Consider the following 230686-nt stretch of genomic DNA (forward strand, 5'->3'; position numbering starts at 1 on the left):
ATGACGACGGGACAACCCGAACCGGGCGCTGGGGTCGCGGAGCGGCGGGACGGTCTTGCCCTGTTGACCAGGTTGCTCTACGCTCCGGCCTTCGTGAGCACTGGCGCGGAAAGTGAGCCGCTGAGAGATAGGTTGCGGTGGGGGGCCATCACCGCGGTGGGCGTCATAGTCGGATATGTCGTGGTGCTGCTGGCCGATGCCCGGCACTTCTACACCGACGACACCGAGGCGCAGTACGCGCCCATGTGGATCGCGCTCGGAAACCGCTTGCGGGACGGCAACTTTCCGTGGCTCATCCCGCACGAGTGGATGGCGGGCAACTACACCATCGAGGAGGCGGGCCTCTACAACCCGCCGCAGTTGCTGATCCACCTGCTCGCGCCGTCCTTCGACAATCTCGCGGTGTACGCGACGATCGTGAAGCTGGTCTTCTCCATCATCGCGGGTCTGGGCGTGTACCGGATCTGCCTGGCCTACGGCGCGCGCACGCCGTGGGCGGCGGTGGCGGGCGTCGCCTTTCCGCTCAGCGGCTGGTACCTGTTCTTCGACGAGGCCAGCTGGGTGACCTGCCATACCGCCACCGCGTGGATGGTGCACGCGTGGGCGTCGTCGGTGCGGTACGCGCGCGGGAGGAGCGGGCCGATCCCGACCTTCGTCTTCCTGTATCTGGCGTTGACGGTGCAGTACGCGTTCCCCGCGGTGGAATCCGCGTTGATCATCGCGGCGGTGATCGTCGGCGAGATCATCCATCAGCAGCGCTGGGCTCCCGCGCTGCGGGTGGCGGCGGTGGCCGCACTCGCGGCGCTGGCCTCACTGCCCGCGAATCTGCCGGGCATCCTCTCCTCGCAGGTGACCTGGCGTGGTAACGCCCGCATCCACAACGACCCGTTCCTGACGGTGCCGTGGTCGGAGTCGCTCAATGCCAGCCTGCCCACCACGACGCCCGCGTTCACGGCGTGGTGGGGGCATGTGCAGCCGCTGCCGATGGTCTATATCGCCTGGTTCCTGATTCCGGCGCTGGCCTTCATCGACTGGCGCAAGGCCGTGCATTCGGCGCGCGACTTCAGCGGTATCGGACTGTTCGCGATCGCGGCGCTCATGTGGACGGCGGGTCCGGGCGCGATCGGCCCGCTGCGCTGGCCCGCGCGGGTGCTGCCGATGCTGGCCATCGCGCTGCTGGTGCTGGTGTGCGTGCTGTTGAGCAGGCACGGGGTGTTCACGGCGTCGCGGAACCGGATCATCGGGGCGGCGGCGCTGATCGGGTTGCTGTTCGTGCGATCCGCTTCGGCCGCACCGGATCTGACGCTGCGGCACGTGTACGCGGTGGCCGCGGTGGCGGTCGTGGGCGCGGCGGTGGTGTGGGCGGCGCGCACGCGCGGGATCGCGCTGGCCTGTGTGCTCACCATCGCGGCCATGTTCCCGATCGCGTTCACGCAGGTGAAAACCGCTCCGATGACGCCGATGTCGTACAACTTCCCGGAGCGCCGTTCCACCATGCGCGAGGCGTTCCCCGATTTCGACGGCGTCACACTGCAATTGGCGGATCGCGCCATCATCGCGCCGGAGGACAAGAGCGTCGAGGGCGCGTACGGCTCGCTCGCCATCGGCAACTACGCCAAGGCGCTCGAACTGGATTACGTGAACGCGTACACGCCGATCGGCTTCCACACCTTCGCCGGGCTGCTGTGCATGTCGTGGGACGGCAGCACCTGTGCCGACGCCTACCGCCGCGTCTTCGCCCAGGAACCGTCGACGGGTCGCACGGTGGTGGATCTGATGAAGGTGGATCGGGTGGTGCTGCATCGCGCCCAGTACCCGGATGTGCGCGCGCAGCCCGCCCCGGAGGGCTGGCAGTGGGTGGACTACCCCGGCCATGAACGGTTCATCTGGGTGCTGGAGCGCACCGGCGGCCTGCTCTCCACCGTGAACGGCGATATCGCGGATACGCGCGGCGTGACCGCCAAATCGGTGTCGCGCGACGACACGTCCTCGATCATCCGGGTGAGTTCGTCCAGCGGCGGTCGCGTGGTGTTCAACCGGTTGAACTGGCCCGGCTACGAGATCACCCTCAACGGCGCGGCGCTCCCGCACACCGAGGTCGCGCAGTCCTTCCTGGCGGTGGACATCCCCGCGGGCACGAAGGACGCCGAACTGGTGGTGAGCTGGACCCCGCCGGGCTTCACCGGTGAGGTGTCGGCAGCCCTGGTGGGTGTCGCCGGAACCGCCCTGCTGCAGCTGGCCTATCAACGTCAGCGCCGCCGTTCCGGCGACGAGACGCCCCCGAGCGAGGGCAAACCCGTGACCGAGCAACTGGAGACCGCGAGCGTCTGAACAGCGAGGGCTGGCCTCGCGAGCGAATCACCCATACGGTGGAGAACGCATCCGATCGCTCGGCCTGGGAGGCGTTCTGCGCAGCATCGTTCGTGTACTGATTGCCCTGATGGCGTTGATCTGCGGTGTCACGCTGCTGCCGACGGCGAGCGCTGCCCCGGCGGCCGCGACCATCGACGACTACTCCTCGCGCAAGATCGACGAACTGCTGGCGGTGAAGGCCACCGCGGGTGCAGGCAAGGGTGAACTGCTCGACGCGATCTCGCGGCAGTTCCTCGGCACCCCGTATGTCGCGAATATGTTGGTCGGCTCCGCGACGCAGCCCGAACAGCTGGTCGTGGACCTGCGCGGGGTGGACTGCTTCACGCTGCTCGACTACGTGGAGGCGTTGAGCCGTTCGGCGAATCGCGAGCAGTTCCTCACCAATCTGGTCGAGACGCGGTACGCGGGCGGGCAGGTGGATTTCCTGCGCCGCAAGCACTTCTTCACCGATTGGGCGCAGGTCGCGCGGACGGCCGCCAGCGATATCACCGGGTCGCTGAGCGGTGCGGCGACCACGGTGGCCAAGCGCCTGAATGCGAAAGGCGATGGCGGAACCTATCTTCCGGGCCTGCCCGTCGTGGATCGGGCGATCACCTACATCCCGTCCGGTGCGGTCGACCAGGGAGTGATCGGGCAGCTGCGCACAGGTGACTACATCGGCGCGTACGCCGACGCGCCCGGCCTGGATGTCACGCATGTCGGCATTTTCGTCATGACCGCGAACGGTCCCGTGTTCCGCAACGCCTCGTCACTGGCCGCGAACAATCAGGTCGTCGATTCGGGCTTCGCGCAGTACGTGGCCACGGTGCCGGGCATCGTCGTGATGCGCCCGCAGTAGCGCCGCGCCGCCCGGATGGGCACCCGCCCACTCCCTGGGTGGACACGCGCCCACGCAGTCCGGGCGCTCGCCCCTATGGATCGGGCACGTGCCCACCCAACTCCCGCACCTGCCCGCGGAACCGGGCACTCGCCCGGCGTCAATGGGCGCTTGCCCACCCCTCCCGAGCCGCGGTGGCCGAGTGGCGCAGGGCGGTGCGCGCGGCACGGATCGCGGGGTGGTCGGCGGTGCCGCGGCGGTAGGCGATGCGGGTGCGGCGGCGGGTATCCAATGGTGTCAGCGCGACCGTGGCGGGAGGTGTGCGCGCCCCGAGTTCGGGGACGAGCGCGACACCCGCACCGGCGGCGACCAATTCGAGGACGGCCCCGAAATCGTCGGCGTGATGCCGGATGCGCGGGGTGAATCCGGCGGCCTGGCAGGCGCGCACGGTCATGGTGTGACAGAGCGTGCCGGGAGTGCCCGCGATCCAGGGATTCTCGTGCCGGGCGGACAGGGCCAAGGGTGTGGGGCGGGGGCCGGGTTCCGCGAACGCGGCCGGTTCGGCCAGATAGACGATCTCCTCGAGGAACGGCTCGGCGTCCAGGGCCGCGTCATCGTCGACGGGCACGTAGTCGTAGTCCTGAACCAGTGCGATATCCAGGGTTTCGGCGCGCAGCGCGCCGGGGGCGAGCACCGGATCCAGTTCGGTCACCATGAGTTCCAGGCCGGGATGCGCGGTGCTCAGATCGACCAGGGCCGGGGCCAGGATGGTGCGGATGGCGGTCGGGAAGGTGCCGATGCGCAGGGTTCCGGTGAGCTCGGCCCGTCCCCGGGCGAGGTCGGCGGTGGCCTGTTCCAGGATGGCGAGGATCGATTCCGTGTGCCCGACGAGCGTGTGCGCGGCGGGTGTGAGCGTCACGCGGCGGCCGCCGCGTTCCAGCAGCGGCACACCGGCTTCGCGTTCCAGGGCGGTCAGCTGCTGGGACACCGCGGACGGCGTGTAGTTGAGCGCCTCGGCGACCGCGGCGATGGTCTGCCGATGTGCCAGTTCGCGCAGCAGGCGCAGCTTCCGGATATCGAGCATCAGTTCAGCTTATGCTCGCTGCCAGAAATGCGAACTGGTGCTTATGCTTTCCGGCCGCGAAGCTCGTAGCCATGACACTCTCCGGACTCTTCGTCCCCCTGGTCACGCCCTTCACCGCACAGGACACCCTCGCCGAGGACGCCCTGCGGGAACTCGCCCACGATGTGCTGACCGCCGGCGCGACCGGTCTGGTCGCCCTGGGCACCACCGCCGAGGCGGCCATGCTCACCGAGTCGGAGCGCACCCGGATCATCGAGATCTGTGTGCGGGTGTGCCGGGAGCACAACGCGCCGTTGATCGTCGGGGCGGGCACCACCGCCACCGCCGCGTCGATCGACGCGGTGACCCGGCTGCGGGACGGCATCGCCGCCGCGCTCACGGTGGTGCCGTACTACATTCGCCCCACCGAGGCGGGCGTGCTCGAGCATTTCCGCCGGCTCGCCGCCGCGAGCCCGGTGCCGCTGGTGGTCTACAACATTCCGTACCGCACCGCGCGCCCGCTCGGTGCGGAAACCCTGCTGGCCCTGGCGGATACGCCGAACATCATCGGCGTCAAGCACGCGGTGGGCGCGATCGACGACACCACCGTCGAGCTGATGCACCGTGTCCCAGCCGATTTCGCGGTGCTCGCGGGCGACGACATCTTCGCGGCCCCGCTGCTCGCCCTGGGTGCGCCCGGAGCCGTTCTCGCCTCGGCGGTGGTGGCCCCCGCCGCCTTCGCGGCGCTCATCTCGACCTGGCGGGACGGCCCGATCACCAAGGCGCGCAGCCTGAGTCATCGCCTCGCCCCGGTGTCCGCCGCCCTGTTCGCGGAGCCGAATCCGACCGTCCTCAAAGCCGTTCTGGCGGCGCAGGGGCGCATCCCCTCCCCCGCCGTCCGGCTGCCGCTGCTGCCCGCGTCGGAACCCTCGACGGCCGCTGCCCTGGCCGCGCTCGACCGGCTCACCGCCGAATAACCACGGGCTGCGGGCCGCCGGACTCGTTAGGGTGCTGGGGCATGGAGACTCCCAGTCAACTTCTGCGGGATCGTCTGAGCCGGGCCTTCGCCCTCGTGGCCGGCGCCACCGTCGATCCGATCGTGCAACGCTCCCAGCACGCCGACTTCCAAGCGAACGGCACGCTGGCGCTGGCACGACGATCGGGAGCCAATCCACGGGAGATCGCGGCGCGCATTCTCGACGAGGCCGACCTGGGTGAGCTGGTGGCGCAGGCCACGGTGTCCGGGCCCGGGTTCATCAATCTGACGCTGGCCGACACGGTGATCGGCGCTATGGCGGGCGCGGCGCTGGCCGATGATCGGCTCGGCGTCCCGCGCGCCGCGCACCCCGCCACGGTGGTGGTCGACTACTCCGCCCCGAACGTGGCCAAGGAAATGCACGTGGGGCATCTGCGGTCCACGGTCATCGGGGATGCCGCGGTCCGGGTGCAGGAGTTCGCCGGACACCGGGTGATCAAGCGGAATCACCTGGGCGACTGGGGAACTCCCTTCGGCATGCTGATCGAGCACCTGCTCGATCTCGGCGAGGACGAAGCGGCGCACGAGCTGTCGGTTGGCGATCTGAACGGCTTCTACACCGCCGCCCGCCGCAAGTTCGACGCCGACGACGTGTTCAAGGAGCGCGCCCGGCAGCGGGTGGTGCTGCTGCAGGGCGGGGACGCGGCCACGCTGCGGCTGTGGCATCTGCTGGTCGGTGAGTCCAAGCGGTACTTCATGTCGGTGTACGAACTGCTCGGCGTGCGGTTGACCGAGGCCGATTTCGTCGGCGAATCCGCCTACAACGACGAGCTGGAATCGGTGCTCGAGGAGCTCGGCGAGCTCGGGCTGCTCCAGGTCAGCGATGGCGCGAAATGCGTCTTCCCCGAGGGGTTCACGGGCCGTGACGGGCAACCGCTGCCACTGATCGTGCGGAAGTCCGATGGCGGGTTCGGTTATGCGGCAACCGATCTGGCGGCCATCCGGAACCGCGTCCGCGATCTCGCCGCGACCCGGCTGCTGTACGTGGTCGGTGTGCCGCAGCGGCAGCATTTCGAGATGGTGTTCGCCACCGCGCGGGCGGCGGGCTGGCTCACCGCCGGGATGCGCGCCGAGCATATCGGCTTCGGGTCGGTGCTGGGCTCGGACGGCAAGGTGCTGCGCAGCCGGGCGGGTGGGGTGTTCAAACTCGCGGATCTGCTCGGCGAGGCCGTCGACCGCGCCGAAACCGTTGTCTCGGAGAAGAATCCGGAGCTCGCGGCGGTGATCCGCGCCGAGATCGCCGGGCAGGTGGGCATCGGCGCGGTGAAGTACGCCGACCTGTCCACCGACCGGGTGCGCGACTACGTCTTCGATTTCGATCGCATGCTGGCGCTGGACGGCAATACCGCGCCGTATCTGCAGTATGCGCACGCCCGTATCCAAAGCGTATTCCGGCGCGGGGACGCGGAGCCGGTCCGCGACGGCGCGCCGGTGCTGATCACCGTGCCCGCCGAACGCGCGCTGGCCCTGGAGCTGCTGGCCTTCCCGGATGTCTTCGCCGAGGTGGCCGAGACGCTGGAGTTCCATCGGCTGGCGCACTATCTGTTCGGTGTCGCAACGGCTTTCACCGGCTTCTACGAGAAGTGCCCGATCTTGAAGGCCGATACCGAAGCCCTGCGCGCGAGCCGTCTGGCACTCACCGATCTCGCCGGGCGGGTGCTGGCTACCGGTTCGGACCTGCTCGGCATCGCCGCGCCGGAGCGGATGTAGTACGGCCGGAGCTGGTGTGGCACGAATGGAGCGGCATACGAAATACGCCGCTCCCCTTCGGTTTTCGATCAGGATGCGCGCGCCGCGGGCACCGCCGCTTCCTCGAGCTGCCGCAGCAGTTCGTCGGTGGTGGCGACCGCGCCGCAGCGCCGTGCGGTGTAGTTCAGCGCCATGAGGTGTTCCTCGCGGCTGAAGTCGGCGGTGGCGTCCAGGGCCAGGAACGGACGGACGTCGCTCATGAAGGCCTCCGCGGCGCTGAGCATGCAGCCCATGTGCGCGTACACACCGGTGACCACGAGATGATCACGGTTGTAGTAGCCGAGCAGTTCGCGCAGGTCGGTACGCTGGAAGGCGGAGTAGCGCCATTTGGTGACCTGGATATCGCGCTCGTCCGGGCGCAGTTCGGCGATCACCTCGGTGTCGGGGCCGTGTTGCATGCCGGTGCCCCAGAAGTCGGCGAGGATGCCGCGCCGGGAGGGATGCTGATTACCGGGCTGCATGGTGTAGATCACCGGAATCCCCAACTCGTGGCAGCGATTTCGCAGTCGGGCGATATTGGCGACGAGGGTGCGTGCGGGCTCCTGCTCGGCGTCGTAGGCCGTGAGGAAGTACTGCTGCATATCGTGGATGAGCAGTGCGGTGCGGGACGGTTCGACGGTCCAGGGCACCTGGTTGCCGACCACCTCGTCGAGGGTCGGCATGTCGTAGGGCGCGATGGGCGGAATGGGCATGGCAGATCTCCGGTTCGTCGTATGCGTGGTGACGTCGGCCGCGGGCCGGAAGACGGTGTCGGGTGCGCCGATCAGGCGACCGTGACCGGGAGGGAAATACCGAGCGGGCGCAGGATGCGCTGGAATTTGGCGGTGGTCTCGGCCAGTTCGGCCGCGGGGTCGGATTCGGCGACGATGCCGCCGCCCGCGTGCGCGAGCAGGCTGTGGCCGTCGGCGGCGAGTTCGGCGCAGCGGATGCTGACCATCCATTCGCCGTTGCCCTCGGCATCGCACCAGCCGACCGCGCCCGCGTAGAAGCCGCGCTCACCCTCGAGGTCGGCGATGAGCTGGGCGGCGGTGGCGGTGGGGGTGCCGCAGATGGCGGGGGTGGGGTGCAGGGCGGCGGCCAGCTCCAGCGCGGAGGGACCGTCGGCGCGCACGGTGGCGGTGATCGGGGTGCCGAGGTGCCACATCTCCGGGGTGCTGGTGAGTTCCGGTGTGGGCGTGGTGACTTCGGTGCAGCGGTCGCGCAGTACCTCGGTCACCTGGTCGACCACGTAGCGGTGCTCGTGCTGGTCCTTGGCGGAGCCGAGCAGGGTTTCGGCGATCTTCCGGTCGGCCTGGTCGTCGCCGAGGTCGCGGCGGGCCGAACCCGCGAGCGGGTGGCTGAGCACCTCGTCGCCGTCGCGGCGGACCAGGATCTCCGGACTGGAGCCGATGAGGTGGCGACCGGCGAAACGTCCACCGGCGGTGGAGAGGTCGACGAGGAAGCCGTTGCCCATCGGGTCGGTGGACACCAGCCGGTCCAGAATCTCCACCGGCCGTGCGGCGTGCGCCGAGCGCGCGCGAATGGATCGCGCCAGCACCACCTTCCGGACCGGATGCTCCGGATCACGCAGCAGTGCAACGGCTTCACCGACCCGGCGCACATGCTCCTCGGGTTCCGGGAGCGCCGCGTCGAACTCGAACTCCGGCTGGGCCGGCGTGGCGGGCAGGTACCCGGTGTCCCTCACCGACACCGACTCCGGCGACCAGAGCGCGACGGGTGCGCCCGGGACGAACGGCAGCGCGCCGACCACGTGGGTCACCTCGCCGCGTCGCAGTGTGGTCGCCGCCTCCTGGGCGGATTCGAATACGCGCCCGACCCCGCGCGCGATCACGGTCCGATAGGGCCGGGCCAGAATAAAGGCGGGGTCCGAGCTTTCAGCAGACATGGCAGAAATGGGGATCATCCTCTCGAATCACATATCCAGGGTCGCGCCGCCATCCACCCGCAGGTCATGCATGGTGATGTGGCGAGCGTCGTCGGAAACCAGAAAGCGGATCGCCGCGGCGATATCGGCGGGTTCGGCAATGCGCCGCAACGGAATTCCGAGGCGGTAGGCCCCGGGATCACCGTCGAGCAGCGCCGCGTGCGCGGCGGGGTCGAGCGGCCGAGGGCGAACGGCCTCGTCGAGCGCGCTGGAGCCCGCGACGCCGCCCGTGTCGGCGGCGGGTTGCAGGCCGCGCAGCATGGCGGTGTTGGTCGAGCCCGGTGAGACCAGGTTGACGCGGACGCCGAAGGGGGCGACCTGGAGGGCGAGCGCGCGGGTGAAGGCGGTGGCCGCGGCCTTGGAGGCGCAGTAGGCGGCCATGCCCACCCGCGGGGTGGCGGCGGCGTTGGAGGACACGACCACGATCGCGCCGCGACCGGCGGCGGTCATATCGCGGGCGGCGCGCTGGGTGACGTGCATGGTGCCGGTGGCGTTCACCGCGAAGCTGCGGTCCCAGGACTCGGGGGTGATGTCCAGGGCGGTTCCGGCATCCATGACCCCTGCGGCGTGCACCAACACGTCGGCGGGGCCGTGTGCGGCGGTGAGCCGGTCGAAGGCCGCCTCGACCGATTTGCGGTCCGCCACATCGACTTCGGCGGCGATCACGGCGACCGCCTGCGGCAGTGCCGCTTCGGCGATCCCTGCCGCCGCTTGCGGCTGCTCCGGTTCCACGATCCCCACAACCGCCTGGCGCTGCTCCGGTTCGGCGATCCCGGATGCGGCGGCGTACCGCACGGCACCGGTTGTCGCGGCGTACTCCGTTGCGCGCCGGGCGATTTCGGCGGCGACCTCGTGCACGCGGGGGTCGCGGTCCCAGAGCGCCAGGGTGCGGGCTCCGGCGGCGAGTTCGGCGGCGACGGCGGCGCCGATGCCCGCTGCCGCGCCGGTGACCACCACCACGCGCCCATCCGATTCGATCATGCGCATAAGGTTAGCCTAACCTGATAAGAATGTGGGGCGCTCCGTCTTCCCCGTGATTCGCGAGCGCCGTCCGATCCCCTGAAATGAGGTGTCCCACAATGCCATCCACCGTGCTCCCCGGCTTCACCCCGTGGCCCGAGGCCGCGGCGCAGCGCTACCGCGAGCTCGGATGCTGGACCGGTGAGACGTTCGGCGATGTGCTCACCGCACGCGCCGCCGCGACCCCCGAGGCCATCGCCGTCGTCGACGACAACCATCGCTGGACCTACGCCGAACTCGATCGTCGTTCCCGCTCGCTGGCCACCGGCCTGGCCCGGCTGGGCATCGCCCGCCGCGACCGGGTGCTGGTTCAGCTGCCCAATCGCGCCGAATTCGTGGAGACCGTGTTCGCGCTGTTCCGCCTCGGCGCGCTGCCGGTGTTCTGCCTGCCCGCGCACCGCCAGGCCGAACTGGTGCCGATCGCCACCGCGAGTGCGGCCACGGCCATCGTCACCAGCGGCGTGCATCAGCGGTTCGACTACGCGGCGCTGGCGGATTCGATTCGCGTGCAGGTGGATTCGCTGCATCACATCCTCGTGGTCACCGATGACGCCGACGCGGCGCTGCCGCAGGGTGCGCGCGATATCGCCGAATTCCGGGACGAGCCGGGCGAACTGCCCGCACTCGACGCGAGTGACGTTGCGTTCCTTCAGCTCTCGGGCGGCAGCACCGGTGTTCCCAAACTCATTCCCCGCACGCACGACGACTACCTGTTCAGCGTGCGGCGCAGCGCCGAGGTCTGCGAACTCGGCCCGGACACCGTGTACCTGGCGACCCTGCCCATCGCACACAACTTTCCGATGAGCTCGCCGGGCATTCTGGGTGCGCTGTGGGCGGGCGGCACCGTCGCCATGACCCCGGACCCGACCCCCGCCACCGCCTTCGCGGCCATCGAGAAGTTCGGGGTGACCATCACCGGACTGGTGCCGCCGCTGGCACGACTGTGGGTGGAACGCGCAGAGAAGGGCGGCACCCCTGATCTTTCCAGCCTGCGCGTGGTGCAGGTGGGCGGCGCGCGCTGCCAGGAGGAGCTGGCGCGGCGCGTCGGCCCGGCGCTCGGCGTGACCCTCCAGCAGGTGTTCGGCATGGCCGAGGGCCTGGTCTGCTATACCCGCCTGGACGATCCGATCGACGTGGTGATCGCCACTCAGGGCCGCCCCATGTCCGAGTACGACGAGGTCAAGGCCGTGGACGACGACGGCAATGAGGTTCCGCCGGGCACCGACGGCAACCTGATCACGCAGGGCCCCTATACGATTCGCGGCTACTACGACAACGCCGAGGCCGATGCCCGCAGCTTCACCGCCGACGGCTGGTACCGCACCGGCGATATCGTGCGCATCCGCCCGGACGGGAATCTGGTGGTACAGGGCCGCGCCGGGGACTGGGTGAACCGCGGCGGCGAGAAGGTCTCCGCCGAGGAGCTCGAGGCGCATCTGCTCGAACATCCCGGCATCCGCGACGCCATCATCATCGGCACCCCGGATCCGGTACTGGGGCAGCGCATCTCGGCCTTCGTGCAGCCCGTCGACCCCGAGAACAAGCCGACCCTGACCACCGTCCGAGCCTTCGTGCGCGGTCGCGGTGTGGCGGCCTGGAAGATGCCGGATGCCGTGGTCGTCGTGGACGACTTCCCGGAAACCGGCGTGGGCAAGACCAGCCGCAAGGAATTGCGGCAGCTGCTCGCGGAGCGCGCGGCGGTGAGCTGACGCCCGGGGCCTCGACCCTGTCCATGCTCCCGCCCCGTCATTCCGGCGCGGGTGGGGCATGCCGGGATGACGGGGTGAGTCATCCCGGCAGACCGAGGGGGTCATTCCGCGAGGGCTTCGATCCAGGCGCTCAGCACGGGATCGGCTGCCAGCGTGGGGAAGTCGATGTGCTCGTAGCCCGCCGAGCGCCACTTCTCCACCAGCGACATGATGCGCACGGAATCCATTCCGGCGTCGAGGAGGTTGGTGTCGTCGGTCAGTTCGGCCGGACTCACGCCGAGCGCGGTTGCCACATCGTTGATCACGCGCTCACGGTCGGCGGGCGCGGTGGTCTGCTCGGTCATGGTTGTCACTCGTCTCGGTCGTAGTCGGCGATGCCGCGTTTCCAGTACCCGGCGATCAGTCGGTCCTTCGGGCCCACCTGCAGATCGGTGCTCACCCATTTGCGCAGCGGCTTCAGCACGCCCGCCTCACCGGCCAGCCAGACGTAGAGTCGTTGTCCGGCAGGCACATCCAGGCCACGCAGGGTCTTCTCGAAGGTGTCGCCGGTGCCGGGCGCGGCGTCGCCGCGATGCACCCAGTGCACCTCGAATCCGGCGGGTGCGCCGAGCGGGATCTCCTCCTCCGGACCGCGCACCTCGATGACCGCCCAGCCCGCGGATTCGCGCGGCAGCCATTCCAGCCAGCGTGCGATGGCGGGCAGCGCGGTGATGTCACCGGCGAGCAGGTACCGGTCGTAGGTCCGGGGCACCACTTCGCCCCCGGGCGGACCGGCGATGTGAATCCTGGTGCCCGGCTGCACGTTCACCGCCCAGTCCGAGGCGAGACCGCCGGGGTGGACGACGAAGTCGATATCGAGTTCCCGGTCCTCGGCGCTGAACCGGCGGACGGTGTACTCCCGCGAAACCGGCCGCGGCGCACCCCATTCCAGCGAGAGCCCGTCCTTGCGGGGCAGCCGCAGTTCACCGTTCTCGTCCGGGAAGATGAGGCGCACATGCTCATCGGGCACATAGCTGTGGAACCCGGCCAGATCCGCGCCGCCGAAGGTGATGCGCAGCAGTCCCGCGCCCACCTGTTCGGTGCGGATCACCTCCACATCACACAATCCGATCGGATATCCGACCTTGGCTCCGTGTGCACCCGACAACACCTCCGCGATGTTGTCGGCATAGGCGGCACGATCCATCAGAGCTTCTCCTTTCCCAACAGGGGCGCGGCGGCCAGGGCCGTCAACGCGCCGAGTACCAGTACCGACAGCCCGTAGACCACGAGAGCGGTTCCGGGCGTGAAGAATTGGCCGACCACACCGGCCACCATGGAACCGACCGCGGTCCCGGCGACCGACTGCACCATGAGCAGTCCGGAGATCCGGCCGCGCATGTCCTCGGGTGCGGCGTGCTGCAGAATCGTGTAGCGCAGCACCACGTTCAGCGCCCGCGCCAGACCGAATCCGGCCAGGCCGAGGAAGGCCACCGCGGCGTGCGGCGCGAGTCCGGCCGCGATGACGCCGATCGGCATGAGCACCATCGAGATCAGCAGGGCGAGGCCGGGACGGTTGCTGCGGCCGATCCAGCCGCTGGTGAGCGACCCGATCACCGCGCCCGCGCCGGGTGCGGCGTACAGCAGTCCGAGCGTCGTTTCGCCCGCGCCGAGTTCGCCTTCGGCGAGGGCGGGCAGCAGGACCAGTGGACCGCTCACCATCATGGCGATGCCGCCGGTCAGCAGGGCCATGCGAATCACCTTGTGCCGGGCCGCGAATGCGATGCCGGTGGCCAATTCGCGCAGCGGATGCGCGATCTCGCGGGCGGGCGGCGGCTGCGGTCCGATGGAGCGGATCAGCCCCACGGTGGCGGCGGTCGCGGCGGCGCACAGGAAGAACGGCAGTGCCACACCGGTTTTCGCGATCAGGAGTCCGGCGATGGCCGGAGTGACCATGGTGCCCAGGTCGGTGGTGAGCGAGGTCAGCGCACCGGCGGCGGCCACCTTGTCCCGGCCCACGAGCATGGGGATGAGCGCCATCAGCGCCGAACCGCTGACCCCGCCCGCCAGTCCGTCGACCACGCCCGCGGCGTAGATGACGGCCAGCGACGGCTGCTCCAGCAGGGCGTTGGCACCGAGCGCGAGGAATCCGAAACCGGCCGCGCTGCGCGACCATTGGATGACATCGCGCCGGTCGTACCGGTCCGCGATCACCCCGCCCGCCAGGGATCCGGCGAACAGGGCGATCGCGGTGACCGTGGTGACGCCGGCGACGTGCAGGGACGAGCCGGTGGCCTGATAGACCTGGACGGGCAGGGCCACCATGAGCAGTCCGATACCCAGCACCGAGATCAGCCGGGCCGCAAAGGCATTGCGGAACGCCCGGCTGTCACGCAGGGGTGAGGTATCGATCAGCAGGCCGCCGACGGCTGTCACTTGAAGCGCTCCGCCAGCAGGTCGAGGGTGGCCATGGCGCTGCGGTAGTCCGGACGCAGGCTGGTGGCCGGCAGTTCATAGACCTGACCCTTGGTGAAGGCGGGCAGCTTGGCCAGCAGCGGGTCCTCCTTGAGCTGCGCGATGCTGCGGCCGCCGTCGACGGTGATGACGAAGACCAGCGGCGCGTCGACGACGGTGTTCAGCAGTTCGGGGCTGAAGGTCACCCAGTCACCGGCCGCGGGGCGTGTCGGGTTGCCCGCCTTCGCCTCGACCTTGTCGTCCATGGTGAATCCGGCGTCGGACAGCAGCGAGGCCAGTGGGGTGTTGGGGGCGATCAGGGTGGGCTGACCGTCCTTGCGGGACTGCATGACCGCGGCGAGACCCGCCGGTGCTTCGAGGCCGGCCTTCACCTTCGCGACCTTGTCCTTGTAGGCGGTGACCAGCGCGTCGACCTTCTCGGAGCGGTTGACGATATCGGCCACCGACTTCAGCAGGTCCTGCCAGTTGATGGCGTTGGACGCCACCAGCGCGGTCGGCGCGATGGCGGTCAGCTTGTCGTAGTTGTTGATCGACTGCTGTCCCGGGTAGCCGGGGCCGCCGCCGATGATCAGATCCGGCTGCTGGGCGGCGATGAACTCGAGGTTCATGTCGTCACCGGAGGGCACCACCTCGGTGCCCTGCTCCTTGGCTTCGGCGGCCCAGGCGGCGGGGAACTCACCCGGCTTCAGCGAGACGCCGAGCAGGCGCGGATCCGCGGCCTTCACCTTCGCGCCCAGGTCGAACAGGTATCCGGCGAGCGCGCCGTTGACGACCACGATGCGCTGCGGGTCGGCGGGCACGGTGACCGGGCCCTTCGCGGTTTCCACCGTGCGCGTACCGGAATCGGCCGCCTGGTCGGAGTTGGAGCTGCCGCAGCCCGCGGCCGTCGCGGCGACCGCGACGATCAGGAGTGCGACGGCGGCACGCATGCGTGCCGTCATTCGGTTGACTGACATGGAGGGTGTTCTTTCTTTCTTCTAGGGGGGAGGTTCAGGTGCGGATCGCGGGATCCACATCGAGGAGCGCGGCGACCTCGAGCCAGCCGGTCGGCATCGCGATGTCGTTGTGCGTGTAGGGAAGTCGGCGCACCACCAGTTGGGCGCCGGCGGCCTGCCAGCCGGTCAGCTGGGCGTGCACGCGCTCGGGTTCGAGGCCGTTGTCGGCGCAGTAGAGCGCCATCGGGCCGCTGTAGTGCGGGGATTCGGATTCGGTGACCATGCGCAGCAGCTCGGTGGCGGCATTGCGCACGACGACCGCCAATTCCGGTGCGTACTCGGCGATTTCGGGGAGCAGCGCGTCCATGCGGGAGGGGTCGGCGAGGGTCGCGGCGGCCCGGTCGGTGAGGTTCGACAGCGGATGCGAGTCGAGCAGGCCCACATAGCCGATCCGCTCGCCCTCGGCCTCCAGGATGGCCGCCATGGCGTGCGCGAGATTGCCGCCCAGCGAATAGCCGAGGAAATGGTAGGGGCCCTGCGGCTGGATGCGGCGCACGGCGGCCAGGTAGTACCGCGCCAGATCGTCGAGGGTGCGGGTGTCGACCTCCAGGTTGGTCAGCTGCGGCATCTGCAGGCCGATGATCGGCCGCTCCGCGCGCAACAGCCGGGCCAGCGGCGCGTATTTCCATGCGGTGCCGCCGATCTGGTGAATGCAGAACAGCGGCGGCACCGAGCCCTCGGCGCGCAGTTCCAGCACCGGATCCAGGCGGCGGCCCAGACTGGCGAGGCCGTCGACGGGGCGGGCGGATTCGGGATCGAGCGCGCCGATCCGCGCCGCGAGCGCACGCGGCGTGGGTGCGGCGAACACATCGTCGAGCACGACCGGCAACTGGGCCCGGCTGAGCCGGCCGACCAGCCGCACCGCGAGCAGCGAGTGCCCGCCTTCGGCGAAGAAGTCGTCGTCCGAACCGATTTCGTCGACCGACAGCACCGCCGCCATGGCTGAGCGGATGAGCGCGAGCGCTTCGTCGTCCGGCGCGCTGTCGGCCACGACTCCCGCGGAGCGGTCTGCGGCGGTGCGCGGGGCAACTGCGGGCGATGCGATCTCCGGTGCGGGCAGTTCCCGGCGGGCGATCTTCTCGGTCGCGGTGCGCGGAATCTGGTCCAGCACCACGAACGCGGCCGGAATCATATACGCGGGCAAGGCATTACGCAGCTGATCACGGACCGCGCCGGTATCGAGCGCCACCCCGGATCTGGCGATGAGGTAGGCGACCAGGCGCTGATCACCGGGCGTGTCCTCGCGCATCAGCACCACCGCCTGCGCCACCCCGGCGCACGACAGCAGGGCCGATTCGGTGTCGCCGAGTTCGATGCGCTGACCGCGCAGTTTCACCTGGCTGTCGGTGCGGCCGACATACTCGAGCTCGCCCAGCGCGTTCCGTTTCACCAGATCGCCTGTGCGGTACATCCTTTCGCCGCTCCCGTACGGGTCGGCCACGAATGCTCCGGCGGTGAGATCGGGGCGCGCGAGGTAGCCGCGCGCCAACCGGACGCCAGTCATGTAGAGCTCGCCGATGGTCCCCTCGGCGACCGGCCGCAGCTGATCGTCGAGAATGCGGACCTGATCGGCGGGCGCGCCGACCGGGACCGACACGGTGTCGGCGTCGACGGTCCGATGCATGGCGAAGCCGATCGCGGCCTCGGTGGGACCGTAGAAGTTGTAGACGGCCGTCCTGGTCAGCTCCCGCATGCGCCGCGCTGTCGCGGGCGGCAGCACCTCGCCGCCGGTGAGCACCACGCGCAGATCCGCGCACCCGGACAGATCGGCCTCCTCGGCGAGCACGGTGAGCATGGAGGTGGTCATCCACATCGCGGTCACCCGCTCGGTGCTCATGAGCCGTGCCTGATAGTAGGGATCACGATGTCCGCCCGGCCGGGTCAGCACGATCCGCGCGCCGACATGCAGCGGCAGGAACATCTCCATGAGCGAGGCGTCGAAGATCGGCGGGGTGCGGTACAGCATGGTGTCCCCCGGCCCGAAGCCGACCTCGCGCTGCAACCACTCGAAGGTGGAGATGATCGCGGCATGCGAGAGGCTCACCCCCTTGGGCACGCCCGTGGAGCCGGAGGTGAACAGCAGGCAGGCGGTATGGGCCGGACGCAGCGGCGCGACCCGATCCGCGTCGGTGACCACGTCCCCCGCGAACCCGCTGACGTCGACCTCCTCGAGGTCGCGCAGAACCATTGCGGGAGCGGCGGTCCCGAGGATCTGCTCGACACGCTGAACAGGCTGTTCCGGATCCACCGGCAGGTACACGCCGCCCGCCCGGCAGATCGCGTGCGCCGCCACGACCGAGTCGACGGTGCGCGGCATCGCCACGGCCACCACGGTCTCGGGACCGACACCCTGCGAGATGAGATGGCGGGCAAGGCGATTCACCCGGGCATCGAACTCGCCGAAGTCGACGGTGACGCCCTCGGCCGTAACGGCCGGCGTCGCCGGATCAACAGCGACACCCCACTCCGCCAGCGTGCTGCCGGTCGGCTGCGGCCGGGCAGCCACGGCCCGCACCCCCGCACCGAGGGGCTCGAGAAGCGCCGCCGGGCGAATGTCCGCCTCGGTGGCGAGCGCGGTCAGGATCATGGTGATCCGGTCGGAGATTCGCGCGAGGGTGGTGTCCGCGACGGCGGCGCGGTCGTACCAGATCACCAGTTCCAGGTGGTCGCCCGGCGGGGCGATCAGGGTGACGGGGTAGTGCGTGCTGCCGTGATTGTGGAACTCGCCCCGGCGGAGCTCGTGCGACTCCGGCTGTCCCGCACCGGAGTTCGGGAAGTTCTCGAAGGCGACGAGGGTGTCGAAGAGCGTTCCGACGCCGGCGATGCGCTCGATCTCCGCCAGCCCGGCGTAGTCGAATTCCTGCATGGCGAACTGGTTTTCCTGCAGTTCGGCCAGCTGATCGAGCAGCGCGCGCTGCGGATCGAAGGCGCAGCGCACCGGCACGGTGTTGGCGAACAGGCCGACAATGCCTGCCACACCGGGCAATTCGGCGGGACGACCGGAAACGGTAGCGCCGAAGACGACGTCGGTGCGGCCGGTGAGCGCGGCGAGCACCAGCGCCCAGGTGCCCTGTACCAGGGTATTCAGCGTCAGGCCGCGGCGGCGGCCGAGCTCGGTCAGCACCGGCGTGAGGGATTCCGCCAGCGGCACCTGCCACCGGCGCACCTCACGCTCGGAGACTGTGCCGGCGCCCACCAGCGTCGGCGTGGTGAATCCGGCCAGCCGCCGCGACCAGGCCGCGCGGACCGCCGCCCGGTCGCGGGTGGCGATCCAGGCCAGATAGTCGCTGTAGCGGGCGGGCGAGGGCAGTTCGTCACCGTGGTAGACCGACAGCACCTCGCGCAGCACGATCGGCGTGGACCAGCCGTCGATCACCAGGTGATGAGTGTTGAGCACCAGGCGATGCGACGCGTCCGGCATCCGGATCAGGGTGGCGCGCAGCATCGGCGAACGATCCACCGCGAACCGGTGCCGGGTCGCCTCGGCTTCGATCCGGTCGGCCGCCGCCACCGCGACCCGCTCCGGCAGCGCGGACAGATCGACTGTGCGCCAGGGCATTCCGACGGTGCGCGGGACAGCCTGCACCGGCTGTTCCAGACCCTCGTAGTGGAAGGCCGCGGCCATGGTGGGGTGGCGGCCCACCACGGTGTCGAAGGCCGCCGACAGGCGGGCCGGGTCCAGCGGACCGTGCAGGTCGACCCGCGCGCTCAGCGTGTAGGCATCGGCCGCGCCGTCCCGAATCGCGTGGAACAGCAACCCTTCCTGTAGCGGCGACAGCGGCAGCAGTTCGGCCAGCGGACCGTGCGCGGACTCCAGCGCGTCGATATCGGCCTGCGTGACGGCGAGGCCGGGGCTGTCCGAGGGCGTCAGCCCACCGGGGTACAGCAGCGCGTGCGCGGCGAACGCCTCCAGCGCGTGCGCGAAGTGCCGCTGCAGATCAGCGACCTGCTCCGCACCCAGGATCCGGCTCGCCGCGGTCCACTCCACGGCGAGCCTCGGCGCACCCGGCTCCCCGGCGGCGGGCTCGTGCACGAAGACATTGAGCGAAAGTACTTCGGTGAGCGCCTTTTCCGGCGACTCGATCACCGCGAAGGCGTCCTGCTCGGGCAGGCTCCAGCCGATCGCCGAGCCGCCGCCGAAGCGGCCCAGGTAGTTGAGCAGCACCTCGGGCGCACGCCGCCGGGCCAGCGCGGGCGCGGTCTCCGGGTCCAGGTGCCGCAGCACCCCGTATCCGACGCCGTTGCCGGGCACGGCCCGCTTGGCCTCCTTGACCGCGCGCAGCAGCACCCCGGCCGCCGCGCCACCGGCCAGCGCCTCGGCGAGTCCGGCCGCGTCGTCGACCCCGCTCGCAGGCGTCCACACCGGGAACTCGCTGGTGAACCAGCCCACCGTCCCGGCGAAATCCGTATCCGCACGCAGCGGTTCGCGACCGTGCCCCTCCACGGCGACCGGTCGCCCCGCTTCGAGGGCCTCGCCGCGCGCACTCCGCCAGGCATTGAGCGCCAGCATCAGCGCGGCCAGCAACACGTCGTCGGTCTTGGCCCGATACGCGGCGGGCAGCGTGGTCAGCAGCGCCTCGGAGATGGCCGGATCCGCGAAAGTCCTTGTCCGATGCGCACTGTCGACAAGGTCCACACCGTGGTCGAGCGCTCGCTCCCCCAGCGTCGCGACGCCGCCGCCACCGAGAGCCCGCTCCCAGTGCGGCAGCTCGGAACGATGGTCTCCCGCGGTGCCGGACTCGGCGAGCAGCGTCGCATGCCGACGCCACGAACTGCCCTTCGCGGGCAGCCGCGCCGCCCGCCCCTCGCGCGCCGCCATACACGCCTCGTACAGTTCGGGCACCAGAACGCGCCACGAAACCCCGTCCACCACCATGTGATTGGCCACCAGCACCAGCCGATCGGCCACCCCCGCCGCAGTCCGCACCAGCGCGGCGCGAATCTCGACCCCCGCACCGGGATCCAGCTCCCCGGCCAGCGCATCCGCCACCGAGTCCAGGTCGAGCAATGTTGTCTCGGATACGAGATCGACTGCGCGTACCGTGCCGACACCGGCGATGACCAGGCGGGGGCCGGTGGCGGACTCCTCGAGTACCAGGCGCAGCGCGTCGTGGCGGTCGAGAAGTGTCTGCAGGCCGGTGGTCAGGTGGTCGAGGGTGAGGTCCTCGTGCAGGGTCAGCGCCGTCCACTGGGCGTATCCGGTGATGGCCGTGCGGTTTCGGTTGGCTTCGAGCAGGGCCGCCACCAGGGGCGGGATCGGGACTTCGCCGGTCGCCTCGTCGGGGGTCGCGGTGCGCGTCTCGGCTGCCACCGGGCGGGCCGCGGCGGCGATGGTGGCCAGATCGCGTTGGGCGAGCAGGTTTTTCGGTTGCAGTTCCAGGCCCAGGGCGCGCAGGCGGCTGCTCACGCCGATGGCGGTGATGGAATCGCCGCCCAGGCCGAAGAAGTCGTCGGTGGCGTTGACCTGTGGGACGCCGAGAACCTCGGCGACCACGCCGCAGAGGGCGCGTTCGGAGTCGGTGCGGGGCGGGCGGCCGGTGGAGGTGAACCGGGGCGCGGGCAGCGCCGCGCGGTCGAGTTTGCCGTTCACCGTGGTGGGCAGGGCCGCGAGGATCACCAGGGCCGAGGGCACCAGGTGGTCGGGGACGCGGGTGGCGAGGAGCTGGCGCAGCTGGTCGGCCTCGAGGGTGCGGCCGGTTTCGGGAACCAGGTACCCGACCAGGCGCGTGCTGTCACCGGATGTGCGAATGGTGGCGGCCGCGGCCGCGACCCCGGGGAGCGCGCCGAGCGCGGCCTCGACCTCGCCGAGTTCCACGCGGTAGCCGCGCACCTTGATCTGTTGGTCGGCGCGGCCCAGATAGTCGTAGCCGCGGCCGGGCAGCCAGCGGGCGCGGTCGCCGGTGCGGTACATGCGCTCGCCCGCCGTGAACGGGTCGGCGACGAACCGGTCGGCCGTGATCGCGACGCGGCCCAGGTAACCGCGCGCCAATTGCGGTCCGGCCAAATACAATTCGCCGATCTCGCCGTCCGGGACGGGTTGCAGCGCGCCGTCGAGCAGGTAGGCGCGGGTGCCGGCGAGCGGTCCGCCCACATGCGGGTGCGCACCGGTCACCGGTGCGCTCAGCGCGTCCACGGTGGCCTCGGTCGGCCCGTACATATTGCGGGCGGCCACCTTCGAGGCGACGATGGCCGACCACAGCGCGGGCGGGGTCGCCTCGCCGCCGAGCAGCAGCAGTCCGGGCCGGTGCGCCGCCCCGAGCAAGCCGTTGTCGATCAGCGCGCTCGCCATGGACGGCGTGGTGTCCACGACATCGATGCGATCGGCCGCGAACGCGGCCACCTGCGCGGCGGCGTCCTTCTGAATCTCGGTGTCGTACAGGTGGATCCGGTGCCCGCACCACAGCCACAGCAGCTGATCCAGCGCGGCGTCGAAGGCGAACGAGTAGGTGTGCGCGACGTGCAGCTGCCGTCCGCCCGCCCGTCCGGCGGCCTCGGCGTACACGGTCGACCGGTGATGGTGCAGCAGCTGCGCCAGCGCGCCGCTGGAAATCTGCACGCCCTTGGGCTTTCCGGTGGAGCCCGACGTGTACACGAGGTAGGCGAGATGCGCGGCCGAACGCGGCGCGCCCAGCTCGGCCTCGGTCAGCGGACCGTCACCGAACCCGGCGACCGCGGCCTGAACACCGCTGTCGCTCAATCGGATCAGCGCACCGGGAGCGGGGGCGTCGCGCCACTCCGCGACAACGGTGTCCGCGACCGTGTCGTCGGTGAGGATCAGGGCCGGGCGCGCGTCGTCGACGATGTCGGCGAGACGCTGGGCGGGGTGGCCGATGTCGAGCATCAGGAAGGCCGCGCCCGCGTGCCGCACGGCGAGCAGCGCGATCACCAGCTGCACGCCGCGCGGGAGGGCGATGCCCACGATGTCCTCGGGACCGATGCCGCGTCCACGCAGGTAGCGCGCCAGCCGATGCACCCGTGCGCCGAGCTCGCCGGCGGTGAGCCGGTCGTCGCCGCCGACGAGCACGGTGTCGCCGGGGCGCGCGGAGATCATCCGGTCGAAGACCTCGACCACGTCCTCGGGCTGTCCCGGCAGTTCCGGCGCGGCGCGTTCGACGGCGATCCGTTCGCCGATCTCGCCCGGGTACAGGCTGATCGCGCCGATGGGCCGGTCGGCCGCGTCGACGAGTTCGGTGATCAGCGTGACGAGGGCCGCCATGCGACGGCGCACCGTGGCGGCGTCGAGGGACCGGGCATCGACCTCGAAGCCGAGCTGGATGCGGTCCTGCGCCAGCGGGGTGACGGTGAGGCCCAAGTCCTCCGGCGGCCCACCGGCCACATTGCGCAGAATGCCTGTCGCACCGTCGAAGTCGAGGGCGAAGTCGAATGCCTTGAGGTTGATGCCGATACCGTGCAGCAGGGCTCCGGTCTGGGTGCCGCCGAATTCGCGGGCCAGGTCCTCACCGCGGAAGCGCTGGTGGGCGCGCACTTCGCGCAGCGCGTCGGCCACCCGCTTGCCGAGCTCGCCGAGCCGGTCCTGACTCGACACCGGGACGCGCAGCGGCAGCACGTTGACGGCCATGGACGGCGTGGTGAGCGCGGTCTTGCCGACCCGCGCCATCACCGGCAGCGCGATGACCACGTCGGTCTCGCCGAGCAGCCGGTGCACGAATCCCACGTATCCGGCGACGAGGACATCGGCCCAGGTGATCCCGGCCGTCGTGGCCGCCGCCTTGATCCGCGCCACCATCTCGGCGTCGAGCACGGCCCGCGCCTCGTGGGTCTGTTCCACCACGCCCTCGGGTGCGCGGCCGCGGCCGTCCAGCGGCGGCAGCGGGGTGAGCCGGTCGCGCCAGTAGTCGCGGTCGTGCTGATGTGCCTGCCCGGCACGGTATTCCAGGTCCTCGGCGACGAGGGTCTCGATCGAGCCCCAGCGCAGGCGCGGCACCGCGGTGCCGCGACGCAGTGCGGTGTAGTGGGCGGCGACCCGGCGCGACACCATGGCCGCGCTGTATCCGTCGATGATCAGGTGGTGGTAGAGCTGGATGCACCACACGTGGTCGTCGGCCAGCCGCAGCAGCGTGTAGGTGTAGAGCTGCCGGTCGACCATGGCCCGGCAGTAGGTGGCCGAGCGCGTGCGTTCGGCGGCGACCAGCCGGTGCGCGGCGGCGACCGGATCGGCTTCCCCGCGCAGGTCCACCAGGGGCCGCAGTTCGGGTTCATGCTCGGTGACGCGCTGGCGGGGGCCGTCGGCGGTGTCGGCGAATCGCAGCCGCATGGTGTCGGTTTCGGCGATGGTGCGGCGAATCGCGGTGTCCAGCAACGCCACATCGATCGCTTCGGGTCCGGAGACCTCGAGCACCTCGCCGACCATGTAGCTGAGCGAGTCGGGATCGAGACGCTGGGCGTTCCAGATGCCCAGTTGTGCTCCGGTGAGCGGCAATTCGGGAACTTCGGCGCTGATGTCGTCCCGTTCCACCGATCCCACCGCAACTCCTTCACCATGAACGTTTCCGACCCCTCCCTCGGTCCACCCGGGCTCGATGAGAGTCCAGCAAGGGAGGGGCGGAGAGTAGGTTAGCCTAACTTTAATTCCATTGGGAAATTGTGTCCCGTATCACCCCGGAGGCCGTTCCGGACGCCGGGTCAGTGCAACCCCGCGGCATTCTCTGCGAGCGGAATCACAAGGGGCGCACCGGTTTCCGGATCATCTATGATCCGGCAGCCGAGCGCGAACACCTCACGCACCAGTTCCGCCGTCACGATCTCGCGCGGCGCGCCCGCGGCGACCACCCGGCCGTCCCGCATCGCGATGAGGTGGTCGGCGTACCGGAAGGCGTGATTCAGGTCGTGCAGGACGGCGACCACGGTCCGCCCGGAATCCCGGTTCAGCGTGCGGCACAGATCCAGCAGCTGGATCTGATGCGCGATATCCAGATAGGTGGTCGGCTCGTCGAGCAGCACGATCGGCGTCTCCTGCGCCAGCACCATGGCGATCCAGACGCGCTGCCGCTGCCCGCCCGACAGCTCGTCCACCGACCGGGCGGACAGATCGGTGACACCGGTCGCGGCCATGGCCGCCGTGACCGCGTCCTCATCGGCCTGCGACCATTGCCGCAGCAGCGTCTGATGCGGATATCGGCCGCGCGCAACGAGATCCGCGACCCGGATGCCGTCCGGGGCGGTGGAGGTCTGCGGCAGCAACCCGACCCGGCGCGCCACCTCCTTGGCGGGATAGCTGCCGATCGCCTTGCCGTCGAGCAGCACCGACCCGGCCTCGGGAGCCAGCAGCCGGGCCAGCGCCCGCAGCAGCGTGGATTTGCCGCACGCGTTCGGGCCGATGATCACCGTGAACGTCCCGTCCGGAATCTGCACGGAGAGTTCGTCACTGATGGTCCGCCCGCGATAACCGAGCCGAACCCGGTCGGCGCGCAGCCGGACCAGGTCTGCTCGAGCACCGGGCGGATCCGCTGCTTCCGCACTTCGAACAGCGTGCGCCACAGTGGGATTCGCCTGTTCCGGAACGTCGTCCAACCCGGCGGCGTCCGAATCGGCTCGGACGCTGAGATTCTCGTTCATCGTCGCTTCCTCTAGTTCCGTCGCGCCTCGGCGAACAGCAGATACGCCAGGTACACCCCGCCCACCGAGACGGTGACCACGCCGACCGGCAGGGCGGTGGGCGCGAACACCCGCTGCGAGATCCAGTCGCAGGTCACCAGCAGCAGCGCGCCCATGGCGGCGGCCGGAGCCAGCGCGGTGGAGGGCGTGCGGGCCAGGCGGCGACCCAATTGCGGTGCGGCCAAGGCCAGGAACGCGATGGGGCCGGCCACCGCGGTGGCGATGGAGCTGAACGCCACGCTCAGCACGATCAGCAGCATGCGGTCCCGCCCGACCCGGACGCCGAACGCCTGCGCGAGGTCGTCACCCAGTTCCAGCACTCGCAGCCGGGCCGCGGCGACGGGTACGGCCACCGCCAGCACCGCCAGCAGAATCAGCGCGGGCGCGACCTGCGCCCAGGTGACTCCGCTCAGCGATCCCGCGCCCCAGGCCGCCGCCGACATGGCCGCGGCCAGATCCGCGCGCAGGATGAGCCAGGTATTGACCGAGGCCAGCATGGCGCTGACGCCGATACCCACGATGATCAGGCGAAATCCGGTCACGTTGTGCCGGAAGGCGAGCAACTGGATGGCCAGTGCCGCCGCCAGTCCGCCGATGAACGCGCCCGCCGTGGTCTGGAATCCGCCGCCGCCCAGCACCAGCATGACGATGAGCGCACCGGTGTAGGCGCCGGTGTTGAATCCGACCAGATCCGGGCTGCCGAGCGGGTTGCGGGTCACCGATTGCAGGATCGCGCCGCTCACGCCGAGCGCCGCGCCCAAGGCCAGCGCGAGCACCACGCGCGGAAACCGCCAGTCCCACACCACGAGTCGATCGAACCGCTGATCGCCGATGAACAGCGCGCGCAGCACCCGGTCCGGCGGAATCGGATAGTCGCCGGTGCCGAGCGAGACGACGGCCATGGCCAGCGCCGCCAGCACGAGAATCGCGCACACCACCACGGTCCGGATGCCCACGCGCGCGGTGAGGCGGCGGGTGCGCAGCACGACCACCGAGCGGCCGAAATCGATGGCGGTCATTCGGCGCTCACCCGCGTCCGCCGGGCCAGCCAGATCAGGACCGGCGCGCCGAGGAAGGCGGTGACCAGCCCGGCGGCGAGTTCGTCGGGCCGGATGATGACGCGCCCCAGCACATCCGCGCCCAGCACCAGCATCGGTGCGAACAGCATCGAGTACGCGATGATCCAGCGCTGATCGGGGCCGACGATCCAGCGGGCGATATGCGGCACCGCCAGCCCGACGAAGGTGATGGGTCCGACCGCGGCGGTCGCGGTGCCGCACAGCAGGGTCAGGGCCGCGACGGTGAGCAGGCGGGTGCGCCCGACGTGGACGCCCAGCGCGTGGGCGAGATCCTCCCCGAGGGCGACGGCGTTGAGGGAGCGGGCCGCGATCACCGCGGCGATCAGCCCCACCGCGATGAAGGGGGTCGCCCCGGAGATGACGTCGTAGCCGCGCCCGGTCAGGGCGCCGGCGTCCCAGCTGCGCATATGGTCGAAAGCCTTGGGGTTCAACAGGATCAAACCCCTGGTCAGGCCGGACAGCACCGCGGTGATGGCGACACCGGCCAGGGTGAGCCGGATCGGGTCCGTACCCTGCCTGCCCGCGGTGCCCAGCCGGTACACGACCACCGAAGCCACCGCCGCGCCGGCGAAGCCGAACCACACGTAGGAGGTGATCTCGGCGGCGCCCAGGAAGGCGACGGGGATCGAAATGGCAAAAGCCGCACCGGCATTGATACCCAGCAAACCCGGGTCGGCGAGCGGGTTGCGGGTGAGGCCCTGCATCAGGCACCCGGCCACCCCGAGCGCGAGCCCGGCGAGCAGTCCCAGCAGCGTGCGCGGGACGCGATAGTCGGTGATGACGACCGCGTCCACGGAATCGCTGGTGCCCCGCAGGGCCTCCCACACCACGGTGAGCGGGATGGCCTTGGTGCCGACCATAAGGCTCAGCACACAGACAGCAACCAGAGCGGCAGCAGCCAGCAGCCATCCCGGCCAGTGCTGTGGCCGGGCGCGCGATCTTTCCATCAGGTACTTTCTCCACGAGTGTCGTGCGGTGCCAGCGGTTCCCGCGAGCGGGGCCACCGACCCTGCCACAGATCCTTCGCGAAACGAAGGTCTTGCAACTTAGGTTTGCCTACCCTAGCGTGTCTTCTCGTCCGGTTCACAGCTACCGCCCAGCCAGGCGTCAGCCTCCACCCCCACCCCCGGAACCCGGACAAGCCGTATCCACAGCCCCCGCACGGTATTTCGCATACCCGGTGCCGGGGTCGACGGCGCACGTTCAGATGAGGGAACAGAGAAAGGTTCACCGTCCGTGAAGTTCACCAAGGTCGCGCTGCTGGCCGCCGCCATCTCCGCGTCGCTCGGCGTCACCGCCGGAGCGGTCAATGCGGCCCCCGCGGAATCCGACCAGGGCGCTATCAACTACGCCACCACCGTCTCCGAGACCAACACCATCATCAAGACCGACGCCGGCTCCATGGTCGTCGAGGACGGTGTCTTCAAGGTCAAGGCGGCCAACGGCGCCACCGTCGCGGGCACCGAACTGAAGTTCCGCGTAGACGATTTCGAGTTCCCGATCGCGGCCGAGATCGCCGATCGCACCGCCACCCTGACCCCGCAGTTCGACCTGGCGCACGCCGTCTACAAGCCGGTCGCCCTGCCGTACGAGAACCAGGCCCCCTGGAAGACCGAGTACGACCGTGAGGTCGCGGCCTGGAGCCGTCTGGGCAGCACCATCAGCCTCGGCGCCAGCATCGCCACCATCGTCGGCGGCATCGGCGGCGCGGCACTCGGCTGCATCGGCGGCGCCCTCGTCGGCGCGGCCCTGACCGCCCCGCTGGCCCTCATGTTCGGCTCCGGCCCCATCGCCGGCTGCATCGCCGGTGCGGGCGCCGTCGGCTTCCTCGGCACCCTCGCGGGCCAGATCTTCATCACCGCCCCGGTCGCCATCCTGGCCGCCGTGCAGTACTTCACCACCATCAATCAGCCGATGCCCAACGCCGCCAAGTAATTTCACGGCGGCTTCGAGACCCCGTCCGGCATTGCCGGGCGGGGTCGTCCTGCTGTCCGGCGACACTCCGCGCCCACGCGCGCCCACCGCGAGACGGGCGCACCCGCTGGCATCCTGAGAACATGAACCCGGAACCGACGCGCGCCCAGACGTTTTCGCTCCTCGCCCGGGCCGGAGCAGCGGATACCCCGGATGCCGCCCGCGCCGAGGCATTCGAGACACTGGCGGCACTGGAGGACTACCGCTCCACCGCCCCGTTGACCGCCATGGTGCTCGACACCCGGCTGCCCGAGGCGGTGCGCACGAGCGCCTCCGAGACGGTCAGTGGATTCGACGACACCACGACCGGCGACATCCGCCGAACTTGGTGGGCGAGTGGCGATCCGATCGTCATGCGACACGCACTTCGCCTGATGACCCGGGCCGAGGCCGACATAGTGACATTCGTCGCTCAGGACGACGCCCACCCGCTCCAAGCGGATGCCCTGTCCGGCATGGTGTTCGGTTTCGACGAGCCGGACTTCGCGCCGATACTCGTTCGCGCCCTGCGTCATCCGGACCCCGGAATCGCGCGCGCGGCCGCCGATGCCCTGCTCTGGGACGAGCCGGTCGCGGCCGAATCCGCACTGTTGGAAGCTGCGGTGAACCGCGAAACCGACGTGGCCGCAGCGGCAATCGAGACACTGCGGTACTACCGCAGCCGCCGCGCCCTGCGCGTCCTGGCCGATCTGCGGTCCAGCGACAACGCCCGGATTTCGGCGCTCGCCGCGAACAGCTTCGACGATATTCGCGAGGACTTCGAGGCGGCCCTGCAGACGAACCCACCCGACATGGCCGTGCCACTGCGAGAGTGGATGCGCCCGGTCGCGGATCTGATCGAGTCGACACCCCATCGGCCGCCTGCCGGACATCCCGCACCGCATCCGGAGCCGGTCGCACCGACCACGCTCACGTCCACGCGACCGCTGACGGAGCTACTCGACGACCCCGACGCCGGTGGACCGCGGCTGCTCGGGCTGCTGCGCGAGAACCCTTGGTCCGCTGACGAACCCACCGACCGAACCCGCTGGAGCGCACGCCTCGCCGAACACCCGGACCCCACGATCCGCGCGGAAGCGTGTTCGATCCTGGCCGGCTGGGCCGAATCCGCCGTGCTGCTGAACCTGATGACCGATCCCAGTGCCACAGTCCGGAAGTCGGCGGTCTGGTCACTCGGTCAGGTACCCGGCGACCCCGCCATCGCCGACCACGCCTGGGCCTACCTGTCCACCGCCGCAGGCACCACGGCCTCCGAAGCGGTGCGCACCTACGCCACCCACGCACCGGCCGGTCGAGCAGTGGATCACCTCCAGGAGCTGGCCTGGTCCGACCCTCGCGAATGCGTTCGGTACCAGGCCATCCGCTCCCTCGCCACGCTCGGGGCAGACGATGCGCTCCGCACCCTCGCGCCCATGCTGCAGGAGCCACCCAGAATCCACTGGGGCGTGCACATCGCCCTGTTGGACAATCTCCACGAACTCGGAATTCACACACCCGCTCCGGATCATCTGAGCCAGGCCGACAATCTCGACCTGATGACGGCGCTCCTCCGCTTCACGAACTGACGCGAAGGACCGCTCCGCACCTGGTCGCAGCCGTCTCGGACGTCATGGGCTGAGGCGGTGGAGGTCTCGGGGAAACAGGGTGGACCAGCGGATGTTGTCGACCTCGACGAGGCGGGATACCCAGCGCTCCAAGCCGATTGCGAAGCCGCCGTGCGGGGGCATGCCGCCGGACATGGCTTCGAGGTAGGCGGTGTAGCGGGCGGGGTCTTCGCCTCGGGTGGTCAGGGCGTGCAGGTAGTCGGCGTGGTTGTGCAGGCGTTGACCGCCGGTGACCAGTTCCAGGCCGCGGAAGAGGAGGTCGAAGGAGTTGGTCCAGCGGGGGTCGGTGGGCTGAGGGTGGGTGTAGAAGGGGCGTTTGGCGGCGGGGTAGCCCTCGACCGCGAGGAAGTCGGAGCCGAACTCCCGCAGCGCCCATTTGCCCAGGGCACGTTCGTGTTCCGGGGCCAGGTCGGGTTCCTCTGGTGGGGCTCCCACCACTTCGAGGGCCTCGGTGAAATGCAGGACGGGGATCTGTTCGGGAACCGATGGCAGTTGTGCGCCAATCGATTCCACCGCCGTGCCCGCCGTGGCCCGGACTCGTTCGAGCATGGCGGCGAGGGTGTCACGCAGCACCGAAAGGACGTCGCGGTGGTCGGCGATGAAGCCGAATTCCACGTCCAGGGAGACATATTCGGCGAGATGGCGGGCGGTGTCGTGGGGTTCGGCGCGGAAGACCGGGCCGACCTCGTAGACCCGCTCGAAGACCCCGGTGAGCATCTGCTTGTAGAGCTGCGGCGACTGGGCGAGATAGGCGGGCGCGCCGAAGTAGTCCAGGGTGAAGACGTTCGCGCCGGATTCGGCGGACTGTTCGACGATCTTCGGAGTGGTCACCTCGGTGAATCCGGCGCTGTCCAGATGCTGCCGGAATCCGGCCATCGAGGCGGCGGCGATCTGCCAGACCGCGCGCCGGGCGGGATGCCGCCACGTGAGCGCGGCGTGGTCCAGGACCGTCGGGAGGGTCGCTTTCAGCGCGGGCCGCCACAATTCGACCGGGGGCACGGCGGCGGGCGGGCCGAGCGGTGTGATCACGGGGTCGATGATCTCGATACCGCCGGGCGCTTTCCCGTTCGCGATCACACCTCCGGCGACGCGCACCACCGTCTCCTCCGGTAGCCACGAGATCTGCTCTCGCACAGCGCTTTCCGTAGCCACGACCTGCGCGACCCCGGACCTGTCGCGCACGATCACGAATGTCACCCCGGACAGCTGCCGCCGCCGGTGTATCCAGCCCTCGACGGTCGCCGAGGAATTCCCCGCCGCGTGCGCGGCCGGCAGTTCCGAACAGAGAGTACGTGTCATCCGATTCACCTCCTGGTTGTTGCCCCGGGAGGTGTGGGCGATCGGGTAGTCGCGGTGCCACCACACCTTCACAGCCGAACCGGCTGCCTCTACTGGTCGATTGATATTCGGTGACCGGCCGATCGGCTCGGAGTTCGTCACGCTCGTCGACGCCGTGAATGCGATGGTAGCCGACCCGGTGACCACAATCACCGCGTTAACGCCGGCGGCGTGGTGGAAGATTTCACTGCGAATCTTTCGCCCGGGGGGTCCGGGCGTCGCGCACTGAGATTGCGAATCTGTTGGGAGGCAGCGTGCGATCGATACTGAGAAATGTCGGGGTGGCCGTGCTCATCGGAGCATCACCCCTGCTGGTGACGGCCTGCAGTGGGACGACGACGACCGATCGGCCGTCCACCTCGGTCGTGGCCACGCAGGTGAACGGGCAGCAGCAGCCGGGCGGAAAGGACGGTCAGTCCACCGTCCGCACCATTGGAAAGACCGGTTGGTACAGCGGTTTCGAGATCACTGTCGACAAGGCCACGGTGGTGCCCGACGAATACGGCGGCGGCAAGATCCGCATCGACATCACCTATCGCAACACCACCACCGACAGCGCGCAGATGGGCATCGGCACCTACCTGCAGGTCGGCAATGAGGTCGACGGCGGCGCGAGTTTCGACAATCCGATGGTCCCCGGCAAGGGCGCCGCCGTCGGCAGCGTCACCACCTCGGTGCAGAAGCTCGCCGATGCCGAGCACCTGCTCGACACCATGACCGTGGTCTACGGCGAAGCGTCGGACAATCAGACCAAGATTCCGCTGCAGGCCGGCGCGAAGGTCGAATCCGTCCAGCCCAAGACGCTCACGGTCGGGGGCAAGCTGGTGCAGAATCAGACCACCATCGAAGTCACCGGTGGCACACTGGCACCGAGCTACACCTCCGATGAACGCGGCAAGATGGATCTCGCCTTCCATATCAAGATCATTGGCGGATCCGGCATCCCCGATGGCGGCACCAATATCTACTACGACTGGTTCACCCTGAAGACCCCCGACGGACAGGTGGTCACCGCCGATATCCGCGGTCCGGTCAACGAACTGCTCAACCGCAGCGAAACCATCGACAATGCGAAGAATTACGTGGTTTTCGTGATCTCCGAGCCCGTCTCCGGCAACTACACATTGAGCTACGACGCCACGAAGGGAGAAAGCGCGGCCTCCACCCTGCCGATCACCGTGAACTGACAACCGGATATCCCGTCGTGTGTTTTGCTCTGACAACAGTCAAGGCTTGGATACGATCGGCGGGATACGAGGGAGGTGCGGTGCCGGAGGCCGGTCGCGTCCCGGTCGGGGTAGATCCGTCCAAGCCGAACGCGGCACGGGTCTTCAACTACCTGCTGGGCGGGAAGGACAACTACGAGGTCGATCAAATGGTCGCCCATCGTATGCTCGCGGTCGATCCCGCCACCCGCACCCTGGCCTGGTTCAGTCGGCAGTTTCTGCTGCACGGCGTGAGAATGGCTGCCGAGCAAGGGATTCGGCAGTTCATCGATATCGGCGCGGGCATTCCCATCACCCCCGATGTCCACGAGGTGGCGCGGGAGATCGAACCGGCGGCCCGGGTGGTGTCCATCGACTACGACCCGGTCGTGCACGCGCACGCCAATGCCCTGCTGGCGGGCACGCCCGGCGTCACCTCCATGCTCGCCGACGTCCGCGCACCCGTGGAGATGATCGTCCGACTACGCTCGGACCACGCCATCGACTTCTCGCAACCGGTCGCCGTCCTGATCGTCGGCGTCCTGCACTTCGTCATGGACGACGAGGATCCGTACGGGATCATCGCCCGCTTCCGCGACGTCATGGCCCCCGGCAGTCTGCTGGTCTATACACAGGCGGGGAGCACCACCGCACCGGAGTTCATGGCGCGCACCGGAATGGACACCGACAACAGCCCGGCCCAGGTCGCCTATCGGACCCAGGAACAGGCGGCGCGGTTCCTGGACGGATTCGAGGTGGTGGGGCCGGGTGTGACGCCCATCCAGCAGTGGCTCGGCGACGACCTGCCCGAGACCAAACTGGTGCTCTTCGGCGGCATCGGCCGCAAACCCGAGGATCCCTGATCACACTGTGGCGGAAAGACTTTCGGCCCGCCGCGCCATGGCGTCCGCGATCGCCCGCGGCCGGCGGCCCAGACCGCACGCACTAGCGACACCCGCGGCCGGACGGCCCAGCGCCCGCTCCACCATCCGCAATACCTGGACCTGCTGCGCCGGACTCGGCGTCTCGTGGACGAGACCGGCGTAGAATCTGATGTCCGGGTGCAACCGCGCGAGCGGCGCGTAGAACTCGAACCGCTGTGACGGCGGCACCTGCCCGGCCGCCAGCGGACCGTGCACGAACTCCAAGGTCCGCCCCGACGGCCACTGCCGGACAATGGAATTGGCCAGATCGACGAAGGGCCGCAGATCGCGCAGCCGGGCGCGGGACCGATTGTGCATACTGCCCAGGCACAGGTGCACACCGATCCGCGTACCCTCCGGCGCGCCCGCCGCCAGCTCCGCGATCCCGGCCGCGAGCCGCAGCGCGGTATCGGCACGCCGGTGCAGCGGTTGGGTTTTCGCCATGAGCACCATTTCGGCGGTGGCCTCCAACTGCAGGACCACCTCGTCTCCGGCCAGCTCGCGCACGGCCGCGATCTCGCGAACGGTGGCGTCGCGGAACGCTTTCCGATGTCTGCGCAGTCCGCCCGCACCCATGGCGATGAACGCCAGGGTGAAGTCGGTGGGCATGCCGATCTGCAGGGAAAGGCCGGGCAGGGCGTAGTCCGCGCGCAATCGCCGGAAGACGGGCAGGGCTTCCTCGGCCTCGCCGCGATAGCCGAGGTTCAGCATGTCGCCGGTCAGCCGCACGCCCGGGGGTGCGCGATGGATGGACCGCTCCCGGCTCGAACGTAGCGTGCCGGGCTTCTTCACCTCCAGGGCGCCCTGGTCCACCAGGTCGGCGATGATGGGCTGGATGTAGAACTCGTAGCGCCGGGTCTCGCCGGTGGGCAGCGTGCGCAGGCGCGGGCCCGCGCCGTCGAGCATGGCCCGCATCGCCTCGTCCGTGCTCGCTGCCGGGAAACTCCCGACAAAATGCACAGCTCGTGTGCTCATGGGGTGCATCGTAGATCAATTTCGGTGAATACCCATCCGGGTGATTCGTCCTTACGAATTGCATTGTGCGGTATCGTGTCTCGCCAGAGTAGGCCGGACACCCACTGAATTCGCCCATCGTTCGAGGGAGCACGGAGCGTGCGAACCACAGTCCGCGCATTCGCCGTCGCGGCAGCCGCACTATTGCTGTGCCTGGTACCCGGGGTTTCCCAGGCCGCGCCGAGCGACTCGCCGGGCGCCTGCCGCGATATCGACTTCCCGGTGGCGCAGGGCAGCCTGGCCACCACCCTCTGCCTGCCCGACCGGCCCACCGACACGGTGCTGGTGCTCATGGCGGGCTCCAATTACAACCACACCTACTGGGATTTCCCCTACGCGCCGGAAACCTACAACTTCCGCCGCGCCATGAACGCCGCCGGTTACGCGACCCTGGTCGCCGACCGGCTCGGCAACGGGGGCAGCACCCGGCCGCCGAGCCTGACGCTCACCGCCACGGCCACCGCGACCGCGCTGCACGAGATGGTGCAGGCACTGCGCGCCGGATACTTCGGCGCGCAGCCGTTCGCGAAGGTGGTGACGGGCGGGCATTCACTCACCTCGGGCACCACGGTCATCGAGGCCACCACCTATCACGATGTGGACGCCGTGCTGCTCACCGGCTACTCGCACACGCTGAGCGTGCCCGATGTGCTGGGCGTGATCAGCACCTACCACCAGGCGGTCGAGGATCCGCTGTTCCGCGGGCGCGGGTTCGACTCCGGCTACCTGGTCACCCGGCCGGGTACGCGAGAGGCCGATTTCCACGGGCCCGGAAATGTGGATCCGCAGGTGCTGGCGATGGACGAGGCCACCAAGGAGACCTTCTCGCTCACCGAATATCCGGACGGTCTCACCTCCACCCTGCCGGGCATGTCCAGCGACATCACCGTGCCGGTCCTGGTGGTGAACGGCGGGATGGACCGATTGTCCTGCGGCAGTGCGTTTTCCATCTGCGCGGACAGCGCCGCGCTGCAGGCCGCCGAGGCCCCCCACTTCACCCTGGCGGCGCGGTTGCGCACCTATGTGCTTCCCGGCAGCGGACATTCGCTGAACCTGGCCCGGAACACCAGGGACTATCAGGCCGCGGTCATCGACTGGCTGGGCACGATCTAGACCGGCACCGGCTCGCCGTCGGTGTGCTCGGGGGCGGCGAAGCCCGGCAGCCAGCGTTCCATGATCTCCAGAATCGGTGTGTCCGAGTCGAGTTGGGCACAGATGCCGATGATGCCGCCCGCCACCCGGGCCAGCATGGGCAGTTCCACCGCGTCCTCGGGGGCGGTGGCCGCCATGGCGTTCTGGAAGGAGAAGTTGCGGACGTCGAGCAGGGCCAACACGGTCTCCTGCACGGCTTTACGGCTCACCCGGAAGTCGGGGTCGTTGAACTTCTCCATATGCGGCTGGATCACGCCGCGCAGGTGCTCGACGTCGTAGTCGGCGCCGTCCTTGACGAAACCGTTGCGGCGCATGACATCCACCGCGCCCTCGAAGTCCTGGGCCAGGGCCAGGCGGAACACCTCGCCGAGGTAGGGCGGGATGCCATGGGGCATGGGCAGGCAGGCGCCGAAGTCGATGACGCCGAGCCGGCCGTCGGGCAGCAGCTGGAAGTTGCCGGGGTGCGGGTCGCAGTGCAGGTAGCCGACGCGCTGCGGGGAGGAGAGCAGGAATTCGGCCAGCAGGGTACCGGCGGCGTCACGCTGCTCCTGGGTGCCGGAGGCGATGATCCGGGACAGCGGGGTGCCCTCCATCCACTCGCTGACCATGATCTTGGGCGCACTGGCGACCACCTTGGGCGCGAAGAACTTCGGATCGTCCGGGCCCAGGGCGCGGGCGAATTTGCGCTGGTAGTCGGCTTCGATACGGTAGTCGAGTTCGTCGTCGGTGCGGGCGATGAACTCGTCGACCAGGGCCTTCACATCGGTGCCCGGGAGCACCAGATTGAATGCGGCGGAGAACATCTGGAGCATCTTCAGATCCGCGCGCAGCGACTCCTCGGCCTCGGGATACTGCACCTTCACCGCGACGGCCCGCCCGTCGCCCCATACCGCCCGGTGCACCTGACCGATGCTCGCGGCCGCGATCGGGTCGTCGTCGAAGCTCTCGAACCGGGCGCGCCAGCGGGTGCCCAACTGCATGGCCAGCATTCGATAGGTGTCCTTCACCGGCATCGGCGGGGCCTCGGCCTGCAATTTGACCAGCGCGTCCTTGTACTGGCCGATGAACTGCGGCGGCACCGCCACCTCCATCACGCTCAGGGCCTGGCCGATCTTCATGGCCGCGCCCTTGAGCTCCCCCAGCACCTGGAAGACCTGATCGGCGGCCTCCTGCATCAGTTTCTCGTCGATCTCCCCCCGCTCCAACCCGGTGATCACCCGGGTGCTGAGCGCGGTGGCCCGACTCAGCATGATCGACATCGGCAATCGGACAAGCTTCACTGTCCGTGCGATCCCCTTGCGCCTAGCCCCGGCCATCGCCCACCTCGCAGCTCCCCGCGACCCCACCGGCCGCCGATCGATATTGTCTGAGACAATTTTCTCGACCGTAGACCAGAGCCCCGCACCGAATCAATAGCACCCGGCCATTTCCGAAAACGCCTGCGCCGCAACCACCCCACGACACGACGAATTCGCTGCGGCGACGCTACGCCGCCACAGCGAACCGTTTCCCGGAGCCGACGCTCAGCTGTCGCGCAGCCGCCGCCCGGCGCGCTCGGTCGCCTGCCCGGCACGTTCGGTCGCGCGCCCCAGCCGCTCCTGCGCGACCTCGATCAGATGCTCACCCTTCTCCTTTGCGGCAGAGGCGAATTCACTGCCCCGATCCTGCGCCGCCTCGGCAAGATGGTCGCGCTTGTCGCGCGCGTTCGCGGCCAGATCGCCGCCGCGATCCTGGGCGGCGGCGGCCAGCCGGTCGCGTCGATCGCGGGCGGCCTCGGCCCACTCACTGCCGCGATGCTGCGCGGACTCCGCGAGCTCATCGCGCTTCTCGCGCGCGTTGGTAGCCAGCTCATAGCCACGATGCTGCGCGGATTCGGCCAGGCGATCGCCGCGTTCCCGCGCGGCTTCGGCCAGTTCGTCGCGGCGTTTGCGGGCCGCCCTGGCGAAGCGGGCCCGACGGCCCCGCGCGGTGGCGGCGTAGGCGCCGCGACGATCCTGGGCGGCGGAGGCCAACTCGGCGCGGCGATCCTGGGCGGCCTCGGCCAGACGGTCGCCGCGCTCGCGGGCGGCATCGGCCAACGCGGCCCGGCGATCCTGGGCCGCCTCGGCGAAGCGCTCGCTCTTCGCACGCGCCGCCGAGGCCAGTTCACCGCCGCGGTCCTGGGCTACCTCGGCCAGGTGACCGCCTTTTTCGCGGGCTACGGCGGCCAGGTCGCTGCCGCGGTCCTGGGCGACCTCGGCGAGGTGCTCGCCCTTGTCGCGGGCGGTCGCGGCGAGTTCGCTGCCGCGGTCGCGCACCACGTCGGCCACCTGGCTGCCGCGGTCGCGGACGAGTTCGGCGAGGTGGGCGCCGGCCTCGGAGACGGCGGCGGCCGAGGGGAGGGCCGCGGCGGCGCTCTCGGCGGCGCGGCGGGCGCGCTTGGTGAGCGGAGGCGGGTCGGCGGAATCGGTGGTGGCGATGAGGAGGCCGCCGAGGAGGCTGATGTCCTTGAGGAAGGCGGTGCGCTTGTGGGCCCGGCGTTCCGGGTCGGATTCGGCCCAGAAGTTCTGTTCGGTGACGGTGGCGGGCAAGACGGTGACCGTCAGCAGCAGGGTGGCGAGGCGAGGGGTGCGGCCCGAGGCCAGCAGGACGCCGCCGAGCACCTGGGTGGCGGCGTTGGCGCGCACCACGGTGCCGGGGTCGCTGGGGATCCTGTTCGCCGCCTGGGCGGGCAGCGCGGTCCGGCCGCGCTGCATGAGTGCGTCAGCCGCCTTCACCCGCGGCTCCGGGTGGGTGAGCGTATCGATACCGTCCACGATGAATGCCGTCGCCAGCAATGGCCGGGCGATACGCCGGACGAGCCTGATCATGGGAAATCCTCCGATGCCGGAAACGTTGGTGCTTCGGCCATTCCCGGCACACCGGCCGTCAAACGGTCCCCCCGCCGCGACATCGGGAAATTCGCGCGGCCACCACGCTGCCCCCGCTGCCCCGAAAATCTAGCTTGAGCAATCCATAGTCAGCTGGGTATCTTCTGACTATGGTTCAATACAGTCAGCGTGCCGAGACCGCCGCTGCCACCACCGCGGACCGCTCGAACCTCGTCCTGCTCATCCTCTGTTCCGCCGCCTTCACGGCGATGCTCGACGTCTTCGTCGTCAATATCGCGTTCACCGCCATCGGCGCGGCGTACACCGGATCCTCGCTCGCCGACCTCAGCTGGATCCTGAACGCCTACACCATCGTCTACGCGGCCCTGCTCATCCCGGCCGGCCGGCTGGCCGACCGCTACGGTCGCAAAGCCGGATTCCTCGGCGGGCTGGCGGTTTTCACCCTCGCCAGCGCCGTGTGCGCGGCCAGCCCCACGCTGGGCGTGCTGATCGCCGCCCGGGTGCTGCAGGCGGCGGGCGCGGCCGCGCTCACCCCGGCGAGCCTCGGGCTGCTGCTCACCGCCATGCCCGCGGCCGAGCGCGCCTACGCCGTGAAGGTCTGGGCCACTTCCACTTCCGTCGCGGCCGCGCTCGGCCCGGTGCTCGGCGGCGCGCTGGTGCAGCTCTCCTGGCAGTGGGTGTTCCTGGTCAACGTGCCCATCGGCGTGGCGGCGCTGCTCGCCGCGATCCGCTTCGTACCCGATTCCCGCGACGAATCGGTGACCGCGATTCCGGATGTGCTGGGCGCGCTGGTGCTGGCGGTCGCGCTGGGCGCGACGGCGCTCGCGCTGGTACAGGGGCCGGAGTGGGGATGGTCCGGCCCCGGGCTGCCCACCGCCGTCGCGGTGGCGGCGCTCGGAACGGCCGCCATCGTGATCCGCGTGTTCCGGCATCCGGTCCCCATCGTGGCCCCGGCGCTGCTGCGGGTGCGCACCTTCTCCAGCGCGAATTGCACCGCCCTGCTGTTCTGCACCGCGTTCGGGGCGGTACTGCCCAGCGTCGTGCTGTGGCTGGAGGGCCGCGCCGGATTCAGCGCGCTGCGCACCGGATGGGCCATCGCGCCGGGGCCGCTCATGGTGCCGATCTTCGCGGCGGTGAGCCAGCAACTGTTGCGGCGCTGGTCATCCGGAATGGTGGTGGCGTTCGGCAATCTGCTGGTCGGCGTCGGCGCGGCCATGCTCGCGCTGAGCGCCGACACCGAGGTCGACTATGCGACGCAGGTGCTTCCGGGGTGGATCGTCGTGGGCATCGGCGTCGGATTCGCCCTGCCCACCCTGCTGGCCACCGCGACCGTCGGCCTGCCCGCCGCCTGGGTCGCGACCGGCAGCGCCGTGGTGAACACCAGCCGCCAGCTCGGCTATGTGCTCGGAGTGTCGCTGCTGGTCGCGGTGCTCGGATCCACCGCGGTACCCGCCGAGCGGGCCGAGACCGTCTTCACCCGGGCGTGGTGGGTGATCGCGGCGGTGGCCGCCGTCGCCGCGCTCACTTCCTTCGGCATCACCGAGAAACGAAACAGCGAGTAAGCGAGGCGATGACAGTGCACACACCGATCGAGGAAACCGATCCCTTCGTCCTCGGCGCGCTCGACGCCGCGGCGCTGATCCACGACGCACCGTGGACGCGGTTCGGCGTCATCGGCGACAGTCTGGCCCTGGGCACCAGTGACCCGAGCCCCGGCTACGGACCGGAGGGCTGGCCCGAACGCGTGGCGGGCGTCCTGCGGCGCGTACGGCCCGACCTCGTCTACCTCAATATCGCGAAGTACGGTGCCACCACCACCGAAGTCCTCGACGACCAGGCCGAGCGGATCCGCGCCTTCGCGCCGGAGCTGCTGCACCTGAACAGCGGCGCGAACGACATCATGCGCCGCACACCGGATTTCGGCGAGATCGAGGCGAACCTGCGCCGCCTGTACGAGTTCGCGGCGCGAACGGGCGCGCAGCTCAGCACCATTCAACTCGGGCGGGCCTTCGTGATCCCGGCCTTCCCCGATTTCACCGAGCGGGTGCGACGGGTCAACGAGATCAATGCCCGGCTCGCCACGGAGTACGACGCCCTCATCGCCGACACCTGGGATCACCCGTTCAACGATCGCCCGAACCTGCTCAGTGCGGATCGAATCCACTTCTCCACCTCGGGGCAGGCGGTGATCGCCACCGAGATGTTCAAGGCGATGGCGCACCGTCTGGCACGGGCCCGAGGGTGAACGACGGGCTGCGGCCGTGCGCGTCCAGGCGGCCGTCACCCCAGCTGGCGCTGCCGTAGGCGTCGATCTCGATGGCGTACTCGCCCGCGGCCAGCGCCGCGGGTAGTCGCAGCGATGTCCAGGGGTGGCCGTCGACGATATCGAGGTACGTGCGGTGCGGCTGCTCGCTCAGCGCGACCAGGAACACCCGCGCGTACTCGAACCTGCGGCGGGCGGCCGACTCCGTGGCGGGCGACCACCGGATACCGAGCGCACGGTCCACGGGATCGGTGAACTCGACGGTGACACGCAGCGGCACCTGCCCGTCGAGCTCGGTGTGGAACCTCATGAATCCAGGCTGGCACGGAGTTCCCGGTGGGGCAATGCGAATCCCGGGGGCAGGCCGCCCTACGCCTGCGCGGGAACCCGCAGCGCGCCCGAGCGGACCAGTTCCACGGCCGCCGCGATATCGGGTGCGAGGTGCCGGTCCGGCCCGGGAGCCGGAACCCGTTCGCGCAGCAGATCCCGGGCCGCCGCGGTGACCGGACCGGGTTCCAGCGGCGCGCGCAGATCCAGCGCCCTTGCCGCGGTGAGCAATTCGATGGCCAGCACGGTGGTGAGCCCGTCCACCGCCCGCCGCAGCTTGCGTGCCGCCGACCAGCCCATGGAGACGTGATCCTCCTGCATGGCACTGGACGGAATCGAATCCACCGACGCCGGTACGGCCAGCCGCTTCAACTCCGACACGATCCCGGCCTGGGTGTACTGGGCGATCATGTAGCCCGAGTCCACGCCCGGATCGTCGGCGAGGAAGGCCGGAAGCCCGTGCGAGCGATGCACATCCAGCATGCGGTCGGTGCGCCGCTCCGCGATGCTCGCCACATCGGCGACGGCGATGGCCAGGAAGTCCAGCACGTAGGCCACGGGCGCGCCGTGGAAGTTGCCGTTGGATTCCACCCGGCCGTCCGCCAGCACCACGGGATTGTCGATGGCGGAACACAATTCACGCTCGGCCACGGTTTCGGCGTGGGCCAGCGTGTCCCGCGCCGCACCGTGCACCTGCGGCGCGCACCGCAGCGAGTAGGCGTCCTGCACGCGCGGGCAGTCCGCGCCGCGATGGCTGGCCACGATCGCCGACCCGGCCAGCGCGGTCCGCATGCGCGCGGCCGAAATCCCCTGTCCCGGATGGGGTCGCAGCTGCTGCAGATCAGCGGCGAACACCCGATCGGTCCCGAGCAGCGCCTCCACGCTCATGGCGGCCGTCAGGTCCGCGATATCGAGCAGCCGGTGCAGATCGTCGATGGCCAGCACCAGCATGCCGAGCATGCCGTCGGTGCCGTTGGTGAGCGCCAGCCCCTCCTTCTCGGCGAGCGTCAGCGGGGTGAGTCCCGCCTCTGCCATCGCCTCGCGCATGGGCCGCACGCCGTCCCCGGCGAGCACCTCCCCCTCCCCCATGAGCGCCAGCGCCACCGCGGCGAGCGGCGCGAGGTCGCCGGAGCAGCCGAGCGAACCGTATTCCGGCACAACGGGAATCAGCCCGCTGTCGAGCAATCCCGCGAGGGCCTGCGCGGTGTCCGGCCGGACGCCGGTGTGCCCCGACATGAGGGTCCGCAACCGCAGCACCATCATGGCCCGCACCACTTCGGCTTCGACCGCCTGCCCCGCCCCGGCCGCGTGCGAGCGAATCAGCGAGCGCTGCAGATCGGTCCGCCGCTCCGGGGGGATATGGCGCAGCGCCAGCGCCCCGAACCCGGTGGACACGCCGTACACCGGTTGCCGGCCCCGGGCCAGTTCGTCGATGGTCAAGCGCACCTTGGCCAATCGGGCCAGATCATCCTGCGCGACCCCGACCCCGGCCCCGCCGCGGGCCACCGCCACGATCTCCGCGCGCGTCAGCGCTCCGGCTCCCACCACCACCCGCTGCATACCGCCAGTCATGTGCCCGACAGTAGCCAATATCGCCGCACCGACCGCGTGAAACGCCCGGACCTGCACCCCCGCTCGTTTACGCCGAACCCCCTCGGGTAGGCGAGCGATGGTGCCGGAAATCGCGGCACACCGGATACGGAAAGCGAGGTTGTCATGGGTACCGTCACCGCGTCGACAGAGGTCAACGTGCCGATCGGCACGGCCTACAACCAGTGGACGCAGTTCGAGTCGTTCCCGCACTTCATGGAGGGCGTGGAGCGCGTCGACCAGCTGGACGACACGCACACGCACTGGAAGGTCCATTTCGGGCCGGTGGAACGGGAATTCGACGCCACCATCACCGAGCAGCATCCCGACGAGCGCGTCGCGTGGCGTTCCGACAGCGGCCCGGAGCACGCGGGCGTGGTCACCTTCCACCGCATCGACGACTCCACCACCCGGGTGATCACCCAGATGGATATCGACCCGGAGGGTTTCGTCGAGAACGTCGGCGACAAACTCGGCCTGCTCGATCGCCGGGTCAAGGGCGATCTGAAGCGGTTCAAGGAGTTCATCGAGAGTCAGGGCTACGAGTCCGGCGGCTGGCGCGGTGACGTCCCCCGCCCGGGTTCGGATCCGTTCCAGGGCAGCTGACCCGCGCCGGCCGTATCGGCCTCAGACGCTGGAGGCCCGCTCCGCCAGCAGGGCCTCCAGGTGCAGGTCGAGCGCGGTCAGCTTCTTGGAGATGGAGGCGATGGTGGTGGCTGTGCGGTTGAGGTTGTCCACCGCGTCCTCCAGTTGCTCCAGCCGCTGCGAGATCGACTTCAGCCGATGGGTGATGGTCTCCACATCGGTGGCCGTGGGAAGGTTGAGCAGGCTCAGAATGGCCTGCTGAGTGGCCAGTGCGGTGTCGCGGGCGTCATTGGCCCGGTCGATGGCGCCCTTGGCGATGGGGTTCTCGAGGATATCGTTCAGGAAGCTGGTCAGCATCGGGAGTCCTTGGGGGGCTGAGGGTTTCAGGCGCGGAGGGGTTTCAGGCGCGGGCGAGGGTATGGGCGGCGGCCCAGTCGGATTCGGCTTCGATACGGCCCAGTTCGGTGCCGGGGGCCTGGTCGTACTGCCACTCCCGGGCGATGGCGTGCCAGTTGCCCGAGGCGCTCAGCTGCCCCAGCACCGCCATCACCATCACCAGGGTGCGCAGGGTGACCAACTGCTCCTGCGGAACCGATTGCTTGCGAAGCAGACCGAAGCTGTCCCCGGTGGGGACGATGGTGTTGGCGAGGGCGTCGTTCACCATCTCGGGGGTGATCCGGACGACCGCGTCGGTGGTCATCCAGCCGAAGACGGATTCGACGATGGGCAGCGCCTCGTCGGCGTCGACCGCGTCGGGGTCGGGCAGGAATCCGGCGGATGCCAATCCGGAATGGACTGCCGCGGCGTCGTTTTCGGCCATGGCGCGCTGAATGACCAGCAGGTCTTCGATCGAGCTGTCGTCGATGTACTTGTACAGGCCGAAGTCCAGGAAGGCCACGCGGCCGTCGTCGCCGACGAGGAAGTTGCCCGGATGCGGGTCGCCGGAGAACTGGCCGTAGCGCATCATGCCCGCGCCGAAGAACCGGAAGATGATCTCCGCCACCCGATTCCGGGTCTGCTCGTCCATGAGCTTCACGGCCTCGAACCCCCGGCCGTCGAAGAATTCGGTGACCAGCACCCGCTGCCCGGACAGCGCGGTCACCACATCGGGCACCACGATGAAGGGGTGCCCGCGGAACAGGCGGGCGGCGGCGCGCTGGTTCTGGGCTTCCAGCTCGTAGTCGAGTTCCTCCTCCACGCGGTCACGGATCTCGGCGGCCAATGCGGCCGTATCCAGCGCCGGCGCAATCAATTTCAGGGCGTGGCTGAAGAGCGCCATATTCTTGATGTCGGCGCGCACGGCCTTGTCGATGCCCGGGTACTGCACCTTCACACACACCTCGCGCCCGTCGTGCAGCCGCGCCCGGTACACCTGCCCGATGGAGGCCGACGCGATCGGTGTGTCGTCGAAGACCGCGAAGTGATCGCCGAGCTTGCCCCCCAGCTCGCTCTCGATCAGCTTGCGCATCTTGTCGAATCCCACGGTGGGGGCCGAATCCCGAAGCTTGGCAAGGGCTTTCTGGAAATCCTCGCGCACTTCGTCGGGGAAGATGCCGCCGTCGACGATGGACAGCGCCTGCCCGATCTTGAGCGCCGCGCCGCGCATAGTGCCCAGGCCGTTGACGAGCGCCTTCATCGCCTCGGCCTGCTTGCGGTCCATGACCGCCTTCTTCTTCTCCTCGCTGCGGCCGACCGTGGCGACCTTCACCCCCGCCTGACGCAGCACCGCCCCTGCCGCCACGCGCCCCAGCGCGGCGGTCCGGACCGCGCGCGAGGTGGGCACCTTCTTGTCCATGGCGTCTCGTGCCATCGTCATCTCCCCTGCTGAACTGCGGTTTCCACCGAGAGAATTAAGTGAATGAGACCTCATTCGCCTGGAAAGTTAGCACGTCTGAGACAGCTTTGGGAATTAGGTGAATGAGATCTCATTCAATTCCGCAGGACGGGGTACCATGGCCCCCGCAGACCGTCCCTCAGCCCGAGAAAGCGCCATGACCCCCACCCCGACCGGACCCGCGCAGCCCAGGCGCGGCAGGCCGCCGAGCGCGGACCGCACCGCGCAACGCCGCCGCGAACTGGTCGCGACCGCCTACGCCGTGTTCATCGAAAAGGGTTACACCGCGGCCGGTGTCAACGACATCACCGACCGGCTCGGCGTCGCCACCGGCACCTTCTACCGGTACTTCGACAGCAAACGCGAAATCCTCGACCACGTCATCGAATTCGGCATCGAGAAGATGTTCACGGCCATACAGGAAGCCTGGGGCGCGGGCCCGGACGAGAGCTTCGACGGCTTCATCGCACACCTGCACACGGTGGGCGAGGCCATGATGCGCACGCTCGACGAGGAGCCCGGCATGGTCCGCATGCTGCTGTTCGAGGCCACCGCCGTCGACGAGGAACTCACCTCCCGCCTGCTCGGCGTCCACGAAGCACTCGGCGCGGCCATCGCCTCCATGCTGGATCACGGTGTGGCCCAAGGCTATCTGCGCCAGGGCCTGGACACCCGGCTCATCGGCCGGTCGCTCTACATGATGCTGTCGCCGAGCCTGGTCGACATGCTGACCGAGCCGCTCGGGCCGCAGGGCCGCGCCCACCACATCGACGTCGTACTGGACCTGGTGCTCAACGGGCTGCGTGCCCCGTAGGCCCGCGCGGCCTGCCGTGGTGGCACTGCCGGTCCGCTGCGGCTACCGATTCCGGAGTGCCGCGAGCGCGGCGGCGGCGACCTCGGCCGGGGGTGGGCCGATATCGATGGTGCGCACGTCGGGTTCGGGGGTCGGATCTTCGAGGGCGGCGAGCTGGGAGTCGAGCAGTTCCGGCGGCATGAAGTGGCCGGTCCGGGCAGCCAGCCGGCGGTGCAGCTCGTCTCGCGTTCCGGCCAGGTAGACAAAGGTCAGAGTAGCCTCTGAATGCCCGATCACGCTGCGGCGCAGGACATCTCGATAGGAGCGCTGGAGCGCCGAGCAGGTGACGACGACCGATTCGCCGGCATCGATGCGCTCGGTGATCAAACCTGCCACGGCATCCAGCCACGGCCACCGGTCCGCGTCCGTAAGCGGCTGTCCGGCAGACATTTTCGCGATATTCGCCGGCGGATGCAGCTCATCGCCCTCCACCAGCGGCCAGCCCAGGCCGGCGGCCAGCAGCCCGGCCACGGTCGACTTCCCCGAGCCGGATACTCCCATCACGATGACGGCGCACGGTCCCACGAATCACTCCAGCAGTCGTTGTTCTTTGGCATGGGCGACGGCGGCGGCACGGGTGTCGACGCCGAGCTTCTCGTAGATGCGACCCAGGTGGGTTTTGACGGTGGCCTCGCTGACGTGCAGGGCGCGCGCGATTTCGCGATTGCCCAGGCCGAGTGCGAGCTGGGTGAGAATGTCCAGCTCGCGGGCGGTGAGGGCGGGCCGTGGATTGCGCAGCCGGGTCATCATCCGATCGGCGACGGGGGCCGAGAGCGCGGTGCGGCCCTGCGCGGCGGCGTGGATGGCGCTGAAAAGCTCTTCGGGCCGTTCGGCTTTGAGCAGATAGCCGGTGGCCCCGGCGGCGATGGCGCGGGTGATGTCGGCGTCGGTGTCGTAGGTGGTGAGCACCAGCACGCGCGGCACCGGAGCGGGCTGGGCGGTGATCCGCCGGATGGCCTCGATGCCGTCCATCTCACCGCCCAGTTGCAGATCCATGAGCACCACGTCGGGAGCGAGACGGGCGGCCAGGGCGATGGCCTCGGGTCCGCTGCCCGCCTCGCCGACCACCTCGATGCCGCCGGCGCTGGCGAGCAGGGCGCGCAGACCCGCCCGCACCACCGCGTGATCGTCGCAGAGCACCAGGCGCACAACAGGATTCATGACAGCTCCAGGGGGACCGAGGCGGTGATCACGGTACCGTCGCCGGGGACCGATTCGATGGTGAGCCCGCCGCCGAGCTGGCGCATGCGGGCGCGCATGGCGGGCAGACCGTGGCCGCGGCGCGGGGCCGACACGGGGGCGTCGGGGTCGAAACCCGTTCCGTCGTCGGCGATATCGAGGACGACGTGATCGCCGAGATGGGTCAGCGACAGGGTCACCCGGGCGGCGTGCGCGTGCTCGCGCGCATTCGCCAGCGCGCCCTGCGCGATCCGCAGCAGGGCCGCCGCGACGGGTTCCGGCAGCGGCGCCGGTATGCCGTCGAGGTGGAAACGCACACTGAGGTTTTCGTCGTTCTCGCGACGCGCCAGCGCGGTCAGCGCGGCCTCCAGCGATCCGCCCGCGGCGAGATCGGACGGGGTGAGATCGTGCACGAACCGGCGCGCCTCGGCCAGATTGTGTTCGGCCACCTCGGCGGCGGTGCGGACATGCGCCCGTGCCTGCCCGGAATCGCTGTCCCACACCCGATCCGCGGCCTGCAACAGCATGCGCTGACTGGAGAGCCCCTGTGCCAGGGTGTCGTGGATCTCGCGCGCGAGCCGTTCGCGTTCGGCGAGTACGCCTGCGCGCCTTTCGGTCTCGGCCAGCTCGGCCCGGGTGGTTCGCAGGGTGTCGATGAGCGCCGCCTGCCGCGCGGCCTGCCGCTGCATGCCCACAAACAGCGCGGTGCTCAAGGCCGCCACCGCGATCGGGGCCAGCAGCAGGTTCGGATCGGCCCAGCCCGCCAGCCGGACCTGGGTCACCACCACGAGTCCGGTGAGCGCCGCCACCAGGCCCAGTGCGATCCGCAACGGCAGGATGCGCAGTCCGGTGTAGAGCAGCGGCACCGCGCACCAGGCGAAACTGGGGGCCAGCAGCACCAGCGCGGTCCAGGCGGCCACCAGCAGCACGAACCACAGCACCCGCCGGGACTCCCGCAGTTCGCTGACCACGTAGAGCACCATGACCACCGAGACCAGGGCCAGCACCCAGGGCAGCTGCGGCGCACCGGAGTGCCGCAACAGGTAGCGCAGCAGCGAGGCCGCCAGCAACACGGAGAAGGCGCAGTGCACGATGGTGGCGAGCAGGCGGGAATCATCGCCTCCCGCACCGGTTTTCCGCACTCCGCTCACCTCCTGGACAGCGCTGACATGGGCATACGGTTTCATTCTGCCGTGCGCGGCCCAGGGTACGGGTCATCCGATCGGTTGATACGGACCTCCCCCGATGCGCTCGCCGAGCACACCCGATTCGTCGATGGCAAATCCCCGGCACGGCCGCAGGCTGGAGTCATGAGCAACGAGACACAGCAGCAGCAGGTCACCGCGATCGGGAAGCCCGCCCGCACCCGCCTGGTCATCGCCGGTGCGGCCGTCGCGGTGGTGGCAGCCGGAGCCGTCGGCATCGCCTCGGTGAACGCGCAGCGCCCCGACCCGGCCGCACAGGCCCCGATCGCGGCCGATGTCAGCGACGCCGACCTGCAGCAGAGCACCCACCTCACCCTCGCCGCCGCGACCCGCGCCGCACAGTCCGCCCTGGACGCGGCGGTCAAGGCGAACCAGCGCGTCACCGTGGCCGTGGTCGATCGCAACGGCAATACGATCGTGGTGCTGCGCGGCGACGGCGCGGGTCCGCAGTCCTACGAGTCCGCCCAGGAGAAGGCGTTCACCGCGGTCTCCTGGAACGCCCCCACCTCCCAGCTCACCGAACGCCTGAAGTCCGCGCCCCAGCTCGCCGACATCCCGGGCACCCTGTTCCTCGGCGGCGGCGCGCCGGTCCAGGCGAAGGGCGGCGCTCCGATCGCGGGCATCGGCGTCGCCGGCGCACCCAGCGGCGATCAGGACGAGGAGTTCGCCCGCGCGGGCGTGGCCGCCCTCGGCTGAGCGATCCCGCCGTCGGGCATACATCGGCCCCGGTGAATGTTGTTCGGAATGCGGTTCACAGGCCGTTCGACTGGGACGGCCCGCGTAATCCGCGCAACCGGCTTATGCTCGGTTTGACTGGCTCGTTTGCTTATCGGGGTCGCTGTGGTGCATACCGATCCGTTCTCCACGCGCCGTGACCCGACCGCTGGGTTCGCGGCGGAACTCGAAGCGGCCGGATTCACCGGTCCGACCGAGGTCGGGCGCGGCGGATTCGGTGTGGTGTACCGCTGCACACAGGCGGCCCTGGACCGCACCGTGGCCATCAAGGTGCTCACCGCCGATCTGGAATCCGAGAGCCTGGAGCGGTTCGTCCGCGAGCAACTGGCCATGGGCAAACTCTCCGGGCACCCGAACATCATGAACGTCTTCGAGGTGGGCTCCACCGCGACCGGACGGCCCTACATCGTGATGCCGTTCCACGCGCACGGCTCGCTGGACGCGCGCATCCAGCAGCACGGCCCGGTGGGCTGGCAGGAGGTGCTGCACATCGGGGTGCGGATCGCCGGCGCGCTGGAGACCGCGCACCGGCGCGGCCTGCTGCACCGGGATGTGAAGCCGGGCAACATCCTGCTCACCGAGTACGGCGAGCCGCAGCTGGCCGATTTCGGAATCGCCCGGCTGGCAGGCGGTTTCGAGACCACGGCCGGGGCCATCACCGGCTCGCCCGCCTACACCGCGCCGGAGGTGCTGCAGGGCCAGACCCCGGATGTCACCGCCGACGTGTACAGCCTGGCGTCCACCCTGTTCTGCGCGGGCACCGGGCACGCGGTGTTCGAACGCCGCAGCGGTGAGCAGCTGATCGCGCAGTTCGTGCGCATCACCAAGCACCCCATCCCGGATCTGAGCGCCTCCGGCCTGCCCGCGGATCTGACGGATCTGATCGAATCCTCCATGTCGCGCAACCGCGACGAACGACCGGCCAGCGCAGCCGAATTCGGTACGGCGCTGCGCGATATCCAACTCCGGCACGGTCTTCCACCGGATGAGATGCCGATCCCGCTGCCGCCCGCCGAGACCGTCGAGCCCCGCTCCCCCGCGACACCGACGGGCTCCGATCGCCGCCGCCGCACCACCGGCCTCACCCCGCCCGTGCCCGCGACCCGCCTGCGCCCGCCCGCGCTGCCGCAGGCCCTGGTGGACCGGCCCCGCCTGCTCGACGCGCTGCGCCGCGGCAGCGACCGGAAGTTCGCGGTCGTGCACGGCCCCACCGGTTTCGGCAAGACCACCCTGGCCGCGCAGTGGTGTGCGGCGGTCTGCGCCGAGGGCGGTTCGGTGGCCTGGCTGACCGTCGACAGCGACGACGACAATGTGGTGTGGTTCCTGGCGCACCTGGTGGAGGCCATTCACGCGGTGCGCCCCACACTGGCCCGCGAACTCGGCGATCTGCTCGAGGAACACGCCGACGAGGCGGGCCGCTTCGTGCTGACCTCGCTGATCAACGATATCGACCGGCGCGGTGAGCAATTGACCGTGGTGATCGACGACTGGCATCGGGTCTCCGATCCCGCGACGATCGCCGCGCTGCGCTTCCTGGTCGAGGGCTGCAGTCCGGTGCTGCGCATCCTGGTGACCTCGCGCAGACAGACCGGCCTGCCCATGAGCACCATGCGCGCCCGCCACGAACTGCTCGAAATCGACACCGCCGCATTGCGTTTCGACGCCGACGAAGCATATGCGCTGCTGGTCGGCCTGGGCGGTCTCGACCTGGACCGCGCCGATGTGGAGGATCTGGTCGAATCCACCGGCGGCTGGGTGGCGGCGCTGCAACTGGCGGCGCTGAACCTGCGCGACACCCCCGATCCCGGATTCCTGATCAGCACCCTCACCGGCCGCCACCACGCCATCGGCGAATTCCTGGCCGAGAACGTGCTGGAAACCCTGGAACCCGAGGTGCTCGACTTCATGGTCGCCACCTCCATCACCGAACGCACCTGCGGGGACCTGGCTTCCGCGCTCACCGGGGTGGCGGACGGCAAGGCCCTGCTCGAGCACATCGAGCAGCAGGATCTGTTCCTGCGCCGAATCGACGGCGGGCAGTGGTTCGAATACCACCACCTGTTCCAGGATTTCCTGCGCCAGCGCCTGGAACTCGCTCCGCCCGAACGACTCGAGCGGCTGCATCGCGCGGCCTCGGCCTGGTTCGCCGAGCACCGGCAGGTCAGTGAGGCGGTCGATCACGCGGTCATGGCCGGTGACGAGGTGCGCGCGGTGGAAATCGTGGAGCGCGACGGCATGTCGCTGCTGGAGTACGGGCAGATGGCCAGCCTCATCGGCCTGGTGAACAAACTCCCGCCCACGGTGATCGAAACCCATCCGCGCCTGCAATTGGATCTGGCCTGGGCCAATATCCTGCTGCACCGCGCCGGACCGGCGGAACGCGCACTGCGCCTGGCGGAATCGACGCTGGACGCGGGCAGCCTGGACGCCGAGACGACCGCCCTGCTGCGCGCCGAGGCGGGCGTGGTGCACGCCGTGGTGACCGTGCGCGCCGATGTACTGGTCGGCGTGGAGGGCATGCTCGCACCGTGTTTCGCTCGCGCGGAGGAGCTTTCACCGTATGTGGTGGCCATCGGCGCGAATGTGGCCAGTCTGGCGGCGGGGTACCGCTACGACTTCGACGAGGCGGTGCGCATCCAGGAGTGGACGGCCCCGTACATGCGCCGCAACAAGGGCTTCTACAACAATGTGCACGGCCTGTGCTTCCTCGGCATCGGCGCCAGCCTGCAACTCGATATCGCCCAGGCGGAGAAGTACTTCCGGCACGCGCTGAAGGTGGCCAAGCAGTCCGGCGGCAGTCACTCCTACGGTGCCCGGCTGGCCGGGTCGCTGCTGGGTGAGCTGCTCTACGAGCGCGGCGAGGTCGCCGAGGCGGAACGGCTGCTCGACGAGGGCTACAAACTGGGCCCCGAGGCGGGCGTGGTGGATTTCAAACTGGCCCGCTATGTGGTGGGCGCCCGCGTGAAGGCGCTGCTCGGTGATCGCGCCGCGGCCATCCGGCGGTTGAACGAGGGTGCGCGCGTGGCGCATTCGATGTCGCTGCCCCGCCTGCGCGCCGAGGTGGAGAACGAGCGGCTGCGGCTGGGCCTGCCGCCGCATCCGGAATTCGGGCCGCTGCCGACCGTCTCCTATGACCGGCGTCGCAGGCCGGTGGACCCGATCGACGAATTCACGGTGCTCTACGAGGAATTCACCGCGATCCGGCTGCTGCTCGCCGAATCCGATACGGAGCAACGCGAACTGGCGTGCCGTTGGGCGCGGGAGTGGGTGGAGTACCTCGAATCCGTGCACCGGCCACGGGAACTGCTCAAGGCGCGGCGGCTGCTGGTGGGCTGCCTGGCCGCGACCGGCCGCGCGGACGAGGCCAAGGCCCTGCTGGCGACGGTGACCGCCCAGTGCGCGGAACACGATTCGGTCCGCTACATCCTCGACGGCGGGCCGCATGTGGTGGCCACGCTGGCGGCGCTGTACGCGGACCGGCTGGCCGGCCGCTGGCAGCGGGACTGGCCCGAGGTGCCGACGGCCTTCCTGCGCAGCCTGGTGGAAGCCGATGCCGCTCAGACGATCTGAGGCGGGGCGGCTTCCCCCGGGCTTCGCCGATTACATGGAGGCGTAGCTGACCAGCAGATCCTCGGTCTCGCGCGACACCTTCCAGGAGCCGTCGACGTACTTGAAGGTCACCGGGATCGGGTAGCTGTAGTCGCCGAGGCGGCTGTCCAGGGTGGCGTTGGCGACATCCCCGTCGACGCTCACGCCGCCGGTGATGCTCCAGCTGTAGCCGGGGATGGCGGCGATGCGGGTCTTGACGGCGCCGATGCGGCTCGCGTCGCCCGACTCGAGGGCCGCGCCCGAACCATTGAGGGCGGCCTGCATCGTGCCCTGCAATTCACCGGCCGACGGCGCGGCGGGCGCGGCGACGGCGGCGGGGGCGGCGATGACCGCGGCGGCCGAAACCGGAAGCAGCAGAGCGGCGGCCGACATCGAGGCGGCGACGAACTTACGAACCATGAGGCAGTCTCCCAACGAATAGGTAAGCCTAAGCATACTGAACGGTTTCGATCCGCGGACCCGGACCCCCGGGACAGGTCCTTCGACGATCGAGAACCCATGGACAGCAAACGGTTCGCAAGCGCATGATTGAGGGACATCCGGTGCCGTTCGTCGGGGGAACGTCAAAGGAAACCCGAACGGATGGAAAAGATCATGTTCATCAGGAAATTGGTGGCGACAGCCGTATTCGCCATCGCGGCCACCGGAATCACCATGGCGACGGCGCACGGCGAGGCGGGACTCACCGTGAGCGGCGTGGACGGCTCGGTCGGCTACAGCACCACTCTCGCCGCAGACCATTCGAATGCCGTGGTCGCTCTGGCCTCCGGCAGATTCGTACTCACCCCGGACGTGGTCCAGGTGGTCGCGGCGGACGGCGCGGTCATCGGGGCCATCCCGTTGACGCTGCGCACCGAGACCGGCGCGGCCTTCCAGGTCACGCCGACCCTGGCCAGTGACACCGAACTCGTGCTGACCCCGGTGGGCGGCCCGGCTCCGGCCGCCACCAGCGCCCAGGGCCTGCCCTTCGTCCATGTCACCGGCGGCGGTGACGCGATCCTGGCGGGCGCGGCCATCGGCTGCCTGGTCGGGATCGTGATCGGCATCTGGTTCTTCCTGGTCGGCGCCATCGTCGGGTGCGCGATCGGGGCGGCGATCGGAGGTTTCATCGGCGCGGTTTCGTGAGCGATCCAATCCCGCACGGCCGCAGCGGATTCTGCGGGACCGGAAATCCGGTCCTGCGGAATCTTGCGTGAAAGTGTTGCTGGGGTAACGCAATCGGTATGTTGTGGGCTACTGTCGGGCGTGTTTGCGCGCGTGTGCCCGACCTTGACGTAGCCGACAGGATTGACGAAATCGCATATGGCCGTGATGTTTCTCTGGATACTCCTACCTGTACTGATACTCGCTGTGGGGGTGGCGGGGTACCTGGCGGTGCGGTTACGCGCGGAGAGTAGACGCGCCGGTGACCTGACCGCCCGACTACGGGCCTCGGAGCATTTGCTCGAACAGTTTGCCCACCAGGCGCTTCCGTCCATCACGGAGTCGCTGCGCCGGCCGGGCGTCCCGGTCAGCGGGATGGATATCGCTCCCGTACTGCGAGATTCGACACTGGTGCCGCTGCTGTGGCGGACCATCGAGAACCACACCGAAGATTTGCGGCTGCTCTGGGCCGAGGCCGCCGAGCAGGGCCGTCACGAGATCGAAGCCCAAGCGCGGCAGGCGATCAGCAAGGCCGAACAGGAGGCCGAGGAGCAGGTCCGCGCCGCCCGCGACGAAGTGCAGGGCGCGTCCCGGGATGTGACCGCGGCGGCGGTGCGCTCCTTCGGAACCTCCGTGGTCAGCCTGGGCGCGGACGTCGGCAAGGTGGTCAGCTCCGCGCTGCGCGAGCACCGCGACGACGCGGTCTACGAGACCCTCATCCGCATCGATCACAGTGTGCAGCAGATGATCCGCCAGGCCCAGTCGTATGTGATCGTGAGCGGCGGGCTGCCCGGCCGCCGCTGGCCACAGCAGTCGGTGACCGATGTGGTGGGCGGCGCGGTCGGCCGCGTGCGCGACTACCTGCGGGTGCGTTCGGGCCAGGCCGACCGCGTGGTGACCAGCCGCGTGGTGGAGCCGCTGGTGCACACCGTCGCCACCCTGGTGGACAACGCGCTGCGCTACTCGCCGCCGACCTCGTTCGTGGACATCAGCTTTCAGGAGGGCCACCACGGCGTGACCGTCCTCATCGACGACGCCGGCGTGCGCATGAACGCCGAGCAGCTCGAGGAGGCCCGCCAGGTGCTCGCCGGGGAGCGGTCGGTCGACATCCTCGAACTCGGCCCCGCCCCGAAGATCGGTTTCCCCAGTATCGCGGCCCTGGTGCGCCGCTACGGATTCAATGTCTACGTCGACGGCCCCAACGCCTACGGCGGTGTCCGGGCCATGGTGTTCATTCCGGAATCCCTGCTGGTGGCGCCGCATGACGTCGTGGAACAACCCGTGATGGCACCGGTGCCGGGCGCCGTGCCGGTGCAGGAGCGTGCCGTGAGTGAGAACACCGTCGCCGCCGCCCTCACCGCCAGCGGCCTGGCCAAGCGCCGGCGGCGCACCGTCACCCAGCCGGGCGCGCACACCCCCGCCCTGCACCCGGCCCCCGCGCCCGCACCCTCGACGCCCCCGCACGGCATTCCCGCGGTCGCTTCCGGCGACGGAAGTCCTTCACCCGCACCGCAACCCACCCTCCAGCTCGCGCGACCCGATATCGCGGTGGCCTGGCACAGCGGTTCGGTCAGCGGCCGCATCGCCGCGGCCGGTACCGAACACACCGAAGGGATGAACTCGTGAACTCTCCGTCCGCCACCGGCCAGCAGAACGCGGTCCTATCCAACCCGTCCGAGGGCCCCAACCAGCTGGCCTGGCTGCTCGCCGATCTCGACATCCCCGGCGTGCGGTTCACGGTGCTGCTGTCCGAGGACGGACTGCGGATGGCGCACTCCGGCAACATCACCCGCGACAACGCCGAGCGATTCGCCGCTGCCGCCTCGGGTCTGCGCTCACTGGGCAAGGCGCTGGGCGAGTTCTGTGGCGGACCCGGCGACAACGTCCGCCAGAACGTCACCGAGTACGAGGGCGGCATGATCTTCATCACCGCCGCCGGAACCGGTGCGGTACTGGGTGTTTCGACCACCACCGAGGTCGACGTCGCACTGGTCGCGCATCGGCTCAACGAACTCGCCGCCCGGGTCGGGCACGAGCTCGGCGCCGTGCCGCGCCGCGACGCCCGGCAATGACCGGGCCGCGGCGGGATCCCGACCTGGTCCGCGCGTATGTGCGCACGGGTGGGCGCACGCGTGCCACCCGGCATCTGGACCTGGTCACCGTGATCGTCGCCGCCGACACGGCCATGCAGGGCGGTTCCCCCGATGCCCGGCGCATCTTCGCGCTGTGCCGGAATGCCCTGTCGCTGGCCGAGATCGCGGCTCACCTCGACCTACCGCCGTCGGTGGTGAAGATCCTCGTCGCCGACCTGCTGGACAGCGGTCACCTGATAACCCGGACGCCCGAGCACACGCTGCCGGACGTCAGCCTGCTGGAAGAGGTACTGAATGGGCTCCGAGCCCTCGCGGTCTGACTCGCCGCCGGCGGAGGTCGAGTACCTGCCGCCGACCATCACCAAATCGGTAAAGCTGTTGGTGGCGGGCAATTTCGGGGTCGGCAAGACCACCTTCGTCGGCAGCGTGTCGGAGATCAAGCCGCTGCGCACCGAGGAGACCATCACCCACGCCAGCGTCGGCGTGGACGATATGGCCGGGCTGCGGGACAAGACGACCACCACGGTCGCCATGGATTTCGGCCGCATCACGCTGAATCCGCAACTGGCCCTGTACCTTTTCGGCACCCCCGGCCAGCAGCGCTTCGTCCCGCTCTGGGAGGAGCTGGCACTGGGCGCGCTGGGCGCGCTGGTGCTGGTCGACACCCGCCGCATCGAACAGTCCGACGAGGTGCTGGCGGTGCTCGAGGAACGCGGGGTGCCGTACGCGGTGGCGGTCAACGAATTCGAGGGCGCGCACCGCTATCCGCTGTCGGAGGTGCGCGATGCGCTCGACCTCGCCGCGGACACCCCGCTGACCGCCCTGGACGCGCGTGATCGGCGCACGTGCGTGCAGTCGCTCATCATGCTCGTCGAATTCCTGTTTCATTCCCGTCAGGAGTCACGCCTTTGACCACGTCCACCGGCTCGTTCCCCCTTGCCGTCGAAGCCCGGATCCCGCTCTACACCGCGGAATTCGCGAACGACCCGCACGGCAACTACCGCGAGATGCGCCGCGCGCACGGCTCCATGGTGCCGGTCGAGCTGGCGCCGGGCGTGCCCGCCACCCTGGTGATCGGCTACCACGACGCGGTGCGAATCCTCAACGATCCCGAGCACTTTCCGGCCGACCCGCGCATCTGGCAGGACACCATCCCGGACGATTCGCCGGTGAAGCCGATGCTGCAGTGGTATCCGAACGTGCTGCGCAATGCGGGATCCACGCACTGGCGCTACCGGCAGGCCAATGTGGCCGCCGTGGACGGCGTGGACCTGCACGGGCTGCACGCCACCGTGGAGCGCGAGGCCATTCCGCTCATCAACGCCTTCTGCGAGAACGGTAAGGCGGAGCTGATCAGCCAGTACGCCATGCCGCTCGTCTTCGCCGGGCTCAACGACATGCTGGGCTGCCCACCGGATATCGGCGCGCGCGTGGCCGCGGGCATGGCCGCGCTGTTCGACTCGGTGGACGAGAACGCGGCGCTGGGCATGCAGATGCTCAGCGAGGCGCTGCTGGAATTGATCGCGCTCAAGCGCAGCACCCCGGGCGACGACATGGTGACCCGGCTGCTGCAGCACGACGCCGCGCTCGACGACACCGAGATGCTCTACAACATCATCAGCATCTACGGCGCGGGGCTGGAACCACAGCAGAACCTGATCATCAACACGCTGCGGCTGATCCTCACCGACGATCGCTTCGCCGGTGACGTGCTCGGCGGAAGCCTGTCCACGCGTGACGCTTTGGACGAGGTGCTGTTCAACGATCCGCCGATGGCCAACTTCGCCATCTCCTATCCGCGCCAGCCCATGCTGATCGGCGACACCTGGCTGCCCGCGCATCAGCCGGTGGTGATCAGCCTGGCCGGCTGCAACAACGATCCGGCCATCGGCGGCGGCGAGCGCATCGGCAACCGCTCCCATCTGGCCTGGAGTCTCGGACCGCACGCCTGCCCGGCCAAATCGGTGGCCTCGCTGGTGGCGCAGGAGGCGATCGATCAATTGCTGGATGCGCTGCCCGAGTTGCGGCTCGCCGTTCCTGTGGATGAATTGTCTTGGCGGCCAGGACCTTTCCACCGGGCGCTGGCGGCGCTGCCGGTCGTCTTCCCGGCGGGCCCGCCCTTGAATGTTCTGTGAGTGAGGAGTTACCAGCATGACCATCGAACCCCTGGCACTGGATCTGACCGGTGTCGACATTCAAGGAGAGAACGCCCGGATCCGTGCGCGAGGACCGGTGACCCTGGTCGAGCTGATGGGCGTGCCCGCCTGGTCGGTGACCGATGCCGAGCTGCTCAAGCGGCTGCTGGCCGATCCGCGGGTGTCCAAGGACGCGGCGCAGCACTGGTCGGCGTTCATCAACGGTGCGGTGACCGCGGAGTGGCCGCTGTTCCCGTGGGTGGCGGCGCAGAACATGTTCACCGCCTACGGCGCTGATCACCGGCGGCTGCGCAAGCTGGTGTCCCCGGCCTTCACGCACCGCCGGACCATGGCGTTGCAGCCGCGCATCGAGGAGCTGGTCACCGAGCTGCTGGACAAGCTCGCGACCACCGCGCCGGGCGAGATCGCGGATCTGCGTGAGGGTTTCGCGTATCCGGTGCCGATTCAGGTGATCACCGAGCTGCTGGGCGTGCCGGAGGCGATGGAGCCGGGGCTGCGCGTCTGTGTGGCGCGGTTCTTCGACACCGAGATCAGCCCGGAGGCCGCGCTGGCCAACTACATCGAAATGGGCGAGCTCATCGGAGAACTCGTGGCCTTCCGCCGCGACAACCCGGGTGACGACATGACCAGCGTCCTGATCAACACCCGGGACGAGGACGGCGAGCGGCTCACCGAGAAGGAGATGATCGACACGCTGATGCTGGTCATCAACGCCGGGCACGAGACCACGGTCAACCTGCTGGATCAGGCGATTTTCCTGCTGCTCACCCATCCCGAGCAGCTGGCCGCCGTGCGAGCGGGCGAGGTGAGCTGGGAGGCGGTCATCGAGGAGACGCTGCGGGTGGAATCGCCGGTGGCGCATCTGCCGCTGCGCTACGCGGTGGAGGACATCGAGATCGACGACATCCGGATCGCCAAGGGCGAGGCCATTCTCGCCTCCTACGCCGCCGCGGGCCGCGATCCGAAGGTGCACGGTGAGACAGCCGAGGTCTTCGACGTCACCCGCACGAACAAGGACCATGTGGCCTTCGGCCACGGCGTGCACCACTGCATCGGCGCGCCGCTGGCCCGGCTCGAGGCGAGCATCGCCCTGCCCGCGCTGTTCGCGCGGTTCCCCGATCTGCGTCTGGCCGCCGGCCCGGCCGATATCGCGCCGGTCATCGGTTTCATCTCCAACGGGCACCGGGATCTCCCGGTGCGGCTCACCGCGGAGTAGTACTACCTTCCAGCGCCGTGGTCCGCTCCTCAGCCCGGACGACCACGGCGTCCCCCCGGCGGGCATTGCGCCGCGCGGTGAACAGGAACAGCGCGACCAGCAGCACGCTCAGCCACACGTAGGTGTCGCCCTCGAGGTGCTGCCACGGGGTCCACGACCATTCGCGGTCGTCGTCACCGGGCAGCCAGTTCTGCGGACCGTAGACGAAGACGGCCGCGGTGAACGCGGTGACCGCGTACCAGCCCGCCGCCCGCCGCCACGGCAGCCGCGTGGCGTAGCCGAGCATGGCCAGCAGCGCGGGCGCGATCCACACCCAGTGGTGCGACCAGGAGATCGGCGACACCAGCAGGGTGAAGACGGCGTTCATGGACAGCGCCAGTGCGGGCATCTCGGCCGCCTGCCGCATGGCCGCGACCACGAGCACCAGCAGCGCCGCGCTCAGCGCCAGCCAGATAATGGTGAACAGCGGCTTCTCGATCTGGAATCGAGCCAGCACCGCCTGAATCGACTGATTGGTGTGGAAGGCCGACCCGCTGAGCCCCGACACATTGCCGAGTCCGCCGAACCAGTACTCCATCGACGACTTCGGCATCACCACGAAGGCGAGCACTGTCGCCGCCGCACCGGTGACGGCCGCGGTGACCGCGGCCTTGTAATCCTTGCGGACCAGGAAGTAGAGCACGAACGCGGCGGGCGTCAGCTTGATGGCGGCGGCGACGCCGATCAGCATGCCGCGCTTCCACTTCGGCTTCTCGGTCAGGCAGTCCGCCGCCACCAGCACCATCAGCAGCAGATTCACCTGCCCGAAGTCCAGCGTCGCCCGAGCCGGTTCCAGCAGCAGCGCCAGCGGCGTCGCGGTGGCCGTCACCCACAGCGCGAGCAGTGTGCGGTCCTCCCCCGGCCACACCCGCCGCGCCACCAGATACAGCGTGGCCCCCAGCGCCAGCACCGAGGTCACGAAGAACGACAGCGCCGCCGCATCCCACGGCAGCAGCGCGAACGGCCCGAGCACCAGCGCCGCGAACGGCGGATAGATGAACGGCAGCCCGATCCCGATGGTGGTCTTCGGCAACTGTCCGTACAGATCCCCGCCATCACGCAGCGTCTCGATCCCCAGGCGATACACCTGTAGATCGATGAACCCGCGCGAGATCTCCTGGAACGGCCAGATCGGCAACGTCAGACAGAGATAGGCGAAGCCCGTACACAACGCCGGCACCAGCCACATCACCCGCCCGAAACGGCGGTCCAGCGACTTCGGCTCAGCAACAGGGGTGGAACAACTCATCCGCGACGACTTTACCGTGGTCGCCGCCCCGGCACCCAACTCACGTCGGAGGTCGGCGCGCGACCGGCGGGAATCTCCGGCGCGACCGATATACCTCGAGCTACTATGCCTAGAAGTTCTAGGCTTCAACGGGAGGCGGCCGATGCATATACCGAAGGACCTGGTCGCGGCTTCGGCCACGCCGCTCGTGCTCGGGATTCTGGCCCGGGAGGACAGCTACGGGTACGCGATTCTGAAGCGGGTCGGGGAGCTGTCGGGCGGGGAGATCGAGTGGAGTGAAGGGCTGCTGTATCCGCTGCTGCATCGGCTGGAGCGGGTGGGGCATATCGAATCGTTCTGGGATACGCCGGACGGGGGGCGGCGGCGGAAGTATTACCGGATCACCGAACAGGGGCGACGGGAATTGGTCGAGCATCGGAAGCAGTGGGTCGCGGTGGTGGAGGCGCTGGATGGGGTGTGGCAGGCGCCCCGGTTCGCGGGAGGGATGGGGGCGTGAGCGCGGACGGCGATGTCGAGGTGCAGATCGCGCAGTGGCGGGCCTATATGGGCAAGCGGCGGGCGCTGTCGGAATCGGATACCGATGAGCTGGAAGACCATCTGCGGAGCACCATTTCGGAGCTGACCGGGGTGGGGCTGACGCCGGACGAGGGGTTTCTGGTCGCGGTGAAGCGGCTGGGCGGGGTGGACGAGCTGTCGCGGGAGTTCGCGCGCGAGCATTCGGGGCGGTTGTGGAAACAGCTTGTGCTGAGCGGGGATTCGGAACCGGCCGGGGCCACGACGGGGCGGCGGATCGGCGGAGCGCGGCCGGATCTGGTGGTGATGATCGTCTGCGCGGTGGTCGCGGCCATCGGGATCAAGGTGCCCGCCTTGTTCGGAGTCGACCTCGACGAGCATGCCGAGATCTACGGGCGCAATCTGGCGCTGTTCGCGTTCGCGCCGCTCGCCCTGTATTTCGGTGTCCAGCGGCGGCTTTCGGGGCGGGCGAGCGCGGTGATCGCGGCACTGTTCGTGCTGGGCGCGGTGGGAGCCAACGTCTATCCGCTCGACACCGACTCACAGTCGCTGGTGCTCACCGCGATTCATCTGCCGATCGCGCTGTGGCTGGTGACCGGGGTGGCCTATGTGGCGGGCGACTGGCGGTCGGATCAGCGGCGCATGGACTTCATCCGATTCACCGGGGAGTGGTTCGTCTACTTCGTGCTCATGTACCTCGGTGGCGGCGTGCTGACCGGCGTCACGGTCGGCACCTTCGCCGCGATCGGCATCGACGCGGAGGAGTTCGTCACGCAGTGGCTGCTGCCCTGCGGCGGTATGGCGGCCGTGGTGGTGGCGGCGTGGCTGGTCGAGGCCAAGCAGAGCGTGGTCGAGAACATGGCCCCGGTGCTGACCAAGGTCTTCACTCCCCTGTTCACCGCCGTGCTGTTGGCGCTGCTCATCGGAATCGGGGTGAGCAGCAGTGGAATCGACGTGGACCGGGATGCCCTGATCCTGTTCGACGTGCTGCTGGTGCTGGTGCTGGGCCTGCTGCTCTATTCCATCTCGGCCCGCGATCCCGGCAGCGCCCCGGGGGTTTTCGACAAACTGCAACTGGCCCTGGTGCTCAGCGCGCTGATCGTCGACGTGCTGGTGCTGGCAGCCATCACCGGCCGCATCACCGAGTGGGGCTCCACCCCGAACAAGATCGCGGCTCTCGGCGAGAACCTGATCCTGCTCACCAACCTGGCCTGGTCGGCATGGTTGCTGCTCGAATTCATCAGGCACCGTTCCCCTTTCACGCGCCTGGAACGCTGGCAGACCCGCTATGTGGCGGTCTACGCGATCTGGGCGTGGATCGTGGTGCTGGCCTTCCCACCGCTGTTCGACTTCATGTGAGGTAATCCCGCAGACCGTCGGCCAGTTCGTCGGGGTCGTCGTCCAGCGCGGCCGAAAGCGCCTGCTGCAATGCGAAAGTCGCGCGGATCACATGAGCGCGGGCGAGCATGCCGGAAGAACCGTTGCGGCGGTCGGTGATTCGTTCACCCAGGGCCGCGCCGTATCCGGCCATGAGTGCGGCGAGGTCCTCGGCGGGGTCGCCCAGTGCGACCTCGTCCCAGTCGACGATTCCGGAGAGCAGCGGGCCGTCGGCGGAGGAGACCCAGAGCAGATTCTCGCCGCCGAGATCGCCGTGTACGAGCGCGGCGTCCACGGCGGACAGGGCGACGACGGCGTCCAGCTCAGCCGCGGCCCGCGCCCGCCCCCGTGGCGACATGCGCGGAAACAGCCGCGCCCGAACATCTTCGGCGAAATCATGCCAGCGCCGCGGCGGCGTGACCGGGAATCGGCCCGCGGCGCGGACGGCCGCCGCCCCGAGGGCGCTCAGCACCCGGGCCAGCTGATCCGCCACGCTGTCGAGAACGCCCGGGTCCGCCAGCACACCGGGGTCGAGCGGCTCGCCGGGAATCCGGCTGGTGACCAGGCAGAGGAAATCCGGCTTCGCCACCAGTGCCACGGGCACCGGAACTCCCACGCCGAGTGCGAGTTCCGACAGTATGTGCAATATCCCCGCCCGCTGCCGCAGCGCCGCCGCGGCAGTGCGCGTTCGCGGAATGCGGTAGGCCCGGGTCGATGTCAGCAGCACATGGTGGAACTGACCGGAGTGCACCGCGATCTCGGCGGGGTCGTCGCCGAAGCCGCGGACGACCGCGAGGTAGGGCTCGAGCGTCAGAGCAGTCACCAACCTTTCCGAAGAACTGGCAAACCCCTTGTAGCACAGGAGAAGTGCCCTGCTCGCCGCTGCCCCGCTAACCGTCAGCCCGCAGCGGCGGACCATCGCGCGATGGTGCGGCCCGTATCGCTTCGCGGGGGTTCGTCGTAGAGCCACTCCCGGGCGAGGAGATGCCAGTTTCCGGTAGCCTCCAGTTGCCCCAGCGCGGCGTAGGTGAACAGGTCCGCGCGCCGGGAGAAGACATGTTCGGGCGGTAGCAGTTGATGCCGCATGCCCCGGAATTCGGCGGCACGCGGATCGACGGCCAGCACCACCGCGCCGGTGGCCAGTTCCGGGGTGATGGTGATCTCCGCGTCGAGCAGATGCCAACCCGCGGCCGCCCAGACGTAGTTCAGGCATTCCTCGGGGGTCACGCCCGCGTCCGGATCGATGATGCCGCGCGCGACCCACTGGTCGTAGAGGTCCCCGGCCCGATGCCCGGCCGCCGCCCGCATGGCGTACCGCTCGAATTCGACGTGCGCCGGATCCATCCGGTGGTACAGGCCGAAGTCGACGAAGGCGACCCGCCCGTCGGCGGCGAGCAGGATATTGCCGGGGTGCGGGTCGCCGCAGAACTCGTGGTCGGCGAACAGGGAGCTGATGTAGAAGCGGTAGATCAGTTCGCCGATATGGTCGCGGTCGGCGTCCGGCAACGCGCGGATTTGCGAAAAGGATTGTCCGGCAACGAATTCAGTGACCAGCACGTGGTGGGTGCAGTACTCCTCGATACTGTCGGGCACGGTGATGAAGGGGTGCCCGCGATACCGCCCGGCGACCCGGTGCTGGGTGTGCGCTTCGCGCACGTAGTCGAGTTCGCCGCCGATATTGCGCGCAACCTCGTCCAGCACGGCGGCGTCGGCGGCGCTGGGCAGCACGGATCTCCACAGCCTGCTGAAGAATTCGAGGTTGCGCATATCGGCGTGCACCGCCTCGTCCACGCCCGGATACTTCACCTTCACCGCGACCTCGCGCCCGTCGTGCAGGCGCGCCCGGTACATCTGCCCGATGGAGGCGGCGGCGATCGGCGTCTCGTCGAAGTCGGCGAACACCCGTGCCAGCGGCCCGAGATCGCCCTCGAGGACCGCGCGCATCTCCGCGAACGACACCTGCGGCGCGCGGTCCCGCAGTTCGGCGAGCTTGTCCCGGAACAGTTCCCGATGGGATTCGGGCACCAGGTCGACGTCGAGCACCGACAGCATCTGACCCAGTTTCATGGCCGCGCCCTTCATGCCGCCGAGCACGGTGACCACCTGCTGCGCCGCCTGCAGCGCGGATTTCTCGGCGAGAATCCGCCGCGCCTGTTCGGGCTGTCCGATCATCGACAGCCGGGTGCCGACGCCGCGAACGGCCTGCCCGGTGGCCAATCGCCCGAGCCGGCTCGCCCGGGACAATCGCCCGCGCGGCACACGTCCGGCCGCCGCCATAGGCACCTCCTCGAGCCCGCGTGAATCCTGTGCCGGAAAAAGTTACCGTAACTCCGAGTAACCCAGAGCACATTCGGTCATAAGATGAGCAACGCTCAGCTTTGCCGAACACCAGGAGACCCGGATGCCACCGAAGGCCGTCCGTCACCGCCGCCGCCCGACCCAGCAGCGGTCGAAGGAGACCAGGGAGCACATCCTCGACACCGCCGCGCAGTTGTTCGGCGAACGCGGGATCGCCGACACCTCGACCAACCGCATCGCGGCCGAGGCCGGGGTGAGCATCGGCACGGTCTACCGCTACTTCTCCGACCGCAGCGTCATCGTCGACGAACTGCTCGGCCGCCTGCTCGAGAACATCGAGCGTCGTTTCACCGAATGGGTGTCCACGCTGTCCCAGCGCGAGATGACGGATCTGCTGGCCGAGATGACGCAGGTGATCACCGAACTCCTGGAGGTCTTCACCGCCGAGCTGGTGACCAATGCCAAGCTGGTGCGGGCGCTGGTGGCGGGCGTGCAGTTCTACAGCAGCGGGCTGCCGGAGTTCGAACCGCGCCTGCGCCTGCTGGTGAAGGTGCTGCTGATTCAGTTGCTGGGGGCGGGCAACGACCACAAATACGATGTGATGACGTTCGTATTCATCAACACCGGTTTCGCGGCCGTGCTGCGCGCGACCGCGCTCGAGGTGGGCAGCCAGGAGCGTCAGGAGGCCATCGCCATGACCGCGCGCATGATGGCGGCCTGGATCGAGGCCGAAGCCCGGGAGGCGCAATTGGCCTCCAGCACAACGGGTTCCACACCCTGAGCCACCGGTCGGACAACGACGGAACGCGAGCCCACCGGGGGTTTCAGGGGGTGACCCCCGGTGGGCTCGCTCGCGGGCTGTACGGGTTAGAGGGAGCCGCCCCCGCCCATCAGCCACGGGTTGAAGGAGCACTCCAGTTGCGGGTGCCCCACCGGATCCAGCGCCCGCAGCGCGATCGACAGTGCGCGCGGCGAATACATCATCGTCAGGTGATCGGACAGGTCGGGCTCGCAGCCGTCCTGCAGCAGGATGTTGTTCACCCGTGCGCCCGGCCCCGCCCTCAGGAAGGTGAGGTCGTAGGGGTTGGTGACCTCGTCGTAGCGGGTGCCGACGATGGTGTAGTCGATACCCGCGACCGTATCCCCGTCGGCATTCAGCCGATTCACGAAATCGGAGCCGATGGTCTGCTGAATTCCGGCGTGGCCCACGAAGATCTCGACGAAGCCGAGGACGTCGATCCCGAAGTTGTTGATCGCCCGGCCGAGTGCGCCGATACCGTCGAGTGAGGTGCCGTGATGCGTTGCGCCGAAGGTGATCAGGTTGTGCACCTTGGCCGCGCCGCCCTCGAACTTGGTGTACCAGTTGGACATCGAGCCGCCCTGCGAATGCGCCACGATATCGACCTGCCCGGCCCCGGTGGCCGCCAGCACGCGATCCACGAAGGCGGACAGCTGTTTCGCCGAATCCTGGATGTAGCCGGTGCCCATGGTGCCGGGCAGGAACGAGCCCAGCCCGCCACCCTCGAGCAGATTGGATCGCCCGTAGTTGAAGGTGAAGGTGCAGAAGCCCGCGTCCTTGATGGGCTGGCCCATGTACGCGAATCCGTTGTAGGCGTTCATCCAGGTGCCGTGGATGAGCAGGACCGGGCGCGGATGCTCGGCGGTGGGCTTGCAGTTCCAGTCGTTGGCGCCCGGCGGGGTGGCGTCGGGGTTGAGCAGGCCGTAGCCGAAGGCGGCCAGCCAGGAGGTCATGGGCGGGCCGTAGGCCGCGGTCTCGGAGGAGTAGCCGCCCGAGGAGCCGGTGCTGGAGCCGGAGCCGCCGAAGCAGTTGCCGGAACCGTTGCCGGAACCCGCTCCGCTGCCCGAGGTGCAGGCGCTGCCCGAATCGGCAATGGGGCCAGGCTGATTCAGGCCCGCGGCGATGTAGTCGGCCAGCTGCTGCTCGGTCGTGGCCGGCGCGGGTTCGGGCGAGGCGTCGGCGCCCGTGCCGGCGAAACCGAGGGCCAGCATCGCCACCCCGGTCAGGATCGCCGCCCGTACTGTGCTGCGGCGGGAACTTCGTCTCATTGCATGCCTTTCCGTAGCCCGATGTGGGTTCGAGTTCCGCTGCCGGGGAGTGAATTCCGGCAGCGAAACCGGGCTCACGGTAGGACGGCGTGAAAGGCGCTCAGTAGGTGTGCCGGTGAATTCTGGCGCAGCTCACCATTTACCGAGTGGCATTCGGTGAACGATGACAGCAGCCGCGCATTCGCCTATTCGCGAGTTCGGTTCGGACTGTCACAAATTCGCGGTGGGCGGTGCGGTGAGATTTCCAGAAAACGGGGGGAATTCCCCGTGTGCGCGGGTCGCCGAAGAATCATTGACCATCCGGTGATCATGCCGGATCCCTCTCGCGTGGCAGTTCTGGAGTTCCCGTGCGCGACTTCGCATTCACCCGTCCGTCCCGGTGGTTCCGCACAGCGGCCGCCGCCACCGCGCTGTCCGCCGCACTGCTCACGACCAGCACGTCGTCGGCGGTCGCGGAGCTGCCCGTTCCCCACGGCCCGGACACCGCCATCGTCATTCTCGGCTACGGTCTGCTGCCCGACGGCGGTATGCGCCCGGAGCTGATCGAGCGCCTGAGCGCGGGCTATGTCTCGGCGCTGGTGTCGCCCGCCTCCCCGATCATCGTGACCGGCGGCAATCCGCAGGCCGATGTCACCGAGGCGCGGGCCATGGCGGATTGGCTCACCGCGCGTGGCATTCCGCCCGAGCGCGTGCATCTCGAACCGGACGCCCGCTCCACGGTGGAGAACGCCGAACTGTCGGCCGCGGTGATGGCCGAGCTGGGCAGCCACGACGCCGTCCTGATCACTTCGTCCGACCACATGCCCAGGGCGGTGGCCACCTTCGCCGCCGCCGGCGTGCGGGTGACCGACACCTGCACCCCCGACGACCTGCCGTACACGGCGCTGTTCACCCCGATGCCGTAGTGGCACACCGAAATCCGGAGGCAAGGACCATGAGTAACACAGTTCTGAGCGCGGGCGCCGAGCAGGCCCGCGCGCTGGTGGGGCGCAGTTACCGATGTGCGCGGCCGTTCGTGGTGGAGCGCAGCCGAATTCGCGAGTTCGCCCGCGTCGTGCAGGCCTACCATCCCGCGCACTGGGAGGAATCCGCCGCCGCGCGACTGGGTTTCGAGACGATCATGGCTCCGCCGACCTTCGCGGCCCTGGTGTGGCAGCAGGTTCGGCGCGAGATCCTGGACACGGTGCTGACCGGGTACCGGCTCGATCGCATCGTGCACGTGGACCAGACCCTCGACGTGGGCCGCCCGCTGCTCGCGGGCGATGTGCTGACCTGCGACGTCCACTTCGAATCCTTCCGGCACTTCCACGCTTTCGACGTGCTGACCATCACCGGGGTGCTGCGGGACCGGCACGGCACCCCGATCCAGTCGGCCTCCACCGCCCTGCTGGCGCACACCGGGGAGCCGGGGGCCACCTCCGCCCGGGATTCCGGGCTCGGCGCGGTCCACGCTCCGGACGCCGATCCACCGCTCGCCGATACGCTGCACAGCGCGGCGCTGCTACGAGATCGCCTGCCGCGCACCCGCGTCGACTTCGACCGGCTCGCGGCCGATACCGAACTGCCCACCCTGGGCGTTTCGATCCAGGCCCGGGATCTGGCGAATTACGCACGGGTCGTGGGTGATCCGCCCGCCGCCGGTCCCGATCGCGGGGCCGCGGGCGGCAGGCCCGCACTCATCGCACCGGGCATGCTGGTGCTGGGTCTGGCCGCGGGCTACGTCACCTCCTGGACCAGCGATCCCGCCGCGGTCACCAAGTACCGCGCCGAATTCGCCAACCAGGTCCACTATCTGGCGGTGCCGCGCGCCGACACCGCCGATATCGAATTCAAGGGCCGGGTGATCGCGTGCGATCGCCGCCGCCGCACCGCGACCGTCACCATCGACGCACGGTCCCAGGGCCGCAAGCTCTTCGGCTACGCAAGCGCCGAAGTCCGCTTCGCGCCCTCACTCCCACGCTGAGTCAGTCCGTCCGGCCGTCGAGCTCCCGCACGATCAAGGCGGCTCGCGCGCGCGAAATCCCCTCGGGGCAGCCGAGATCCAGGCCGGAGAGCCGATGGATGCGGCGCAGGCGGTGGGTGATGCTGTTGGGGTGGACATCGAGGCGGCGGGCGGTTTCCATCCGGTCCAGCCCGGCGTCGAGAAAGGTTTGCAGGGTCAGCAGCAGCCGGGGGTCGGCGCGGATGGGGGCAAGCAGGTCGGCGAGGTGTTCGCGGGCGGGGCCCGGCCGGGAGAGCTGATATTCGACGGCGAGGTCGGCGAGGCGGTACATGCCGGGCGGGCGGCCCAGGGCGTGTACCAGTTCGAGCAGTTCGTGGGCGCGGGCCGCCAGATCGGGGATGCGATCGGTGGACCCGGACAGCACCACCGCGGTCAGCGGGACACCGGCCGCCAGCGAGAGGATGCGCAGCCCGTCCGCGCTCACGCTGAACGCGCCGGGCAGTTCGGCCCCGCCGTTGTCGTCACAGGGCACCAGGATCGTGCCCCCGGCCGTGGTGAGCAGTGACAGCGCCCGCGAGCCCAGGACCGAGGCGGATTCGGCCTGTACCCGGCGCAGCCGCCGCAGCGGCGCACCCGGATGCGAATCGTCCGGCTCCGGCGCCGGGATGCTCAGCGCCACCACCTGATACTTCGAGGCCACGGTGATGCCGGTGCGCCGGGCCAGCGCGGACCGGCCGTGCCCGCTCAGCAGGGCGGCGATGAGGGTCTGTGCGGCCGTTTGATGCTGGCGCGCCACCAGCCGGTACTCCTCGACGAAGGCCGAGGTGGTGGCCATGGTCACCGTCTGCAGCACGCGCAGCAGGAGTTCGGCCCGGCCGGCGGGGACCGTGCCCTGGGTGGGCGGTTCGGCGGCGGCCAGTGCCAGGCCGTCGCGGACGGCCTCGTGATACTCGAGCAGTACCCGGTCCAGCCCGAGGCCCTCGCGCGCCCAGGCGGCCGCCGCGGCCGCGACCTCGACCATCCACCGGCCCTGTGCCACACTGTCGTCCGGGAAAAGGGATACCAGCCGGGCGGCGAATTCCGCGGGGTCGGCGGAAATTCCGGGATCGGTGACGGTGCTTCCGTTTGCGGCGGTACTCGTCGAATGGCGAATGGTCAAGGCGCCCTCCTTATTTCGGCATCAGGCTAGGAGTCGGAGGGCAGTGCTCCCGGAAACGCCGTTCATATTCGGAGAATTCACATATTCGACTGCGCGTAACTGTGGTCGCTGAACGTGCGCGCGATGAGCGCGGATCGCAGTTGCCACAGTCCGGATGTGGCGGTGGGGTCGAATCCGGTGAGCTGGCAGATGCGTTTCAATCGGTAGTCCACGGTGTTGGTGTGGATGTGCATGATGCGCGCGGTGCGCTGCCGGTTCAGATTGTTCCCGATATGAATCTGCAGCGTCTGCAACAGCTCCGGATGGTCGTCCAGCGGATCCAGCAGCGCGCCCAGGGTTTCGCGACCCGGGCCGGGCCGGGTGAGCTGGTATTCGAGGGCCAGGTCGGCGAATCGGTACAGTCCCGGAACGCATTCCAGGCGCTGCACCATATCGAGCAGTTCGTGCGCGCGATCCGCCGCGGAGGGCACCTCGGCCGGGGTGGCGACGACCAGGGCGGCGTGCACGGGGACGTGCGCCGCCGCCGACAGCTGGGCCACCAGTTCGTCGAGCTGCGCGTCGGTCCGGTCCGCGGCGGGGACGAGGATGGTTCCGCCGTCCACGCTCAGCAGGGCCAGCGCGCTGTCCCCGCAGCGGGTGGCGAGTTCGGCCTGCAGCCTGCGCAGTTTGCGCCGGGCCACCACCTTGCCGTCCAGCATGGGATGGCGCTCGTCCGGATGCTGTGGAACAGACAGCGCCAGAACACAATACGAGTCGGCGAGTTCGATACCGCATTCCCGGGCCATGGTCGAGGTGGGATGTCCGCCGAGCAGGGCCGAGGTGAGCGTGTGCACCGCGGTGTGGTGCTCGCTCACCACCGCCTTGTGCTCGCGCACATAGGCGCGCGCGACGGTCGCGTTGATGGTGTCGAGCATGTCGACCACCAGTTTGGCGGCGTCCACCAGACTGTCGAAGTCCTGCGGCGTCGCATTCGAAACGATAAGTCCCAGACCGATTTTGAACCCCTCGTGCACCGCGTGCAGGACGACGTCGATCGGCACGCCCTCGCGCGCCCACCCGGCCGCGGCGTCGGCCAGCCGGCCGGTCTTGGCCGGGATGTCCTCGCCGTCGAGCATGCTCACGGCCAGTTCCAGGCAGATGCGGGTGATGGCGGTGACATCGCCGGAGATGATGTCACCGGGCAGGGTGGCGCACGGGACGACATTGTCGATGAAATGCCCCACCAGCTGCCGCGACAGCGCTCGGACATCCTGCAGCGGCATGGACATCGGCCTGCCGGACACGGTCAGTCCCGTGCGGAGTGCTCCCTCGGTTGTCATCGTCGACTCCTTCCGATCCAGACATCATCGGTGGAGTTCGAACTCTAAGATGATCGAGTACTCACCTTCTACTCTCTTTCGCGGCCGAACCCGCAAGATTGCGAATCAGCTTCTTCACCTGCGGGAAGACCTTGGGCGAGCGGCATTCACGCACGCGGAGACGAGATCATGGGAGAGAGTCGCTCACCTTTTCCACCGCCGGGTTCCACAAGGCCGCCGCGCGGCCACCAGCACCGGTCGCCGAGCAGCGCCATGGCGGCGGGCACCAGCAGGACGCGCAGCACGGTGGCGTCGATGAGCAGCGCCGCGACCATGCCGTAGGCGATGTACTGCATCATGAGCAGATCGGAGAAGGCGAACGCGCCGACCACCACGAGCAGCACCGCGGCCGCCGCGGTGATGATGCGCCCGGTGCTCGCCGTCCCCCGCCGCACCGCGTCGACCGTGCACGCGCCCGCCGCCCGCGCCTCCGCGATGCGGGAGAGCAGGAATACCTCGTAGTCGGTGGAGAGGCCGTAGATCACGGCGGTGACCACGATCAGGATGAGCGCCATGATCGGTTGCGGGGTGAAACCCAGCAGGTACGCGCCGTGGCCGTCGATGAAGATCCAGGTGAGGATGCCCAGGGTCGCTCCGAGGCCGAGCAGGTTGAGCAGAGCCGCCTTGATCGGCAGCACCAGCGAGCCGAAAGCCCCGTAGAGCAGCACCGTGGTGGCGGTCAGCACCAGCAGCAGCATCCACGGCAGCCGAATACGTAAGGCGTGCAGGGTATCCCGTTCGACGGCGGGTGAACCGCCGACCAGCAGGACGGTGCCCGGCGGGGTGGCCAGCGCGCGCAGGTGGTCGATGGTCGCGCCGCTGTTCCGGGGATCCAGCAGCGGAGCGGCGGTGGTGAAGACGTCCGGGTGCGTGCTGCTGCGCTGCGGAACGGTGAACGAAACGGCAAGGCCCGGGGCGTGATTCGCCTGCTGCCACACCGTTCCGGCGGAGCGCGGGTCCGCGGTGCGGATGACGAGCTGGATCGGATCGATGCGCCGCAGCGGGAACAGTTCGTCGAATTCCTCCTGCGCGAGCCTGGTCGGATGCTCGGGCGGCAGGAACCGCTCGCTGATGCCGCCGAAGCTGATGCCGGTGACCGGCACGATCAGCAGCAGCAGTCCGGCGCAGGTCGAGATCAGTACGGCCCGTGGATGTTTCACCACCCAGCCGATCATCCGATCCCATCCGGCGGCGCGCACCGAGCCACGGAACCATCGCACGCCGAGCAGGTCCACTCGGCGGCCGAGCAGGGCCAGCAGCGCGGGCAGCACGGTGATCGAGGTCAGGGCCGCCAGCGCCACCGTCACCATCGCGCCGAGCGCGAAGGAGCGCAGGAAGTTCTGCGGGAAGACGAGCAGGCCCGCACTCGCGGCGATGACGATCCCCGCGGAGACGACCACCGTGCGCCCGGCCGTTACCACCGACCGCCGCACGGCCACGCCCACCTCGCCGTGCTCGGACAGTTCCTCCCGGAAGCGGCTCACGACGAAGAGTCCGTAGTCGACCGCTAGGCCCAGTCCGATCATCGAAACCACCGGCGAGACAAAGGAGTTCACCTCGGTGACGATCGTGACGGCGCGCATGACGCCCCATGCGGCGAGGACGGTCAGCCCGCCCACGAGCAATGGCAGCGCCGCGGCGACCACGCCGCCGAAGACCACGAACAGCAGCACCGCCACCACCGGGATGGCGAGCAGTTCCATTCGCCGCTGATCCTCGGCCATGGTGTCGTTCAGCGCGCCGCCGACGGCCTGCCCGCCCGCGACCCGCATATCGACGCCCGGCAGCCGGAACTGCCCGGCGACCGCGCGGTAGTTCCGCATGAGCGTCGTATCGTCGTCGCCCGCTATCGCCACCGAGGCGAAGGCATACCTCCCGTCGGCCGTTCCGAAGACAGACCGTTGTGCCACACCGGTTTCCGTGGCCCAGTAGGCGCCGTTGATCTTCGTGATCCGGTCCGGGTACCGGCGCGGGAGCTCGTTCAGGTAGCCGGTGACCACGCGCGCGAACTCCGGTTCGTCGACCGTCGCGCCCTCGGGCGCGGTGAACAGCAGCAGCACATCGCCGGTGTGATCGCGTCCGAAGGCCGCCTGGTGCAGCCGCGCCGCCCGCACCGCATCCGATCCGGGATCGTCCCAGCCGCCAGAACTCAGCCGGTCCGGCAGGCCCAGCCCGTATCCGCCCAGGGCCAGCAGGGCGGCGACCAGCACCCCCAGCACCAGGCGACGCCGCCGGACCACGAATTCTCCCCAGTATGCGAAACCGTTGACCAACGATCGACTCCCAGCGCGCGTAGATCGGCCGATGCTACGGACAGTCGGACCGGATGAATTGCCGGGCAGGCCAATTCGTGGTCTTTCACAGCTGCCGGATCGCAATGTTGTGCGGTCGCGCAGGATTCGTTTTGTGATCTGCGGAATAGGTTGCCGCGCAACTACTATCGGCGCACCGAGCCATGTGACCCCATTCGGAAGGACCCGCATGTCGGATATCGCCGTCGTCGGGATCGGCTGCCGTTATGCCGGCGGAATCGATTCACCCGAGAGTTTCTGGGAATTCGTCGTCGAGAAACGTGACGCCGTCGTGGATATTCCGGCCGACCGGTGGGATTATCGGCGCTGGTACGACCCGGACCGGCGCACGCCCGGCCGCAGCTACACCCGGCGCGGGGCGTTCCTGACCAGCGATCCCTGGGAATTCGATCCCGACTTCTTCGGCATCTCCCGCCGGGAGGCCACCGGTCTGGATCCACAGCAGCGGCTGCTGCTCGAGGTGACCTGGGAGGCGCTGGACGACGCGGGCGTCGCCGGGCGCGCGGCGGGTGCGGCGGTCGGTGTGTATGTCGGGGGCTTCGTGGTGGATCAGTCGGTAGTCGGCGTCGTCGGCCCCGCACTCCCCCACGTCGATATGCACACCGCCGCGAGCGCCTCCTACACCATGCTCTCCAATCGAATCGCGCACGCGCTCAACCTGACCGGACCCGCGCTCACCGTCGACACGGCCTGTTCTTCGTCGCTGGTGGCGGTGGATCTGGCCTGTCAGTCGCTGCTGCGCGGCGACTGCGGGGTGGCGCTGGCGGGCGGAGTGAACATCATGCTGCAGCCGGAGACCTTCGTCATGATGTGCAAGGGCGGCTTCCTGGCCGCGGACGGGCGCTGCAAATCCTTCGACGCCGCGGGCGACGGCTACGGGCGCGGCGAGGGCGGCGGCATGATCGTGCTCAAGCGGCTCGAAGACGCGGAGCGTGACGGTGACCGCGTGTACGCGGTGATCAAGGCGAGCGGCACCAATCAGGACGGACGGACCACCGCGATCACGGTGCCCAATGCCGTCTCGCAGGAGTCGCTGGCCCGGACCGTATGCGCCCGTGCGGGATTGGATCCGCGCGCGATCACCTACGTGGAGGCGCACGGCACCGGGACGCCGGTCGGCGACCCCATCGAACTGCGGGCGCTCGGTCGCGTGTACGGCGCGGTGCCGGGGCGCGACGGCACGCTCGGCGTCGGTTCCCTCAAGGCCACGCTCGGCCACACCGAGGCCGCGTCGGGCGTCGCGAGCGTCATCAAATCCGCGCTGGCCATCCGCCACCGCACGATCCCGCCGCAGGGCTGGTTCGACACGCCACATCCCGATATCCCCTTCACCGAACTCAACCTGCGCATACAGCTCGACGCCGAACCGGTCGGGCCGGAGGTCGAGCGAATGACCATCGCCGTCAATGGATTCGGCTACGGCGGCACCAACGCGCACGTGATCCTCCAGGAGTACACGGCGCTGCCGCGGCGTGAGGCCACGCCGCAGCAGCACTCCGAGCTCCGGCAATCGGAGGCGTCCCAGACCTCCACCGGCTCCGGTCACGCGGCCCGCACCGAGCCTCGGCACTTCGGCGTACTGCCGATCTCGGGACGGAGCCCGGCCGCGGTACGGGAGATGGCGGGGCGCTTCGCAGACCTGCTGGCGGCGGGGGCCGTTCCGGGCCGCCAGGCGGAGGCGGCGTGGACGCGTATGGCGCATCACCCGTTCCGCACCGGGGTGCTCGTCGGGGACGACCTGGTGCGGGAACTGCGTCGCTATGCCGCGGGTGACGGGCGCGACGTCGTGCGCACGGTGGCGCGCCGGGTCGCCGAGCCGGTGTTCGTGTTCTCCGGCATGGGCCCGCAGTGGTGGGGCATGGCGCGTGAACTGCTCTGTGCCGACGGCGCTTTCGCGATCACCGCGCGCCGGGTGGACGCGGCCTTCCAGGAGGTGTCCGGGTGGTCGATCATCGACGAGCTGCTGCGCCCGGAGGAGGAGTCCCGAGTCGGCGCCACCGAGGTCGCCCAGCCCGCCAACTTCCTGGTGCAGGTGGCGCTGGTGAGCGCGCTCGCCGAACTGGGGATCGCGCCGGCCGCCATTGTCGGGCACAGCGTCGGCGAGGTGTCGGCGGCCTATGTGGCGGGCGTACTTTCGCTCGAGGATGCCGTGACGGCGGCCTACCATCGGGCCCGGTTGCAGGCCACCACGGCCGGTTCCGGTGGCATGCTGGTCGTCGGGCTCGGCCTCGAGCGGGCGCGGGCGCTGATCGCCGACGACCCGCGGGTGGATATCGCGGCGAGCAACAGCCCGAGTTCGGTGACGCTCTCCGGGGAGGTGGACCGTCTCGACGAGATCGCCGAAAATCTGACCGATGACGGTGTTTTCGCGCGCAGGCTGCGGGTCGAGGTGCCGTATCACAGCCGTCTGATGGATCCGATCCTCGACGAATTGCGCACCGCCCTGGCCGATCTCACTCCGCAGCGCCCGATCGTGCCGCTGTACTCCACCGTCACCGGCGCGGTGGTGACCGAGGGCGACTGGGATGCCGAGTACTGGTGCGCCAATGTCCGTCGGCCGGTGCGGTTCTCGGCGGCGATCAGCGCCCTGATCGCCGCGGACAGCCAGGTGTTCCTGGAGGTCGGTCCGCATCCGGTGCTGTCGGGCAATATTCGGGAAATGCTGTTGGGCGCGGGCGATACCGGCGTCACCGTGGCGACCCTGGACCGCAAGCAGCCCGATTCGGAGAGCCTGCGCCGCACTCTCATCGGGCTCTACGGTGCGGGCGTGCTCGATCCGGAGGTGCTGTTCCCCGCCGACCGCCCGGCCACCCCTCATCTGCCGCTCCCCCGCTATCCGTGGCAGCGCACCCGATTGCATTCCGCCCTACCGCTTTTCGAACAGCTGCGCTTGGGCACGCCCGGCGGGCATGCCATGCTGGGCGATCCGGATCTGGAGGGCAGGCCCGGCTGGCTGCTGCAGATCGGTTCGGAGAATCTGCCGTGGGTGCCCGATCATGTGGTGGCGGGTGCGCGAATCCTCCCCGGCGCGGCGTATTTGGACGCGGCACTGAGTGCGGCCGCCGCCCGGCTCGGCGGCACCCGGGTGGCGCTGGAGGGTGTGCGCTTCGTCGCGCCGCTCATCATGGCGGCCTCGGATGTGCCGCTGCTGGAGACCGGTGTCGAGGATTCCAGCGGCCGCTTCCTGATCCGCTCCCGGGGCGCGACCGGTTCGGTGTGGACCGTCAACGCCACCGGCCGCCTGCAGACCGGCAGCTATGAGGACACAAAATGTGCTGTGCCCGAACTGGATTCCAACATCGAGTTCGATCCTGAGCTCTTCTACGCCGCACTGGCGGCCCGCGGCCTGCAGTACGGTCCCGCCTTCCGCCGGGTCATCGGCGTGCGCGCGAGCGCCGACACCGTGGTGGCCGAGGTGGACGGTTCCATCGCCGCCGATTCGGGACATCTCGCCCATCCCGCCGTGGTCGACGCGGCCATGCAGACCGTCGCCCTGCTGTTCGCCGACGCCGCGCTCGGCGAGGGCGCGCTGGTGCCGGTCGGTGTGGACGGGGTCCGCCTGTTCGGCCCGCTGCCCGAGCGCGTCACGGTGGTGGCCCGGCGCGCGGCTGCCCGCTTGTGCGCCGACGTGGATCTGCTCGACGACGACCATAACCTGTGCCTGCGACTGGTCGGGGTCCGGCTCGGCGCGCTGAATCCCGGTGCGGGCCCGCTGCATCGGATGGTCGACTTCTTCTACGCCGACACCATGGAGCAGCGCGAGCCGCTCGACCCGGGCTCGCTGCCGCCCGCCGGCCAGACCGCCACCCTCGTGGTCGCCCTGGGCCCCGCCCGCTACGCCGAGCGCCTCGCGGCGGTCCTGGTCGGCTCCCGCCACCTGCGCGCCGACCTCCTCGAAACCACCCTCGAGGAGGAAATCAGCACCCAACTGCGGGCTGCCCTGTCCGGACCCGAGGTCAGCAGGGTCCACGTCGTCGTGGTCGCACCCGGCCGTATGGACAGCCCGGCGGCCGAAGCACAGGCGCATGCCGAACACCGGCCGGGCGACCGGAACCGAGACGCGGCCGAGGTTCGGACGGCGGTCGAGATCGACGATCCAGCCGCGGGCTCCCTCGACGATCTGGCGGCGCTGTGGCTGTTGAAGCGCGTTGCTGTCGCGGTGGCGGACTTCGCGGCCTCGGTCGAGGACGCCGAAGCGCTTGGTCCCGAGGAGGGGCCGTGCCACGCCACACTCGTCACCGAACACGCCTTCACCCTGCCGGGGAGCGCCCACATCCCGGACTCCGCGCACGCCGCCCTGGCCGGGGCACGGCGGGTCCTGCTCAATGAACAGTTGCGGCTGCGCTGGCGGCTCGTCGACACCGAACCGGATATGGCCCTCATCGACCTGATCACCGAACTCGCGGTGCCGGGCGCGTTCTCGCTCGACAACACCGACGAGGTGCTGCTGCGCGGCGGGGTGCGCTGGGCCCCGGTGGTGACCCGGCCGCTGCAGGAGCGCGTGGACGCACTGGAAACCGCTGCGCCGCTGGATGATCCGGAGGCCAACTTCGCGTTGGAGTCGCCGCGGTCGCGGCTGCTGTCGGCCCTCGCGTGGCGGCGCGGTGAGCGGCCGGATCCCGGCCCCGGCGAGGTCGAGGTCCGGATGCGGGTGATCGGCATCAACTACAAGGACCCACTGAAGGTGATGGGGATCCTCGGCGAAAAAGAGCTGGCGGCAACATTTTTCGGTACCGCGCCCGGTATGGAGGGCGTCGGGACCGTGGAGCGGCTCGGTCCCGGTGTCACCGGCGTCGCGCTCGGCGAGGTGGTGGCCGTGGCCGCCAAGGATATGATGCGCCGATTCCGGATCGTGAACGAACATCTGGTCATCCGCCTGCCCGCCGGTGCGCCACCGGAACTGTGCACCAGCACAACGGCATTCGGCACCGCCGAATACGCGCTGCACGATCTGTCGCGGTTGCGCGCGGGCGAGACGGTGCTGATCCACGGTGCGGCGGGCGGCGTCGGCTCGGCTGCCATCCAGGTCGCGAAAACCCTGGGGGCGCGCATCATCGGCACCGCGAGCACCGCGGAGCGGCGCGCGCACATTCTGGCACTGGGTGCGGACCACGCGCTGAACTCCCGTTCGCTCGACTTCGCCGACGAGGTGCTGGCGCTCACCGACGGTTCGGGCGCGGAGGTGGTGCTCAGCACCGCCCCCGGCGAGATCCTGCGCCAGAACTTCAAGGCGGTAGCCGAATTCGGTCGCATCATCGAGGTCGGCAAGGCCGATATCTACACCGGCGGCCTGCTGGAACTGGCCAACTTCGACAAGAACCTCACCTACCACTCCATCGACCTGGACCGCATGTGCGCGGTCCGCCCGCTGCAGCTGGCCGAACTGCTGCGCCGGGTGTACGACAAGATCCAGTCCGGCGTCTACACCGCGCTGCCCTATGAGGAGTTCGAAACCCACGAGGTGGCAAAGGCTTTCGACGAGGTCATTCGCTCCACCCGCACCGCCCGGGTGGCGCTGCGCATGGACGAGGCCGCCCCGCCGGTGCGCCCGCTGCTGCCCGAGGTCGATATCGACTCCGCCGCGACCTATCTCGTCACCGGCGGGTTCGGCGGCTTCGGGCTGGCCACCGGCCGCTGGCTGGTGAGCAAGGGCGCGCGGCGGCTGGTGCTGGTGGGTCGCAGCGGTGCGGCCACCACCGCGGCCCGCCAGCAGATCGCCGCGTGGCGCACCCTCGGCGTGACGGTGATCGAGGAGACCGCCGACGTCACCGATGCCGCCGCGGTGGCGGATGTGGTGACGCGGGCACACGGGGCCGGGGCGCTCGTCCAGCGCGGTGGCGACGCCGCCGGTCCGGAAGATGCCGCGCGGCACCCGCTGCGCGGCATCTTCCATGCCGCGGGCGCGGTATCCGACAACCGGATCTCCGCCATGGATCACGATCAGCTGGCCCGGGTGTACCGGCCCAAGGTGCACGGTGCGCGCGCCCTGCACCGGGCGGTCACCGCGGCGGGCATCGAGCTCGACATGTTCGTGCTGTACTCCTCCGGCGGCTCCATGTTCGGCATCTTCGGCCAATACAACTACTGCGCCGCCAATGTCGCCGTGGAGGCGCTGGCCGAGCGGTGGACCCGCGAGGGCATACCCACCACCTGCATCGGCTGGGGTCATATGTCCGGGGCGACCGGCGGGATGGCCGCCGAGGAGAAGACGTCGAAATATTTGGATCTGGTCGGCTTCGCACCCATCGACATGGCCGACGGCACCGCGTATCTGGAGCAGTCCCTGCGGCTGGGCGTGACCCGGGCGGCCATCATCCCGACCGACTGGGGCAAGCTCACCGCCGCCTTCCCGCAGATGGCGCGCACCGGACGGCTGACCGGCCTGGTCGCCTCCTCGGTGCGCGACAATTCCGCACTGGCGCAACTGAAGTCGGAGCTCGCCGCCCTCGAGGAGGGCAAGCGCGGCCAGGCTGTGGCGCGCATGATGGCCGATCAATTGGCGGTGGTCATGGGGGTCTCGCCGGAGTCCATCGACCTGACCGTGCCGGTGCCCGAACTCGGCCTGGATTCGCTCATGGCCGTGGAATTCGGTGCGCGCGTGGGCAAACAGCTCGGCATCGAACTGATGTCGCTGCAGATGGGTCGCTCCTTCAGCCTGCAGCAGGCCGGGCCGAAGGTGGCCGAGCTGATCCTGGCGGCGAACGAGCCGATCGGCGCGCGACCGTGACGGAGATCGCGGCCCGCGCCCCCGTGGAGCGGGCCGGCGGCGAACTGGGCGCGTGGCTCGCCTTCGGCGGCTGCCTGATCGCGGTGTTCATGCAGATGATCGACGTGACCATCGTGAACACCGCACTGCCGAGCCTGACCGCGGATCTGGGCGCGTCGGCGCAGGCGCAGCTGCTGGTGATCTCGGGTTACTCGCTGGCCTTCGCCTGCACGCTGCTCACCGCCGCCCGGCTGGGTGAGCGGGCCGGGCGGCGGGCGCTGTTCCTCGGCTCGGTCGTGGCCTTCACCGCCGCCTCGGTGTGGTGCGGGATCGCAAGCAGCGCAACAGAACTCGTCCTCGCGCGGGTGGTGCAGGGCATCGCGGGCGCGGGGATGGCGGCGCAGACCATCGCGATCCTCACCGCCACCTTCCCGCGCCGCAGGCACAGTCTGGTGTTCGCGCTCTACGGCGCGACGGCGGGATTCGCGGGCATGCTCGGCCCGATTCTCGGCGGCACACTGCTCACGCTGAATCCCTTCGGCCTGGGCTGGCATTCGGTGTTCCTGATCAATCTGCCCCTGGGCCTGTTCGCCTTCGCGCTCGCACTGCGCTACCTGCGCCTGGGACGGCCGCGGCAGCGGACGCGGCTGGATCTGGGCGGCGCGGCGCTCTCGACCGTCGCTCTGTTCGCACTGCTGTTCGCCCTCACCGATATTCACCAGCACGGCTGGCATCCGGGCGCGATCGCACTGCTCGTCGCCGCGTTCGTCTGGGGTGCGGTGTTCCTCGCCCAGCAGCGCGGCGAAACCCGCCACGGCGGCCGTCCGCTGCTGCGCTTCGATCTGTTCGCCGACCGCGGCTTCGCCATCGGCGCACTCCTGGTGACCGTATTCTTCGGCCTGTTCACGGCTTTCGTCTTCGCCGTCTCGATCACCCTGCAGGAGGAACTCGGCTTCTCCGCGTGGCGCACCGGCCTGCTGATGACGCCGTTCGCCCTCGGCGCGGGCGTCGGCGCACTCGCCTCCCCATTCCTGGTGCGGCGCTGGGGAGTTCGCATGCTCGCCGCCGGAATCACCTGGTACGGCATCTGTATCGCCATCGGCGCGGTCTATCTGCGCATGACCGCGGGCGATATCAACCTCCCCCTGGCCGTCGGCCCGATCTTCCTGTGCGGGCTCGGCGTCGGACTCTTCGGCGTCCAGTTGCAGCCGCTCATGCTGGCCAACCTGAATCAGCGGCAACTCGATGCCGCGTCGGGCCTGCTGCCCACCATCGAACAGATCGGCAACGGTCTCGGCCTGGCACTGCTCAGCGCCGCGTTCTTCCGCAGCCACACCCTGCCCGACAGCATCACCATGTTCGGGGCCATCGCCGTGATCGCCATCGCCATGGGCGCGTTGACGCTCGCCATGCCGGGCGCGGCACCCGAGGCGCGGCAGGAATCGGCGGAACCGCAGCCGTCCGCACCGCAGCGCGAATCCACGGTGACGCCGATCGAGCCGCAGCACGCGACGCAGTCCACCCGCGCAGTACAGCCATGACCGTCAAGGCACACGGTCCGAGCCCGGTCGGCATGTCAGGCAGTCCGCGGGCCTTCGCCTGGCGGGAGGTGGCGGCGGTGGCGGGGCTGGCCGGGGCGCTGTTCCTGCTGCGGCTCGAGCGCTACGAGATCGGCGGGGACGAACTGTATTTCGTGGCCGCCGGGCATCGCCGGGCGTTCGGGTACGCCGATCAGGGTCCGCTGGTTCCGCTGCTGGCCGCACTCTCGGACACCATCGCTCCGGGTTCCCTTGTGGCGCTGCGCCTTCCAGCGGTGGCGGCCACCGTCGCGGCGGTGGTGCTGAGCGCTCTCATCGCCCGCGAGTTCGGTGGCGGGCGGGGTGCGCAGGTGCTCGCAGCACTGGCCTACGCGGCCACTCCGGCGGCGGTCATGCAGGCCGCCATGCTGAGCACCTACGCGCTGGATGCGACGCTCACCGCCCTGCTGGTCTGGCTGCTGATCCGCTGGGTGCGAACCCGGCGCGACCACCTGCTGCTGCTCGCCGGACTGGTGGCCGCACTCGATTTCCAGGTGAAATGGCTGAGCCCGGTGGTGTGGGCGGGGCTGGCGGCGGCGGTGGCGCTGGTCGGGCCGCGCGACATGCTGCGGCGGCCGGCCTGGTGGCTCGGGTGCGCGCTGTTCACGCTCGCGGCCGTGCCGACCCTGTGGTGGCAGCACGCGAACGGGTGGCCGCAGCTGGCCATGGGCGCGGTGGTGCGCGCCGAGCAGCTCTCCACCAGCGGCGGCGTGGCGGCCATGCCCTGGCAGGTGCTCCTGGTGACCGGGCCGATGGGTTTGCTTCTGCTGGTGGGCATGTGGGCAGGGCTGCGTTGGGAACGGTTGCGGCCCTACCGTTTTCTGGTGCCGGTGGTGCTGCTCGGCTTGATCGGCATCCTGGCGGCGGGACTGCGGCCCTACTTCGTGGTGGGCGCGCTGCCCGGCCTGTTCGGGGCGGGCGCGGCCTATCTGGCCTGGCGCGGAGCGGGTTCCGGGATTCGGGCCGTCGGGCTGGCCGCCACCGGCGTGGCCGTCACCCTGACCGTGCTGGCCGTCGTCGCACTTCCGCTCCCGGAGTCCCGCTTGCGCCCGACCGACACCTATGCGCAGATCGATTGGCGCAGCAGACTTTTCGGACCATCCGGGTGGGACGACCTGGTTGCCGTCACCGCCGAAGCCCACGAGCGCCTGTCGGCGCAGGAGAGCGCCGATCTGGTGATCGTGACGCAAAGCTATTGGCAGGCAGCGGGACTCGAATACTTCGGCCGCCACCTGCGACTGCCCGCCGTCTACAGCCCGAATCGGGGCTACGGCTATTTCGGTCCGCCGCCGGACACCGCCGCCTCCGTGCTCTACATCGGCGTGGAGGACCCGAGCACCGGACTGGGCGTGGAGTTCGGCGACACCGACGAGCTGGCCCGCATCGACCGGCCGCTCGGCTTTCCCGGCGTGAATCGCCATGTGACCGTGTGGCTCTGCCGCGACCCACAGCTCCGCTGGTCGACCGTCTGGCCGGGTCTGCGGACGCTGCGCCTGGTTGACGGCACCGCCAATTGACAACGCCGGGTACGGCATCGCACGAACAGGGGTATCGCCATGGTGAGTTTCGGATTGATCGACGAGTGGGAACCGGAGCCCGGCCGCATGGTCAGCTGGGTGGCCACACCGCGCTCCCTCGCGCGGGCCGCCGCGGCTCCCGCGCATCCCGCGCCGCCGTCCCATCAGCAGGAGGAGTACCTGCGGGCCGCCGGCCGCAATGCCGCGGCGGACTTCCGCTTCTCCGGCCTGTGCCTGGTGACCGCCCAGGTGCCCGACGTCCTCGACCGCGCCGCCATGACCCGCGCCGTGAACGCATTCCTGCTGCGGCACGACACTTTTCGCACCTGGTTCGCCATCGACCCGGGCGGCGCGGTGGTGCGGCATCTGGTTCCGGAGCAGGATGTCGAGTTCGCGGCCGTGGACCACGGCGAGCTGGACAATGCCGAGGCCATCCGCCAGCACGTGCAGAAGACCACGCCCGGCCCCTTCCAATGGGACTGCTTCAGCTTCGGCGCGATCGAACACGAGGGGTCCACCACGCTGTACCTGGCGGTCGATCATCTGCACACCGACGGTGTGGCCCAGTACATTTCCTGCTTCGACCTGGCCACGCTGTACGCCCGCGAGATCGGCGAGGACATCGAGACGCCGGTGCGGCCCGCCAGCTTCCTGGACTACTGCATCCGCGAGCGCGAACAATCCGCCCAGCTCACCCCGGCCAGCCCCGGCGTGCGCAGGTGGCTGGAGCTGGTGCGCGGCAACGATGGCGAATTACCCTGCTTCCCTTTGGATCTCGGCAAGCGACTGGACGGCTACAATCGCAGCGCACACCGCACGATACCGCTCTTCGACGAGGCCGGAGCACAGCGTTTCGAACGCGCCTGCCAGACAGGCGGGGCCGAATTCACCGGCGGCATCTTCGCGGTCGCGGCGTTGACCGAACGCGAACTCACCGGCGGCGACTACTACTTCGGCATGACGCCGATCAGCACCCGGGCCACGGTCGCCGAACTGGCCTCGGTGGGCTGGTACGTCACCCTCGTCCCGGTGGCCTTCCCGCTCAGCGCCACAGCGACTTTCGCGCGCACGGTGACCCGCGCCCAGCGGGCCTACGAGAACGGCCTGCGACTGACCTCCGTCTCCTTCCACCGCGTCCTCGAACTGGCCGCCGCCGATACCGGAATCACCGTGCCGCCGGGCTGGGTGACGCCGATGATCTCCTATGTCGACGCCCGCGACTTCGCCGGTCACGAGCTCTTCGACACGGCCCGCGGCGGCGTCTACGCGAATCGGGCCGCCAGCGAGGAGGTGCTCATGTGGATCAACCGGCTGCCCTCGGGCACCTCGCTGAGCATGATCTACCCGGACACCCCGGTGGCGCACGAATCCGTGAATCGCTATGTCGCCGTGATGAAGTCGCTCTTCGAACAGGCCGCCGCCGATCACTGACCGAGCGCGCCCGCGAACACGGCCCAGGAGTTGTGCAGATCCTGCTGCCAGTACGGCCACGAGTGTGTGCCGCTCGCCCGCAGATCGATCACCGCCGGAATATCCAACTCCCGGAAGCGATCCCCCAACTGACGGGTGCACGCACTCGTCACGGCATCCAGAATCCCGCCGATGACAAGCTGATCCACCAGCTTGACCGCATTCCCGTCGATCCCCGGCCCGCCCAGCGTGTCGAACGTCCCCGCCTGCCCGGTACCCGAGCTCACATAGATCGCGGTACCGCGCAGCCGGGCCGCATGCAGATATGGATCGTTCTCCGCCCACGCGGGATCCGTCGGCGGCCCCCACATATTGAGCGGATTCCCACGCCGCGAAGCCACGACGGCATCCACCATGACCTGCCCGAGACCATCGCCGGTCCGCACACATCCGCTGTAGGACCCCAGCGCCCGATACAGCCCCGGCGCGGCCAGCGCCAGCCGGAACACCGCCGAACTCGCCATGGACAACCCCGCCAGCGCATTCGCCCCCGACCCCTGGAACGCCTCGTCGACGACCGGCGGCAACTCCCGCGTCAAGAAAGTGGTCCACCGCTGCCGCCCCAGCACCGGATCGTCCACCCGCCAATCAGCGAAGAAGCTCCCCGCCCCGCCGATCGGAATCACCACGGTCACCTGCTTATCGGCGAAGAACCGATCCACATCGGTCTTGGTCAGCCAGTTGCTCCCGTCCCGCCAGTCACCGGTATCGGTCCCCCCGTCCACGCCATTGAGCAGATACAGCACCGGCGCGGGCCGGGTAGCGTCCACCGCCGGAAGCACTGCCACCGGTATCGGCCGATCCATCGCCGCCGAGTACACGCTCAGCTCGACCATCCGCCCGGTTCCCCGCGCGGCGGGCGGTTCCGCCACCGCCACCCGCCCACCGCGATCAGCAGTGCAGCCACCAGCAGGACAACCGTACGAACCATGTGCGCGAACGTATGCCCGGTCCGGCTGCTCGCGCGGCGGCCCGCCGAACCGCTGGAGAACTCGCCAGCCAGGGGGCATCCGGACTGGTACCGGCCACAACCCCCGGCTGGACGGTCCGGCCCTCGGCATCAGGCCGCGGCCGCCGCCTTCAGCATCCGCATGGCCGCCTCGGGGTCCTCGACATCGACGACGAGCCGCGTGAATTCGCCGCCCGCCAGCTCGATCCGCACGGCTCGCCCCTGAAACAGGGTGTCCCAGAACTCCTTGCGGCCCTTCCCCCGAAATGTCCCGGCAGCGATCACGCCCGGAAAGAACGCTCCCGGGGCCCGCAACCACGGCGGCCGCAAATCCACCTCGGCAACCGACACCGAAACGACATTCGCCAGATCGAACGTCACATGCTCCCGCAGAGCCAGCACCCGGTGGGCCCCGGTCACATGAACCGTCACAGTCGTCCCCACAACTTCGAGCTCGACCATCTCACACCTCTCCAGCCGACATCACTGCCGTCATCCACGGTGCCCTCCGAACCTGGCCGAACCCTGAGCTCGTCCTACGAGTTTTCTCAGACTTCCGGCCTGTGATCGGTGGCACAGTGGGGGCATGAATCGGGGCGGGCATCGAAAAATACTGGTGGCGGCCATAACCGTCGGCTTGCTGGTGGTCGCGGCCCTTGTGGCTGTGTGCTGTTCGACCGACGATGATCCGCCCGGTCCGGCGACCCTGGCCTATTTCGTGAAAACCGATGAACTCTCCATCGCGAGCGCCATGGAGGTCAGCCGGCCGGAGCAACTGGACGCCTTCTTCGCCTCCCTGCACGGAGGGCTGTCCGACGGCGATGAGCACTTGATCCGATCCGTTGTCGAGAATCGGCCCAGCAACCACCGCGCGTTCGCGTTCAATGTGCCGGGTTGCCAGAACACCGGGGCCTACCTGTCGATCTCCGACGAACGGATGCACCCGGTTTTGACCGGCGGCGAGAACGTCGCCTGCGCCCGCGCCGTGTGGTACCTCGCGGTCTTCACGCTGCCCGCCGAGGCCGTACCGCCGACCGCGAAAATCGGCTGAACCCGATCCGGACGGCGGACGCGAACCTGTCGGTGGCATCACATACCTTTGGGCGCATCGTGATCGACCGGGAGGGAGAACGATGGCCTCGAATCCGAGTGCCTCGCCGGATGCACCGGCTTGGGAAAGTGCTTCTGTGGTAAGGGTTTTGCCCGCTGTCGCGCCGCGCAAACTGAACAAGGTTCCGTTCGTGGAGCTGGCCGACGGGCGGTTGCAGGGGGTGGTGTCGAGCGGGTCGGACATCTCGCGCGTGTACGTGGCGTCGGTGGCGGCGGGCACGCACGGGCTCAGCTGCTCCACGAACAACAATCGGCCGTGCGGCGGGTTGAATCAGGGGTACGCGTGCAAGCACCTGGACGCCTTGATCGAGGAGGCGGTGCTGCAGTACGGGCAGGATCGGGTGGCCCGGTTCCTGCGGGTGGAGGTTCCCGAGGGTGAGCGAGTTTCCCGCTACCTCAACGGAACTCGCGATCCGGCGCCGGCCGCGGCGGTGTTCGCCCGGTTCCTGCGGCACCTGGCCTACCTGGAGTTGCCGGGTGGCGTCGCGCCGGTTCCGGAGCTGCACTGGTTTCCGGCGGGGGTGGGTCGCTGATGCGGGAGGTAGCGCTGAGCGCACTGGCGCAGTCCCCCGACGGGGTGACGGCGGCGCTCGAGGCGGTGGGCGGTTTCGACAACGCCCTGGTGAACGGGTTCGCGCGGGTTTCCGAACCGCAGGGCGCGGCGCTGGCGGCGCTCGCCGGGGCGGTCGCGGGTTCCCCTCTGGCCGAAGCGGTTTCGGCGGCGGTGGCCAAGGTGAGCACCGGAGCCATCGGCGCCGAGGATTTGTCGGCGCTGGCCGCGGCCCGCGCGGCGCTGCTCGGCGCGGTGCACGACGCCCTGCTCGCACAGGCCGATACAGCGCTGGGGCGCAACAGATTCGAGTGGACCGAACCGGCGCAGACCACCGCGCCGAGCGCACTGGCGGTGGGCTCGCGAGCCTGGCTGGGCGAGCTCGCCATCGCGGGCTGGCGCGGCGTGGATCATGACCTGGTCTCGGCCGCGGATCAGACCGTGGAGGCGTTGCTGGCAGAGCCCACGCTGCGGCGGCTGGCCGTCCTGCTCGACGGATTCACCGCCGAACTCGGCGGATCCGCGCCGATCGCCACCATGGACCGGATCCCCGCGCGCCGCTGGGCCGATCTGTGGGCGCGGGCCCTGCTGCTGTCCTGGCGCGGTCCGGAATCCGCTGTCACGGAATCTGTTTCGGGCAGGCTGCTGCCGCTCGCGGTGGATGTGCACGAGCACGGTACAGCCGTGCAGGCCCAGTTGCACGGGGTGCTGGAGGTCGCGGGCGCGCCGTCCCGCCGGGTGCGCGTCTCGGTGGCGGCGGCGAAGGTGGACACCATTGTGGGGCCGGCGATCTGGCAACTGCTGGCCGCGCATCGGCAACTGCTCACCGCACTCGCCGAACACCGCGCGCTCGAACTCACCGATATGCCGCTGACCGGCACGGGCGATCTACTGTGGGACGACCATCGCGCGAAGGCCGGGGAGCCCGCCGATCCGTTCGTCACCGCCACGGTGCAGTTGCCGCAGGCGCACGGCCCGGCGGTCGCACCGCTGGACCGCGACCCGGTGCACATCGCCGAGCCTGTCCTGCTCGACGGGTACAAAATCCGCGACGGCGCACTGGCATCGGGCGATCGTCGGATACGCCTGGAGCTGGACGCACTGGCCTCGGCCGGTCCCCTCACCGCTCCGATCGTCAATGCCTCCAGCGCCATGATCGGCCTGCTGCGCTGGGACGCGGACAGTTGGTCGGTGCGCCCGCTGGCCGTGCAGCGCAAGGTCAAGACCGCGCTCACCGCCTTCCACAACGGCGACTGGGCGCTCGGCCCCACCGATCCGAAAGTGGCCAAGGCCCAGGCGAAGTCGGGCGACGCGGTGGCTGTGCTGCGCGAACGGGCAGGACGGTTGCTGCGCAAATGACCAATCACGAGACACGGCGCCAGATCCTGTACTGGCGTCTACTGGCCGGTGTCTTCACCGGTGATCAGCAGCCGACCCTGGAACAGGCGAGCGCGGGCATCGTCGACGATCTGGGACTGCCGCTGGCGGTACTGGATCCGGGCATCTCCATCGACAATGTGGTGCAACGGTATCCGGCGATGGAGGCCGAGTTCGCGAGGCTCGACTTCTCCGAAGCCGGGGCGACCGAAACCGGGGCCGAGGAGCCCGGTGACACCGCGGCCGAGGACGCCCCGGCCGCGCCCGACGAGCTCGAAGCCGTCGCATCCCAGCCCATCGGCGCGGCCGATGTCCGCACCGCCGCACTGGTTTCCAAACTCCTGCTCAACGTATTCGCCACCGGCTCCGGTCAGGTCAGCGCCACGCAGCTGGCCGGCTGGCAGTCCGATGCCAACTGGCTGCGCCGCTGCCTGGGCGAAGAACAGGCGGGTGCGGTGCAGGGCGTGCTCACGGGCCTGGAGGGTGAGCTGGTCTCGCGCATGCGCCTGCGCGAGGTGCTGGCCGACCCGCATCTGGCCGCCCAGCTCACCCCGAGCATGTCGCTCATCGAACAGCTGTTGCGTGACAAGCACAATCTGTCGGGCGTGGCCCTGGCCAATGCCAAACGCCTCATCCGCCGCTATATCGACGAGGTGGCCGAGGTGCTGCGCACCCAGGTGCAGCAGACCAGCGTCGGCACCGTCGACCGCTCGGTCCCGCCCAAACGCATTCTGCGCAACCTGGATGTGGACCGCACCATCTGGAAGAACCTGCCCAACTGGAATCCCAACGACGAGCGCCTCTACGTGGACCGGCTCTACTACCGCCAGACCGCCAAGCGCACCGTCCCCGCCAAGATGATCGTGGTGGTGGACCAGTCGGGTTCCATGGTCGACTCCATGGTGAACTGCACCATCCTGGCGTCGATCTTCGCGGGTCTGCCCAAGGTGGATGTGCACCTCATCGCCTACGACACCCGCGCCCTGGATCTCACCCCGTGGGTGCACGATCCGTTCGAGGTGCTGCTGCGCACCAATCTGGGCGGCGGCAACGACGGCCCGATCGCCATGGCAATGGCGCAGCCCAAGATCACCGATCCCAAGAGCACCGTGCTGGTGTGGATTTCGGACTTCTACGAGTTCGACCGTTCGCAGCCGCTGTTCGAGGCCATGGAGGCCGTGCACCGCTCCGGGGTGAAGCTCATCCCGGTCGGCTCGGTGAACAGCTCCGGCCATCAGAGCGTCAACCCGTGGTTCCGCGAACGGTTCAAAAACCTCGGCACCCCGGTGATTTCCGGACGCATCCAGAAGCTCGTACACGAGCTCAAGAACTTCCTCGACTAGGAGACAGACCCTCATGAACGACGTTTTGCGCGCCCCCGCCGAGGTCAAGTACGCCGCGGAGCTCGATTGGCTGGAGTCCATCGACGACGGCCCCAAGCCGTTCGCCTGGCGGCTGAGCCCGAAGATGGTGCGGCTGTTCATTCTCGGCTCCGAACGCGCCGACGGGCTGGACCGCGAGGTGGAGCAGAAGTGGTTCGGCGACCGCAGTTTCGTCGAGCGCAGCATCGTCACTCTGGCCTCGGACCGCGGTCTGCTGCTCATCGGCGATCCCGGTACCGGCAAGAGCTGGCTGGCCGAACTGCTGTCCGCCGCGATCAGCCGCAATTCGACGCTGGTGGTGCAGGGCACGGCGGGCACCACCGAGGACCACATCAAGTACTCGTGGAACATCTCCATGGTCATCGCCAAGGGCCAGTCCCGAGAGTCGATGATCCCGTCGCCGATCATGACCGCCATGGAGCAGGGCGTCATCGGCCGTTTCGAGGAGCTCACCCGTTCCACCAGCGATGTGCAGGACGCGCTGATCTCCATCCTGTCCGAGAAGTACGTCTCCATCCCCGAACTCGACGATGACAATGTGGTGTTCGCGCAGCCGGGCTTCTCCATCATCGCCACCGCCAACAGCCGCGACCGCGGCGTGAACGACCTGTCCTCGGCGCTCAAGCGACGCTTCAACTTCGTGCGAATCCCGGTGGTGTCCAACAAGAAGAGCGAGGCGGAGATCGTGCGCTTCCGCACCGCGGAACTGCTGCGCCGCCACTCCATCGAACTGGAGCTGCCGCCCACGCTGCTGGACATCCTGCTGGAGAGCTTCGCCGATCTGCGCGCCGCCGCGGCCGCCGCCACCAGCGACGACGACAAGCTGGAGTCGGCGCTGTCGACCGCCGAGCAGATCGGCGTCCTCGAGGACGCCATCCTGCACAGTCAGTTCTTCGGCGAGAAGGAACTGCGCGCGGAAACCCTGGCCGGTTCGCTGGTGGGATCCCTGGCCCGGCGCACGCCCGAGGATCTGGCCATTCTCAACAAGTACCTGCACGGCGTGGTCGAGCCGCGCACCAAGGGTAAGAAGGGGCAGATCCCGTGGGGCGAGTTCCTGGAGGGCGGCCGGGCCGCGATCGCGAGGCTCTCGTGACCGTCTCCGGTACCCCGGCCGCCCCCGGCACAGCGGCACCGAATACCTTTGCCGCACTGCGGGATCAGCTGGCGAACGCGGCGGTCGCGTTCGCCGGCGCGCCCGGCGCGGCGGGTGACATCCTGGCGGGCATCGTCGACGACGTCGACCGGGCGCTGTCGGAGCGGCTGGAGATCTTCCCGGTCTGCCACCACTCCCCCGCCTCCGGGCTGGCCATGGTGCGGCGGCTGCGCGACAAACAGCCCAGCGTCATCTATCTCGAACTCTGCGAGGATATGCGCCCGCTGCTGGACGAGCTGCGCAACTGCCGGTTGCCGGTGGCGCTGCAGGCCTTCGCCACCGACACCGACGGATTCCCCGCCGCATGGGCCCCGCTGTCGGTGGTCGCGCCGATCACCGAATCCTCCGCCGAGTACCAGGCCATCGCCTATGCGCTCGACACCCCGGACGTGGAACTGGTCCTGGTGGACCGCTCCACCGATCACGTCTTCCAGTGGTCCCCGGAATCCGAGCAGCCGCAGCAGCCGCAAGCGCCGTCCGACAGTGAGCCGCCCGAGGACGACGGCCTGCACGGCGCGGCCGTCGGCATCGAGATCGGTGATCTGCGACCGCGTTTCGCCGAACTGGAAGAACACCTGCTGCACCACGGCAAGGTCCGGCACTGGTCGGAATGGTGGGACCAGTACGTCGAGCAGCCGCTGGCGAACGCCGACTACGACACCTACCGCCAGGTCATGGTGATGATCGGCAGCCTGTTCCGGCGACTGCGCCGGGGCAGCACCGTCGAGGACGAGAATCGTGAGCGCTACATGTGGACCCGTATGCGGGAACATCTGTCCGCCAACGACATCGACCCGGCGCGAGCGCTCTACGTGTGCGGGGCGGCGCACGCCGCGAGCCCGGTCGAGCAGTTCGGCATCGACTCGGACGCACCGTTCGAGATCTCCCCGCGCTCGGCCACCGCCTGGCACTACGGGCTCATCCCGTCCAGCCACTCCGCGATCGAGGCGCAGTTCGGGCTGGCGGGCGGCGCGGTGTCGATCGCGGCGGCCACCTGGTCGAAGGGGTTGCGGCGCAGCGCATTGCAGTCGTTCCAGCTGGAGGGTCAGCAGGGTGCGAAGAAGCGCGCCAGGAAGCCGCTGCTCCCGACGGCCCCGGAAACCGCCGTGGCGGATCAGCTTTCGGGATTCCTCTCGCGGCCACCGGTCCTGGACCCACTGGACGAGGCCGAACTCCTGGAGTGGTCGGTGGATATCGTCCGCCTGGCCCGGCGCAACGGCTACCTGGCCAGCACCGCCGACGCCATCGCCATCTTCGAGACCTCGATCCTGTTGGCGGGCTTGCGCAACCGCGCCCGGCCCACCCCGTACGACTTCCAGGACGCGGCCGTCACCTGTATCGAGAAGGACCGCGTACCGGGGCGACGCGATGTGCGCCGGCTGTGCGAGATCCTGCTCGGCGGCGACCGCATCGGCCAGGTCGGCTACGCGGCCCTGCCGCCGCTGGCCCGCGACGTCCTCGACCGGCTGGAGCCGCTCGGCCTCGATCTGTCCAAACGGACCCTGCAGCGCGCACTGCTGGATCTGAAGTCGAATCCGGAGTTGCGGCCCTGCTCGGATCTGCTGTGGCTGCTGCGCAGACTGCTGCCGCAGGATGCGTTGCGCCCCATCATGGGTTCGCGGGGACTGGGCGAGACCTCCATCCAGGAGAGCTGGGATATCGGGCTCGGCAAATACCAGCGCTCGCTGGTGGAGCTCGGCTACGAGGGCGTCTCGGTGGAGCAGGTGCTCGAGCAGCGCCTGCGCCGCGCGGTCTCCGCACCCGACGCGACCGCGGCCGTGGCCCTGGCCGCGGTCGAGGACGCCCTCGTGTACCTGCGCTCGGTGCGCCTGGCCGACGAGCTGGGCGCTCGCGCGGTCGAACTCCTCGCCGCCGAGCGCACGGTGGACGACGCGCCCGTGGTGCTGCGGCGTATCCGCCTGCTGCTCAACTATTTCCGCTCCACCGAGGACGGCCTGCCCGCCTGGTGCGAACGGTTCGTGACGGCCGGCTACGCGCACTACTGCACCCTGCTGCCCACCGCCTTCACCGCCGAGGAGACCGGTCCGCCGCAGGTGGCGGCCATGCTCGGCTTCCTGTTCGGGATGGAGAACCTGGCGCTGTCGCTGGGCTGCGATCACACCCAGCTGGAACTGGCTGTGCTGCAGTCACATCCGGAGGCTCCGGCCAAGGTGGCGCTGCTGTGGGCGGCGCGCTTCCAGCTCGGCCTGCTGACCATGGCCGAGCTGCGCGAGCGCTGTGACGCCATGCTGGCCAATCCGCTGGTCCTGCCCACGGTTCCGCAGTACGTGAGCGGTTTCGTGCAGGCCATCGACCCGGCCCCGGCCCTGAAACCCTTTGTGGTGGAACTGCTGTCGAAGGCTTTCGGCACCCTGCCGGACGCGGTGCTGCTGCCGTGGCTGCCGAAGCTCATCACCACCCTGAAGGATCAGGCGGGCGATCTCATTCCGGGCCTGGTCCGGGAGGCCGGTCGCACGTTCCCCGGCGCGCTGCCCGCCGTGGACGCCTTCGTTCCGCCCTGGTCGGTCGAATTCGCCACGCCCGCAGCGCCGGTGGCCGCCGTCGCGAGCGGACCGGTCAGCGATCTGCTCGCCGCGCATCCGGCGGCCTGCGACGCCCTGGCCGGTCTGCTCGGCCTCGCGGGCGGCTGGCAGGAGGCCGGACCGACCGGGAACCGCGAGGTCTCCGAGCTGCTGGACCGCTTCCCGGCTACCGCCGCCGCGCTGGCGACGCGACTCGGGATCGTGGCCGCGGGCGGCTGACCCGGATTCGACGGTGATTCAGGCCCCGGCGATTCGCCGGGGCCTGAACGCGATTCGCGTGGTCCGTCGACTCAGCGGGTGGGCCGGGTGGTGGCCCGGGGATCCTGCCAGTGCCCCAGATCGAAGTACAGCGTGGTCATGGAGTCCCACAGTGCCGGCCACGACTGCTTGGGCCCCTGCAGCTTCCACACCGCGACCATCCGATCGATGCCGGGGATGCCGATGGGATCGTCGAGTCCGCCCAGCCGCTCCACCCTGTCGAACCGAGTGCGCAGCTCCGGCTCGGCGGTGTTCAGCCCGACGTAGATCACCGTGGTCGTGGTGTCCGGCGGCGGTCCGAAGAAGCCGAATCCACGGCTCGGACTGTAGGTCTCGGGCAGGTCGTAGCGGCCGCCGAACTGCTCGACCGCCCCGGCCTGCCAGTACCCCTGGGCCATGATGACCGCGTGCTCCTTCTCCCCCGGAGTCAGCGTGTCGTAGCCGGCGGCGACGCCGGCGACCATGCGGTCCCAGTTGGTGGTGCCGAACAGCGCCGATCGGACGCCGAGGTCGATCGCGGTATGGGTCTGGGTGCGCCAGTGCTGCGGCAGCGGCAGGCCGGTGAGCGAACCGGCGAAGGTGATCACCGTGAGTCCGATGATCGGGACCAGCGCCAGATTCATCCATCGCTTCCGCTCGAACTGCATCAGGCAGACGGCGCCGAGGGCGAACATGGCGGGGAAGAAGCCCGTGGGGTAGTAGGGCCTGCCGTGCGTCGCGATGACGAAGGCGGTCATGACCACCAGCGCGACCGCGACGAAACGGTAGGGGCGCAACGACTCCAGCTTGTACACGCCCCAGAACCCGAGGGCCAGCAGCAGCGCGCCCAGGAAGCCCGCCAGCGCCAGCCACTGCGGGATGAATCCGATCGGACCGTAACCGGTGGCGTCCTGTTCCGCGCCGATGATCGAGCCCATGGCCAGCTGCGGCCAGTTGTGCTGTGACTGCCAGTAGAGGATGGGGATGAAGGCCGAGGCGAGAATGCCGGTCGCGATCCACAGGGCCCGGCGGCGCAGGATCTCGCGCGGACCGCACAGCACGACGCCCACCCCGAGGCAGGCCCAGACCAGCGGGATCATCCACTTCACCTGCATGTCCAGTGCCGCAACGAGTCCCGCCACGATGAGCAGCCGGTCCTCGCGGGTGCGCACCCAGCGGATGAACAGCCAGGTGATGACGGCGGTGAAGGTGGCGTCGAAGGAGAAGGTGCTCAGCGCGACCTGGGTGGCGATCAGGCTGGAGGTGCCGTAGGTGAAGGCGGCGAGCAACTGCGCGCGGTGGCTGCCCCGCAATTCGTAGGCGATCAGCGCGGCGACGACGACCGCGCCCACGCACATCACCACGGCCGGAAAGCGCAGGGCCGTCAGCGATCCCGGCGCGATCAGATCGGCGAGGTGGGCGAAGAACGGCACGACCACACCCTGGTCGGCGTAGGTGTAGTCGAGCCGGCGTCCGGCCGAGAGGAAATAGAGTTCGTCGCCGAAGAAGTCGTAGCGGCTGGCCGTGGCGGTCAGCACGACCCCGACGAGGGTGGCGATCAGTGCGACGCCCCGCAGTGCGAACGTAGGACTGGTATCTCGAATGACTTCCGGTTCGACGCGAACCGGAACGACGGCTGTCATGTACTGCCCCTGAAACTTTCCGACAGACGCGTTCGACGTCCCTGCGGTGACGTGACCTCTGCTCGCTGGTTAACAATTCCCACCCCGGCAGCGAACAATGAGCGCGGGCGCTCGCGATCCTGCTCGGAATTATGAAGTTTTCGGCAACGCTAGTTTGAAACACTGGCGTCCGCAAACGCACAGCCGAACGCGCGGACGGCATTGCCGCCAATCGACGGATATCCCCCCGCGTTACTGTGATCTGGGCAATAATCCTGCCGCTTTAACAGATCACAGCCCCATTAACACACACGGATCAAGATCGTACCCAAAATACGAAAAAGACCGCAGATCTGTTGATCTGCGGTCCTTCTCGTGGTGGAGCTAAGGGGACTCGAACCCCTGACCCCCACACTGCCAGTGTGGTGCGCTACCAGCTGCGCCATAGCCCCGGATGGGTGTGCTCCCGGTTTCCCGAGTGCCTGCAAGAAGTTACACCATTGGTACCCCGATAGGCCAAATCGGGGGTATTCGGAGATGTGCTGCAGGATGGCTGGATGGCTGCGAACGAGACGGGTGGAACGCGTGAGGTGGCGATTCGACGAGCGGTGACGGCGCTGGGAGTGTTCATCGCCTTCGGTGCGGTGGCCTGGCAGGTCGTCACGGCCGGCTGGCTGACCGGCGGGGATCAGGGCACGCTGAACTGGTTCGTCGGCCACCGGGCGGCGGGCTGGACGATTCTCGCGGAGGAGATCACCTTCTTCGGCAATCCGGAACGGGCGGTGTTGATCGCGGCGGCGATGGCGGCGTTCGTCGGGTGGCGGTACCGGAGCTGGCGCGGCGCGATCCTGGTGGCGATGACGGTCGCCACGGCCACGGCGGTGGGGCACATCATCAAGCGCGCGGTGGGGCGCGAACGGCCGCCGGTGGACACCCGGGTGGTGGATGCCACCGGAATGTCGTTCCCCTCGGGGCACGCCACGGCCACCGCGGCCTTCGTCGGCGTGGCCGTGCTGGTGTACCTGCGGACGCATAAAGGGTTGGTACGCAGCGTGATTGCTGTGACATGCGGCACGCTGGCGGTGGCGGTCATGGCCACCACCCGGCTCTACCTCGGTGTGCATTGGCTCACGGATGTGCTGGGCGGGGCGCTGCTCGGGCTCGGAGTCGTGCTGGTCGCGGCCGTTGTGCAGGTGTTTTGGTGGCCTCAGGAAAATCGAGATGAGTTGGGGGCCAGGAAAATCAGGGGGCGCGTACCCGGAAACCACGCGTAGACTCGGCGGCGAATCGTCGGGGGTGACGGTCGGGTCCGGCTCGAAGGGATCGCACACGGTTGAAGCTGATCAATGGTCGCTATGAGCTGCAAGAGCTGATTGCCGTTGGGGGGATGGCCGAGGTCTATGCCGGGCTCGACCACCAACTGGGGCGATCGGTCGCTGTGAAGATGCTGGATTCGGGAAGTCTCGCGGCCGCGGGCGGCGATCTCGGTATGCAGCGGGCCCGATTCGAACGCGAAGCGCGCATCGCGGCCAAGATGACCTCGGCTCACATTGTGACGGTGCATGATTCGGGCGTCTGCCAGGACAGCCGCGGCGTCCGGCCGTTCCTGGTGATGGAACTGGTGGACGGCCCGAACCTGCGGCAGCGGCTGCGCGAGCCCTGCGCCCTGCCGGTACTGCTGAACTATCTCGACGGCGCGCTGTCCGGCCTGGTGTACGCGCATTCGGAACACCATGTGGTGCACCGGGACATCAAACCCGAGAACATCATGATCTGCCCGGACGGCTCCGCCAAACTCACCGACTTCGGCATCGCCATCGAACTGCGCGAGAACTTCCAACGCCTCACCCGGGCCCACCATCAGGTCGCCACGCCCGCCTACGCCGCGCCGGAGACCATGCACGGCAGCCAGGCGACGCAGCTCAGTGACGTCTTCTCCTTCGCCCGGGTGTGCTGGGAAACCTTGAGCCACATCCACGGCGGCGCACCACTGCCCGAACCCGTCCAGGTCGTGCTGGCGCGCGCCCTGGAACCCGATCCCGCCGCACGGCAGCGCTCGGCGCGCGAGTTCCAGACCCAGTTCCGCCACGCCGTCGCGCACGCGGCCTGGCCGCTGCACGCCGTCGCGCACAGTGGCGCGAGCGCCGGCGGCGGTATGCGCCACACCAGCGTGCTGACCCCGGGCGATATGCAGGAGTCCCAGCAGATCCCGACGCCGCCGCGGCTGCCCACCGACACCACGGCCGGCTTCCTGCTGGCGCCGATGATCGACCAGCGGCAGCGCGTGCTGGAACGGCTCTCCAAGAACGATCCGCGCTACGTGGCGGGTGTCATCGGAGCGGCGGCGGTGGCGGGCGCGCTGCTGGGCTGGCTCGCGTTCCTGCTGATCGGCTGGGTCGGCGTCACGATCGTGAACCAATTCTGAGGTGGGACAGTGAGATATCGACCGGTGGGGACGGCGTGGCAGAAGTACGTGTTCGCGGGATCGCGCGCCTCGCATTGGCTGCGCGTCGCATTCATCGTGGGACTGACCTCCTTCGGCGGCACCCTGCTGCTACTGCTCTACGCGCTGGTCACCGGATAGGGACCGGATGCGCACCGTCTGCCTGAACTGCCTGTCGGAATTCCGCTACGACCGGGCAACCGATTCCTGGTTTCGGATCATCCGGAAAGCCAATGGGGATCACGCGAAACAACTGGGCGTTCTGTTCGACAAGTTCAACCTCAAATGCCCCAATGGTTGCGAGATCGACGAGGAGATGCTGAATCACCCCACCAAGGTGATCGGCTTCGTCGGCGAATCCGCCTCCTCCAAAACGCATTTGATCGTGTCGATGATCCACTCGATGATGAACGATCCGGTGCTGGCGCAGGAGTGGTCGATCATCCTCACCCGAAAGTCGGTGCGGCTGTGGGCCTCGCTGGAGGACCAACTGGTGAACCGCAAGGCCATCCGCGCCACCGAGGGGCGCAAGTTCGCCGGCAACCAGCTGCAGAAGATCGACACTCCCCCGGCCCCCGGCGGCGCACAGCGCCAGCAGCAACAGCAGCAGCCGCGCCATCACGCGTGGAGTCATCTGCAGCAGCGCACGCCCATCGTGGTGAAGGTGTCCTCGCTGTACACCAGGCGCACGGTGAATCTCGCGTTCGTCGACGTCGCGGGCGAGGACATCACCGACGGTGCGGTGGCGGCACAGGTGAGCCCGCATCTGGCGGTGGCCGACTTCCTCTGGTTCGTGGTGCCGTCGACGCTGAACAAGCAGTACCTGTCGATCATGCGCGAGCACGCGGGCCCGGCCAACGAGGACAGTCTCAGCAATGACGTCGAGCACTCGCAGACCGTCGGGCGCACCAATGTGATGATCGATCAGATCTCCAATATGTGGCGCACCGCCAACAGCTACCCGGCGCACCAGCCCATCGAGCCGCCGCGCCTGCACGTGTCGACCATCCTGGCGAAATCGGATCTGCTGTCGCTCATCGACATGCCCGAGGTCAGCATTGTCGCGCCGCCGTCGGACTGGGCGCAGTCGCCGCTGTGCACCAATGGCTCGGGCAATCTGTACAACTGGAATCAGATGGACTACCGCAGCCAGGCCACGCGGAGCCTGGTGCGCAAACTGTTCCCGGCCGTGGACACCACGCTGTCCATCCACTTCCCCTACAACCGGTACTTCCCGGTCTCGGCGGTCGGATGCGGAAAGCGCAGTGACAACTCCTATCCGGTGTTCAAACCGTACGCCGCCTCGGATCCGATGCTGTACATGCTGAGTCTCATGGACGAACTACGGACGGACCGATGACCGGATTTCCGCAGCTGCTGTGCGGTTGGGCGATGGTGAATCTGGAGTCCTCCGGTGCGGGCGTGGGCGTGGTCGCACGCTCGGCCGACTGGCCCGCGCATCTGGGATCCACTGTGCGCGAGATGGGTTCGCTGGTCACCCTGCCCGGCGAGGAGCCACCGGATTCACCCGAGCTGTTCGCGCTGGAGTTCCAGCTGGTGGGCGGGCTCGCGCTGGCGGGGCTCAAGACGCCGTCCAACGCCCGGCCGGGAACCTGCGTCACGCATCTGGTGGCGGGGGAAGCCGGTGTGCTGGACGGGGTTTCGACGCTGACCCTGTACGACTCGGGCGGGTTCGTCAGCACGCTGAACGGATCCATCTCGCCGACCGACCAGTGGGAGGCGGCCGCGGTCGCCAGCGAGGAGAGCTCCTGCCGCGCTGCGGCTTCCACGATGCTCGACGAGCCCTGGCTGCCGGTGCTGATCGCCGCGGTGCTGGCCCGGCTGGCCGGGCAGGGTCCGACGGTGGCGCTGCATGTCGGCACGGCGGCCGAGGCCGTGTCCATGCTGCGCGCACTGTACGGCATGCTGCCCCGGAAACCGTTGCGCGAGTTGACCTTCTCCACCTTCGCCGAGCACACCGCAGCCCAGCCCGCGATCGTCGCGGTGGTGGCGGGCAACGGTATCGGTGTGTCGGCGGAGCGGGTGCGGATCGGGCGCGACAGCAGCGCCGACGGACGCACCGACACCTTCTCCAGTATGGGCCGCGAGATCGTTCGGCATCGGCGGGCAGGCGTCTGCCCGCCGGAATCCCTTGCGACCGTGCACGATATCTATCAGTGGTGCTATCAGCGCCATCTGCGCACCCTCGAACCCGCGGCGCTGGACGAGGAACAGCTGGCCACGGTCCTCACCGATCCGGAGCTGACGGCGGACTGGTTCACCGACCCCGGCGTGGCCCGCCGCGCCATCCGGCTGGCGCTGGACAACCCCGCGGTGGCGAAGGCGCTCGCCGGGCTCGATCATCGCCGGAATATGCGCTCCGCCTTCGAGAAAGCGCTCGTCGGCCATGTGCGGACCGGCGGCCGCGAACGCACCCGCGCGGCGCAGCTGGCCGGTGAGCTGGGTATCGACATCAGTGAACAGGTGGAGGCCTCGGCGTGGCAGCGGCTCGACGGCAGCACGCTGACCGCCGACGACGCGCAGACGGTATGGCCGCGCCTGCAACACACCTGGACCTCGGGCGGCAGATCACAGCGCGACCAGGTCCTGCGGCGGATCGAGAAGCACCGGGCGCTACGGGAATTCGCGCTCGCGTCGAAGGATCGCGCGCTGGCGTACGAGGCGGTGCGCGCCGAGGTCTGTGATCCGGCCGTGCACGCCGGGAGCAGTCAGCTGCTGCTGCACGCGCTGTACACGCAGCTGGAGATCGTCGCCCAGCTCACCGTGAACGTCTCGGCCACCAGCCGGGACCGCTATATCCTCGAGCAGATCCTGAGCTGCGCGCCCGACGACCGGCTGCCCGATCTGATCGCCGCCTGCGCGCGCTACCCCGGGGCCGACGCCATCGAGATCATGCGTGCGATCACGCTGGTGCGCGCGGAGCCCGCCGAGATCGTGGCGGCGCTGCGGCCCGGCTGGACCGCGTTGCGCACCTTCCTGGATCTGCCCGAGACGATCACGCCGCTGGTGATCCTGGACGCCACCGCCGAGGAACGCCTGGTGGGCAAGGACGGCCGGCGCGGCCTCCCGTCACCGCTGGATCTGATCCGCCGCCGCCCGCAGGCCGAATGGCACGAGTCGGAGATCGTGCACATGTTCAGCGCCGCCGATCACGACCGCATGATCGAGGACTGCTACGAGATCCTGCGCGCCGCAATCGATTCCGATATCGGCCTGGTCGCGGACTGCATGGCCGAACGCTCCCGCACCGCGACCGGCGCCTCGGTGCTGGCCCGCGCCATGGCCAGCGCCGGCCGCGAACGGCTGCCCGCGCTCATCGCCGCCGTGGCCCGGCACCCCGATGTGGACGCCTATACCCTGCTGCACGCCGCGGGCACCCTGCGCCTGGATCCCGAGGAACAGGTCGCGATCCTGGAACGCGGCTGGCGCTCCCTGCGCCTGCGCCTGGACCTGCCCCACCGCATCGCGACCCTGCTGGTGCTGGAAGCCCCCGGCCTGGGCACCCTCCCCCGTCACATCGGCCAGGAGGCCCGAGAACCCCAGCGCCGCAACCTTTTCCGTCGCTGAGCACGCTCACGCCTGGACGCGGCCGGTGCGGCGGCCGCGCCTGCGCGCCCCGTGCAGCAGCAGCGGCGTGATCGGCCCGTCGTATCCGGCGGCGATCAACTCCACCGTGGCGGTGAACTTCGCGACGAAGCGTTCGGCGGTGGCCCGGTCGAACAGCGCTGTCGGATAGACGAACAGGCCGTCGATGCCGACCGGCGCGCCGGTGTGGTCGTAGCGCTCGGTGAGGCCGATCTCCAGGTCGTGTTTGGCCCGCACCACCCCGGTCGGCACCTGTGTCACCGAAAAGTCGCTGCTGCCAAAGGCTTCCGGATCCGCAGCAGCGGCGCGCTGCAGGATCAGGGTCGCCTGGAACAGCGGGTGCCGCGCATCCTGCGGCAGGCAGCGCTGCAGCCGCGGATTGGAGGTGTCCGGATTCGCGAAGGCCGCCAGCGTCACCCGGCGCACCTGCTCGAGCAGTTCGTCCATATCGGCGGCGCGATCGAGCCGCACGCGCAGCAGCACATCGTCGGCCAGATTGCCCACCAGATCGGCGAGCAGCGGATCGACGCGCCCCGAAACAGCCGTTGCCACAGTCACATCCGGGCACGCGGCGAAGGCGGCCACACTCAGCGCGAAGGCCGCCTGCAACACCATGAGCAGGCTCGCGCCCGATCGACGGGCGCGGGTCAGCAGATCGGCGTGCAGGTGCGCGGCCACGGCCAGCGGCACGGCGTCGCCGTCGGCGTTCGCACGCACCGGCCGGGGCCGATCGAAGGGCAGGTGCAGCGGCGCGGGACGGCCGACGAGATTGTTGGCCCAGAACCGGAGCTGTGTGCTGGCCCGGCTGTACGGGTCCCCGAAGTCGCCCAGGTACTCGTGCTTCCACAGCGTGTAGTCGATGTAGTCCACCGGCAACGGCGACCACACCGGCGCCTGCCCGGCGACCCGTGCCGTGTACGCGGTCAGGAAATCCCGCATGAAACGGACCGAACGAACTGCCGTCCATGGCGATGTGGTGAACGACCAGCGCCAGCACCACATCCTGCCGTCCCAGCCGGAACAGCCGCGCCTGGATGGGCAGTTCGGTGGCCAGATCGAAACCCCAGGCGCAGAAGTCGGCGAGGCGCTGGGCCAACTCCCCGGTGCGGGTGTCCACCACGGGCAGTTCCACCCGTGCGACATCGGCGTCCACCACCACCTGGATCGGCCCGTGCGCGGTGGCCGGATAGCAGGTGCGCAGTGGAACATGCCGTCGCACAACATCATCGATCGCCGCGGCCATCGCGGAAGTGTTCACGGCCGCGTCACGAATGCGATACGCGCTAGCTACATTCCAGTCAGCCGCGAATCCGTCCCGCGCCGCGTGCCACATTCGCTCCTGCGCGGGCGCCAGCGGTATTCGGGCCGATCGCGGCATTCGCCGCAGCGGGCGCGGATCCGAGACGATCCGTAGAAACTCTTCCTGGTCAGAGACCTGACGACGAACCCCCCGGCCGGCCCGAGCAGAAACGGGAACCGCCATGGCTGCTGTCCTTTCAGCTGCCGAGCGAATCCCGAACCGCCGCCCAAAGATCCGGCAGCACTGCGGGGCGACAGCGCGCAAGACGGTAGCAAAGAAACGGCTATTAGGGTGGGCCAGGATCGAGAGCAGAATCACGAACGGCCCCCACTCGCATCCCGGGCGAGTGGGGGCCGTCGAGCGTTCGGGTCAGCGCAGCGTGACCGTGGTGGGCAGGCTGGCGAAACCGCGATTGTTGGAGGAGTGGATGCGGCGCAGGCCGTCCGGATCGATCTCGAAGTCCGCCACCGCGGCCGCGACCTCCTGCAGCGCGACGCGCAGTTCCAGCAGCGCCAGATTCGAGCCGAGGCAGTGGTGGCGACCGCTGCCGAAGACCAGGGAGGCGCCGGTGTCGCGATCCATATCGAAGGTGTCCGGATTCTCGAACACCTCCGGATCCCGGTTGGCCGAACCGGTGAGCAGCAGGATGCGGGCGTCGGCGGGAATCGTCACGCCGTGCAGTTCGACCGCCTCGGTGGTGCTGCGCAACTGGGTCTGGGTGGCCGGATCCCAGCGCATGGCCTCGGCGATCCAGTCGTCCACCCGGCCGTCCAGGGCGAGCCGGCGCTGATCCGGATGCAGCGCCGCCGCGTGCCAGGCATTGCCGAAGGTCAGCATATTGGTTTCGATGCCCGCGCCGACCAGCAGAATCAGCACGCCCACGATCTCCTCGGGGGTGAGCCGGTCCGCGCCCTCGGACGCGCCGAGCAGCCCGGAGAGCAGATCGTCCTGCGGGCGCTGCGCGCGCTCGATGGTCAGTTCGGTGTAGTAGCCGACCAGCGCCCCGATGGCGGCCATGGCCTCGGGCCGCAGATCGGTGGACTCCTCCTCGGTGTACATGATCTCCATGCCGAGCTTGCGCAGCATCTCCCGATCGGACTCGGGCACGCCGACCAGTTCCGAGATCACGTCGGTCGGGAACGGCCCCGCGAAATCGGTCATGAGATCGAAGCTGCCACGCTCCAGCAACGGCGTCAGCAGCCCGCGGGCGATCTCCCGCAGGCGCGGCTCGAGCGCCTGCACGCGCCGGGCCGTGAACGCCTTGGTGACCAGCCCGCGCAGCCGCGTGTGCTTGGGCGGATCCATGGCCACGAAGGAGAAGAACCGCTCGGCCTGCGGACCCCAGAAGGCCGGCTCCATGCGAATGCCGTTCACGCTGGAGAAACGCTCGGAATCGCGCAGGGCGGCCAGCACGTCGGCATGCCGGGACAGCGCCCAGAAGTCGTCGGCGTCGTTGCGGTAGACCGGGGCGTCGGCACGCAATCCGGCATAGTAGGGATACGGATCGGCGTGCACGTCGAAGTCGTACGGGCTGTAGCGCAACTGCATGAGAAGGGCCTTCCGGGTCGTAGCGGCCCCCGCCGCTACCGGTTCGCAACTCGGGCTGACATGATGCAACACTAGTCGAGAAGGATTGGGGGCGTTGTGAACTCGGAACCGACACCGGATTCGGCCGCAGCCCGGGTGGATACCACCAAACCGCATCCGGCCCGTCGTTACGACTATTGGCTCGGCGGTAAGGACAATTTCGAGGCCGACCGCGAGTCCGCGGACGCCGTCGCCGAGGCGTTTCCCACCGTCCGGCTGGCCGCGGTGGAGAACCGCAACTTCCTGCGCCGGGCCATCCGCTTCCTGACCGCCGAGGCCGGGATCCGGCAGTTCCTGGATATCGGCACCGGCCTGCCGACCGCCGGGAATGTGCACGAGATCGCGCAGGGCATCGCACCCGAATCCCGCATCGTCTACGTGGACAACGATCCGATCGTGCTGGTGCACGCCCGCGACCTGCTCAACAGCTCCCCGCAGGGCGCGACCACCTACCTGGACGCCGACCTGCGCGATCCGCAGCGCATCCTCACCCATCCGGATCTGCTGGCCACCCTGGATCTGTCGCGGCCGGTGGCGCTGATGCTGGTGGCCGTCCTGCACTTCATCACCGACGACCAGCGACCCTACGAGCTGGTGCGGCAGCTGTCGGACGCGCTGCCCTCCGGCAGCTACCTGGCCATGACCCACGCCACCAGCGACTACATCGACCCCGAGGATGTCGCGCGCACCGAGGAGTCCAATCGGCGCAGCGGCATTCCGTTCCGGCTGCGGTCCAGCGCCGAATTCGCCCGCTTCTTCGAGGGGTTCGAGCTGGTGGCCCCCGGCATCGCGCCGGTCACCGCGTGGCGGCCGGAGGAGTGGCGGCCGCATCCGCGCGCCGAGGCCGTCTCCATGCTCGGCGCGCTGGCCCGCATTCCTTGAGCGCGCGGGTGACTCAGAGCGATCCGACGTCCTTGAGCACCCGCCGGGCCTGCGCGAACAGCATGCCCACATTCACCTGCTTGCGGCAGACGACCACGATCACCACATCGTCCCGGCTCTCGGTGCGGATGAACAGGTGCGACAGATTGTCGCTGTTCACCAGAATTTCCTGGAAGTAGTGCCGGTCGATGCGAATTCCGCGGCGCTCCTTCCAGATGTCCTCGATCATCACGACATTGCGGCCCTGGAAAAGATCGAGGGTGGCCGCGGCGAGCAGATCGAGCACCTCCTGCGGATGATTGTCGACGGTTTCGACCGCCAGCAGCATTCCGGTCGTCATATCGATCGCACCCGCGGCTATGCATTCCGGCACCTCGGAACGCAGCACTTTCACCAGGGTTCCGATTCGTTCGGACAGGCTCCCCGTGGCTTTCTGGTTCGAAGTATTCATGACGTCCTTTCTGGTTTCCGCACAGTGAGTGGCCGTTGCAATCCGCGCACCGCCTGGGGCGGACGCGGCGGGAGTGTGTCGTTGATGCCACTGGCCCCGCGGCGACGGCGCGGCAGCATCGAACGAGCACTCCCGCCGCGCACGGGCTGCACATCCGGTTCGCGCTCGGCGGGACCGATGATCAGCAACCCGCTGTCGAGCATCCGCACGACATCGACGGTGACCGCGTACAGGGCGCGGCACAGCAGCATGGCGATGTCACGGCAGCTGCGACGGCCGTTGACCCACAGCAGAATCGGCTGCCACTGCCCGGTGTCCGGACTGCTCAGCAGCAGTCGCCCGGAGTCGGTGAGCAGCAGGTGATTGCGATGCGGGGACACCCGGCCGTGCGCGAGCGCGCGCAGCCGGCGATCGGTTTCCAGCAGCAGCCAGCCCGGGTCCACGCCGGGCACGGGCGGGACCGGACTGTCCACTACCGGCGGGCCGGAAGGGCTGTCCTGCCAGCGGCAGGCGCCGATCCAGCCCGACGTGATGGCGAACGCGCCGTCGAGGGCGGCCATCATGGCCACCAGGCGCAGATCCGCCAGGCCCGAGGAGGTGCGGCCGGGGCGCGCCAGCAGTTCCCGGACACCGGGGGCTCCGGGTGATTCGACGGTGACGACGAGACCGTTCGCGATATGGATGTCACCACCGGGTTCGCCGGTTACCCGCAGTATGCCGGTGCGGGCGTCGGCGGCGGCCTGCGCCAATTCCTGGACCAATTCGCGGGCCGATTCCCGGCCGAGTACCGGCAATCGCCCCGGATCCGCGATGGGCCCCGTTGTCATGCTCGAACTCCCGTGGAAATCAGCAAGCCGTGAAATTGCTGAATATCCTGACAGCCCTGAGGTTTTGGAGCAACGGATTCCGGCGAAATAGGGGTATATGAGGGTTTACAGCGGTTTGCTGAAATAGCCTGTACAGCAAATGAATACCGTACGGTCAAACCAATTCACGGCGAATTCGGCTGATGCGCACTATCCTTCAGCGGTCCCGATGGACCGCGCATTCGGCCAGCTCCAGCAGGTCGTGCGCATGGCGGTAGCCCGCCACCGCGGACTTCGCGGCACGCAGGTGCCGCAGGGATTCGGCCTGCGCCCAGCGCTTTCCACCGGCGCGGGCGATGAGATCCGCGGCGCGGGCGGCCGACGGCGCGTCGAGAGGCGTGTCGGCGGCGTACAACTCGGCCAGCTCCCGGCTCGCGGGCGAGGACGACTCGAGCGCCATCACCACCGGCAGGCTGCGTTTGCGGCGCAGCAGATCGTTGCCGACTGGCTTGCCCGTCCGCGCCGGATCACCCCAGATACCCATGACATCGTCCACCAGCTGGAAGGCGATACCCAGTTCACGACCGAAGCGGTCCAGGGTGTCGATCATCTCCGGCGCCGCCTGCGCGCACAGCGCGCCCAGCGCGCACGCACAGCCCAGCAGCGCACTTCCCTTGTGCCGCAGGGTTTCCAGGCACTGATCCACGGAGACGTAGGGCTGCGTCTCGTAGGCGCAGTCGTGCTGCTGACCCAGGCACAGCTCGATGACGGCCTCCTCGAGCCGCGCGATGCCCAGCAGCGCGGCGGCCGGAGCGTCCGCGAGAGTCCACACCGCCAGCCCGTGCAGCGCGTCCCCCACCAGGACGGCGTTGTCGACGCCCCACACCCGCCAGACCGTCGGACGGCCGCGCCGTATCGGATCGCCGTCCATGACATCGTCGTGCACGAGGGTGAAGTTGTGCACCAATTCGATTGCGGCAGCGGCATGTACGGCATCGACCGCGCGGCATCCGGCGGCCCGCGCGGCGGCCAGCACCAGGGCGGGACGCAGGCCCTTTCCGGACTCGGAGACCGTGACCCGGCCGTCCGCGTCCCACCAGCCGAAGTGATATCCGGCCATGCGCCGCAGCTCGCCCGGCAGGTTGTCGACGGCGGCCCGCAGCAGGGGTCCGGTCGACTGCTGGGCGCGCGCCAGGATCCGGGCCGCCTCGGTGTACCCGAGCCCGTCCCGGCCACCGGATGACGCTCCCTCCCAAGGCATTTCCCTGCCGAACGCCGCATCGGCCGCTGTCGACGAACTCATGCCTACCTCCAGGACTCGCGGACTCGCTATCGCTGGGCCGGCGCGCCGGTGCGCGCCGACCGGAAGCCCGCCGGATGGGCGAGCGTGCTGACGAAGGGTCCGTTCGGGCCGGCGGGCACCGGCTTCGGACGGGATCGGCGCAGAGTGCGTTCGGTGTAGCGGGCGGTGCCCACATGCCAGGCCAGATTGCCGGTCAGGTAGTTCCGCAGGGCGTCGACATGGGCGAGGACGGCATCCCGGGCCTCATCGTCCAGGCCGTAGTCGGTGACGAAGGCCGGAATCTCCTCGCCCACCAGGTGTTCGAACTGACACAGGCGCTCGTTCACCAGGTCCACGACGATATCGCGGGCGGCCTCCCGCGCACAGCCCAGGAAGGATTGCGTGATGTAGACCAGGTTGTGGCGCTCGCCGTCGAACTCGATCTCCTTCTGATACGAGTACAGATCGTTGACCAGGGCGGCGTGGTCGGCGGCCGAATTCTCCAGCTGCCGAATGACACTCGCGTCCGCGAGCTCCGGGCCGAGCGCCCGCGCGGAGCCCAGGGCGGTGAGCAGTTCACTCCCCGCGGCCATTCGCCGGTTGTCCAGATAGTCGACGGGATCCGGTATGCGCCCGCGGGTTTCGTTCTCCAGCACCTGCGCCCAGGACCCGAACATGCGCAGCAGCGTGTCCCGGATACGGTCGCGCGCCGGGCCGTCGGCGAGGTCCGGCACCGCCCGCCAGAGGTCGGACAGCCCGAGTTCCACCGGGGTCGCGGGCGGCGGCGCCGCGTCGGTGAGGTGAATCGCCAAGCGTCGCAGCTGTTCCCGGCCCGCCACCGGCTGGGTGCGGTACACCTTGGAGAGCAGGTCGTTGGCATAGGCGCCCCACGCGCACCAGCGCGCCCGCAGCACGAGTTCGGCCGCCGAGCCGTCGGGGAACATGAGCGCGGCCAGCGCACCGAAATCGACGTCGTCGGCGTAGTCCCCGCTCCAGCCGACCACCGGATCCAGCATGCCCATGGCCGCCAGCCAGCGCGGCACATCCGCCCGCGCGAGCGCCAGCTGTGGATGCACCGCGGGGGTGTAGGGCATGCGCAGGCCGTCGACCGGCAGCGGTCCCGGCGTACGGGGCGGCGGCACATGCTGATTGCGCTGGATGCGGAAGCCGGGGAGCAGCCGGGCCACCCCGCTGCCCAGGCCGGTCGGCCCGGAGCTCATGCCGCCGTTCATGTATCGGCTAGAGCGCAGATGCCATTCGTGGCCGCCGGCCTGCCAGTCCTGCAGGCCGAGGGTGTAGCGGGCGACCGCCAGCTGCTCGTCCGGCGTGGCGGCCCGCTCCGAGAACAGCAGGGGCACATCGACTTCGGCGGTGTCCTCGAACTGCTTCAACCGCGCGGTGATGATGTCGTTCACCAGGTCGGCGGCCGCCTGGGTGGGCAGGCCCAGGAAACGTTCCAGCACCAGCACCATATTCGCGTTCTCGCCCTCGACCCGGACCTCGCGCTCGTAGGAGAACAGGTCGTTGCGCAGATGCACCGCGTCGGAGAAGGTCTCGCACAGCACGCCGAGCGGGCGCTCGTCCGCGAAACGGTCGGGAATCTCTGCGCCGCAGGCGTATTCGACCAGATTGGCCGACCAGGGCGCGCCGCCCACCCGGCGGCGCATCTCGATGTACTCGATCGGGTTGGCCACCCGCTCGCGGGCGATATTGTCCAGCTCCCAGATGGATTCGACCATGAGGTTGTGGGTGCTCAGGCGCATGCGCCGCCGCCAGCCCGCCGACATGGAACCGACCGTGCGCTCCCAGCAGTCCAGCAGCCCGGCCTCCGAGGGGTTCTCGGGTTCCGGTGTGGCGCAACCTGGTTCGGCCATGAACAGTTCCAGTCGCTCCAGATACCGGAGCGCCTCGGCTCGATTGCCGGTGTGCTTGAACTTGGCGAGGAAGTCGTCGTCGAAGAAGAGCACCCAGACGTACCACTCGGTCACCAGGGCCAGGGCCTCGGCGTCGCAGTCGGGGTGGGCGAAGGCGCACAGTAGCGCGATCTCCATCCGCTCCAACCGGTCGGCGTCCCAGACCAATTCACCGGTCGGGCCCGCCTCCGACAGAATTCCCGTGCGCTGCGCCCACGCCGCGGAATGTTCGCGGGCGTATTGCAGGTGGGGGTTGAGCCTGGCCGGGTGGGGGAGGTAGAACTCGGGCAATGTGAAGGGCTTCACGCATGGCCCCCTCGCTGGTCTGCGATATTGCTAAACGAACCTGCGTCAAAACATCCAGTGCAACAAGGTGATCCGGGTCACATTCATGGTAAATGGCGGTTAGCTGATCGCCAACACCCTTGATCGAACTCCGGTGCCGCCACGCATCCGAGATAGCCTGACATCCGGCCCCCGAGCGGCCGTGCGACTCGTGAAACCAGGAGGCTTCCACCATGACCGACCCCGCCGTCGACCGTGACGACACGCTGCGCCGGCTCGCCGCCCACGGCCCGGTCCGGGTGATGGTGGCGGGTGGCGGCACGGGCGGGCACACCTATCCGGCGGTGTCGGCGGTGCGTGCGCTGCGCGATCTGGCGGCCGCGGCGGGCACCACCGCCGACGTGCTGTGGGTCGGCGTGCCGGACAGTCTGGAGTCGCGGGTGGCGGCCGAGAACGATATCGACTTCGCGCCCATCAAGGCGGGCAAGCTGCGCCGCGACCGCAACCCGCTGAAGATGCTCAATGCCGAGAACGCCAGAGACGCGCTGCGGGTGCCGCTGAGCGTGGTCACCGCGAACGGACTGGTCCGCCGGTTCCGGCCGGACGCGGTGCTGTGCACCGGCGGCTACGTATGCGCGCCCCTGGGCATGGCCGCCGCGCTGCGCCGCACGCCGCTGGTCATCCACGAGCAGACCACCGGGATCGGCAAGGCCAATCTGCTGCTGGCCCGCATGGCCGACCGCATCGCGCTCAGCTCGGCGGCGTCGGTGGAGCTGCTGCCCGCCAAGGTGCGCGGCCGCGCGGTCGTCACCGGCAACCCCATCCGGCCTGTGCTGACCACCGGCGACCCCGAGGCGGCCGTACCCGCGCTGGACTGGCCGGGCTATGCGCCCGGCCTGCCGACCGTGTACGTCACCGGCGGCGCGCAGGGCGCGGTGCAGATCAACGATCTGGTGCACGAACTGCTGCCGGAGCTGCTCACCAAGGCCAATGTGATCCACCAGTGCGGCGCACGCTCCTACGATCAGGTGCGGGAGCGCGCCGCCGCCCTGCCCGAGGAACTGCGCGGCCGCTACCTGGTGCGCGATTTCATCCGCACCGAGCTGCCCGATGTGCTGGCCCTCACCGATGTGGTGGTATCCCGTTCCGGCGCAGGCACTCTCGCCGAGCTCACCACCCTCGGCAAGCCGTCGGTGCTCATCCCCTACCCGCATTCGGTGGGCGGCGAGCAGACCCGAAACGCCCGCATCCTCGCCGACAACGGCGGCGCCCGCGCCGTCATCGGCGACGACGCCACCGTCGAAAACCTGCGCGCCGCACTGTTCGAACTGCTCGACGATCCGGAATCCCGTGCGGCGGTGTCGAAAGCGGCTCGCGCCCAGGGCCATCCCGAGGCCGCCGACGATCTCGCGCTCACCGTGGCGGACCTTGCCCTGCGCTGATCGCTCCCCGGTTCCGGCCCGTCATAGCCGGGCCGGAACCCAGTGACATATCCGGCACCCGCGGGCCGCCGGGCGCGGGTAATGTCGAGGTTGTCAGCAAGTTCTCGGCAATCCCGAGAGTCAGGAGATGCCATGCAAATCCAGGTCTTCGCCGACAAGCACATCGGCGGTGGTGCGGCACTCATCGAGGAAGCAACGGACGCCATCGCGGGCGTTCTCGACCGCTTCGCGGACCATCTCACCAGGGTCGAAGCCCACATCACCGACGTCAACGCCCACAAGGGCGGCGCCGACGACAAACAGTGCAGCCTCGAGGTCCGCCCCAAGGGCCAGCCCCCGGTGGCCACCACCCACCGCGCCGGCTCCGTGGAGGACGCCTACCTCGGCGCCGCCGAAAGCATGGCCCACCTGCTCGACAGCCGCTTCGGCCGCCTGCACCACGCCAAGGGCGGCGAATCCATCCGCTACCTGGCAGCCGACTGACCACCGAACGAACGCGTTCTTGCGGGGCGGGCGATTAGTTTGTGGACTGGGCGTCGTCTTCCGTGATCGGTGGGGCAACCACCTGCGGTTCGCGCAGCCGCCGTCCTGATCGTTCAGGGCAGCAGACCCAGTCGGCGGGCGCGCACCACGGCCTCGTGCCTGGTGTGCGCCCCGAGTTTGGTCATCGCGCTGCGCAGATAGCTCTTCACGGTTTCCGCGCGCAGCGAAAGGCGCTGCGCCGCTTCCGCATTGGTACAACCCAGTGCCACCTGGGCGAGCACGTCGAGCTCGCGCGGGGACAGGTTCACCCCGTCCTCGGGATCGACGACACCGGACACCACCCGCGCCAGCCGCTCGGTGATATCGCGTAATCGATTGCGCGCCTGCGTATCCGACACCGACTGAGTGAGCCCGCGCAACTCCGCGTGCAGATCCCGCAGCTGTTCGGTGACAACGGCTTTCGCCCCGGAGGCGGCCTCGCGGGCCGCACTCAGCCGCACCCGTCGATCCACCTCGTCACGAATCGTGAACTCCACGCCCAGCCGCTGCCCGGCCGCCACCATGGCCTCGGCGATGCGGTCGCCGATCGGGCCGGAGTCGCGATTGGCCACGTACAGCACGGCCCGCGCCTCACCGCGCACCACCACCGGCACCGCGACCACCGCGCGCAGCCCCTCACCCAGTACCGGCGCGTCGTAGTGATGGGTGATCGTCGACGCCGACCGGTAGTCGGCCACCGAGCGCGGCCTGCCCGTCGCCACCGCCGCCCCGCCCAGCCCCGAACTCGGGGCCACCGCCAGCCCGCGCATGCCGTTGGTGCGGGTGCCCACGAACTCGCTGAGCACCAGCGTCCCCGCGTTCACCTCCCCGCCGAAGACCACCGGCAGCTTGGACAGGGACGCGATGCGCCGCAGCTCGGCCCGCAGCGCGTCGGCGTCTCGCGGGCGCATCAGGGCATCGGGGGCCGGGACCATCGGGTACCCCTTTCCGGGGGTAGCAGGGGCGCGAGTGTGACGTGGATCCTATCTAAGTGAGCACAAGCACGGGCCGGCCTCGGCCGGCGAGCTATACCTTCGGGGTCTGGGACGCGCCGCTGCTGGGCGACACCATCGGCGCGAATCTGGATCGCACCGCCGCCGCCTTCGGAGATCGCGACGCCCTGATCGACTACACCACCGGCATCCGCTGGACCTACCGCGAGTTCGTCGCGGAGGTGAACGCGCTGGCGCTGGGTCTGCTGGCGGCCGGGGTCGGCAGGGGCGACCGGGTCGGCATCTGGGCGCCGAACTGCCCGCAGTGGACGCTGATGCAGTACGCGACGGCCAAGATCGGCGCGATCCTGGTGAACATCAACCCCGCCTACCGGTCGCACGAGCTGCGATACGTGTTGCGGCAGGCCGGAGTTCACACGCTGATCGCCGCGCCGTCGTTCAAGACCTCCGACTACGCCGCCATGATCGACGAGGTCCGCCCCGAATGCGCCGACCTCGTGCAGGTGGTGCTGCTCGACAGCGCCGAATGGCGGATGCTGTTCGACACCGGGCGGGCCGCCGACGCCGGGCAACTGGAACTGGCACAGTCCGGACTTTCCGCCGACGATCCGATCAATATCCAATACACCTCGGGGACAACGGGTTTTCCCAAGGGCGCGACGCTCAGCCACCACAACATTCTCAACAACGGGTACTTCGTGGGTGAGCTGTGCGGGTATACCGAGACCGATCGCATTTGCATTCCGGTGCCCTTCTATCACTGCTTCGGAATGGTCATGGGGAATCTCGCGGCCACCAGTCACGGGGCGGCCATGGTGATTCCGGCGCCCTCGTTCGACCCTCGGTCGACATTGGAAGCCGTTGCGGCGGAACGCTGTACCGCCCTGTACGGTGTGCCGACAATGTTCATCGCCGAACTCGCCGATCCGGAATTCGACGGCTACGACCTGTCCTCGTTGCGCACGGGGATCATGGCCGGATCGCTGTGCCCGGTGGAGGTGATGAAACAGGTCATCGAGCGCATGGGCATGCGCGAGGTGAGCATCTGCTACGGCATGACCGAAACCTCGCCCGTCTCGACGCAGACCCGCGCCGACGACAGCCTGGCGCAGCGTACGGCCACGGTGGGCCGCGCGGGCCCGCATATCGAGATCAAGATCGTCGACCCGGTGACCGGCGTGACGGTGCCGCGCGGCGCGGCCGGTGAGCTGTGCACGCGCGGCTACTCGGTCATGCTCGGCTACTGGGGTGAGCCCGAGAAGACCGCGGAGACCATCGATTCCGCGCGCTGGATGCACACCGGCGATCTCGCCACCATGGACGAGGACGGCTATGTCGCCATCACCGGCCGCATCAAGGACATGGTGATCCGCGGCGGCGAGAACATCTACCCGCGCGAGATCGAGGAATTCCTCTACACCCACCCGGACATTCTCGACGCCCAGGTGATCGGCGTACCCGACGCGAAATACGGTGAGGAACTCATGGCCTGGGTGCGCATGCGCGAGGGCGCGGCCCCGCTCACCGCCGAAACCCTGCGCGAGTTCTGCACCGGCAAGCTCGCTCATTTCAAAATTCCACGCTATGTCCGTGTCGTAGACGAGTTTCCGATGACCGTGACGGGCAAAATTCGAAAGGTCGAAATGCGCGAGGTCTCCGCGCGCCTGCTCGGCCTGACCGGTGAGGAGGACGCATGACCGCCAATACCGACGCCTACCACGTCGCACGGGACGGTCTGCTGGCCGCCGGAACCGACTACGACACCGCGTCGCGCGAGTTCACCTGGCCGCGGCTGACCGGCGAATTCAACTGGGCCACCGACTGGTTCGACGTGATCGCGCGCGGCAACGAGCAGCTCGCCCTCTGGATCGTCGAGGAGGACGGACGCGAACAGCGGGTCACCTTCGACGAGATGGCCACCCGCTCGGACCGGGTCGCGACCTGGCTGGCCGAACTCGGCGTGAGCAAGGGCGACCGGGTGATGCTCATGCTCGGCAATCAGGTGGAGCTGTGGGAGGCCATGCTGGCGGTCGCCAAACTCGGCGCGGTCATCATGCCCACCACCGGCGCGCTCGGCACTGCCGATCTCATCGACCGGATCGACCGGGGCGGAGCGCGTTTCGTCATCGCCAATGCCGGGGACGCGGACAAGTTCGCCGCGGTTCCGGGCGCCTACACACGAATCGTGGTGGGCGAGCAAGTATCTGGTTGGTACGACTACTCCGATTCGGCGACCGTCGCATCGGCGGGGCCGTTCGCGCCGGGCACCGAGGTGACCGATCCGCTGCTGGTGTACTTCACCTCCGGCACCACCAGCAAGCCGAAAATGGTGCAGCACTCGCAGATCAGCTATCCGGTCGGGCATCTGTCGACCATGTACTGGATCGGCGTGCGCCCCGGTGACGTGCACCTGGCCATCAGCGCGCCCGGCTGGGCCAAGCACGCCTGGAGCTGCTTCTTCACGCCGTGGCTGGCCGAGGCGACCATCTTCGTCTACAATTACGCGCGGTTCGACGCGAGCGCGCTCATGGCGCAGCTGCACCGCGCCGGGGTGAACACCTTCTGCGCACCACCGACCGTGTGGCGCATGCTGATTCAGGCCGACCTCGGTGAAAGGCCGTCCGGGCTGCGGGAAATCCTCGGCGCGGGCGAGCCGCTCAATCCGGATGTGATCGCGCAGGTGGAGAAGGCGTGGGGGCTGACCATCCGGGACGGCTTCGGGCAGACGGAAACCACACTGCAGGTGGGCAATACGCCCGGTCAGCCGATCAAACCCGGGTCCATGGGTCGTCCGGCGCCCGGCGTGCCGGTGGTCCTGGTCGATCCGCTCTCCGGGGAGCTCGGCGACGAGGGCGAGATCTGCCTGGATCTCGCCGCGGCGCCGGTGAATCTGATGACCGGCTACCTCGGCGATCCCGAACGCGATGCCGCGGTCATGGCGGGCGGCTACTACCACACCGGTGATGTCGCCGCCCGCGACGCCGACGGCTACATCACCTATATCGGCCGCACCGACGACGTCTTCAAGTCCTCCGACTACAAGGTGTCGCCGTTCGAGCTGGAGAGCGTGCTCATCGAACATCCGGCGGTGGTCGAGGCGGCCGTTGTGCCGCAACCGGATCCGACCCGACTATCCGTGCCCAAGGCGTACGTCGCGCTCGCGGCGGGCTGGCAGGCCGATGCCGAAACCGCCCGCAGCATCCTCGAATACGCCCGCGACCACCTGGCCCCCTACCTGCGCGTGCGCCGGCTCGAGTTCACCGAGCTACCCAAGACCATCTCCGGCAAGATCCGCCGGGTGGACCTGCGCCGGCGCGAAGAGGAGGCCCACGCCTCCGGCGCGCCCATCACCACCGAGTACCGCTACGAGGAGATCCTGACCGACCCGAGGACCTAGGCACCACCGCTATCCCCCGCTCCTACAACCAGATTGGACCCTGTATGGCCCACACCGTGGAAACCGCCACCGCGTACGTCATCACCGAACTCGAGGCGAAGGGCACCGCCACCCGCTTCGACTTCGACGTGTCCGGAATCGTCGCCGCGACCCACAACCTCACGGAGACATGGGATTTCCACAGCGTGGACCGCAGAAGGTTCTGGAGCATCGCGGCCACATTCCTGCGGGCCTGAGCCCGGCCGCGGCCGGGCGGACACCTGACCCGCCCGGCCCGGGAGCCCTACGCGCGCCGATCCACCGCGGCCCACGCCGCCAGCGCCACCACGCCCGACACCACGGCCACCGACGGCCACGCGCCGATCTTCTTCGCCAGCGGATGCGACGCCCCCATCGCCCCGATCGAGAGCCCGGTCAACGCGGCCGCGCCGCCCGCCCCGGCGGTCCGGTACCACTGCGGCACCGAGGCCAGCGTCCCCGCCGCGAACACCGCGCCACCCAGCTGCCGCTTCTTCGTCGCCTGCGCGAGCGCGAACCCGCCGGTGAGACCACCGGCCGCCAGCAGTGATGTGGGAACCAAGGGAATCCGAGCCATCTGCACTACCTCCAACGCGTGTACGAATCGAACACTTCGACGCTAACCCTCCGCGCTCAGAAGACCGCGACGGGGGCCACCGGCGTACCCGTGGCGCCGACGAAGGGTTCGGGCATGGCGGAGAGCAGGAATTCGTAGCGGGACTCCTCGGCGCAGGCGATCGCGAGGGGTTCCAGGTTCCAGTTCTGGCCCTGCAGCATGCCCATTTCCACCAGGTGCAGGGCGTGCACGGCCAGCCACATGCCTTCGATCTCGGGCGGGAAGATCTCGAAGGTGAGGGTGTCGGTGGCGACGGCCGCCACGTTGCGGGCGTGGAACCACTCCGGGCAGCGGACGGACAGACCGGGGGTGGGCATGCCGTAGCCGTCCCGGTTGCCCGCGAGGAACAGCTGCATCTGACCGGTGCGGACGAGGACGATATCGCCCGCGCGGACCTCGATTCCGGCGAGTTCCTCGGCGGCCTCCAGGTCGGCGGGGACGACGGCGTGGTCGGCGGGGAGGCGGTCGACGCCGTGCGCCTTCGCCACATCCAGCAGAACGCCGCGCGAGATCAGGTACGGGATCTTCTCTATGCCGCTGACCGCCGCGCCGCGATGCGGGGTGATGGTGTCGGCGGGACGGCCGTTGTAGACGAATCCCGCGCGGGAGATGTGTGTCAGTGCGTCCCAATGGGTTCCGGCCTGCAGGCCCATGGTGACCACGTCATCGCTGGTGGCCACGGTGCCGGGACCGAACATCTCCCAGTTGACGGCGATCATGGAGTGCAGCGGGTTGACCCGGCCGGGGATGAGGCCGGTCTGAATTCCCTGCTGGCTCAACGGGACCGCCAGCGCGACGCGGCGGCCGGTGCGCACGGTCGCGGCGGCGGCGCGCACGACCTCGTCGGTGACGAGGTTGAGGGTGCCGATCTCGTCGTCGGAACCCCAACGGCCCCAATTGTTCACGCGCTTCGCGATATCCAGGAACTCAGGTGCTGCCATAGGCGGCACGCTATCGCGCGGCGCTGAGCGGGCGGGCCAGGTCTTCCAGTGAGCGGCCCTCGGCCTTGACACCGTAGACGACTTCGACTAGACCGGCGGCCAGCATGGCGAGCGCTCCGATGGTGAAGGCCAGGGCGATTCGGCCCGGATCGCCGTCCTCGGACAGCTTCGCGAAGACCAGCGGCCCCGCGACGCCGCCCGCGACGGTGCCGATGGCGTAGAAGAACGCGATGGCCATGGCGCGGGTTTCCATCGGGAAGATCTCGCTCACCGTGAGATAGGCGGCGCTCGCGCCACACGAGGCCACGAAGAGCACGGCCGTCCAGCAGGCGGTGAGGGTGACCGCGCTGAGGTGGCCCTGGCCGAAAAGCCATGCGGTGCCGAACAACAGGAGCGCCGAGCCGATGTAGCAGCCCGCGATCATGGGCTTGCGGCCGACCGTGTCGAACAGCCTGCCCAAAAACAGTGGGCCCATGAAGTTGCCGACGCAGATGACGGCGAAGTAGTAGCCGACCTTGTCGTTGGGGACGTCGAACGACTTCGTCAGGATCAGCGCGTAGTTGAATGTGACGGCGTTGTAGAGGAACGCCTGGCCGATGAACAGCGCGAAGCCGAGGGTGGCGCGGCGCGGGTAGTACTTGATCAGCACCGCCGCGATCTCCCCGAAGCCTGTCGAGCGGCGCTGTGTGATCTCGATGCGCTGATCGGAGACGTCCGCCAATTCCGTTCCGGTATCGGCTCGTACCCGGTCCTCGATCTCGGCGACGGTCCGCTCGGCCTTCTCCTCCCGGCCGTGGATGAACATCCAGCGCGGACTCTCCGGCACGTGCCGGCGCACCAGCAGGATCACCAGACCGAAGACCGCGCCGAGCGCGAAGGTCAGCCGCCAGCCGATATCGGCCGGGAACAGGCTGGTGTTCAACGCCACGATGGACAGCAGCGCGCCGAAGGCCGCGCCGAGCCAGAAGCTGCCGTTGATGATGATGTCGATCCGGCCGCGGTACTTGCGCGGAATCAGTTCGTCGATGGCGGAATTGATGGCGGCGTACTCGCCGCCGATACCGAATCCGGTGAGGAAGCGGAAGATCACGAACCACCACACCGAGAACGACAGCGCCGTCAGCGCCGTCGCGACCAGGTACACCGCGAGGGTGATCAGGAACAGCTTCTTGCGACCGAATCTGTCTGTGAGCCAGCCGAAGAACAGTGCGCCCGTCCCCGCGCCCGCCACATACATGGCCGCCGCCAGGCCGGACACCTGCGCGGCCGTGATGTCGATACCGCTGCCCGGCTCGGACAGCCGGGCCGCCACACTGCCGACCACGGTGACCTCGAGCCCGTCCAGAATCCACACCGAGCCGAGGCCGACAACGATCATCCAATGCCAGCTCGACCACGGCAGCCGATCCATTCGCGCCGGAATATCGGTAGATATGGTCCGCACCGGATCACCCCTTCGGTCTCTCCCGACCGACTACCCGCCGCGCCCGCGCCCAATCGTGTCTAATCGCGACGTGTGTCCCCGACCGCGGCGTGCGCGTCCACCGTGGCGAAGGCCGCCCACACCAGTGGCGAATTCTCGATGCCGCCGTGCTCGCGCCAGGCGGTCAGGCGGGTGCGCTGCCAGTCATTGAGCGCGGCCACCGGGTCCGGTCGCTCGTGTGCGGCGTTGATCGCGCACACGGCGTCCTGGAGCGGCCTGGCGTCCTGGGGCGCACCACCCAGCCGGTGAAATGCCAGATCGGTGGGCAGCGGCCAGCGGCCGGAGGTCACCAGCTCGGCTCCGCCGGTGAGCATGGCCGCCACCAGGCCCAGCGGTTCACCGAACCGGAGGTCACCGCCGCTCTCGCAGGCGATGAGCGCGACCCGGCTGGGGATGGGCCACAGCTGCGGGCCACTGCGCGGGGTCTCGCTCAGGGTGTAGGTGCCGAGCAGCAGATCCCGCGCGGAGAACGGGCGGTGATCACGCTGGAGGTCGGCGAAGCCGAGGGTGTCCGCGGTGCACGCCAAATGCATTGTGGCCGACTCACTTCGGCCGGAGGTCGGCACGGCGGCGGTGACATGGCCGACATACAGCAGCCGGGATGCCCCGGCGTGCAACGCATCCGACAGCCACAGCCGGTCCAGATCGGTGCGCCGGAAGGCCGCCACGGGATCTTCCACCTTGGGCAGCAGCCGATCTCGCTCGGCGAGTCCGGCGACCAGCTGGGACATGGGCGCGGTCGCGTCCATCCTGCCCAGCACCGAACCGAGGACGGAGTCGGCGCGGAATCCGGGCACGCGCGGGTCGAGGACCGCCACCACGGGCAGGTGGCGGTCGTTTTCCCACGAGCGGCCGACGCGGGCCGGTGCGTGCACGATCCCCGAGGGTGCGAGCAGGCAGACGTCGGCGAAATCCACCAGCCGCAGGCCCGGATCGGGCGCGATCAACTCCCACGGAATCTGCCCGACCCGCGGTGACGGCTGGACGCACACCCGGGGCCGGATGCCCCGCGAATACCACTCGTGCAACTGCACAGCCAGGTTGTACGGCAGGAAGGCGGCCGAAAGTTCTTGCGCCAAAGCCTGTTCCGCGTCGAATGACGCGAGCTCCCCCGTGCTGAGCGCGGCCTCGAGCCCGCCCGGAGCGCCGGGCGCGGGCAGCGCCGCCGCGAATCGCCGTACGGCCGCCTCGGCCTGCTCCTCCGGAACCACACCGATCCCACCCGCCGCACCGCCGTGGGCGTCCGGCACGCCGCGCCAACGCCACGCGATGTAGAGGTCCCCGGCGTCGGCCATGCGCACCACCACCGTCGGCTGATCCTGATCCTGATCCGCAGCCGCCCGCGCCGAAACCTCGCTCATGCCCGCACCACCCGCGAGAGCAGCGCTGATCCGGCACCAGCACGCGGCGCGGCGGATCCGGCACCAGCACGCGGCGCGGCGGATCCGGCACGCGGCGCACCTCGCCCAGCCCCGCCAGAACGCACAGTACGAGAACGCAGGGTAGTGGCGGCGATGGGATCAGCGCGACGATTCGAGCGGCACGCGCAGGCCCTCATGCGTGGACCACCCGGTCGTCACGCAGGCGGCGGCGGTAGCGCTGCTCGGCGGCGGCGATCCAGCCCGCCAGGGCGATATGGCCGTCGGGGGGAACCGCGACGTGCGGGGGCGGGGTCACCGGCAGGCCCGCGCCCGCCGCTACGGCGGCGAGGGCAGTGCCCAACTGCAGGGCGTCGTGACCGGGTCCGGGGTCAGCGGCCGGCGGCTGGAACGGTTCGAAGGTGCCCATGGGGGTGTGCGGCGGGGCGGTCGCTATCCGATCTATGTCGAGTGTTGTTCCGGTGCAGCGCATTTCGATCAGATCACCGAGGAGGGCGGCATCGCCCGCCAGGTAGGCGTAGCGGAAGGCGAGGCGCAGGGCGGGGTCGGCGATGCGGCGGTCCCAGTTCTCGCGCTGAGCTCCGTCGGGGAGTTCGTAGCGGGCGGCATCGAGGGCGAGGGCGGCGGGGATGGCCAGACCCGCCGCGTGCGCGAGCATTCCGGGGACCGTCTCGACGAAGGGTTCCAGCAGGCCCGCATGCCAGAAATCCAGTTGGGCGCAGTGCATGGTCAGGCCGTGGTCGGCGTATACCGTTCGGGCGGAGGTCAATTCGGCCGCGCCCTCGTCCAGGCGACCGGTGGCGAAGGCGAGGGTGGCCAGTCGGGTTCGGACATCGGCGGCGTCGATGACGGCTCCGGATTCCTCGAACCCGCGCAGCGCGTGGCGGTAGTGGGTTTCGGCGCGGGCGAGATGCTCGCGGTGCTCGTCGATGAAACCGCGCATCTTCCAGGTGATTCCGGCGTAGTAGTGCGCGCCGGAGGTGGTGAAGAAGTCGTGGGCGTCCAGCAGGAGGGGTTCCGCGTCGTCGAAGCGGCCCAGGCGGACGTACATGATCGCCAGGTTCTGCCGGGTCTCCGCGATACCGGCGGCGTCACCGGCGGCTTCGAAGGCGGCCAGAGCCTGCGCCGCGAAGTCCTCGGCCAGTTCCCAGCGGCCGGTCTCGAAATGCGCGGCCGCCAGATTGCTCAGCGGGTGGCCCGCCCGGTCCGGATCGAATTGCCATGCGGCATGCAGGGATTCGTTGGCCAGCTCGATGGCGCGCGCCCACTGCTGCCGATGCAGCGCCACCGCCGTCGCCGACACCAGACAGGAGAAGCGCAGTTCCCCCGGAGCGTCGTCGCCCGCGAGCAGTTCCCGCGCCCGATCCAACTCCTGCTGCGCCGCATCCAGTTCGCCCAGATGCTGCAGCGCCTGCGACAGCCCGATCAGCGTGCTCGGATGCAGCCGCGGCGCATCGGAGGGCATCTGCGCCAACGCTTCCCGATACCGTCGCACGGCGTCGGCATGCTCCCCGAGCTGATCCCGCACCGACGCGATATTGACCAGCGCGCACACCCGGTACGCCCCGGTCTCCACCTCGACCGCGTGCTCGAAGATCCGCAGCGCCTCCGTCAGCTCGCCCCGCGCCATGGCCTCGCCACCGCGCCGCAGTATCTCGGAATCGCCGGTGGTCGTGGGCACATCCATGTCAGAAGTCCGAATCCTCTGCGGCAGCGGCGATTTCGGCCAGCAGCGGCGCGTCCGGCGCGGCGGGATCCACATCGAGCGCCGCCAGCAGCAGGCGAGCGGCCGCGAACTCCCGCACGCGAGCACGGAGATCAACGGCCGCGCTGTCGGCACCGCGGCCACCTTCCTGGCGCGAACTGTCACCGGCCCCGGCCGAGTCCACCCGCCGCGCCGGCGAGCCGCCCGTTTCGCCTGTGCTCCCGCGCGAGTCGCCGTGCGCACCGGGCGACTCGCGCGGGAACGCGGGCGAGCCGTCCTGCTCACGCGCACTGCTCGGATCCGCACGCGAGGCCGGGTCCGGTTCGACGCGCGGGCCGAATCCGGGCACGTAGATGTCCACGCGTGTGGGCGACCCCGTGGTGATCATGGTCCCGGTCCACGCGTCACCGGCCTGGGACAGAGCGGTATTCGCCTCTCCTCCGGCGAATTCCACGTGCGCCCAGGGCCTCAGGTGCGGCAGGACCGCCGCTCGCATCCCGGGTGCGGCCACCGCGCTGATCGCGACCGTCGTCGTGCCGTTGTCGCGGAGCACCTGCCAGGACACCGCGCGCTCGGATGCGTCCACGAGGCCGGGTGGGCAGCGCCGCCAATCCCATCCGCCGGCGCCGCGGGCGAGAATCAAGCCGCCCGCGGGGAGTTCGTCACCGGCGGCGAGGGCGTAATCCGAAGCGCGCAGCAAGGATTCGACCGGCTCGGAGATCGGAGCCACCAGCGCGTCGGCACCGTCGACGAGCGATTCGCATTCCTCGGTCAGGGCCGCGATATCGCGGTCCAGCAGGGCTTGGTCGAGCGCTGCGATGCCGTCCAGGGTGGACGCGGGCCACCAGCGCGACGCCCAGTGCGCGTACGCGAGTCGCCGGGCGCTGACGGCCAGCGCGGGCAACGCGGGGGCGGCCTCGGCCATCCCCTCCTGATCGTCGGCCAGGGCGAGCGCGAGCGGTTCGCCGTAGACGGCCCACAGCCATTCCTGGGCGAGGTCGGCGTCGTGGATGACGGCGGCCGGAATCAGTTGTCCGGCAAGCACATTCCAGGTCAGATAGCCGCCGAAAACCTCCAGCACCATAATGTCCGCGTCGGACCTGGCATCCAGGACGGTCGGCGCTTCCGGCGGGGCGATGCTGTAGACACCGTCGCCGTAGAGTCGGACGAGCACTGCCGTGGTTGTCATCCCGCCCTCGATTCCAGAGTCTCGGGTGCTGCCGATTCCGCCGCGAGCGCCCGTTTCACCAGCGTTCGATGGTCCAGGATCACCGAGCGGGCGACGCCGTCCAGCAGATCCCACAGTTCGTCCGGCGCGTATACGGGCAGTTCGCGTACGTCACGCCCGTGCAGGCGCGCCCACAGACGGCGCAGGTAGGGACGCCAGGGCACCTGGAGTTCGGCGGCGATGGCGGCCAGCGGGCCGGTCGCGTCCGCGCGCACCATCAGTCGGCGCGCCTGCAGCACATAGGCTTCCCGCTGCCAGCGGCTGTTGATCACCCGGGCCGCGGCGCTTCCTGCGGCGGGTTCCGCCGCGGTACCGCTCGATCCCAGCGGCCCGCGCGGCAGCAGAGTGTCGAACGGCTGCAGCAGGACCGCGAGGACCGCACCGGCGGCGGCGGTCAGGCGCAACGACTCGTCGAGCAGCGCCCAGGGGGCACAGGACCGGGCGATCTCGGCGTCGACGAGATCGGGTATGTCCGGCAGTTCGGTGCGGTCGGTGGAGGCCTGCAGGACGGTGAAGACGCGCTCGTGGATGGTGCGGTCGAGGGGCAGTCCGAGGGCCGCCGTGGACGCCGTCTCGCCGATGCGCGGCGGCTGCGGCCGCTCGTGCAGGGTGAGTCCGAGATACTGTGCGCGCCCGGGGTTCTCGTCGATCCACAGCCGGATGCCGGTATGCGTGCCGAGGAACGCGGCGATGGGTTCGCCGATATCGGCGTCGCTGAGGTCCGGGTCGAGCCGCGCCGCCGCGCACGCGTCGAGGAGTTCGGCGAGCGCGGCGGTGTGGTCGGCCGCGGCGGTGAGCGGACGCCGCCCCCACGCGATGTGCACGAGCTCGGTCAGCTCGTCCGCGCGCAGGGGGTCGGACAGGTACTCCTTGAGCGCCTGGGTGGTGCGGCCCGCGGTCATATCGTGGATATCGCGCAGGGCGGCTTCGGCCGCTACGCGGTCGCGGACCGGGTCGGGCATACCGGACATGGTGGCCAGTTCGAAGCAGCGCTGGAAGTACAGGTCCTGGGCATTGCCCTCGGTGATGCGCAGCGCCCGCCGGGTCTGCTTGAGCAGGGTGAACCAAGCCGAGGTGGCGCGCAGTACGTCGGCGGCGGCGTGCAGGCGGGTGGCCAGCAGGATCGCGCCGTCGGCCGAGAGCATGGCCCCCGCGCATTCCGGATGCTGCACCGGGCGGATGACCAGCGGATCCAGGACGAGTTTCACGGTGCGGCGCAGCGGACCCCCGTGCGGGCCGCTGAGGGCCTCCACACCGTCCAGACGGCGCCACGTCTCATCCAGCACCATGGCCCGCGGTCGTCGCATTCGCCCAGGTTAGCGGAGTTTCCGGGTCGTTCGCGATGCGAAAGTTGGTATCGGTAGGGCGACCTGTCGTTTCTACCTTTCTCTCATCGGCTCCACCGGATACCGGGAGCCACCGAGAAGAAGGAAACATCATGAACGCCAAGTCCCTCCGCCTGACCGCCGTCCTCGCCGCCACCGCCGCCTCCGCCCTGGTCCTGACCGCCTGCGGCGACGATTCGAGCAGCACCTCCGCCACCACCGCATCGTCCACCGCCGCCTCCTCCGCCGCACCCGGCAGCCCGGCCCCGGCCGGCGGCAAGTCCAGCGCCGCGGTCGACGGCAAGGCCCTCGACGCCAAGTTCGAGACCACCTGCGTCAAGAACGGCAACGATCTGGCGCTGGCGCTGACCGACACCGCGAACGCCACCTACGGTCAGCTCAGCGTGAGCGCCACCGTCAACGGCGACACGGTCACGGCGGTCGGCATCGCGGGTTCCAAGGGCGGCGACAACGGCATGCCCTACGCGGTCGGCTACGGCAACGGCGCGCCCGGCGGCTCGGCCAAGGTCACCAAGGACGGCAACACCTACACCGTCACCGGTGAGGGCGTCGGCGCTCCGGACATGTCGAATCCGCTTGCCGGAGTCAAGAACTCGAAGTTCGAGATCACCTTCGCCTGCTCCAGCATCGTCGGCGGCTGATCTCTCCCCACCCGCCCCGCTCATGCCGGACGGCATGAGCGGGCCTGAATCCTCGCGCCCGCAACCCCGCAACCCCGCACCAGCACAACCGAATTCGAGGACATCATGAAGAACCAGCTCCGCATCGCCGCCATCGCCTTCCTGGCCTTCGCCCTGTTCGTCTACCTCTGGGTCAGCCTCACCTCCGACTCCTTCCTGCCGTGGGTGGGCGGGCACATGGCGCTGCCGATCATCGCGATCACGCTGGTTCCCATCGTGTTCGCCTTCACCGGCGACGGCATCCTGTCCGCCCTCACCGGCAACAACAGCGCGGAGTTCCGCAATGGCCTGATGGGCCTCGGCACCGTCGAGAACATCGGTCACACCGGCGTCACCCTCAACGATCAGCCGCAGGTGCGCATCGACTTCCGGGTGGAGGGCGTGGACGGCAAGGTGTTCCGCTCGCAGGCCAAGATGATCGTGCCGATCACCCAACTGGCCCTGCTGCGCCCCGGCGTGGTGCTGCCGGTCCGCTACCTGCCCGAGCGCACCGACCGCGTCGAGGTGGATCTGTCCGGCGACACCGCCGCCGCCCAGGAGGCCATGAACGCGGCCATGATCCGCAAGGGTTTCACCACCCCCGCCAAGCTCGATATCGCCCGGCGTGACATCGCCACCCAGGGCATCGTGCGAGGGCTGTCGGTGCCGGGCGAGATCCGCGAGGGCCACTCCAAGCTGGAGCTGACCCTGGTCGTCACCCGCCCCGACGGCAGCACCTTCGAGACCCGCACCGAGAAGTTCCTGCCGCCCGCCCAGGTTTCCCAGGTGCAGGTCGGCCGGGTGGTCGGGGTGCACTACCTGCCCGGCAACGAGCAGGAGGTGGTGCTCGCACTGCCCGTGAACGCTTCCAGCACATGACTTCTCATCCCCCGAACGGGCCAGGACCGGAAAATCACCGGACCTGGCCCGTTTCGTTGCGTCATGATGGTCCGTGCTCCTGATGCGTTCCCATCGCCCGCTGGCCGCGCTGTTCACCGCGCGGGTCGTGTCGTACGCGGGCGATTCCCTGAGCCTGGTCGCCCTGATGCTGCATGTCGCGAACACCACCGGCCAGGGGCTCGCGGTCGCCCTCCTGCTGCTGGTCGGAGATTTCGCGCCATCCCTGTTCAGTCCGATCGCGGGGGCGATCAGCGACCGGTTCGACCGCCGGAAGGTCATGATCGGCTGTGAGCTGGCGCAAGGCGCGCTGGTGTTGCTGATCGCGCTCTCCCTGCCCCCGCTGCCGCTGCTGCTCGCCCTGGTCGCGGCGCGCGCCATCGCCGCGAACATCTTCCTGCCCGCGTCCCGCTCGGCGATACCGGCCCTGGTCGAGGGCAAGGATCTCGAAAAGGCGAACTCCGCCATAGGTTTCGGCTCCAACGCCGCCGAGGCGTTCGGCCCGCTGCTGGCGGCGGCGCTGCTGCCCTTCCTCGGGATTCGCGGTGTGCTGCTGGTGGACGCGGCATCGTTCCTGGTGTCCGCGCTGGTACTGCTGGCGGTTCCCGCCATGCCCCCGCGGGCCCACGGCGAGGAGCCCGAATCCCTGCTGTCCCAAGCGAAGGTCGGCCTCGGCTACATCTGGCGCACCCCGGTCGTCCGCATCATCGCCCTGGGCTTCTGCGCGGTCGTCGCCTGCAACGGCGTCGATGATGTCGCCCTGGTCCTGCTGGCCAAAGAGACGCTGCACTCCGGGGACGCGGCCGTCGGTCTGCTGCTGGGCGCGGTGGGCATCGGCCTGCTCCTCGGATACGCCCTGCTGACCCGCTACGGCACCGCCCTGTCCATGACGGCGCTGCTGCTCGGCGGCTTCTTCGTCAGCAGCGCGGGCAACCTGCTCACCGGCCTGGCCTGGTCGGTGGCCGCCGCCTTCACCGTGCAGGCCGTGCGCGGGCTCGGCATCGCGGGCATGGACGTCGCCTCCAGCACGCTCCTGCAACGCGTGGTGCCCGACGGCCTGCTGGGCCGGGTCTTCGGAAACCTGTACGGGGCCATAGGCGTTGCCGCCGCCCTGTCGTATGTGGGCGGCGGCCTGCTGCTCGACGCCACCGACGCCCCGACCACCCTGATCGTGGCGGGCTGCGGCGGCATCCTCGCGACCGCCGCCGTGGCTCTCACCCTGCCGCGCGCCCTGCGCCGCCATGCCGATGCGAGCGGCACCCGCTCGTCGTGAATGAATCCGCTGACACGGCAGGCATATTCGGGTAACTCCCGCTTCACAGGCGGCGGTAGGGCCGCCGCCCGTGCGGCACCTCCGGGGCCGGGCGGGAGGACAGTCGCGGGATGGGCAGGGTCACCGGTTGTTCGGCGAGGGTGAAGTCGCGGCCGTGGTGGGTCAGTTCCAGCGAGTCACCCTCCAGCAGAGCGTATTCGGCAGACTCGGCGGTGATCTCGACGCGAATGCGGCGGCCGCGCCAGGCCATTCGGAAGGACAGCCGGTCGAGTTGGTCGGGTAGGCGGGGGGCGAAGATCAGGGTGTCGCCGCAGTCGCGCATCCCGCCGAAACCGCCGACACAGCACAGCCAGGTGCCTGCGAGCGAGGCGATGTGCAGGCCGTGCGCGACATTGTGGTGGAGGTCGTGCAGATCGGTGAACGCCGCCTCCACGAAGTAGTCGAAAGCCAGTGAGAGATGGCCCACTTCGGCGGCCAGCACCGCCTGCGTACAGGCCGACAGCGAGGAGTCGCGCACGGTCAGCGCGTCGTAGTAGTCGAAGTTGCGGGCCTTCTGGTCGGCGGTGAACGCGGTCGGGCACAGGTACATGGCCAGGGTGAGGTCGGCCTGTTTGATCACCTGTTTGCGGTACAGCTCGAAGTACGGATAGTTCAGCAGCAGTGGATAACTCGTGGGCGCGGTGGCCGCGAAGTCCCAGCGGGCGTAGCGGGTGAAACCCTCGGACTGCTCGTGCACACCGAGTTTGTCGTTGTAGGGCACGGCCATTCGGTCCGCGCCGTCGCGCCAGCGCGCGATCTCGTCGGGTTCGACGCCCAGCTTGCCGGCCATATCCGGGCGGCGGGCGCACGCCGCCGCGGCCTCGCGCAGATTCCGCTGCGCCATCAGGTTGGTGAAGACGTTGTTGTCGGCCAGCGCCGAGTACTCGTCCGGGCCGGTGACGCCGTCGATGCGGAAGACGCCGGAGGAATTGTGGTGGCCCAGGCCCGCCCACAGCCTGGCCGTTTCCACCAGCAGCTCCACGCCGCAATCGGTTTCGAATTCCTCGTCCTGTGTCGCGGCGAGGTAGCGCGCGGTGGCGTCGGCGATGTCGGCGTTCACGTGCACGGCGGCGGTACCGGTCGGCCAGTAGCCGGAGCCCTCCTCGCCATTGATGGAACGCCACGGGAACATGGCCCCGGACTGCCCGAGTTCCCGGGCCCGGCGGCGCGCGAGGTCGAGGGTGGAATGCCGCCAGCGCAGCGCCTGCCCGGCCGCGAGCGGCACCGTGCAGGTGAGCACCGGGAGCACGAAGGTCTCGGTGTCCCAAAAGGCGTGGCCGTCGTAGCCGGGACCGGTGAGCCCCTTCGCGGGTATCGCCCGCGATTCCCCGCGCGCACCCGCCTGCAGCACGTGGAAGAGCGCGAAGCGCACCGCCTGCTGCAGTTCCGGGTCGCCGTCGATCTCGACATCGGCTGTCGCCCAGAACTGGTCGAGGTAGTCGCGCTGGCGGCGCAGCAGGGCATCCCAGCCGGTTTCCATCCCGGCGGCCAGGGCGGCCTCCACCTGGGCGCGCAGGGCCGGGGTGGAGCGGCGGCTGGACCAGCCGTAGCCGAGGAACTTGGTCAGGCGCAGCCGCTGCCCGCCCGGCACATCCGCCGCGATGGTCACCCGCGCCAGATCGTCCTCGACCCGCACCGAGCAGCGCGGGGTCGCCGACACCTCGAGTTCGTGGTCCATGCCCGCGGCCATGCGCAGCTCGGAACGCCTGGTGTGATGGGCGAGGACGGCCGAGAGGTCGTGGGCGGCAGCGAAATCGGCCACCAGCGGTTGTTCGAGCGCGGCGGCCAGGCGGGGATCGCCGCCCGGGATCGGGACGGGTTCATTGGCCAGCAGATCCGACTGAACGACCAGGTCGAGATCGCCGTCGAGCGGTTCGACCTCGTAGCGGATGGCCGCCACCGCCCGATCGGTGAAGGACACCAGCCGTTCCGAGCGGATGCGCACCACCCGGCCGGTCGGCGAGGACCACACGGTGTTGCGGCGCAGCGTGCCGGAGCGGAAGTCCAGGGTCCGTTCGTGTTCCAGGCATTTGCCGTAGCGCATATCCATCGGCTCGTCCTCGACGAACAGGCGGATGATCTTGCCGTCGGTGACGTTCACAATGGTCTGGCCCACCTCCGGATAGCCGTAACCGGCTTCGGCATAGGGCAATCGGCGCTTCTCGTAGAAGCCGTTGAGGTAGGTGCCGGGCAGGCCGACGGGCTCACCCTCCTCGAAGGTGCCGCGCAGGCCGAGGTGGCCGTTGGAGAGCGCGAAGATCGATTCGGTGCGGTGCATCGCCTCCAGATCCAGTCCGCACCAGCGCAATTCCCAGGGAGAGGTCTCGAATCCGGGGCTGCAGTCGATCATCGTCCCTCCGTCAGCTCGGCGAGATCGGTGATCACCACATCCGCGCCCGCCCTGGTCAATTCACCGGCGTGCGTGCCGTCGCGCACCCGGTCCACGCCGATCACGTAGCCGAACTCCCCGGCCCGGCCGGCTTCGACACCGGCCACCGCGTCCTCGAATACCGCTGCCCGCACCGGGTTCACGCCCAGCAGGTCCGCACCGGCCACGAAGGAGTCCGGTGCGGGCTTGCCGCGCAGTCCGCGACTCGCGATGTCACGCCCATCGATTCGCGCGTCGACGAATCGCGTCAGCTCCCCCGCCTCCAGCACCGCCTCGGCATTGGCCGACGAAGTCACCACCGCCACCGGCAATCCCGCCGCGCGGACCGCTTCCAGATAGGTCACCGAACCGGGGTAGACGGTGACGCCGTCGCGCTCGAGCACCGACAGCAGCAGGTGGTTCTTGCGATCGCCGATCCCGTGCACGGTGTCGGCGCGCGGGCTGTCGTCCGCATCGCCCTCCGGCAGCGTGATGTCCCGGGATCGCAGGAATTCGCGGACGCCGTCGGCGCGCGGACGACCGTCCACGTACCGCAGATAGTCGGTGTCGCTGAACTCGCGCACGCCGGGACCGCAACGCCGCCGGAGGAATTCGTCGAACACCTCTTTCCAGGCCCGGCGGTGCACGGCGGCGGTGTCGGTGAGCACGCCGTCCAGATCGAACAGCACAGCCGCGATGGATTCCGGTAGTCCCAGCCCGGTGGCGGGCAAGTCGTTCGCACGAGCCACGGACGAGCGATACCCGGTGCCGTACCGGGAAAACGCCCGCCCGGCGGGTCGCAGAGGGTGTCGCGGATCGGAGTGCGGCACATCACAGGACAGATTCCTACAGAGATACCCCTAGGGGGTATAAATTCAACCGAGTAACCGAGCCGGGAAGGAGACCCGAGATGTGCGAATGCCGCTGTCCCAGCACGCGTGATCCACCCACCCCTGATCGAGGAAGTGAATTCCGATGCGCTCCATGGCCCCGACCACCGGCCTGTTCGCCAACCGTGACTACCTGCGACTGTTCACCGCTCAGGTCTCCGGCCTGTTCGGCACCGGATTGACCACCGTCGCGCTGGGACTGCTCGCCTACGAGCTCGCCGGGGCCGCCGCGGCGGCCGTACTCGGCACCGCGCTGACCATCAAGATGGTCGTCTACGTCACCGTCGCCCCGATCGTGGGCGCGTACGCCCACCGCCTCCCCCGCCGCACCTTCCTGACCGCCCTGCATCTGATGCGCGCGGGTGTCGTGCTCGCCCTGCCGTTCATCGCTGAGATCTGGCAGATCTACCTGCTCATCGCGGTCCTCCAAACCGCTTCCGCCGCATACACACCGACCTATCAGGCGGTGATCCCCGACATCCTGCCGCGCGAGCGCGACTACACCCGCGCCCTGTCGGCCGCACAGCTCGCCGCCACCATGGAGACGCTGCTGAGCCCGATGCTGGCCGCCGCCGCGCTGCTGGTCGTGAGCTTCCACTGGCTGTTCGCCGGCACCGCCGCCGGATTCGTGATCGCCGCTCTGCTGGTCGTCGCCACGCGCATTCCCGATGCCACCGCCGCCGCGCCGGGGTCCTTCCGCGAACGAATCACGGTGGGAGTGCGCCTGTTCGCGGCGACACCGCGCCTGCGCGGGCTGCTCGGCCTGAACCTGGTGGTCGCCGCGGCGGGCTCGGTGGTCATGGTCAATACCGTGAACTACGTGCGCGATACGCTCGGCGGCGCGCAGTCGGGGGTGGCGATGCTGCTGGCCGCCAACGGATTCGGCACCATGCTCGTCGCCCTCGCACTGCCCCGGATCCTGGACCGCACGCAGGCCCGCCCGGTCATGCTCACCGGCGCTGCCACCCTGGTGACCGGACTCGCGGCCGCCATCGCGCTGTCCACCGCCGGCAGCGGCGAAGGGCGCTGGGCCGCGGCCCTTGCGGTGTGGGCGCTCATCGGCGCGGGCACGGCCGCCGTCCTGACCCCCACCGGCCAGGTGCTGCGCGGCTCGGCATCACCCGCCGACCGCCCGGCGCTGTTCGCGGCACAGTTCTCGCTCTCGCACCTGGCCTGGCTGATCACCTACCCGATCACCGGATGGCTCACCACCACAGGCGGTTTCACCATCACCTGGATCGTGCTCGCGGCGTTCGCCGTCGCCGGAATCGTGGTGGCGCAGCGCATGTGGCCCCGCGGTGACGCCGACGCGCTAGACACCCAGCGCGTCGAGGATCAGGGGACGCGAGGTGCGCAGCGCCTCCTGCCAGTACGGCCAGGTGTGGGTACCCGGGCCGATATCGACCCGCGCACCGATACCCAAGGCCGCCAAACGATTACGGAAGATCTGGGCGGCGGTCTGGGTCATCGTCTCCAGGACCATGGCATTGAGCGTGTTGCCCACGCCGTACGGCAGGTCCGCGCCGGTCGGGACGCCGTTGCCGCTCCACACGTACATGGGCAGCCCGCGCAGCAGTTCGGCCTGGACGGTGGCGTCGTTGCGGCTCCACGCGGGATCACCGGCCGGACCCCACATATCGTCGAGGTTGAAGTTGCCCTCGTCCCGCAGGGCCAGGCGCATCGCTTCGTTCCACAGCGGGAAGGTCGGGTTCACGTAGCCGGAAAACGAACCCGCGAAACGGAATTGGTCGCGATGATGGGCGGCCAGGGTGAGCGCGGCATTGCCGCCCATGGACGCGCCGACGACCGCATTGTTGGTGCGGGAGACGCCGTACCCGGCGAGGAAGGCCGGCAGTTCCTCGGTGAGGAAGGTCTCCCACCGGTAGGTGACGGCCTGGCGATTGGTGCTGCTCGGCCGGTACCAGTCGGTGTAGAAGCTGGAGTGCCCGCCGACCGGGAACACGAGAGTGACGTTGTCCCCGGCGAATTGGCGCAGGGCGTCGGTGTCCGAGGTCCACTGGCTGTGATCGGCCGGGGCGCGTAACCCGTCCAGGACGTAGAGGGCCGCACTGCCACCGCGTGCGGCCCACTGCACCTGCACCTTGATCGGGCCCATACTCGAGGGCACCCAGAGTTCGTCGTATCCGCCCGAGGGGGCGGCCGCGGCCTGCACCACCCCGAACGACGACATCACGACCGCCGCCGCCACCGCCGCGAAAGACCGCTTCCACCAGCCGCGAATCGACCGCCGACCCCCGGACCGCACATCCCCTGCCATCGCGCACCTCCCATGTCGCTCGGGAAGTAAGTTACCGCAGCCGACGGGTAATGCGCTGTCGCTCAGTCGTTTTTGCTATTGCTCGCCGAAGCGCTCGGCGGTGTACTCGGCGCTGAACTGTTCGGTGAACTCGCCGGTGGGCGGGATCTCGGTGATCACGTCGATCAGGACGCCGCTGGGGTCGGCGACGATGAAGTGGCGCTGACCGAATTCCTCTGAGCGGATCTCCAATTCGGCCTTCAGACCGCCCTGGACGACCATCTCCTCCCACAGCGCGTCGACATCCTCGACCTCGAAGTTGAGGATCAGGCCCTGGGTGGGCTTGCGGAAGTCCGCGGGGATGGTCTCGTGGGTGTAGTCGAGCAGGGCGACCTCGACGGAACGGTCATCGGCGGTGCGGCGCAGGCTGATGTACCAGTCCGCCTCGAAGGTGATGTCGAAGCCGAACCACCTGGTGTAGAAGTCGCGGGATCGGGCGAGCTCGGTGGTGCCGATGACGGGGTAGAAGCTGCTGAGTTTCACGGCGTGGCCTTTCGCGCTGCGGTTGACGTACCATCGGTATGTCAACGACGGTAGTTCACATACCACTGGTACGTCAATAGGGAGGTTTCGCCCATGGCGGGCATGTTGCGCATCCAGCAGCGCGAGCAGACCAGGCGCACCCTGCTGCGCGAGAGCAGGCGGCTGTTCGCCGCGAAAGGCTATGCGGCGGTGGGGCTCGCCGAGATCACAGCGGCGGCCGGTGTCACCAAGGGAGCGCTGTACCACAATTTTTCGAGCAAGATCGAACTCTTCCGGGCGGTCCTGGAAGAAGTACAGAACGAAGTCGGCGAGCACGTCGCCGCCGCGGCCGACGCCGCGGCCGAGCCGTGGGACCAATTGGTCACCGGCTGTGAAACTTTCATCACCGCCTGCACCGCACCGGAGATCCAGCGCATCCTGCTGATCGACGGCCCGTCAGTCCTGGGCTGGCACGACTGGCGGGCATTGGACGAAGCCGCCTCCGCCCGGCACCTGCACGAGGCGCTCACCGAACTCGTTGCGGCCGAGGTGATTCCGCCGCAACCCATCGAACCGCTCACCCACCTGCTGTCCGGCGCGATGAACGAGGCCGCACTGTGGCTGGCCACCGCCACCGCGCCGGACGCGCTCGAGCAGACGCTCGCGTCGCTGCGCCGGCTACTCGGCGCGATTCAGACCCCGCCGGGTCAGTAGCGGCTCGATCTCCGGCCCCCGGCCGCGGAAGGCGGCGAAGGCGTCCAGCGGATCGAGTGAGCCGCCGCGCGAGAGCAATTCGCGGCGGAACAGCTCACCCTTCTCGCGGATGGGCGCGACGCCGTCCTCGAACCACTGCACGGTGTCCGCGTCCAGGACCTCACTCCAGATGTAGGAGTAGTACCCGGCCGCGTAGCCACCCGAGAAGATGTGCGCGAAATAGCCGGTGCGGTAGCGCGGCGGGATGGCGTTCACGGCGACACCGGCCGTGCGCAGCGCCTCCTCCTCGAAGGACTCCACATCGGTGTCCGCCTGCGCGTCGGCCGTGGAACGGCGATGCCAGGCCCAGTCCAGCAGCGCCGCGGCCAGATACTCGACGGTGCGGAAGCCCTCGCCGAAGCGCTCCGCCGCCGCCATGCGCTCGACCAGTTCGGCGGGCATCGGTTCGCCGGTGTCGATGTGGCGGGCGTAGTTGGCCAGGATCTCCGGCCGCGACATCCACATCTCGTTCACCTGGGACGGGAACTCGACGAAATCGCGCGGCACCGCCGTGCCGGAGAAGAACGGGTAGGTGACGTTCGAGAACAGGCCGTGCAGCGCGTGCCCGAACTCGTGGAACAGGGTGCGGACGTTGTCCCAGGTCAGCAGGGCGGGCTCACCCGCGGGGGGCTTCACGATATTGAGGTTGTTGACCACCACCGGGCGCTGCCCGAACAGCGCGGACTGGCTGACCAGGCTGTTCATCCACGCGCCGCCGCGTTTGGACGGGCGCTTGAAGAAGTCGCCGAGGAACAGGCCCAGGCCGCTGCCGTCGGCGTCGAAGACCTCGAAGACGCGCACCTCGGGGTGGTAGCCGCGCAGCTCCGGTCGCTCGGCGAAGGTGATGCCGTAGACCTGGGTGGCCGCGTGGAAGACGCCGTCCCACAGCACCCGCTCCAGTTCGAAGTACGGGCGCAACGCCTCGGCGTCCACCGAGAACTGTTCGGCGCGAATCTTTTCCGACCAGAACTGCCAATCCCAGGAGCGCAGTTCGGCATCCGGTTCGGCGGCGTGCATGACGGCGGTCAGCTCACCCGCCTCGCGCTCGGCATTGGCGACCGCGGGCGGCACCAGGCGCGACAGCATCTCCTCCACGGCCGCCGTGGTTTTCGCGGTCTGATCGGCGACGGTGTAGGCGGCGTGATCCGAATACCCCAGCAGGGCGGCGCGTTCGGCGCGCAGCGCGACCATGCGGGCGGCCAGCGCGCCGTTGTCCCCGTTCGCGCCGAAGCCCCGGCTCAGCGACGCGTCCATCATGCGTTCGCGCACGGCGCGGTCGGCCAGCTCGGACAGGATCGGCTGGTTGGAGACGTTCTGCAGGCTCAGCGCCCACTTGCCGGGCTGCCCGAGGGTCTCGGCGTTCTCGGCGGCGGCGGACACCTCCGCCGGGGTCAATCCGGCCAGCTCCTGCTCGGTGTCCAGGATCAGGGTGGCGGCATTGGTGGCGGCCAGGTTGTTCTGCCCGAATTCGGTTGCGGCCGTGGCGAGTTCGGCATTGAGCTCGCGCAGGCGGGCCTGCTGCGCGGCATTCAGGCGCGCGCCCGCGCGGACGAAGCGCAGGTGGTAGCGCTCGAGCAGCCAGGACTCCTCGGGGTTCAGCCCCAGTTCGGCGCGTCGCTGGTACAGCGTGTCGATGCGGTCGAAGAGGGCCGGATCCAGGTGGATGGCGTCGTCGTGGGCGGCCAGGCGCGGGGAGATCTCGGCCTCGATGGCGTCGATGCGCTCGTTCGAATCCGAGGACACGACATTGAAGAAGACCTTCGCCACCCGCTTCAGCACCGTGCCCGAACGCTCCAGTGCGGCAATGGTATTCGCGAAGGTGGGCGCTTCCTCGGCGGTGGCGATCACGGCGACCTCGGCGAGCTGCTCGGTCATACCGCGCTCGAACGCGGGCAGATAGTGCTCGACGGTGATCTCCGCGAACCGCGGAAGCTCGTAGGGCAGCGTGCTGCGCTCGAAGAACGGATTGCTCGTCATACCCGTCACCCTATTCCGCGCGCGAGATCGGCTCCCGGTGGCACGATCGACGCATGAGCGCCGACTACTTCGATCTCGGCACCTTCGCGAGGGGCGTCACCGCCTCGTCGCCGGATGCGCAGCTGTGGTTCGACCGGGGTCTGATCTGGACCTACGCCTTCCATCACGAAGAGGCCGTCCGGTGTTTCCAGCAGGCGCTATCGGCCGATCCGGAGTGCGCCATGGCCTACTGGGGCCTGGCGTTCGCACTGGGTCCCAACTACAACAAGCCCTGGGAGTTCTTCGACGCCGACGAGCTGGCCACCACCGTGCTCGGCACCCACGACGCGGTGCGGCGGGGCCTCACGCTCGCCGATACCGCGACGCCGGTCGAACGGGCCCTGCTCGAGGCGCTGGCGGCCCGGTATCCGCGCAGTGCGCCCGAGGGCGACCATTCCGGCTGGAATCGGGACTACGCCGAGGCCATGCGCACGGCGTATCAGCGATTCCCGGACGATCTCGACGTGGCCGCGCTGTTCGCGGACGCGCTCATGAACCTGACGCCGTGGGCGCTGTGGGATCAGCGCACCGGGCGGCCCGCCGAGGGCGCGTTCACCCTCGAGGCCAAGGCGGTGCTGGATCGGGCGCTGCGCACGGCGGAGGGGCTGGCGCATCCGGGGATACTGCACCTCCACATCCACCTCATGGAGATGTCGCCGACGCCGGAATCGGCTCTGGCGGTGGCGGATCGGCTGCGCGGGCTGGTGCCGGACGCCGGGCATCTCGAGCACATGCCGTCGCACCTGGACGTGCTGTGCGGTGACTACCGGAAGGTGGTCGCGGCCAACTCCGCCGCCATCGCCGCGGACGCGAAGTTCGTGCGACAGGGCGGGGAGATCAACTTCTACACGCTGTACCGGGCGCACAACTATCACTTCAAGATCTACGGGGCGATGTTCCTCGGGCAGTCCGCCACCGCACTGGAAACCATTGCGCAACTGGAGAATTCGATTCCCGAGGAGTTGCTGCGAGTGGAGTCGCCGCCGATGGCGGACTGGCTGGAGAGCTTCGTGTCCCTGCGGGTGCACGCGCTCATCCGGTTCGGGCGATGGGCCGAGATCATCGCGCTGGAGCTGCCGAAAGACCCTGAGCTGTACTGCGTGACGACGGCCATGCTGCACTACGCCAAGGGGGTCGCCTACTCCGCGACCGCGCGGGTGGCGCAGGCCGAGGCGCAGCGCGAACTGTTCCGGGCCGCCGTCGACCGGGTCCCCGACTCACGGACGCTGTTCAACAATGCCTGCCGCGATATCCTCGCCATCGCCGCCGCCATGCTCGACGGCGAGCTGCTGTACCGAAAAGGCCAGTACGACAGTGCCTTCCAGGCGCTGCGGCGGTCGGTCGAACTCGACGACAACCTGCCCTACGACGAGCCCTGGGGCTGGATGCAGCCGACCCGGCACGCGCTCGGGGCGCTGCTGCTGGAACAGGGGCGCGTCACCGAGGCGGAGGCCGTCTACCGCGCCGACCTCGGGCTCGATCACACCCTGCCGCGCGCCTGCCAGCATCCGGGCAATGTGTGGAGCCTGCACGGCTATCACGAATGCCTGGTGCGACTCGGCAAGACCGATGCCGCCGAGATCATCGCGCAGCAGCTGAAGCTGGCGACCGCGCTGGCGGATGTGCCCATCGCGGCCTCGTGCCTGTGCCGGGGAGTTGCCGAGCCGGACGGGGAGTCCTGCTGCCACTGAGTCGGCAAACCGGGCGCGCGGTACGCGAAACCCTCGCAGATTGACAGCCTTTCGTCTCTTCCCATGGCAGGAAGACCGTGCGAGAGTGATGCGCACCGCGGCACAGTTTCGGACGAGGAAGTCGAGCCATGGTCACTCTGATATGGGTCGGGCTACCCTACGCCGCGGCTTTCTCCTGTCTCGCCGGTCACCTCTGGCGCTACCGCCACGACCGCTTCCTCGGCCACCTCTACGGCCCGCGCCTCGACCGCACACAGCGCTTCGGCGTCCGGGCCTTCCGCATCGGCATCCCGGTCCTGTTCGCCACCCGCGTCGCCGAAGTCCTTGCCTCCGGACCGGATTCGGGTCCCGAGGGCGCGACCCGGGTGGTGCTCACCGCACTGCTGCTGCTCGCGGTGCCCCTCGCCCTGGTCGGCGTGGGCCTCATCATGATCCCCCCGCTCATCGACGCCGACCCGCACGCCCGGGTCACCCCCGTCGACCGCCTCACCCTCCCGGTCCTCATCGCCACCATGGTCTCCGGCGTCCTGGTCAAGTTCGACCCCGGCCCCGACGACGGCCGCTACACCACCGCCGAAACCCTTTTCACCTGGGTCCGCTCCCTGGTCACGCTGCATCCCGACCCCGCCGCCATGGCGCACGCCCCCGCCATCTACCAGGCCCGCGGCCTGATCATCCTGCTGCTCATAGCCATCTGGCCCTACACCCGCCTGGCCGGCATCTTCGCCATTCCGGCCCTGCGCCTGCTCCAGCGTGCCGCCGGGTTCCGCCAGCGCTCCTGGGTCAACCCCGCCACCTGACCGGCGCCCCGCCCGCGATCAGCGCGGCACGGTCACCGGATCGGTGCAGCTGGCGACGGCGTCGACCAGGGAGCACGGCTGCGGGTCGCGGGTGGGGCGGTAGTCGGCGGGGACGCCGCCCGCCCGGGTGATCTCGGTGTACGCGGGTACGGCGTCGGTGGGCTTGCGGGTGAGGGTGGGGTCGGTCAGGACATCTACCGTGTAGAGGCCGAAACGGGGTGTGTAGGAACCCCATTCGTAGTTGTCGGTGAGGCTCCAGTAGTTGTAGCCGATGACGTTCATGCCGTCGGCCTTGGCACGCTGGATCCAGTAGATGTTGTCGCGGAGATTGTCGGCCCGGGTGTAGCCGTCGGCGCGGGGTGCGCCGTTCTCGGTGGGCATGCCGTTCTCCACGATGTAGAGGGGCTTGCCGGGGAACTTTCGCGAATAGTGTTGCAGGGCATAGTAGATGCCCTCCGGCTGCAGGGGCCTGGTCCACATGTCCTTCAGCGCGGCCTGGGAGCCGAGGGTATCGGGGCTCAGGCCGTAGTAGTAGTCGATGCCCATGTAGTCGAGCTTGGCGGCGATGCTGTCGACGAAGTAACCGTTCACCGCCTCCTCGCCGGCGGGGACATAGGCGACATTGCTGGTGACCATCGCGCCGGGCTGCCGGGCATGGATGTAGTCGTAGATGCCGTTGTGCGCCTGGGCCATTCGGTCCTGGATGGCGCGCATCGCGGTGACGGGGCGGCCGCCCAGGCCGATCTCCATCGCGACATTGGCGATGGGCTCGTTGAAGGTCACCCACAGCGGATCGGCGGCGGCGAAGCGGTCGACCACGACGCGGGCGTTGGCCAGCCAGTCCGCGACCACGCCGGGGTTGTCCCAGCCGCCGCGATCGGCCACCCAGCCGGGATGCACCCAGTGGTCGATGGTCAGCATGGGCCGCATCCCGGCGGCCCGGATCGTCGCGACGACATCGTCGTAGAACCGCAGGCCGTCCTCGTCCCATACGCCCGGCTGCGGCTGCACCCGCGCCCACTCGATGCCGATGCGGTAGACCCGCACGCCCAGCTGTTTCGCCAACTGGATATCGGACCGGTACCGGCTGAAGAAGTCGATCGAGTCCCGGTACGGATCCTCGACCTTGCCGCCCGCCGCGTACCGCGACCAATTGCTGTCGGGCGCATGACCTTCGGACTGGAAGCCGGACGCCGCCACACCCCACAGGAAGTCCTCCCCCAGCGGCGCGAGCCGCGCGGGCGGCTCCGGACTCGCGAGGGCCGGGGCCGCCACCGGAGTGAGGGCGGCGGACACGGCCAGAACGACCACGGCGAACGTGCGACGGCGGAAGACCATGCCGAAAACCGTACATTGCTCGGTTTTCGCGCGCAAGAAGCCCGCTCAACAGCGCATACACTCGATCGGTGGCAAAGCGCGGACCTTACGGCAAAGGCATCGAACGGCGGGAGCAGATTCTCGAGGCCGCCCTGCGGACCATTGCCGAGCGCGGATTCCTCTCGACCTCGGTCGCCGAACTCGCCGAAGCGGTGGGACTGAGTCAGAGCGGTCTACTGCACTACTTCGGCTCCAAGGAAGAACTCTTCGTCGCCGTGCTGCGCAAGCGCGACGAAGTCGACGCCGCCGCGATGGCGGCCGAATACTCGCGCCCCGAAAGCCTCCTCGAGATCGTCCGCCGCAATATCGAAGTCCCGGGGCTGGTCGAACTCTTCACCCATATGCAGGCCGCGGCCGCCGACCCCCGCCACCCCGCCCACGAATACATGCACGAGCACTACCGCACCAGCGGCGCGGCATTCGCCGAACTGCTGCGCGACATGCAGCGGTCCGGCGATCTGCCCGCCCATGTCGACCCCGGGCAGATGGCCACGGTCTTCCTCGCCCTCACCGACGGCCTGCAATCGCGCTGGCTCATCGACCCCACCATCGATATGGCCGCGCACCTGCGACTCGCCTGGGACCGCTTCACCGCCGAACCCTGACCGGCCTATTCGACGACCGGACGGCACGGACCGCGCGCCGGATCCGGGTCCAAGGTCAGCACCCGATCGGCCAGCCGGTCGAGCACCACCTCCTGATGACTGATCACTATGAGCGCCAGCCCCTTTCGCCGCAGCTCGTCGAGCAGGTCGAGCACCGTGTCCCGGCTGCGCGGATCGAGCGAGGAGGTGATCTCGTCACAGATCAGCACCCGGGGTCCGGCGGCGAGCGCCCGCGCGATGGCGGCCCGCTGCTGCTGACCGCCCGACAACTGCTCCGGCCGCCGTCTCGACAGGCCGGCGTCCAATCCGACTCCCGCGAGCAGGTTCCCGGTCCGCTCCGCGGTCGCGGCGCGATCCAGCCCGTGCAACAACCGCATCGGGCGGCCGATCTGGGTAGCGATGCGATAGGACGGATTGAGTGAGGTCGCCGGGTTCTGGAACACCAACTGCACGGCCCGGCGCTGATCCAGCGGTCTGCGGTCCACGCGCGGATGCAGCGGCGTGCCGTCGAGTTCCACCGATCCCTGATCGGGCAGGTGCAGACCCGCCAAAGCCCTTGCCACCGTGGTCTTTCCGATACCGGAACGACCGGTGACAGCCAGGCACTCACCCGGGCGCAGCGTGAAGGAGAGATCCGCGACCACCGGCTCGGCCCGACCGTGCCCGACGGTGAGACCGCGCACCCGCAGCACCGGCGGCGCTGTGCCGGTATCGAATGGAATACGCTGCGGCACAGCGACTTCGACCCTCTCTCGGCGACCGGAGACCATCCGGCCGCGATCCAGCTCCAGCACCTGATCGACGATCGGCGCGACGGTCTCCAGATCATGGGTGATCACCAGCAGCGCGGTCGCGGTGTCACGTCGAATCGCGCGCAGCGTATCCATCAGCCGATCGCGGGTCCGCGCGTCCAGCCCGGTGGTCGGCTCATCGAGCACCACCAGGGCCGGCTCACCGAGCAGGGCCATCGCCAGCAGCACCCGCTGCTGCTGGCCGCCGGACAGTTCGTGCGGATAGCGCCGCTGGAAATCGCGGCCGCCGGGCAGATCGACCCGGCGCAGCGCGGCGGCGACCACGTCGCTGTCGGCGGAACCGCCTCGCAGGCGTGCGATTTCGCGAATGGCGACACCGATCCGCAGCGCGGGATTGAGTCCGGTCGCGGGATCCTGCGGAACGTAGCCGACCGTGCGACGGCCCTCGACCGCACCGATCTCGACGCTGCCCTCCGCACTCCATCCGGGCGGCAGGGCGTCGAGCAGCGCCAGCGCGAACGTGGTCTTGCCCGCACCGGACGGACCCGCCAGGGCGACGGCCGCGCCCGGCGGCAACCGCATCGAAACATCCTCGAGCACAACGGTTCCGCGTGCGTCGCGCACCGTGAGCGATTCGACGGTCACGCCCGGCGCTCCGCCCGCCCGGCGCGGACTCGACACGGCGGCCGGGCGCTCGGACCGCAGAGCCCGGTCGGTGACCATATTGACCGAGACGACGAGCACCATGATCAGCAGCGCCGGAGCCAGCACCGACCAGGGCTGCACCCCGAAGCCGGGCCGATTCTCGGTGATCATCAGCGCCCAGTCCGGCGAAGGCGGCCGCAGGCCGAGGCCGAGGAAACCGCTCACCGCCACCATCGAAATGGCCGCCGACATCCGCACCCCGGCATCCGCGAGCACGACCGATCGGAGGTTGGGCAGCACCTCCACCAGCGCCAGCCGCCACAGCGGCTCACCCCGGGCCCGAGCCGATTCCACATAACCCGTCGACGCCAGCTCGAGCACGCACGTGCGCACAATACGGATGATCCACGGCACCGACGCCAGCGCGACGGTCACCACGATCGCGGCGGGCCCCGCGCCCAGGGCGGTGGCGATCACCGCGAGCAGCAGGAACCAGGGCACCACGACAATGGCGTCCACCGGTCGCATGATCCAGCCGTCCAGCCCCCGGCGCAGCCCCGCGATCAGCCCCAGGCCGAGCCCCAGCCCGTACGCGACCACCAGCGCCAGCCCCGCGAGCGACAGCAGCGGCACACCGCCGTGCAGGATCCGCGACAGCACATCCCGCCCAACCACATCGGTGCCGAGCAGATGCCGCGCCGACGGCGCTCGGAACGGCGGTGCGACCGGCGCGGTCGGCGAATACGGCGCGAGCAGCGGGCCCAGCGCCACGAGCAGCAGCACGGCCACTACCGCGACCAGCCAGACCGATCGAATCCTGTTGCGGCCCCTCATATCCGGCCCTTCGTGAAAAGAAGCCGAGTAGCCGGGCTCACCAGCATGGCGAGCAGATCCGCGACGAGATAGACCCCGATCCCCACGGCCGCCATCAGCACCGCGGCCGACTGGACGAACGGAAAATCACGAGCCTCGATGGCGCGCAACAACTCCTGCGACAGACCCGGATAGCTGAACAGCGTCTCCACGACGGCCACCCCGCCGATCAGCCCGACCACCGAACCCGCCAGCGGATGGATCGATGCCGACACCGCGTTCGGGGCGATATGGCGCACCAGGAGCCGCACACCGCCGACCCCGTTGAGCCGGGCCGTCCGGATGTAGGCGCTGGAGATGACCTCCGCGGTCTGCGCCCGCACCATCCGCACCGGATGCGGGGCCAGCCCGATCACCAGGCAGGCCACCGGCAGCACCAGGATCTCCGGCCGGCTCCACGGACCGGCCCCGGTCGGCAGCAGCGAAACCGCGGGCAGCAACCGCAACGACAGCGCGACCGTCGCCACCAGCAGCACGCCGAAGACGAACGACGGCACCGATTCCGCGGCCAGCGCGACCGTACTGATCACTCGATCGGTGCGGGAGCCCGCGCGGGCGCCGGCCACCAGACCCAGCACCAGCGCCACCGGAATCAACAGCGCCGCCGTGATCGCGGCCAGGGTGACGCTGTTGCCCGCCCGGCCCAGCAGCACCTCGCCCACCGGGCGGCCCGAGAGCAGCGAATCCCCGAAATCGCCGTGCAGGAACCCGAACATCCACTCCGCGAACCGAATCGGCGCGGGACGGTCCAGTCCCAATTCGGCGCGCAGCGCCGCCAACTGCTCCGGGGTCGGGTCGCCGCCGCCGGTCCGCGACAGCATCACCGTGGCCGCATCCGAATCCAGCGACTCGAACAGCACGAAAACCATCAGCGCGACGGCGACGAGAACCGCGATCCCGCCACCGATCCGCCGCACGATATAGCCGATCACGGTGCTACCGCGCGGCCAGCCAGGTGGTCGCGTAATTGGCCCAGTCGTCGGTACCGGGCACCCCGTTGCGGACGCCGCCCACATAGGTCTTCGCCGCGTCGGGACGCTTGGCGAAGCTGTGCAGGATGTAACCGCCCTCATCCCAGAGTTCGCGCTGCAGTTCGTGATACAGCGTGCGGCGGCGCTGCGGATCCATGGCGGCGCGGGCCTGCGCGAACTTGGCGTCCCATTCCGGCCGCCGCCATCCGGTGCCGTTGCTCGGTGAGGCACTGGTCATGGTCTGGCCGTAGAAGTAGTCGAGACTGTAGTTCCACCAGCCGATATGGCTGAGCGCCGCCTTACCGCTGATCTGTGAGAAATAGGTGTCGGCGGGCACCGACTCCAGCTCGATGGTGATGCCGGCGGCCTTCGCGTGCTCGGCGAACAGCGTCGCGGACTCGAGCATGCCCGGCATGCCGTCGGCGGTGGGCAGCGTCACCCTCAGGTTCTCCCGGCCCGCCGCGCGCAACAGCTCCCGGGCGCGCTGCGGATCGTAGGCGCGCTGCGGCAGCGTGTCGTTGTAGAACGGCGCACCCTTGCCGTACGCGTCATTGCCCAGCTCGGCATAGCCGTAGTACACCGAGTCGACCATGGCCTGGCGATCCACCGCCAAACGCATGGCCTGCCGTACCCGCACGTCGTCGAAAGGCGCTGTGTCGACCCGCATCTGGAACGCCCCCATCAGCCCGGCCGGCGGCACCACCACCCGGACCTCCGCGTCATCGGACAGCGTGCGCGCCTGCAGATACGAGATCTCGTGCACCACATCGGCTTCGCCGGACAGGAAGGCGTTCACCCGGGCTTCGGTCTCGGCGATCTGGATGATCTCGACCTCGTCCAGCAGCGGCCGGCCGTCCCAGTACCGGTCGTTGCGCCGCAACAGGGTTCGGTCGCCGGGCGACCAGTGCGCCAGCGCGAACGGGCCGGTGCCCACCGGAAGCACCGAGCCGTCGATCGTGCCCGTACCGTCCTTGACGATGTAGCAGTACCAGCCCGCGAGCACCGAACCGAAGTCCGCCAGCGGTGTTTTCATCCGCACCACCACGGCCAGATCGCCGTCCGCCCGGGTGCGTGACATATCGACCGCGGACAGGTCGCCGGAGGATTTCTTGGCCGGGTCGAGCATCCGCTCGAAACTCCACAGCACATCCCTGGACGTCAGCGGCGTACCGTCGGCGAACACCACGCCCGGACGCAGGGTGATCCGCCACTCGCTGCCATCGGCGTTGGGCTGCAACGATTCCGCGAGCCGGTAGCGCAGCGTCAGATCGTTGTTGTAGGCGACCAGCTTGTCCCACACATTCTTCGACACCGCGCCGCCCGCGGAACTGCCGGCCTGGTGCGGATCGAGCACGTCCGCGCTCGCGGACCGCCCGGCGATCACCGAGCGCAACCGTCCCCCGGGTTGCGGCGGGCCATCCGCGCCTGCCGGACCGCTGTCGGTCCCGCAGCCCGTGAGCAACCCGGTGCCGCCCAGGGCGGCAAGGCCCAGCGCCCCGGCGCCGCCGAGCAGTAGTTTCCGGCGCCCGATGCCGGGCCGTGCCGATGTGGAGTTGTCCATAGCCATCCTCGTGGGTGTGATCCCTGTACCGCGGGCGCAGGTATCCTGGCTCCCGGATCAACGCTCCCCACCGGCCTTCCAACCTGGGCAGGTCGTGGCCATGAATCGGCGGATCGCTCCTCGGTGACAGTTGCGGGACAGCCCCGGATTCACACCGGTGTTCCCTACGCCGGTTAGAGACCCTACCGCTGCCGCGCGTCGATCCTGGCAATCATGCGGTGGCCGAGGTTGTGGAACGGCTTCTCGATCGTGCGGTAGGTGAGGGCCGCGATCAGGATCGCCGCGGCCACCCACGTGCACAGGGTCAGCCACGGGGCGGGAATTCCCGCGACGGAGGTGGTCCAGCGCGGGCCGTCGAGGATGAGGGCGTGAATCAGATAGAGGGAGTAGCTGATTCGCCCCAGGAACAGCAGCGGCCGGGGGAAGGAGCGGCCGCGCAGCAGCAGCGCGAGGGCGAACAGCACGAAGGCCGCGATGATGGTCGTGGGCTGCTTGAGCCAGTGGACCGAGACGCCGGTGATCGGATCCACCGAAGGCGGTGCGAGCAGGCTGATACCGAAGATCACGCCCACGGCGAAAGCGAACACCGCCCAGCCCCGCTTCGCCGAGATCTCCCCCGAAGTCATGCGATAGAGCACCGTGCCGACGAACATCGTGGCGAAATAGCCGACGGTCAGGACCGACGGGCCAGGCTGATTGAGCACCAGGGGGACGGCGAGGAAAGCCAGCAGAATCGCCGCGAGCGCGGCGCGCCGGTCCCCCGCCAGCCGGGCGAAGAGCACCGCGACCAGAATCGTCGCGACGACGACGATCGAACGCGTCACGACATCGGCCTGGGAACCGGTGAGCAGCGCGGGCGGCAGTGCCGCGCCGGGAGCGATCAGCAGGATCGCCAGCACCGCCAGGGGCACCGAGGCGCGATTGCGGCGGGCGATCAGCAGCAGCGACAGGAACAGGTAGAAGACCAGCTCGTAGGACAGCGACCAGGACGCCCCGATTATCTGAATATCCCAGCCGCCGAGAAAGAACTGCACCATGGTGAGGTTCGCGAGGAAGTTGAGAACGGGCTGGTCCATATAGCCCGCCGGCACCTCGTACCGATTGAACGAGTGCAGAATCATCGCCGCGATCAGGCAGGCCCAGAACAATGGGAACAGCCGGAAGAACCGGCCCACCCAGAACGCGCCCAGCGATCGCCCGCGTTCCAGCGAAGCGGGAATGATGAACCCGCTGACAAGGAAGAAAACGAAGACCCCGAACTCCCCGAGCCCGAAATGCGCCTGCGAGAACCGGAAATACGCGGGAAAGAGCCGTTCGGCCGAATGCTGGAGCACAACCGCCAGCGCCGCCAGGCCACGCAGCGCATCCAGAAATTCGTAGCGGCCACCCCGGCCGCGAACGACCCGCTCGACCGGCGCAGCCGAAACCGACACAGCGCCATCGACAGTCACGACCAGACACCGCCGATGTGCTCGAAACCATTCAACGCACAAAAGCTCAGGCGGTGCACAGCTGAGATTTGTAACAGATCGCCCTAACCGCGGCAACACGGGAACTCGGCCGGCGGCCGATGGTCAGGGCGGTGGGTACCCGACCTCGGTTGTCAGTGGTTCAGTCGCCCTGGAGCAAGAGCCGGAACGACGGATGAGCGAGCGTCAGGGGCCGCACGGCGCGAAAATCCTTCTCATCCAACGTCAAGATGTCATTGGTGACGTAGCGCTCGGCGAGTACGACCGTGACCGCGTCGGCCAGGTCGAGGCGCAGGCCGCGATACTGCTCGATGATCTTCTGGGCGACTCGGAGGTCATCACGGTCCACCTGCGGCACGAGCACCGCACCTTCCTCCGCAGAGGTGAGCAGGTCGTCGAGGACGAGATCGGCTGTGCGGCGGTCCTTTCCGAACCGCGCCACGAGCAGATGATCGACCTCGTCCAGCACCAGTGGCGAGACAACCGCAACAGACGTGGAGAGAAATTCGCGCGCCCGCTCGTGCAGTTCCGCGGCACGGTCGTAGGCGGCGATGATGGCCGAGGTGTCGGCGATGAAGAAGCTCACCCGCCGTATGCCTCGCCGAGCAAGTCCTCACTGTTGGCGGCAAACCCAGGATCGCCGGAATCGAACGACGGCCAGGGCCGGGTGCGGTGGACCCGGTGCGCTCGCAACAACACCAGTTCGATCCCCTCACGGATCAAATCGGCTTCCGATCGTCCTGCCGCTTCGGCCGCCTTCTTGAGACGGGCAGCCTGCTCTGGATCCAGGTACACGCTCGTTTTGGCCTTCATGAACGTAGGGTACTACGTAGGGCATCTCCCGGGTTCGTGCCTTGCCGGAAAACAAAAGAGCCACAGGTCGATGACCTGCGGCTCCGTCGTGGAGTGGACCTGACGGACCAGCATACAAACCGGGCGGTACTGGTCGACGGGCCGGACATCATGATCCGGGTGGTAGGTGCCAGGTCGCGATAGCGGCTGGCCGAACCCGCCTACTTGGCGGCTTTGGCGGCAGAGGGGCGCGGCGGGAGTTTGCGACCGAGAATCTTCTCGGCTTCGCGACGGCGCTCAGCGATCTGCTCCGGCGTGAGCTTCACCCGGGTGACGCGGCTGGATCCCTGCGTCAACGCACTCATCACTCGCCTCCTCGCACGATTGCTTTGATGCGCCACATATTACGCGTGTCGTCCCACACGACAACAACGACGAACAGGATCCGCGCGTCGATCACCAGGACTTCCTTCTCTGCTGGTTCCTCAGCGAGGTCGCCGAGGCGAAGAGCCGGTACGCCCGCCTGCACAACCAGATCCAAGATCGCCGGGTCGACGCGTGTGTATGAATGCGGCGGAATGGCCGATCCCGAGGTCGACAGAAAGCCGTGGTGAATGATGTCTTCGTCGATCAGCGCATACGCCGAATCCGCATCGACGATGCCGTACTCCGAAGCCTCGACTTCCCTGGTGACGCGAACCGCGCGTTCGAGCGGATATTTCGCCAGTCCCGATCTGATCAGGCGAATGCGGCGCTCAATTGCCGGTGTCATCGCGATCTCGCCCCACAGCGCCTTGTTGATGGCGTCGTGCGAGTTGTAGGTATACGAGTGAATGACATCGGCTTCGCTGTCGGTGAGCCGGTCGGCCCGCTGCCCCGCCAGGGCCGTCTCCGCCAGCGGGATCTCGTCGAAGCCGTACTCGTCGCCCTCATCCGTCACATCCTGGAATCCTGGCCACACGCCGACTGCACACGTGGAGATCCAACAAACTCCGCCCGACACGACGCGAGCTCGCACAACGTGATCGCGAGCGATCGGATCCCAGCACACGCGGTATCCACGGACTGGCCGAAAGCCCTTTCAACGCAACGAAACCGGGCCCAGCGTTTCCGCTGAGCCCAGTTTCATGAGTGGAGCTGACGGACCAGCATACGAACCGGGCGGTGCTGGTCGACGGGCCGGAGATCGCGATCAGGGCCGTCTGGAGTCGAGGCGAACCTCGAACTGAACTATCACATTGATGTGATAGTCAGGCTAGGTGTTGTATGCGATCGAGATCGAGCCAGAGGTACGCGAGTTCCTCGCCGGATTGTCGCCTACCGACCTTGCCCGCGCCGACTTCGCCGCCGGCCTGCTTGCCACCCACGGCCCCGAACTATCCGAACCCTATTGCCGATATCTCGGGGACGGTGTACGCGAACTCCGGTTCACACTCAGCCGTAACCGGGCCACGCGCATCACATACTGGTTCCCGGTGGCCGAAAAGCAGTGCTGCTGACCGTGTTCCACAAAACCCGCCAGCGCGAGACAGCCCAGATAGACCGCGCGAAACGGCCCGCAAAGTCTGCGAAACCAACCACACCGACCCGGCCCACCTCACGTTCGCCCCGATGGGAGACACCGAATCATGAACGCGCAGAAAGACTTCGACACCACCCTGGCTGCCAAGCGTGCCACCCCCGAATACCAGGCAGCCATGAAGGCATACGCACTGGCACACGAACTGGGCCGCCAGGTACGCGCAGCCCGGGAAGCGCGAGGCTGGACACAGACCGAGCTAGCCCGGCGAACCGGCATGAAACCACACGCGATCAGCCGCCTCGAAGCCGGTGACGTAGTACCGACACTGACGACCCTCGAACGAGTTGCCGCCGCCCTCGATGCCGAACTGTCGGTATCCCTGGCCGCGTGACTACGACAACGTGACATCAGGCGCGGAAGGTCAGGTCCCGACACGATCGTCTCGACAGCACGGCTAAGCACGAGGCAGGTGGTGAGTTTGAACGGGACCACCACAAGCGGTTCGCACACTGTCGCAAATGCGGCGAAGCCGCCGGTCGATGACCGGCGGCTTCGCCGTGAAGTGGACCTGACGGACCAGCATACGAACCGAGCGGTGCTGGTAGACGGGCCGGACGTGATCATCCGGGCCGTAGGTACCCGCCCGGTCGCGGGCGGTGATGCCCGATGACCGGCCACGACGACAGCACGACTGCGGGTGCGGCGGCGTTTAGTCACGCGGATGGATCGGCGGATGCTTGGCGTCCTATAGCCGCCACCCCAAACGCCGAACACGGCTACCGCGTCCGCGCCGCTCGGCATCCTGATCCGGCCTGTGGGCCGAAATCCAGACTCAATATCAATACTCATACACACTCCCACCCCCGGCGGCGGGGTGGGCACGCCGTTCACCGTGGCGGGCACCCAGACGCGAGTCCGTGGTTCCGTCTGCTCGACCGCGACCGACGCCTGCTCTCGGTCCTGGCCGAACACAAGGTGCTCACCACCGACCAGATCGCCGCCCTGGAATTCACCTCGACCCGCCGCGCACAAGACCGGCTGCGGAAACTGCGTGAGATGGGCATGCTCTTCGCCTTCCGCGAATCGCTCTACGGCGGCGGCACCAGCCAAACCCGCCACGCCCTCGGCTATCTCGGCGCACGCCTGATCGCTGCCCAACGCGCCGAGAAACCACCCGCCCCGGGCGCGCACGCACTGGTGCTCGAACGACTGGCGTGCTCACCCACCCTCGCCCACCGCCTCGGGGTCAACGACTTCTTCTGCGCCCCGGCCGCCCACCGTAACCCCGCCCGCCACCACCACGACACCGCCTATACGGATCCGGTGGCCGGGTTGACCCAATGGTGGTCGGAGCGCCAGTGCGCCGACTGCTTCCGTCTGGACCTGTATTCCGGGGAAACCGTCGGGTTGCGCCCCGATGGGTACGGCTGCTGGGAGCAGCGCGACCGCGCGGTGCGGTTCTTCCTCGAATACGACACAGGCACAGAATCATTGACCACCCTCACCGGCAAACTCGCCGCCTACCAACGCTTCCCCACCGACGAACTCGGCATCCTGCTGTTCTCAGTACACTCCTCCCGCCGCGAGACAGCGTTACGGGCAGTGCTGCACCGGGCGGTATCCGGTCATCACCCCGACATCGCGATCGCCACCACGGCCCGCGATCACTCGCATCCCGACGGCCCCGCAGGCCCGGTCTGGGCGCTATGGACTCCCCACAGCGATACCCTCATCCAACGACTCTGCCTGGCCGACTTGCCCGAACGCGGTCCACGCCTCACCCACCACACCGAAACCGGCCAGCCCTACAACTAAGCCGCCTTCGAAGCCAACGGCCGGCATGTTCGCGCCGTTCTCGACTCGAACCGAGCGAGGGCTGGCGTGACACACCTGAACGCGATTTCGGATCCCTCGGAGCAGATCGTCATCGAGACCGATTGCTGAACATAGGTGACCGTAGAATCGACTCGGGTCCGGCGGCCCGATGGTGAGAGTGCCATGCAGCAGGATCTAAGCAGTGTCAGCGGCCGTTTCTGCACGCGGACGCGGAGAGTAGATTCCCATCCACGTTACACACCTAAGCAAGTCAGTTGTTCTTCTGTCTCCCAGGACATTTCAGGACACCGACGAGACTCCGACAGGCGGGGAGCGCAGCTCATCGGAGACAATGATGGCGTGACCGAATGGCCGTTTCTTCATGATGTTCTTCAGTCCACCGCCCCCAGGAAGGTGACGGTCTCCGTTCGGACGGTTCGCGCGGCTATCGAGTTCGAGCTGATGCGGCACACGCGAGAAGCTCTTGAGGTGGTGTTGGCCGACGAGCTCAAGCTGCCATGGGTACGTGTGGATCCGCCTTCGAAGATAGGTTCCAAGCGCGACCTCATCCGCTATTACACCGACGATTGGCCGCTGTCCGAGCTGATTGACTTGGCCCGCCGGATAGTTGACGACTACGGAACCGTCGGCAACGAGGTGCCGGAGCTTCTCGCCGAGTATGCCAGGAGGGGTGGTGTCGACACCCCGGCTAAGAACCTAATTTTCGCTGCGAATGGTCCCAAACCTGAGATCGTGCTTCGCGATGCAGTCAACAACGATATAGAGATCGTTAAAAACGCCGAATATTGCCTAGTTTATGACGAACCCATCCCCGCGACTGGTCTCACGTTCCAGCATCTCATCGACTGGTGGCGAAAACACAAAGGTGCGAGTGGTGACGATCGCGATGTGGGCGTGTCTCTGTACAGGCGTCTGATGGACAGCCTCAACGAAAACGAGGCTGAGCAGTTGATCTTTGATGTCTATGGGGGGCGCTACAAGGAGCACGGATTCAAAATTCCGGCGCTAATTCCGCAGGTCTACCTTCATTACGACCCGTACACTCTTCGATCCCGAGGCATCCTGAATGGCCCTTTAGCTCGCCAGCGAATGGACTTTCTGATGCTGTTCAGCAACCGGCATAGAGTGGTCCTCGAACTCGACGGCCAGCACCATTACGCCGACGGCAAAGGAATAGCCGACCCTACTCGCTACGCTGCGATGATGACCGAGGACAGGCGTCTTCGACTCGCCGGATATGAAATCTACCGTTTCGGAGGAGCCGACTTCGTGAACAAGCAATCGGCGCGAACATTGATAGCTTCCTTTTTCGACGAACTGCAACATCGCATGAGTTGAACGGCGAGAGTTGGCCGTCCACTGCCCCCCTGCTGCAGTCTGCGACTAGAGTTCAATCCTGGTAGGTGATAGCAGCTCGGATAGAAGCAGAGACTTGAACCCAAAGAAACGTGTTGGCCGGCGACCTCGTTCGTACTTGGTGGACACTCACCCTGATATCGCGGCTCAGTACCACCCGCGATACAACACGCTCGATCTTGAGACACTGGGCACCGGATCTAGCTCGAAGGTTTGGTGGTTCCACAGGGCCAATGACGGGCAGATTCACGAATGGCCAGCCACCCCAGCGCATCGAACCTCTGGCCGTGGCTGCGCGGTATGCGCAGGCAAGCGAGTGCAGCCCGGTGTCAACGACTTAGCGACCAATTATCCTGAGATAGCTAAAGATTGGCATCCCAGCCGGAACGAACTAACACCAAATGAGGTGTCGCCGGGCTCGGACAAGAGAGTGTGGTGGCGCTGCAGTCGAGGCCACGAATACGAGAATTCGATCTCGAAGCGTACGGTAAGCGGCAGAGGTTGCGCCGTGTGCGCAGGGCAAACAGTTCTGAAGGGGCACAATGATCTCGCGACGCTGAATCCTGTCCTCGCTGCCGAATGGCATCCCGATTTCAATGGCGATCTCACTGCTTCTGACGTGACTGCCGGCACGGGGCGCCGCATCTGGTGGCTCGGTGAGTGCGGACATCCGTACACCGCTACCGTCGACCAGCGCCGCCGCGGGAATGGGTGCGCTGTCTGCGCTGGTCATCAAGTGCTACCAGGAGTGAATAACCTTGCCACCACTCATCCAGCTATCGCCGCAGAGTGGCACCCGCACCTCAACATTCCGCTCGCTCTCGACCAGATGACCGCCGGATCCGAGTTGAAGGTGTCCTGGCTGGGTTTCTGTGGCCACACGTTCCAAGCCACAATCCACAGTCGTGCACTCGGAGGGATCGGCTGCGGTGTGTGCCACGGAACTCAAGTAGTAGGTGGCATAAATGATTTGGCAACTTACGCGCCAGCTGTAGCAGCCCAGTGGCATCCAAGCCTGAACAAGACAGAAGCCTCTGGTGTGTACTACGCGACACAGGCGCATGCATGGTGGAAATGCAGCTCTGGGCACGAATGGCGTGCAGTGGTCCGAACACGATCGGTCCATCCGAGAACCGGATGTCCCAAATGCTCGGCCTCTGGACCGGAAAAGGAACTACTCGCTGCTCTGGAGAACATATTTGACGAGGTCGAACACGATGCGCGCCTACCCGTTCGATGGGGAGCATTCAGTCGCTCACGAGTCGATATCCGCGTTCACGCCAATGGTATAAATGCTCTGATCGAGTACGACGGTGCATACTGGCATCGCAACAAAATTGACAAAGATACCGAGAAAACCTTGGCCTTACTCCGAGCCGGATATCACATTGTAAGGGTGAGAGAGGGCGACCTGCCCGACCTAGTGCTAGATAGTCCGCGTCTGCTGCAGATTCGCAGACAAGCATCGAACACACTTGCTGAGATCGCGGCCTCGATCGCCGTATGGATAGAAAGTCAAACCCAAATACCACCGTCGTTCTGAGAAATTCTTCAATCTGAGCCGTAGGTCCTTTCCTGCGCTGCAGTCATCAGACTCACGTCGAGATCGGACGCTGCGCGGGACAGCGACCAGGACATCGAGATCCCAGGCGACCTGGGCTTCTGCGACCGGCCGAGGTCTGATGTCGCATGTAGCGCCCCCTCTCCCGGAGACGATCCACTAGTTGTCGGACCCATACGTCAGGATTGGACCATGATGACGCCACTGTGGTTGTTCTCAAACGGCAGGCTCCGAGACAAACTCGAAATGCTGGGGCGGAGCGCGAGCTCAGAACTTCTCGGATGGGATGCAGACGAATTGCTGGCACTCCCTGAAGCCGACGTCATCGATCACTTGATCGATGTCGCAACCATCGTCTGTCCTGCGCTCGACCGCAATAGTGCGTACATGCTAGATCCACATGAGGTCGATCACCAGTTCTATGACTTCGGTCAGCCCTTCACGCGCCGCGTCACCCGGTTCGACCTGGTGGTCCCCTTCGACGGGAACCGGGAGGTGTTCACTCTGCAAGCGTCGACGTTTTCGACCAGTCAACCTGAGGCTGAGGTCCGAGACGGCCAGTTGCGGATCTATGCATTTCCGAACGGCCAGGATGCTGCGGCCATCAAGGCGAACTTCGATGGTCAACTCGACAGGATCGAGCAACAACTCACGTGGAGTCGATCCGACATCGAGGCACATCAGCGTCAAATTGAGACTGACGTTCCACGACTCGTCCGCGATCGGCGAGCGAAGCTTTTAGCCGATCGGGACCTGCACGCGAACATCGGCTTTCCGATCAAGCCCCGCGACGACGCTAGCACCTTTCGGATCCCCTTCCAGCGCCGCACCGTCACGCCCCGCAAACCAACCCTGTCAGCGGCAGCGCGCTTCACTCCCGAACCAGCACTGGGGCAAGCTGACTACGAGAACGCACTGGCCGTCCTTCAAAACATGCGGAACGCCTTGGAGCGAAGTCCCTCGACAACCCATCACCTGGGCGAGGAACAAATTCGGGACCTGCTTCTCGTTAGCCTGAATGCCCAGTTCGAAGGCAAGGCCGCTGGCGAGGTGTTCAACGGCAGCGGTAAGACTGACATCCTCATCCGTGTCGAGGACCGCAATATCTTCATTGGGGAATGCAAGATTTGGAAGGGACCGAAGACCGTCACCGACGCGCTTGACCAACTGCTCAGTTACCTCGTCTGGCGCGACACCAAAGCCGCCCTCCTTCTTTTCATTCGTGACTCAGACGTCTCAACGATCACTGCGAAGGCAGTGGCACAGGTCGAGTTGCATTCGAACTACAAGCGGCGAGGAAGCACGGCCGCCGAGGACCGGTACGACTTTGTGTTCCATGCCAACGGAGACACGACCCGAGAGATTCACCTCGCGCTGCTTCCGTTCCTCATCGCGGGAAAGTCAAGGCCAGCTACCCAGATGTAGTCTGCGTGGTCCACGATCTCGGTGTCGGTGTCGGTGTCGGTCCCGGTCGAGGCCACCTCACGCGGGATGCCACCGATAGAATTCGCCGAGAAGTTGGTTGCGCCTGTCGATTTAGCCGCTGCGCGACAGATCGCTGTGTGCTTTACGGATCCCATTACTTAGGCTCGGATGCCCACCCGTTGACTCAAATCGCGTACATCGGAGCGCATGCCAGTCGGCGGTTTCTTCAGCAGGTCACGCAGCATATCGCGGGCGAACCCGTTGTATCGGATCGTCTCTGGTGCGGTCTGTTCCGACTTCACCAGCATCGTCAGTGCTGCGGTGTCCTCGTCGCGTTGCATATACGCGCGGGCGACCTCGATGAGGTGGCGACCCCGACGGGGCACGGACACGATGTTGTCGGCGTCGATGGCGCGGGCCGCCCGCAGCGCCTCTCCGGGCTGGCGCAGTTCCACGCCGAGAGTTGTCGCGTGCGCGGCCATCACCGGTTGGGAGAAGCTGGTCTGGATGTGCCGATAGGTCGGGCCGAGCTGTTGGGCGATGCGGTCGGCCTGTTCGAGGCCGCGCCAGGCGTCGCCGGAGCGGCCACGCCGGCCATGGACATAGGCAATCTCGAACTCCAGCGCTCCGGCGATGCCGTGCCAATCATCGGGGGTATCGGCACGGTCGAGGTACGGCGCAATCTGGTCGATCGCGTTGCGGGCCAGCGCGATCGATTCCTCCCACCGCCCGGAATCACGCAAGGCTTGCACCATCGCCCAGGCACCGCACGCGATCACGTACGGGTCGTCGGCCTCGTAGCCCTCGTTCACCGCACGGTCGGCCACCATCCACACCAGCTCGGGCGCGGGCTGATAGGCGACATAGAAATCGGCCAGCTGATAGACCCCTGCCAGAGTCCGGCGCGCGGCGCGGCGATCGTCGGCAGTACGCGCGGCAGTCTGGGCGTCGCGGATCAGGCCCGGCAGCAACGCACCCAGTTGCGAACGATGATCAGGACTGGAATGACGGATCCGCCACGCCTTGCGCAGCCTCTCATCGAGATGCTCGACACTCACCAGCCGATCGCTGGGAGTGAGGCGATAGTCGGTTAGCGCAGCCTGTACATCAGAGAGGGCGGCGTGACGCTCACCCGCGAACACCGTCACCGGGACCGCGTGATCGTCTCCGGTGAGCGTGGCGAGGTCGTCCAAGTCCAGGACGCGGGCGATGCGCAGCAGCAACTCAAGACTCGGCGTGCGTTGAATTCTGCCGTTCTCCAAGGCTTTCAACCATTCGCCAGACCGGCCGATCTGCGCGGCCAGTACGGGTCGCGCCATTCCCGCGCGTTCTCGGTACAGCCGAACGCGCTGACCGATCTGCGAGGGAGCTTCGGAACCGCTCACGGGGACCACCTCCTGGTCGTGGTGTCACGACAATCGCCAGCGTAACGGCATTGGGGGTACGTTCGTACCCGTTCACGGCGTCAGCCGGGCATACGTTCCACATTGCCCCGACGTCGGTTCGATCACCAGTCCCCGGCGTCGGGTGCACTCCAACACCGTTCCAGGGACATGGAGAACACCCGACATGGAAATCATCGTTGTCGCCACCATCATCGCGCTAGTGCTGGTTTTCCTCGCTGCTCACGCGCTGCCGGACGTCGAACGCACGCAGCGGCCGAAGCCGTTGACCGTGGCCGACATTCAAGCGCGCCTGGCAGCCGAACCACCACGCCCATATGTACCGATCAGCAGGGGGTGGTGAGCGATGGCGTTCACCGAACCCGAGGCGAAAGTCCTTGGCGCACTGTCGAACCTCGACCCGCCACACGCGCTGACCGTGCGGCAACTCTGCCGCGCGACCCTACTGCCGGAGACCTCGGTCCATCGGGCGCTGCTGCGACTGTCGCGCACCGGGCTCGCGATGAGCACCCTGCAAGGTCCAGCACAGTGGCGCTGCACCGACCGTGGACGTCTTGCGATCACCCGACCGGTGTACCGCGACTACGCAGGGATCCGACCATGAGCAACTACGTGATCGGATTCCTACGACCGGCCGTGTCCGGCGACAGATGGGGTGAAGACGAGGCGCGGATCCACGCGCTTGCCGCGGAGCGCGGGTGGTCGGTGATCCTCGTGTACTACGGCGACCCGGACCGACCCGGGGGCGCGGTGATCAACCGCCTGATGAACCTCGCCTACAGCGAGCACGCCAACGGCGTGATCGCACCGAGCGCAGACCATTTCGAACCCGACGACATCGCAGCACTCGTCAAGATCACCGACGTGATCTGCACAGACACCGAAACCAAATACACCACCGCCAGTAACGACGGCCAGGACCAGACCGGGCTAGTCAACTGGCGATAGGCGTCACCCACCGCCGTGACCGCATCCAAAGCGCCCCAGGGACAAGACAATCGCCCCTGGGACGCTCTCCTGCGGCGACCGATCGTTACTGAACCGTTTCGCACTGAAAAGTCGAAATCGGGCCCCTTCTCGGCAGTTAACAGGCGCGACACCCTATATGCCAGAACCCAGCGGATCCCGTGATTGATGCCGAACTTTGACCACGGAACACGGAATTGCATCAATTCCGGTCTCATACGCGGATAAACGCGGGTTCTCCTGCCAGTACAGGGTGACGCCACTCCAAACGCCGAACATCCCACAGGAGCCCCGATGGAACGTCCCGAACCCGGAAAACACGCCCCGACCGGTACAGAACCCGCCAAGCCACCTGCTCGTGACCGCGCCCACCAACGCTGGCACATCGACCGAATCGACACCGAACCCCTCACCGCCACCCAACACGACCATGCCGTCACCCTCCTCGCCGACCTCCTCACCGCATGGATCCACCGTCACCACACCGACAACGGCGAACGGAATGCCGCATGAAACGCCCCGACCGAAATAGCCGCCACACCAATACATTCGAAAACCGATCGAGGGACAATAGGACCGGCGACATACCGAACCGAATCCCACACCCGAATTCCGTGCCGTCACAGGTTGTTTCAGATATCCACCTTTGCGAGAAACGTGTATCGATGGGAAGGACCAGCAGCATGGCAGGCAGCAAGAAATCCTCAACCTCGCGTATCGCCACCGACACGGCCGAATGGCGACAGGACGTGCGGGTAGGGACTTACACCCGCCGCTCCACCACCGAAGACAACCAGCCCTACTCCATCGACGCCCAAGACGCCCGGCTGGCCTCCTACATCGATTCCCAACCCGGCTGGCGACACACGACGTCGTTCACCGACGACGCTTCCGGCGCGAGCACCGAACGCCCCGGCCTGCAACGCGCGCTGCACGCCGCGCGTGCCGGGCTCATCGATGTGCTTGTGGTCTACCGTGTCGACCGCTTCTCTCGCAGCCTGCGTGACCTGGTCACCCTGCTCGACGAGCTGGACCGGGCCAGAGTCGTGTTCCGCTCGGCCACAGAACCATTCGATACCTCCACTCCCATGGGTCGCATGCTGGTGCAGATGTTGGGCATGTTCGCCCAGTTCGAACGCGACACCATCATCGACCGCGTCATCGCCGGAATGGAACGCAAAGCCGCCAAAGGACTTTGGAAGGGCGGCAAACGGCCCTACGGATACCGGGTCGACAAAACCACCCAAACCCTCATCGTGGACGACGCCGAAGCCATGGTCGTGCGCACGATCTTCGACCTCTACGCCTGCCGCCGCCTCGGTGCGCGGGCCGTCGCCGCTGAGCTGAACACACGCGGGCATCGAGCCAGCACCGGCCGCGAATGGTCCGGCCACCACGTCCTGCGAATCCTCAACAACCGGATCTACCTCGGCGAGTTGACCTTCCGCGACACCACCGTCACCGGCACCCACCCCGCCCTCATCGACATCGACATCTTCGACCGTGCTCAATCAGTCCTCGAAGCCCGCGGGGAGTCCCACGCCCACCGCGCCGCCAACTCATCGGACTACCTCCTCACCGGCCGCCTGCGCTGCCCGCGCTGCGGGCGCTCCATGATCGGCACCCGCGCCACCGGACGCTCCCGCACCTACCGCTACTACACCTGCTTCAACCGCGCCCGCTACAACAGCGACAAATGTGACTTCACCCGACTCGACGCCGACTCCGTCGACGGCGCCGTACTCGAAGCCCTGGGCAAGTTCTACCGCACCCGCCACGACCTGATCAGCCAAGCCATCCACGCGCAACAGCGACACCACCGAAACGCCAGCAGCGACACCCGCCCTGAACTGGCCAGCGTCACCGCCGAACTTGCCAAGGCACAGCAGGCGATCGACCGCTATCTGAACGCCTTCGAAACCGGCACCCTCGATCCCGAGCTCATCGCCGGACGACTCGGCGAATTACGCGCCAAGGCAACCCAGCTCACCACCCGCCGCGACCAACTGACCGCGACCCTGGCGAATGAACCCACGGCCCCGGAACCCGCCACGCTGGATGGCATCGCCGACCACATCGCGGAAATCATTGCCACCGGCACCCGAACCCAAGCCAAGGCACTCATCGAGACCCTCGTCGCCCAGGTCGCCATCACCGGCCCCAATCGCCTCGTCCCCACGTTCCGCATCCCCCAACCCGGAAACGACATTGGGGCTGGTACCGCTTCTGCGGTACCAGCCCCAATGGAGTCGGTTCGTGTAATGACACGATTGGTGGAGCTAAGGGGACTCGAACCCCTGACCCCCACACTGCCAGTGTGGTGCGCTACCAGCTGCGCCATAGCCCCGTGTTCAGTTTTCGCTCGCGGGGCGTGCCCCGCTTGCCTGAACGAAGTTACACGACACGCGCGGGAGTAACCAAATCGCCTGGATAGAGGGTGGCGGGGGCGATCATATGGGCGTAGGGTCGAACACATGTTCGACAGCCGAGAGGTGGAGGCGATGGGCGACGAGGAGCTGATCGACGCGCTGCGACGGGCACACGGGGCGGCGGCGTTCGCGCAATCGGCGGAGGTTACCGCCATCCGGGAGGTGTATCGCAGACATCGGGCCGAGAATGCCGCGCCGGGGGCGGGCGGGGTGCGGGCCGGGGAGTTCGCGGCCGCCGAAGTGGCGGTGGCGGTACGGGTTTCGGAAGGAGTGGCCACGGCGATGATCGATCTGGGGCTGGCGCTGGATTCGCTGCCGCTGACGCGGAAGGCGTTCGCGTCCGGGCGGATCGATCTGTCCCGGGTGCAGGTGATCACCGACAGTATGCGCGGACTGACAGCGGAGGTGCGAGAAGCGTTGGAGCCCAAGCTCATCGAAGCCGCGGTGCGGTCGGATCCGGCACGGCTGCGGCAGACCGCGCGGCGCTGGGTGGCGCGCCTGGATCCCAACGGCGAACAGCGCCGCCGCGAGGAGCGCGAGGACGACCGCGACATCCGCATCCGCGCCATGCAGGACGGTATGGCGGTTTTCGACGGTCTGCTCCCCGCCGCCGGCGCTCAGACCCTGGCCATGCGCCTGCGCGAGATGAGCCTGCAGGTGTGCGAGGGCGACCCGCGCAGCATGCCCCAGCGCCGGGCCGACGCCCTGGTCGCCCTCGCCGACGGCTCCGCCCGCCTGCGCTGCGGCTGCGGCCGGGGGAGGTACTGCCCCAAATCCGCGACCCCCACCACCCCGCGCCGCCCGCTCATCCATATCGGCGTCCCCGCCGAAACCCTCCTCGGCCTGCGCGACGACCCCGCCTACCTCTCCGGCTACGGCCCCATCGACGCCGCCCTCGCCCGCACCCTCGCCGAACACGCCCGCTTCCAGGTGATTCCGGAGTACTTCGTCCCCGCCGAGACCGAGCCGGAACCCGAGCACACCGAAACCGACTCCAGCGCAGCAGTTTCAACGGCCGGCGACACCGATCCAGCCGCGGCGAAAGACCGGGAGCCGAAGGCCCGGCCACATGGGCGCGGGGCCGAGCGGCTCACCGGTGGCCTGCGAGGGGCCGAGCGGCACATCGGTGGCCGCGACGCGGCGGACGCGCCCGCCCGAAGCCGAGGCACGGCGGACGCGCCCGCCCGAAGCCGAGGCACGGCGGACGCGCCCGCCCGAAGCCGGGGCACGGCGGAGACGCCCGCTCGCGGCCGAGACGTCTCGGAGTTGCCGCCCCGGGGCCGGGGTATCGCGCCCGCACCGTGGGAACGTGCCGCTGCCACGAAACATATTGCCGTGCGCCCGTTTTCGTCCGCGCCGCCGCGCGAGGTCCGCGCCGTGGACGGCATGTGCCGCTTCCCGGACTGCGGTATGCCCGCCGCCGAAACCGTTCTCGCCCAGTTCGGTCCGCTCCCACCCGGCCTCGCCTCAGGTCCCGGCGCGGCGTCCCGGGCCATCCTCTGCACCCATCACCATCGACTGAAGATGCTGGCGGACAAGGGAAAACAGCCCTGGCGCGTCTATCTGGCCGACTCCGACACCCTGCGCTGGGTGGACCCCAGCGGCGAATCCCACGAGACGGTCCGCGAGGGCGCTCGATACCTGTTCCCGCACACCGATATCGACGCACCCACGCCGCCGCCGCTGCGCGCGGTTCCGGAACCGGTGGAGGAGCCCGCCCGGCCGCTCCCCTTCACCGCCGACCTGGCCTACCCGATGGACGACCACATCCTCATCCACCCGCAGCTCTCCCGCTGCACCCCGGAGAACGACATCCCCGAACCGCCGGCGGCCCGCGCCGCGAACGGCTGACGCAACCGCACCGAGCCACGGAGCCGTATCCCGCAGAGCGGTTCCGTCCCCGGGGTGCGGCCCACCCGAGCACCCCCTGCAGGGCCGCACCCCACCCGCTTCCGGGAACTACCCGGCCGCGTTCACGACCCAGTCGTCGTTCTGCCAGTCGACCTTCTTGTCGTCGAGGAAGACCGACGGCGTCGCGGCCTTCCCGCCGAGCTCGGCCTCGAGCGCCTTCAGGGCCGCCTCGGCATGGTTGCGGGCGGTGTCCACCCGCTGACCGGTGCTGATGCAGCGCACCACCTCATCCGAGGCCCCGGCGTCCTTGGCGATGGTGGCCAGGGTCTGGTTGTCGTGGTCCGCGCCGCGTTCCTCGGGCTGCCGGGTGGTGAAGAGCGCCTCGTGGAATCGGGAGTACAGCGGCCCGTCACCGGCCTGGGCCACGCACTCGTTGGCGGCGATGGCGCGCGTCGAGTAGTCCTTGCTGCGCGAGGCCGAGTCGAGGAAATTGACCAGCCGGTAGCGGACCGCGAACTTCCCCTCGTCGATCTGCTGGGCGATCTCCTGGCCGAAGATCTTCTCCAGGTGACCGCAGGCCGGGCACAGCGGATCCTCGAAGATCTCAACGGTTTTCGCCACCCCGGGCTTGCCGAGGACGATCGCGCCGTCGGAGTCCAGGGCCACGCTGACCGCCGCGTCGCGCACCGCGCCGTAGCCGTCGTTGCGGGGCGAGTCGCTCCCGCGGTTCCACTGGTAGACCGCGAAGACGATCGCCGCGACCACGACGAGCGCCAGGGCTCCGAGCGCGTAGGTGGTCTTGCTGGAAACCGGCTGCGGGGTGTGCTTCGAAGACGATTGGCTCACGGCCACCACTCTGCCCCAACCCACCCCGCCCCGGTACCGGTGGGGTGGGACTGGCGGCCTAGGCGGGCATCGAGACAGCGGCTTCCTTGCGCCGCAGGGTTTCCGGCGTGACCACCCAGAGCGCGGAGGCCGAGGCCAGGATGACACCGGTGACCAGGAGAGCCAGCCCGTAGGAGACATTGTCGGCCAGCAGCCCGATGGCATAGGGGCCGAGGAAGGTGCCCAGGTCACCCGCCATCTGATAGCCCGCGAGCACGGGCCCGCCCCGGGTGCTGGGGCCGACCACATCCGCCACGGACGCCTGCAGCGCCGGGGAGAACACACCCGAGCCGATACCCGCGACGCAGGAGGCGACCATGAACCAGATCAGGTTGGGCGCGAGCCCCAACCCGGCGGTGCCGATCGCACAGATCAGGGTGCCCGCGATCAGGAAAGGCTTGCGGCCCAGTTGATCCGACCACCGTCCGGACAGGAACAGCACCGCGGCATTGCCGATGGCGAACACGGTCAGCGCCACACCGGCCATGCCCGCGCCCTCGTCGAGCACTTCGACCACGATGAGCGGCACCAGCGCCATGCGGACGCCGAAAACGGCTGCGCCGTTGCCGAAGTTGGCCCACAGCGCCGCCCGGTACTCGGGCCGCGCGAAGCCGTCCCGGAAGGTCATGACCTTCATGCCGTGCACCGTCTCCGGCTGCACCAGCGGCGAATCCTTCAGCGCCACATACACGATCAGGCTCGCGACGAGCAGCGCCACGCAGTAGATGAGGAACGGCGCCCGCAGTCCCAGGAAGGTCAGCGCGCCGCCCACCAGCGGCCCCGCGATGGAGCCGATCAGAAAGCTGGTGGAGTAGATGCCGGAGATCCGCCCGCGTTCGGCGGGCGGCGACATGCGGATCACCAGCGCCAGCGAGGACACCGTGAACATGGTCGACCCGATGCCGCCCAGCGACCGCAGCACCAGCAGTTGCCAGTACGTCTGCGCGAACGCGCACGCGCCCGTGGACACCGCGACGATGACCAGCCCGGTCAGATAGACCGGCCGCTCCCCCAGCCGCTGCATGAGCTTGCCGCTCATGGGCGCGAACACCAGCCGCATCAGCGCGAAGGCGCTCACGATGAAGGAGGCGGCCGCCACGCCCACCCCGAAACTGCGGGCGAACTGTGGCAGCGCCGGTGCGACGAGCCCGAATCCGATGGCGATGGTGAAGGCGGACCCCACCAGCACCCAGATTTCGACGGGTACCGAATGACGCTGGGCGGTGGAGCCCTTCGAACTACTCACCGGATAGCGCCCGTCCCACCACTTCCTCCGCGGCCGCCTGCACCTGCGCGAGGTGCTCGGGGCCTTGGAACGATTCCGCGTAGATCTTGTACTTGTCCTCGGTGCCCGAGGGACGGGCGGCGAACCAGGCGTTCTCGGTGACGACCTTGACGCCGCCGAGCGCTGCGCCGTTGCCCCGGGCGCGGGTCTGGATGCCGGTGATGGGCTCGCCGGCGATCTCTGTCGCGGTGATCATGTCGGGCGTCAACGCCGCGAGGCGGGATTTCTGTTCCGCGGTGGCATTGGCGTCCACCCGCGTGTAGGCCGGGGAGCCGTAGCGCTTCTCGAGTTCGGCGTAGCGGGTGGACGGGCTCTGCCCGGTGACGGCGGTGATCTCCGCGGCCAGCAGGGCGAGCAGGATGCCGTCCTTGTCGGTGGTCCACACGGTGCCGTCCATGCGCAGGAACGAGGCTCCGGCGGATTCCTCGCCGCCGAAAGCCAGGCTGCCGCTGAACAATCCGGGCACGAACCATTTGAACCCGACCGGCACCTCGTACACGTCGCGGCCCAGCACGCCGACCACGCGGTCGATCATGGAGGAGGTCACCACGGTCTTGCCGATCTTGGTCAGCGCGTCCCAGCCCATCCGGTTGGCGATCAGGTATTCGATCGCCACCGCCAGATAGTGGTTCGGGTTCATCAGTCCCGCATCGGGAGTCACGATCCCGTGCCGGTCCGCGTCCGCGTCGTTACCGGTGGAGATGTCGTAGTCGTCGCGAATCGCGACCAGCGACGCCATGGCATAGCGCGAGGACGGATCCATCCGGATCCGCCCGTCGGCGTCCAATGTCATGAATCGCCAGGTGGGATCGACGAACGGATTCACGACCTCGAGTTCGAGGTCGTAGCGCTGCCCGATCTCCTCCCAGTAATCCACGGAAGCCCCGCCCATGGGGTCCGCGCCCAACCGAATCCCGGCGCCGCGAATGGCATCCAGGTTCAGCACGTTGGGTAGGTCCCCGATGTAGCGGTCCAGGTAGTCGTAGCGCTCCACCTTGGTGGCCAGCGCATGCGCGAGGCTGGTGCGGCGCACCTCCGAAAGCCCGTTGCGCAGCAGCTCGTTGGCGCGCGCGGCGATGGCGTCGGTGGCCACGGTGTCGGCCGGTCCGCCGTGCGGCGGGTTGTATTTGAAGCCGCCGTCGCGCGGCGGATTGTGCGAGGGCGTCACCACGATGCCGTCGGCCTGATGCCGGGTGCCGCCGCGATTGTGCCGCAGCACGGCGTGGCTCAAAGCCGGTGTGGGCGTGTACCTGTCGCGCGCGTCGATGACGGCGGTGACGTCATTGGCGGCCAGCACCTCGAGCGCCGTCGTCCAGGCGGGTTCGGACAGCGCGTGCGTATCCCGCGCCAGATACACCGGCCCGGTGATGCCGCGGGTGGCCCGGTATTCCACGATCGCCTGCGTGATCGCCAGGATGTGCGCCTCGTTGAAGGCGCAGTCCAGACTCGAGCCGCGATGCCCGGAGGTGCCGAAGGACACCAGCTGCGCCGGATCCGCCGGATCCGGGATCTGGCTGTAGTACGCGGTCACCAAGTGCGCGATGTCCTCGAGGTCCGTGGCCCGAGCCGGTCGTCCGGCTCGATCGTGGGCCATGCTCGCACCTCCCTTCCGTATCGCCTGTGCCCGGCTGGTCATCAGAATCATGGCCACACCTGCTGCCCGAGGAAGGCACCACCGAAGGCCGCGGCCAGGCTTGCCGCAACGCCGATCACGACGTTCGCCACCGCATAGCTGTAAGCGCCCTCCTCGACGAGTCGAACCGTTTCATAGCCGAACGTGCTGAACGTGGTCAGCGCACCGCAGAAGCCGACTCCCACGGTGGCGAGCAGCCAATGGTTCGCTCCCGCACCGATCAACGCGCCGAGAATCAGCGAGCCGGTTACGTTCACCACCAATGTGCCCAGTGGGAAGACACTAGCGAATCGACGGGCCACCGCGCGATCCGCCAGGAAACGGGCAGGGGCGCCGAGCATGCCTCCGGCTATGACCAACAGTGCCGTCACCGCCGCACCTCGTCTTCGCTGAGCAGTCTCCGCAGCCGTGACGCCGGTCGCCAGCGCGGATCCGCTTCTCTCATCGCCTGCCCCCAATCGCCGTGCCGTATCGATACTTACCGTGCTCTAGTCGCCGCGTGTGAAGCCGCGCCGCAATCCACCTCTTCGTCTCACCCGATCACCCGCCGCGTCGCGGCCATTCCGAGGACGACCGCGCCCACCGCGGTCACCACCGTGCCCCCGAGATATCCGAGCGCTACAGCGCTTCGGCCCGATTCGAGCAGTGTACGAACTTCCACGGCGTAGGTGGAGAAGGTGGTGAATCCGCCCAGTACACCGACCCCGAGGAACGGGCGCGTCAGCCGATGGGGTGTCCATTTCTCGGTGATCGAAACCATCAGGACGCCGATGAGGAAACAGCCGATCACGTTGACCGCCAAGGTCGGCCACGGGATTGCGCCGGTGTGCGGCACCAGCAGGCTCACGCCGTAGCGCAGCAGGGCGCCGAGTCCGCCGCCGAGAGCGATGGCGGCCAGCAGGGTCGCGTCGATGTCGTCGCCCATGGTGCTCACCGCCCGCCTCTCTCTAGTTTGCTAATTAGTTGCCATTCGGCGTGTTGCTGAACCGGAACAACACCCCGGAACTGCGAGGATAGTGCGGCTTGCCCGGTGTTGTCCCATCGGCCTCGAGGAGCCAAGTTGGCACTGCGCCAATCGATCAGAAGGGTGCTGGTACAGAGCGTCGGAGTGGCGACGGTGTTGATAGCGGCAATGGCCGCGGCACCGGCCGCGCACTCGGCGGTCTACCCCATTCCGGACGGGGACGGGTTCTACGGAGCCCCACCGGGTCTCGGCGGCGCGGCGCCGGGCGATGTACTCAACTCGCGCCTGGTTCCCGCGCACGGTTTCGCCGGTGCGACGGTGTGGCAGTTGCTGTTCCGCTCCACCAACTCCGGCGGTGGGCCGATCGCGGCGGTCACCACGCTCATCGTGCCCGCGGGCGGCGGGCCGCGACCGCTGGTCTCCTATCAGCCGTTCGTGAATTCGCTTGGGCTGCAATGCGCCCCCTCGCACAGCCTGTTCGACGGCAGCCTCAAGGAGGCGCCCGCGCTGAATATGCTGCTGGCCCGCGGCTGGGCGATCGCCGTACCCGATCACCTGGGACCGACCAGCGCGTACGGCGCGGCCCGGATGGGCGGTCAGATCACCCTCGACGGTATTCGAGCGGCCAAACGCTTCGCACCGGCCGGGCTCGCGGATTCGCCTGTGGGACTTGCCGGATACTCCGGCGGGGCGATGTCCACCGGCTTCGCCGGGGTCCTGGCCCCGGACTACGCGCCCGAACTGCCCCTCGTCGGCCTCGCCATGGGCGGCGTGCCGGTGAATCCGGGCAAGATCGCCATCGCCAACGGCAACGCACCGCATCCGCTGTTCGGCCTCGGCTTCGCGGTCGCCATCGGCATGGAACGGGAGTATCCGGACGAACTACCCCTGGATCGCGCCCTCACCCCCGCCGGTTTCGCCCTCCGCGACCGCATGGCCAATTCCTGTGTGGACGACATCATTTCGGTCGGCGCGGGCAAGACCATCAGCGAGGTCTTCAATCCGGGCATGGAGAACGATCCGGCCCTCATCCACGCCTTCCACGACAACGCGCTGGAGATCTACCCGGCCGTCCCGCGCGTCCCGGTCTACCAGTGGCACGGCGGCAGCGACCAGGTCCCGCTGAACCTGGCCATGGCCACGGCGGGCCGCTACTGCGCCTCGGGCACCCCGGTGCTGTTCGACGTGATCGGCGGAGCCGACCACGGCACCGCCATCTTCCCCGGCGCGATCAACGCGGTCAGCTACCTCTCCGACCGTTTCGCCGGACTCGCCCCACCGTCGAATTGCCGCTGACGGCACGACGATCCGCACCTGAATCGGCCCCCAGCCACCGCGGCTGGGGGCCGATTCGCGGCCTGTCCCGGAAACGCGAAACGCCCCGCCCGTTGCGCACGGGCGGGGCGCTCCTCCATCGAGGACGCGGATGTCAATGCGCCAGAACGGGTTCCCCCTCCGCCGGCTGCGGAACGGTATTCGGCATCACGATGCCGGTGAGCACCGCGCCGACCAGGAAGATGCCGGCCGCCCACCAGAAGGTGGTGGTGTAGCTGTCGACCGCGGCCTGGGCGAGGACGCCCGGGGACGGCTGCTGACTGCCGACCGAATCGGTGAAGGCGGTGGCGGCCAGGGTGCTCAGCAGCGCCGTGCCGATGGAGCCGCCGACCTGCTGGCTGGTGTTCACCATGGCCGAGGCCACGCCCGCATCCGTGTGGTGCACGTTGGAGGTGGCGCCGATGAAGGCGGTGGACATCGCCATACCGAGGCCGAGACCCATCAGGACCAGGCTGGGCAGGATATGCGTCGCGTAAGCGGTGTCGACGCCGATCTGGGTCAGCAGCACCATGCCGAGGGAGGCGATGAGCATGCCCGTCACCACGGTCACCTTCGGTCCGACCCGCGGCACCAGCAGCGACGGCGTGGTGGTCGAGGAGAGGATCATGCCCGCCACCATGGGCAGGAAGGCCACACCGGTGATGATCGGGGTGTATCCCAGCTGCTGCTGCATGTAGTAGGTGAGGAACAGGAACATCGCGAACATGCCGATGGCCGTGGCGAATACGGTCAGGTAGGACCCGCCGCGGGTGCGGTCGAGCACCACGCGCAGCGGCAGCAGCGGATGCGCCACGCGCTGTTCGATCACGAAGAACAGGGCCAGCAGCGCCGTGCCGCCGATCAGGAACGCCAGGGTGACGCCATTGGTCCAGCCGTCGGATTCGGCGTGCGAGAAGCCGTAGACGATGCCGAACAGCGCTGCCGTCACCACGATCGTGCCGGGGATGTCGAGCTTGGGCCGTTCGTTGGTGACGTGCTTGGCCAGCAGCAGCACCGCGCCGACCAGGGCGACGGCCGCGAAGACCAGGTTCACGTACATGACCCAGCGCCACGACGCCCATTCGGTGAGCGCGCCGCCGAGCAGCAGGCCGAGCGCACCGCCCGCGCCCGCGATGGCGCCGAAGATGCCGAAGGCCTTCGCCCGCTCACCGGGTTCGGTGAAGGTCACGGTCAGCAGCGAGAGCGCGGCGGGCGCGAGCAGCGCGCCGAAGACACCCTGTGCGACACGCGAGGCCACGAGCACCTCGAAGTTGGCCGCGGCGCCGCCGACGGCCGAGGCCACCGCGAAGCCGACCAGGCCGGCGATGAAGGTGGTGCGGCGGCCGAAGAGATCGGAGAGCCTGCCGCCGAGCAGCAGCAGCGAGCCGAAGGCCAGGGCGTAGCCGGTGATCACCCATTGCCGATCGGCATTGGAGAACCCGAGATCGAGCTGCGCCTCGGGGAGCGCGATATTCACGACGGTCGCGTCGAGGACGACCATCAGCTGGGCGACGCCGAGTACGGCGAGCACCCACCAGCGCATGGCGTGGGAGCCTCTGCGGCCCGTGTGCGCCGCTGTGGGCAAGTCTTTCTCGAGAGTTGTCGTCATTGGTTTCCTCGTCCCCTTAGGATTAACGGAGGCAACTTCTCCGTTTCACGTATTGGAAGCTACCAGCAAAACGGAGAGATAGCCTCCGCTTAATCCCGATTGTTGTTAGGATGAGGGTGTGAATCACGTCACCACCGCGCCTCCACCTCGGCGTTTGCGCGCCGACGCCGCGCGCAACCAGCAGCGGATCATCGCCGCGGCCCGCGAGCTGTTCGCCGATCGCGGCCTCGAGGTCACCCTCGACGATGTGGCCGAGCGCGCCGGCGTCGGCGTCGGCACGGTCTACCGACGTTTCGCGAACAAGCAGGAACTCATCTCCGAGGTCTTCGATCAGATGATCACCGAGCTCGGCCACGAGGTGGAGACCGCGCTGCACCACACCGACCCCTGGGAGGGGCTGGTCGGCCTGTTCGATTACGCCTGCCGCCATATGGCCGCCAATCGCGGCTTCAGCGAGGTCGTGCTGGAACTACACGACAGCATGGACCGCTTCGTGTGCATGAAGGAGCGCATCGCCCCCGGCATGAGCGCCGTGATCAGTCGCGCCAAGGAGGCCGGGGCACTGCAGCCGGAGATCGAGACGAGCGACTTCTTCGCCATGGTGAACATGGTCGACGGCGTCGCCGGCTTCGCCCGCACGGTGAATCCCGATGTGTGGCAACGCTATATGGCCGTCATCCTGAACGGCGTCCGCGGCGACGGCGTGGCCCGCATGCCGCTGACGCAGCCCGCGCTCACCGACGACGAGGTGGAGCGGGCGAAACAAGCCATGCACGACTGCCGGAAACGGTAGCGCGTCTCACACTGACGGTTTAAAGTTGGTCACATGACCAACTGGGTGAACTGGGCCGGAGACCAGAGCTGCACTCCGGCGACCATCGCCGCACCGAGCTCGACCGAGGAGCTCGCCGCCGAATTGGCGCGCGCCGAGGCGGCCGGGCACACGGTCCGCGTCGCCGGATCGGGCCACTCCTTCACCGACACCGTGCTCACCGACGGCACGCTACTGCGGCTGAACAAGCTCGACCGGATCCTGTCCGTGGACCGGGCCACCGGCCTGGTCCGCGCGGAAGCAGGCATCACCCTCAACGCCGCCAGCAACGCCCTGCACCCGCTCGGTCTGGCCTTCCCCAACCTCGGCGACATCGACGTGCAGTCCATCGCCGGGGCCACCGCGACGGGCACCCACGGCACCGGCGCGAAACTACAGAACCTCTCCGCCGCACTGCAGTCGGTGGAGCTCATGCTGGCCGACGGCAGCCGGGTGGAGCTCAACGAGCAGACCGATCCCGACGGCTGGCGCGCGGCGCGGGTGAATATCGGCGCACTCGGCGTGGTCACCGCCGTCACCCTGCAGATGGTGCCGTCCTTCGTGCTCGAGGGCATCGAACGACCGGTTCCGCTCGAAGAGGTGCTCGCCGACCTCGACACCCATGTGGACGGCAACGAGCACTTCGAGTTCTACATGTTCGCGCACAGTCCGCTCGCCATGACCAAGCGCAACAACACTGTTCAATTGCCGGAGCAGCCGCGCAGCAAGGCCGTGGACTGGTTCTCCGACATCCTCATGACCAACTACACCTTCGACGCGCTGTGCCGGCTCACCCGCCGCAGCCCGAGCCTGATCCCGTGGGTGCAGAAGGGCGCGGCCTACGCGGGCAGCTACCGGCGTCAGGTCGAACGCTCCTACCGGGTATTCGCCAGCCCGCGACTGTTCCGGTTCACCGAGATGGAATACGCCATCCCGCGCGAACATTCGATCGACGCCATCCGCGAGATCAAAGAGGTCGCCACCCGCTTCGACACCGCCATGCCCATCGAGGTGCGCTGGGTCGCGCCCGACGACGCCTTCCTCTCCCCCGCCGGTGGCCGCGACACCTGCTACATCGCGGTACACCAGTACGAGGGCATGGAGTACGAGGGCTACTTCCGCGCCTGCGAGGCCGTGTTCGACAAGTACAACGGCCGCCCGCACTGGGGTAAGCGGCATTTCCAGACCGCCGAGACGCTGCGCACCCGCTACCCCGAGTGGGAGCGGTTCACCGAGGTCCGGCGGCGGTTCGATCCCAAGGGCCGGTTCACCAACCCCTACCTCGAGCGGGTGCTCGGACCCGTCGGCTGACCTGCCACACCGGCCCCGAGAGTTGACACCGTCCATTCCAGATCGCCACGATAGGTGCACACCGGTCGTTTGCTGAACGATCGCTGTGGTTCGTCGAAGTACCCCGCATGCACGCCCGCCCCGGGCGTGACACACCTAGGGAGGTTTCGATGTCGCTGATGGACAAGGCCAAGGAAATGGCCGAGAAGGCCAAGGCCAAAGCCGAGGGCATGGGTCAGAAGATCGAGAACCAGGCCGACGAGTTCGAAACGAAATTCCACGACCGCGCCGACAAGGCCAAGAACGACGCCGAGAACATGGCACAGGACGCCCGGGACAAGGCCGACGACGCCATGCGGCAGGCCAAGGACAAGTTCGGCGGCGGACAGTAGCCGGGGCGACGTGACCGAGGACAACAACCTCACGGCCACCTCCGACGAACTCGCCGAGAACGTCAGCGAGACCGTCGGGGGTCTCGCCGACAAGGCGGGCGACGCGGCGGGGCAGCTCGCCGAGAAGGCCAGCGCCACCGCCGCGGAACTCGCCGACAAGGCGAGTACGGCGGCCGCCGAATTCGCGGATATGGCCAAGGCTTTCGCCGACAAGTTGAGTACCGAGGATCTGCAGAAGGCCCTCGATCAGGTGCGCGCCAATCTCGAGGGCGCGGCCACCGACGTGATGAAGGTGCTCAACGAGATCGTCGAGAACCTGAAAAGCCGCATGAGTTGACCCAACTCTCCGGGGCCTCTCAGGGGCTTCGCCCCCGAACCCCGAAATCCGGGACCTTTGGGGGCTTCGCCCCGAACCCCGGAGCGGCACGGTGTCCGGCCTCCCGACGGAGGCCGGACGTTCCCGCATCTACTGCCCCTAGGCGAAAGGGATTCGTGAGCGCACCGAGCGGCACCGACAAGACCCGTCCCGTTCATCATCGAGCCGCGGTCGCGCCCAGAGTGTTCTGGCCCGCGGCCGTCATCGTCACCGCGTTCACGGTGTACGCCATCGTGTTTCAGGATCTGGCTGCCCGGCAGGCGAAAGCCTTGCAGGACAATGTGATCGGCGGGTTCGGGTGGTACTACATCGTCATCGTGACGCTGTTCGTGGTGTTCGCGATCTGGCTGGGGCTGGGGCGGTTCGGGGACATCACGCTCGGGCAGGACGGGGAGAAGGCCGAATATTCCCTCGGCGCTTGGCTTTCCATGCTGTTCGCGGCGGGTATGGGTATCGGCCTGGTGTTCTGGGGCGTGGCCGAGCCGCTGTTCCATTTCGAGGATCCACGGCCCGGCGTGGGGAACACCCCGGCGCAGCGCGCGGATGCCGCCATGGTGCAGACCTTCCTGCACTGGGGCATTCATCCGTGGGCCATCTATGTGGTGGTGGGGCTGGCCATCGCCTATGCGATCCACCGCAAGGGGCGGCCGGTGTCCATCCGCTGGTCACTGGAACCCCTGCTGGGCGAACGCATTCGGGGCTGGCGCGGGGATGTCATCGATGTGGTGGCGGTGATCGGCACCGTGTTCGGCGTCGCCACCTCGCTCGGGCTGGGCGTGCTGCAGATCTCGGCGGGCCTGAATTTCCAGGGGTGGGTGAACGAACCGGGTAAGGGCCTGCAGGTGGTGCTGATCATCGGCGTGACCGCGCTGGCGACCATCTCGGTGGTGACCGGGGTGGACAAGGGCATCAAACTGCTCTCGCAGACGAATATGGGTGTGGCGGCGGTGATTCTGCTGTACGTGCTGGTGGCCGGGCCGACACTGTTCATCGTCAACGACCTGGTGCAGAACATCGGCGCGTACCTCCAGACGCTGCCGAAGATCAGCCTCTACACCGGGGCCACCGAGGGCCCGACCGGCACCGCGTGGACGCAGCAGTGGACGGTCTTCTACTGGGGCTGGTGGATCTCCTGGGCCCCCTTCGTCGGCGTCTTCATCGCGCGCATCTCGCGCGGCCGGACCGTCCGCGAGTTCGTGGCGGGCGTACTGCTGGTGCCGACCCTGCTCACCTTCGTCTGGTTCGCGGTCTTCGGCGGCGCGGGCCTGCATCGCGAAATGTTCGGCGGCGGTGGACTTGTCGGCCCGGACGGGCCCGATCGCGACAGTGCGCTGTTCGCGCTGCTGAACACGCTGCCCGGCGGGTCCATCACGGCGGGGCTGGCGATTCTGGTGATCGTACTGTTCTTCGTCACCTCTGCGGATTCGGGCGCGCTGGTGGTGAACATGCTGTCCTCCGGCGGCAATCCGGAGCCGCCCACCTGGAGCCGGGTCTTCTGGACCTCCGCACAGGGCGCGGTGGCCATCGCACTGCTGGTGGCCAGCGGCACCGGGGCATCGGCGCTCACCACCCTGCAGACCGTGGCGATCCTGATCGCGCTGCCGTTCAGCGTGGTCATGCTGGCCATGTGCTGGTCGCTGGTCAAGACGTTCCAGGCCGAGCGCGGGAGCTGAACAGGTCACTCCGGACATCCGGTGTGAGGGTGGCCGCGATGGGGTGTGGCAATTTCTCACCGGGCTCGGGGCAGCCCATAGACTTCGGCGCTGAACTCTCGTATTCAGCTCTCGGATTGGAATTGCCAAGCACCATGTTCAAGGGTTTCAAAGAATTTCTGATGAGGGGCAATGTCGTCGACCTGGCGATCGCCGTCGTGATCGGCGCGGCCTTCACCGCCATCGTCACCTCGATCACCAAGGGGCTGCTCGAGCCGCTGCTCGCGGTGCTGGGCGGTAATGCCGAGTTCGGTTTCGGCTTCCAGATCCTGGCCGGGAAGCCGTCCACCTTCGTGGCGCTGGGCCCGATCATCAGCGCGACGATCAACTTCATCCTGGTCGCGGCCGTGCTGTACTTCGTGCTGATCGTGCCGATGAACCACCTCAAGCAGCGGCTGTCCAAGCCGACCGAGGTGAAGGCCGATCCGACCGAGCTGGAACTGCTCATGGAGATCCGCGACCTGCTGGCCGCGCAGAAGACCGAGCGCGAGTCCGCGATCGTGCGCGGCGAGGCCACGACCACCGAGACCCTCCGGAGCTGATGCTCGCGAGGCGCTATCGTGCTAGCCAGAGTGTTGCTGACCGATAGCGCCTATTCGAGGAGGCAGTCGTGGGGCGCATCCCACCCCGGCAGGTTGCCGAAGCTCGATCCGAGAACGCGGAACCGCCGCGGGTGACCGGGCGGTGGGCCATGCTGGCCGTGCTGTGCGCGAGCCTGCTGCTGGTCGCCATGGACGCCACGATTCTGAATGTCGCGCTGCCCTCGCTGATCGACCACATGGAACCCAGTCCCATGGAACAGCTCTGGATCGTGGACCTGTACGGGCTGGTGCTGGGCGGTCTGCTCATCACCTGCGGCGCGATCAGTGACCGGTACGGGCGCAAACGGCTGTTCATCGCCGGATTCGTGCTCTTCGGCCTGGCCTCGGTGGTGGCCGCCACCGCGCACGATCCCGCGCAGTTGATCGCCGGGCGGGCGCTGCTGGGCGTGGGCGGGGCCATGGTCATGCCGTCCACCCTCTCGCTGATCCGCAATATCTTCACCGACGATCACGAACGGACGCTGGCCATCGGCATCTGGGCGTCGGTCGCGGGTGCGGGCGCGGCGATCGGGCCGCTGGTCGGCGGGCACCTGGTCGAGCAGTTCGGGTGGTCGGCGGCGTTCTGGCTGAATGTGCCGGTGGTGGTGCTGACCGTGACGGCCGGGCTGTGGCTGCTGCCGGAGTACCGCGCGCCGCAGCAGGGCGGGTCACTCGACTGGCTCAGCGCGGCGCTGTCGGTACTGGGCATCGTGGCGCTGGCGTGGGGTATCAAACATCTGGCCAAGGGCGATCCGGCGCCGGTCGATCTGGTGATCATGGTGGCGTCGGTGCTGCTGCTCGGCTGGTTCGCCTACCGGCAGCTGCGGTCGGCGGATCCGCTGCTGGATGTGCGGCTGTTCCGCAACCGCGCGTTCACGGCCGCGGCGCTGTCGACGCTGCTGGCCATGCTGGCCATCGGCGCCGCGCTGTTCCTGATCTCGTTGTGGCTGCAGTACATTCACGGCTACACGCCGTCGGAAGCCGGGCTGCGGACGGTGCCCGCCGCGTTCGCCACCCTGTTCGGGTCGCTGGCCACGCCGTGGCTCATGCGCCACGTCGGAGTGCGCCCGCTCATGGCGTTCGGCCTGGCCTCGCTGACGGCGGGCTTCGTGGTGCTGGCCGCCATCCCGACCACGTCGTATCCGCTGGTCGCCTTCGTGCTGGTGTGCCTGGGCATCGGCGACGGCATCGCCATCACCACCGCCGCCGCGGTGCTGGTCGCGGCGGTGCCTCCCGAACGCGCCGGGCAGGCCGGCGCCGTGGAGGAGACCAACTACGAGCTCGGCATCGGCCTCGGGGTGGCGCTGCTGGGCAGCATCCACGGCCGCCTGTTCGTCGAGCACATGACCGACCTGCCACTGCACGGCGACGATCTGGACACCGCGCGCGGCTCCGTCGGCGGCGCGGCCTACATCTCCCATCAGATCGGCGGGCCGGTCGGCGCACAGGTGCTCGAAATCGCCCAGCACGCTTTCGATTCCGCGTTGACCACCACCTCGTGGATCTCGGCGGGACTGGTCGGCTCGGTCGCACTGCTCGTGGTCATCCTGGTACCCAAGGGATTTCAGGCGACCTCGTCGCACTGACGAAACGACAACGGCCCGCCGCCGTCAGGCGAGGGCCGTTTTCAATTGCGCCAGACCGGATCTGATGCGCGCCTTGACGGCGGGCAGGCCGATGCCGAGATGGGCGGCAACCTGCGAATAGCTGAGGCCGCCGTAGTACGCGAGCATGACCGACTCGCGCTGATAGGGGGTGAGCGCGCGCAGACCCGTTCGCACCGCCTGTTCTTCGTGCCGGCGCACGATCTCCTCGGCCACCACGTCGGCGGGCGGGCGGTAATCGCAGACGCCCCAGCGATTCTCGTGTCCGGCGGCGGAACACTCGCGCCGCACCCTATCCACCGACTGATGGTGCGCCAGGGTGGTGAGCCAGGTCAGGGCGCTGCCGCGGCGCGGGTCGAAACCGGCTGCGCTGCGCCACACCTGGAGGTACACCTCGTGACAGGTCTCCTCGGCGTAGCCGTGATCACGGACGATGGTCTGCACGCGACTGTAGACGAGCCTGCGGGTGCGGCGGTAGAACTGCTCGTAGGCGTGATCGTCGCCGGCGGCGATGCGGCGAACCAGCTCGTCGTAGTCGTTGCGGCGGTGGGTTTTTCCGGTCGGGCGCCCGGCCGGATGAGCCGGGCGGGCGGGATGGTGCGGTGCTCGTGACACGTTCACTACTGCCCCTAGATCTGCGGGAATCAGAGTTGCCGAAACGAGCCGTCGAGGGGCAGGGACGGTCGGACCTCACACGGAAACCAGCCGGGGACAGGGGCTTTCGATTCCGCCAATCGATCAGCCTACTCTTCCCGTCCGGGACACCGGCGCAGTTGTGTCAGATCCGCACTACAGTGCTGCGCAATCTTCGCAACCGGTGCGGCGGTGTGCGATTCGCAGGCCCCGCACCGCGCCGAATCCGTCGTTTCGCGGCGGTGTCAGATTCGCAAGCCCAGTTCGACGATGCCGCGCGCCACCGCCCGGACCGTCACCCGATTGCGGCGGGCGTGGGCGCGAATGAGCTCGAAGGCGGCATCCGGCGTGGTCTGACGGGCGTGTGCGATAACGCCTTTGGCCTGCTCCACCACGATCCGGCTGTTCAGCGCGTGCTGGAGTTGCTCGGTCACGCGCTGCTGGCGTTGCACCAGATTCGCTGTCACGATGTGGCCGGTCGCCATCCCGGCCAGCAGCGCCGCCACCGACAGATCCCGCCCCGACCAGCGGCGGGGTTGCCGCGAATACAGGCTCAGCACACCGGCTTCGGTGTCGTCGAGCCGCATCGGTATCGCGGCGATCGACGAGATACGGTGCTGCCCAGCGAGATCCGCGTACTCCGGCCACATGTCCCCGTAGTTGCCGATATCGGTGATGGTCACCGGTGCGCCGCAGGTGTGCGCCACCACGCCCGGCCCGCGCGCGCATTCCCGCTGGCAGACTTCGAGATCCAGCAGTTCGGCGGGAATTCCGCTGAAGGGTCCGGGCTCCCCGGCCCCGAGCTGCTCGGACAGCGCGACGGTGGCGCCGGCCGGTTCGAGCACATCGATAGCACTGCGCATCAACTGTTCCAGGATGTGCGGCATCTCGTGTGCCGCGGGTAGCAGTCGTGCGAATCGAGCCAGCACCGCAACCAGCAACTCACTGTCGGACACCGCAATCACCCCGCATCGGCGAACGCCGGGGCGCCGCCACGTAAGTTTCCTGTGCCGCTCTTGCCGTCAGCTAATCGTATGGGGCGGCCGGTGCGCTACGGAACACTTGCGCTCATTCGGGTTCGATTCGAACCTTGCGGTCTACTACCCCGTGCGCCACCTCCACCAGCGAAAGACCGTGTGTGAAGGCGTATCCGCGCAGGCGAGCGTAGGCGTCGGCGATCTCGATGCCCAGTTGTGCGCTGGTCATGCCCGCCGCCTGATGAATCCGGCGACTCGACACCGGCTGCGCCCACTGCCGCGCCTCGTCCCCCGACGACAGCACCAGGCTGGCGGTCACCAGATCGGCGATGTGCAGCGCGGCCGACATGAGCCGCGGTCCGGGCAGGCCGGTGGTCCCGCGATACAGATCCACCGCGCCGAGCCGGATGGCCCCGAGCCGCAACGGCACCGCCAGCACGGATCCGGCGGCATGCCGGTCACCGGGCATATTCGCCAGGGCCGCAGCGAATCCCGGCCAGCGGTCGAACTCCGCCGCGAGATCCTCGACCAGGATCGGCACACCGTCGGCGACCGCCGAGACCGCCGGTCCTTCCCCGGCCGTGGCCTGGGCGGCCTCGACCCGATCGGCGAATTCGTCACTGGCGCACCAGGGTTGCATCCCCGCGTCGCGTTCCTCCAGCACGATGGCGGCCCGGTGCACGGGCAGCACGCGCACGCAGGCCGTGCACACCGCGGTGAGCCCGCCGCCCGCATCGCGCACGGCACGCAGGAATTGTCCTGTCAGCTGGTCGAACTGTGACGAACCCATCCAACGAACCGCCCCACCATCATCGCGCCCTACGATGAGTAATTCGGTGTCAGCGGTCAGTATCACCGTCACAGGTGGGCAACGGACAGGGCCGAAAGTCCCTGTGCCCTACCGCCATCCGCACCTACTCCGCCAGCGCGGCGGCCGGACGATGCGGTACGCCGAGCCGGTACAGCCCGCGCAGATCGTAGGTGTGGGTGGCGATCGCACCCAGCAGCACGCCGAACAGCAGGCCGAACAGCGTCATCCAGAGGCCGGTGCTCAGCCCCGCCGCGAGATTCCCGTCGAAGTACAGCAGGGAGCGCACCGCCAGATAGATCTGGTGCATGGGCTCGAAATCGGCGAGGAAGGAGATGTAGCGCGGCGTCGCCTCGATCGGAATGGTGCCCGAGGAGGACGGCAGGCCGAGGATCACGAACACGATCATGTTGATCAGCAGTCCGGCGGTGCCGAAAGCGGCCAGCACCGACAGGCCCGTGACGCACACGGCCGCGATGGCCAGCGCGCCGTAGAGGAACAGCGGCAGCGGGTGATCGATCGGCATGTTCATGAGCGTCGCGATACCGAGGAAGATGCCCGAGATCACCGGTGCGGTGAGCGCGGCCATGGCCCACTTGGCCAGCAGCGTGCGCCAGCGGCTGATGGCCACCGGCTGGATGTGCCGGTACCAGGGCCCGTATTCGGCGGGCGCGTAGCCGAGCACATTGTCGACCATGGCGTGGATGATCATCGCGCCGCTGAAGCCGGCGAACAGCAGGATCAGCGTGTAGAAGAACGCCGACAGCCCCTGGCCGGTGCCCTCGGGCAGCGGGCGGAACGGGCCGACGGTGACATCGATGGGCTTGGCCAGTTGCAACCGGGCCGCGCCGCTGAGCTGGGCGGCGGCCGTGGCGGCATCGGTGCCGGGTGCGAGTTTCGCGGCGACCTGCTCGGTGAGCTGCGTGCCGACGGTGGCGTTCACCTCGGTCATGGCGCGGTCGCTGAAGCGCTGCACGATGCCCGCGGCGTAGGTTCCCGCCCGCGGATTGGTGTGCACGGTGATCACCGGACGCTCCACGTCACCGGGAACCACCGAGGCCGCGGCCAGAATCGAGAGCCGCTTGCTGAAATCGCTCGGGATGACGATCGCGCCGTAGATGTGCCCCTCTTTGAGCTGGCGCTGCGCCTCACCGATGCCGAGCAGCCGCAGATCCACCTTGTCGGCGGGCACCTTGTCCTTCAGCGCCTCGGTGATCTGCGTGCCGACGTTCACGGTGCGGCCGTCGATCACGTCGCCGTCGTCCTGGTTGACCAGGGCGACCGGAAAATCGTGCAGGTTCTTCTCCGGGTCGGAGGTGTAGCCGAGGTACATGGTGCCCAGCAGTGCGGCCAGCAGCGTGACCACGAACATCGGCACCAGCCAGCCGCGCAGTGGCACGCGCCCGCGCCCGCCCTCCGGCGAAACCGCTGTGGACGCACTGTCTTTCACCACGGATTCCCCGCCTTCCGATCCGGACATGCTGTCGTTCGTCATGGTGACAGCCAATGTAGGCACTGCCTACAAAGTAGTCAACGACAACATCCGCAAGTGTGTCCGATATCCTGCTCTCGATGTCCGCTGCCCGTTTGCGCTCCTATCACCACGGCGATCTGCGCGCCGAACTCCTGCGCCGCGCCGAGGCCGCGCTGCGCCGTGTCGGCGTCGACGGGCTGTCGCTGCGGCAGCTCGCCCGAGACACCGGTGTCAGCCACGCCGCGCCGAGCCGGCACTTCCGCGACAAGCAGGCACTGCTGGACGCCCTGGCCGCCGAAGGTTTCGTCCGGCTCGGCAGCGAATTCGAGAAGGCCGCCGCCACCGGCACCTTCCTGGAGCGGCTGCACGCCATGGCGCGCACCTACCTGCGCTTCGCCATCGACAATCCGGCGCTGCTGGCCCTGATGTTCGCTCGCCGCCACACCAGCCCGACCGCCGTCATGGAAGAGGCTGTGGCCACGGCCTATTCGGTCCCGATCAGCATGATCGCCGACGGCCAGGCGCGCGGCGAGGTGGTCGAGGGCGATCCGCGGCGCATCTGCCTGTCGGCCATGGCGGCGCTGCAGGGCATGGCCACCTTCGTCGGCTCCGGCTTCGTGACACCCGAGGGCGCGGACACGCTGCTCGACGAAACCGTCGGGTTCATGCTGGACGGTTTGCGTCCCCGTCGCTGACGCCGGCACCTCTACCGCTACCTTTGGGGAGTGACGATCGAGGGAAGACAGTACGGCGGCCGTGCCGTGGTCGAGCGGAAAGCCGAACGCCGACAGCGCTTCCTCGACGCCGCCATCCAGATCTTCGGGGAACGCGGGTACGCCAACTGCTCGCTGGCCGATGTCTGCGCCGCCGCGGGACTCTCGAAACGCCAGTTCTACGAGGAGTTCCAGACCCGCGAGGACATCCTGGTCGCGGCCTACGACCGCATCCAGGAGGAGGCCGGGGCCGCGCTGGCGACCGCGCTGGCCGAACTCGGACCCGATCCCGACCCCACCACCACGGTGACCACCGCGCTGTCGGCCTACCTCGGCTCGGTGGGCTCCGACCCGCACCGCGCCAAGGTGGCGTTCGTCGAGGTCGTCGGCGTGAGCGAGCGCATGGAACAGCATCGCCGCGCCCGCAGGCACAACTGGGTCACCATCATCCGCGCCGCGCTGCAACCGCTGGCCGGGCCGAACGCGCGCATTCGCGGCAATCCGGAGCTCGCCGGTAGCGCGCTCATCGGCGCGATCAACGGCCTCGCACACGAATGGCTGCTGTCCGACCCGCGCCCGCCGGTGAGCGATCTGGTGGAACTGCTTGTCCCCATCTCGGTTTCGCTCATCGTGCGGGACTGACCGGCTAGCCCGGCATCAGCCTGCGCTGGAAGTAGGTGTACTCCAGGGCGCTGGTGCGCGCCTGCTCGTCGATGGTGGTGCCGCCGCCGTGCCCGCCCTGGGTGGGCTCGTAGAACAGGTACGGGACGCCGAGTTCGGCTAGTCGGGCGGCGAATTTGCGGGCGTGCTGCGGGCCGACGCGGTCGTCCCTGGTGCTGGTCCAGATGAACGGCTCGGGGTAGCGCACCCCCGATCTCACCTGGGCGTAGGGCGAAATGGACTCCAGGAACTCGGCTTCTGCCTCGTCGGCCACGGTCCCGTACTCCCCGACCCAGGACGCGCCCGCGGCGATCTGCTCGTAGCGCACCATGTCCAGCAGCGGGATCTGGATGTTCACCGCGTTCCACATCTCCGGATGCTGGGTGAATTCGACGCCCATGAGCAGCCCGCCATTGGACCCGCCCTGAATGCCCAGGTGCCGCGGGGCGGTGATCCTGCGGTCCATCAGATCGCGACCCACCGCCGCGAAATCGTCGAAAGCCTTCTGCCGCTGGGTCTTGCGCGCCGCCTCGTGCCAGGACGGGCCGTATTCGCCGCCGCCGCGGATATTGGCGATGACGTACACGCCGCCCCGCTCCAGCCACAGTCTGCCGAGCACACCGCTGTACGGCTGCAGTGCGGAGCTGCCGAAACCACCGTAGCCCCAGAGGATCGTCGGGTTGGTGCCGTCGTAGCGCATGTCGGCGGCGCGCACGATGAAGTACGGCACCTGGGTGCCGTCGGATGAGGTGGCCTTCAGCTGCTCCACCACGAAGCGCGACGAATCGAACCGGGCCGGAGCGGATTTCACCGGATCGAAGCGGCCGTCGTCGGCGTCGAGCCGCCACAGGGTGGTCGGGGTGACCAGCGAGGTGACGGACAGGTAGGCGGTGTCACCGCGCGAATCCGCGTCCACCGCGTCGACCGTCATCAGGTCGGGCACCGGAACCGGTGCGGCGGACCAGGTTCCGCCGGGCTGCGGGGTGAAGATCGCGGCGCGGCCGCGGACATCGGACAGTGAGGTGACGACCACCCGGTCATGGGTGGTGACGACCTGACGCAGTGCATCCTGCGGTCCCGGCGACCACACCGGGGCGGGGAGCAGGTTCCCCGGATCCGCGGCCAGATCGTCCGCGTTCAGGGCCACCAGGGATCCGGAGGGGAAAGTCGTTGCGCCGGAAGTCCATTCGGTGCGCAGTGAAATCAGCACGCGATCACCGACCATGCCCTCGATATCGGCTTTGTCCGGGAGCGCGACAGCAGCCGTGCGGGTGCCGTCGACGAGGGTGACCCGCGCCTCGTAGAACGACGGGCGGCGCACCACCAGTGTCAGCCGCCTGCCCGCCGCACCGTCCAGGCGCAACGCCACGGTGCCCAGGCCGTCGGAGGGTTCGCCGCGCGCGACCTCCACCGCCTGGTCGAGCCGCTGCCCGCGCTGCACGCGTTTGACGATGTACGGGTAGCCCGAGGCCGTCTTCTCCCCCGCCTGCCATTCCCGCGAGACCAGCAGGGTGTCGTCGTCCACCCAGGTGGCGTACTGTTTGCCGCGCTCCAGCTCGAAGCCGCCTGCCACGAACTGTCCTGTGGCCCTGTCGAACTCCCGGATGGTGACAGCGTCCTCGCCGCCGTCGGAGAGCTGCACCAGACACCGGGTGCGGGTGGCCGGTGAGCAGTCGATGCCCTTCCACACCCAGTCGCGGCCCTCGGCGGCGGCCAGCGCGTCCAGATCGAGCACGGTGCGCCAGTGTGGTTGCGGCGATTCGTAATCGGTGGCGGTGGTTTCGCGCCAGATACCGCGCCGGTGGTCGGTGTCCTGCCAGAAGTTGCCGATCATGCCGTCCACGAAGGTGGGGGTGGGCAGGCGGTCGGGCGCGCTGCCCAGTTCCAGGGCCTGACTCAGATTGCCGGCGTAGCGCGAATCCTGTTCCAGCACACCGAGGGTTTTCTCGTTCTCCCCCGTCACCCACGCCTGTACGCGGGGACTGTCGAGTTCCTCCAGCCACAGATTCGGATCGGAGGCCGGGGCCGACCCGCCGCAGGCCGTCACAAGGACGGCCGCCAGTGCCACTACCATCGCGCGCCAGCCGTACGGCCGTGCGAGACCCATGCCGTTCCCCCAATCCCCACTCGCTCGAAAAAGCGTGCCACCACACTACAACCGGGCACCGACGCGATTGTCGGTGCCGCGAGGCAGGATCATTCCTATGGTCGACGAGAACGCGTGGTCACTGCCCGCGCCGTGGTGGGAGCAGGCGGAGCCGTTCCGCGGCAGGAATCGGGCCCGCCCGCAACCCCTGCGGCCGAACGCCACCGCCGAGGTCCGCCAGGCCCTGATCCGGCGCGGACATGTCGACACGGTGCTCACGGCCGCCCGCGCGGACGGACTGCACGATCTCGCCGACGCCACCCAGACCTACGTCGACGCACTGAGCAGCACGCCGGCCGCCGCACGCCGGGCGGCCACCGTCCCCGCGCACGAACAATCCCCCGCCGAGCCGAGAACGGCCGCCGTCACGCCGCCGGGGGCGGCCGCCGCGCTGGCGATCGCCCGCGCCTTCGCATCCCCCACCATGCTCGAGTGGGAGGCGCGGCGCGAGTTCGACGAAGTGTTCGTCGACAGCTGGATCCTGGAGTACGGGTTGGTCTTCGCCGCCGAGGCGGTGGTGTCGCTGCGCGGGTTCAAGGTGCAGTCGCGCCGCCCGCAGCAGGGCCGGATGACGGAGTGGCTACAGCTCGCACAGCCCGGCGAACTCCTGATCACGGGCTACGACCACGCCGCACAGCGGGTGCGCGCCATCCTGTCCGATGCCACCGAGGCCGCGTATCTCAATGTGGTGGAACGACTTTCCGAACTGCGATCCGCCCCCGGCACGGTATGGGCCCGCCTGGCCGCCTCGTATCTCGTTCCGGAGCGCCAGGATTGGGTCGACGCGGACCTCGCCCTCGAGGGCCTGCCCAAGGAACAGGTGGTGCGCATGCTCGCCAGCGCCCTCACCACCCCCGAGCAGCTCACCCGCTACCGCGAGATCGTCGGCCGCATCCAATACGGCCCGATCACCCAGTGGTACAACCTGCTCACCCAGGTCGGCCCGGCGGCCGTCGCCCCACTGGCCGAAGAGCTCACCGAAACCCCGGACCACCTCCCCGACAACATCAAACTCCTCGCGGGCCTACTCGCCAGGATCCCCACCGACAACGCCTACCAGGCCCTCCTGGACAAGATCGACGACAAACGGGTCTTGCCCGCCCTGAACAAGGCGACCACCGAATTCCCCCGCCGCGCACTGCGACTGCTGTCCCAAGAGGCCGTCGCCGCCACCGACTCCCTCGGGTCGACCCCACGGAAGAACGCTTCCGCACCGCTGATCATTCGCACCCTGCAGCTGCACGCCCTCGCACACCCGAAACTTGTTGCAGAAGAAGTCAATTCAGACGCGCTGCCACTGCTCGAACTCGCGCGGGAATTCCCGGAGGCCGACCCCGCGACCCTACCCGCCGCGCTCACTGCCCCGCCCGCACGCAAGCCGAAGCTGCCGCGCTGGCTTCCGCCCACGCTGCTGCCCCAGATCCGGCTGCGCGACTCCGCCACAGCATTGCCGGAATCCGCTGTGGCGCTGGTGATCACGATGCTCATGCACGCGGACGCCGGTAAGGCTCAACCGGACCCGACAACCACGCCCGACAGGGACCGATCAGCATCGGTGACCGAGCTGGGCGAGATTCCCCCGGAAGCAGCAGGCTGTGCCGATGCGGGGCGATCGGACCTGGCGGTGGTGGCCGCCCTTGCCGATCCCGATTCACTGGCCGAATTCGCCTGGGCGGTCTTCGATTCCTGGCGGCTGGCGGCGTATCCCGCCAAGAACAGCTGGGTCATGCAGGCTCTAGGTCTTTGGGGCACCGCGGATACCGTGCGCCGTCTGGTGCCGTTCATCACCGCGTGGCCGGGCCGGTCCGCCAGTGCCCGTGCGGTCGAAGGGTTGTCGGTGCTGGCGACCATCGGCGGTGAGGTCGCACTCGCGAACCTGCACGCCATCGCCAGGAAGTCCAAACATGCCTCGCTGCGCAAGAAGGCGGAGGCGACCATCGAAGAGATCGGTCGCGCACTGGATTTGAGCGAGGAGGAGCTCACCGACCACGCGGTCCCCCGCTTGGGGCTGTCCGCCGACAGCACCCGCACTCTGGATTACGGGCCGCGCCAGTTTCGCGTCGGTCTGGACCCGCATCTGAAGCCCAGTGTCACCACCGAGGGTTCGCGCCTGCGCACGCTGCCCAAGCCGAGCGCCACCGACAATCCAGCGCTGGCCGCCACCTCCTACCAGGCGTATCGCGACTTCGCGAACGAGCTGAAAACCGTGACAACCGACCAGATTCGGCGCTTCGAGTCGGCCATGGTCGACGGTCGCCGCTGGCGTGCCTCCTCCCATCGCCGCCTCGTGATCGAACACCCCGTGCTCGGCCAACTGGCTCGCCGCCTGGTGTGGGCGGTCTACCCCGTGGACGTTTCGACCGCCGCCGCGGAGGGGGCGTCGTCCACCGTCGGCCAGGCGGTTCCCGCGGCCTTCCGCATCGACGATGACGGCAGCCTCGCGGATGTCGAGGACAATCGGTTCGAGCTGTCCGAGGACGCGCTGGTGGGTATCGCCCATCCACTGCATCTCGGGGAGGATCTGGATCGCTGGCGGGTGCTGTTCGCGGATTACGAACTGCTGCAACCGTTCGAGCAGTTGGATCGGGGGGTGTATCGGTTCACGGCCGAGGAGGCGGCGTCGGATCAGTTGTCCCGCTTCGAGAATCGGGTGGCCCCGACCGGGCGGCTGTACGGGTTGCGGCAGCACGGGTGGGAGCTGTCGTATGGGGACGTCTCCCTGCCGGTCGGGGTGCTGCGGCGGGTGCGGGTGAATCTCGATCCCGGTATCCAGGGTGGATACCGGTACGAGGCGGAGCGGCAGCGGATCGTATCGGTCCGGATCAACGGCGGGCGGTTCGATGCCTTCGACGCCGTTGCCGCTTCCGAACTGCTGCGTCAGCTGGAGCGGCTCACCGCGTGACGTCCGGCGCGGCGGCCGAAGAAGGAGCCGGAGCCGAGCTGGGTGCCGCTGGCATAGCCCTTGCCGTCCTGGGCGAGGGTGCCGCCGTTGGCGCCGACGGCGTACAGGCCGGTGATGGGTGATCCGTTGTCCCGCAGCACTTCTCCATGCGCCGAGGTGTGCAGTCCACCGAGGGTGAAGCCCGCGTACAGCGCCTTGCCCAGGGTCAGGTCGAATGCGCCCCACGGGCCGCTGTCCTGCGGCTGTACGAACTCCGCGCCCTTGTGGAAGTCGGGATCCTCCCCGCGCGCGGCGTGCTCGTTGTAGCGGTCGAGCGTGGATCGCAGTGCGCCGGAAGGGATTCCGAGCGCCGCCTCCATCTCCTCGACGGTCTCCCAGCCGTCGATGAGCGGTGCGAGCGGGAACATGGGCTGTTCCATATGCTCGGAGTCGACGATCAGATACGCTGCCGCGCCGGGCTGTTCGAGCACGAACGCCGAGGTGCGAGCGTGGTAGGAGTCCTCGGCGACGAAGCGCTCACCCGCCTGGTTGACGATGATTCCGGTGAGCAGTTTGGACGGCGGGTAGACCGGCGCGGTGACGAACGCCTGGTCCATATTCCGCGTCACGCCGCCCGCCGACAGCCCGAGCCGGATGCCGAGCCCATTGTCGTAGGTGGTGCCGAGCACGAACGGCTTCTCGGCCAGCCAGGGCACGTGTTCGGCCACCATCTCGGCGTTCATGACGAATCCGCCGGCCGCCAGCACCACCGAATTCGCCCGCACCGCACCGGTTTTCCCGGATTCCTTCCAGCGCACGCCGACCACCGCGCCGTCGGCGTCGACGATCAGGTTGGTCGCCCCGGTCTCGTAGCGCACCTCGACGCCGAGGGCGGCGGCCCGTTTCACCAGCAGTTCGATCACCAGTGCCGCGCCCTGGGTGTCGCCCGGCACCGGCACCTTGTGCCCGCGCGGCGCGGGTTCGGCCTGTTCGCGGAAGGGCCACACCTTCTCGTTGCCGGTGTACATGAGCCCCTGCGTGCCGGGCTGGATGACGGCCTTCTCCGGATAGTAGCTGCGCTCGAATTCGAATCCGAGGGCTTCGAGCCAGTCGAAGTGTTCGACGCTGCCGTCACAGTAGGCGCGGATCTTCTCGGGTTCCGGGTCGCGCGCCACGGCGGTCAGGTACTTGTACATCTCCTCGGCGGAGTCCGCGTGCCCGGTGGCCTGCTGGACGGCGGTGCCGCCGCCGAGGTAGAAGTGCCCGCCGGCCAGCGCGGTGGTGCCGCCTGCCACGGCGGCCCGCTCCAGCAGCAGCACTCGCGCTCCGGCCGCCGCGGCTTCGACGGCCGCGCAGCCGCCCGCGATGCCGAATCCGGCCACCACCACGTCGAATTCATCGGTCCATTCGGTAATCGTGTCTACTGCAACGACTTCCGGAATCTGTGTGCTCACGCCGCATCCTTCTTGATCTGGTCGAAGAACAGTCGCATATTCGGCCCGATCTCGGCGAGCTCGAGGTAGGGGACTCCGGCGTTCGCGCCGTCGAGGTAGGCGAAGCGCATCTGGCCGCCCATATCACCCTGCTGGACCACGTCGATGCCCTGTGCCGCGGCGTCTTTCAGCGCGGCGTCGAAGTCGTCGGGTTCGACGCAGACGTGGTGCAGTCCGGGTCCGCCGCGTTCGAGGAACTCGGTGTAGATGGAGGTGCCGCGCACGGGCTGGATCAATTCGAGCTGGGTGTCACCGCTGTAGGCGAGGGCGATGTGCGCGGTGAAGTCGGCGGGTTCGCCTCGGTAGCGGCAGGTTTCGGGGCCGAAGTGCACGTCCGGCATACGGATCCATGTGCCCGCCCCCAGGGTCGCGCCGAGGAATTTCTCGCTCGCCGCCACATCCGTGACCACCCATGCGATCTGGGTGATGGGGCCTGTCGCCACACTCATCGCAACTCCGCTCGCCGACTGTCGTCCACCGGCAGTTAATCACACTCGCTTAATTTGTGAAGCCTCAGGCCGTGCGGAGCCGCTTGACCACCCGCATGGTGATCACCGCGCAGGCGCCCACGGTGGCCGCCATCAGCACGGTCGACAGCCAGGCCATGGTCGACACCGGCAGCTGGTAGGCCAGCACGATCCGCGCCACGGCCTCACCGGTCAGGGCCGTCCCCCACAGCATGGTGAGCCGGGCGTGCATGCGGCGCACCCACGGATCGGTGTTGTAGGCCGCCTCCATGGCGGCCACGTGCGCCGGATCCGTCGTGCCCACAGCGCGGCGGGCGGCGGCGTAGATCAGCGGCCTGCCGATCAGCGCGCTGACCAGGAAGGCGATCCCGACCGAGGCGGTGCCGAAGGAATCCCGCACGATCATCAGCCGGGCGTCGCCGCTCACCATCGCGCCCGCCAAACCGATGGCGAAGCCCGCGAGAATGATCATCGCGAAGCCGTCCACCCTGCGGGCCCGGATCATCCCGATGCCCACGATCGCCGCGGCGGCGATCATGCCGCCCAGCAGGGCGGCGAAATCCGAGTAGCCCTGCCAGTGCATCAGGTAGTAGGCCGACATCGGAACGACGAGGTCCAGGGCCATCGGGGCCAGCATCCGCCATGGGCTGCGGCGGGTTGCGGCGGGAGTTCCGGCGACGGTGGGGTTGATGGTGGTCATGGCGTCCGCTCCTCGTATTCGACTGTGCGCTACGGGAAACGACGCTACGGACGCGCAGGTCGGAGGGGATCTGCCAACCATCACCTCTCGGGCATGACAACTGTCATGCCGGGCGCGGGCGCAGTACCGGCGCGGGTTGCCGGGCGGCGGCGGCATCGAGGGTGCGGCCCTTGGTTTCCGGCGCGCCCCACACGCAGATCAGGAATCCGGCGGCGGTGATCACCGCGGCGGCCAGGAAGGTCGGTCCCATATCGAGGTGGGTGAGCGACCACGGCAGCAGGTAGGTGCCCAGGGCCGCGCCGACCCGGCTGATGGAGGTCGCGAATCCGACGGCGGTGGCGCGAATGTAGGTGGGGAACAGCTCGTTCGGATAGGTCCAGTCCAGGACGTTGGGCCCGCCGCAGAAGAAGGCGTAGAGGCACAGCATCAGGAAGGCCAGCACCGCGGGCATGCTGGGCCAGATGCCGATGAACAGCACCGGGATGATCATCAGCCCGAAGCACCACACGATGGTGGGCCGCCGCCCGACGGTGTCGATCAGGCGCATGGCGGGCAGGCAGCCGATCAGGAACACCATGCTGATGAGGGCGGTGCCGAGGGTGTCCATCCAGGTGCCGGACGGCATGCCGAAGGCGGTGAGGATTTCCGGTCCGAAGGTGAGCATGGCGAACAGCACGGTCACCTGACACAGGAAGAAGCCGCTGCAGAAGACGGTCCGCTTGCGGTATTCGGGTTTGAACAGTTCCCGCAGCGAGGCCCGTTTGCCCTGATCCGCACCGCCCGCCTCGATCAGTTCCTCGGGTTTCACCTTGACGTGCAGGAACTTCTCGACCAGCTGTGCGGCCTTGTCGCCTTTGCCGTGCTGGACCAGCCAGCGCGGTGATTCCGGCGCGGTGCTCTGCCGGATGATCAGGAAGAACGCGCACAGGATCGCGCCGCTGGCCAGCTGCCACCGCCAGCTGCCATCGCCGCCGAAGGTGAGGAACAGGTAGCCGACGAGATAGGCGAGCACCGATCCGGCGTACCAGGCCACGATCTGGAATCCGAGGAGTTTGCCGCGCTGCTTGGTCGGCAGCCATTCGCCCAGCAATGAGGTGGCGATCGGATAGTCGGCGGCCACGGCCATACCGAGTACGAACCGCAATATGACTATGAGCCAGGTCGATTCGGCCCAGAAGGACAGGATCGAGCAGACGCCGATGACCACCAGGTCGGCGGTGTACATGACCTCGCGGCCGATCTTGTCGGTGAGCACGCCGAACAGCGCCCCGCCGACGAACATGCCGATCAGGGCCGCCGCGCCGATCAGCTGAATGTCGAAGGTGCTGAGCGACAACTCGTTCTGCATGCCGATCAGCGCGGTGCCGACGATGCTGAGGATGTAGCCGTCCAGCAGTGGCCCGCCCGAGCAGGCGACAGCGAGGCGCTTGTGGAATCCGGTGAAGGGCGCGTCATCGATCACGGTGGTCATACAGCCTCCTCGCCCCCCACCCCCGCGAGCAATTGCACAGCAATCGCTACGAACCTATCCCGCGCCGTCCTGCCCGCCGACGCCTGACACGCGGTGCCCGCCATTCGTTGCCCCCGCGAGACCTTGTGAGCGGCCATATCCGATTGGCTCCCGGGACAGCCATGGGCCACGATGGCTCAGGAATGTGATCGGCATGTGCGGGAGTGGTTTGATGCTTCGAGGCGGGGAGAAGTTCGCCGAATACGTGATCGAGCGCGAGCTGGGCCGAGGGGGTATGGGCACGGTCTACCTGGCACGCCATCCCCGGCTCCCGCGCCTGACCGTACTGAAGGTTCTCAACGGCGACCTGTTCTCCGATCCGGAGAGCCGCGCCCGATTCGAACGCGAGGCGGAACTGGCCGCGCGCCTGGACCATCCGAATATCGTCTCGGTGTACGACCGCGGGGCCGAGGGCGAACGGCTGTGGATCTCCATGCAGTACGTCCAAGGCGAGGACGCGTCCGGCAGCACCGGCCCCATGCCCGCCGACCGCGCCGTCCGGATCATCGGCGAGGTCGCGCAGGGCCTCGACTACGCCCACCGCAAGGGCGTGCTGCACCGCGACGTGAAGCCCGCCAACATCCTGCTCGAACACGGCACCGACGGCCATCCGGACCGAGTCCTGCTGTCCGACTTCGGTATTGCCCGCCTGCGCGACGACGCCGGGCACCTCACCCGCACCGGAACCTTCACCGCCACCCTGGCGTACGCGTCGCCGGAGCAGTTGTCGGGCACCGACCTCGGACCGCGCGCCGACCAATACTCGTTGGCCTGCACGCTGTTTCGACTGCTCACCGGCACCGGACCCTATGAGGCCGAGCATCCCGGCGTGGTCATGCAGGGGCACCTCTACGAGGCCGTGCCGACGCTGGGTTCGGCGCGCCCCGACCTGCCCGCCGAACTGGACGCCGTGCTCGCCAAGGCTATGTCCAAACGGCCCGAGGACCGCTACCCGACCTGCACGGAATTCGCCGTGGCCGCCCGTCGCGCGATCTCGGAGCGCACCGACCCGACCACGGTTCGCGCCGCGTTCGGCCCCCCGACGGTCCGCGCCGGGTTGGACACACCGGCCACGAGCCTGCCCTCCACGCCGAAGCCTGTGCGCCGCAAGCGCATTGCCGCCATCGGTGCCGCGGTCGTCGTGAGTGTCGTTGCGGCAGGCGCCATCTGGTACGGACTCTCCTCCTCCGAGACGGCCGAGGCGCAGCACTCGAACGGCGATCACGCCGCCATCTGGGATGCCTTTCCCAAAATGGTGCCCGTCGACACCAAACGCAAAGAGGGCTACAACGCCGCCCGCTGCGAGAGCACCTCCGAGAACAAGCGCAAGGTGGACAGCGACGACGGCCTCGACCTCGGCGCGTGGACCGCCATGTGGGAGTGCGAGAGCGGCGGAACCGACTACAAGGACCCGGCCTTCCGCATCTACGCCTACAAATCCGCCGACGATGTCCGCGCCGTCGCCGCCCTCCTCGACCCCGCGACCAAATTCACCGAATCCAACAACGGCAGGACCTACACCCACTACCGGGTGAAGTCCTACTGGGGCGACGCCCTGGTCACCGTCTTCCTCGGCACCGACCGTGCGCCGTTCCTCATGTACACCCGGCCCCGCTCCTCCAGCGAGAAGGCCGATCTCGTCGCCTGGTGGAAGACGGTGACACTGGACTGATTTCGACCCGCGCCCGAGAAAATCGAGCGGGCCGGCTATCCGGAGGGCAGCCGGTTCCGAATGAGATGGGAAGAGATCGTTCGTTCGGAATGAGGTTCCCTATGGGCGCACATCGGCCCACGGCGGGGATTCGCCCCCGCCGGCATCGTGTCATCGCATTCGCCGCCTCCGGCGCGCTTCCACTCTCCCTCCTCCTGTTCTCCGCCGCTCCGGCGCAGGCCGAAGAGTCACCGTCACTCGACTCCTCGATCGTGAACACCCAAACCCTCATGGAGACACCGGATACCGTGATCCGGGTCGGCACAGTGCAGGTGGCGCGGCCGGATTGGCTGTCCGCCGAGCAGGCGCGTCAGGTCAACGACGCGACCGCGGGCGCGGAAACCTCACTGACGCAGGCCCTGCAATCCTCCGGTCTGGATTCGGCCCGCTCCGGGCAGATCGCCCGCACCGTACTCGGCAACGCGGCCATCGGGGCGGTGGTCGGGTCCGTCGCGGCGAGCCCGGTGGCCAGTGTGGGTGCGGTGATCGGCGTCGTATCCGGTGTGATCGCCGGGCTGCCGTTCGCGCCGATCGGTCTGGTGATCGTCCCCGCCATCGGTGCGGCGCTCGGGTACGCGATGGTCGCGGCCCCGTTCGCGGCTCTCGGCGCGGCAGTGGGCGCGGCGGCCGGCGCATTCGAGGGGTATCTCGCGCCGACCACCGGCTGAGGGCGGCGGCCGCCCCGATTCCGAACGGGCAGCCGCTCACCTCCACACTGGAGGGCGACCGGGTGCGGGCCGCCCAGCACAGCTCCTAGACGTTCTCCGGTTCGGCCAAGCCGATCGGATCCGGCTGCGCCACGACGACCGGCCTGATCAGCAGCAGCGCAGCGACACCACCCAGCAGGCCGACCACGCCACCCACGGCGAGGGTGCCCTGAACTCCGGCTGCGGCTGCCGCTCGGACGGCGTCGATGGTGTTGTCCGCCAGCGCATTCTGCGACCGGGTGAGGTAGACGCTGCCCAGTGCGGCGACCCCGAAGGCCATGCCGAGCTGCTGCGCGGTGTTCACCGCACCCGTCGCCATACCACCGCGCCGCGGTTCGACCGCCGCCATGGTCGCCGAACCCAGTGTGGCGGTGGACAATCCGACTCCCGCGCCGATGGCGAGGAAGCCGGGGATCAGTGCCGCCCAGCCCGCGTCACCGTGGACGAGCGCGGCCCCGATCACGCCGCCCGCGCCGATGATGAGGAGTCCGACGCCGATGATCCGGCCCGCGTTCGCACCGTGCAGGTAGCGGCCGAATCCGCCGGAGACCACGAAGGCCATGGCGGACAACGGCAATCCGATCAGGCCGGTTTGAATCGGGGTCATGCCGAGGGTCGACTGCAACCAGATGGAGGTGTACATGAGCGCGGCGAAGGCGGCGAAGAACAGGGCCGCCGCCGCGATCAGCACTCCGGCGAAGGAACGTTCACGCAGTAGCGACAGATCGAACATCGGTTCCGGGCAACGCTTTTCGATGACGCCGAACCCGATCAGGGCAACTGCCGACACCGCGAGCATCGACCATGTCCCGGCATTCGACCAGCCGTGCTCACCCGCTCGAATGAGCGCGTAGGTCGCCGCGGCAGCAGCCACCGAGAACGCCGCCATACCCGCGAAATCCACTCGCCCCCGGCGCTTTTCGCCGTCACCGGCGAGCACCCACACCCCGAGCGCGATCACGCCGACACTGACCGGCAGGTTGACGAAGAAGATCCATCGCCACCCGGCCGCCTCGGTGAGCACGCCACCGATGATCGGACCGACCGCCGAGGAAGCGCCCGCGACCGCACCCCACAGGCCGTAGGCCGTCCCGCGGTCACGCCCGTCGTAGGCGCTGTTCAACATGGGAAAAGTGGTGGCGGCCATGGCGGCCGCGCCGATGCCCTGCACGACCCGGGCCGCGATCAGCACCTCCGGATCGGGGGCGATCCCGCACACCAGCGACGACAGCGCGAACACCGTGAGCCCGGCCAGGTAGGTCCGCCGATGCCCCGCCAGGTCCGCGGTGGATCCCGCGCCGAGCAGCAGGGCCGCCATCGCCACGGCGTAGCCGTTCACGACCCATTGCAGCGACCCGAACGACGCCCCGAGATCGGCCGCCATATCCGGTAGCGCCACATTCACGATCGTGACGTCGATCAGCAGCATGAATGTCCCGAGGCAGATCGTCAGCAGCGGTAGCCATTTGCGCATGGGCAGTTGTCCTCTCTCTGGAAACCGAAGGTGGGCACCGAGTTTCCGATGAGCAGACGGCCGGAGTCGCCTGGATCGAGGGTTCGCGTAGATTTCGTGCAATGGCGGCGATTCTCCCGAAGGAAACTTCCGTTCTCGAGCCTCTGGACAAGCAGATCGTGCGCGCGCTACAGCTGGATCCTCGAATCCCCTTCCGCCGGATAGCCGCTGACCTGGGGCTGGCCGAGCAGACCATTGCCCGCCGCTACCGTCGGCTGCGGCGCGCGGGCCTGGTCCGGGTGATCGGCTCCGTGGACGCCCCCGCGCTCGGTGAGAACGATTGGCTGGTGCGAGTCCGCTGCCGCCCCGAAGGCGCCCTCCCGGTGGCCGAAGCGCTGGCCAAACGTGACGACGCCGCATGGGTCAGCATCGCGGCGGGCGGGGCCGAAGTGGCCTTCTCACTGCATCCGCGCACCCAGCAGGACCGCGACGATCTGCTGGTCCAGCGTCTGCAACGCAGTGCGCCCGTACTGGACATCACCCCGGCGCTGATCCTGCACCGATTCGTCGGCCGCCAGGCCGTCGACTGGCGGGGCCGTCAGCGTCTCGAAGGCTCACCCGGCCCCGCGCCACACGAAATCGATTTGGACGGCACCGATTACACCCTCCTGGACCTGCTGGCCCGGGACGGCCGCACCAGCTACGCCGTGCTGGCCCGCGCCACCGGCCTGACACCCGGGCGCGTCATGCGCCGGGTGACCGCACTGCAGGAGGCGGGCATCCTCTACTTCGACCTCGATATCGCGCCCGCCGCGGCAGGCACCGGTCTTTCCGCCTTCATCTGGCTCAAAGTTGCTCCCGCCCATCTGGATTCAGTGGGCAGGGCGCTGGCCGATTTCCCGGTGACCACCTACACCGCCGCGGTCACCGGGCCCTTCAACCTGTTCGCCACCGTCTTCTGCGACAGCACCGACGACCTCTACCGCTTCGTCTCCACGACCCTGTCGCCCCTACCGGGTATCCACGATTTCGAGCTCTCGCCGGTGCTGCGCCGCATGAAACAGGCGGGCACCCGCACCCACGGTGATCTGCTCGCCCCGCCCGCCCCGGTCACGCGCCGCGCCTCCCGCGCGCGGTAGGCGGTCAGTCCTCGCGGCGCACCGGGGTGAGGATCACGACCGGGATCTCCCAGGCCACCGCGTTCTGCATCTCGTTCAGGAACTCCCACTCGCCGATGCGGCTGTCCCACAGCCTTTTCCGTTCGGCGCCCTGCGCCACCGACGCGATCACCGGCCACCGATCGGTGCCGACCTCCACCTCGGCGCGCGGCTCGGCGAGCAGTTCGTGATACCAGTTGGGGCCGTTCTCCCGGCCGTTGTCGGCGGCGAACACGAACAGTCGATCGCCGTCGCGCGCGTACCCGATCGGGACCGTGCGGTGTTCCGCGCCGGTGGTCAGCAGGAGTACATCGAACTGCGCGTAGGGTCCGCTCAGCTTCCCGGCATTGGCGCGGAACTCGGCGATGACCTCGCGGTACACCCGTTGACTCTCCTCATACGACATGCGCCGATGGTAGGCCCGATCAGCGGGAGGGCGGGACCAGGAACGCGGTGAGCAGTGTCGCCCCGAGGTTTTCGGCATTGGCCTCAGGCGTCGACCAGGAGCGGGTGGTCACCGTCATCGCGGTGGCGGCGGGTTTTCCGATGCAGTGCGGGGCGAAGGCGGCGAAGAAGGCGTCGGGGTCGATCAGGGTTTCGGGCGGATGCACGCCCGGACGGCGCATCGAGGGCAGCAGCAGCGTGGCGACGGCCAGGGGGACGCCGGTGTTCTCGGCCATGGACAGGCCGGGGATCTGCGCCAGCGCGGTGGCGGCAGTGGCGGGTTCGCCCGCACGAACACCACTGGCCAGCGCGAACAGCGGTGGCGGTCCCGCCGGTTTGATGATGTCGGCCGGGCTGCCCGGCAGGACGTGTTCGGCGAGGACGGCGAGGCGGGCCGCGCGCTGCTGGGTCAGCAGGCGGCGATCCATGCCGAATCGGAGCGCCGACAGCGCGGCGAAGGTGAGCCGGTCTCCCACAGCGATATTGACGTTCGCCCGCAGCCCGGGAAACGCCCGGTGCAGGGTGACGGCCTCGGGATGCCCGAAACTGCGGCCCCGGATCGGCCCGATTCCGGGATAGTCCAGATCGACCTTCTCCAGCGCGGGCGACTGCACGAAGCCGCCGTCCCGCAGTATCCGGATCGTCCCGCTGATCTGCCGCATCCCGTGCACCACCGCCGCACTCGGCTGCCCGGTGCGCGCCGAATCCGGTTGCGCCGCATCAGCGATATTCCACCCGGTGACCACACTGTCGACCGAATCCAGTTCCCGCCCGGCGAGCACGGCGAGCAGGTTCGCGACGCCCGGACTCGCACCCATACCGACCAGCGCGGTCACCCCGGCGGCCCGGGCGCGTTCATCCAGTTCGAGCATCTCGACCGTCGGCTCCCAGTCGTCACAGATATCGACGTAGTCGCGCCCCGCCGCCACCGCCGCCGTCAGAATCGGCGTCCCGAACCGGAAGAACGGCCCGACCGTGTTCACCACGACATCGCACTCCCCCAGCACGGCAGCCAGCGCCGCCCGGTCGGTCACATCCACCCGCCGCCCGAAGGCCTTGTCCCCCAGGCTCCGAGCCACCGCATCGGCACGCCCGCCATCGAGATCGGCCACGACCACCCGCGTCACCCCGTCTGCGGCAGCCAGCACCCGCGCCGCGACCCGTCCCATCGCGCCCGCCCCGCCCAATACCAGAACTCGCATCGCAGCTCCCCTCCGATATATTTACTAACATGACAGTAAATAAAGTCGGCCGCCCCAGCAAGACCCGGGAACGAACTGTCGAAATCCTGCGAGCCATGGCCGGCGTGGTGGCCCGCGAGGGCCTCGCCAACGCCACCCTCTCCCGCGTGGCCGCCGCCGCGGGCATGCAGCGCACCCTCGTCCTGCACTACTTCGGCTCCCGCGACTCCCTCATGCGCGCCTTCGTCACCGAAGCGGTGGCTGCCTACGGCTCCGCCATGCTCCGCACCACCGCCACCGACCCCGTCGCCGCCCGCATAGACGCCATGTTCGAACCGGGCGCCTACCCCGATCGCGAAGACCTCATCATCTGGACCGAACTGGTAGCCCTGGCCGCCCGCGACCCCCAAGCCCGAAACCAATTGCGCGACCTGTGGACCCACCACTGGCTACCCGAACTGGAACAGCAACTCCACACCGAATACCCCCATGCCACCCCCGACAGCATCGCCACCGCCGCCTACGCCCTCACCTGCCTCTTCGAAGCCCACTGGGCCTTCGACCTCCAAGACGTCACCACCCCCGCCCGCCGCACCCAAGCCAAACGCGCCGCCCACGCCATCCTCACCACCCTGACCGACCACCGATGAATTCGGCGAGCAGACCGGGTCTACACCTACAGCCCTATTTCCGATTTCACCCGGAAGGTCGTCCCCATGAGCACCCAAGCCCTGCCACCCGTAGTCGACACCGAAACCTGGCAACGTGAACTAGACGCCCTGCGCGTCCGCGAGAAGGCCGCCACCCGCGAACTCGACGCCATCGCCGCCCAGCGCCGCCGCCTCCCCATGGTCGAACTCCCCGACTACACCCTGGAGGGCGAGCACGGCCCCATCCGTCTCGCCGAAATCTTCGGCGACAAAACCCAATTGATCGTCTACAACCACATGTGGTTCCCCGGCGAGGAATGGCAGTGCGGCGGCTGCACCGGCTACACCTCCCAATTCACCAGGCTCGCCTTCCTCGGCAACTACGACGCCCGCTTCGTCATAGTCACCCAGGGCCCCATCGACGAAGCCCTCGCCTACAAACGCCGAGTAGGCAACACCATGGACTGGTACTCCACCGCCAACAGCCCCTTCGGCGCCGACGTAGGCGCCCCGCCCAACGCCGGCTTCGCCATGAACGTCCTTCTCCGCCACGGCGATACGGTCTACCGCACCTGGCACACCAACGGCCGAGGCACCGAACAACTCTCCTACACCTTCGGCCTCATAGACCTCCTCCCCTACGGCCGCCAGGAGGTCTGGCAGGACTCCCCCGAAGGCTGGCCCCAATCCCCCACCTACAGCAAGTGGATCGACTCCAAAGAGGTAGCCGCCGCCTACGGCGACCCCGGCTAGCCTTGGGTCAAACGAATGGCCTGGTCCTGCGGGACCGGGCCGTCCTCACGCCGATTCCCAGGCTTGGAATGTCATCCGTCCAGCTCACCAAGCGCCGTTTCCACGGCAATTCGAGTGGTTTTGACGATGCCCTTGGCCATGATCAGGTTGCCACCGGCTCCGATCGCCATCCCGATTCCGAACGGTGCCGCCTTGCCGATCACCAGAATGCCCTGCCTGGTGCCCCATTTGGTGACGAAATTGACTCCGAGAACACGGTTGACGGAGCGGATGGTGGCTTGCGGAACCGAGTTCGTGAGCAGCTTGCCCAAGTGCGCCCCCGTCCGCCCCGCCGCCTTTCCAACAAAGCCCGACCCGCCACCGCCGGCGAGCACGGTCAACACAACGGCCTTCTGGTGCTCGAGATCGGTGAGGTGAATGTCATGCACCCGAAGCACCGACAGCACATGCGCTATCGAAGCCGTGAGAAACCAGGAGGTGTCCGCCCCTACAGTCGCGACAGCAGCGATCGTCCCGACGCCCGGAACCGCTGCAGCTCCGCCAGTCGCGGCCCCCGACGCGGTCACCGAAGACAAGAAAGTGGTCTCCAACCTCTTGACCAGCTGCACGGCGGTGTCCTGAGGGTGACGTTCCCGAAGCCTGTCGACGCGGCTACTGACCAGTTTGTCCGCCGCCACCAACGACTTGTCGAACAATTTCATCCCAGCGCTCTCAGGACCAGCGTGCTTCTCCTCGCCCTCGGTCCCAGAACCGGGTTCCGTAACCACTAGATCCCCCATCTTGTATTCAGTCGACCTCTAGCTCCGAAAGCCCAAGCCTCCCATGGCATAGCGGAACAGGTGAGTGCATCCGGCTCATCGGAAAGCACGGCCGCGGTTACACGCGCGCCGATGCCTCACCGCAACGGCTGACGTTCCCCGGAACGATGCAGGCCCGCTACCCGAGTTGCCGGATAGCGGGCCTGATCACGAGCCTGACCCCGCCGCTACGGCAGCAGGAGCATGCTCAGGAAACTGTTCACTTTGTGGATGACCTCACCGATGAAGTGCGGGATCATGCCGTCCTCCTTCGCGATTGATGAGAGTTGTGCTGATCCGATATTCGGCGCGGCGGCACAAAAGGATGGCCGGTCGGTATGCAATGGCCCGTGCACCCCGCCCGGGATGGCAGGCTGGGACCATGTCCGATGAAAAGGAAGTCCCCGCCGAACAACTCGCGGCCACCGACGAGTCTCCGGAAGAGGCCACCAAGCGGAAGTTCCGCGAAGCCCTCGACAGGAAGAATGACCACGCCACAGCGGGCGGGGCCCACCAGAACGCCGCCAAGGTGCGCGGCACCCACGCCCAGGCCGGCGGCAAGCGCACCTTCCGCCGCAGGGCGGGCGGCTAACAGAGAGACCCGGCTGCGCAGGTTGCTTGCTACGACGAAGGCCCGGTCCACAGTGGACCGGGCCTTCGTGTCCGACGGCCCTGGCAGTGATTCACTTCGACAACAGCATCCCCCGCAGCACCGCCGCCCCGATGGGCAGATCGCCGGTGGCCCGAAAGCCCATGTGTTCGGCAACAGCCACGCTTGCAGGATTGGTAGCCACCGCGAAGACATCGGAATCCGCGGCCGCGATCCGCGCTCTGAGCAGTTCCGACACCAACCGCTTTCCGCGCGCACGCGCCGCGGTGGCAGCGACGGCAACGTACAGGTGCGGCGTCGCTGGACGTAGCTTTTCGATCCGGCCGGACGCGGCCAGGGCGCGTGGTGCGGCCACCCCCAGCGAACGAATCAGACTGAACGGCTTGGCCATCGGCGGAGAAATTCCAGGCTGCTCCCACAGCACGACGGCCGCCAACCCGTCCCCGTCGGAGACGGTGTCAACGATCCCCGCGCGCCGCCTCGCCTCCACCCGTGCATGCCAGAACAACGGCAGAGCCCTGACCCGCCGCGCCGCATCCGGCCAGAAATACGCCATCAGAGGATCATTCACGAACGCCTCGGCCAGCAGCCGAGATTCTGCTGTCATGCGCTCGAGAGTAGAGCGAAACAACCGATGCCGCCGCGCAACCGTACACCAAAAGCTCTAGGGCGCAACGGATTCGATTGTTACGTCGAAATCCAACCCGCGAGTCCCAAGGATCGCGGAAATGAGAAAGGCGGTCCTGCCCGCCTACCAGGTGTAGCAATGGCTACCGGCGAGCCTCCGATCCCACCCCGCGATCATGGGCTTGTTCCTGCCGACACCGACATTCCGTGCCAACTCTGCGCTGCCGGATTGCCAATAGCGCGAGCACCTTTCACGATCATGAAGCGATCACCGCTCACTCTCGAGGGGGTACCTTGTCCGATCCCACACCGCCCGCCGATCCTGCCCAGAAGCGCCGGAAGCTGAATAGCTGGATTTTCGGCGTCGCCGGCGCAATCCTCGCGATCATTGCGTTGATCGTGGTTATCGGCGCGGTCGCCGGTGGAGACAAAGAATCCTCGGCCCCGGCCGCAGCACCGCCCACGACGTCGGCAGGCGCTGCTCCACCGGCTACAACGACCGGGGCCGCACCCGCCGGCATCGGGCAACCATCCGACCCACGGTGTGCTCCTGCGATGCAATCGGTCGTCGACTCGGTTGCGGCCGGGCTGAATCAGGCCGGTTACGAATTGCGGAACGGAACGGTGATCGCAAGCAGTGGGCTCACCTACTTCGGAGCGTCGATGTTCGACAGCACGGGGAAGTTGCGGGAGCGGTCGGACGTGTGGGTGATCAAGGATGGCGTCGTGTACGCCTCGACCGGTGGTGCGCGGAACAACACGACGTTCGCGAAAGCATCTGCGGCACCGCTGAATCTCTCTGCCGGGGACGAGATCGTCCAGGCTCTCGACAACTGCGTCATCAACCTCACCAGGGGCTGATACCCGCGGCCGCAACTGAGGGCGGTCAGCTCATGAGAAAGGCCCTTCACCTGCGTCGCAGGTGAAGGGCCTTTGGTGGAGCTGCCGGGAATTGAACCCGGGTCCTCCGCCGCATTTTCAGGGCTTCTCCGTGTGCAGTTCGCTATGCCTCTGCTTGGATCTCTCGGTCACGCGAACAAGCCGAGATGACGATCCCAGCCGCTGTTTGGTGTCCAGTCCGTCGCCGCGGCCGCGACGGACTGTAGAGCCCACTAGCTGATGCCAGGGACCGGGTCGTGGGCGAACCCGGGCTGACAGACACGCTTCGTTGCTTAGGCAGCGAGAGCGTAGTCGCGCTGATGAGAATCGGCGCTTATAGGGTTACAGCGACGCTTATACGGTGGTCTCCTGCCTGCACCGACACGCTTCCCCTGAATCAACGTACGCAGTCGAAACCGTTCAGCCCCGAGAACTTTCATCGATTCAGATGAATCACCCGGCTTGCACCGGGCACAGTCATAGTAACACCGGTGGAACGTCGGATCATCCCATTAACCGCGCATGCCCTTGATGCGGCGGCCGAGTTCGCGGGTGATCTCGCGTTCGGTGGTGCGGCGGGCCAGGTCCTGACGCTTGTCGTAGTCCTGTTTGCCCTTGGCGAGGGCCAGTTCGACCTTGACCTTGCCGTCGGAGAAGTACATGGACAGCGGGACCAGGGTCAGGCTGGACTCTTTGGTCTTGCCGAGCAGTTTGTCGATCTCGCGACGGTGTAGCAGTAATTTGCGGGTGCGGCGCGGGGCGTGGTTGGTCCAGGTGCCGTGCCCGTACTCGGGAACGTGCAGGCCACGCAGCCACACCTCACCGTCGTCGATGCTGGCGTAGGCGTCGACCAGGGATGCCTTGCCCTCGCGCAGGCTCTTCACCTCGGTGCCGACCAGTGCGATCCCGGCCTCGTAGGTGTCCAGGATCGAGTAGAGGTGCCGCGCCTTGCGGTTCGTGGCGATGACCTTGCGGCCCTTCTCTTTCATAACGTTCAACATTAATGGCCTCCGTCGAGCGAATATTCCGGGAGTCACCGGGCGGGTCGCAACCTCGCGGCGAACGAGGTCGCGACCCGTGTTCAGGAACGCTCGCGCGGGTCGAGGACGACCTGCGTACCCGGCGCGGCGGCGACCTGCAGGGTGCGCAGGCGCAGCAGGACCGGGTTGTCGTCGAGCAGCTTGGCGGTGTTGGCCAGCGAACGCAGGGCCGCGGCCTCGGCGCGGGCGCGCTCGAGCTCGGCGCGGCCGCGCTCACGGGCCAGGACCGTCTCCAGGGCCGCCTTGCGCAGCTCGCCCGGCAGCATCAGATCCTTGGCGCGCATACCGTCGACCCGGATGCCGAGACGCTCGACCAGGGCGGCGACCCGCTCCGCGCCACCGGACAGCAGGGTGCGGTCGGCGATCAGCTCGTCGAGGGTGCTCGCAGCCACCAGATCGCGCGCGACCTCCTGGACCGCGCCGTAGAGAACCGTGTCGGTGTAGACCGCGCCCGTGGTGAAGGCGACCGGATCGATGACCACCCAGTCGACGGCGAAGCTCACGCGCAGCGACAGCCCGTCACGGGTCAGCAGTTCCTGGCCGGACAGCTGCAGCAGGCGCGGTCGCATATCGACGCAGACCAGCGTGCAGCGGTCCTTGTCGTAGCGGTGCCGGCCGGGCTCCAGGACCTCGGTGAGGGTGCCGTCCTTGAACAGCAGCGTGCGCTGCCAGTCCATGACAGTGGTGTAGTCGTATGCGGTGAACATTCCAATCTCCTTTCCCCACACGGAAATCGGCGCGAACGGAAAACACCCTGCCCGATCACGACCGCACGGCGGGGGCCTTCCCCGTCCGGAGACGGAGAGCCCGCAGAGCCGTGTGACCGCAGACGACCGGGCAGGGTGTTCCGGTAGGGAATCGAACCCTGGACGGAGTGACAGTCCGCGCCAACCTGAGTGGATGGAGCGCCGCCCCGATACGGAGAACGCGATCCGGAGATTCCGGCGCGCCCCTGGTGACGACCTCCGAGATCAACGGTAGCCAGCGGAGGCCGGTGCGCGCGAACGAATTTCCGCGCACACCGCAAGCATCATCGAAACCGTTTGTCAGCCAAGGACTTTGAGGCCGACCACACAGGCCACGATGCCGCCGAGGAACAGCAGCTTGAGCGGGCTCACCGCTTCACCGCCGGTCGCCATGGCGTAGGCCACCGTCAGCACCGCGCCGATGCCCACCCACACCGCGTAGGCGGTGCCGACGGGCAGACCGCGCATGGCGTAGGACAGCCCGCCCATGCTGGCGATCAGCGCGATGCCGAAGACGGCGGTGGGAACCAGACGGGTGAAACCCTCGGACTTGTCCAGCGCGGTGGCCCACACGGCTTCCAGCACACCCGAGATCAGCAGAACGATCCAGTACACGACGACCTCCTCCGAGGCCGTCTTGTCGCTCGCCGGGTACGGCTCCCTCGTCCGGTGTTCCGTCGCGGAACTACTTCCACCATCGCAAACGACCCGCTACCCGGGCAAATTACCGGCCGGTGATCTCCGCCTCCAGGTCAGTTCGCGGCATCGAGGCGGGCTGCGACCCAGTCGATGGCCGCGGGCGAACCGGCCGATTCGGCGGTGACGTGCTCGGTGCCCGGGATCTTCACGTAGGTGACGTCCACGCCACGGTTGCGATAGTCGGCGACCAGTGCGTCGGTGCCCGGGGTGTAGGCGATCTCGTCGTAGTCGGCCATGAACAGGTAGAGCGGGGCGTTCGGGGTGCCGTAGGTGCCCGCCTCGAGGGTGTCGAGCACCTCGGTGACGCCGGGCACGCCCAGCGGCCACACGCCGTTGACCGTCTTGGACTGCATGGGCGTGAACGGGTAGCTCGACAGGATCTGGGTCTGGCACATGCCCGAGATCGCGGGCTCCAGGCCCGGATCGGTGAACAGGGCCGGAATGTTGAGCTCGGGGTACGCGCGGGCGAGCCCGTAGGACGCCGAGAAGTTGATGCCGCCGAAGGGCCCGCCGTTCATGATTTCGGCGGACTTGCCCATATCGGTGGGCAGGCCGCCCGCGGCCGAACCCACGATGTTCAGCTCGGGTGCGTAGTCCGCCGCGAGTTCGGCGGCGAACTCGGTGCCGCGCGCACCGCCCGAGTAGCCGAACAGACCGACCGGGGTGTCGGTGCCGCGCAGTCCGGCGGGAGCGAAGTTCAGGGCGGCGCGGATACCGTCGAGGGTGTTGCGGCCCTCGACATAGCCCGCGGCGAACTGGTTCTGCGGGCCGAGGTAGTCCGAGACCACCACGGTGTAGCCGCGATCGAGGAAGGTCGCGAGATTGCCGTTCTCGGCGATCATGCCGGTGCTCAACAGGTAGGGGATGCCCGCGCGCAGCTGGTAGGAGGGGTTGCAGCGGGTATCGAGGGCGTCGATCCACGGCTGGAAGGAGACCAGTTTGGTCGGTGCACCGGCCACGTCCGGCTTGATGACGACGGCCATGGTGGTCCACGGGTTGCCCTTGGTGTCCTGGCTGACGTACTTCACCTGCCAGGCGCGCACCGGATTCTTGGTGGAGACGCCGGTGAGGGTGATCGGACGGCTGTCGACCACCTGCCCCATGGCCGCACCCCGCAGCGAATCAGGCTGCGTGTAGAAGGGGTCTAGCGCAGGCACCGGCGGCACACCCGGATCGGCGTGCCCCGCGGGCATGGAGGTGAACCCGGCCGCGATCGCGAAGGCGGCAACCAGTGAGCGAATCATCCGACGTGACATGAGCCGAGACATTAGAACCGGTCCCGCTGGTTTCACAGTTGAAACACGGACAAACAGTCCATTTGCCTCCGTGTTGCTGCTCATGCCGATACCCCGGCCCGCCGCAGTGTTGCCTACGCGACAGCACTCCCCTTGCACCCCAACACATTCCGCCCGCCCACACGAAAAAGCCCCCAACCGAATCGGTTGGGGGCTTCTCAGTAGTCCCGACGGGATTTGAACCCGCGCTACCGCCTTGAGAGGGCGGCGTCCTAGGCCGCTAGACGACGGGACCAGGTCGCTCGCTGCGATCCGTGGACCGCGGCAGCCCCGAAATACTAACGTGCCAACCGTCCAGCAACCAAATCCGCTGCTGAGAGCACTACCGAGATCAATCCGTGGACCGCGCTCAGGCGTAGTCGGGAGGCAGCTCGTCGAAGTCCGGGGGCGCTTCGTCGGGCCAGGGGATGTCATCGACGGAGGATGCGGAGCCGCCCCGGGCAGGCCGAGCGGCCGCAGCCGTGCGAGGCGGCGGGGCGGAGCGCTGGGTTTGCGTCGTGGCCGGAATGGTTGGCGTTGCCGCGGAAGGAGTTCGGGCCGTACCGCCTGCACCGCCCGGCGCGGCTGCCACGACCTCGAGGACGCCTTCGCCGTATTTGGCGCGCTTGTTCTCGCCGATGCCGGAGATGCTGCCGAGGTCGGACAGGGTTGCGGGTTTGCGGGAGGCGATTTCCCGCAGGGTGGCGTCGTGGAAGATGACGTAGGCGGGGACGCCCTGCTCCTTGGCGGTGGCGGCACGCCAGGCGCGGAGTTTCTCGAAAAGGTCGGAATCGGCCGGGGTGAGGTCGGCGGCGGCGAGGCGGGATGCCTTGGCGGGCTTGGAGGTTCGGGCCGCCTTCGCGCGTTCCGGTTCGCGGCGGAGTTTGACCTGGCGGCCGTCGAAGAGGACCTCGTTGGAGGATTCGGTGAGGGTCAGGACGCCGTAGTCGCCGTGGACGGCGAGCAGACCCTGGGCCAGCAGCTGACGGACCACACCGCGCCATTCGACATCGCGGATGTCGGAGCCCACGCCGAAGGTTGTGAGTTCGTGGTGGGAGTGCTGCTCCACCTTGGGGTTTCGCTTGCCGACGAGGATGTCGACGATATGGCCGGCGCCGAAACTCTGATTGCGTTCGCGCTTGAGGCGCAGGACGGTGGAGAGGAGTTTCTGCGCGGGGACCGTGCCGTCCCAGGATTCGGGGGCGTTGAGGCAGGTGTCGCAGTTGCCGCAGGCTTTGCCGGCTTCACCGAAGTAGGCGAGCAGCTGGGTGCGGCGGCACTGGACGGTTTCGCAGAGGGCGAGCATGGCGTCGAGGTGCAGTTGCAGCTGGCGGCGATGCATGGCGTCGCCGTCGGAGTTGTCGATCATTTTGCGTTGCTGCACAACGTCACTGAGGCCGTAGACCATCCAGGCCGTGGAGGTTTGGCCGTCGCGGCCGGCACGGCCGGTTTCCTGGTAGTAGCCCTCCACCGACTTGGGCAGATCCAGATGCGCGACGAAGCGGACGTCAGGTTTGTCGATGCCCATGCCGAAGGCGATGGTGGCCACCACGACCAGGCCGTCCTCCCGCAGGAAGCGTGCCTGGTTGGTCGCGCGCGTGCGGTTGTCCAGGCCCGCGTGGTACGGCACCGCGGGAACCCCGTTGGCGCTCAGGAACGCGGCGGTCTTCTCCACCGAATTGCGGGACAGGCAGTAGACGATGCCCGCCTCCCCCGCGTGCTCGTTCTGGATGAAGGCCAGCAGCTGGTGTTCGGGCCGGTTCTTGGCCTCGATGCGGTACTGGATATTGGGCCGGTCGAAGCTGGCGACGAAATGCTTGGCCTTGGTGAGATCCAGGCGCTCGGCGATCTCCTTGCGGGTGGCCGCGGTGGCCGTGGCCGTCAGCGCGATGCGCGGCACCTCCGGCCAGCGCTCGTGCAGCATGGACAGCCCGAGGTAGTCGGGCCGGAAGTCGTGACCCCACTGCGAGACACAGTGCGCCTCGTCGATGGCGAACAGCGCGATCTTGCCGCGATCGAGCAGTTGCGCGGTGGACTCCAGCCGCAGGCGTTCGGGTGCGAGGTAGAGCAGATCCAGTTCGCCGGCCACGAATTGCGCCTCGACAGTGCGGCGTTCGTCGGGGAACTGGGTGGAGTTGAGGAACCCGGCCCGCACGCCGAGGGCGTTGAGCGCGTCCACCTGATCCTGCATGAGCGCGATCAGCGGCGAGACCACAATGCCCACACCGGGCCTGACCAGCGAGGGAATCTGATAGCACAGCGATTTGCCGCCGCCGGTGGGCATGAGTACGAGCGCGTCCCCGCCGGTGATGACCTGCTCGACGATATCGCGCTGCGGCCCGCGGAAACTGTCGTAGCCGAAGACGCGGCGCAGAACCGCGTGCGCCGCATCGATTCCGGCCCCCGCGGACCCGTTGCCGACAGCTGTCTGGACCTCCGGTGCACTCACGGCCGCTATCCTACGGACCCGCGCCGACACCGTCCGCGCGTCGCGCGTCCTCGCACCCCCACTCACCTCCGGCGTGTCGTGGAAACACCAGAGGTGAACAGCGGCAAGACATTTCACTCACGCACATAGAACCGCAGCGCCACATACGCGGCCAATGCGGCGAATCCGACACCTACCGGCGTGATGACGAGCGCCACACTCGCGATGTCGTCGGTGGTTATCTTCGGCAGCACCTGATCATTTGCCAGACTACCCAGCGCCTTGTTGATCACCAGCGGCCGGGCCACGAACAACCCCACCACCGCGAGCACCGAACCGACCAGCGCGGCCAGCACCGCCTCCAGCAGGAACGGCAGCTGCGTGTACCAGCGGGACGCGCCGACCAGTCGCATGATGCCGACCTCGGTCTTCCGCGCCAGCGCCGCGACCTGAACCATATTGGTGATCAGCAGCAGCGCCGCGAGCCCCTGCAGGATCGCCAGCCCGAAGGCCGCGTTCCGCACACCCACGAAGAATCCGACCAGCCTGTCCACGATGTCCACATCATTGAGCACCGTCTCCACGCCCGGCTCCTTGGAGAAGTCGTCGTAGATGGCCCGGTACTTGGTGACATCGTTGAGTTTCACCATCAGCGCCGACGGCAGCCCGTCCTTGCTGATCTCGTCGGCCAGCGCGGGCTCGTCCTTGAACGTGGTCTCGCGCAACTCCTTCAAGGCGTCCGCGCTGTTGACGAACTGCACGCTCACCACATGCGGATTGGCCTTCAGCTTCGCCATGATCGTCTTGCACGGTTCGGCCGTGCAGTCCGGATCCGACTGCGAGACCTCCGGATCCAGGTAGAGCCGGATCGCCACCCGCTCGACGTAGTAGTCCTGGATCTTGTCCGCGAGCCGCACCATGAGCAGCCCGCCGCCCAGCATGGTCAGCGACACCACGGTGGTGACGATCAGGGCCACGGTCATGGTGATATTGCGGCGCAGACCGGTGATGATCTCGCCGAAGAGGAATCCCGCGCGCATTACCGGCCCACCCCGTAGACGCCCATCTCCTCGTCGCGCACCACGCGGCCGCGATCGAGTTCGATGACCCGGCGGCGCATGGCGTCCACGATCACGTTGTCGTGGGTGGCCATGACCACCGTGGTTCCGGTGCGGTTCACGCGTTCCAGCAGCGTCATGATGTCCTGACTGGTCTCCGGGTCGAGGTTGCCCGTGGGTTCGTCGGCGAGCAGCACCAGCGGCCGGTTCACGAAGGCGCGGGCCAGGGCCACGCGCTGCTGTTCACCGCCGGAGAGTTCGCCGGGCAGCCGGTCGGCCTTGCCGGCGAGGCCGACCATGTCGAGCGCCTCGGGAACCGCGCGGTCGATGAATGCCCGGGATTTGCCGATCACCTCCAGCGCGAAGGCCACGTTCTGTTCGACGGTCTTCTGCTGTAGCAGCCGGAAGTCCTGGAACACGCAGCCGATGCGCTGGCGCAGTTTGGGCACATTGCGCCCGGCCAGCTTGTCGACCCGGAAATCGGCGACCCAGACCTCGCCCGCGCTCGGCCGTTCCTCCTTGAGCAGCAGCCGCATGAAGGTCGACTTCCCGGACCCGGACGGTCCGATGACGAAGACGAATTCGCCCTTGCCGATATCGACGGAGACGTTGTCCAAGGCGGGTCTCGTCGAGGTCTTGTAGGACTTGGTGACGCTCCGCAGACTGATCACGAGTTGCCAGTGTAACGGTTTGGTCTCGCTACCAGGCTGCGCCGCGCAGGGGACTTGTCAACGTTGCTGGGTGTTCTCCCCATCCGGTAGCACGCTGCTGAGCATGGTGTTCATGATGGCCGGATAGCCCTTCGCATCGGGGGTTTCCGGTTTGACGAACAGGTACAGCACGAATGTGGCGACCCATACCGTGAGCAGGACCGCCGTGGACTTACGCGTTGTTTTCACTCAAACCCTCCCGGCGTAGCGCAGCGGCGACTCGCACGCGCAGCTCACGACCGACTTCGAACTGTTTGCCCGGCAGTGTCCGGGCCACCATCTTGATATTCATCTGGTCGACGGTGAGATCTTCGACACCCATCACGGTGGGCTCATCCAGGAGCAGCGATTTCAGCTTGCGATCGGCGAACGCCTTGGCGCCCACGTCGTGCAGGATCTCGTTGACCTTGTTGATATCCGCGGTGGCGGGCACGGGGACATCGATGGCCGCGCGCGCCCAATCCTTCGACAGGTTGATCACTTTCACGATCTGACCGTTCGGTACCGTGATGACTTCTCCATCGGCGCTACGCAGAGTCGTGATGCGCAACGTGACGTCCTCGACCGTACCTTCGGCATCGTTCGCCGATCCAGTGACGGCGATCCGGACGACATCGCCGTAGCCGTACTGCCTTTCGGTGATCAGGAAGAATCCGGCGAGAAGGTCCTGCACAATGCGCTGCGCGCCGAAACCGAGCGCCGCGCCCAGAACCGCCGCTGGCGCAACCAGGCCACCGAGCTGGAATCCCAAGCGCTGCAACACTTCCAGACCGACCAGGAAGTACACGATGGACAGCACGACCCAGGTGACCACCTGCGCCAGCGCGTGCCGGTGCTTGGCCGCCTCGGTGCGCACCAGGGAGTCACTGCTGCGGAAACCGGCGTCGATCTTGCGCGTAATCCGGTCTCGCACAAAGGTTGCGGCGCGACTGAACAGCATCGCGCCAGTGATGAGCAGGACGATCTCGAGGCCGCTCGACCGAGCCCAGTTGGCGAAATCGGCTCCGGTCGACGCGGCGAGATACGAATTCATCCTGGTTTACCCCTGGGTTGTCTGCTGCTCCCGCATACGCCAGCGGATGCCGGATTCGATGAAACCATCTATGTCGCCGTCGAGTACAGCCGACGGGTTGTTCACTTCGTAGGTCGTGCGCAGGTCCTTGACCATCTGGTACGGGTGCAGGACGTAGGAGCGCATCTGGTTGCCCCAGGACGCGCCCTCGGTGGTCTTGAGGGCGTCCATCTGGGCGCGTTCTTCCTGCCGTTTGCGCTCCAGCAGCTTCGCCTGGAGCACGCGCATGGCCGAAATCTTGTTCTGGAGTTGGGATTTCTCGTTCTGGCAGGTGACGACGATGCCGGTCGGGATGTGCGTGAGACGCACGGCGGAGTCGGTGGTGTTGACCGACTGGCCGCCCGGACCCGAGGAGCGGTACACGTCGACGCGCACCTCGTTCTCGTTGATGTCGATGTGGTCGGTGGTCTCGACCACGGGCAGCACCTCGACCTCGGCGAAGGAGGTCTGGCGGCGGCCCTGGTTGTCGAACGGGCTGATGCGCACCAGGCGGTGCGTGCCCATCTCCACCGACAGGGTGCCGTAGGCGTACGGCGACTTCACCGCGAAGGTTGCCGACTTGATGCCGGCCTCTTCCGCATAGGAGGTGTCGTAGATCTCGACCGGGTACTTGTGGCGCTCGGCCCAGCGCACGTACATGCGCATGAGCATCTGCGCCCAGTCGGCCGCGTCCACGCCGCCCGCGCCGGAGCGAATGTTGACCAGCGCTTCACGCTTGTCGTATTCGCCGGACAGCAGGGTGCGGACCTCCATGGCCTCCACATCACTGTGCAGGCCCGCGCGCTCGGCGTCGGCGTCGGCGAGCGCGGCCGTGCGGTCCTCGCCCTCCTCGGCTTCGGCGAGCTCGTAGAGCACAGGCAGGTCTTCGAGCCGCTGGCGCAGGTCGCGGACCCGGCGCAGTTCGGACTGCGCATGCGACAGTTCGCTGGTCACGGCCTGTGCGTGTTCTTGGTTGTTCCAGAGTTCCGGATCAGCCGCCTGCTGCTCGAGCTCGTCGATACGACGGGCGAGCTCCTCGATGTCGAGCACCGACTCGATGGTCTTCAGAGTGGTGTCGAGTTCGGCAAGATCAGCTGATACGTCAGGATGCACGATGGTCAAGATTACAGCCCCGCCTCTCCGAAACTTAAGCGCCCAGCCGGGTGCCGTGGACTGTTCGGGCACGCGTGCCGGCGGTTGGGAGCCGACCCGATTCCGGACGTACCCGACGAGTTACCCGGCCCTCGCGAAATCAGTTGTCGCGATCGCAATCGGGCGGAAAGAACAGGGGCAAGCGCTCTTCAGGCGTGCTCGCGGGCGTCGATATCACTGTTCATGATCGCGAGGGTACGCCTCCAAACGGCTTCCACGCCAACGAGATCAGCGTCACCCGATGGCGCGCAGGCCACCCGGGCGGCGGCCGAGCAGACCGTCCAGCGCGGTCGCCGTGGCCTCATCCGCCGGAAGGTAGACCATGATGTGCTGGTCGTCGTCCGCCGACAGATCCAGCCGCTCGTACCCGAGCCGCAACTCCCCCGCCTCCGGATGCGTGAGCCGGTCGACACCGGTCGATCCGATGAATCCCGGGATCTTCAGTACGCGATCGGTGAACGGGAGCCCGACGGTGACCGCCAGCTCGTCGGCCAGCGCCGCCACCGCCGCATCCGTCCGGAACGGCCCGGACTTCAACGCCGCCACCACCTGATCGGCCATATGCTCCCAGTCCGCGAAGACGTTCCGCGCCCGCTCATCGGTGAAGACGAACCGCGCGAAATTGGCGGGCAGCCCCGCATCGAGCAGACCCACGGATCCCATCACCCGCTCATATCCCTCGGTGCACGCCAGGACCTCATGCAACCGGTTGAACACCGCGGCGGGCGCGGGCCCGAGCCGATCCAGCACCGCCCGCACGGCGGGCCGCACCTCCCGATTGGGCATCGCCCCGCCCATGCAGTGGAACCCGGTACCGGTCTTCTGCAATTGATAGAGGTGAATGCGCTCACTGGACGTCAGCCGCAGAGCATCCCCGAGCGAGGACAACACCTCCGGCGAGGGATGCCGATCCCGCCCCTGCTCGAGCCGGGTCAGATATTCGACGCTCACGCCGGCGAGCATGGCCAGTTCGGACCGTCGCAATCCGGGCGTACGCCGCCGAGGTCCGGTGGGCAGGCCCACCGCCGCGGGAGTCACGGCTTCGCGCCGGGTGCGCAGGAACAGTCCCAACTCGTTGTCGCTCACCATTCGAACGTAACAGCGGTGGGCCACCCGAGAGTGGCCCTGTCACTACCACTCTCAGCGTGGTCTCCCTGGGGGTCTCGCCCGGCGGCAGAGTCGTTCCCAGCGGCGGAACCGCCGGTTGAACTCTCGGAGGAGAAGAAGATGAGTGGGAAGAATCTGCGGCTGGCCGTGATCATCGGGAGCGTGCGGGAGGGGCGGTTCGGGCCGACCGTGGCGAACTGGTTCGCCGGGGAGGCGCACAAGCACGGGGGGTTCGAGGTCGACGTGATCGATCTGGCGGATTACACGATGCCGGTGGAGTTGCCCGCGGTGCCGTTGTTGATGGAGCCGAATCCGGTGCGGCACGCGAGCATGACGAATCTGACCCGGCGGCTGGCGGCGGCGGACGCGTATGTGGTGGTGACGCCGGATATCAACAGGAGTTACCCGGCTTCGCTGAAGACCGCTATCGACTGGCATTTCGCGGAGTGGGATCGGAAGGTGGTCGGGTTCGTGGGGTACAGCGGGAAGAGCGGCGGCATGTTCGCGATCGAGCATCTGCGGCAGATCTTCTCGGAGATGAACGCGCACGCGGTGCGGGATTACGTGTCGATGCCGCGGTACTACCAGCTGTTCGACGGTGACGGGACGCTGATCGAGCCGGGTGAGTTCGAGTACGCGGCGCAGTCGATGCTGGGGCAGATGCACTGGTGGGCCAGTGCGGTCGCGGCCGTGCGCGAACTTCCCGTGTCCGCCTGATCCCGCGCGGGGGCCGGGTGGCGGTGTCCCCGCGACGCTGTCACGCCGGAACCGGGATTGTCCCAGGATGCGGGAAGTTTGCGGCCGACGCGCGTGGGTCACATCCAGGCACTAACGTGTCCCGGGTGACCGTCTACTCCGATGATCTCCGTCTTGCCCTGCGACTGGCCGATGCCGCCGACGCCATCACGCGTGAGCGGTTCGGCGCGCTCGATCTGAAGGTCGACGCGAAACCGGATCTGACGCCGGTGTCGGACGCCGACCTGGCGGTGGAGCATGAGATCCGCGGGATCCTCGCCACCGAGCGGCCCGGTGACCTGGTGCTCGGCGAGGAGTTCGGCGGCGACGTCGAGTTCACCGGGCGGCAGTGGGTGATCGACCCGATCGACGGCACCAAGAACTTCGTGCGCGGCGTCCCGGTCTGGGCTTCGCTCATCTCGCTGCTCGTGGACGGCGTCCCGGTGGTGGGCGTGGTGAGTGCCCCGGCGCTGGCCCGCCGCTGGTGGGCGGCGTCCGGTGCGGGCGCGTGGTCCAGCTTCGAAAAGGCTGAGCCCAAGGCGATTTCGGTGTCGGCCATCGCCGAGCTGGGCGCGTCCAGCCTGGCCATCTCGAGTCTGTCGGGGTGGCGGGCCATCGGCCGGCGCGAGAAGCTGCTGGTGCTCAGCGACGAGGTGTGGCGGGTGCGCGGCTACGGCGACTTCTTCGGCTACTGCCTGCTGGCGGAGGGCGCGGTGGATATCTGCACCGAGCCGGAGCTGTCGCTGTGGGATATGGCGGCGCTCGACATCCTGATTCGCGAGGCGGGCGGGAAGTTCACCTCGCTGGACGGCAATCCGGGACCGCACGGCGGCAGCGCGGTGGCCACCAACGGCCATCTCCAGGATCAGGTGCTGGCCGCGCTGGCGGCCTGACGCCTACCCGTAATGCCTTATGCTGGGCCACATTTCGGCCCAGCTCTGGCGGGGTGCGCGGCAGAGGTAGACGAGTCTGCCCTGTTCCTCGTTGTCGATGCCGAGGCCGTTGTCGATGCGGCCGACCTGTTCGACCTGCGGGCACAGTTCGAAGGCGCGATCGATGGGGAGTCCGATCAGGAGGGTGGGGCGGGAGTCCTCGGGCGGTCCCCACCACCAGTAGGAGTTGTGGCCGCTGTGCGGGGTGGGGAGGTTGTGGGGCGCACCGAAGCGTTCGATGGCGGCCGCCTCGCCGTAGTTGGCGGTGAGGAGTTCGGCGTCGGGGGCGGAGCGGGCGCGGATTTCGGCGATATGGTCGACGAATACCGGCCAGCCGATGGTCTCTCCCGCGTCGTAATTGATTTCCAGGACCGGGGATTCGCGGACCGACGTGACCGGCAGCAACGGTAGGAACAGGGCCGCACCGGCGACGGCGTTGATCACCGTCACGGAAACCACTGCGAACCTTCGTATTCGGTTGCCGGTGAGCATGGGCTCGAGTCCGGCGGCCGCGGCGGCCAGCAGTAGCGGGTACATGCCGGCGAGGTAGTAGGCCTTGCCGCCGGACACGGTGAATACCACGAACAGCACGGCGTAGGTGAGTACGAAGGCCCGGTAGCGCGGCTGCCGCCACAGGCGCCAGAGCCCGAATATCCACAGCGGCGCCAGGAATGGGCCCATCAGGCCGAATTGCAGCAGGACGAAGGTCAGCGGGGTGTCCGAGGTGCCGGAGGAGCCGCCCGCGATGGCGCGGCTGAGTTCCCACTGCGGCCAGTCGTTGGCGGCCTGCCAGATCAGGTAGGGCAGCGCGATGATCGCCGCTGTCGCGATCGCGGCCGCAAAATATTTGGTGGCGAAGATCTTTCGCGGACCGAGTGCGGCCAGCGACGCGGCGAGCACCAGGATCGGCAGGGCCGAGAGCGCCTTGTTCTGCATACTCAACCCCGCGAGCACGCCGACGCCGAGCCACCAGCGCGGATCGAATTCGTCTCGCAGCAGCCGCAATACGAGCAGCGCGATGCCCGACCACAGCGCCAGGTCGAAGACGGTGGTGCCCAGCAGATGCCCAGTGGCCATGAGCAGCGCTCCGGAGGCGGTGAACGCGGCCGCCAGCGTCTGCGCCAGCCGTCCCCCGCCGAACTCCCGCGCCATGAATCCCGCGCACAGCACGACGGCGGTGGCCGCGGTCGCAGCCGGAATACGTAGTAGCACTAGCGATTCGGCGTCGATGGCCGATATCCCCCGCGCGATCAGCGGCACCAGTGGCGGCTGATCCGCATATCCCCAGTCCAGGCGTCGCCCCGCCGCCAGGAAGTACATCTCGTCACGGTGATACCCGTACCTGTTCGAGACGGCCAGCAGTACCGCCGCGAAAACCCCCGCTATCCAGTACATTCCGTCACGGTCTCAGATTTCGGTGAACGCCGGGTGCCCTTTCGCCCACCTGCCCCCGCAGTCGTTCCGTCCGGCGCGGGGCTGCGGTCCCGACGCCGTCGTGGTGCTACTTCAGCCCGGATCCCGAGTTGCCGACCCGGACCGACCCGAAGTCGAGGTACGGGCCGTCCTTGACGCTCGAGCCGACCTGGACCGAGCCGAGGCCGAGGCCGGTTTCGACGTCACCGCCGCCCGTGGCGGATCCGGCCCCCACCGACGGGGCCGATCCGCTCTGGATGTCGGCGGCGGGTTGCAGGGTGATGCCTTCGGCCGCGCTCGGGGCGGCGAACAGGCAGAGGGCGATGGCGAATGCGCCGGTCGTACCCACCAGCGTTTTCATATGCAAGACCTCCATTTTCGGGGCGAATGGTGCGCGCACACGGTAGCCCAGATGCCACCCTTCTGAAGGGTGTTTGTTTCACTTTGGTGCGAGCGGCGTCGGAAGTTCGGCAAACCACCGCCTCCACCTGCCGATTCGACAACCCTCGACGGTTGTTCTTACTCTGGAGTAAGATAGTCTTACTCAGGAGTAAGATTGCTGGGCAGGATCACCCTCCACTCTCAAGAAAACTGGTGATTATGAGCACTCGAGACACCGCAAAGAAGCGACGTCCGGATACTTCCGCTGTTGGCCTGAACCCGGTCAAGCGTGACTGGATGGGCACGGCGATGCGGGTCATGACGACCATCACGGGGTCGGAACTCGCGGAGAAGTACAACCTGCGCAAGCCTATCGAGCGGCTTACGTACGAGGGCACGAAGACCGGTTTCCGCACCCTTGGTGCCGCCACCCGCGCGTTCGAGAAGGTCTCCGGCGGCGGCCAGCCGAAGCGGCTGCCCGCCAACGAGTCCCGTAAGAAGGACTACTTCGACCTGACCCCGACCGACGAGCAGCAGATGATCGTCGAGACGGTCCGCGAGTTCGCCGGCGAGATCCTGCGCCCGGCCGCCTACGACGCCGACAACGCCGCGAAGGCTCCCCGCGATCTGCTGGAGCGGGCCGCCGAGCTCGGCATCACCCTGATCAACGTGCCGGAGGAGCTCGAGGGTGCTGCCTCCGAGCGCGGCGCGGTCACCAATTCGCTCGTGGCCGAGGCGCTGGCGCACGGCGACATGGGCTTGGCGCTGCCGATCCTGGCGCCGAGCGGTGTCGCGGTCGCGCTGTCGCAGTGGGGCACCGACGCGCAGCAGAAGACCTACCTGGGCGCCTACACCGGTGAGAACGTGCCGCAGTCGGCCGTGGTCATCGCCGAGCCGCAGGCGCTGTTCGATCCGTTCGCGCTGCAGACCAAGGCGACCCGGTCGCCGTCGGGCTACCGCCTCAACGGCGTGAAGACCCTGGTCCCGGCCGCCGGTGACGCCGAGCTGTTCATCGTCGCCGCCGAGCTGGATGGCCGTCCGGCGTTCTTCATCGTCGAGGCCGACACCGAAGGTGTTGTGATCGAGGCGGATCCGTCGATGGGTCTGCGGGCCGCGGGCCTGGGTCGCCTGCTGCTCAACAATGTCGCGGTCTCCACCAACGCGATCCTGGGTGACGCGGACGCCGTGCAGCGCGCCGAGGATTACGCCGACGCCGTGCGTCTCGCCCGCCTGGGCTGGGCCTCGCTGGCGGTCGGCACCGGTCAGGCCGTGCTGGACTACGTGATTCCGTATGTGAAGGAGCGGGAGGCGTTCGGCGAGCCGATCGCGCACCGTCAGGCTGTCGCGTTCATGGTCGCAAATATGGCCATCGAGCTGGACGGTCTTCGTCTCGTGACGCTGCGGGGTGCGTCACGTGCGGAGCAGGGACTGTCGTTCGCCCGTGAGGCCGCGCTGGCCAAGAAGCTGGCCACCGACAAGGGCATGCAGATCGGTCTCGACGGCGTGCAGCTGCTGGGTGGACACGGCTTCACCAAGGAGCACCCGGTGGAGCGGTGGTACCGCGATCTCCGCGCCGTCGGCGTTGCCGAAGGCATCGTCCTCATCTAGCCCGCCTCGTCCCCGCCGCCACCCTTGAATCGAGCCGCTGCGCGGCGCGGACGAATCCTCAACGGAGAGACTCCCCATGATCAATCTCGAACTCCCCAAGAAGCTGCGGGCCAGCGCCAACCAGGCCCACCAGGTCGCCGCCGAGATCTTCCGCCCGGCGTCGCGCAAGTACGACCTTGCCGAGCATGAGTACCCGGTCGAGCTCGACACCATGGCCGCCATGGTCGAGGGCCTGTCCGACTCGGGCACCGAGCAGATCTCCGGCGCCACCGGCGGCCGCTCGGCCGACAGCGAGAGCGACGCGCACGCCACCGAGCTGCTCGGAAACACCAACGGCGGCAATATGTCCGCGCTGATGAACGCGCTCGAGACCTCCTGGGGCGACGTCGGCCTGATGCTGTCGATCCCCTACCAGGGCCTGGGCAACGCCGCCATCGCCGCGGTCGCCACCGACGAGCAGCTCAAGCGCTTCGGCAAGGTGTGGGCCGCCATGGCCATCACCGAACCGTCCTTCGGCTCCGACTCGGCCGCCGTGACCGCCACCGCCACCCTCGACGGTGACGAGTGGGTCCTCAACGGCACCAAGATCTTCGTGACCGCCGGTTCGCGCGCCACCCACATCGTGGTGTGGGCGTCGGTGGATCGCTCCCTGGGCCGCGCGGCCATCAAGTCCTTCGTCGTCCCCCGGGATGCCAAGGGCCTCACCGTATCCCGCCTCGAGCACAAGCTCGGCATCAAGGCGTCCGACACGGCCGAGATCCGCTTCGAGGACTGCCGCATCCCCAAGGACAACATCCTCGGCTCCCCGGAAGTCAACGTGGAGAAGGGCTTTGCCGGCGTCATGCAGACGTTCGACAACACCCGCCCCCTCGTGGCCGCCATGGCCGTAGGTGTCGGCCGCGCCGCCCTCGAAGAGCTCCGCAAGGTCCTCGAGGACGCGGGCGTCGAAATCAGCTACGACAAGCCGGCCAACAACCAGCATGCCGCCGCTGCCGAATTCCTGCGCATGGAAGCCGATTACGAGTCCGCCTACCTCCTGTCGCTACGCGCGGCCTGGATGGCCGACAACAAGAAGCCCAACTCCCTCGAAGCCTCCATGTCCAAGGCCAAGGCCGGCCGCATGGGCACCGACGTCACCCTCAAGGCCGTCGAACTGGCAGGAGCCACCGGCTACTCCCAGCGCACCCTCCTCGAGAAGTGGGGCCGCGACTCGAAGATCCTCGACATCTTCGAAGGCACCCAGCAGATCCAGCAGCTCATCGTGGCCCGCCGCGTCCTCGGCCTGTCCTCGGACAAGCTGAAGTAGGCACCGGCACCGCGAAAATCGGCGCGAACCCTGGTCAGGGTTCGCGCCGATTCTTCTTAAGCGGTTTGTTGGGTGGGCTGCAAGGTGTGCTGCGCAGGATCAGCGGTGACAGATCACATCGGGGCTGCTCGGTGTCCTACCGCGAGGAAGTTTCATGCGCATCATGCAGTCCTTCGGCGTCGTACTTGCCGCCGCCGCCCTCGTCACTACGCTCAGCGCCTGTGGCGGCGAAACGAGCACCGAATCCCGTGCGACGGAACAGAATACGGTCGAGGCCATGAAGCCGTTGCAGCCGACGGCGTCCGGTACCGAGATCCTCGGGCCGGCCGGGTACAACGGGCTCGATCTCGGGGCGGACTGGGCCGAGGAGACTGCCCGGAACAACGGGAAGGCGCGGGGGATTCTCGAGGACGGCGCGACCATGGTGGGGTGTGCGGGCTTCAGGTTCTGGACCTCGGGTAGCGGGTACCTCAACGACGGGAAGGTCGTGGCCCTGTTCCCGGGGTCCTCGGCGAAGGTGCAGACGCCGGAGGGCATCAAGGCGGGGTCGTCGGTGGATCAGGTCCGGGCCGCGTATCCGAGCCTGCGGTTGGGTGTGAACTGGAGTTCGGCGGATGTTCCCGGGCACCCGGGTTACCACTACGGGTTCATGGGGATCACTCGCGATGGCCAGGCGGGGCAGAGCGTGACCTCGCTGCTGCTGTACTCCGACCAGGACACCTGCCACAACTGAGAAGGGTTGGGTGGGCGGAAATTCGGTTGTGCGGGGGTCGTTTGCTGTGGCGTCATGGAGCGCGATGAAACAACAGCGACCTGCTACCGCGCGATCCATCGGCGACGGACTCAAACTGCACCGGCACCTGGTGCGGTCGGTGAATGGCGTCCACACCGTGATCACGTTGCGGGCGGGGACGCGTGCTCGGTTCAGTACCAATCGGTTTCACGACACCTGGCATGTGTTGTCCGATGAGCATGGGGCTCGGTTGCTGGCGCGGCTGCTGTGGGGGCTGTCGTATCAGGCGCGGCCGGGGACATTCGTGTACATCGACCGGCAGTTCCTGACGCCGACTCCGTTCGATGCCGATCCGGCTGATCCCATTGCGCTGGTGCCCGGTTGGTGCACGCCGTTCGACGATCGGGTGACGCATCAGTTGAAGCGGCATGCGTTGCCCAAGCCGGAGGGCACTGTGCGGTGGCAAACCTTCGGTATGGACCGGACTTTGGAGCCTGCGGCGTTGGATGCCTGGTGGGAGCGGTATCACGCCACCCATCGGGGTGAGGGCCGGGGGCAGGTCGATCGCCGTCGGGGGGTGATCGTTCTTTCGCCGGCTACACCTGAGGATGCTCGTGCGTGGGCGCTGAGCGCGGCCGGTCTGGACACCACGCGCCACGGCTCCGACCACACCTATCTCGGGCCGTGGGATTACGGATATGACGGGGAGATCCAGGTATTCCGGCGTTTTCGGCCGATGGTCAGCGTTGCCGCGCAGGCTCGCGCCCAGGTGCTGTCTCGCGCCACCGTGCCGGAAGACCCCGAGGATCTGCGGGCCGCGGTGTGGACCGAGGCCGAATCGGTGCGGGGCGATGCGCATCTGAAGGTGCGGGAGTGGCGGGACCGCAGCTACGTCCTCAGCCGGGCGGCGGCCGCGATGCTGGCGCACGCGAACGTCGCCACGCTGGAGGATCTCGCCGCCATCGGCCCGGTGGAGGCGTACCGCCGCATGCGGGCCGCCGACGTGAAAAACCTTACGCTGCAGATGCTCTGGGCCATGGAAGGAGCTCTCACCTACCGCGACCGGCACAGCATCCCGCTCGAGCGTCGCCGCGAACTGCTGGCGGATCTCGGCGCGACCCCGGCACCCGCCCCACCCGTGCGGGTGCGGTATCGCGCCCCGATCCGGCGGTCCCCGAGCATTGTTCGCGGACCATCGAAATCCGCTTCACGGTAATGAATTTCGCGTTGCTATGAGTTGACCCACAGGATGTGGCCGGGTGCGTCGGCACCCGGAAGAGTGGTATCCGAACGATCTTCCCACCATCCCTACCCTTCAGGAGTATGTGTGTCTGCCGGTCGTATCCGTTCCCTCGCGCCCAGTGAACTGTTCTTCGCCATGGCGGGCGCCTATATCGGCTACTCGGTCCGAGTGCGCGGCGCACTGGACATCACCGCGCTGTCGACCGCCTTCGCGGCACTGCGCCGGCGCTACCCGGCGCTGGCGGCGACGCTGGAACCGGAGGACGGCGGGTTCGTGATCGTGGCCGGGTCCGGTCCGCTGCCGGGCGTCGTGGTCACCGCCGGTGATCTCGATGCCCCGATCTCGACGGTCTGCGCGGACCAGACGCGCGCACTGTCCGGCCTGCACGTCACTCGAGATGGCGACCGTTCCGCGGTCACCCTCTTCACTCATCACAGCATCGCCGACGGATATCACTCGCTCGATCTGCTGGCGGATCTGTGGGCGCTGTACACCGCCACCGTGCACGGCGTAGCGGTGGACGACGCCGTGTGGGAGTACCCGGAGTCGCTGGAAAAGGTGCTCGCCGACCGCGGGATCTGCAAGGCGGACAGGGCAACTCCGCCCGCGCCGGCACCTCAGCCGACCGAGGACGAGACAACGACAGCGGTCGCACCGGGCCGCGGTCCCAGCACATCCCGGGTCTTCGCGACCACGAGTGCGCGCTGTCGCCTCGACCCGGCCGCCACCGCCGCCCTGCTGGCCTTCGCCCGCCGCAACGACACCACTCTGAACGCCGTGCTCTCGGCGGTGATCATGCGGGTGGAATCCGAACTGGGCGGTGTCCCGTCGGATCGAATCGCCTACACCTATCCCGTGAACCTGCGCAGCAGACTCTCACCCCCCGTAGCGAACCCAGCCGCCACGAACCCCCTCGGCTTCGCGGAGTTCACACCCACCGCAGACCTGACCGACACCGTCGCCATCGCCCACAAGGTCAACGACAGCCTCCGAAACGGCCTGGAAACCAACGACATTCACCAGTCGGGCCTGAGCTTCTTCGAGAACATGTCCGCCGCGATCGCCGAAATGGCCCAGATCCCCGCCTCGGAGCGCCCGATAGCGATCGTCTCCACCAACTGGGGCATCGTCCCACCCCCGCACGCCCCCACCCACCTCGAATTCGAAGACTTCCGCAGCCTGATGATCGAAACCCCGATCGACCCCAACACCCCCTTCGCCCCACCGGGCACCTACATCATCTCGACCTTCCAGAACCGCCTCGCCATCGAACTACGCCTCCCCACCGCCCCCGAAGCAGCCCAAAAACGCACAGCCGCAATCGAATCCACCCTGCGCACCCTCATCTGACGGGCGCAGGGCGGTGGTTGCCGGTTTCCAGATCGAGGCACCGTCAGACCAGGCAGGGTGTTGTCGTGTCGGATGAGTTCACGACCATCACCTGTGCCACATAGGGGCTGACTCGGAAAAGACCGGTGCCCGAGGTGAGGTCCACGAGTTCCGAACTGCCGAGGTCGAGCAGGGACTGACCGCCGCTGGTGATGTCGCCGGACAGTTTCAGCGTGTGCGGGCCCGTGGTGGTGGGGGTCCAGTTGACGTAGCCGAGGTGCCAGTCGCCCGCCTCGATCGGTATCGGGTTTCCGTTGTCGGTGAAGGTCAGGTTGGAGGTCACCCGGGCATTGGAGCCGAGAACGATACGGTAGGTCTGGCCTACGTGACACGACTTGCCGGCGAGGACATCGGTGCCGATGCCGCCGGCGGCGTGGGCCGAGGGTGCGGCGACGATCACGCCGATCACTGCGGCGGCGAAAGCTGTTACGACGGTTGACTTCACAGGATCTCCTTACTGGTGAGCTGCTCGCGAGAGTAGCCAGGCACAGTAGTGAAACGTGGGCTATTCAGAAATATGCGACGCCCCCAGTTTCAGGGTCGGACACAGGAGCGCTTGTCAGGAATTACGTAGTTACGTAGATTGTGGTTGTGGGTTTGGAACAGCGGGTCGAGGAACTCGAACGACGGGTCGGTGAGCTCGAGGGTGAGCGGCGCGCGGAGCGGCGGGCGGTGGTTCGCCAGGCTGATCTGTGGGCGCTGACGCGGTTGGAGGAGCAGTTCGCGGAGCTGGGGATCGAGGATGGCGGCGTGCTGTTCGCCGGGTCGGTGCGGTTGCCGGCCGGGGAGCAGTATGGCTGGCAGATGGGATTCAGCACCGATGATCTGCTTGCCGACGACGGCAGTGAAGCCGCTGATCGTCTTGCGGCGCTGGGGAATCCGGTGCGGCTGCGGCTGTTGCGGGAGATTCTCGGCGGGCGGCGAACCGCCACCGAGTTGACGGCGCTCGAGGGTGTCGGCACGTCGGGCCAGATCTACCACCATCTGCGGCAGTTGGTCGCGGCCGGATGGCTGCATGCTGCGGCGCGTGGGCGCTATGAGGTGCCCGCGGGGCGGGTGGTGCCACTGTTGGTCGCGCTCGCTACCACGCGGCGCTGAAACTCTCTGGGGGAACGTATGTTCCGGAGGATTGCTCTACACGTATTTCATTGGGGCCGGTTGATTTCGGTCGCGCTGATACTGCTCACCATGGCCGGCGACCTGCTGTCCGTCGATCGGCTGACGGCACTGCGGGATTCGCGGTACGGGGGGTGGATCTGGGCTGTGGCGACCGTGCTGGTGCTGACCTATCTGGTCGAATTCGGCTGGAATCTGGTGCGGGGGCGGCGGCGTAAGGAGCATCCCGCGCGCCCGGCGGTCGCGGTCATGGCTCCGGTGCTCGGCGACTGGACGGCGGTGAACAGTCCGGCCGATCGGGTGCCCAGTCATGGAACCGAATGGGGCGGACAGGGTTACGCCATCGATCTGGTGCGCAACGGGGCGGAGAAGCCGGGCTTCCGGCTGCTGCGCCTGCATCGGCCGGAGGAGTTCCCGGCCTTCGGCAGTCCGGTGCTGAGCCCGGCGGAAGCCACGGTGGTGGAGGTCGTCGACCGGCGGCGCGACCATCGCGCGCGCTACAGCGTGGCGGGGTTGCTGTACTTCTTCGTCGTCGAGCAGATCGCGAGATCCCTTGCGCCGGTGAGCTTCGTCTTCGGCAATACGCTGGTGCTGGAGCTGGCGGACGGCACCTATGCCCGCGTCTGCCATCTGCGGCGCGGGTCGGTGACCGTGCGGGTCGGTGACCGCGTGGACGCCGGGCAGGTCATCGCCCGCTGCGGCAACTCGGGCAACAGCACCGAGCCGCATGTGCACTTCCAGCTCATGGATTCGCTGGATACCGTTGCCGCGCGCGGAATCCCGTTCACCTGGAACGGAATCGGCGTGCCGCGCACGGGTGAGCGCTTCACCACACCCGCGGCGGCCTGATCACGCGGCGGCGAACCGCAGCGCCAGCTGGGTGCGGCTGGTGCACGCGGTTTCGGCCAGCACCCGGCTCAGATGCTTCTTGACGGTATCCACGCCGATGAACAGCCGTTCGGCGATCTGGCGGTTGGTCAGACCCTGCGCCGCCAGATCGGCGACCTCCCATTCCCGCGGCGTCAGTTGCCAATTCGCGGTCGCGGCTCGGCGGTCGCGGTCCCGGTCGAGCTGGTCGACCACCAGCGGCGCGAGCAGCCGCCGCAGCGTCCGCAGGACGGCCAGATCGCGTTCGGGCACGCGCGGCGCATCGGTGACCGCCATGCCGACGAACAGCACCCCCGAGGGCCCGCCGTCCACGACCATGGCGGCTTTGTCGGTAATCCCGTTGGGCCGCAGGAACTTCGCGATGAACGGGGAATCCGGTGCGATCTCCACCAGCCGGGCCACCCCGCGCGCCAGGATCAGCTCGGCGGCGGCCGGGGTGCGCAGCGGATCCGTTGCGGCCCACCGGGCCTCGTATTCCGCGGTGAACTCGGGGGTGTAACCGCCCTGCACGCCGCACCCCTGCTGGATGGCCTCGAAGAGGGTATCTCCGTGCAGCACAGCCACTCCGGTGAAGCCGAACCAGTTCCGCAGTGCGTGCACCAGGCGCTCCCGGAACTCCGGCAGATCACTGGCGTGGTCCACGGTTTCGAGGACGCCGACGAGCCTGCGGTAGTCCTCCGCCGACAACCGCTCCCCCGTGGGCAGGACGCGCGGACGACGGATGGGATCGCTCAGTGCACCGGCCACGCATCCATATTCCACCTTTGGGCCATACCGGGCCACACCCGCGGCGGGCAGGCTGGTTTCCGAGCAACCGGGCAGACCGCCCGGGAACACAGCGAAAAGGATCGACCATGAGTGCAGAGACCACCCCGCGCCGCTGGCTGATCACCGGAGCCAACAGCGGATTCGGTGCGGCCTTCACCCGGGCGGCGCTGGCTGCGGGCGATCAGGTGATCGCCGCCGTCCGCCGTCCCGAGAGCATGGCGGAAATCGTTGCCGCCCATCCGGATCGGGTCGAGGTGCTGGCCCTCGACGTCCGCGACGCCCAGGCCGCCGAACGCGTGGTGAAGGAGGCCGGGCGGGTCGACGTGCTGGTGAACAATGCCGGCTACGGCATCGTCGGCGCGATCGAGGAGACCGCCGAGGCCGATCTGCGCGATGCCATGGAGGTCATGTTCCACGGCCCGCTGCGCCTGACCCAGCTGGTGCTGCCGCAGATGCGGGAACGCCGCGGCGGCGCGATCGTGCAGGTGAGCAGTATGGGCGGGTTCATGTCCTTCGCCGGTGTCGGCATCTATTCGGCCGCCAAGGGCGCGCTGGAGCTGGCCAGCGAAGCCCTTGCCGCCGAGGTGAATCCGCTGGGCATCCAGGTGCTGATCGTCGAACCGGGTTCGTTCCGAACGAGTTTCGCCAAGCCCGCGGCGCTGCGGGTCGGCTCCGCGATCGCCGACTACGACGCGACGGTGGGCGTCATCCGTGACGGTCTGCCCGCCTCGGATCAGCAGCAGGAGGGTGATCCGGCGAAGGCCGCCGCCGCGGTCCTCGCGACCCTGGGTCAGCCCGATCCGCCACTGCGCCTGACCCTCGGCCCGGATGCCGTCGCCGCCGTGCGCGGCAAGCTGGCGGCGGTCGGCGCGGAGCTCGACGCCACCGCGCATCTCGGCCTGCACACCGGTTACGACGCGAGCTGAGCGACGGAAACGCCGATGGTCCCCCGGCGGGTGAGGCGGGGGCCTTGCGCCACCCGCGTGCACACCGCCGATCGGTCCGCGCACCACGACCGCGTGTCCGTTGTGACCGGATTTGTGTAACGCGGGTCACACTCCACTGCTACCGTGGCGGCAACCTGTCCTGTCGGCGGGCGGGTAATCGCACGTCAATGGAGGTAGCGCGATGGCCTCGGTTCTGCATTCGGCGCGGCAGCGAATGGCGCACACCGGCGAAGCCCTCAAGGGGCTCAAGCGGTTGCGGGAGCAGGGAGTGAGCGATCCCAAGGATCCGCTCGAAACCGTCCGCACCGCATTGGATTCCAGAGTCTACGGCCCGCAGGCCACCATGATCCGGCACGCCGCGCGAGTGTGGCCGCAGGCCATCGGGCTGGCCGACGAGCGCGGTGACCTCACCTACGGCGAACTCGAGGAGCAGTCCAACGCCATCGCGCGCGGCCTGCAGCGCATGGGCGTCAAACCCGGCATGGTGATCGCCATCCTGGCGCGCGACCATCGCGGCCTGCTGCTGTCCATGGCGGCGGCCGGGAAGCTCGGCGCACGCTTGGCGCTCATGAACACCGGCTTCGCCAAACCACAGTTCGCGGAGGTGTGCGCGCGGGAGAACGTGAAGGCGGTGCTGCACGACAGCGAATTCCTCGGCCTGCTCGACGCCCTGCCGCCGGAGCTGCCGCGGGTGCTCACCTGGGTCGATGAGGGTCACGAATTGCCGGACGGCGCAACCACTCTCGACGCTCTGGTGGCGGCGAACAATCGGGAGCCGCTGCCCGCGCCCAAGAAGCCGGGCGGGTTCATCATCCTCACCAGCGGAACCACCGGCCTGCCCAAGGGCGCGCCGCGCGACAAGGTGACCCCGCTGGCCACCGTGCAGATGATCGACCGTATCGATTTCCCGCGCCAGGGCACCATGCTGATCGTCTCTCCGATCTTCCACAGCACCGGGCTGGGCACCTGGCTGGTGGGCGTGTCGCTGGGCAACAAGACGGTCGTCGCCCGCCGCTTCGACGCCGAGCAGACGCTGCGGCTCATCGCCGAACACAAGGTGGACATGCTGGTGGCGGTGCCGACCATGCTGCATCGCATGGTGGAGCTGGATCAGAAGATCCGCGAGAAGTACGACACCTCCTCACTGAAGGGCATCGTGATCGCGGGTTCGGCGCTGTCGCCGGAGTTGAGCATCCGCACCGCCGAGGTGTTCGGCGATGTCCTCTACAACCTGTACGGCTCCACCGAATGCGCGGTGGCCACGGTCGCCCGGCCGGAGGATCTCGCGGTCGCGCCCGGTACGGCGGGCCGCTCCCCCATCACCTGCGAGGTGGTGCTGTTCGACGACGACGGCAAGCGCGTCCAGGCCAAGAACGTGACCGGGCGCATCTTCATCCGCTCGGGCGCGCCGTTCAAGGGGTACACCGACGGCCGCCACAAGGAGATCATCGACGGCTACATGTCCAGCGGCGACGTCGGCCATTTCGACGATGCCGGACTGCTGTTCGTGGACGGCCGCGACGACGACATGATCGTCTCCGGCGGTGAGAACGTCTTCCCGCAGGAGGTGGAGAACCTGCTGCTGGAGCGCACCGATGTCTTCGACGCCGCGGTGGTCGGCGTCGACGATGTGGAATTCGGAAAGCGGCTGCGCGCCTTCATCGTTCCCGAGCCGGGCGAGAAGCCGGATCCGGACGAGGTGAAGCTGTTCGTCAAGAACAATCTGGCCCGCTACAAGGTGCCGCGCGACGTGTACTTCATCGACGAACTGCCGCGCAATGCCACCGGCAAGCTGCTGCGCCGGGTGCTGGTCGAGTACGAGCCGCCCGCCGGATAGTCCGCGACCCCTACCCGTCCCCCCTGCTCACACTGCGAGCCGGGCTGTCACCCAGGCCACGACCTGCGGTAGGTATTCGATACCGCAGGTCACAGAGACCTCGGCCACAACTGTGAGCTTTGTGCTTGCTAGGGTTAGCACGCACTGGATCTCGAGGTTGCGGTCCGACAGCCGACTCGTCAGGCAGGGGATCGCGGAAGGTTGTACCCATGTCACTTGCCCTTCCACAGGCAGGCACGGTTCTCCGCAAGGCGAGCGACGCCGCGCTGAGCGTCAACGCCATGGTCCGAGGGGGACTGTTCAATCCGCTGCGGCCCGATGTCGCCGTGCGTTCCGCGGTGAACGTGCTGAAGTTCGGACCGTTCGCGGGCGCGGTGGTGCACGCCGCCAAGACCAACCCCAAGGCCGCGGCCATCGTGGACGAGGCCGGTGAGCTCACCTTCGAGCAGATCGACCAGCAGTCCAACGCCTTCGCGCGCGGCCTCGCCGCCCAGGGCCTGGTCGCCGGTGACGTGATCGGCGTGCTGGCCCGCGACCACCGCGGCATGGTGCTGAGCCTGGTCGCCGCCGGCAAGCTCGGCGTGCGCGCGGTGCTCATGAACACCGGTTTCGCCAAGCCGCAGTTCGCCGATGTCGCGGCCCGCGAGCAGGTCAAGGCGGTGCTGCACGACAGCGAGTTCTTCGACCTCATGGGCGCGATCCCGGCCGCGATCCCGCGCATCCTGACCTGGGTCGACGCCAAGGACAATGCCGATCCCTCGATCCCGACCATCGATTCGGTGGCGGCCGGGCAGTCCGTCGCGGCGATCGCGCCGCCGGAGAAGCCGGGCGGCATGGTCATCCTCACCAGTGGCACCACCGGCACCCCCAAGGGCGCGCCGCGCGACAAGGTGAGCCCGTTCATTACCGCGCAGTTCCTGGACCGGATTCCGTTGCCGCGCAACAGCACCGTCGTGATGGCCGCGCCGATCTTCCACGCCACCGGCCTGTCGCAGTTCACCATCTCCATCGCGCTCGGCAACCGGGTCGTGTTCCAGCAGCGGCGTTTCGATCCGGAGACGACGCTGAAGAACATCCAGAAGTTCCGGGCGCAGGGCCTGGTCGTGGTGCCGACCATGCTGCAGCGCATCCTGGACCTGCCGCCGGAGACCCTCGCGAAGTACAAGCCGAGCGAGACCCTGCGCGTACTGTTCGCCGCCGGTTCGGCCATCCCGCCGGACGTGGTCACCCGCACCCTCGACTACTTCGGGGACAGCCTCTACAACGTGTACGGCTCCACCGAGTGCGCGGTCATGACCGTCGCCCAGCCCGCCGAACTGCGCAAGGCCCCGACCACCGCGGGCAAGCCGCCGGTCGGCATCCGCGTCGCGCTCTACGACGAGAACCGCAAGCGCATCACCGCCCCGAACGTGACCGGCACGATCTTCATCGAGAACGGCCACTCCTTCAAGCAGTACACCGACGGCCGCACCAAGGAGTACGTCGACGGCCTCATGTCCTCCGGCGATGTCGGCCACTTCGATGCCGACGGTTTGCTGTTCATCGACGGCCGCGATGACGACATGATCATCTCCGGCGGCGAGAACGTCTTCCCGCAGGAGGTCGAGAACCTGCTGTCCAACCGTCCCGACGTGCTGGAAGCCGCCGTGGTGGGCGTGGACGACCGGGACTTCGGAAAGCGCTTGCGCGCCATCGTGGTTCCGGGACCGGGCTCGAACCGCGACGCCCAGGAACTCAAGGATTACGTCAAGGAGAACCTGGCTCGCTACAAAGTGCCGCGCGAGGTGATCTTCCTCGACGAACTCCCCCGCAACGCCACCGGAAAGTTGCTGCGTAAGCCGCTGATCGAAATGGATGTGCCTTCGGCCTAGTTTCTTTCGATTCC

195 protein-coding genes, 3 tRNA genes, 1 other RNA gene, 3 pseudogenes and 2 riboswitches are annotated in these 230686 nt (G+C 68.3%); of the genes and pseudogenes, 99 read left to right on the top strand and 103 right to left on the bottom strand.

Features of this window, described 5'->3' with window-relative positions:
- Positions 1–93: 93 nt before the first annotated feature.
- Both JK358_RS09630 and JK358_RS09635 read left to right on the top strand, forming a co-directional pair.
- Positions 94–2331, top strand: coding sequence for a hypothetical protein (locus tag JK358_RS09630; protein ID WP_307817418.1), 2238 nt, complete (start codon positions 94–96; stop codon positions 2329–2331).
- A 109-nt stretch (positions 2332–2440) separates the two neighbouring features.
- A complete protein-coding gene (locus JK358_RS09635; protein WP_201945746.1) occupies positions 2441–3211 on the top strand; it encodes a DUF1460 domain-containing protein in 771 nt (256 codons plus the stop codon).
- A gap of 139 nt (positions 3212–3350) precedes the next feature.
- Here the strand turns inward: JK358_RS09635 and JK358_RS09640 are convergent, their stop codons facing one another.
- Entirely contained in the window at positions 3351–4274 is a 924-nt protein-coding gene (locus tag JK358_RS09640; protein WP_201945748.1) for a LysR family transcriptional regulator, read from the bottom strand.
- Positions 4275–4345: 71 nt separating this feature from the next.
- Here JK358_RS09640 and dapA point away from each other — a divergent pair, with 71 nt between their 5' ends.
- Together dapA and argS are read left to right on the top strand one after the other, a co-directional pair.
- On the top strand, positions 4346–5230 hold the full coding sequence (gene dapA / locus JK358_RS09645) for a 4-hydroxy-tetrahydrodipicolinate synthase (RefSeq protein ID WP_201945751.1): 885 nt from the start codon (positions 4346–4348) through the stop codon (positions 5228–5230).
- Between the two features lie 41 nt (positions 5231–5271).
- A complete protein-coding gene (argS, locus tag JK358_RS09650; protein WP_201945754.1) occupies positions 5272–6999 on the top strand; it encodes an arginine--tRNA ligase in 1728 nt (575 codons plus the stop codon).
- A 68-nt stretch (positions 7000–7067) separates the two neighbouring features.
- Here argS and JK358_RS09655 read toward each other — a convergent pair whose 3' ends face one another.
- The 3 genes from JK358_RS09655 to JK358_RS09665 form a co-directional block, all read right to left on the bottom strand.
- Positions 7068–7730 (bottom strand): isochorismatase family protein, encoded by a 663-nt coding sequence (locus JK358_RS09655; protein ID WP_201945763.1) that lies wholly within the window; start codon positions 7728–7730, stop codon positions 7068–7070.
- 71 nt (positions 7731–7801) lie between these two features.
- On the bottom strand, positions 7802–8923 hold the full coding sequence (locus tag JK358_RS09660; RefSeq protein WP_232851025.1) for an isochorismate synthase: 1122 nt from the start codon (positions 8921–8923) through the stop codon (positions 7802–7804).
- Between the two features lie 27 nt (positions 8924–8950).
- Positions 8951–9943: an SDR family oxidoreductase gene (locus tag JK358_RS09665; RefSeq protein ID WP_201945768.1), complete on the bottom strand. Its 993-nt coding sequence runs from the start codon at positions 9941–9943 to the stop codon at positions 8951–8953.
- A 98-nt stretch (positions 9944–10041) separates the two neighbouring features.
- Between JK358_RS09665 and JK358_RS09670 the strand changes: the two genes are divergently transcribed.
- Positions 10042–11691 (top strand): (2,3-dihydroxybenzoyl)adenylate synthase, encoded by a 1650-nt coding sequence (locus JK358_RS09670; protein ID WP_201945770.1) that lies wholly within the window; start codon positions 10042–10044, stop codon positions 11689–11691.
- Positions 11692–11792: 101 nt separating this feature from the next.
- Here the strand turns inward: JK358_RS09670 and JK358_RS09675 are convergent, their stop codons facing one another.
- From JK358_RS09675 to JK358_RS09710, 8 genes are all read right to left on the bottom strand, one after another.
- On the bottom strand, positions 11793–12035 hold the full coding sequence (locus JK358_RS09675) for a phosphopantetheine-binding protein (protein ID WP_201945772.1): 243 nt from the start codon (positions 12033–12035) through the stop codon (positions 11793–11795).
- Between the two features lie 5 nt (positions 12036–12040).
- Positions 12041–12877 carry a siderophore-interacting protein gene (locus tag JK358_RS09680; RefSeq protein ID WP_201945775.1) on the bottom strand — a complete coding sequence of 279 codons (837 nt, stop codon included), beginning with the start codon at positions 12875–12877 and terminating at the stop codon, positions 12041–12043.
- Complete coding sequence (gene entS, locus JK358_RS09685) at positions 12877–14106, bottom strand: enterobactin transporter EntS (RefSeq protein ID WP_201945782.1); 1230 nt, start codon at positions 14104–14106, stop codon at positions 12877–12879. Before entS ends, JK358_RS09680 begins: the two co-directional genes overlap by 1 nt.
- The gene (locus JK358_RS09690) at positions 14103–15101 is read right to left on the bottom strand and encodes an ABC transporter substrate-binding protein (RefSeq protein ID WP_201945785.1); all 999 of its coding nucleotides are present in this window, start codon (positions 15099–15101) and stop codon (positions 14103–14105) included. The genes entS and JK358_RS09690 overlap by 4 nt, the downstream gene beginning before the upstream one ends.
- Before the next feature lie 34 nt (positions 15102–15135).
- Positions 15136–23625, bottom strand: coding sequence for a non-ribosomal peptide synthetase (locus JK358_RS09695; protein WP_201945794.1), 8490 nt, complete (start codon positions 23623–23625; stop codon positions 15136–15138).
- A 158-nt stretch (positions 23626–23783) separates the two neighbouring features.
- Complete coding sequence (locus JK358_RS09700; protein ID WP_201945797.1) at positions 23784–24716, bottom strand: ABC transporter ATP-binding protein; 933 nt, start codon at positions 24714–24716, stop codon at positions 23784–23786.
- 11 nt (positions 24717–24727) lie between these two features.
- The gene (locus tag JK358_RS09705; RefSeq protein ID WP_201945799.1) at positions 24728–25774 is read right to left on the bottom strand and encodes a FecCD family ABC transporter permease; all 1047 of its coding nucleotides are present in this window, start codon (positions 25772–25774) and stop codon (positions 24728–24730) included.
- Positions 25771–26781 carry an iron chelate uptake ABC transporter family permease subunit gene (locus JK358_RS09710; RefSeq protein ID WP_201945801.1) on the bottom strand — a complete coding sequence of 337 codons (1011 nt, stop codon included), beginning with the start codon at positions 26779–26781 and terminating at the stop codon, positions 25771–25773. Before JK358_RS09710 ends, JK358_RS09705 begins: the two co-directional genes overlap by 4 nt.
- A gap of 289 nt (positions 26782–27070) precedes the next feature.
- Here JK358_RS09710 and JK358_RS09715 point away from each other — a divergent pair, with 289 nt between their 5' ends.
- A complete protein-coding gene (locus tag JK358_RS09715; RefSeq protein ID WP_201945803.1) occupies positions 27071–27769 on the top strand; it encodes a DUF8020 domain-containing protein in 699 nt (232 codons plus the stop codon).
- 122 nt (positions 27770–27891) lie between these two features.
- The gene (locus tag JK358_RS09720; RefSeq protein ID WP_201945806.1) at positions 27892–29373 is read left to right on the top strand and encodes a HEAT repeat domain-containing protein; all 1482 of its coding nucleotides are present in this window, start codon (positions 27892–27894) and stop codon (positions 29371–29373) included.
- Between the two features lie 42 nt (positions 29374–29415).
- Here JK358_RS09720 and aspS read toward each other — a convergent pair whose 3' ends face one another.
- Positions 29416–30711 (bottom strand): aspartate--tRNA(Asn) ligase, encoded by a 1296-nt coding sequence (aspS, locus tag JK358_RS09725; RefSeq protein WP_201945808.1) that lies wholly within the window; start codon positions 30709–30711, stop codon positions 29416–29418.
- Positions 30712–31004: 293 nt separating this feature from the next.
- Between aspS and JK358_RS09730 the strand changes: the two genes are divergently transcribed.
- Together JK358_RS09730 and JK358_RS09735 are read left to right on the top strand one after the other, a co-directional pair.
- Positions 31005–31937 carry a hypothetical protein gene (locus JK358_RS09730; protein WP_201945810.1) on the top strand — a complete coding sequence of 311 codons (933 nt, stop codon included), beginning with the start codon at positions 31005–31007 and terminating at the stop codon, positions 31935–31937.
- An 80-nt stretch (positions 31938–32017) separates the two neighbouring features.
- Positions 32018–32818: an SAM-dependent methyltransferase gene (locus JK358_RS09735; RefSeq protein WP_201945812.1), complete on the top strand. Its 801-nt coding sequence runs from the start codon at positions 32018–32020 to the stop codon at positions 32816–32818.
- Here the strand turns inward: JK358_RS09735 and JK358_RS09740 are convergent, their stop codons facing one another.
- Complete coding sequence (locus JK358_RS09740; RefSeq protein WP_201945815.1) at positions 32819–33853, bottom strand: hypothetical protein; 1035 nt, start codon at positions 33851–33853, stop codon at positions 32819–32821.
- A 138-nt stretch (positions 33854–33991) separates the two neighbouring features.
- Here JK358_RS09740 and JK358_RS09745 point away from each other — a divergent pair, with 138 nt between their 5' ends.
- Complete coding sequence (locus JK358_RS09745; RefSeq protein ID WP_307817420.1) at positions 33992–35005, top strand: alpha/beta hydrolase; 1014 nt, start codon at positions 33992–33994, stop codon at positions 35003–35005.
- Here the strand turns inward: JK358_RS09745 and JK358_RS09750 are convergent.
- Together JK358_RS09750 and JK358_RS09755 are read right to left on the bottom strand one after the other, a co-directional pair.
- Entirely contained in the window at positions 35002–36303 is a 1302-nt protein-coding gene (locus tag JK358_RS09750) for an ABC1 kinase family protein (protein ID WP_232851026.1), read from the bottom strand. The genes JK358_RS09745 and JK358_RS09750 overlap by 4 nt on opposite strands.
- Before the next feature lie 264 nt (positions 36304–36567).
- Positions 36568–37893, bottom strand: coding sequence for a DoxX family protein (locus tag JK358_RS09755; RefSeq protein WP_201945821.1), 1326 nt, complete (start codon positions 37891–37893; stop codon positions 36568–36570).
- A gap of 170 nt (positions 37894–38063) precedes the next feature.
- Here JK358_RS09755 and JK358_RS09760 point away from each other — a divergent pair, with 170 nt between their 5' ends.
- Positions 38064–39476 carry an MFS transporter gene (locus tag JK358_RS09760; protein WP_201945822.1) on the top strand — a complete coding sequence of 471 codons (1413 nt, stop codon included), beginning with the start codon at positions 38064–38066 and terminating at the stop codon, positions 39474–39476.
- Positions 39477–39484: 8 nt separating this feature from the next.
- Positions 39485–40159 (top strand): SGNH/GDSL hydrolase family protein, encoded by a 675-nt coding sequence (locus JK358_RS09765; RefSeq protein ID WP_201945824.1) that lies wholly within the window; start codon positions 39485–39487, stop codon positions 40157–40159.
- On the opposite strand, the gene JK358_RS09770 is transcribed toward JK358_RS09765, so the two are convergent.
- Both JK358_RS09770 and hutH read right to left on the bottom strand, forming a co-directional pair.
- Positions 40119–40487 carry a hypothetical protein gene (locus JK358_RS09770; RefSeq protein ID WP_201945826.1) on the bottom strand — a complete coding sequence of 123 codons (369 nt, stop codon included), beginning with the start codon at positions 40485–40487 and terminating at the stop codon, positions 40119–40121. The two genes, JK358_RS09765 and JK358_RS09770, sit on opposite strands and share 41 nt — an antisense overlap.
- Positions 40488–40546: 59 nt before the next feature.
- Positions 40547–42076: a histidine ammonia-lyase gene (gene hutH, locus JK358_RS09775; protein WP_201945834.1), complete on the bottom strand. Its 1530-nt coding sequence runs from the start codon at positions 42074–42076 to the stop codon at positions 40547–40549.
- A gap of 144 nt (positions 42077–42220) precedes the next feature.
- On the opposite strand from hutH, the gene JK358_RS09780 reads away from it, so the two are divergent.
- Positions 42221–42700: an SRPBCC family protein gene (locus tag JK358_RS09780; RefSeq protein ID WP_201945835.1), complete on the top strand. Its 480-nt coding sequence runs from the start codon at positions 42221–42223 to the stop codon at positions 42698–42700.
- A 21-nt stretch (positions 42701–42721) separates the two neighbouring features.
- On the opposite strand, the gene JK358_RS09785 is transcribed toward JK358_RS09780, so the two are convergent.
- A complete protein-coding gene (locus tag JK358_RS09785; RefSeq protein WP_201945836.1) occupies positions 42722–43036 on the bottom strand; it encodes a hypothetical protein in 315 nt (104 codons plus the stop codon).
- 43 nt (positions 43037–43079) lie between these two features.
- Positions 43080–44495, bottom strand: a complete 1416-nt coding sequence (locus tag JK358_RS09790) for an ABC1 kinase family protein (RefSeq protein ID WP_232851027.1) — start codon at positions 44493–44495, stop codon at positions 43080–43082.
- Positions 44496–44670: 175 nt separating this feature from the next.
- On the opposite strand from JK358_RS09790, the gene JK358_RS09795 reads away from it, so the two are divergent.
- Positions 44671–45327: a TetR/AcrR family transcriptional regulator gene (locus tag JK358_RS09795; RefSeq protein ID WP_201945837.1), complete on the top strand. Its 657-nt coding sequence runs from the start codon at positions 44671–44673 to the stop codon at positions 45325–45327.
- Between the two features lie 42 nt (positions 45328–45369).
- Here the strand turns inward: JK358_RS09795 and JK358_RS09800 are convergent, their stop codons facing one another.
- From JK358_RS09800 to JK358_RS09810, 3 genes are read right to left on the bottom strand one after another with little or no spacing between them, the layout of a single operon-like run.
- The gene (locus tag JK358_RS09800; protein ID WP_201946276.1) at positions 45370–45867 is read right to left on the bottom strand and encodes a gluconokinase; all 498 of its coding nucleotides are present in this window, start codon (positions 45865–45867) and stop codon (positions 45370–45372) included.
- A 27-nt stretch (positions 45868–45894) separates the two neighbouring features.
- Positions 45895–46527 (bottom strand): response regulator, encoded by a 633-nt coding sequence (locus JK358_RS09805; RefSeq protein WP_201945838.1) that lies wholly within the window; start codon positions 46525–46527, stop codon positions 45895–45897.
- Complete coding sequence (locus JK358_RS09810; protein ID WP_201945840.1) at positions 46524–47687, bottom strand: sensor histidine kinase; 1164 nt, start codon at positions 47685–47687, stop codon at positions 46524–46526. Before JK358_RS09810 ends, JK358_RS09805 begins: the two co-directional genes overlap by 4 nt.
- 168 nt (positions 47688–47855) lie before the next feature.
- Here JK358_RS09810 and JK358_RS09815 point away from each other — a divergent pair, with 168 nt between their 5' ends.
- Together JK358_RS09815 and JK358_RS09820 are read left to right on the top strand one after the other, a co-directional pair.
- Positions 47856–48446, top strand: coding sequence for a GlcG/HbpS family heme-binding protein (locus JK358_RS09815; protein WP_201945842.1), 591 nt, complete (start codon positions 47856–47858; stop codon positions 48444–48446).
- Positions 48447–48590: 144 nt separating this feature from the next.
- Entirely contained in the window at positions 48591–52055 is a 3465-nt protein-coding gene (locus JK358_RS09820) for a serine/threonine-protein kinase (protein ID WP_201945850.1), read from the top strand.
- Between the two features lie 30 nt (positions 52056–52085).
- Here the strand turns inward: JK358_RS09820 and JK358_RS09825 are convergent, their stop codons facing one another.
- On the bottom strand, positions 52086–52493 hold the full coding sequence (locus tag JK358_RS09825; protein ID WP_201945852.1) for an MTB12 C-terminal domain-containing protein: 408 nt from the start codon (positions 52491–52493) through the stop codon (positions 52086–52088).
- Between the two features lie 195 nt (positions 52494–52688).
- On the opposite strand from JK358_RS09825, the gene JK358_RS09830 reads away from it, so the two are divergent.
- The 7 genes from JK358_RS09830 (at position 52689) to JK358_RS09860 (ending at position 58702) form a co-directional block, all read left to right on the top strand.
- The gene (locus tag JK358_RS09830; protein ID WP_201945855.1) at positions 52689–53219 is read left to right on the top strand and encodes a DUF8020 domain-containing protein; all 531 of its coding nucleotides are present in this window, start codon (positions 52689–52691) and stop codon (positions 53217–53219) included.
- 315 nt (positions 53220–53534) lie between these two features.
- Positions 53535–54863, top strand: a complete 1329-nt coding sequence (locus JK358_RS09835; protein WP_232851029.1) for a sensor histidine kinase — start codon at positions 53535–53537, stop codon at positions 54861–54863.
- Between the two features lie 65 nt (positions 54864–54928).
- Positions 54929–55309, top strand: coding sequence for a roadblock/LC7 domain-containing protein (locus JK358_RS09840; RefSeq protein WP_232851102.1), 381 nt, complete (start codon positions 54929–54931; stop codon positions 55307–55309).
- Complete coding sequence (locus JK358_RS09845) at positions 55306–55650, top strand: DUF742 domain-containing protein (protein ID WP_201945861.1); 345 nt, start codon at positions 55306–55308, stop codon at positions 55648–55650. The genes JK358_RS09840 and JK358_RS09845 overlap by 4 nt, the downstream gene beginning before the upstream one ends.
- Positions 55625–56242, top strand: coding sequence for a GTP-binding protein (locus tag JK358_RS09850; protein WP_201945863.1), 618 nt, complete (start codon positions 55625–55627; stop codon positions 56240–56242). The genes JK358_RS09845 and JK358_RS09850 overlap by 26 nt, the downstream gene beginning before the upstream one ends.
- Positions 56239–57465 carry a cytochrome P450 family protein gene (locus tag JK358_RS09855; protein ID WP_201945865.1) on the top strand — a complete coding sequence of 409 codons (1227 nt, stop codon included), beginning with the start codon at positions 56239–56241 and terminating at the stop codon, positions 57463–57465. The genes JK358_RS09850 and JK358_RS09855 overlap by 4 nt, the downstream gene beginning before the upstream one ends.
- A 16-nt stretch (positions 57466–57481) precedes the next feature.
- On the top strand, positions 57482–58702 hold the full coding sequence (locus tag JK358_RS09860; protein ID WP_201945867.1) for a cytochrome P450 family protein: 1221 nt from the start codon (positions 57482–57484) through the stop codon (positions 58700–58702).
- Here the strand turns inward: JK358_RS09860 and JK358_RS09865 are convergent.
- Positions 58689–59990 carry a glycosyltransferase 87 family protein gene (locus JK358_RS09865; protein WP_201945874.1) on the bottom strand — a complete coding sequence of 434 codons (1302 nt, stop codon included), beginning with the start codon at positions 59988–59990 and terminating at the stop codon, positions 58689–58691. The two genes, JK358_RS09860 and JK358_RS09865, sit on opposite strands and share 14 nt — an antisense overlap.
- A 142-nt stretch (positions 59991–60132) precedes the next feature.
- On the opposite strand from JK358_RS09865, the gene JK358_RS09870 reads away from it, so the two are divergent.
- Both JK358_RS09870 and JK358_RS09875 read left to right on the top strand, forming a co-directional pair.
- A complete protein-coding gene (locus JK358_RS09870; protein ID WP_201945876.1) occupies positions 60133–60486 on the top strand; it encodes a PadR family transcriptional regulator in 354 nt (117 codons plus the stop codon).
- Entirely contained in the window at positions 60483–61862 is a 1380-nt protein-coding gene (locus JK358_RS09875) for a permease prefix domain 1-containing protein (RefSeq protein WP_201945883.1), read from the top strand. The genes JK358_RS09870 and JK358_RS09875 overlap by 4 nt, the downstream gene beginning before the upstream one ends.
- Here JK358_RS09875 and JK358_RS09880 read toward each other — a convergent pair.
- Positions 61855–62703, bottom strand: coding sequence for a phosphotransferase family protein (locus JK358_RS09880; protein ID WP_201945884.1), 849 nt, complete (start codon positions 62701–62703; stop codon positions 61855–61857). The genes JK358_RS09875 and JK358_RS09880 overlap by 8 nt on opposite strands.
- A gap of 74 nt (positions 62704–62777) precedes the next feature.
- A complete protein-coding gene (locus JK358_RS09885) occupies positions 62778–64157 on the bottom strand; it encodes an ABC1 kinase family protein (protein WP_201945885.1) in 1380 nt (459 codons plus the stop codon).
- 124 nt (positions 64158–64281) lie between these two features.
- Here JK358_RS09885 and JK358_RS09890 point away from each other — a divergent pair, with 124 nt between their 5' ends.
- On the top strand, positions 64282–64959 hold the full coding sequence (locus JK358_RS09890) for a TetR/AcrR family transcriptional regulator (RefSeq protein WP_201945886.1): 678 nt from the start codon (positions 64282–64284) through the stop codon (positions 64957–64959).
- An 86-nt stretch (positions 64960–65045) separates the two neighbouring features.
- Here JK358_RS09890 and JK358_RS09895 read toward each other — a convergent pair whose 3' ends face one another.
- Positions 65046–66245, bottom strand: a complete 1200-nt coding sequence (locus JK358_RS09895; protein WP_201945889.1) for an esterase/lipase family protein — start codon at positions 66243–66245, stop codon at positions 65046–65048.
- A 347-nt stretch (positions 66246–66592) separates the two neighbouring features.
- Between JK358_RS09895 and JK358_RS09900 the strand changes: the two genes are divergently transcribed.
- A complete protein-coding gene (locus JK358_RS09900) occupies positions 66593–67150 on the top strand; it encodes a YdcF family protein (RefSeq protein WP_307817424.1) in 558 nt (185 codons plus the stop codon).
- A 29-nt stretch (positions 67151–67179) separates the two neighbouring features.
- Complete coding sequence (locus JK358_RS09905) at positions 67180–68208, top strand: FAS1-like dehydratase domain-containing protein (protein WP_201945892.1); 1029 nt, start codon at positions 67180–67182, stop codon at positions 68206–68208.
- A 1-nt stretch (position 68209) separates the two neighbouring features.
- Here the strand turns inward: JK358_RS09905 and JK358_RS09910 are convergent, their stop codons facing one another.
- The 3 genes from JK358_RS09910 to JK358_RS09920 form a co-directional block, all read right to left on the bottom strand.
- Positions 68210–69346 (bottom strand): PucR family transcriptional regulator, encoded by a 1137-nt coding sequence (locus JK358_RS09910; RefSeq protein WP_201945894.1) that lies wholly within the window; start codon positions 69344–69346, stop codon positions 68210–68212.
- A 77-nt stretch (positions 69347–69423) separates the two neighbouring features.
- Positions 69424–70665 (bottom strand): PucR family transcriptional regulator, encoded by a 1242-nt coding sequence (locus tag JK358_RS09915; protein ID WP_201945896.1) that lies wholly within the window; start codon positions 70663–70665, stop codon positions 69424–69426.
- Positions 70666–70811: 146 nt separating this feature from the next.
- Positions 70812–72944, bottom strand: coding sequence for an MMPL family transporter (locus JK358_RS09920; RefSeq protein ID WP_307817425.1), 2133 nt, complete (start codon positions 72942–72944; stop codon positions 70812–70814).
- A gap of 241 nt (positions 72945–73185) precedes the next feature.
- Between JK358_RS09920 and JK358_RS09925 the strand changes: the two genes are divergently transcribed.
- The 4 genes from JK358_RS09925 to JK358_RS09940 are packed head-to-tail and all read left to right on the top strand — an operon-like array spanning position 73186 to position 84247.
- The gene (locus JK358_RS09925) at positions 73186–79743 is read left to right on the top strand and encodes a type I polyketide synthase (RefSeq protein ID WP_201945901.1); all 6558 of its coding nucleotides are present in this window, start codon (positions 73186–73188) and stop codon (positions 79741–79743) included.
- A complete protein-coding gene (locus tag JK358_RS09930; RefSeq protein ID WP_307817427.1) occupies positions 79740–81263 on the top strand; it encodes an MFS transporter in 1524 nt (507 codons plus the stop codon). Before JK358_RS09925 ends, JK358_RS09930 begins: the two co-directional genes overlap by 4 nt.
- Complete coding sequence (locus JK358_RS09935; protein WP_201945903.1) at positions 81260–82816, top strand: glycosyltransferase family 39 protein; 1557 nt, start codon at positions 81260–81262, stop codon at positions 82814–82816. The genes JK358_RS09930 and JK358_RS09935 overlap by 4 nt, the downstream gene beginning before the upstream one ends.
- A 39-nt stretch (positions 82817–82855) precedes the next feature.
- Positions 82856–84247, top strand: a complete 1392-nt coding sequence (locus tag JK358_RS09940; RefSeq protein ID WP_201945906.1) for a condensation domain-containing protein — start codon at positions 82856–82858, stop codon at positions 84245–84247.
- On the opposite strand, the gene JK358_RS09945 is transcribed toward JK358_RS09940, so the two are convergent.
- Positions 84241–85122, bottom strand: a complete 882-nt coding sequence (locus JK358_RS09945) for an alpha/beta hydrolase (RefSeq protein WP_307817429.1) — start codon at positions 85120–85122, stop codon at positions 84241–84243. The two genes, JK358_RS09940 and JK358_RS09945, sit on opposite strands and share 7 nt — an antisense overlap.
- Before the next feature lie 224 nt (positions 85123–85346).
- The gene (locus tag JK358_RS09950) at positions 85347–85697 is read right to left on the bottom strand and encodes a hypothetical protein (RefSeq protein WP_201945910.1); all 351 of its coding nucleotides are present in this window, start codon (positions 85695–85697) and stop codon (positions 85347–85349) included.
- Positions 85698–85821: 124 nt separating this feature from the next.
- Between JK358_RS09950 and JK358_RS09955 the strand changes: the two genes are divergently transcribed.
- The 6 genes from JK358_RS09955 (at position 85822) to JK358_RS09980 (ending at position 93569) form a co-directional block, all read left to right on the top strand.
- The gene (locus JK358_RS09955; protein ID WP_201945912.1) at positions 85822–86286 is read left to right on the top strand and encodes a hypothetical protein; all 465 of its coding nucleotides are present in this window, start codon (positions 85822–85824) and stop codon (positions 86284–86286) included.
- Between the two features lie 136 nt (positions 86287–86422).
- Complete coding sequence (locus tag JK358_RS09960; RefSeq protein WP_307817430.1) at positions 86423–86878, top strand: hypothetical protein; 456 nt, start codon at positions 86423–86425, stop codon at positions 86876–86878.
- The gene (locus JK358_RS09965) at positions 86878–88254 is read left to right on the top strand and encodes a hypothetical protein (RefSeq protein ID WP_201945916.1); all 1377 of its coding nucleotides are present in this window, start codon (positions 86878–86880) and stop codon (positions 88252–88254) included. The genes JK358_RS09960 and JK358_RS09965 overlap by 1 nt, the downstream gene beginning before the upstream one ends.
- Positions 88251–89615, top strand: a complete 1365-nt coding sequence (locus tag JK358_RS09970; protein ID WP_201945917.1) for a VWA domain-containing protein — start codon at positions 88251–88253, stop codon at positions 89613–89615. Before JK358_RS09965 ends, JK358_RS09970 begins: the two co-directional genes overlap by 4 nt.
- Before the next feature lie 13 nt (positions 89616–89628).
- On the top strand, positions 89629–90747 hold the full coding sequence (locus tag JK358_RS09975; RefSeq protein ID WP_201945918.1) for an ATP-binding protein: 1119 nt from the start codon (positions 89629–89631) through the stop codon (positions 90745–90747).
- Positions 90744–93569, top strand: a complete 2826-nt coding sequence (locus JK358_RS09980) for a DUF5682 family protein (RefSeq protein WP_201945919.1) — start codon at positions 90744–90746, stop codon at positions 93567–93569. The genes JK358_RS09975 and JK358_RS09980 overlap by 4 nt, the downstream gene beginning before the upstream one ends.
- A 71-nt stretch (positions 93570–93640) precedes the next feature.
- Here JK358_RS09980 and JK358_RS09985 read toward each other — a convergent pair whose 3' ends face one another.
- Both JK358_RS09985 and JK358_RS09990 read right to left on the bottom strand, forming a co-directional pair.
- Positions 93641–95230 (bottom strand): glycosyltransferase family 39 protein, encoded by a 1590-nt coding sequence (locus JK358_RS09985; protein WP_201945921.1) that lies wholly within the window; start codon positions 95228–95230, stop codon positions 93641–93643.
- A gap of 355 nt (positions 95231–95585) precedes the next feature.
- A tRNA-Ala gene (locus tag JK358_RS09990) sits at positions 95586–95661 on the bottom strand.
- A gap of 105 nt (positions 95662–95766) precedes the next feature.
- Between JK358_RS09990 and JK358_RS09995 the strand changes: the two genes are divergently transcribed.
- The 5 genes from JK358_RS09995 to JK358_RS10015 are packed head-to-tail and all read left to right on the top strand — an operon-like array spanning position 95767 to position 101240.
- Positions 95767–96483: a phosphatase PAP2 family protein gene (locus JK358_RS09995; RefSeq protein ID WP_201945922.1), complete on the top strand. Its 717-nt coding sequence runs from the start codon at positions 95767–95769 to the stop codon at positions 96481–96483.
- Between the two features lie 59 nt (positions 96484–96542).
- Positions 96543–97634 (top strand): serine/threonine-protein kinase, encoded by a 1092-nt coding sequence (locus JK358_RS10000; protein WP_269811775.1) that lies wholly within the window; start codon positions 96543–96545, stop codon positions 97632–97634.
- Positions 97635–97643: 9 nt separating this feature from the next.
- A complete protein-coding gene (locus JK358_RS10005; protein ID WP_201945924.1) occupies positions 97644–97793 on the top strand; it encodes a hypothetical protein in 150 nt (49 codons plus the stop codon).
- Between the two features lie 7 nt (positions 97794–97800).
- Complete coding sequence (locus JK358_RS10010; protein WP_201945926.1) at positions 97801–99012, top strand: hypothetical protein; 1212 nt, start codon at positions 97801–97803, stop codon at positions 99010–99012.
- Complete coding sequence (locus JK358_RS10015; protein WP_201945928.1) at positions 99009–101240, top strand: GAP1-M domain-containing protein; 2232 nt, start codon at positions 99009–99011, stop codon at positions 101238–101240. Before JK358_RS10010 ends, JK358_RS10015 begins: the two co-directional genes overlap by 4 nt.
- Before the next feature lie 6 nt (positions 101241–101246).
- Here JK358_RS10015 and JK358_RS10020 read toward each other — a convergent pair whose 3' ends face one another.
- The 3 genes and pseudogenes from JK358_RS10020 to JK358_RS10030 all read right to left on the bottom strand — a co-directional run bounded on the left by JK358_RS10020 (position 101247) and on the right by JK358_RS10030 (position 104106).
- Positions 101247–102197, bottom strand: coding sequence for a condensation domain-containing protein (locus tag JK358_RS10020; RefSeq protein WP_201945931.1), 951 nt, complete (start codon positions 102195–102197; stop codon positions 101247–101249).
- Positions 102198–102264: 67 nt separating this feature from the next.
- Positions 102265–102741: pseudogene (locus tag JK358_RS39925) on the bottom strand (condensation domain-containing protein); the annotation flags it as partial.
- A gap of 186 nt (positions 102742–102927) precedes the next feature.
- Positions 102928–104106: a cytochrome P450 gene (locus tag JK358_RS10030; RefSeq protein WP_201945935.1), complete on the bottom strand. Its 1179-nt coding sequence runs from the start codon at positions 104104–104106 to the stop codon at positions 102928–102930.
- A gap of 96 nt (positions 104107–104202) precedes the next feature.
- Between JK358_RS10030 and JK358_RS10035 the strand changes: the two genes are divergently transcribed.
- Complete coding sequence (locus JK358_RS10035; RefSeq protein WP_307817433.1) at positions 104203–105027, top strand: SAM-dependent methyltransferase; 825 nt, start codon at positions 104203–104205, stop codon at positions 105025–105027.
- A 13-nt stretch (positions 105028–105040) separates the two neighbouring features.
- On the opposite strand, the gene JK358_RS10040 is transcribed toward JK358_RS10035, so the two are convergent.
- The 4 genes from JK358_RS10040 to JK358_RS10055 form a co-directional block, all read right to left on the bottom strand.
- Positions 105041–105478 (bottom strand): hypothetical protein, encoded by a 438-nt coding sequence (locus JK358_RS10040; protein WP_201945937.1) that lies wholly within the window; start codon positions 105476–105478, stop codon positions 105041–105043.
- The gene (locus JK358_RS10045) at positions 105475–106305 is read right to left on the bottom strand and encodes a hypothetical protein (RefSeq protein ID WP_201945939.1); all 831 of its coding nucleotides are present in this window, start codon (positions 106303–106305) and stop codon (positions 105475–105477) included. The genes JK358_RS10040 and JK358_RS10045 overlap by 4 nt, the downstream gene beginning before the upstream one ends.
- Positions 106306–106501: 196 nt before the next feature.
- Positions 106502–107587, bottom strand: coding sequence for a polyprenyl synthetase family protein (locus JK358_RS10050; protein WP_201945941.1), 1086 nt, complete (start codon positions 107585–107587; stop codon positions 106502–106504).
- Between the two features lie 26 nt (positions 107588–107613).
- On the bottom strand, positions 107614–109785 hold the full coding sequence (locus JK358_RS10055) for a terpene synthase family protein (RefSeq protein ID WP_201945944.1): 2172 nt from the start codon (positions 109783–109785) through the stop codon (positions 107614–107616).
- Between the two features lie 212 nt (positions 109786–109997).
- Here JK358_RS10055 and JK358_RS10060 point away from each other — a divergent pair, with 212 nt between their 5' ends.
- Both JK358_RS10060 and JK358_RS10065 read left to right on the top strand, forming a co-directional pair.
- The gene (locus tag JK358_RS10060) at positions 109998–111206 is read left to right on the top strand and encodes a UDP-N-acetylglucosamine--N-acetylmuramyl-(pentapeptide) pyrophosphoryl-undecaprenol N-acetylglucosamine transferase (protein ID WP_201945947.1); all 1209 of its coding nucleotides are present in this window, start codon (positions 109998–110000) and stop codon (positions 111204–111206) included.
- Between the two features lie 132 nt (positions 111207–111338).
- On the top strand, positions 111339–111689 hold the full coding sequence (locus JK358_RS10065; RefSeq protein WP_201945949.1) for a ribosomal subunit interface protein: 351 nt from the start codon (positions 111339–111341) through the stop codon (positions 111687–111689).
- Positions 111690–111802: 113 nt separating this feature from the next.
- On the opposite strand, the gene JK358_RS10070 is transcribed toward JK358_RS10065, so the two are convergent.
- Positions 111803–112663, bottom strand: a complete 861-nt coding sequence (locus tag JK358_RS10070) for a helix-turn-helix transcriptional regulator (RefSeq protein ID WP_201945951.1) — start codon at positions 112661–112663, stop codon at positions 111803–111805.
- Between the two features lie 56 nt (positions 112664–112719).
- Here JK358_RS10070 and JK358_RS10075 point away from each other — a divergent pair, with 56 nt between their 5' ends.
- The 3 genes from JK358_RS10075 to JK358_RS10085 are packed head-to-tail and all read left to right on the top strand — an operon-like array spanning position 112720 to position 116314.
- On the top strand, positions 112720–114378 hold the full coding sequence (locus tag JK358_RS10075; protein WP_201945953.1) for an AMP-binding protein: 1659 nt from the start codon (positions 112720–112722) through the stop codon (positions 114376–114378).
- Positions 114375–116078 (top strand): AMP-binding protein, encoded by a 1704-nt coding sequence (locus JK358_RS10080; RefSeq protein WP_201945956.1) that lies wholly within the window; start codon positions 114375–114377, stop codon positions 116076–116078. Before JK358_RS10075 ends, JK358_RS10080 begins: the two co-directional genes overlap by 4 nt.
- Positions 116079–116122: 44 nt before the next feature.
- Positions 116123–116314 (top strand): hypothetical protein, encoded by a 192-nt coding sequence (locus JK358_RS10085; RefSeq protein ID WP_201945958.1) that lies wholly within the window; start codon positions 116123–116125, stop codon positions 116312–116314.
- 47 nt (positions 116315–116361) lie between these two features.
- Here JK358_RS10085 and JK358_RS10090 read toward each other — a convergent pair whose 3' ends face one another.
- The 7 genes from JK358_RS10090 to JK358_RS10120 all read right to left on the bottom strand — a co-directional run bounded on the left by JK358_RS10090 (position 116362) and on the right by JK358_RS10120 (position 124737).
- Positions 116362–116673 carry a hypothetical protein gene (locus tag JK358_RS10090; protein ID WP_201945960.1) on the bottom strand — a complete coding sequence of 104 codons (312 nt, stop codon included), beginning with the start codon at positions 116671–116673 and terminating at the stop codon, positions 116362–116364.
- 56 nt (positions 116674–116729) lie between these two features.
- Positions 116730–117653, bottom strand: a complete 924-nt coding sequence (locus JK358_RS10095) for a cyclase family protein (protein ID WP_201945962.1) — start codon at positions 117651–117653, stop codon at positions 116730–116732.
- Between the two features lie 10 nt (positions 117654–117663).
- Positions 117664–119064: an MFS transporter gene (locus JK358_RS10100; RefSeq protein WP_201946284.1), complete on the bottom strand. Its 1401-nt coding sequence runs from the start codon at positions 119062–119064 to the stop codon at positions 117664–117666.
- A gap of 92 nt (positions 119065–119156) precedes the next feature.
- A complete protein-coding gene (locus JK358_RS10105) occupies positions 119157–120497 on the bottom strand; it encodes a hypothetical protein (RefSeq protein ID WP_201945964.1) in 1341 nt (446 codons plus the stop codon).
- Between the two features lie 193 nt (positions 120498–120690).
- Positions 120691–122202: a tetratricopeptide repeat protein gene (locus tag JK358_RS10110; protein ID WP_201945966.1), complete on the bottom strand. Its 1512-nt coding sequence runs from the start codon at positions 122200–122202 to the stop codon at positions 120691–120693.
- Between the two features lies 1 nt (position 122203).
- Positions 122204–123409 carry a hypothetical protein gene (locus JK358_RS10115; RefSeq protein ID WP_201945968.1) on the bottom strand — a complete coding sequence of 402 codons (1206 nt, stop codon included), beginning with the start codon at positions 123407–123409 and terminating at the stop codon, positions 122204–122206.
- On the bottom strand, positions 123406–124737 hold the full coding sequence (locus tag JK358_RS10120; protein WP_201946286.1) for a hypothetical protein: 1332 nt from the start codon (positions 124735–124737) through the stop codon (positions 123406–123408). The genes JK358_RS10115 and JK358_RS10120 overlap by 4 nt, the downstream gene beginning before the upstream one ends.
- Positions 124738–124886: 149 nt before the next feature.
- Here JK358_RS10120 and JK358_RS10125 point away from each other — a divergent pair, with 149 nt between their 5' ends.
- The 3 genes from JK358_RS10125 (at position 124887) to JK358_RS10135 (ending at position 127623) form a co-directional block, all read left to right on the top strand.
- Entirely contained in the window at positions 124887–125435 is a 549-nt protein-coding gene (locus tag JK358_RS10125; RefSeq protein ID WP_201945971.1) for a lipoprotein LpqH, read from the top strand.
- A 105-nt stretch (positions 125436–125540) separates the two neighbouring features.
- Positions 125541–126332: a hypothetical protein gene (locus JK358_RS10130; protein WP_201945972.1), complete on the top strand. Its 792-nt coding sequence runs from the start codon at positions 125541–125543 to the stop codon at positions 126330–126332.
- A gap of 82 nt (positions 126333–126414) precedes the next feature.
- Positions 126415–127623 (top strand): MFS transporter, encoded by a 1209-nt coding sequence (locus tag JK358_RS10135; protein ID WP_201945973.1) that lies wholly within the window; start codon positions 126415–126417, stop codon positions 127621–127623.
- Positions 127624–127666: 43 nt separating this feature from the next.
- Here JK358_RS10135 and JK358_RS10140 read toward each other — a convergent pair whose 3' ends face one another.
- Both JK358_RS10140 and JK358_RS10145 read right to left on the bottom strand, forming a co-directional pair.
- A complete protein-coding gene (locus JK358_RS10140) occupies positions 127667–130012 on the bottom strand; it encodes a glycoside hydrolase family 65 protein (RefSeq protein ID WP_201945974.1) in 2346 nt (781 codons plus the stop codon).
- Positions 130009–130746 carry an HAD family hydrolase gene (locus tag JK358_RS10145; RefSeq protein ID WP_201946289.1) on the bottom strand — a complete coding sequence of 246 codons (738 nt, stop codon included), beginning with the start codon at positions 130744–130746 and terminating at the stop codon, positions 130009–130011. The genes JK358_RS10140 and JK358_RS10145 overlap by 4 nt, the downstream gene beginning before the upstream one ends.
- Positions 130747–131014: 268 nt before the next feature.
- On the opposite strand from JK358_RS10145, the pseudogene JK358_RS10150 reads away from it, so the two are divergent.
- Positions 131015–132166: pseudogene (locus JK358_RS10150) on the top strand (MFS transporter); the annotation flags it as partial.
- A gap of 66 nt (positions 132167–132232) precedes the next feature.
- On the opposite strand, the gene JK358_RS10155 reads toward JK358_RS10150, so the two are convergent.
- Positions 132233–133198 (bottom strand): alpha/beta hydrolase, encoded by a 966-nt coding sequence (locus JK358_RS10155; RefSeq protein WP_201946291.1) that lies wholly within the window; start codon positions 133196–133198, stop codon positions 132233–132235.
- Between the two features lie 75 nt (positions 133199–133273).
- Entirely contained in the window at positions 133274–133720 is a 447-nt protein-coding gene (locus tag JK358_RS10160) for a VOC family protein (protein ID WP_201945975.1), read from the bottom strand.
- Between the two features lie 93 nt (positions 133721–133813).
- On the opposite strand from JK358_RS10160, the gene JK358_RS10165 reads away from it, so the two are divergent.
- Entirely contained in the window at positions 133814–134413 is a 600-nt protein-coding gene (locus tag JK358_RS10165; protein WP_201945976.1) for a TetR/AcrR family transcriptional regulator, read from the top strand.
- Here the strand turns inward: JK358_RS10165 and JK358_RS10170 are convergent.
- On the bottom strand, positions 134378–136429 hold the full coding sequence (locus JK358_RS10170; RefSeq protein ID WP_201945977.1) for a M3 family metallopeptidase: 2052 nt from the start codon (positions 136427–136429) through the stop codon (positions 134378–134380). The two genes, JK358_RS10165 and JK358_RS10170, sit on opposite strands and share 36 nt — an antisense overlap.
- 53 nt (positions 136430–136482) lie before the next feature.
- On the opposite strand from JK358_RS10170, the gene JK358_RS10175 reads away from it, so the two are divergent.
- Both JK358_RS10175 and JK358_RS10180 read left to right on the top strand, forming a co-directional pair.
- Positions 136483–138159, top strand: a complete 1677-nt coding sequence (locus JK358_RS10175; protein WP_201945979.1) for a tetratricopeptide repeat protein — start codon at positions 136483–136485, stop codon at positions 138157–138159.
- A 128-nt stretch (positions 138160–138287) separates the two neighbouring features.
- Positions 138288–138959, top strand: coding sequence for a respiratory nitrate reductase subunit gamma (locus tag JK358_RS10180; protein ID WP_201945982.1), 672 nt, complete (start codon positions 138288–138290; stop codon positions 138957–138959).
- 18 nt (positions 138960–138977) lie between these two features.
- Here the strand turns inward: JK358_RS10180 and JK358_RS10185 are convergent, their stop codons facing one another.
- Positions 138978–140297 carry a family 1 glycosylhydrolase gene (locus JK358_RS10185; RefSeq protein WP_201945984.1) on the bottom strand — a complete coding sequence of 440 codons (1320 nt, stop codon included), beginning with the start codon at positions 140295–140297 and terminating at the stop codon, positions 138978–138980.
- Between the two features lie 68 nt (positions 140298–140365).
- Between JK358_RS10185 and JK358_RS40305 the strand changes: the two genes are divergently transcribed.
- Positions 140366–140941 (top strand): TetR/AcrR family transcriptional regulator, encoded by a 576-nt coding sequence (locus tag JK358_RS40305; protein WP_201945985.1) that lies wholly within the window; start codon positions 140366–140368, stop codon positions 140939–140941.
- A gap of 5 nt (positions 140942–140946) precedes the next feature.
- On the opposite strand, the gene JK358_RS10195 is transcribed toward JK358_RS40305, so the two are convergent.
- The 8 genes from JK358_RS10195 to JK358_RS10230 form a co-directional block, all read right to left on the bottom strand.
- The gene (locus JK358_RS10195) at positions 140947–143172 is read right to left on the bottom strand and encodes an ABC transporter ATP-binding protein/permease (RefSeq protein ID WP_201945986.1); all 2226 of its coding nucleotides are present in this window, start codon (positions 143170–143172) and stop codon (positions 140947–140949) included.
- A complete protein-coding gene (locus JK358_RS10200) occupies positions 143169–144143 on the bottom strand; it encodes an ABC transporter permease (protein WP_307817434.1) in 975 nt (324 codons plus the stop codon). Before JK358_RS10200 ends, JK358_RS10195 begins: the two co-directional genes overlap by 4 nt.
- A 4-nt stretch (positions 144144–144147) precedes the next feature.
- Positions 144148–145743 carry an ABC transporter substrate-binding protein gene (locus JK358_RS10205; RefSeq protein WP_201945989.1) on the bottom strand — a complete coding sequence of 532 codons (1596 nt, stop codon included), beginning with the start codon at positions 145741–145743 and terminating at the stop codon, positions 144148–144150.
- Between the two features lie 18 nt (positions 145744–145761).
- A riboswitch (cobalamin riboswitch) is annotated at positions 145762–145951 on the bottom strand.
- On the bottom strand, positions 145926–147194 hold the full coding sequence (locus JK358_RS10210; protein WP_201945991.1) for an acyltransferase family protein: 1269 nt from the start codon (positions 147192–147194) through the stop codon (positions 145926–145928). It overlaps the preceding riboswitch by 26 nt.
- Positions 147195–147354: 160 nt before the next feature.
- Positions 147355–147798 carry a type II toxin-antitoxin system VapC family toxin gene (locus tag JK358_RS10215; protein WP_201945994.1) on the bottom strand — a complete coding sequence of 148 codons (444 nt, stop codon included), beginning with the start codon at positions 147796–147798 and terminating at the stop codon, positions 147355–147357.
- Entirely contained in the window at positions 147795–148025 is a 231-nt protein-coding gene (locus JK358_RS10220; protein WP_201945996.1) for a ribbon-helix-helix protein, CopG family, read from the bottom strand. The genes JK358_RS10215 and JK358_RS10220 overlap by 4 nt, the downstream gene beginning before the upstream one ends.
- A 200-nt stretch (positions 148026–148225) precedes the next feature.
- Positions 148226–148369 carry a hypothetical protein gene (locus JK358_RS10225; protein ID WP_201945998.1) on the bottom strand — a complete coding sequence of 48 codons (144 nt, stop codon included), beginning with the start codon at positions 148367–148369 and terminating at the stop codon, positions 148226–148228.
- Entirely contained in the window at positions 148369–148944 is a 576-nt protein-coding gene (locus JK358_RS10230) for an ADP-ribosyltransferase (RefSeq protein ID WP_201946000.1), read from the bottom strand. The genes JK358_RS10225 and JK358_RS10230 overlap by 1 nt, the downstream gene beginning before the upstream one ends.
- A gap of 319 nt (positions 148945–149263) precedes the next feature.
- Between JK358_RS10230 and JK358_RS39100 the strand changes: the two genes are divergently transcribed.
- The 6 genes from JK358_RS39100 to JK358_RS10255 all read left to right on the top strand — a co-directional run bounded on the left by JK358_RS39100 (position 149264) and on the right by JK358_RS10255 (position 155704).
- Entirely contained in the window at positions 149264–149503 is a 240-nt protein-coding gene (locus tag JK358_RS39100) for a type II toxin-antitoxin system RelE/ParE family toxin (protein ID WP_307817435.1), read from the top strand.
- 129 nt (positions 149504–149632) lie between these two features.
- Positions 149633–149917: a helix-turn-helix domain-containing protein gene (locus tag JK358_RS39105; RefSeq protein WP_232851032.1), complete on the top strand. Its 285-nt coding sequence runs from the start codon at positions 149633–149635 to the stop codon at positions 149915–149917.
- Between the two features lie 275 nt (positions 149918–150192).
- A complete protein-coding gene (locus tag JK358_RS10240; protein WP_232851033.1) occupies positions 150193–151341 on the top strand; it encodes a replication-relaxation family protein in 1149 nt (382 codons plus the stop codon).
- 360 nt (positions 151342–151701) lie between these two features.
- Positions 151702–152700 (top strand): putative endonuclease domain-containing protein, encoded by a 999-nt coding sequence (locus JK358_RS10245; protein ID WP_201946003.1) that lies wholly within the window; start codon positions 151702–151704, stop codon positions 152698–152700.
- Positions 152701–152839: 139 nt separating this feature from the next.
- Positions 152840–154261 carry a zinc-ribbon domain-containing protein gene (locus JK358_RS40615; protein ID WP_372440656.1) on the top strand — a complete coding sequence of 474 codons (1422 nt, stop codon included), beginning with the start codon at positions 152840–152842 and terminating at the stop codon, positions 154259–154261.
- A gap of 210 nt (positions 154262–154471) precedes the next feature.
- Complete coding sequence (locus JK358_RS10255; protein ID WP_232851034.1) at positions 154472–155704, top strand: hypothetical protein; 1233 nt, start codon at positions 154472–154474, stop codon at positions 155702–155704.
- A 158-nt stretch (positions 155705–155862) separates the two neighbouring features.
- On the opposite strand, the gene JK358_RS10260 is transcribed toward JK358_RS10255, so the two are convergent.
- Positions 155863–157089, bottom strand: coding sequence for a helix-turn-helix domain-containing protein (locus JK358_RS10260; RefSeq protein ID WP_307817436.1), 1227 nt, complete (start codon positions 157087–157089; stop codon positions 155863–155865).
- 184 nt (positions 157090–157273) lie between these two features.
- Between JK358_RS10260 and JK358_RS10265 the strand changes: the two genes are divergently transcribed.
- The 5 genes and pseudogenes from JK358_RS10265 to JK358_RS40620 all read left to right on the top strand — a co-directional run.
- The gene (locus JK358_RS10265) at positions 157274–157450 is read left to right on the top strand and encodes a hypothetical protein (RefSeq protein ID WP_201946007.1); all 177 of its coding nucleotides are present in this window, start codon (positions 157274–157276) and stop codon (positions 157448–157450) included.
- A 3-nt stretch (positions 157451–157453) separates the two neighbouring features.
- The gene (locus JK358_RS10270) at positions 157454–157711 is read left to right on the top strand and encodes a MarR family transcriptional regulator (RefSeq protein ID WP_201946008.1); all 258 of its coding nucleotides are present in this window, start codon (positions 157454–157456) and stop codon (positions 157709–157711) included.
- On the top strand, positions 157708–158055 hold the full coding sequence (locus JK358_RS10275; RefSeq protein WP_201946009.1) for a hypothetical protein: 348 nt from the start codon (positions 157708–157710) through the stop codon (positions 158053–158055). The genes JK358_RS10270 and JK358_RS10275 overlap by 4 nt, the downstream gene beginning before the upstream one ends.
- Positions 158056–158367: 312 nt before the next feature.
- The gene (locus JK358_RS10280) at positions 158368–158586 is read left to right on the top strand and encodes a hypothetical protein (RefSeq protein WP_201946010.1); all 219 of its coding nucleotides are present in this window, start codon (positions 158368–158370) and stop codon (positions 158584–158586) included.
- A gap of 170 nt (positions 158587–158756) precedes the next feature.
- Positions 158757–159815: pseudogene (locus JK358_RS40620) on the top strand (recombinase family protein); the annotation flags it as partial.
- A 529-nt stretch (positions 159816–160344) separates the two neighbouring features.
- Here JK358_RS40620 and JK358_RS10295 read toward each other — a convergent pair.
- Positions 160345–160420: transfer RNA gene (locus JK358_RS10295), tRNA-Ala, on the bottom strand.
- Between the two features lie 127 nt (positions 160421–160547).
- On the opposite strand from JK358_RS10295, the gene JK358_RS10300 reads away from it, so the two are divergent.
- Positions 160548–162353, top strand: coding sequence for a DUF222 domain-containing protein (locus JK358_RS10300; RefSeq protein WP_201946011.1), 1806 nt, complete (start codon positions 160548–160550; stop codon positions 162351–162353).
- A gap of 108 nt (positions 162354–162461) precedes the next feature.
- Here JK358_RS10300 and JK358_RS10305 read toward each other — a convergent pair whose 3' ends face one another.
- From JK358_RS10305 to crcB, 5 genes are all read right to left on the bottom strand, one after another.
- Positions 162462–163199, bottom strand: a complete 738-nt coding sequence (locus JK358_RS10305; protein ID WP_201946320.1) for a DsbA family protein — start codon at positions 163197–163199, stop codon at positions 162462–162464.
- Positions 163200–163257: 58 nt separating this feature from the next.
- Complete coding sequence (locus JK358_RS10310) at positions 163258–164484, bottom strand: MFS transporter (protein WP_201946013.1); 1227 nt, start codon at positions 164482–164484, stop codon at positions 163258–163260.
- On the bottom strand, positions 164477–166117 hold the full coding sequence (gene pgm / locus JK358_RS10315) for a phosphoglucomutase (alpha-D-glucose-1,6-bisphosphate-dependent) (protein WP_201946016.1): 1641 nt from the start codon (positions 166115–166117) through the stop codon (positions 164477–164479). The genes JK358_RS10310 and pgm overlap by 8 nt, the downstream gene beginning before the upstream one ends.
- A gap of 47 nt (positions 166118–166164) precedes the next feature.
- Positions 166165–166527, bottom strand: coding sequence for a fluoride efflux transporter FluC (locus JK358_RS10320; RefSeq protein WP_201946018.1), 363 nt, complete (start codon positions 166525–166527; stop codon positions 166165–166167).
- 161 nt (positions 166528–166688) lie between these two features.
- Entirely contained in the window at positions 166689–167081 is a 393-nt protein-coding gene (gene crcB, locus JK358_RS10325) for a fluoride efflux transporter CrcB (protein WP_201946297.1), read from the bottom strand.
- Between the two features lie 207 nt (positions 167082–167288).
- Between crcB and JK358_RS10330 the strand changes: the two genes are divergently transcribed.
- Positions 167289–168416: a lipase family protein gene (locus JK358_RS10330; RefSeq protein WP_201946298.1), complete on the top strand. Its 1128-nt coding sequence runs from the start codon at positions 167289–167291 to the stop codon at positions 168414–168416.
- Positions 168417–168549: 133 nt separating this feature from the next.
- Here the strand turns inward: JK358_RS10330 and JK358_RS10335 are convergent, their stop codons facing one another.
- Positions 168550–170043 (bottom strand): MFS transporter, encoded by a 1494-nt coding sequence (locus JK358_RS10335; protein WP_201946021.1) that lies wholly within the window; start codon positions 170041–170043, stop codon positions 168550–168552.
- A gap of 118 nt (positions 170044–170161) precedes the next feature.
- On the opposite strand from JK358_RS10335, the gene JK358_RS10340 reads away from it, so the two are divergent.
- The 7 genes from JK358_RS10340 (at position 170162) to JK358_RS10370 (ending at position 176791) form a co-directional block, all read left to right on the top strand.
- On the top strand, positions 170162–170836 hold the full coding sequence (locus JK358_RS10340; RefSeq protein WP_201946023.1) for a TetR/AcrR family transcriptional regulator: 675 nt from the start codon (positions 170162–170164) through the stop codon (positions 170834–170836).
- Positions 170837–170869: 33 nt separating this feature from the next.
- Entirely contained in the window at positions 170870–172165 is a 1296-nt protein-coding gene (locus tag JK358_RS10345) for a D-arabinono-1,4-lactone oxidase (RefSeq protein WP_201946026.1), read from the top strand.
- 149 nt (positions 172166–172314) lie between these two features.
- Positions 172315–172536 carry a hypothetical protein gene (locus JK358_RS10350; protein ID WP_201946028.1) on the top strand — a complete coding sequence of 74 codons (222 nt, stop codon included), beginning with the start codon at positions 172315–172317 and terminating at the stop codon, positions 172534–172536.
- 10 nt (positions 172537–172546) lie between these two features.
- Complete coding sequence (locus JK358_RS10355; protein ID WP_201946031.1) at positions 172547–172873, top strand: hypothetical protein; 327 nt, start codon at positions 172547–172549, stop codon at positions 172871–172873.
- A gap of 155 nt (positions 172874–173028) precedes the next feature.
- The gene (locus JK358_RS10360; protein ID WP_201946033.1) at positions 173029–174585 is read left to right on the top strand and encodes a BCCT family transporter; all 1557 of its coding nucleotides are present in this window, start codon (positions 173029–173031) and stop codon (positions 174583–174585) included.
- 134 nt (positions 174586–174719) lie between these two features.
- Positions 174720–175166, top strand: a complete 447-nt coding sequence (gene mscL / locus JK358_RS10365) for a large conductance mechanosensitive channel protein MscL (protein WP_201946299.1) — start codon at positions 174720–174722, stop codon at positions 175164–175166.
- A 68-nt stretch (positions 175167–175234) separates the two neighbouring features.
- Positions 175235–176791, top strand: coding sequence for an MFS transporter (locus JK358_RS10370; RefSeq protein WP_307817438.1), 1557 nt, complete (start codon positions 175235–175237; stop codon positions 176789–176791).
- 24 nt (positions 176792–176815) lie between these two features.
- Here the strand turns inward: JK358_RS10370 and JK358_RS10375 are convergent, their stop codons facing one another.
- The 4 genes from JK358_RS10375 to JK358_RS10390 all read right to left on the bottom strand — a co-directional run bounded on the left by JK358_RS10375 (position 176816) and on the right by JK358_RS10390 (position 180722).
- Positions 176816–177430 carry a sigma-70 family RNA polymerase sigma factor gene (locus JK358_RS10375; RefSeq protein WP_307817439.1) on the bottom strand — a complete coding sequence of 205 codons (615 nt, stop codon included), beginning with the start codon at positions 177428–177430 and terminating at the stop codon, positions 176816–176818.
- A gap of 257 nt (positions 177431–177687) precedes the next feature.
- Positions 177688–178398 (bottom strand): GAF and ANTAR domain-containing protein, encoded by a 711-nt coding sequence (locus JK358_RS10380; protein ID WP_201946035.1) that lies wholly within the window; start codon positions 178396–178398, stop codon positions 177688–177690.
- 112 nt (positions 178399–178510) lie between these two features.
- On the bottom strand, positions 178511–179209 hold the full coding sequence (locus JK358_RS10385; protein ID WP_201946038.1) for a GAF and ANTAR domain-containing protein: 699 nt from the start codon (positions 179207–179209) through the stop codon (positions 178511–178513).
- Positions 179210–179333: 124 nt separating this feature from the next.
- Positions 179334–180722, bottom strand: a complete 1389-nt coding sequence (locus JK358_RS10390; RefSeq protein ID WP_232851037.1) for a YhgE/Pip domain-containing protein — start codon at positions 180720–180722, stop codon at positions 179334–179336.
- A gap of 77 nt (positions 180723–180799) precedes the next feature.
- Between JK358_RS10390 and JK358_RS39940 the strand changes: the two genes are divergently transcribed.
- Positions 180800–181396, top strand: a complete 597-nt coding sequence (locus JK358_RS39940) for a TetR/AcrR family transcriptional regulator (RefSeq protein WP_201946041.1) — start codon at positions 180800–180802, stop codon at positions 181394–181396.
- A gap of 30 nt (positions 181397–181426) precedes the next feature.
- A complete protein-coding gene (locus JK358_RS10400) occupies positions 181427–182056 on the top strand; it encodes a TetR/AcrR family transcriptional regulator (protein WP_201946043.1) in 630 nt (209 codons plus the stop codon).
- A gap of 4 nt (positions 182057–182060) precedes the next feature.
- Here the strand turns inward: JK358_RS10400 and JK358_RS10405 are convergent, their stop codons facing one another.
- On the bottom strand, positions 182061–184181 hold the full coding sequence (locus JK358_RS10405; RefSeq protein ID WP_232851038.1) for a prolyl oligopeptidase family serine peptidase: 2121 nt from the start codon (positions 184179–184181) through the stop codon (positions 182061–182063).
- Positions 184182–184278: 97 nt separating this feature from the next.
- On the opposite strand from JK358_RS10405, the gene JK358_RS10410 reads away from it, so the two are divergent.
- Positions 184279–187122: a DUF4132 domain-containing protein gene (locus JK358_RS10410; RefSeq protein ID WP_201946046.1), complete on the top strand. Its 2844-nt coding sequence runs from the start codon at positions 184279–184281 to the stop codon at positions 187120–187122.
- On the opposite strand, the gene JK358_RS10415 is transcribed toward JK358_RS10410, so the two are convergent.
- The 4 genes from JK358_RS10415 to JK358_RS10430 form a co-directional block, all read right to left on the bottom strand.
- Positions 187098–188555, bottom strand: coding sequence for an FAD-binding protein (locus JK358_RS10415; RefSeq protein ID WP_201946049.1), 1458 nt, complete (start codon positions 188553–188555; stop codon positions 187098–187100). The two genes, JK358_RS10410 and JK358_RS10415, sit on opposite strands and share 25 nt — an antisense overlap.
- Positions 188552–189043: a VOC family protein gene (locus tag JK358_RS10420; RefSeq protein WP_201946051.1), complete on the bottom strand. Its 492-nt coding sequence runs from the start codon at positions 189041–189043 to the stop codon at positions 188552–188554. The genes JK358_RS10415 and JK358_RS10420 overlap by 4 nt, the downstream gene beginning before the upstream one ends.
- Positions 189044–189107: 64 nt before the next feature.
- Positions 189108–189761: a VC0807 family protein gene (locus tag JK358_RS10425; protein WP_201946053.1), complete on the bottom strand. Its 654-nt coding sequence runs from the start codon at positions 189759–189761 to the stop codon at positions 189108–189110.
- Between the two features lie 103 nt (positions 189762–189864).
- Positions 189865–191232 (bottom strand): MFS transporter, encoded by a 1368-nt coding sequence (locus JK358_RS10430; RefSeq protein WP_201946055.1) that lies wholly within the window; start codon positions 191230–191232, stop codon positions 189865–189867.
- 211 nt (positions 191233–191443) lie between these two features.
- Between JK358_RS10430 and JK358_RS10435 the strand changes: the two genes are divergently transcribed.
- Both JK358_RS10435 and JK358_RS10440 read left to right on the top strand, forming a co-directional pair.
- Positions 191444–192943, top strand: coding sequence for a serine/threonine-protein kinase (locus tag JK358_RS10435; RefSeq protein WP_201946058.1), 1500 nt, complete (start codon positions 191444–191446; stop codon positions 192941–192943).
- A 101-nt stretch (positions 192944–193044) separates the two neighbouring features.
- Positions 193045–193650: a hypothetical protein gene (locus JK358_RS10440; protein ID WP_201946060.1), complete on the top strand. Its 606-nt coding sequence runs from the start codon at positions 193045–193047 to the stop codon at positions 193648–193650.
- Between the two features lie 85 nt (positions 193651–193735).
- On the opposite strand, the gene JK358_RS10445 is transcribed toward JK358_RS10440, so the two are convergent.
- Entirely contained in the window at positions 193736–195163 is a 1428-nt protein-coding gene (locus tag JK358_RS10445) for an MFS transporter (RefSeq protein ID WP_201946063.1), read from the bottom strand.
- Positions 195164–195264: 101 nt separating this feature from the next.
- Between JK358_RS10445 and JK358_RS10450 the strand changes: the two genes are divergently transcribed.
- Complete coding sequence (locus JK358_RS10450; protein ID WP_201946065.1) at positions 195265–196281, top strand: Lrp/AsnC family transcriptional regulator; 1017 nt, start codon at positions 195265–195267, stop codon at positions 196279–196281.
- A gap of 4 nt (positions 196282–196285) precedes the next feature.
- On the opposite strand, the gene JK358_RS10455 is transcribed toward JK358_RS10450, so the two are convergent.
- Complete coding sequence (locus JK358_RS10455; RefSeq protein WP_201946067.1) at positions 196286–196705, bottom strand: nitroreductase/quinone reductase family protein; 420 nt, start codon at positions 196703–196705, stop codon at positions 196286–196288.
- A 19-nt stretch (positions 196706–196724) separates the two neighbouring features.
- A complete protein-coding gene (locus JK358_RS10460; RefSeq protein WP_201946070.1) occupies positions 196725–197945 on the bottom strand; it encodes a saccharopine dehydrogenase family protein in 1221 nt (406 codons plus the stop codon).
- Between the two features lie 29 nt (positions 197946–197974).
- Between JK358_RS10460 and JK358_RS10465 the strand changes: the two genes are divergently transcribed.
- Complete coding sequence (locus JK358_RS10465) at positions 197975–198574, top strand: TetR/AcrR family transcriptional regulator (RefSeq protein WP_201946072.1); 600 nt, start codon at positions 197975–197977, stop codon at positions 198572–198574.
- A 66-nt stretch (positions 198575–198640) separates the two neighbouring features.
- Complete coding sequence (locus JK358_RS10470) at positions 198641–199327, top strand: DUF899 domain-containing protein (RefSeq protein WP_201946075.1); 687 nt, start codon at positions 198641–198643, stop codon at positions 199325–199327.
- A 71-nt stretch (positions 199328–199398) separates the two neighbouring features.
- Here the strand turns inward: JK358_RS10470 and JK358_RS10475 are convergent, their stop codons facing one another.
- Positions 199399–200028 (bottom strand): hypothetical protein, encoded by a 630-nt coding sequence (locus tag JK358_RS10475; RefSeq protein WP_201946077.1) that lies wholly within the window; start codon positions 200026–200028, stop codon positions 199399–199401.
- Positions 200029–200506: 478 nt separating this feature from the next.
- On the opposite strand from JK358_RS10475, the gene JK358_RS10480 reads away from it, so the two are divergent.
- Positions 200507–200716 carry a DUF5302 domain-containing protein gene (locus JK358_RS10480; protein WP_201946079.1) on the top strand — a complete coding sequence of 70 codons (210 nt, stop codon included), beginning with the start codon at positions 200507–200509 and terminating at the stop codon, positions 200714–200716.
- 91 nt (positions 200717–200807) lie between these two features.
- Here the strand turns inward: JK358_RS10480 and JK358_RS10485 are convergent, their stop codons facing one another.
- Positions 200808–201341 carry a hypothetical protein gene (locus JK358_RS10485; RefSeq protein ID WP_201946082.1) on the bottom strand — a complete coding sequence of 178 codons (534 nt, stop codon included), beginning with the start codon at positions 201339–201341 and terminating at the stop codon, positions 200808–200810.
- A 314-nt stretch (positions 201342–201655) separates the two neighbouring features.
- Between JK358_RS10485 and JK358_RS39125 the strand changes: the two genes are divergently transcribed.
- Positions 201656–202222 (top strand): DUF2510 domain-containing protein, encoded by a 567-nt coding sequence (locus JK358_RS39125; protein ID WP_232851039.1) that lies wholly within the window; start codon positions 201656–201658, stop codon positions 202220–202222.
- Between the two features lie 73 nt (positions 202223–202295).
- Here JK358_RS39125 and ssrA read toward each other — a convergent pair.
- The 13 genes from ssrA to JK358_RS10555 all read right to left on the bottom strand — a co-directional run bounded on the left by ssrA (position 202296) and on the right by JK358_RS10555 (position 213484).
- Positions 202296–202668, bottom strand: a transfer-messenger RNA (tmRNA) gene (gene ssrA / locus JK358_RS10495).
- Positions 202669–202752: 84 nt separating this feature from the next.
- Complete coding sequence (gene smpB / locus JK358_RS10500; RefSeq protein WP_201946090.1) at positions 202753–203229, bottom strand: SsrA-binding protein SmpB; 477 nt, start codon at positions 203227–203229, stop codon at positions 202753–202755.
- A gap of 92 nt (positions 203230–203321) precedes the next feature.
- Positions 203322–203987 (bottom strand): slipin family protein, encoded by a 666-nt coding sequence (locus JK358_RS10505; protein ID WP_201946093.1) that lies wholly within the window; start codon positions 203985–203987, stop codon positions 203322–203324.
- Between the two features lie 339 nt (positions 203988–204326).
- Positions 204327–204641, bottom strand: coding sequence for a DMT family transporter (locus JK358_RS10510; protein ID WP_201946096.1), 315 nt, complete (start codon positions 204639–204641; stop codon positions 204327–204329).
- Positions 204642–204651: 10 nt separating this feature from the next.
- A riboswitch (guanidine-III (ykkC-III) riboswitch) is annotated at positions 204652–204717 on the bottom strand.
- Positions 204718–204778: 61 nt separating this feature from the next.
- Entirely contained in the window at positions 204779–205981 is a 1203-nt protein-coding gene (locus tag JK358_RS10515) for a lipase family protein (protein ID WP_201946099.1), read from the bottom strand.
- Between the two features lie 201 nt (positions 205982–206182).
- Positions 206183–206255 (bottom strand) — tRNA-Glu (locus JK358_RS10520).
- A 114-nt stretch (positions 206256–206369) separates the two neighbouring features.
- Positions 206370–208448 carry a DNA helicase RecQ gene (gene recQ, locus JK358_RS10525; RefSeq protein WP_372440652.1) on the bottom strand — a complete coding sequence of 693 codons (2079 nt, stop codon included), beginning with the start codon at positions 208446–208448 and terminating at the stop codon, positions 206370–206372.
- Positions 208449–208561: 113 nt separating this feature from the next.
- Positions 208562–209467: a permease-like cell division protein FtsX gene (ftsX, locus tag JK358_RS10530; RefSeq protein ID WP_201946102.1), complete on the bottom strand. Its 906-nt coding sequence runs from the start codon at positions 209465–209467 to the stop codon at positions 208562–208564.
- Positions 209467–210156 carry a cell division ATP-binding protein FtsE gene (gene ftsE / locus JK358_RS10535; protein WP_201946104.1) on the bottom strand — a complete coding sequence of 230 codons (690 nt, stop codon included), beginning with the start codon at positions 210154–210156 and terminating at the stop codon, positions 209467–209469. Before ftsE ends, ftsX begins: the two co-directional genes overlap by 1 nt.
- A 57-nt stretch (positions 210157–210213) precedes the next feature.
- Positions 210214–210384, bottom strand: coding sequence for an Rv3103c transmembrane domain-containing protein (locus JK358_RS10540; protein WP_201946106.1), 171 nt, complete (start codon positions 210382–210384; stop codon positions 210214–210216).
- Positions 210368–211228, bottom strand: coding sequence for a mechanosensitive ion channel family protein (locus JK358_RS10545; protein ID WP_201946107.1), 861 nt, complete (start codon positions 211226–211228; stop codon positions 210368–210370). Before JK358_RS10545 ends, JK358_RS10540 begins: the two co-directional genes overlap by 17 nt.
- Positions 211229–211234: 6 nt before the next feature.
- The gene (gene prfB / locus JK358_RS10550; protein ID WP_201946110.1) at positions 211235–212359 is read right to left on the bottom strand and encodes a peptide chain release factor 2; all 1125 of its coding nucleotides are present in this window, start codon (positions 212357–212359) and stop codon (positions 211235–211237) included.
- A 273-nt stretch (positions 212360–212632) separates the two neighbouring features.
- Positions 212633–213484, bottom strand: coding sequence for a helix-turn-helix domain-containing protein (locus tag JK358_RS10555; RefSeq protein ID WP_201946112.1), 852 nt, complete (start codon positions 213482–213484; stop codon positions 212633–212635).
- A gap of 141 nt (positions 213485–213625) precedes the next feature.
- On the opposite strand from JK358_RS10555, the gene JK358_RS10560 reads away from it, so the two are divergent.
- Together JK358_RS10560 and hisN are read left to right on the top strand one after the other, a co-directional pair.
- Entirely contained in the window at positions 213626–214222 is a 597-nt protein-coding gene (locus tag JK358_RS10560; RefSeq protein ID WP_201946114.1) for an NADPH-dependent FMN reductase, read from the top strand.
- A gap of 125 nt (positions 214223–214347) precedes the next feature.
- Positions 214348–215133 carry a histidinol-phosphatase gene (hisN, locus tag JK358_RS10565; RefSeq protein ID WP_201946117.1) on the top strand — a complete coding sequence of 262 codons (786 nt, stop codon included), beginning with the start codon at positions 214348–214350 and terminating at the stop codon, positions 215131–215133.
- 3 nt (positions 215134–215136) lie between these two features.
- On the opposite strand, the gene JK358_RS10570 is transcribed toward hisN, so the two are convergent.
- Positions 215137–216567 carry a glycosyltransferase family 39 protein gene (locus tag JK358_RS10570; RefSeq protein ID WP_201946119.1) on the bottom strand — a complete coding sequence of 477 codons (1431 nt, stop codon included), beginning with the start codon at positions 216565–216567 and terminating at the stop codon, positions 215137–215139.
- 106 nt (positions 216568–216673) lie between these two features.
- Positions 216674–216946 carry a hypothetical protein gene (locus tag JK358_RS10575; protein WP_201946121.1) on the bottom strand — a complete coding sequence of 91 codons (273 nt, stop codon included), beginning with the start codon at positions 216944–216946 and terminating at the stop codon, positions 216674–216676.
- A 233-nt stretch (positions 216947–217179) separates the two neighbouring features.
- Here JK358_RS10575 and JK358_RS10580 point away from each other — a divergent pair, with 233 nt between their 5' ends.
- The 5 genes from JK358_RS10580 (at position 217180) to JK358_RS40310 (ending at position 223206) form a co-directional block, all read left to right on the top strand.
- A complete protein-coding gene (locus JK358_RS10580) occupies positions 217180–218574 on the top strand; it encodes an acyl-CoA dehydrogenase family protein (RefSeq protein WP_201946123.1) in 1395 nt (464 codons plus the stop codon).
- 76 nt (positions 218575–218650) lie between these two features.
- Complete coding sequence (locus JK358_RS10585) at positions 218651–219880, top strand: acyl-CoA dehydrogenase family protein (RefSeq protein WP_201946126.1); 1230 nt, start codon at positions 218651–218653, stop codon at positions 219878–219880.
- Positions 219881–220034: 154 nt separating this feature from the next.
- Positions 220035–220613 carry a hypothetical protein gene (locus tag JK358_RS10590; protein ID WP_201946127.1) on the top strand — a complete coding sequence of 193 codons (579 nt, stop codon included), beginning with the start codon at positions 220035–220037 and terminating at the stop codon, positions 220611–220613.
- Between the two features lie 64 nt (positions 220614–220677).
- Positions 220678–221829 (top strand): TfoX/Sxy family DNA transformation protein, encoded by a 1152-nt coding sequence (locus JK358_RS10595; RefSeq protein WP_201946128.1) that lies wholly within the window; start codon positions 220678–220680, stop codon positions 221827–221829.
- A gap of 111 nt (positions 221830–221940) precedes the next feature.
- A complete protein-coding gene (locus JK358_RS40310; protein WP_201946129.1) occupies positions 221941–223206 on the top strand; it encodes a phthiocerol/phthiodiolone dimycocerosyl transferase family protein in 1266 nt (421 codons plus the stop codon).
- A gap of 43 nt (positions 223207–223249) precedes the next feature.
- Here the strand turns inward: JK358_RS40310 and JK358_RS10605 are convergent, their stop codons facing one another.
- Positions 223250–223690 (bottom strand): hypothetical protein, encoded by a 441-nt coding sequence (locus JK358_RS10605; protein ID WP_201946130.1) that lies wholly within the window; start codon positions 223688–223690, stop codon positions 223250–223252.
- A gap of 146 nt (positions 223691–223836) precedes the next feature.
- On the opposite strand from JK358_RS10605, the gene JK358_RS10610 reads away from it, so the two are divergent.
- Together JK358_RS10610 and JK358_RS10615 are read left to right on the top strand one after the other, a co-directional pair.
- Entirely contained in the window at positions 223837–224343 is a 507-nt protein-coding gene (locus JK358_RS10610) for an ArsR/SmtB family transcription factor (protein ID WP_201946132.1), read from the top strand.
- Between the two features lie 90 nt (positions 224344–224433).
- Complete coding sequence (locus tag JK358_RS10615) at positions 224434–225210, top strand: M23 family metallopeptidase (protein ID WP_201946134.1); 777 nt, start codon at positions 224434–224436, stop codon at positions 225208–225210.
- On the opposite strand, the gene JK358_RS10620 is transcribed toward JK358_RS10615, so the two are convergent.
- Entirely contained in the window at positions 225211–225996 is a 786-nt protein-coding gene (locus JK358_RS10620) for a helix-turn-helix transcriptional regulator (protein ID WP_307817442.1), read from the bottom strand.
- Positions 225997–226103: 107 nt separating this feature from the next.
- Here JK358_RS10620 and JK358_RS10625 point away from each other — a divergent pair, with 107 nt between their 5' ends.
- The 3 genes from JK358_RS10625 to JK358_RS10635 all read left to right on the top strand — a co-directional run bounded on the left by JK358_RS10625 (position 226104) and on the right by JK358_RS10635 (position 230672).
- Positions 226104–226943 (top strand): SDR family NAD(P)-dependent oxidoreductase, encoded by an 840-nt coding sequence (locus JK358_RS10625; protein WP_201946137.1) that lies wholly within the window; start codon positions 226104–226106, stop codon positions 226941–226943.
- Positions 226944–227145: 202 nt separating this feature from the next.
- Positions 227146–228801 (top strand): acyl-CoA synthetase, encoded by a 1656-nt coding sequence (locus JK358_RS10630; protein ID WP_201946139.1) that lies wholly within the window; start codon positions 227146–227148, stop codon positions 228799–228801.
- Positions 228802–229010: 209 nt separating this feature from the next.
- Positions 229011–230672: an acyl-CoA synthetase gene (locus JK358_RS10635; protein WP_201946141.1), complete on the top strand. Its 1662-nt coding sequence runs from the start codon at positions 229011–229013 to the stop codon at positions 230670–230672.
- Positions 230673–230686: the final 14 nt, after the last annotated feature.

This window comes from Nocardia acididurans (genome assembly GCF_016741815.1).
In the GTDB taxonomy this organism is placed as follows: domain Bacteria; phylum Actinomycetota; class Actinomycetes; order Mycobacteriales; family Mycobacteriaceae; genus Nocardia; species Nocardia acididurans.

Excerpts from the sequence above, each read along its gene's own strand:
- JK358_RS09635 (WP_201945746.1), top strand. The coding sequence starts at position 2,441 with ATGGCGTTGATCTGCGGTGTCACGCTGCTGCCGACGGCGAGCGCTGCC.
- JK358_RS09640 (WP_201945748.1), bottom strand. The coding sequence starts at position 4,274 with ATGCTCGATATCCGGAAGCTGCGCCTGCTGCGCGAACTGGCACATCGG.
- dapA (WP_201945751.1), top strand. The coding sequence starts at position 4,346 with ATGACACTCTCCGGACTCTTCGTCCCCCTGGTCACGCCCTTCACCGCA.
- argS (WP_201945754.1), top strand. The coding sequence starts at position 5,272 with ATGGAGACTCCCAGTCAACTTCTGCGGGATCGTCTGAGCCGGGCCTTC.
- JK358_RS09655 (WP_201945763.1), bottom strand. The coding sequence starts at position 7,730 with ATGCCCATTCCGCCCATCGCGCCCTACGACATGCCGACCCTCGACGAG.
- JK358_RS09660 (WP_232851025.1), bottom strand. The coding sequence starts at position 8,923 with ATGTCTGCTGAAAGCTCGGACCCCGCCTTTATTCTGGCCCGGCCCTAT.
- JK358_RS09665 (WP_201945768.1), bottom strand. The coding sequence starts at position 9,943 with ATGATCGAATCGGATGGGCGCGTGGTGGTGGTCACCGGCGCGGCAGCG.
- JK358_RS09670 (WP_201945770.1), top strand. The coding sequence starts at position 10,042 with ATGCCATCCACCGTGCTCCCCGGCTTCACCCCGTGGCCCGAGGCCGCG.
- JK358_RS09675 (WP_201945772.1), bottom strand. The coding sequence starts at position 12,035 with ATGACCGAGCAGACCACCGCGCCCGCCGACCGTGAGCGCGTGATCAAC.
- JK358_RS09680 (WP_201945775.1), bottom strand. The coding sequence starts at position 12,877 with ATGGATCGTGCCGCCTATGCCGACAACATCGCGGAGGTGTTGTCGGGT.
- JK358_RS09690 (WP_201945785.1), bottom strand. The coding sequence starts at position 15,101 with ATGTCAGTCAACCGAATGACGGCACGCATGCGTGCCGCCGTCGCACTC.
- JK358_RS09700 (WP_201945797.1), bottom strand. The coding sequence starts at position 24,716 with ATGAACGAGAATCTCAGCGTCCGAGCCGATTCGGACGCCGCCGGGTTG.
- JK358_RS09705 (WP_201945799.1), bottom strand. The coding sequence starts at position 25,774 with ATGACCGCCATCGATTTCGGCCGCTCGGTGGTCGTGCTGCGCACCCGC.
- JK358_RS09710 (WP_201945801.1), bottom strand. The coding sequence starts at position 26,781 with ATGGAAAGATCGCGCGCCCGGCCACAGCACTGGCCGGGATGGCTGCTG.
- JK358_RS09720 (WP_201945806.1), top strand. The coding sequence starts at position 27,892 with ATGAACCCGGAACCGACGCGCGCCCAGACGTTTTCGCTCCTCGCCCGG.
- aspS (WP_201945808.1), bottom strand. The coding sequence starts at position 30,711 with ATGACACGTACTCTCTGTTCGGAACTGCCGGCCGCGCACGCGGCGGGG.
- JK358_RS09740 (WP_201945815.1), bottom strand. The coding sequence starts at position 33,853 with ATGAGCACACGAGCTGTGCATTTTGTCGGGAGTTTCCCGGCAGCGAGC.
- JK358_RS09750 (WP_232851026.1), bottom strand. The coding sequence starts at position 36,303 with ATGTCGATCATGCTGAGTCGGGCCACCGCGCTCAGCACCCGGGTGATC.
- JK358_RS09755 (WP_201945821.1), bottom strand. The coding sequence starts at position 37,893 with ATGATCAGGCTCGTCCGGCGTATCGCCCGGCCATTGCTGGCGACGGCA.
- JK358_RS09760 (WP_201945822.1), top strand. The coding sequence starts at position 38,064 with ATGGTTCAATACAGTCAGCGTGCCGAGACCGCCGCTGCCACCACCGCG.
- JK358_RS09765 (WP_201945824.1), top strand. The coding sequence starts at position 39,485 with ATGACAGTGCACACACCGATCGAGGAAACCGATCCCTTCGTCCTCGGC.
- JK358_RS09770 (WP_201945826.1), bottom strand. The coding sequence starts at position 40,487 with ATGAGGTTCCACACCGAGCTCGACGGGCAGGTGCCGCTGCGTGTCACC.
- hutH (WP_201945834.1), bottom strand. The coding sequence starts at position 42,076 with ATGACTGGCGGTATGCAGCGGGTGGTGGTGGGAGCCGGAGCGCTGACG.
- JK358_RS09780 (WP_201945835.1), top strand. The coding sequence starts at position 42,221 with ATGGGTACCGTCACCGCGTCGACAGAGGTCAACGTGCCGATCGGCACG.
- JK358_RS09785 (WP_201945836.1), bottom strand. The coding sequence starts at position 43,036 with ATGCTGACCAGCTTCCTGAACGATATCCTCGAGAACCCCATCGCCAAG.
- JK358_RS09790 (WP_232851027.1), bottom strand. The coding sequence starts at position 44,495 with ATGACGATGGCACGAGACGCCATGGACAAGAAGGTGCCCACCTCGCGC.
- JK358_RS09795 (WP_201945837.1), top strand. The coding sequence starts at position 44,671 with ATGACCCCCACCCCGACCGGACCCGCGCAGCCCAGGCGCGGCAGGCCG.
- JK358_RS09800 (WP_201946276.1), bottom strand. The coding sequence starts at position 45,867 with ATGGGAGTATCCGGCTCGGGGAAGTCGACCGTGGCCGGGCTGCTGGCC.
- JK358_RS09805 (WP_201945838.1), bottom strand. The coding sequence starts at position 46,527 with ATGAATCCTGTTGTGCGCCTGGTGCTCTGCGACGATCACGCGGTGGTG.
- JK358_RS09815 (WP_201945842.1), top strand. The coding sequence starts at position 47,856 with ATGAGCAACGAGACACAGCAGCAGCAGGTCACCGCGATCGGGAAGCCC.
- JK358_RS09825 (WP_201945852.1), bottom strand. The coding sequence starts at position 52,493 with ATGGTTCGTAAGTTCGTCGCCGCCTCGATGTCGGCCGCCGCTCTGCTG.
- JK358_RS09830 (WP_201945855.1), top strand. The coding sequence starts at position 52,689 with ATGTTCATCAGGAAATTGGTGGCGACAGCCGTATTCGCCATCGCGGCC.
- JK358_RS09845 (WP_201945861.1), top strand. The coding sequence starts at position 55,306 with ATGACCGGGCCGCGGCGGGATCCCGACCTGGTCCGCGCGTATGTGCGC.
- JK358_RS09850 (WP_201945863.1), top strand. The coding sequence starts at position 55,625 with ATGGGCTCCGAGCCCTCGCGGTCTGACTCGCCGCCGGCGGAGGTCGAG.
- JK358_RS09860 (WP_201945867.1), top strand. The coding sequence starts at position 57,482 with ATGACCATCGAACCCCTGGCACTGGATCTGACCGGTGTCGACATTCAA.
- JK358_RS09865 (WP_201945874.1), bottom strand. The coding sequence starts at position 59,990 with ATGAGTTGTTCCACCCCTGTTGCTGAGCCGAAGTCGCTGGACCGCCGT.
- JK358_RS09870 (WP_201945876.1), top strand. The coding sequence starts at position 60,133 with ATGCATATACCGAAGGACCTGGTCGCGGCTTCGGCCACGCCGCTCGTG.
- JK358_RS09885 (WP_201945885.1), bottom strand. The coding sequence starts at position 64,157 with ATGGCGGCGGCCGGACGTGTGCCGCGCGGGCGATTGTCCCGGGCGAGC.
- JK358_RS09890 (WP_201945886.1), top strand. The coding sequence starts at position 64,282 with ATGCCACCGAAGGCCGTCCGTCACCGCCGCCGCCCGACCCAGCAGCGG.
- JK358_RS09895 (WP_201945889.1), bottom strand. The coding sequence starts at position 66,245 with ATGAGACGAAGTTCCCGCCGCAGCACAGTACGGGCGGCGATCCTGACC.
- JK358_RS09905 (WP_201945892.1), top strand. The coding sequence starts at position 67,180 with ATGAGTAACACAGTTCTGAGCGCGGGCGCCGAGCAGGCCCGCGCGCTG.
- JK358_RS09915 (WP_201945896.1), bottom strand. The coding sequence starts at position 70,665 with ATGACAACCGAGGGAGCACTCCGCACGGGACTGACCGTGTCCGGCAGG.
- JK358_RS09925 (WP_201945901.1), top strand. The coding sequence starts at position 73,186 with ATGTCGGATATCGCCGTCGTCGGGATCGGCTGCCGTTATGCCGGCGGA.
- JK358_RS09935 (WP_201945903.1), top strand. The coding sequence starts at position 81,260 with ATGACCGTCAAGGCACACGGTCCGAGCCCGGTCGGCATGTCAGGCAGT.
- JK358_RS09940 (WP_201945906.1), top strand. The coding sequence starts at position 82,856 with ATGGTGAGTTTCGGATTGATCGACGAGTGGGAACCGGAGCCCGGCCGC.
- JK358_RS09945 (WP_307817429.1), bottom strand. The coding sequence starts at position 85,122 with ATGGTCGAGCTGAGCGTGTACTCGGCGGCGATGGATCGGCCGATACCG.
- JK358_RS09950 (WP_201945910.1), bottom strand. The coding sequence starts at position 85,697 with ATGGTCGAGCTCGAAGTTGTGGGGACGACTGTGACGGTTCATGTGACC.
- JK358_RS09955 (WP_201945912.1), top strand. The coding sequence starts at position 85,822 with ATGAATCGGGGCGGGCATCGAAAAATACTGGTGGCGGCCATAACCGTC.
- JK358_RS09965 (WP_201945916.1), top strand. The coding sequence starts at position 86,878 with ATGCGGGAGGTAGCGCTGAGCGCACTGGCGCAGTCCCCCGACGGGGTG.
- JK358_RS09970 (WP_201945917.1), top strand. The coding sequence starts at position 88,251 with ATGACCAATCACGAGACACGGCGCCAGATCCTGTACTGGCGTCTACTG.
- JK358_RS09975 (WP_201945918.1), top strand. The coding sequence starts at position 89,629 with ATGAACGACGTTTTGCGCGCCCCCGCCGAGGTCAAGTACGCCGCGGAG.
- JK358_RS09985 (WP_201945921.1), bottom strand. The coding sequence starts at position 95,230 with ATGACAGCCGTCGTTCCGGTTCGCGTCGAACCGGAAGTCATTCGAGAT.
- JK358_RS09995 (WP_201945922.1), top strand. The coding sequence starts at position 95,767 with ATGGCTGCGAACGAGACGGGTGGAACGCGTGAGGTGGCGATTCGACGA.
- JK358_RS10010 (WP_201945926.1), top strand. The coding sequence starts at position 97,801 with ATGCGCACCGTCTGCCTGAACTGCCTGTCGGAATTCCGCTACGACCGG.
- JK358_RS10015 (WP_201945928.1), top strand. The coding sequence starts at position 99,009 with ATGACCGGATTTCCGCAGCTGCTGTGCGGTTGGGCGATGGTGAATCTG.
- JK358_RS10020 (WP_201945931.1), bottom strand. The coding sequence starts at position 102,197 with ATGCGGGATTTCCTGACCGCGTACACGGCACGGGTCGCCGGGCAGGCG.
- JK358_RS10030 (WP_201945935.1), bottom strand. The coding sequence starts at position 104,106 with ATGCAGTTGCGCTACAGCCCGTACGACTTCGACGTGCACGCCGATCCG.
- JK358_RS10040 (WP_201945937.1), bottom strand. The coding sequence starts at position 105,478 with ATGAATACTTCGAACCAGAAAGCCACGGGGAGCCTGTCCGAACGAATC.
- JK358_RS10045 (WP_201945939.1), bottom strand. The coding sequence starts at position 106,305 with ATGACAACGGGGCCCATCGCGGATCCGGGGCGATTGCCGGTACTCGGC.
- JK358_RS10050 (WP_201945941.1), bottom strand. The coding sequence starts at position 107,587 with ATGAGTTCGTCGACAGCGGCCGATGCGGCGTTCGGCAGGGAAATGCCT.
- JK358_RS10060 (WP_201945947.1), top strand. The coding sequence starts at position 109,998 with ATGACCGACCCCGCCGTCGACCGTGACGACACGCTGCGCCGGCTCGCC.
- JK358_RS10065 (WP_201945949.1), top strand. The coding sequence starts at position 111,339 with ATGCAAATCCAGGTCTTCGCCGACAAGCACATCGGCGGTGGTGCGGCA.
- JK358_RS10070 (WP_201945951.1), bottom strand. The coding sequence starts at position 112,663 with ATGGTCCCGGCCCCCGATGCCCTGATGCGCCCGCGAGACGCCGACGCG.
- JK358_RS10080 (WP_201945956.1), top strand. The coding sequence starts at position 114,375 with ATGACCGCCAATACCGACGCCTACCACGTCGCACGGGACGGTCTGCTG.
- JK358_RS10085 (WP_201945958.1), top strand. The coding sequence starts at position 116,123 with ATGGCCCACACCGTGGAAACCGCCACCGCGTACGTCATCACCGAACTC.
- JK358_RS10090 (WP_201945960.1), bottom strand. The coding sequence starts at position 116,673 with ATGGCTCGGATTCCCTTGGTTCCCACATCACTGCTGGCGGCCGGTGGT.
- JK358_RS10095 (WP_201945962.1), bottom strand. The coding sequence starts at position 117,653 with ATGGCAGCACCTGAGTTCCTGGATATCGCGAAGCGCGTGAACAATTGG.
- JK358_RS10100 (WP_201946284.1), bottom strand. The coding sequence starts at position 119,064 with ATGGATCGGCTGCCGTGGTCGAGCTGGCATTGGATGATCGTTGTCGGC.
- JK358_RS10105 (WP_201945964.1), bottom strand. The coding sequence starts at position 120,497 with ATGAGCGAGGTTTCGGCGCGGGCGGCTGCGGATCAGGATCAGGATCAG.
- JK358_RS10110 (WP_201945966.1), bottom strand. The coding sequence starts at position 122,202 with ATGGATGTGCCCACGACCACCGGCGATTCCGAGATACTGCGGCGCGGT.
- JK358_RS10115 (WP_201945968.1), bottom strand. The coding sequence starts at position 123,409 with ATGACAACCACGGCAGTGCTCGTCCGACTCTACGGCGACGGTGTCTAC.
- JK358_RS10120 (WP_201946286.1), bottom strand. The coding sequence starts at position 124,737 with ATGGTGCTGGATGAGACGTGGCGCCGTCTGGACGGTGTGGAGGCCCTC.
- JK358_RS10125 (WP_201945971.1), top strand. The coding sequence starts at position 124,887 with ATGAACGCCAAGTCCCTCCGCCTGACCGCCGTCCTCGCCGCCACCGCC.
- JK358_RS10130 (WP_201945972.1), top strand. The coding sequence starts at position 125,541 with ATGAAGAACCAGCTCCGCATCGCCGCCATCGCCTTCCTGGCCTTCGCC.
- JK358_RS10135 (WP_201945973.1), top strand. The coding sequence starts at position 126,415 with ATGCGTTCCCATCGCCCGCTGGCCGCGCTGTTCACCGCGCGGGTCGTG.
- JK358_RS10140 (WP_201945974.1), bottom strand. The coding sequence starts at position 130,012 with ATGATCGACTGCAGCCCCGGATTCGAGACCTCTCCCTGGGAATTGCGC.
- JK358_RS10155 (WP_201946291.1), bottom strand. The coding sequence starts at position 133,198 with ATGGCAGGGGATGTGCGGTCCGGGGGTCGGCGGTCGATTCGCGGCTGG.
- JK358_RS10165 (WP_201945976.1), top strand. The coding sequence starts at position 133,814 with ATGGCGGGCATGTTGCGCATCCAGCAGCGCGAGCAGACCAGGCGCACC.
- JK358_RS10170 (WP_201945977.1), bottom strand. The coding sequence starts at position 136,429 with ATGACGAGCAATCCGTTCTTCGAGCGCAGCACGCTGCCCTACGAGCTT.
- JK358_RS10175 (WP_201945979.1), top strand. The coding sequence starts at position 136,483 with ATGAGCGCCGACTACTTCGATCTCGGCACCTTCGCGAGGGGCGTCACC.
- JK358_RS10180 (WP_201945982.1), top strand. The coding sequence starts at position 138,288 with ATGGTCACTCTGATATGGGTCGGGCTACCCTACGCCGCGGCTTTCTCC.
- JK358_RS10185 (WP_201945984.1), bottom strand. The coding sequence starts at position 140,297 with ATGGTCTTCCGCCGTCGCACGTTCGCCGTGGTCGTTCTGGCCGTGTCC.
- JK358_RS10195 (WP_201945986.1), bottom strand. The coding sequence starts at position 143,172 with ATGAGGGGCCGCAACAGGATTCGATCGGTCTGGCTGGTCGCGGTAGTG.
- JK358_RS10205 (WP_201945989.1), bottom strand. The coding sequence starts at position 145,743 with ATGGACAACTCCACATCGGCACGGCCCGGCATCGGGCGCCGGAAACTA.
- JK358_RS10220 (WP_201945996.1), bottom strand. The coding sequence starts at position 148,025 with ATGAAGGCCAAAACGAGCGTGTACCTGGATCCAGAGCAGGCTGCCCGT.
- JK358_RS10225 (WP_201945998.1), bottom strand. The coding sequence starts at position 148,369 with ATGAGTGCGTTGACGCAGGGATCCAGCCGCGTCACCCGGGTGAAGCTC.
- JK358_RS39105 (WP_232851032.1), top strand. The coding sequence starts at position 149,633 with ATGAACGCGCAGAAAGACTTCGACACCACCCTGGCTGCCAAGCGTGCC.
- JK358_RS10240 (WP_232851033.1), top strand. The coding sequence starts at position 150,193 with ATGACCGGCCACGACGACAGCACGACTGCGGGTGCGGCGGCGTTTAGT.
- JK358_RS10255 (WP_232851034.1), top strand. The coding sequence starts at position 154,472 with ATGATGACGCCACTGTGGTTGTTCTCAAACGGCAGGCTCCGAGACAAA.
- JK358_RS10265 (WP_201946007.1), top strand. The coding sequence starts at position 157,274 with ATGGAAATCATCGTTGTCGCCACCATCATCGCGCTAGTGCTGGTTTTC.
- JK358_RS10270 (WP_201946008.1), top strand. The coding sequence starts at position 157,454 with ATGGCGTTCACCGAACCCGAGGCGAAAGTCCTTGGCGCACTGTCGAAC.
- JK358_RS10275 (WP_201946009.1), top strand. The coding sequence starts at position 157,708 with ATGAGCAACTACGTGATCGGATTCCTACGACCGGCCGTGTCCGGCGAC.
- JK358_RS10280 (WP_201946010.1), top strand. The coding sequence starts at position 158,368 with ATGGAACGTCCCGAACCCGGAAAACACGCCCCGACCGGTACAGAACCC.
- JK358_RS10300 (WP_201946011.1), top strand. The coding sequence starts at position 160,548 with ATGTTCGACAGCCGAGAGGTGGAGGCGATGGGCGACGAGGAGCTGATC.
- pgm (WP_201946016.1), bottom strand. The coding sequence starts at position 166,117 with ATGGCCCACGATCGAGCCGGACGACCGGCTCGGGCCACGGACCTCGAG.
- crcB (WP_201946297.1), bottom strand. The coding sequence starts at position 167,081 with ATGGGCGACGACATCGACGCGACCCTGCTGGCCGCCATCGCTCTCGGC.
- JK358_RS10330 (WP_201946298.1), top strand. The coding sequence starts at position 167,289 with ATGGCCGCGGCACCGGCCGCGCACTCGGCGGTCTACCCCATTCCGGAC.
- JK358_RS10335 (WP_201946021.1), bottom strand. The coding sequence starts at position 170,043 with ATGACGACAACTCTCGAGAAAGACTTGCCCACAGCGGCGCACACGGGC.
- JK358_RS10345 (WP_201946026.1), top strand. The coding sequence starts at position 170,870 with ATGACCAACTGGGTGAACTGGGCCGGAGACCAGAGCTGCACTCCGGCG.
- JK358_RS10350 (WP_201946028.1), top strand. The coding sequence starts at position 172,315 with ATGTCGCTGATGGACAAGGCCAAGGAAATGGCCGAGAAGGCCAAGGCC.
- mscL (WP_201946299.1), top strand. The coding sequence starts at position 174,720 with ATGTTCAAGGGTTTCAAAGAATTTCTGATGAGGGGCAATGTCGTCGAC.
- JK358_RS10385 (WP_201946038.1), bottom strand. The coding sequence starts at position 179,209 with ATGGGTTCGTCACAGTTCGACCAGCTGACAGGACAATTCCTGCGTGCC.
- JK358_RS10390 (WP_232851037.1), bottom strand. The coding sequence starts at position 180,722 with ATGACGAACGACAGCATGTCCGGATCGGAAGGCGGGGAATCCGTGGTG.
- JK358_RS39940 (WP_201946041.1), top strand. The coding sequence starts at position 180,800 with ATGTCCGCTGCCCGTTTGCGCTCCTATCACCACGGCGATCTGCGCGCC.
- JK358_RS10405 (WP_232851038.1), bottom strand. The coding sequence starts at position 184,181 with ATGGGTCTCGCACGGCCGTACGGCTGGCGCGCGATGGTAGTGGCACTG.
- JK358_RS10410 (WP_201946046.1), top strand. The coding sequence starts at position 184,279 with ATGGTCGACGAGAACGCGTGGTCACTGCCCGCGCCGTGGTGGGAGCAG.
- JK358_RS10420 (WP_201946051.1), bottom strand. The coding sequence starts at position 189,043 with ATGAGTGTGGCGACAGGCCCCATCACCCAGATCGCATGGGTGGTCACG.
- JK358_RS10425 (WP_201946053.1), bottom strand. The coding sequence starts at position 189,761 with ATGACCACCATCAACCCCACCGTCGCCGGAACTCCCGCCGCAACCCGC.
- JK358_RS10430 (WP_201946055.1), bottom strand. The coding sequence starts at position 191,232 with ATGACCACCGTGATCGATGACGCGCCCTTCACCGGATTCCACAAGCGC.
- JK358_RS10435 (WP_201946058.1), top strand. The coding sequence starts at position 191,444 with ATGCTTCGAGGCGGGGAGAAGTTCGCCGAATACGTGATCGAGCGCGAG.
- JK358_RS10440 (WP_201946060.1), top strand. The coding sequence starts at position 193,045 with ATGGGCGCACATCGGCCCACGGCGGGGATTCGCCCCCGCCGGCATCGT.
- JK358_RS10445 (WP_201946063.1), bottom strand. The coding sequence starts at position 195,163 with ATGCGCAAATGGCTACCGCTGCTGACGATCTGCCTCGGGACATTCATG.
- JK358_RS10450 (WP_201946065.1), top strand. The coding sequence starts at position 195,265 with ATGGCGGCGATTCTCCCGAAGGAAACTTCCGTTCTCGAGCCTCTGGAC.
- JK358_RS10455 (WP_201946067.1), bottom strand. The coding sequence starts at position 196,705 with ATGTCGTATGAGGAGAGTCAACGGGTGTACCGCGAGGTCATCGCCGAG.
- JK358_RS10460 (WP_201946070.1), bottom strand. The coding sequence starts at position 197,945 with ATGCGAGTTCTGGTATTGGGCGGGGCGGGCGCGATGGGACGGGTCGCG.
- JK358_RS10465 (WP_201946072.1), top strand. The coding sequence starts at position 197,975 with ATGACAGTAAATAAAGTCGGCCGCCCCAGCAAGACCCGGGAACGAACT.
- JK358_RS10470 (WP_201946075.1), top strand. The coding sequence starts at position 198,641 with ATGAGCACCCAAGCCCTGCCACCCGTAGTCGACACCGAAACCTGGCAA.
- JK358_RS10475 (WP_201946077.1), bottom strand. The coding sequence starts at position 200,028 with ATGAAATTGTTCGACAAGTCGTTGGTGGCGGCGGACAAACTGGTCAGT.
- JK358_RS10480 (WP_201946079.1), top strand. The coding sequence starts at position 200,507 with ATGTCCGATGAAAAGGAAGTCCCCGCCGAACAACTCGCGGCCACCGAC.
- JK358_RS10485 (WP_201946082.1), bottom strand. The coding sequence starts at position 201,341 with ATGACAGCAGAATCTCGGCTGCTGGCCGAGGCGTTCGTGAATGATCCT.
- smpB (WP_201946090.1), bottom strand. The coding sequence starts at position 203,229 with ATGAAAGAGAAGGGCCGCAAGGTCATCGCCACGAACCGCAAGGCGCGG.
- JK358_RS10505 (WP_201946093.1), bottom strand. The coding sequence starts at position 203,987 with ATGTTCACCGCATACGACTACACCACTGTCATGGACTGGCAGCGCACG.
- JK358_RS10515 (WP_201946099.1), bottom strand. The coding sequence starts at position 205,981 with ATGTCACGTCGGATGATTCGCTCACTGGTTGCCGCCTTCGCGATCGCG.
- ftsX (WP_201946102.1), bottom strand. The coding sequence starts at position 209,467 with ATGCGCGCGGGATTCCTCTTCGGCGAGATCATCACCGGTCTGCGCCGC.
- JK358_RS10545 (WP_201946107.1), bottom strand. The coding sequence starts at position 211,228 with ATGAATTCGTATCTCGCCGCGTCGACCGGAGCCGATTTCGCCAACTGG.
- JK358_RS10560 (WP_201946114.1), top strand. The coding sequence starts at position 213,626 with ATGAGTGGGAAGAATCTGCGGCTGGCCGTGATCATCGGGAGCGTGCGG.
- JK358_RS10570 (WP_201946119.1), bottom strand. The coding sequence starts at position 216,567 with ATGTACTGGATAGCGGGGGTTTTCGCGGCGGTACTGCTGGCCGTCTCG.
- JK358_RS10575 (WP_201946121.1), bottom strand. The coding sequence starts at position 216,946 with ATGAAAACGCTGGTGGGTACGACCGGCGCATTCGCCATCGCCCTCTGC.
- JK358_RS10585 (WP_201946126.1), top strand. The coding sequence starts at position 218,651 with ATGATCAATCTCGAACTCCCCAAGAAGCTGCGGGCCAGCGCCAACCAG.
- JK358_RS10590 (WP_201946127.1), top strand. The coding sequence starts at position 220,035 with ATGCGCATCATGCAGTCCTTCGGCGTCGTACTTGCCGCCGCCGCCCTC.
- JK358_RS10595 (WP_201946128.1), top strand. The coding sequence starts at position 220,678 with ATGAAACAACAGCGACCTGCTACCGCGCGATCCATCGGCGACGGACTC.
- JK358_RS10615 (WP_201946134.1), top strand. The coding sequence starts at position 224,434 with ATGGCCGGCGACCTGCTGTCCGTCGATCGGCTGACGGCACTGCGGGAT.
- JK358_RS10625 (WP_201946137.1), top strand. The coding sequence starts at position 226,104 with ATGAGTGCAGAGACCACCCCGCGCCGCTGGCTGATCACCGGAGCCAAC.
- JK358_RS10630 (WP_201946139.1), top strand. The coding sequence starts at position 227,146 with ATGGCCTCGGTTCTGCATTCGGCGCGGCAGCGAATGGCGCACACCGGC.
- JK358_RS10635 (WP_201946141.1), top strand. The coding sequence starts at position 229,011 with ATGTCACTTGCCCTTCCACAGGCAGGCACGGTTCTCCGCAAGGCGAGC.